General features: G+C 35.3%; 156 protein-coding genes, 16 tRNA genes, 3 rRNA genes, 5 pseudogenes and 1 riboswitch (2 of these 181 only partly in view). Of the genes and pseudogenes, 49 read left to right on the forward strand and 131 right to left on the reverse strand.

All coding sequences use genetic code 11. The features are described from left to right. Positions 1–696, reverse strand: a 16S ribosomal RNA gene (locus AB1280_RS14485); it reaches 855 nt to the left of the window's first position. A 403-nt stretch (positions 697–1099) separates the two neighbouring features. On the opposite strand from AB1280_RS14485, the gene AB1280_RS14490 reads away from it, so the two are divergent. After that, on the forward strand, positions 1100–4144 hold the full coding sequence (locus AB1280_RS14490) for an efflux RND transporter permease subunit (protein WP_272191623.1): 3045 nt from the start codon (positions 1100–1102) through the stop codon (positions 4142–4144). Positions 4145–4403: 259 nt separating this feature from the next. Here the strand turns inward: AB1280_RS14490 and pstA are convergent, their stop codons facing one another. From pstA to AB1280_RS14505, 3 genes are all read right to left on the reverse strand, one after another. Then, positions 4404–5321: a phosphate ABC transporter permease PstA gene (gene pstA, locus AB1280_RS14495; protein WP_272191621.1), complete on the reverse strand. Its 918-nt coding sequence runs from the start codon at positions 5319–5321 to the stop codon at positions 4404–4406. A 2-nt stretch (positions 5322–5323) separates the two neighbouring features. Further along, the gene (pstC, locus tag AB1280_RS14500) at positions 5324–6214 is read right to left on the reverse strand and encodes a phosphate ABC transporter permease subunit PstC (RefSeq protein ID WP_429756247.1); all 891 of its coding nucleotides are present in this window, start codon (positions 6212–6214) and stop codon (positions 5324–5326) included. Positions 6215–6436: 222 nt separating this feature from the next. Then, the gene (locus AB1280_RS14505; protein WP_272191618.1) at positions 6437–7330 is read right to left on the reverse strand and encodes a phosphate ABC transporter substrate-binding protein PstS family protein; all 894 of its coding nucleotides are present in this window, start codon (positions 7328–7330) and stop codon (positions 6437–6439) included. A 586-nt stretch (positions 7331–7916) separates the two neighbouring features. Between AB1280_RS14505 and AB1280_RS14510 the strand changes: the two genes are divergently transcribed. The 3 genes from AB1280_RS14510 to AB1280_RS14520 are packed head-to-tail and all read left to right on the forward strand — an operon-like array spanning position 7917 to position 10271. Continuing rightward, entirely contained in the window at positions 7917–8174 is a 258-nt protein-coding gene (locus AB1280_RS14510; protein ID WP_272191616.1) for a FeoA family protein, read from the forward strand. Continuing rightward, on the forward strand, positions 8171–8893 hold the full coding sequence (locus tag AB1280_RS14515; RefSeq protein ID WP_429756248.1) for a FeoB small GTPase domain-containing protein: 723 nt from the start codon (positions 8171–8173) through the stop codon (positions 8891–8893). Before AB1280_RS14510 ends, AB1280_RS14515 begins: the two co-directional genes overlap by 4 nt. After that, positions 8871–10271 (forward strand): nucleoside recognition domain-containing protein, encoded by a 1401-nt coding sequence (locus tag AB1280_RS14520; RefSeq protein WP_272191613.1) that lies wholly within the window; start codon positions 8871–8873, stop codon positions 10269–10271. Before AB1280_RS14515 ends, AB1280_RS14520 begins: the two co-directional genes overlap by 23 nt. 18 nt (positions 10272–10289) lie before the next feature. Here the strand turns inward: AB1280_RS14520 and AB1280_RS14525 are convergent, their stop codons facing one another. The 11 genes from AB1280_RS14525 to AB1280_RS14575 form a co-directional block, all read right to left on the reverse strand. Further along, on the reverse strand, positions 10290–10430 hold the full coding sequence (locus AB1280_RS14525; RefSeq protein WP_272191612.1) for a hypothetical protein: 141 nt from the start codon (positions 10428–10430) through the stop codon (positions 10290–10292). Positions 10431–10446: 16 nt separating this feature from the next. Continuing rightward, positions 10447–11637 (reverse strand): Ger(x)C family spore germination protein, encoded by a 1191-nt coding sequence (locus AB1280_RS14530; RefSeq protein WP_272191611.1) that lies wholly within the window; start codon positions 11635–11637, stop codon positions 10447–10449. Further along, positions 11621–12739 carry a GerAB/ArcD/ProY family transporter gene (locus AB1280_RS14535; protein WP_429756249.1) on the reverse strand — a complete coding sequence of 373 codons (1119 nt, stop codon included), beginning with the start codon at positions 12737–12739 and terminating at the stop codon, positions 11621–11623. Before AB1280_RS14535 ends, AB1280_RS14530 begins: the two co-directional genes overlap by 17 nt. Position 12740: 1 nt before the next feature. Further along, complete coding sequence (locus AB1280_RS14540) at positions 12741–14210, reverse strand: spore germination protein (protein WP_429756250.1); 1470 nt, start codon at positions 14208–14210, stop codon at positions 12741–12743. 115 nt (positions 14211–14325) lie between these two features. Next, positions 14326–15501 (reverse strand): M20 family metallopeptidase, encoded by a 1176-nt coding sequence (locus AB1280_RS14545; protein WP_429756251.1) that lies wholly within the window; start codon positions 15499–15501, stop codon positions 14326–14328. Positions 15502–15759: 258 nt separating this feature from the next. Beyond that, the gene (locus AB1280_RS14550) at positions 15760–15981 is read right to left on the reverse strand and encodes a DUF4022 family protein (protein ID WP_272191606.1); all 222 of its coding nucleotides are present in this window, start codon (positions 15979–15981) and stop codon (positions 15760–15762) included. Between the two features lie 120 nt (positions 15982–16101). After that, on the reverse strand, positions 16102–16401 hold the full coding sequence (qoxD, locus tag AB1280_RS14555) for a cytochrome aa3 quinol oxidase subunit IV (protein ID WP_090918941.1): 300 nt from the start codon (positions 16399–16401) through the stop codon (positions 16102–16104). Between the two features lie 2 nt (positions 16402–16403). Next, on the reverse strand, positions 16404–17006 hold the full coding sequence (qoxC, locus tag AB1280_RS14560; RefSeq protein WP_272191602.1) for a cytochrome aa3 quinol oxidase subunit III: 603 nt from the start codon (positions 17004–17006) through the stop codon (positions 16404–16406). 13 nt (positions 17007–17019) lie between these two features. After that, positions 17020–18954 carry a cytochrome aa3 quinol oxidase subunit I gene (gene qoxB / locus AB1280_RS14565; protein ID WP_272191599.1) on the reverse strand — a complete coding sequence of 645 codons (1935 nt, stop codon included), beginning with the start codon at positions 18952–18954 and terminating at the stop codon, positions 17020–17022. A gap of 33 nt (positions 18955–18987) precedes the next feature. Beyond that, complete coding sequence (qoxA, locus tag AB1280_RS14570) at positions 18988–19857, reverse strand: cytochrome aa3 quinol oxidase subunit II (protein ID WP_272191597.1); 870 nt, start codon at positions 19855–19857, stop codon at positions 18988–18990. A gap of 295 nt (positions 19858–20152) precedes the next feature. Further along, on the reverse strand, positions 20153–21559 hold the full coding sequence (locus AB1280_RS14575; RefSeq protein ID WP_429756252.1) for an amino acid permease: 1407 nt from the start codon (positions 21557–21559) through the stop codon (positions 20153–20155). Between the two features lie 404 nt (positions 21560–21963). On the opposite strand from AB1280_RS14575, the gene AB1280_RS14580 reads away from it, so the two are divergent. From AB1280_RS14580 to AB1280_RS14595, 4 genes are all read left to right on the forward strand, one after another. Continuing rightward, the gene (locus AB1280_RS14580; RefSeq protein ID WP_272191593.1) at positions 21964–22707 is read left to right on the forward strand and encodes a C39 family peptidase; all 744 of its coding nucleotides are present in this window, start codon (positions 21964–21966) and stop codon (positions 22705–22707) included. A gap of 333 nt (positions 22708–23040) precedes the next feature. After that, complete coding sequence (locus AB1280_RS14585; protein WP_429756253.1) at positions 23041–24438, forward strand: amino acid permease; 1398 nt, start codon at positions 23041–23043, stop codon at positions 24436–24438. Positions 24439–24665: 227 nt separating this feature from the next. Then, positions 24666–26249 carry a DNA-binding protein gene (locus AB1280_RS14590; RefSeq protein ID WP_429756254.1) on the forward strand — a complete coding sequence of 528 codons (1584 nt, stop codon included), beginning with the start codon at positions 24666–24668 and terminating at the stop codon, positions 26247–26249. A 175-nt stretch (positions 26250–26424) separates the two neighbouring features. Then, on the forward strand, positions 26425–27810 hold the full coding sequence (locus AB1280_RS14595) for a peptide MFS transporter (RefSeq protein ID WP_429756255.1): 1386 nt from the start codon (positions 26425–26427) through the stop codon (positions 27808–27810). A gap of 110 nt (positions 27811–27920) precedes the next feature. Here AB1280_RS14595 and AB1280_RS14600 read toward each other — a convergent pair whose 3' ends face one another. The 5 genes from AB1280_RS14600 to AB1280_RS14620 all read right to left on the reverse strand — a co-directional run bounded on the left by AB1280_RS14600 (position 27921) and on the right by AB1280_RS14620 (position 32212). Further along, positions 27921–28553 carry a class A sortase gene (locus tag AB1280_RS14600; protein WP_272190635.1) on the reverse strand — a complete coding sequence of 211 codons (633 nt, stop codon included), beginning with the start codon at positions 28551–28553 and terminating at the stop codon, positions 27921–27923. 124 nt (positions 28554–28677) lie between these two features. Further along, complete coding sequence (locus AB1280_RS14605; protein WP_429756256.1) at positions 28678–30114, reverse strand: YncE family protein; 1437 nt, start codon at positions 30112–30114, stop codon at positions 28678–28680. Positions 30115–30257: 143 nt separating this feature from the next. Continuing rightward, positions 30258–30731 (reverse strand): DUF2178 domain-containing protein, encoded by a 474-nt coding sequence (locus tag AB1280_RS14610; protein WP_429756257.1) that lies wholly within the window; start codon positions 30729–30731, stop codon positions 30258–30260. Next, on the reverse strand, positions 30724–30951 hold the full coding sequence (locus tag AB1280_RS14615) for a helix-turn-helix transcriptional regulator (protein WP_272190638.1): 228 nt from the start codon (positions 30949–30951) through the stop codon (positions 30724–30726). The genes AB1280_RS14610 and AB1280_RS14615 overlap by 8 nt, the downstream gene beginning before the upstream one ends. 100 nt (positions 30952–31051) lie before the next feature. Further along, positions 31052–32212, reverse strand: a complete 1161-nt coding sequence (locus AB1280_RS14620; protein WP_429756258.1) for a 3D domain-containing protein — start codon at positions 32210–32212, stop codon at positions 31052–31054. A gap of 805 nt (positions 32213–33017) precedes the next feature. Between AB1280_RS14620 and AB1280_RS14625 the strand changes: the two are divergent. Both AB1280_RS14625 and AB1280_RS14630 read left to right on the forward strand, forming a co-directional pair. Then, positions 33018–33548, forward strand: a pseudogene (locus tag AB1280_RS14625) (methyl-accepting chemotaxis protein); the annotation flags it as partial. 122 nt (positions 33549–33670) lie between these two features. Beyond that, positions 33671–33811: riboswitch (cyclic di-AMP (ydaO/yuaA leader) on the forward strand. Positions 33812–33881: 70 nt separating this feature from the next. Further along, positions 33882–34178: an antibiotic biosynthesis monooxygenase gene (locus AB1280_RS14630; RefSeq protein ID WP_429756259.1), complete on the forward strand. Its 297-nt coding sequence runs from the start codon at positions 33882–33884 to the stop codon at positions 34176–34178. 47 nt (positions 34179–34225) lie between these two features. On the opposite strand, the gene AB1280_RS14635 is transcribed toward AB1280_RS14630, so the two are convergent. From AB1280_RS14635 to AB1280_RS14650, 4 genes are all read right to left on the reverse strand, one after another. Next, positions 34226–34432 (reverse strand): hypothetical protein, encoded by a 207-nt coding sequence (locus AB1280_RS14635; protein WP_272190725.1) that lies wholly within the window; start codon positions 34430–34432, stop codon positions 34226–34228. A gap of 136 nt (positions 34433–34568) precedes the next feature. Beyond that, positions 34569–35885, reverse strand: a complete 1317-nt coding sequence (locus AB1280_RS14640; RefSeq protein WP_429756260.1) for a D-arabinono-1,4-lactone oxidase — start codon at positions 35883–35885, stop codon at positions 34569–34571. Then, positions 35873–37045, reverse strand: coding sequence for an amino acid deaminase/aldolase (locus tag AB1280_RS14645; protein WP_429756261.1), 1173 nt, complete (start codon positions 37043–37045; stop codon positions 35873–35875). Before AB1280_RS14645 ends, AB1280_RS14640 begins: the two co-directional genes overlap by 13 nt. Before the next feature lie 155 nt (positions 37046–37200). After that, entirely contained in the window at positions 37201–38049 is an 849-nt protein-coding gene (locus tag AB1280_RS14650; protein WP_429756262.1) for a phospholipase C, read from the reverse strand. Between the two features lie 259 nt (positions 38050–38308). Between AB1280_RS14650 and AB1280_RS14655 the strand changes: the two genes are divergently transcribed. The 3 genes and pseudogenes from AB1280_RS14655 to AB1280_RS14665 all read left to right on the forward strand — a co-directional run bounded on the left by AB1280_RS14655 (position 38309) and on the right by AB1280_RS14665 (position 42137). Continuing rightward, entirely contained in the window at positions 38309–38848 is a 540-nt protein-coding gene (locus tag AB1280_RS14655; RefSeq protein ID WP_272190646.1) for a DUF3967 domain-containing protein, read from the forward strand. Between the two features lie 1379 nt (positions 38849–40227). Further along, positions 40228–40605: pseudogene (locus AB1280_RS14660) on the forward strand (CAP domain-containing protein); the annotation flags it as partial. 377 nt (positions 40606–40982) lie between these two features. After that, entirely contained in the window at positions 40983–42137 is a 1155-nt protein-coding gene (locus tag AB1280_RS14665; protein WP_272190647.1) for an MFS transporter, read from the forward strand. 58 nt (positions 42138–42195) lie between these two features. On the opposite strand, the gene AB1280_RS14670 is transcribed toward AB1280_RS14665, so the two are convergent. From AB1280_RS14670 to treR, 16 genes are all read right to left on the reverse strand, one after another. Beyond that, positions 42196–42414 carry a helix-turn-helix domain-containing protein gene (locus AB1280_RS14670; protein ID WP_429756263.1) on the reverse strand — a complete coding sequence of 73 codons (219 nt, stop codon included), beginning with the start codon at positions 42412–42414 and terminating at the stop codon, positions 42196–42198. Positions 42415–43459: 1045 nt separating this feature from the next. Further along, positions 43460–44110: a fructose-6-phosphate aldolase gene (gene fsa / locus AB1280_RS14675; RefSeq protein WP_429756264.1), complete on the reverse strand. Its 651-nt coding sequence runs from the start codon at positions 44108–44110 to the stop codon at positions 43460–43462. A gap of 491 nt (positions 44111–44601) precedes the next feature. Then, on the reverse strand, positions 44602–45501 hold the full coding sequence (gene rbsK / locus AB1280_RS14680) for a ribokinase (protein ID WP_429756265.1): 900 nt from the start codon (positions 45499–45501) through the stop codon (positions 44602–44604). Positions 45502–46250: 749 nt separating this feature from the next. Beyond that, on the reverse strand, positions 46251–47882 hold the full coding sequence (locus AB1280_RS14685; protein ID WP_429756266.1) for an MDR family MFS transporter: 1632 nt from the start codon (positions 47880–47882) through the stop codon (positions 46251–46253). Between the two features lie 19 nt (positions 47883–47901). Beyond that, positions 47902–48360 (reverse strand): MarR family winged helix-turn-helix transcriptional regulator, encoded by a 459-nt coding sequence (locus AB1280_RS14690; protein ID WP_035433405.1) that lies wholly within the window; start codon positions 48358–48360, stop codon positions 47902–47904. 477 nt (positions 48361–48837) lie between these two features. Further along, positions 48838–49215 carry an OsmC family protein gene (locus tag AB1280_RS14695; protein ID WP_429756267.1) on the reverse strand — a complete coding sequence of 126 codons (378 nt, stop codon included), beginning with the start codon at positions 49213–49215 and terminating at the stop codon, positions 48838–48840. Then, positions 49193–50617, reverse strand: a complete 1425-nt coding sequence (locus AB1280_RS14700; protein WP_272190654.1) for an amino acid permease — start codon at positions 50615–50617, stop codon at positions 49193–49195. The genes AB1280_RS14695 and AB1280_RS14700 overlap by 23 nt, the downstream gene beginning before the upstream one ends. A 138-nt stretch (positions 50618–50755) precedes the next feature. Next, entirely contained in the window at positions 50756–51400 is a 645-nt protein-coding gene (locus AB1280_RS14705; RefSeq protein WP_429756268.1) for an amino acid ABC transporter permease, read from the reverse strand. Continuing rightward, positions 51401–52057, reverse strand: coding sequence for an amino acid ABC transporter permease (locus AB1280_RS14710; RefSeq protein WP_272190656.1), 657 nt, complete (start codon positions 52055–52057; stop codon positions 51401–51403). It abuts the gene before it with no gap. Between the two features lie 61 nt (positions 52058–52118). Beyond that, complete coding sequence (locus tag AB1280_RS14715; RefSeq protein WP_429756269.1) at positions 52119–52943, reverse strand: glutamate ABC transporter substrate-binding protein; 825 nt, start codon at positions 52941–52943, stop codon at positions 52119–52121. Between the two features lie 12 nt (positions 52944–52955). Next, a complete protein-coding gene (locus AB1280_RS14720; protein ID WP_272190658.1) occupies positions 52956–53684 on the reverse strand; it encodes an amino acid ABC transporter ATP-binding protein in 729 nt (242 codons plus the stop codon). Positions 53685–54184: 500 nt separating this feature from the next. Continuing rightward, on the reverse strand, positions 54185–55159 hold the full coding sequence (locus tag AB1280_RS14725) for a phosphotransferase enzyme family protein (protein ID WP_429756270.1): 975 nt from the start codon (positions 55157–55159) through the stop codon (positions 54185–54187). 269 nt (positions 55160–55428) lie between these two features. Continuing rightward, the gene (locus tag AB1280_RS14730) at positions 55429–55632 is read right to left on the reverse strand and encodes a hypothetical protein (protein ID WP_272190660.1); all 204 of its coding nucleotides are present in this window, start codon (positions 55630–55632) and stop codon (positions 55429–55431) included. 186 nt (positions 55633–55818) lie between these two features. Then, a complete protein-coding gene (gene treC / locus AB1280_RS14735; RefSeq protein ID WP_429756271.1) occupies positions 55819–57483 on the reverse strand; it encodes an alpha,alpha-phosphotrehalase in 1665 nt (554 codons plus the stop codon). 15 nt (positions 57484–57498) lie between these two features. Further along, entirely contained in the window at positions 57499–58926 is a 1428-nt protein-coding gene (gene treP, locus AB1280_RS14740; protein ID WP_429756272.1) for a PTS system trehalose-specific EIIBC component, read from the reverse strand. A 135-nt stretch (positions 58927–59061) separates the two neighbouring features. Beyond that, a complete protein-coding gene (treR, locus tag AB1280_RS14745; RefSeq protein ID WP_429756273.1) occupies positions 59062–59772 on the reverse strand; it encodes a trehalose operon repressor in 711 nt (236 codons plus the stop codon). A 454-nt stretch (positions 59773–60226) separates the two neighbouring features. Between treR and AB1280_RS14750 the strand changes: the two genes are divergently transcribed. Next, a complete protein-coding gene (locus tag AB1280_RS14750) occupies positions 60227–61651 on the forward strand; it encodes an amino acid permease (protein WP_429756274.1) in 1425 nt (474 codons plus the stop codon). A 70-nt stretch (positions 61652–61721) separates the two neighbouring features. On the opposite strand, the gene AB1280_RS14755 is transcribed toward AB1280_RS14750, so the two are convergent. From AB1280_RS14755 to AB1280_RS14775, 5 genes are read right to left on the reverse strand one after another with little or no spacing between them, the layout of a single operon-like run. Beyond that, positions 61722–62444 (reverse strand): Firmicu-CTERM sorting domain-containing protein, encoded by a 723-nt coding sequence (locus tag AB1280_RS14755; RefSeq protein ID WP_429756275.1) that lies wholly within the window; start codon positions 62442–62444, stop codon positions 61722–61724. 19 nt (positions 62445–62463) lie between these two features. Continuing rightward, positions 62464–63813, reverse strand: a complete 1350-nt coding sequence (locus AB1280_RS14760) for a TIGR03111 family XrtG-associated glycosyltransferase (protein ID WP_429757349.1) — start codon at positions 63811–63813, stop codon at positions 62464–62466. Between the two features lie 2 nt (positions 63814–63815). Beyond that, entirely contained in the window at positions 63816–64400 is a 585-nt protein-coding gene (gene xrtG / locus AB1280_RS14765; protein WP_429756276.1) for an exosortase family protein XrtG, read from the reverse strand. Continuing rightward, positions 64397–66808: a 6-pyruvoyl-tetrahydropterin synthase-related protein gene (locus tag AB1280_RS14770; RefSeq protein WP_429756277.1), complete on the reverse strand. Its 2412-nt coding sequence runs from the start codon at positions 66806–66808 to the stop codon at positions 64397–64399. The genes xrtG and AB1280_RS14770 overlap by 4 nt, the downstream gene beginning before the upstream one ends. Before the next feature lie 14 nt (positions 66809–66822). Continuing rightward, positions 66823–67203: a 6-carboxytetrahydropterin synthase gene (locus AB1280_RS14775; RefSeq protein ID WP_429756278.1), complete on the reverse strand. Its 381-nt coding sequence runs from the start codon at positions 67201–67203 to the stop codon at positions 66823–66825. A gap of 285 nt (positions 67204–67488) precedes the next feature. On the opposite strand from AB1280_RS14775, the gene AB1280_RS14780 reads away from it, so the two are divergent. The 4 genes from AB1280_RS14780 (at position 67489) to AB1280_RS14795 (ending at position 72318) form a co-directional block, all read left to right on the forward strand. Further along, a complete protein-coding gene (locus AB1280_RS14780; protein WP_429756279.1) occupies positions 67489–69015 on the forward strand; it encodes a cardiolipin synthase in 1527 nt (508 codons plus the stop codon). 135 nt (positions 69016–69150) lie between these two features. Continuing rightward, positions 69151–70044: an AAA family ATPase gene (locus AB1280_RS14785; protein WP_429756280.1), complete on the forward strand. Its 894-nt coding sequence runs from the start codon at positions 69151–69153 to the stop codon at positions 70042–70044. Positions 70045–70047: 3 nt separating this feature from the next. Then, complete coding sequence (locus AB1280_RS14790) at positions 70048–71931, forward strand: vWA domain-containing protein (RefSeq protein ID WP_272190672.1); 1884 nt, start codon at positions 70048–70050, stop codon at positions 71929–71931. A 189-nt stretch (positions 71932–72120) separates the two neighbouring features. Further along, positions 72121–72318: a hypothetical protein gene (locus AB1280_RS14795; protein ID WP_429756281.1), complete on the forward strand. Its 198-nt coding sequence runs from the start codon at positions 72121–72123 to the stop codon at positions 72316–72318. 286 nt (positions 72319–72604) lie between these two features. Here the strand turns inward: AB1280_RS14795 and AB1280_RS14800 are convergent, their stop codons facing one another. Next, positions 72605–73579, reverse strand: coding sequence for an L-threonine 3-dehydrogenase (locus tag AB1280_RS14800; protein WP_429756282.1), 975 nt, complete (start codon positions 73577–73579; stop codon positions 72605–72607). A 34-nt stretch (positions 73580–73613) separates the two neighbouring features. Further along, the gene (locus tag AB1280_RS14805) at positions 73614–74804 is read right to left on the reverse strand and encodes a glycine C-acetyltransferase (RefSeq protein WP_429756283.1); all 1191 of its coding nucleotides are present in this window, start codon (positions 74802–74804) and stop codon (positions 73614–73616) included. Between the two features lie 206 nt (positions 74805–75010). Between AB1280_RS14805 and AB1280_RS14810 the strand changes: the two genes are divergently transcribed. Further along, positions 75011–75742, forward strand: a complete 732-nt coding sequence (locus AB1280_RS14810) for a class I SAM-dependent DNA methyltransferase (RefSeq protein WP_272190678.1) — start codon at positions 75011–75013, stop codon at positions 75740–75742. Between the two features lie 38 nt (positions 75743–75780). Here AB1280_RS14810 and AB1280_RS14815 read toward each other — a convergent pair whose 3' ends face one another. The 3 genes from AB1280_RS14815 to AB1280_RS14825 form a co-directional block, all read right to left on the reverse strand. Further along, complete coding sequence (locus AB1280_RS14815) at positions 75781–76593, reverse strand: ABC transporter ATP-binding protein (protein WP_429756284.1); 813 nt, start codon at positions 76591–76593, stop codon at positions 75781–75783. A 64-nt stretch (positions 76594–76657) separates the two neighbouring features. Then, entirely contained in the window at positions 76658–77716 is a 1059-nt protein-coding gene (locus tag AB1280_RS14820) for a FecCD family ABC transporter permease (RefSeq protein ID WP_429756285.1), read from the reverse strand. Next, positions 77713–78717, reverse strand: a complete 1005-nt coding sequence (locus tag AB1280_RS14825; RefSeq protein WP_429756286.1) for a FecCD family ABC transporter permease — start codon at positions 78715–78717, stop codon at positions 77713–77715. Before AB1280_RS14825 ends, AB1280_RS14820 begins: the two co-directional genes overlap by 4 nt. Before the next feature lie 174 nt (positions 78718–78891). On the opposite strand from AB1280_RS14825, the gene AB1280_RS14830 reads away from it, so the two are divergent. Then, a complete protein-coding gene (locus AB1280_RS14830; RefSeq protein ID WP_272190684.1) occupies positions 78892–79857 on the forward strand; it encodes an ABC transporter substrate-binding protein in 966 nt (321 codons plus the stop codon). A gap of 446 nt (positions 79858–80303) precedes the next feature. Continuing rightward, positions 80304–81695, forward strand: coding sequence for a peptide MFS transporter (locus AB1280_RS14835; RefSeq protein ID WP_429756287.1), 1392 nt, complete (start codon positions 80304–80306; stop codon positions 81693–81695). A 30-nt stretch (positions 81696–81725) separates the two neighbouring features. On the opposite strand, the gene AB1280_RS14840 is transcribed toward AB1280_RS14835, so the two are convergent. Both AB1280_RS14840 and AB1280_RS14845 read right to left on the reverse strand, forming a co-directional pair. Continuing rightward, complete coding sequence (locus AB1280_RS14840; RefSeq protein WP_272190686.1) at positions 81726–81905, reverse strand: acid-soluble spore protein H; 180 nt, start codon at positions 81903–81905, stop codon at positions 81726–81728. Between the two features lie 131 nt (positions 81906–82036). Beyond that, entirely contained in the window at positions 82037–82324 is a 288-nt protein-coding gene (locus AB1280_RS14845) for an ArsR/SmtB family transcription factor (protein ID WP_272190689.1), read from the reverse strand. 560 nt (positions 82325–82884) lie between these two features. On the opposite strand from AB1280_RS14845, the gene AB1280_RS14850 reads away from it, so the two are divergent. Beyond that, entirely contained in the window at positions 82885–84507 is a 1623-nt protein-coding gene (locus AB1280_RS14850) for a lactate permease LctP family transporter (protein WP_429756288.1), read from the forward strand. 25 nt (positions 84508–84532) lie between these two features. Here AB1280_RS14850 and AB1280_RS14855 read toward each other — a convergent pair whose 3' ends face one another. Together AB1280_RS14855 and gloA2 are read right to left on the reverse strand one after the other, a co-directional pair. Then, positions 84533–85843, reverse strand: a complete 1311-nt coding sequence (locus tag AB1280_RS14855) for a hemolysin family protein (RefSeq protein WP_272190691.1) — start codon at positions 85841–85843, stop codon at positions 84533–84535. Between the two features lie 113 nt (positions 85844–85956). Next, positions 85957–86343, reverse strand: a complete 387-nt coding sequence (gene gloA2 / locus AB1280_RS14860) for an SMU1112c/YaeR family gloxylase I-like metalloprotein (RefSeq protein WP_429756289.1) — start codon at positions 86341–86343, stop codon at positions 85957–85959. Between the two features lie 248 nt (positions 86344–86591). Between gloA2 and AB1280_RS14865 the strand changes: the two genes are divergently transcribed. The 3 genes from AB1280_RS14865 (at position 86592) to AB1280_RS14875 (ending at position 90821) form a co-directional block, all read left to right on the forward strand. After that, positions 86592–87770 (forward strand): NupC/NupG family nucleoside CNT transporter, encoded by a 1179-nt coding sequence (locus tag AB1280_RS14865; protein ID WP_429756290.1) that lies wholly within the window; start codon positions 86592–86594, stop codon positions 87768–87770. Positions 87771–88175: 405 nt separating this feature from the next. Next, positions 88176–89189: an LCP family protein gene (locus tag AB1280_RS14870; protein WP_272190694.1), complete on the forward strand. Its 1014-nt coding sequence runs from the start codon at positions 88176–88178 to the stop codon at positions 89187–89189. 375 nt (positions 89190–89564) lie between these two features. Then, entirely contained in the window at positions 89565–90821 is a 1257-nt protein-coding gene (locus AB1280_RS14875) for a VanW family protein (RefSeq protein ID WP_429756291.1), read from the forward strand. A 1-nt stretch (position 90822) separates the two neighbouring features. On the opposite strand, the gene AB1280_RS14880 is transcribed toward AB1280_RS14875, so the two are convergent. Together AB1280_RS14880 and AB1280_RS14885 are read right to left on the reverse strand one after the other, a co-directional pair. Then, positions 90823–91095 carry a hypothetical protein gene (locus AB1280_RS14880; protein WP_429756292.1) on the reverse strand — a complete coding sequence of 91 codons (273 nt, stop codon included), beginning with the start codon at positions 91093–91095 and terminating at the stop codon, positions 90823–90825. 16 nt (positions 91096–91111) lie between these two features. Beyond that, complete coding sequence (locus AB1280_RS14885) at positions 91112–91618, reverse strand: RNase A-like domain-containing lipoprotein (protein ID WP_429756293.1); 507 nt, start codon at positions 91616–91618, stop codon at positions 91112–91114. Positions 91619–91816: 198 nt separating this feature from the next. On the opposite strand from AB1280_RS14885, the gene AB1280_RS14890 reads away from it, so the two are divergent. After that, on the forward strand, positions 91817–92365 hold the full coding sequence (locus AB1280_RS14890) for a TVP38/TMEM64 family protein (protein ID WP_429756294.1): 549 nt from the start codon (positions 91817–91819) through the stop codon (positions 92363–92365). 48 nt (positions 92366–92413) lie between these two features. Here the strand turns inward: AB1280_RS14890 and AB1280_RS14895 are convergent, their stop codons facing one another. The 3 genes from AB1280_RS14895 to AB1280_RS14905 form a co-directional block, all read right to left on the reverse strand. Continuing rightward, complete coding sequence (locus AB1280_RS14895; protein ID WP_429756295.1) at positions 92414–94075, reverse strand: M4 family metallopeptidase; 1662 nt, start codon at positions 94073–94075, stop codon at positions 92414–92416. A 362-nt stretch (positions 94076–94437) separates the two neighbouring features. Next, positions 94438–94557, reverse strand: coding sequence for an NprX family peptide pheromone (locus AB1280_RS14900; RefSeq protein ID WP_429756296.1), 120 nt, complete (start codon positions 94555–94557; stop codon positions 94438–94440). A gap of 11 nt (positions 94558–94568) precedes the next feature. Next, positions 94569–95840 (reverse strand): tetratricopeptide repeat protein, encoded by a 1272-nt coding sequence (locus AB1280_RS14905; RefSeq protein WP_429756297.1) that lies wholly within the window; start codon positions 95838–95840, stop codon positions 94569–94571. A 183-nt stretch (positions 95841–96023) separates the two neighbouring features. Here AB1280_RS14905 and AB1280_RS14910 point away from each other — a divergent pair, with 183 nt between their 5' ends. Further along, positions 96024–97487 (forward strand): nicotinate phosphoribosyltransferase, encoded by a 1464-nt coding sequence (locus AB1280_RS14910; protein ID WP_429756298.1) that lies wholly within the window; start codon positions 96024–96026, stop codon positions 97485–97487. A 27-nt stretch (positions 97488–97514) separates the two neighbouring features. Here AB1280_RS14910 and AB1280_RS14915 read toward each other — a convergent pair whose 3' ends face one another. Together AB1280_RS14915 and AB1280_RS14920 are read right to left on the reverse strand one after the other, a co-directional pair. Then, positions 97515–99878 carry a heavy metal translocating P-type ATPase gene (locus AB1280_RS14915; protein ID WP_429756299.1) on the reverse strand — a complete coding sequence of 788 codons (2364 nt, stop codon included), beginning with the start codon at positions 99876–99878 and terminating at the stop codon, positions 97515–97517. Positions 99879–99901: 23 nt separating this feature from the next. After that, a complete protein-coding gene (locus AB1280_RS14920; protein WP_035434518.1) occupies positions 99902–100279 on the reverse strand; it encodes an ArsR/SmtB family transcription factor in 378 nt (125 codons plus the stop codon). Positions 100280–100419: 140 nt separating this feature from the next. Here AB1280_RS14920 and AB1280_RS14925 point away from each other — a divergent pair, with 140 nt between their 5' ends. Continuing rightward, positions 100420–101040 (forward strand): class I SAM-dependent methyltransferase, encoded by a 621-nt coding sequence (locus AB1280_RS14925; RefSeq protein WP_429756300.1) that lies wholly within the window; start codon positions 100420–100422, stop codon positions 101038–101040. Positions 101041–101052: 12 nt separating this feature from the next. Here the strand turns inward: AB1280_RS14925 and AB1280_RS14930 are convergent, their stop codons facing one another. The 13 genes and pseudogenes from AB1280_RS14930 to AB1280_RS14990 all read right to left on the reverse strand — a co-directional run bounded on the left by AB1280_RS14930 (position 101053) and on the right by AB1280_RS14990 (position 114997). Further along, complete coding sequence (locus tag AB1280_RS14930; RefSeq protein ID WP_429756301.1) at positions 101053–101616, reverse strand: class I SAM-dependent methyltransferase; 564 nt, start codon at positions 101614–101616, stop codon at positions 101053–101055. Between the two features lie 115 nt (positions 101617–101731). After that, entirely contained in the window at positions 101732–103147 is a 1416-nt protein-coding gene (locus AB1280_RS14935) for an amino acid permease (RefSeq protein ID WP_429756302.1), read from the reverse strand. A 91-nt stretch (positions 103148–103238) separates the two neighbouring features. Beyond that, positions 103239–104372, reverse strand: a complete 1134-nt coding sequence (gene ald / locus AB1280_RS14940) for an alanine dehydrogenase (protein WP_272190707.1) — start codon at positions 104370–104372, stop codon at positions 103239–103241. Between the two features lie 753 nt (positions 104373–105125). Then, positions 105126–105758, reverse strand: a complete 633-nt coding sequence (locus tag AB1280_RS14945; protein ID WP_429756303.1) for a nucleotidyltransferase family protein — start codon at positions 105756–105758, stop codon at positions 105126–105128. A gap of 1 nt (position 105759) precedes the next feature. After that, positions 105760–106716, reverse strand: a complete 957-nt coding sequence (locus AB1280_RS14950) for an XdhC family protein (RefSeq protein ID WP_429756304.1) — start codon at positions 106714–106716, stop codon at positions 105760–105762. Further along, a complete protein-coding gene (locus AB1280_RS14955; protein ID WP_429756305.1) occupies positions 106713–107183 on the reverse strand; it encodes a (2Fe-2S)-binding protein in 471 nt (156 codons plus the stop codon). The genes AB1280_RS14950 and AB1280_RS14955 overlap by 4 nt, the downstream gene beginning before the upstream one ends. Beyond that, the gene (locus AB1280_RS14960) at positions 107180–108022 is read right to left on the reverse strand and encodes an FAD binding domain-containing protein (RefSeq protein WP_429756306.1); all 843 of its coding nucleotides are present in this window, start codon (positions 108020–108022) and stop codon (positions 107180–107182) included. Before AB1280_RS14960 ends, AB1280_RS14955 begins: the two co-directional genes overlap by 4 nt. After that, positions 108019–110358 carry a xanthine dehydrogenase family protein molybdopterin-binding subunit gene (locus tag AB1280_RS14965; RefSeq protein ID WP_429756307.1) on the reverse strand — a complete coding sequence of 780 codons (2340 nt, stop codon included), beginning with the start codon at positions 110356–110358 and terminating at the stop codon, positions 108019–108021. Before AB1280_RS14965 ends, AB1280_RS14960 begins: the two co-directional genes overlap by 4 nt. A gap of 114 nt (positions 110359–110472) precedes the next feature. Then, a pseudogene (locus AB1280_RS14970) lies at positions 110473–112332 on the reverse strand (glycerophosphoryl diester phosphodiesterase membrane domain-containing protein). 333 nt (positions 112333–112665) lie between these two features. Further along, positions 112666–112816 (reverse strand): annotated as a pseudogene (locus AB1280_RS14975) (DUF1641 domain-containing protein); the annotation flags it as partial. Further along, positions 112802–113070, reverse strand: a pseudogene (locus AB1280_RS14980) (molybdopterin dinucleotide binding domain-containing protein); the annotation flags it as partial. The pseudogenes AB1280_RS14975 and AB1280_RS14980, both read right to left, overlap by 15 nt. A 117-nt stretch (positions 113071–113187) precedes the next feature. After that, a complete protein-coding gene (locus AB1280_RS14985; protein ID WP_429756308.1) occupies positions 113188–113313 on the reverse strand; it encodes a hypothetical protein in 126 nt (41 codons plus the stop codon). Positions 113314–113698: 385 nt separating this feature from the next. Further along, positions 113699–114997: a helix-turn-helix domain-containing protein gene (locus tag AB1280_RS14990; RefSeq protein ID WP_429756309.1), complete on the reverse strand. Its 1299-nt coding sequence runs from the start codon at positions 114995–114997 to the stop codon at positions 113699–113701. Between the two features lie 373 nt (positions 114998–115370). On the opposite strand from AB1280_RS14990, the gene AB1280_RS14995 reads away from it, so the two are divergent. Continuing rightward, complete coding sequence (locus tag AB1280_RS14995; RefSeq protein WP_429756310.1) at positions 115371–115520, forward strand: hypothetical protein; 150 nt, start codon at positions 115371–115373, stop codon at positions 115518–115520. A gap of 774 nt (positions 115521–116294) precedes the next feature. Here AB1280_RS14995 and cysC read toward each other — a convergent pair. From cysC to AB1280_RS15085, 18 genes are all read right to left on the reverse strand, one after another. Next, positions 116295–116918, reverse strand: a complete 624-nt coding sequence (gene cysC / locus AB1280_RS15000; RefSeq protein WP_429756311.1) for an adenylyl-sulfate kinase — start codon at positions 116916–116918, stop codon at positions 116295–116297. A 21-nt stretch (positions 116919–116939) separates the two neighbouring features. After that, positions 116940–118079 (reverse strand): sulfate adenylyltransferase, encoded by a 1140-nt coding sequence (sat, locus tag AB1280_RS15005; protein ID WP_429756312.1) that lies wholly within the window; start codon positions 118077–118079, stop codon positions 116940–116942. 1 nt (position 118080) lies between these two features. Next, positions 118081–119139 (reverse strand): inorganic phosphate transporter, encoded by a 1059-nt coding sequence (locus AB1280_RS15010; RefSeq protein WP_429756313.1) that lies wholly within the window; start codon positions 119137–119139, stop codon positions 118081–118083. A gap of 398 nt (positions 119140–119537) precedes the next feature. Continuing rightward, a complete protein-coding gene (locus AB1280_RS15015; protein WP_429756314.1) occupies positions 119538–120737 on the reverse strand; it encodes an MFS transporter in 1200 nt (399 codons plus the stop codon). Between the two features lie 75 nt (positions 120738–120812). Continuing rightward, complete coding sequence (locus AB1280_RS15020; protein WP_429756315.1) at positions 120813–121184, reverse strand: VOC family protein; 372 nt, start codon at positions 121182–121184, stop codon at positions 120813–120815. 57 nt (positions 121185–121241) lie between these two features. After that, complete coding sequence (locus AB1280_RS15025; protein WP_429756316.1) at positions 121242–122039, reverse strand: sulfotransferase; 798 nt, start codon at positions 122037–122039, stop codon at positions 121242–121244. Further along, on the reverse strand, positions 122036–122887 hold the full coding sequence (locus AB1280_RS15030; protein ID WP_429756317.1) for a sugar phosphate isomerase/epimerase family protein: 852 nt from the start codon (positions 122885–122887) through the stop codon (positions 122036–122038). Before AB1280_RS15030 ends, AB1280_RS15025 begins: the two co-directional genes overlap by 4 nt. Positions 122888–122890: 3 nt before the next feature. Beyond that, on the reverse strand, positions 122891–123619 hold the full coding sequence (locus tag AB1280_RS15035; RefSeq protein WP_429756318.1) for a hypothetical protein: 729 nt from the start codon (positions 123617–123619) through the stop codon (positions 122891–122893). A gap of 5 nt (positions 123620–123624) precedes the next feature. Continuing rightward, on the reverse strand, positions 123625–124548 hold the full coding sequence (locus AB1280_RS15040) for a Gfo/Idh/MocA family protein (RefSeq protein ID WP_429756319.1): 924 nt from the start codon (positions 124546–124548) through the stop codon (positions 123625–123627). Positions 124549–124561: 13 nt separating this feature from the next. Then, entirely contained in the window at positions 124562–125362 is an 801-nt protein-coding gene (locus tag AB1280_RS15045; protein WP_429756320.1) for a glycosyltransferase family 2 protein, read from the reverse strand. Then, a complete protein-coding gene (locus AB1280_RS15050; RefSeq protein WP_429756321.1) occupies positions 125344–126072 on the reverse strand; it encodes a polysaccharide deacetylase family protein in 729 nt (242 codons plus the stop codon). The genes AB1280_RS15045 and AB1280_RS15050 overlap by 19 nt, the downstream gene beginning before the upstream one ends. Then, positions 126072–127613, reverse strand: a complete 1542-nt coding sequence (locus AB1280_RS15055) for an Ldh family oxidoreductase (RefSeq protein WP_429756322.1) — start codon at positions 127611–127613, stop codon at positions 126072–126074. Before AB1280_RS15055 ends, AB1280_RS15050 begins: the two co-directional genes overlap by 1 nt. A 12-nt stretch (positions 127614–127625) precedes the next feature. Further along, entirely contained in the window at positions 127626–128381 is a 756-nt protein-coding gene (locus AB1280_RS15060) for a thioesterase II family protein (protein WP_429757350.1), read from the reverse strand. Between the two features lie 29 nt (positions 128382–128410). Next, positions 128411–131908, reverse strand: a complete 3498-nt coding sequence (locus tag AB1280_RS15065) for an amino acid adenylation domain-containing protein (protein WP_429756323.1) — start codon at positions 131906–131908, stop codon at positions 128411–128413. Next, positions 131908–133494 (reverse strand): condensation domain-containing protein, encoded by a 1587-nt coding sequence (locus tag AB1280_RS15070; protein ID WP_429756324.1) that lies wholly within the window; start codon positions 133492–133494, stop codon positions 131908–131910. Before AB1280_RS15070 ends, AB1280_RS15065 begins: the two co-directional genes overlap by 1 nt. A gap of 321 nt (positions 133495–133815) precedes the next feature. Continuing rightward, a complete protein-coding gene (locus AB1280_RS15075; protein ID WP_429756325.1) occupies positions 133816–135165 on the reverse strand; it encodes a nucleotide sugar dehydrogenase in 1350 nt (449 codons plus the stop codon). Between the two features lie 714 nt (positions 135166–135879). After that, positions 135880–136545, reverse strand: coding sequence for a 4'-phosphopantetheinyl transferase family protein (locus AB1280_RS15080; RefSeq protein ID WP_429756326.1), 666 nt, complete (start codon positions 136543–136545; stop codon positions 135880–135882). 295 nt (positions 136546–136840) lie between these two features. Continuing rightward, positions 136841–137077 carry a hypothetical protein gene (locus AB1280_RS15085; RefSeq protein ID WP_429756327.1) on the reverse strand — a complete coding sequence of 79 codons (237 nt, stop codon included), beginning with the start codon at positions 137075–137077 and terminating at the stop codon, positions 136841–136843. Positions 137078–137898: 821 nt separating this feature from the next. On the opposite strand from AB1280_RS15085, the gene AB1280_RS15090 reads away from it, so the two are divergent. The 10 genes from AB1280_RS15090 to AB1280_RS15135 all read left to right on the forward strand — a co-directional run bounded on the left by AB1280_RS15090 (position 137899) and on the right by AB1280_RS15135 (position 149581). Then, positions 137899–139566: a B12-binding domain-containing radical SAM protein gene (locus AB1280_RS15090; RefSeq protein WP_429756328.1), complete on the forward strand. Its 1668-nt coding sequence runs from the start codon at positions 137899–137901 to the stop codon at positions 139564–139566. A 17-nt stretch (positions 139567–139583) separates the two neighbouring features. Further along, positions 139584–140855, forward strand: a complete 1272-nt coding sequence (gene yfmF / locus AB1280_RS15095; protein ID WP_429756329.1) for an EF-P 5-aminopentanol modification-associated protein YfmF — start codon at positions 139584–139586, stop codon at positions 140853–140855. Between the two features lie 4 nt (positions 140856–140859). Then, positions 140860–142089 carry a M16 family metallopeptidase gene (locus AB1280_RS15100; protein WP_429756330.1) on the forward strand — a complete coding sequence of 410 codons (1230 nt, stop codon included), beginning with the start codon at positions 140860–140862 and terminating at the stop codon, positions 142087–142089. A gap of 12 nt (positions 142090–142101) precedes the next feature. Further along, the gene (locus AB1280_RS15105; protein ID WP_429756331.1) at positions 142102–143322 is read left to right on the forward strand and encodes a hypothetical protein; all 1221 of its coding nucleotides are present in this window, start codon (positions 142102–142104) and stop codon (positions 143320–143322) included. 1 nt (position 143323) lies between these two features. Beyond that, positions 143324–144244: a phosphotransferase family protein gene (locus AB1280_RS15110; RefSeq protein ID WP_429756332.1), complete on the forward strand. Its 921-nt coding sequence runs from the start codon at positions 143324–143326 to the stop codon at positions 144242–144244. A 21-nt stretch (positions 144245–144265) separates the two neighbouring features. Further along, positions 144266–145375 carry a flavoprotein gene (locus tag AB1280_RS15115; RefSeq protein ID WP_429756333.1) on the forward strand — a complete coding sequence of 370 codons (1110 nt, stop codon included), beginning with the start codon at positions 144266–144268 and terminating at the stop codon, positions 145373–145375. Between the two features lie 16 nt (positions 145376–145391). Next, positions 145392–146534, forward strand: coding sequence for a competence/damage-inducible protein A (locus tag AB1280_RS15120; protein ID WP_429756334.1), 1143 nt, complete (start codon positions 145392–145394; stop codon positions 146532–146534). After that, positions 146515–147777 (forward strand): MFS transporter, encoded by a 1263-nt coding sequence (locus tag AB1280_RS15125; RefSeq protein WP_429756335.1) that lies wholly within the window; start codon positions 146515–146517, stop codon positions 147775–147777. The genes AB1280_RS15120 and AB1280_RS15125 overlap by 20 nt, the downstream gene beginning before the upstream one ends. A gap of 24 nt (positions 147778–147801) precedes the next feature. Next, a complete protein-coding gene (locus AB1280_RS15130; RefSeq protein ID WP_429756336.1) occupies positions 147802–148683 on the forward strand; it encodes a hypothetical protein in 882 nt (293 codons plus the stop codon). Between the two features lie 223 nt (positions 148684–148906). Beyond that, complete coding sequence (locus tag AB1280_RS15135) at positions 148907–149581, forward strand: HAD family hydrolase (protein WP_429756337.1); 675 nt, start codon at positions 148907–148909, stop codon at positions 149579–149581. A 668-nt stretch (positions 149582–150249) separates the two neighbouring features. On the opposite strand, the gene AB1280_RS15140 is transcribed toward AB1280_RS15135, so the two are convergent. Both AB1280_RS15140 and fdhF read right to left on the reverse strand, forming a co-directional pair. Continuing rightward, the gene (locus AB1280_RS15140; protein ID WP_429756338.1) at positions 150250–150732 is read right to left on the reverse strand and encodes a DUF1641 domain-containing protein; all 483 of its coding nucleotides are present in this window, start codon (positions 150730–150732) and stop codon (positions 150250–150252) included. Positions 150733–150743: 11 nt separating this feature from the next. Further along, positions 150744–153686, reverse strand: coding sequence for a formate dehydrogenase subunit alpha (gene fdhF / locus AB1280_RS15145; protein ID WP_429756339.1), 2943 nt, complete (start codon positions 153684–153686; stop codon positions 150744–150746). Positions 153687–154069: 383 nt separating this feature from the next. Here fdhF and fdhD point away from each other — a divergent pair, with 383 nt between their 5' ends. The 5 genes from fdhD (at position 154070) to AB1280_RS15170 (ending at position 159638) form a co-directional block, all read left to right on the forward strand. Next, entirely contained in the window at positions 154070–154867 is a 798-nt protein-coding gene (gene fdhD, locus AB1280_RS15150; protein WP_272190715.1) for a formate dehydrogenase accessory sulfurtransferase FdhD, read from the forward strand. 444 nt (positions 154868–155311) lie between these two features. Continuing rightward, positions 155312–155818 (forward strand): GNAT family N-acetyltransferase, encoded by a 507-nt coding sequence (locus AB1280_RS15155; RefSeq protein ID WP_272190717.1) that lies wholly within the window; start codon positions 155312–155314, stop codon positions 155816–155818. A gap of 640 nt (positions 155819–156458) precedes the next feature. Then, on the forward strand, positions 156459–157136 hold the full coding sequence (locus tag AB1280_RS15160) for a response regulator transcription factor (protein ID WP_429756340.1): 678 nt from the start codon (positions 156459–156461) through the stop codon (positions 157134–157136). A 173-nt stretch (positions 157137–157309) separates the two neighbouring features. Then, entirely contained in the window at positions 157310–158686 is a 1377-nt protein-coding gene (locus AB1280_RS15165; RefSeq protein WP_429756341.1) for an ATP-binding protein, read from the forward strand. A gap of 436 nt (positions 158687–159122) precedes the next feature. Further along, entirely contained in the window at positions 159123–159638 is a 516-nt protein-coding gene (locus AB1280_RS15170; RefSeq protein WP_272190721.1) for a GNAT family N-acetyltransferase, read from the forward strand. Between the two features lie 33 nt (positions 159639–159671). Here AB1280_RS15170 and AB1280_RS15175 read toward each other — a convergent pair whose 3' ends face one another. The 3 genes from AB1280_RS15175 to AB1280_RS15185 all read right to left on the reverse strand — a co-directional run bounded on the left by AB1280_RS15175 (position 159672) and on the right by AB1280_RS15185 (position 163683). Further along, on the reverse strand, positions 159672–160406 hold the full coding sequence (locus AB1280_RS15175; protein WP_272190722.1) for a hypothetical protein: 735 nt from the start codon (positions 160404–160406) through the stop codon (positions 159672–159674). A gap of 56 nt (positions 160407–160462) precedes the next feature. Then, complete coding sequence (locus AB1280_RS15180) at positions 160463–161911, reverse strand: FTR1 family iron permease (RefSeq protein ID WP_429756342.1); 1449 nt, start codon at positions 161909–161911, stop codon at positions 160463–160465. 374 nt (positions 161912–162285) lie between these two features. Next, positions 162286–163683: a PLP-dependent aminotransferase family protein gene (locus AB1280_RS15185; protein ID WP_429756343.1), complete on the reverse strand. Its 1398-nt coding sequence runs from the start codon at positions 163681–163683 to the stop codon at positions 162286–162288. Between the two features lie 119 nt (positions 163684–163802). Here AB1280_RS15185 and AB1280_RS15190 point away from each other — a divergent pair, with 119 nt between their 5' ends. Next, positions 163803–164729: a DMT family transporter gene (locus AB1280_RS15190; RefSeq protein ID WP_429756344.1), complete on the forward strand. Its 927-nt coding sequence runs from the start codon at positions 163803–163805 to the stop codon at positions 164727–164729. Positions 164730–164838: 109 nt separating this feature from the next. Here the strand turns inward: AB1280_RS15190 and AB1280_RS15195 are convergent, their stop codons facing one another. The 7 genes from AB1280_RS15195 to AB1280_RS15225 form a co-directional block, all read right to left on the reverse strand. Then, positions 164839–165543, reverse strand: coding sequence for a metallophosphoesterase family protein (locus AB1280_RS15195; RefSeq protein ID WP_429756345.1), 705 nt, complete (start codon positions 165541–165543; stop codon positions 164839–164841). A 296-nt stretch (positions 165544–165839) separates the two neighbouring features. Further along, positions 165840–166784, reverse strand: a complete 945-nt coding sequence (locus AB1280_RS15200; RefSeq protein WP_429756346.1) for an alpha/beta hydrolase family protein — start codon at positions 166782–166784, stop codon at positions 165840–165842. Positions 166785–166789: 5 nt separating this feature from the next. Then, positions 166790–167335: a helix-turn-helix domain-containing protein gene (locus tag AB1280_RS15205; protein WP_272191545.1), complete on the reverse strand. Its 546-nt coding sequence runs from the start codon at positions 167333–167335 to the stop codon at positions 166790–166792. Positions 167336–167642: 307 nt separating this feature from the next. Further along, a complete protein-coding gene (locus AB1280_RS15210; RefSeq protein ID WP_429756347.1) occupies positions 167643–169625 on the reverse strand; it encodes a methyl-accepting chemotaxis protein in 1983 nt (660 codons plus the stop codon). Between the two features lie 362 nt (positions 169626–169987). Next, positions 169988–170242 carry a hypothetical protein gene (locus AB1280_RS15215; protein WP_272191543.1) on the reverse strand — a complete coding sequence of 85 codons (255 nt, stop codon included), beginning with the start codon at positions 170240–170242 and terminating at the stop codon, positions 169988–169990. Positions 170243–170694: 452 nt separating this feature from the next. Further along, positions 170695–172230, reverse strand: coding sequence for a flotillin family protein (locus AB1280_RS15220; protein WP_272191542.1), 1536 nt, complete (start codon positions 172228–172230; stop codon positions 170695–170697). A gap of 15 nt (positions 172231–172245) precedes the next feature. Beyond that, on the reverse strand, positions 172246–172788 hold the full coding sequence (locus tag AB1280_RS15225) for a phosphate ABC transporter permease (RefSeq protein WP_429756348.1): 543 nt from the start codon (positions 172786–172788) through the stop codon (positions 172246–172248). A gap of 527 nt (positions 172789–173315) precedes the next feature. Between AB1280_RS15225 and AB1280_RS15230 the strand changes: the two genes are divergently transcribed. Next, positions 173316–174578, forward strand: coding sequence for an S-adenosylmethionine decarboxylase related protein (locus AB1280_RS15230; RefSeq protein WP_429756349.1), 1263 nt, complete (start codon positions 173316–173318; stop codon positions 174576–174578). 117 nt (positions 174579–174695) lie between these two features. On the opposite strand, the gene AB1280_RS15235 is transcribed toward AB1280_RS15230, so the two are convergent. The 4 genes from AB1280_RS15235 to AB1280_RS15250 all read right to left on the reverse strand — a co-directional run bounded on the left by AB1280_RS15235 (position 174696) and on the right by AB1280_RS15250 (position 181425). Beyond that, positions 174696–175157: a GNAT family N-acetyltransferase gene (locus AB1280_RS15235; RefSeq protein WP_429757351.1), complete on the reverse strand. Its 462-nt coding sequence runs from the start codon at positions 175155–175157 to the stop codon at positions 174696–174698. 243 nt (positions 175158–175400) lie between these two features. Then, the gene (yhbH, locus tag AB1280_RS15240; RefSeq protein ID WP_429756350.1) at positions 175401–176573 is read right to left on the reverse strand and encodes a sporulation protein YhbH; all 1173 of its coding nucleotides are present in this window, start codon (positions 176571–176573) and stop codon (positions 175401–175403) included. 440 nt (positions 176574–177013) lie between these two features. Beyond that, entirely contained in the window at positions 177014–178909 is a 1896-nt protein-coding gene (locus AB1280_RS15245) for a PrkA family serine protein kinase (protein WP_429756351.1), read from the reverse strand. A 431-nt stretch (positions 178910–179340) separates the two neighbouring features. Further along, the gene (locus tag AB1280_RS15250) at positions 179341–181425 is read right to left on the reverse strand and encodes an EAL domain-containing protein (protein WP_429756352.1); all 2085 of its coding nucleotides are present in this window, start codon (positions 181423–181425) and stop codon (positions 179341–179343) included. A 271-nt stretch (positions 181426–181696) separates the two neighbouring features. Here AB1280_RS15250 and AB1280_RS15255 point away from each other — a divergent pair, with 271 nt between their 5' ends. Further along, entirely contained in the window at positions 181697–182365 is a 669-nt protein-coding gene (locus AB1280_RS15255; protein WP_429756353.1) for a CPBP family intramembrane glutamic endopeptidase, read from the forward strand. Positions 182366–182410: 45 nt separating this feature from the next. On the opposite strand, the gene trmL is transcribed toward AB1280_RS15255, so the two are convergent. The 6 genes from trmL to AB1280_RS15285 all read right to left on the reverse strand — a co-directional run bounded on the left by trmL (position 182411) and on the right by AB1280_RS15285 (position 187011). Next, entirely contained in the window at positions 182411–182899 is a 489-nt protein-coding gene (trmL, locus tag AB1280_RS15260; RefSeq protein ID WP_272191535.1) for a tRNA (uridine(34)/cytosine(34)/5-carboxymethylaminomethyluridine(34)-2'-O)-methyltransferase TrmL, read from the reverse strand. A gap of 55 nt (positions 182900–182954) precedes the next feature. Next, positions 182955–183851, reverse strand: a complete 897-nt coding sequence (locus tag AB1280_RS15265) for an amidase domain-containing protein (protein ID WP_272191534.1) — start codon at positions 183849–183851, stop codon at positions 182955–182957. A 49-nt stretch (positions 183852–183900) separates the two neighbouring features. Next, complete coding sequence (gene queG / locus AB1280_RS15270) at positions 183901–185040, reverse strand: tRNA epoxyqueuosine(34) reductase QueG (RefSeq protein WP_272191532.1); 1140 nt, start codon at positions 185038–185040, stop codon at positions 183901–183903. Between the two features lie 147 nt (positions 185041–185187). Next, positions 185188–185261, reverse strand: a tRNA-Gly gene (locus AB1280_RS15275). Positions 185262–185374: 113 nt separating this feature from the next. Then, positions 185375–186025: a DsbA family protein gene (locus AB1280_RS15280; protein WP_272191531.1), complete on the reverse strand. Its 651-nt coding sequence runs from the start codon at positions 186023–186025 to the stop codon at positions 185375–185377. Between the two features lie 191 nt (positions 186026–186216). Further along, positions 186217–187011: a transglycosylase domain-containing protein gene (locus tag AB1280_RS15285; RefSeq protein WP_272191530.1), complete on the reverse strand. Its 795-nt coding sequence runs from the start codon at positions 187009–187011 to the stop codon at positions 186217–186219. 416 nt (positions 187012–187427) lie between these two features. Between AB1280_RS15285 and AB1280_RS15290 the strand changes: the two genes are divergently transcribed. Both AB1280_RS15290 and AB1280_RS15295 read left to right on the forward strand, forming a co-directional pair. After that, entirely contained in the window at positions 187428–188522 is a 1095-nt protein-coding gene (locus AB1280_RS15290; RefSeq protein ID WP_429756354.1) for a tetratricopeptide repeat protein, read from the forward strand. Continuing rightward, positions 188522–188728 (forward strand): Phr family secreted Rap phosphatase inhibitor, encoded by a 207-nt coding sequence (locus AB1280_RS15295; protein ID WP_429756355.1) that lies wholly within the window; start codon positions 188522–188524, stop codon positions 188726–188728. The genes AB1280_RS15290 and AB1280_RS15295 overlap by 1 nt, the downstream gene beginning before the upstream one ends. Before the next feature lie 424 nt (positions 188729–189152). Here the strand turns inward: AB1280_RS15295 and AB1280_RS15300 are convergent. The 17 genes from AB1280_RS15300 to AB1280_RS15380 form a co-directional block, all read right to left on the reverse strand. Then, positions 189153–189234 (reverse strand) — tRNA-Leu (locus AB1280_RS15300). 6 nt (positions 189235–189240) lie between these two features. Next, a tRNA-Cys gene (locus AB1280_RS15305) sits at positions 189241–189314 on the reverse strand. A gap of 10 nt (positions 189315–189324) precedes the next feature. Next, positions 189325–189399, reverse strand: a tRNA-Gly gene (locus AB1280_RS15310). Positions 189400–189404: 5 nt separating this feature from the next. Then, positions 189405–189479, reverse strand: a tRNA-Gln gene (locus AB1280_RS15315). Between the two features lie 114 nt (positions 189480–189593). Then, a tRNA-His gene (locus AB1280_RS15320) sits at positions 189594–189669 on the reverse strand. A gap of 10 nt (positions 189670–189679) precedes the next feature. Next, a tRNA-Trp gene (locus AB1280_RS15325) sits at positions 189680–189753 on the reverse strand. Positions 189754–189767: 14 nt separating this feature from the next. Beyond that, a tRNA-Tyr gene (locus tag AB1280_RS15330) sits at positions 189768–189851 on the reverse strand. 10 nt (positions 189852–189861) lie between these two features. Next, positions 189862–189937 (reverse strand) — tRNA-Thr (locus AB1280_RS15335). A 16-nt stretch (positions 189938–189953) separates the two neighbouring features. Further along, positions 189954–190029: transfer RNA gene (locus AB1280_RS15340), tRNA-Phe, on the reverse strand. Between the two features lie 10 nt (positions 190030–190039). After that, positions 190040–190115, reverse strand: a tRNA-Asp gene (locus AB1280_RS15345). Between the two features lie 2 nt (positions 190116–190117). Beyond that, positions 190118–190194, reverse strand: a tRNA-Met gene (locus AB1280_RS15350). Between the two features lie 23 nt (positions 190195–190217). Further along, positions 190218–190293, reverse strand: a tRNA-Val gene (locus AB1280_RS15355). A 4-nt stretch (positions 190294–190297) separates the two neighbouring features. Next, positions 190298–190372 (reverse strand) — tRNA-Glu (locus AB1280_RS15360). Positions 190373–190382: 10 nt separating this feature from the next. Continuing rightward, positions 190383–190474 (reverse strand) — tRNA-Ser (locus AB1280_RS15365). Positions 190475–190477: 3 nt separating this feature from the next. Then, positions 190478–190552: transfer RNA gene (locus AB1280_RS15370), tRNA-Asn, on the reverse strand. 9 nt (positions 190553–190561) lie between these two features. Then, positions 190562–190677: ribosomal RNA gene (gene rrf / locus AB1280_RS15375) — 5S ribosomal RNA — on the reverse strand. A 50-nt stretch (positions 190678–190727) separates the two neighbouring features. Further along, positions 190728–192500: ribosomal RNA gene (locus AB1280_RS15380) — 23S ribosomal RNA — on the reverse strand; it runs 1150 nt beyond the window's last position.

Below are 192500 nucleotides of genomic sequence, written 5' to 3' on the forward strand. Positions count from 1 at the left end.
TACACATGGAATTCCACTTTCCTCTTCTGCACTCAAGTCTCCCAGTTTCCAATGACCCTCCACGGTTGAGCCGTGGGCTTTCACATCAGACTTAAGAAACCACCTGCGCGCGCTTTACGCCCAATAATTCCGGATAACGCTTGCCACCTACGTATTACCGCGGCTGCTGGCACGTAGTTAGCCGTGGCTTTCTGGTTAGGTACCGTCAAGGTGCCAGCTTATTCAACTAGCACTTGTTCTTCCCTAACAACAGAACTTTACGACCCGAAAGCCTTCATCGTTCACGCGGCGTTGCTCCGTCAGACTTTCGTCCATTGCGGAAGATTCCCTACTGCTGCCTCCCGTAGGAGTCTGGGCCGTGTCTCAGTCCCAGTGTGGCCGATCACCCTCTCAGGTCGGCTACGCATCGTCGCCTTGGTGAGCCGTTACCTCACCAACTAGCTAATGCGCCGCAGGTCCATCTATAAGTGACAGCCGAAGCCGCCTTTCAATTTCGCACCATGCGGTGCAAAATGTTATCCGGTATTAGCCCCGGTTTCCCGGAGTTATCCCAGTCTTATAGGCAGGTTACCTACGTGTTACTCACCCGTCCGCCGCTAACTTCTTAAGAGCAAGCTCTTAATCGGTTCGCTCGACTTGCATGTATTAGGCACGCCGCCAGCGTTCATCCTGAGCCAGGATCAAACTCTCCAATAAAGTTTGTCTAGCATCATAAATAAAAATTGACGTTTCACGTTGTTTGTTTCGTTCAGTTTTCAAAGAACTTATCCGCCGCTCAATTGCGACTTCCTTATGTTAACATTACGGTTATTCGATGTCAACTAAGTTTTTTATTTCCTCGCTTTCTGCTTTAGTGCAGCAGCGACGTGTATTAATATATCATCTACATTTTATAAATACAAGCATTTTTTCAAAAAAATATAAAGTTTTTTTATGCTATCCATTCAATTCTTTTATAAACCTTTAATTAACCATATAAAGAATGCCCTACTTAAGATTTTTTTTAGGAAATTTTTACATGTTCTTAACTTTAATTCTCCGGCATTTGTTATATAGTAAAACAGTAAACCATCAAACCCTATCATGGAGGAATTCATTTATGGAAAGATTGACAAAGTTTTCATTAAAAAATAGGGCCGCTATTATCATCATGGTTTTTCTCATCTCTGTATTAGGTATTTATTCAGGCTCTAAATTACCGATGGAATTTTTACCAAGCATGGATCAACCCATTGTAACAATCACCACTTTATCTAATGGACTAGATGCCGAAACAATGACAAAAGAAGTAACAGAACCTCTTGAAAAGCAGTTTCGAAACCTTTCACATGTCGATACCATTACATCGTCAACAAGTGAAGGATTGTCAAAGATTGAAATTATGTATACCGCAAAGACAAATATGAAAGATGCGGCACGTGAAGTTGAAAAACTTACAAACGGCATAACACTTCCAAAAGACATCATGAAACCTGTGATCAGCCAACTAAACACTTCTATGATTCCACTCGCACAAATTACCGTTCAAAAGAAAAATGGCTTCACAAAAGCTGACGAGAAACAAATCGAAAAAGAAGTTATCCCACAACTTGAAAGTATCGATGGCGTTGCTAATGTTATGTTTTATGGGAAATCAACATCTGAATTATCTATTGTATTAGATCCCGTTAAAATGAAAGATAAAAACATCATAACATCACAAATCGTCACTGCCCTTCAAGGAAAAGAAGCTTCTATACCAGCTGGGCAAATATCTATAAATAATGAAAATCATCTCCTTCGTGTAATTGGAGAAATAAAAAGCGTTGATGATATACAAAATATTACGCTAACACCTGAGGTGAAGTTACGCGACATCGCCAAAGTTGAATTAAAACAACATCATGATGCTATTTCACACATTAATGGAGACGACGGTGCGGCACTCGTCATTACGAAAGAACCAAGCAAAAATGCTGTTACAATCGGAAAAGAAATCGAGAAAAAAGTTGATGATATAAATAAGCAATATAAAGATACTTTCACTATAAAAACACTTATGTCTACACACGAACAAGTCCAAAATGCTGTTACAAGCATGGGAAAAGAAGTTGTCCTTGGTGCGATTGCTGCTACATTTATCATTTTAATTTTCTTGCGTAACATTCGTACTACTTTAATTTCTATTGTCAGTATCCCATTATCGATATTCCTGACCCTCTTTTTACTTAATCAATCTAATATCACTTTAAATATTTTAACATTAGGTGGATTAGCAGTTGCTGTCGGACGTCTCGTCGATGATAGTATCGTTGTAATCGAAAACATTTTCCGTCGTTTACAAAAAGATTCTTTCTCAAAGGACGTCATTATTGACGCTACGAAAGAAGTTGCAATCGCAATTACATCTTCTACTTTAACAACTGTCGCTGTTTTTTTACCGATCGGTTTTGTAGCGGGTGGAATTGGTGAATTTATGTTACCTATGGTCTTGGCAGTTGTATATTCAATTCTCTCATCTTTATTAGTAGCCTTAACAGTTGTGCCACTCATGGCTTTTCTACTATTAAAGAACACAAGACATACGGAGCAAAAAGAAACGAAACGTTATACAGCCATTTTAAAATGGTCGTTATCACATAAATTTATCATTTTACTTACCGCTTTTTTATTATTTGTCGGTTCAATTGCAGCTTACATTCTACTCCCAAAAGCGAACATTAAATCTGATGATAACACCATGCTTTCTATCAACATGACATTCCCTGCTAATTACGATTTAGAGAAAGGAAAGCAGCAAGCTTTTGAATTTGAGAAAAAATTACTTGCAGATTCAAATGTAAAAGACGTTATATTACAAATGGGTTCCTCTTCAGAATCTGCCCAGTGGGGACAAACGACAAAAAACAATCTTGCAAATATATTTGTAGAGTTTAAAAAGGGAATTGATCTTGAAACGTACATTAATAAACTAAAAAAAGAACAGAATCAATTTCAACCAGCGACATTTGATTATATCAAAGTAAGCTTCTCAAACTTCGGCGGTGGAAATGCGTTACAATTTAACATCACCGCAAACAATAATAAAGATTTAAAACAAGCTTCCGATCTTGTTACTACAAAGTTAAAAAGCTTAAATAATCTTTCAAAAGTAAAAACGAATACAGAAGAAGAGAAAAAGGAATGGGTTATTAACGTCGATCAAACAAAAGCAGAAAAGGCAGGACTAAATTCTGAAGTCATCGGACAACAAGTTGCATTTTTAATGAAAAAATCACCAATTGGCCAAATCTCACTCGATAATGAAAAGACAACTGTTATGCTAGAACACAAAAAAGCAGAGAACCCTAATAAAGATGCGATTTTAAATGCAAATATTTTGTCACCAATCACAGGTTTAATAGCAGTAAAAGATGTGGCAACTATTTCTGAAAAACAAATACAAACCGAAATATTCCACAAGGACGGAAAAGAAACAATTCAAGTTACAGCAGAAGCGAAAGGTGAAGACTTAAGTAAAGTAGGCGCAGAAGTAAACGCAGCTATTGCAGATTTGAAATTACCTGATGGAGCGAAAGTTAACATTGCCGGGGCAACAGAATCGATGCAAGAAAATTTCACTGATTTATTTAAGATTATGGGAATCGCGATTGGGATTGTTTACTTAATTATGGTCATTACTTTTGGGCAAGCGCGCGCACCATTCGCCATTTTATTCTCTCTCCCATTAGCAGCTGTCGGTGGAATTTTAGGTTTAATTGTTTCGCAAACACCTGTCGATTTAAACTCTCTGATCGGTGCTTTAATGCTAATCGGGATTGTTGTAACGAATGCCATCGTCTTAATAGAACGCGTCCAACAAAATCGCGAAAAAGGAATGCCAACAAGAGAAGCACTATTAGAAGCTGGTTCCGTACGATTGCGCCCAATTATTATGACAGCAATTACAACTATCTTCGCAATGCTTCCTCTATTATTCGGTGACACACAAGCTGGTAGCATGGTATCCAAAAGCTTAGCTGTTGTCGTCATTGGCGGTTTATTAGTTTCTACATTACTAACACTAGTTGTCGTACCCGTTATGTACGAATTACTAGATAAAATCGGTAGTAGAAAGAACCGTAAAAACCAACATGAATCTTATACAAATGTTCCTAAATCTTAAAAAGAAAAAAGCCGTATTCAGACTTCTGAATACGGCTTTTCTTTTGACAAAACCAGAGTATTTCCTCAAACTTTCAGGACACTCTATTTATTTTATCCCGCTATTTGCGGGCAGTAATACTCCCACCTCAAACTAGCTTGCTTTCTCCCTTTGGTTTAAACCTTGCACATGGCAGAAAAAGAACCTGACCACTTCTACACATGGCCAGGTCCTCTCGTACACCTAAAAGAAAAGGATTTTTGAGGTCTGTATATAAGAGTTATGCTGCTTTTACTTTGCTACTTTTACGTGATTTTTTCGTACCAGTAAAACGCTTATGGAGTACAGATGCGGTAAAACGAGCAATAATATTGAATAGTAATACCATAATAATTAATACCGCTGCTGATTTTGTTGCAATTAGTTTCGCGTCAGGGATAATTCCCTCAGAATTTAACTTCCAAATATGGACTGCTAATGTTTCTGCTGGTCGAAATGGATTTAATGGATGTGAAGGGCTTGAAAAGTCTGCTGCCGAGTTTAAAATTGGTGACGTTAATCCAGCTGTGTAAATGAGTGCCGCCGCTTCACCAAAAATACGTCCAGCCGCTAAAATTACACCTGTAATAATTTGCGGCAATGCAGATGGAAGCATAATTCTTACAATTGTTTGCCACTTTGTTGCACCTAACCCGAGACTTGCTTCTTTCACATTCGGTGGAATTTCTGTCATTGCATTTTCACAAACGCGTGTTAAACCTGGTAAATTTAAAATCGTTAAGGCTAAAGCTCCGCCCATGACAGTATATCCCCAACCTGCCGTTGTAACGAACACAAGAAGTCCAAATAAACCAACTACAATAGAAGGTAAGGAAGCCATTGTTTCAATACATAAGCGAACAAAATTTAAAAAACGACCTTGTTTTGCATATTCCGCCAAGTAAATTCCTGCACCGAGGCCTAAAGGAATCGAAATAATCAATGTAATAACAAGCATATAAAAGGAGTTAAATAATTGAGGCCCAATCCCTCCTCCTGCTCTTGTATTACTCGGTTCTCCAAATAAAAAACTTGGATCCCAAAATCCCCAACCTTTTTGTAAAATTTCATATACAAGAAAAACAAGTAGAGTAACTATAAAGAAGGCAATTGCATACAAAATACCTGTCCATATATTATTAACTGTTCTAGCATTCATCGTTATCTTTCACCTCTTTGGCCAATCGCTCGAATTATTACAATAAACAAGAACGAAATTAAAAGTAGTATCATCGCTAACGTCCATAGCGCATTATTCCAAGCTGTTCCATTTAACGTATTTGTCATATCCATTGTCAAAATACCCGTTAAAGTTGAAGTTGGACTATATATTCCTTCTGGTAATTTTATTGTATTTCCTATTACCATCTGTACTGCTAATGCTTCCCCGAAAGCTCGAGCTACTCCAAGAACAACCCCTGTTAAAATACCTTTTTTGGCAGCCGGAACAATAATACGACTAATCGCTTGCCATTTCGTCGATCCTAAACCATAAGAGGCTTCTAAATACTCAAAAGGAACCGAACGAATTGCATCAGAAGCAATACTTGCAATCGTTGGCAAAATCATAATACTTAATACAATAATACCGGCAATTAAACTAAATCCTACACCACCAAATGAATCTCGTAAAATCGGAATTAAAATTGTGACACCTAGTAAACCATATACAACAGATGGAATCCCTACCAACAATTCTAAAACTGGTTTTAACACCTTATTTCCAAACTTTGGAGAAATTAAATTCATAAACACTGCAAGTGCAATTGCAATTGGTGCACTAATGATTACTGCCCCAAGAGACACTAGCGTAGACCCAACTATGAAAATAACAGCTCCAAAGCTTCCATTCCCTTCATTCGGAGCCCATTTTGTTGATGTAAACACTTCGGAAATCGAGATATTACTTTGTGTAAATGATTGAATTCCTTTTGCACAAATAAATGCGATAATAGCTAGTGTAATAGCAACAATTAATAAACCACAAAGCGTTACAAGTGTTCTTCCAATATATTCACTTTTTACATAGTTAATTTGTTTTTTCCCCTTCATCACAAGACCACAACCTCACTTCATATATTGAAATGAACAGGACTGGCTAAACAGCCAGCCCCGCTTTCTCTCTCTATTCACGAGCAGTAATACTCCCTGCCGCTTCCGCATTTCTTAAGAAGTTAGGCGGGAGATAAACTGCTGGCATGTGCCCGATTGATTCAACTAATAATCAGTGGGGGATAAAGAACCCCCCACTGATTAAAGTTTCACTTTATATTATTACTTTAATTTAGACATCGGGATGTAACCCATCTCTTCTACTTTCTTTTCAAAGTCTTTACCTTTTACATAATCAATATAGCCTTTTGTTGCATCTTTTGCTTCACCTTTTGTAATCATGTATTCATAAGACCAGAACGGATATTTACCAGCAGAAATATTTTCAGTTTTTGGTTCTACACCATCAATTTTTAATGTTTTTAACGAGCCTTTTTTGTCACCAGTCATGTAAGACATAGCTAAGTAGCTAACAGACCCTGGTGTAGAGTTAATTGCTTGTTCTACTGCACCATTTGAATCTTGTGTCGTACCTGTAGAATCGTTAATTTTCACGTCTTTCATAACTGTTTTTTCAAATGTAGCACGTGTACCAGAAGCTGCTGGACGGTTAACTATATTGATTTTTTCATCTTTTCCGCCAACCTCTTTCCAGTTTGTAACTTTACCAGAGAAAATATCTTGCACTTGTTTTAATGTTAAGTTATCAACATTTACATTTTTATTTACTACTAACGCAAATGCGATACCTGCAACTTTGTTATCTACTAATTCTTTCGCTTTATCTGCTTCTTTTATTTTATCCGCAGCAGGAACATCAGAATTACCAACTTGAACCGCACCGGAAGCTACTTGGTTAATTCCAGTTCCACTACCGCCACCTTGAACTGTAATTGATACTTTTGAATTTTTGTCCATAAATTCTTTAGCTGCCTCATCTGCAAGTGGTTGAAGTGCTGTAGATCCAGCCGCTGTAATTGTACCCGTTAATTCTTGCTTCGCTTCATTACCACCTTTAGCAGTTTCCTTTGTGCTTTCTGATTTTCCGCACCCTACTAAAGCACCAGCAACTACTAATGCCGCTAAAGAAAATTTCAAGCCTTTTTTCATAACCATGTCCTGTACCCCCATTTAATTATCACTTTTCATTTCCACGTTATTATGTGCAATAATCTGTAATACAAATTCATTGTAAGGCACTAATATTATGTCAGTGTTAAGCGTTCTTTAATTTTAAGTAAAGACAGTATATCCTTAGAAAAATCTATATATATTCATTGTTTTTCTACATAAAAAAGTAAAAAACCTTAAGAAACCGCACTCATTGTAAATTTAATTTTAATAATGTAAATTGAACGTAAATTTTAATTTATGCTTCTACAAACTTCTAAAAATTATTTTTACAAAAGTTCTACGTTTCTCTTGTTAAATCATCTAAAACTTCAGCACGCGATGGAATATCCACTTTAGAGTTTCCACATATCAATCGTTTTTTCAACTTGTATATATCACCCTCTTCCAATTCGAGATTTTACTGCCCACAAATAACAGGATACATTGGAACAATTAGAGAAATGATTGAATATTTTTAAAGTAACAATTGACAACAGCATTCACTATCATCTAGTATAATATTAATAAAAAGTTTCCTTAGGGAAACTTTTTGAACTAGCACTAAAAAAATAGAGGTGAGGGAACTCTTATGACATCGGTTAAAACTCAACCACTTTCTACTTTTAAAACAGGTCAGCTCGTACAAATTGAAAAAATTAAATTAGAAGGCACTATGAAACGTCGTTTACTAGATTTAGGGTTCATTCCAGGTGCAACAATTAAAGTGTTACAAAAGAGTCCGCTTGGCGATCCCATTGCATATCAAGTAAGCAATACAACAATCGCGCTTCGAAATGAAGAAAGTTCTCTCATACTAGGAAACTTAATTGGAGATGATGCACAATGAAGAAACATCGCATCGCATTAGCTGGGAATCCAAATACAGGGAAAAGTACATTATTTAATACGTTAACCGGATTAAAACAGCATACCGGAAACTGGACAGGAAAAACGGTATTAAAAGCTGAAGGCGAATATGAACATCATGGAAACCTCTATACTGTAATCGATTTGCCAGGAACATATTCCTTATACTCAAATTCTGCCGATGAAGAAGTAGCACGTGACTATATCATTTTCGAAAAGCCAGAGGTAACAGTTGTTGTTGTTGATGCCACCGCAATGGAGAGAAATTTGAACTTAGCCTTGCAAGTAATGGAAATGACAAAAGAAGTGATTATATGTGTGAATTTAATTGATGAAGCAGAAAAGAAAGGCATTATAATCGATGAGAAAAAGTTAGCAAAATCGCTTGGAGTTCCTGTTGTTAAAATTTCTGCACGTAATAAAGTCGGAATCGATCAAATGCTAAATACAATTGAAAAGGTAGTAAATCGAAAATTAATTCCTACTCCTTTTCAAGTTACTTATAACGCAAAAATAGAAAAGATGATTCAGGAACTTGAACCGCAAATATATAAAGTTTTTGGAGACGCTTATCCTACGCGTTGGATTGCACTTCGTATTTTAGATGAGGACATGAATTTCTTAGAATCTCTTCAAAAACATCATGAAGAACTGCTAGTAAGGGAGGTCTTAATTAATGAAATCTCATTCAACCAGTAAAGCTCTTCCATTAGACAATATCGTTCATCATGCTCGAACGCTTGTTAAAGAAGATATTCGTGATGATATTGTCGGTGATATTTACCGTGCGTCAGCTCATATTTGTAAAGATTCAATTCAATATACAGATAAAAATAAATTATATCGTTCAGAGAAGCTCGATAAAATCTTCACTTCTCCTATATTCGGCTTTCCTATTATGCTTGCTATTTTATCTGTCGTTTTTTATCTTACAATTGCAGGAGCTAACGTTCCTTCTGATATGATTGCTGAATTTTTCGGATGGGCAGAAGGTTATTTAACAACTTGGTTTCAAGCAATGAATGCCCCAAAATGGCTACATGGCGTTCTTATTCTCGGTTTATTCCGCGGAACAGGGGCTGTTATTAGTGTTATGTTACCACCAATGGCTATTTTTTTTCCAATGTTCGCTTTACTAGAAAACTACGGCTACTTACCGCGCGTTGCTTTTAACATGGACCGTCTCTTTAAACGCGCCGGCGCACATGGAAAACAATCATTAACGATGGCAATGGGTTTTGGATGTAATGCAGCTGCGATTATGTCAACGCGTATTATTGAATCACCACGTGAACGTATGCTCGCAATCTTAACAAATAACTTTGTTCCTTGTAATGGAAGGTGGCCAACACTTATTTTATTAGCATCTTTATTCATGGCCGCTGGATACACAGGGGGTACGCAAACACTTGTAACGTCCGGGGTTGTTGTCGGTATGGTTGTAATTGGTATTATCGTAACTTTAACTGTATCATGGGTACTCTCAAAAACAGCTTTAAAAGGTGTCCCAACCCACTACACACTAGAATTACCACCTTATAGAAAACCTAAAATTTTAGATACTATCGTACGTGCAACACTTGATAAATCCATATACGTTTTAAAACGTGCTGTTATCGTCGCAGCACCTGCAGCTATATTAACATGGATATTAGCAAATGTATTTATTGGAGACACCAGTCTTCTTATGTATATCGTGAACTTTTTAGATCCGTTTGCCAAATTACTCGGGCTTGACGGATATATTTTAGCAGCATTTATTCTCGGCTTACCAGCAAACGAAATTGTTGTTCCGATTTTATTAATGGCTTATTTATCAACAGGCTCATTAACAGAGTTAGAAGATTTAACACAAATTAAACAGTTGTTTCTCGATCATGGTTGGACGTGGCTAACTGCATTAAATATGATGCTGTTTTCTCTTCTTCATTTCCCGTGCGGAACAACGTTAGTGAATATATATAAAGAAACAAAAAGTGCAAAATGGACATTTCTTTCATTTGCAATTCCTACGGTAATCGCCATTGTCGTTACTTTCCTGTCAGCACAATTGGTAAACTGGTTCGGACTTTTGTAGAAAAAGAAACTCGACGTATCACTCGGGTTTCTTTTTCTGCTGTATTTGTTTTTGCCAAGGCTGCGCACCATATTCTTGCATTTTCTTATGAAGAAAATAAACTGTATAAGGAATTGTTGCCATTAAAACCGTACATATAACCCCTAGAGTTGTAAACATCACGCTACTCCTTACTTTACTCACTTCTGATTGGTAACACGGACCCCGAATGCTCAATACTTGGTTTTATACGAACAGTTATATTACTAGTGCTAAAGTAATTTTGACCTTGATCCCAATTTTTTTTCACTTTTATCCATTGTTTATAATTTTTACGCTTGTAATACTCCCCTACTCCTAATACATCCACTTTCAAATCCTTCTGAATAACTTTAACGGTTTTTTGTAGCTGTTTTTCCATTTCACTTGCAAGATATTTATTGATTTCTTCAGTACTCATTGCCTTACTCTCTTTCCCTAAATAAACTTCCGCTAATGTCCCGTTTAAATATACATCAATTATAAATTTAGGTTTTGTAGGATTCGTTAAGAATACGTGAATTTTCCGGCGCATCTCACGAATTTCAAATACAATAAGTTGATTTCCTCTTTGTATCTTATAAAATCCCCCTACTTTTTTCCCAATAATATAATTCAGACCTAATGTTTCCATTCCATTTAATCTACCTACAAGCTTTTTGTCTTTCCCTCGAAATACAGCTGCTCCCTCCATTTTAATCCCCTCATGCGTTAATGCTAAGACTGGAAGAACAAAACTTCTATTAGCAGACATTTTCTGTTGTAAATTACCAATTCGAATCGCCTCTAACATTTGGGCATTTTTCCAAGCATGATCTGATATCATACTTATATATTTAGCTGGTAAATTTTCTGGTTTTGCACTCTGTTTTAAAATTTCTTCTGCACTTCCTTTTGAAACAAAGATACGAATATTCCGTCGCATCTCATGATCACGAAAAAATACATCCAATACATCTTCTAAAACGAATGGTTTTTTTAATAACTCCTCCGAAAGAATAATGACTTCTATATGAGGAAAAAATAAAGAACGACTTATTTTTTTTGAGATAATACGAATTTGAGCAAATACACTATCAGCCGTCGCATTAATATTAATGTAATTCTTTCCACTTGTAGCTTTACTTCCTTGCTGTGTTAAAGAGCTTGGCAACACCATTTGATACGTCCCTTTTATAAGAGGTGAGCGGGTAGTAGTTGTCGTTTCACTTTTCTCCCCCTGATGAATCGCTTTATCCAGCGCTACTCCCACAACAAACCCTCTTTCTTCAATTTCTTGTCGTTCAGAACAACCACTTATAAATAAGATAAAAAACATGCATACCATTATGCTAAGAAGATGTTTCATTTTGATTGCCCCTTCCTTTTATCTTATAGACAACAAAAATAAGAAGTGGGACAAATACCATAATAGACATATCAGCCCAAGCTAAATATGTACCGTATTTACTAATTACCTCTAAATTTCCTGGAATTATATTTACAACATAAATAATAGGCACACTAATAAAAATAAATGTGTGTTTCTTTATTGCTGGAAACATCGCGCAAAATAATAAAATGGCCACATCATAATACAATGCTGTTGTATTAAATACAGTAATAATCCATGTTATAAAAAAGATTGCATCAAGTCTCTCTAAAAAACCTCCCCCTATTTCAATTTCTTTCCCTAATTCAATAGTTGGATACGTTAAAGTGCTAGTTGTTATATATGTGAAAACAGTTATACAAGTCATATAAATTAAAATATAAGAAAACACAGTAATCATAACACTCTTCGCTGCTACCATAGGGGCTTTTTTTGTTGATTTTAGTAAAACAGCATAAAAAAAAGCGACTTCAAATCCAATAAATGTAAATACAGATTCTTTAATTCCTTTCATATATTTACTAACATCAGTCTGAAAAAATGGTGATAAATTTGTAAATTCCATTAAATTAACGTTTAACAGTGATAACAAAATAATGGCAATAAAAACAATTGGTAGAAATAGAACATTCAACCTCAATAATCCTACTCTAGATCCACAAACACCATACACGATAACAAGCAGATAAAAGAAAGATAACAGCTGAATAGGTGTATCACTAAATAAATATGTTTGAGAAATAATCGAAATTGTCCGCGCTTCATAAGCTGTAATTCCAGTAAAAATTAGTATTAACATAAAACTAAAAATATAAGTAATGGGCTTGGTTAAATATAAGCTCGCATATTGAACAAAATTTTGTTTCGGAAATAAAATAGCGACTTTCATCATCAGCCATGCAAAGCATGCACATATCAATCCACCTACAAGTAAAATAACCCATCCATCTGCAAAAAGCGCATGAGTCGCCATAACACGCGGCATAGAAAGTGCACCCGTCCCAATAATAGTAGAAGATACAGCAAAACCAAGTTCACGAGTCCCAATTTCTTCATCTCCATACTCAAATGGCTTCACTTTATTCCCTCTCCTTCGAACGCAGCGTTTTATCTTTCGGTTGTAGGTACTCAGGTCTCTCTTTTAACATAGCTTTAGGCAAACGGACAATATCCTCTTTCCAATCTTTATAAAAAGCAGGCGAAATTGGTGTAGAATATGGTACTCCAACACTCGTTAAATTTACAATATGAATCGCTAATGCAATTAACCCTAAAATAATTCCATACAAACCAAAGGCTGTAGCTAATAAAATAAATGCAAACAGCAAAATACGAAAGGTAATAGTAATACTGTAGACCGGCAAAGAAAATGTAGCTACCGCTGTAACTGCAATAATTATTACAAGAAACGGGTTTACAATCCCAGCACTTACAGCAGCTTCTCCAATAACGAGACCTCCTACAATCCCAATCGTTTGCCCCATCGGCTTAGGGAGACGAATTCCCGCTTCACGAATCAGTTCCATTGTAAAGGCCATGATGAGCGTCTCGATATAAGCTGGAAATGGAACACCCTCTCTTGCTCCAGCAATTGAATATGCAAGATTAGAGGGAATAAGCCCTTGATGATAAGAGACAAGAGCTATATACATAGCTGGTAATAAAATCGCAATCATCCCTGCTAACATGCGAAGTCCTCTTAACAACGTTCCAATCATCCAACGTTCGTAGTAATCTTCTGGTGATTGAAAGATATCAACCATCACCATCGGAGCAATAAGTACAAATGGAGAACCGTCTACTAAAATAGCTGCTTTTCCTTTTGCAAGTGAAGCCACGACATTATCCGGTCTTTCTGTATTTAAAAATTGAGGGAACGGCGATAAATTATTATCTTGCACTAATTGTTCAATCGTTCCTGTCTCAAAAATAATATCGGTTTCAATAGATTGAAGTCTCTTGTGTAATTCCTCTACAATATAAGGATGAATAATATCTTCAATGTAAGCTAATGTTACTTCTTTCTGTGAACGCTTCCCCATAATATAGGAACGAAAACGTAGTTGCGGGTCACGTATATGACGCCGAATTAACATTTTGTTTATATTCACATCTTCATTAAAACCTAGATTAGGCCCTCGAATTATTGTCTCTGTAACCGGTGAATCGAGGCTCCTCCTCTCCCATTCGCGAAAATTTACAATTATTGCAGAAGGAATACCATCCAGTAGCACAATTGTATCGCCTGCTAAAAGTGCATTCATAACATCCGGAAATGTCCTAACGATACTCACTTCTCCAACTGACAAAAATTGATCCATTAATGTTTGAATAATTGAAGCTTGTTTAGGAATTTCTTCATACTGCAATGGTCGAATAACAAAACGGTAAATCATGTCTTTATTACTTAGTCCGCATAAAAATATAACTGCACATCGATCATTTGTCCCCGAAAGAGAAATTTCACGCACAGTTAAATCATTAGGTGAATCTAACTTATTTCGAATTTCATTCGTTATTTTCGATAAGTTAGCATCTAACTGAACCATATTTATCACCTAACTTTCTATTTCAAAATATTGTAGTTATATTTCTCCATTTCAAGCGAATATATACAAAAAGAGTTATCCCATAGTAACAGGATAACTCTAATAAAGCACTATCTTATGTTCTATTTTTCATGAAGTTCAAAACGGAAGAAACAAATATATCCACACCAATTGGCAAGGCCTCCTCATCAATTGTAAAACGCGGATGATGATGGGGATATATAATCCCTTTCTCTTCATTTCCAGCCCCTATAAAGAAAAATGTACCTGGGGCTTTTTGTAAAAATGCTGAAAAATCTTCCCCAGCCATTGTCGGCTGTAAACGAACAACACATTCTTTTCCTAAAAGTTGCAATGCCGTACTTTCTACATGCCTTGTTACAACTTCTTCATTTACAACCGGACGATATCCATATTCATATGTAAATGTATATGATGCACCGTATGCCTCTGTAATACTTTTTACGACTTTCTCGATGCGCTCTGCTGTTTGCTTTCGAAGCTCATTTCGTAAACTTCTCACTGTCCCGCCAATTGTCGCACTATCAGGAATGACATTATGAGTTGTTCCTGCATGAAACTGCGTTACCGATAACACCAATGAATCTAACGGATTCGTGAGTCTGGAGACAATTTGTTGTAATTGCGAAACAACTTGTGTACCAATCGCAATACTATCAATTGTTTCATGCGGAATACCGGCATGTCCACCTTTCCCAATAATCGTAATCGAAAATGCATCCGGAGCAGCCATCGCTGGACCATATATCACGCCAATTTTCCCAACTTCCAGCGGTGACCAAAGATGTGCACCAATAATGCAATCAACGCCTTCCATAACACCAGCGTCAACCATTTCCTGTGCACCGCCCGGAAAATTTTCCTCAGCATGTTGAAATAAAAAGCGAATTTCCCCTTCAATTTGATCATATTTTTTCGAAAGTGTATATGCCGTTCCCAGTAACATCGCCATATGTCCATCATGTCCGCACGCATGCATAACTCCTTTAGAACGGGAAACAAAATCAAACTGGTTTTCCTCTTCAATAGGTAGTGCATCCATATCAGCACGAAGCGCAATTGTTCGTCCAGGTCGCTTACCAACCAATCGTGCCATTACACTATAACGCGCCGGACGCGAAACTTCTAGATGAGGAAATGTTTGCAATATATCATAAACCAGTTGAGATGTTTTTTCTTCAGAATAAGAAAGCTCTGGATACATATGAAAATGTCTTCTCCACCAAATAAGCTGTTCTTTTGAAATAGATGCCTCTTCGATCAGGTCCATATACAATCATCCTTTCTTCGTGAAATTAACTGTTATTATAACTTGTATATGGATAAAAATAAAAACTATTCTGTTAATTAAGATTGTTATATATTCATTTTTCTAACTCTGCCATGCAGAGTACAACATGCCCGCTATTTGCTTTCTCCTTTTGTTTTAAACATTGCATGTGGCAGGAAAAAGTCCTGGCCGCTTCTATGCACGGCCAGACCCTCTGGTCTCCCCCCTAAAAAGAAAGTTTTTTAGCTTGTATTATACTCAAAGGTTCTTATCTATAAGTTGTAAAAAGAAATAAGCAGGTGCAACACAAAGTCCTAATACACTACACGTTCCCATAATAAGAGAAAATAAGAGACAAGAATATTTTACTGCCTTTGTTTTTTTCCACCCATAACTCCAAATTTCGATACTTAAACCAATTAGTATAATGGCAACAAATATTTCCCCAAGTAATAAAAGGGCTAAAGTCTCGATTGACATATATTCACACTTCCTTAGTTGCATAATAGTAATATTTTACCATACACAGAAGTGAACCTTAAGAAATAATTATAAAAAAAGCCTGCTGGGACAATGTCCCAACAGGCTTTTGAAAGTATATTACATAGAGAAGAAAATCCAAACTGTACCGACAACCGTTATTGCCGCAATGAAAAAGTGGAATACGATTGTGATTGTTTGTATTACTCCCTCTCCTTCTGTCATGTGCATAAACATAACTAATTGCAATGCTGCTTGTGCCACTGCCATTACAAGAATGCTTGTTAAGATTGTTGAAAGTGGCAAGCTTGTGTGTAACGCTACATATAAAGCTAGGAACGTTAATGCAAGCGATAAAATAAATCCGAAAACGTGTGACCACGGAAATCCGCTATGAGCATTTGTATTGTTTTGTCCCATTATTACGCCACCATCCCGTTCAAGTAAACTAGTGTGTAAATGAAGATCCAAACAACATCAAGGAAATGCCAGTATAAGCTGATAATAAACACTTTACGAGCTGTAACTGGTGTCAGTCCTCGTTTTAAAATTTGGATAATAACACAAGTTGCCCAAATGATACCACCTGTTACGTGGGCACCGTGCGTTCCAAGAAGAACGAAGAATCCAGATAAGAATCCACTTGTTTGTAGTGTAGCACCTTGGCCAACATACATGATAAACTCTTCAACCTCCATGTAAAGGAAGCCAGCACCTAATAATAACGTAATGATAAACCATAGGAGCATACCATTTTTGTTTTCTTTACGCATTTCATGAATTGCAATCCCGCATGTGAAACTACTTGTTAAAAGTAAAAGTGTTTCAATCATAACAGGCTTTACTTCGAAAATTTGTGCTGGTGTTGGCCCGTCTGCCGTACGACCAGCTAATACTAGGTAAGAGGCGAAAAGCGTTGCAAACAGCACGATTTCAGCCCCAAGGAAAACCCAAAACCCTAAAATATTCAATCTGCTTTGTTCAGATTGATATTCTAAAGGTAAGCTTTTATCTAAAGCCGCCATTTCGTTTCACCTCTCATGCAACATGTTCTGTCTTTTTAATTTCATCTACGCTAACGTAGTATCCGTCGTCGTAATCAAACGAACGCCAGATCATACAACCTAACATACCAATACCACCGACAATTGCTAAACCGAACCAGCTAAATACTAATGCAAAACCTGCAAGACCAATAAAACAAGACATAATAATTGGAACACCTGAATTGCTTGGCATATGAATTGGTTTTAGTTCTTCAGGTTTCGGTGTAATAGACTCACCGTTTTTCTTCATTTCCCAGAATACATCGCTATGCTTAATTTCTGGTAATTTTGCAAAGTTATAATGTTGTACAGGAGATTGTGTTGCCCATTCAAGTGTACGAGCATCCCAAGGGTCTCCAGTTAAATCGCGCTCACCATGACGAATGCTATAAATTACGTTGTAGCATAATAAGGCGAAGCCGACTGCCATCATTACTGCACCGACAGATGCGATTAAGTTTAATCCGCCCCATCCAAGGTTTGCAGAGTAAGTGTACATACGACGAGTCATACCATCTAAACCTAGGAAATACATTGGGAAGAAACAGATGTTAAATCCAATCATAAAGATCCAGAATGTCCATTTACCAAGACGTTCATTTAGCATATGACCAGTCATCTTTGGATACCAGAATGTAAATCCAGCAAGCATCGCAAATACTGTACCTGCGATTAATACGTAGTGGAAGTGAGCGATTAGGAAGTAGCTGTTATGGTATTGATAATCAGCTGCTGCCATCGCAAGCATAACCCCCGTAACCCCACCGATTACGAAGTTTGGAATAAACGCCAATGACCAAAGCATTGGAACTGTAAAGCGAATACGTCCTTTATAAAGCGTAAACAACCAGTTAAAGATCTTAACACCAGTTGGAATCGAAATCGCCATTGTCGAAATCGAGAAGAATGAGTTAACTGCTGGACCTGCACCCATTGTAAAGAAGTGATGCAGCCATACAAGACCACTTAAAGTTGCAATTGCAACCATTGAGTAAACCATTGCTGTATATCCGAATAATCGTTTACGTGAGAACGTACTTACGATTTCAGAGAAAATACCGAATGCCGGTAAAATAACGATATATACTTCAGGGTGACCCCATACCCAGAACAAGTTCGCCCAAAGCATCGGCATACCGCCACTCGCCATCGTAAAGAAGTGAGCATCGAATAAACGATCAAATGACATCAATGCAAGAGCAACTGTTAATACAGGGAATGCAAAGATGATGATGACACATGTAATTAAAATAGACCAAGTAAACATTGGCATTTGCATTAATTTCATGCCTGGTGCACGCATTTTTAAGATTGTTACAAGGAAGTTAATCCCTGTCATCAGCGTCCCGAGACCTGAAATCTGCAATGCAATTGCATAGTAGTTATTTCCTACACCAGGGCTAAATTCTGTACCAGCCATTGGGAAGTATGATGTCCACCCAGCGTCTGGAGAACCACCGATAACGAAGGCGATGTTAAATAACATAGCACCTACGAAGAATAACCAAAAACTTAATGCATTTAAGAAAGGATATGCAACGTCACGTGCTCCAATTTGCAGAGGAACAACAACGTTCATAAGTCCCATAACAAACGGCATTGCCATGAAGAGAATCATAACCGTACCGTGTGTTGTAAAGATACCATTATAGTGTTCAGCGTTTAAATATGTTGTGTCAGGAAACGTCAACTGGGCACGAATCATTAATCCGTCCATACCGCCACGGAACATCATTACAATTGCTGAAATGATATACATTAATCCAATTTTCTTATGGTCAACAGAAGTTAACCACTCATCCCAAAGCCATCTCCACTTTTTGTACTTTGTCAGCACAAAAATGATTCCTAACGTCACAAGAACAATAGATGCGTCCGCTCCGTAGATAATCGGATCGCCTGTGACAAAAAATTCATCGAGCTTCACTATATTCACTCCAATCTGTAGGAATAATCGTTATTACTTTTTGTTTTTGTAGTAGTTGTAATCACAATATTCAAGTGATTTTGGATCTACATATTTTAAATGTGTATTAGAGAATGTCATACGCCCTACTACACCTGGTTGAATAATTTCTTTATATTTCTTTTCTGATAACGAAGGGGCACCTTTTGCTTCTTTTACCCACTTGTTATATTCTTCTTTTGTTTTCGCTTCAAGCTCAAACTCCATATCAGTAAATCCTTCACCAGAGAAGTTTGCACTACGTCCAGTGTAAGAACCTGGTTTATCAGCTTGTAGGAATAAATCCATAATCATGCCATCCATTGTATACTTCATTCCACCAAGTTCTGGAACCCAGAAAGCATTCATCGGACCGACAGATGTTAATTTAAATTGAATTGGTACACCTGCTGGTACATTTAAATAGTTAACGGTTTCAATTCCTTCCTCAGGATAACTGAATAACCATTTCCAGTTAGCAGATGTAACGTAAATTTCAACAGGTTTTATATCTTTCGTTTGTTCTGGTGGCTTTTCCGTTGCATATGTTGCTTTTACTGTCGGGATTGACAATGCAATCACGATGATAACAGGGAAAATAGTCCAGATAATTTCTAGAAGAGTATTACCGTGTATATCAGGTGGCTCATAGTCCATATTTTCTGGTTTTTCACGGTAACGAATTAAAATAACTGTAAACAGGACGAATACGACTAGGATAATTACTGACATCAGTATGAGCGACCAAATAATTAGATCATACTGCGTTTTTGCAACAGGTCCTTGTGGATTTAATACAGCGATTTTGTCGCATCCACCGAGGAACAAGAGTAATGATAGTGGAAGAAGTGAAGCCAACTTCCAAAACTTTTTTTTCAGTTGCACGATTGAAAATCTCCTTTCTCCTTGGATTGAAACTATGCCAATAAAATAATATAAACCTATTAATTTATAGTTAGCAATAGTTTTTGAGATATTGTTAAAAAATAGACACAAATGCACAGTTTTTACGATGAAAATCATTTGTAACTTGCTTATATTGTAAACTATTTTTGTAACCAAACATTGATTTTTAAAATTTTAAGATAAATAAAGTTATACCAGAATATCCAGTAAATAGAAAAAAGTTATCTCGTAATAGAATGAGATAACAGAAGATTTTATATATTCAGTTTATCATTTATGAGACGTTTTTTTGCTGCTCAAATGTGACAATTTTTTTATATTTTACTTTATAAAAAATGTAACAAATAATCATGAACGGAATGCCGCAATATAAAGCAATACGTTGATCTGGAATAAACGCTAAGCTTATGAATGTAACAAAGTTTAAAGAAAACGCTGCAATAGGAACAAGTGGATAAAGCGGCGTACGGTATTTTAAGTCTCGTACATCTCCACCGTTCTTAATAAATTCTCTTCTAAAGAAAAATTGAGATGCAGCAATAGACATCCACACAACGACAGCTGCCATAGCCGCAATCGATGTTAACACTAAAAAGACGGTATCAGCGGCAAATACACTTGTTAAAAGAGAAAGGCCGGCAAAGATTAAGCTAAAAATTAAGGCATTGATCGGTACCCCTTTTTTCGTTAGCTTTGTGAAACGCGGACTTCCCATTCCTTGTTTTGCCATCGCCCAAAGCATGCGAGAATTTGCGTATAAACCAGAGTTTGCTACCGATAATACAGCTGTAATAATAACAAAGTTCATAATGTCTGCTGCATAAGGGATTCCAGCTGTGTCAAAAACGAGTACGAACGGGCTTTCTACGAGATTTGCTTCTTGCCATGGTAATAATCCTACAACTACAGAAATGGCAAGAACGAAAAAGAATAGTGTTCGCCAAATTGTATTTTTTATAGCACGTGGTATTGTGATTTCTGGCTGCTTACTTTCGCCTGAAGCAATACCAATTAATTCTGTTCCCTGAAACGCAAAGTTAACGGTAATCATTGTAAGAAGAACAGCTGGAAGTCCATTTGGAAATAGTCCGCCATTGTCTGTGAAGTTATGGAACATCGGTGCGGGCTTACCGTTAAAGTCTAATAAACCAAACATAACAGCACCGCCGACTAAAATAAAAACAATAATCGTCATTACTTTAACACTTGCAAACCAAAACTCAGCTTCAGCATAAGCACGTGCGGATGAAGCGTTTATAATAAAGAGTATGGCAGCAAATACAACACACCATATCCAAGATGCAACATCCGGAAACCAACGCTTCATTAAAATACTGACAGTCGTTAATTCAACCCCGACAGTCACAGCCCAGTTCAGCCAATACATCCACCCAACAACAAATCCAAAACCAGGTGAAATAAATTTGCTAGCATAACTTTGAAAAGAACCCGCTTCCGGCATGGCAACTGTTAGCTCCCCAAGACAAAGCATAGTTAAATACATAACAAACCCGCCGACTAAATAGGCAAGAATAGCTCCACCCGGTCCAGCATTGTGAACAATTTGTCCAGATCCCATAAATAATCCAGTTCCGATAACGCCTCCTAAAGCAATCATGAAGAGGTGTCTGCTTTGCATCGTACGTTTTAGTTCATTTGGCTGCTTCTCCTTTTGGATCATATGCCCCTCACCCCATACTTTCATCTTGTTTAGTGGAAATTAAATATTCTCTCAATCAAAGAAATTTAACTAAGTTAAACATATTTCATTTTAACAAAATATTCTAAACATGTATATTTATTTTTCTTTTTATTTTAAAAAATTAGAATTTTCACCGCGATATATTTTTAGTGTTTCGACATATAAATTGTTGATATGCAGAGTGCATCATAACCTTCACCTCTCTTTGTTTTAAACCGTCGCCATAAAAAAGAAAGGGAATTTATGTCGTTTTTTCGATTTATATAAATATCTAAATAATATTCCACATAAACATCCTAGTAAACTAGTGAAAACAAAGGTACAATGGAGAGTGTGTCACTTTTCAAAATGTAAGAAAATAATTATGTAATGGAGTTAGAGAAATGGCTAGGATCGTCAAATACGTATGTATTTTAAGTATTGGTGTTATTGTTGGTGTAGCATGTAATAAGCAAGTTATGGGCGTAATTGAAACTGGGAAAAATAAAATTTTTCAAAAAACCCAGGAACTTCGTGTTGATTTTTCATTTGAAATGAAAGACAAAGTGATGATTGAAAATGTTCCATTTATAAAACAGCTTCCTGAATTAGAACGTGGTTGCGAAGTGACGAGCTTAGCAATGTTACTTCAATATAAAGGAGTTAAAGTGGACAAAATGACACTTGCGAATGAAATTGCTCGTGTCCCATTTGAGACAAACGGTGTGCGTGGAAATCCACACGAAGGGTTTGTTGGAAATATTTACACAAAATCCGAACCGGGTTATGGAGTATACCATCAGCCGATTTTTCAATTAGCACAGAAATACATTCCAGAGAAAGCAGTTGATTTATCTGGAAGAGACGTGAAAGATTTATATAAAGTACTTAGTGCGGGTTCTCCAGTATGGATTATTGCAAATACAACCTTTGCACCACTAAATGAGGGAAACTTTGAAAAGTGGAATACAAATGCCGGGGAATTAATGGTTACATATTTTGAACATAGTGCCGTTATAGTCGGCTATGATCAAAACTCTGTATATGTAAATGACCCATTGGCTGATAACCCGCGTAAAAGTATTCCACGCGCTCAATTTGAAAAAGCGTGGGAACAAATGGGGAAACAAGCAATTACTATTTTGTAACGATGAAAAGCTATCAATTTTGATGGCTTTTTGTTGTTTATTAGACAATATATAAAGATCAAAAACAATAAAATGCCCTTTCTTTAGGGGTGAACAAGAGCCTCTGTCCATGTATAATAGCGGTCAGGCCCTTTTTCCGCCTCGTGCGGCGCTTCACACAAAAAGAGCAAACAAGTACAAATCATGATGTATTCTCATAGCAACGATTTATATAGTACAGAAAACATTGTCTTTTTTTGTAGCATAACAGTTGTAAATGTTTTATAATTTTAAATAGTTAAATAAATTTGTAAGCGGATACAATATTTTTCTTACTAGTTAAGGAGGTTTATTATGCAGCACACAAACAAAACAGAAAACTTAAACCGTGGATTAAAGCAACGACATATTACCCTTATGTCACTTGGGTCTGCTATTGGGGTTGGACTATTTTTAGGATCAGCTTCCGCTATTAAACTAGCAGGACCGTCCATTTTATTCGGTTATATTATTGCAGGCCTTGCGATTTTTTTCATTATGCGAGCGCTTGGAGAAATGGCAATTGAACAACCTGTTGCAGGTTCATTCAGTAAATATGCACATGACTATTTAGGTCCGCTAGCAGGTTATATAACGGGCTGGAACTATTGGTTCTTATGGGTTGTAACTTGTATGGCCGAAATTACAGCAGCAGGAATTTATATGGAATATTGGTTCCCAGGAACTCAGCGTTGGGTTTGGGCGTTAATTGCTCTTGTATTAATGACCGCATTAAACTTTTTATCTGTTAAAGTGTATGGAGAACTTGAGTTTTGGTTTGCTTTAATTAAAATTGTCACAATTATCTGTATGATTGTAATTGGCACCGGTATTATTTTATTCGGTTTTGGAAACGGCGGCGTAGCGACTGGAATTTCAAATCTTTGGTCACACGGCGGTTGGTTCCCAAATGGATTTTCTGGCCTTCTTTTATCATTACAGATGGTACTATTTGCTTACTTAGGAGTAGAGTTAATTGGTGTAACAGCTGGAGAAGCGGAAAACCCGAAAAAAACATTATCTAAAGCGATTGATAACGTTTTTTGGCGCATTTTAATCTTCTATGTAGGTGCTTTATTCGTTATGATGGCAATTTATCCATGGAATGAGATTGGTGAAAAAGGAAGCCCATTTGTACTAACGTTTGAACAAATCGGCATTGCGAAAGCAGCAGGAATTATTAACTTTGTTGTATTAACAGCTGCTCTTTCTTCTTGTAATGGTGGTCTCTTTAGTACAGGCCGTATGCTATTTACATTAGCACAGCAAAAACAGGCACCAGAAAAATTTGGTCAGTTAAATAAAAATGGAATTCCGAGCAAAGGGATTTTAGCAACAGCTTTCGTATTATTAATAGGCGTTGTATTAAACTACGTTGTTCCTGCAAAAGTATTTACGTGGCTAACGAGTATTTCTACGTTCGGCGCAATTTGGACTTGGGGTGTCATTATAGTTGCGCAGCTTCGTTTCCGTAAGGGACTATCACAGGAGGCGCAAGGCAAATTAACATACAAAATGCCATTGTATCCACTTAGCTCCTATGTTACGCTCGCTTTCCTTGTTTTAGTATTAGGAATTATGGCATACTCCGCTGATACGCGCATCGCATTAATAGTTGGACCAATTTGGCTCATGGCGTTAGTAGTTATTTATTATGCAAAGGGCTTTCATACAACAGATAAAACATCGAAATCGTCTTCGCAAATTGGGTAACGTTAATCCCTTCCTCATATGAGGAAGGGATTTTTTCTCCTCTATCGCAGCATAAAAAATATTTCTCAACAAAATTCACCTTAAATTTACAAAAATTTATAAAATCCCCCTTTTTTCTTCCGTTATATTCCGTTAAAGTAATACAGGGGCACTTTTATCCGTAGGGGCATTTGATAGTTAGTTGAACAAATCGCACTCTTACTTAACTTACTTTAGGGGGATTATTTATGAAGAAACAAAAATGGCTGAAACTCACACTCGCAACAGGAATGACTTTAAGTATGGCTACCATATTTAGTTCGACGACTTTTGCTGAAAGCGCTGTAGATCCAGCTCCGCAAATTACTGCAAAAATTGTGAACGAAAATGCTGGAAAAAAGGTATTATTTGATAATACACATGCCCAAACAGCAGGAACAGCTGATTGGGTTATTGACGGGGGATTTTCTGATTTTGGAAACGGCGTTGCAAACAAAGGCTACTTTGTAAAAGAACTACGCAAATCAACACCTATTACATATGATGATTTAAAAGATTACAATGCATTCATCGTTCCAGAAGCAAACATTCCTTATAAAAAATCCGAACAAGACGCGATGCTGCAATATGTAAAAAATGGCGGCAGTATCTTTTTTATAGCCGATCATTATAATGCTGACCGTAATAAAAATCGCTGGGATTCCTCAGAAGTTTTCAACGGGTATCGCCGCGGGGCGTGGGAAAATCCAGCAAAAGGAATGTCTTCTGAAGAGGCATCTTCACAAGCTATGCAAGGTGTAGAAAGTTCTGATTGGCTAGCAGACAATTTCGGCGTACGCTTTCGCTATAATGCAATTGGTGATGTTTCTACAAATAAAATTGTAGCGCCTGATCAATCATTTGGAATTACTACAGGTGTTTCATCTGTTGCCATGCATGCAGGATCCACAATTGCAATTGTAAATCCTAAGTTAGCAAAAGGGATTGTCTATTTACCAGAAAGTTTACCTAAGTGGAATAACGCTGTTGATAGTGGTGTATATAACGGCGGTGGCATCGCTGAAGGCCCTTACGTCGCAGTTGCAAAAGTTGGTTTAGGAAAAGCAGCCTTTATCGGTGACTCTTCGCCAGTTGAAGATGCAACGCCAAAATATGTTCGTGAAGATACGGGACAGCCTAAAAAAACATATGATGGATATAAAGAAGAAAGCGATGCTACTTTATTAACAAATATCGTAAAATGGCTCTCTACAAAAGAAACATATACGAGCTTAGACCAAGTAAACGGATTACAATTAGACAAACCAACACCATTAAAAACATTTGAACAACCAAGTGCATCAACTGAGCCGCAACCAGAACCATGGGGCGCTCCTAACCAAGGGTACCAATGGTTTAATTCAAGTACATTTAAACCTGGTTCTTACGGATATGGCTATAATAACAACAATAATAATGATGATGGAAACGTCTCAACGAATGATTATAACTTTATTCACCCTAGTATTCTTCCAAACAGCGGTGTATTTCAATTAAAAATACAAGCAAATCATTTATTACCAAACACGACTTACAATAATTACTCCCTAGGTATTTATACAAGTGGTGGTACACAAGTAGCAAAAGTTCAAAACGAAAATGGTACTTGGCCTTCTTCTTACGGTTATAGTAATTCATTTTCCTTTACGACAAATAGCCTAGGTGTCGCTGAAAAAGTCGTGAATGTACAAATTGCTCCTAATACAGTAGGACAAGCTACATTACGCCTTCGTCAAAATACGACTGTAAAAGAAAATAAAACAGTTGTAATCGGAACATCTGCTATTCGATAAAAGAAATCCCCTTTCAATAGAAAGGGGATTTCTTTTGTACATAACTATCCCTATCACTATATAAGAATAATTTTTTACAAAAAAGTGACCTTTGTTGACTCAGAAAATTTAATAAGATAAACTATTAAACATATAAAACTATTAACTTTGTTTTTTAAGTTAGGAGAAATCACATATGGATGCTGCACTACAGTTTGATGAGAAACAACAGCAAAGAAAGAAACATCCTCCAGGTTTGTATTTACTCTTTTTCACAGAAATGTGGGAACGATTTAGCTATTACGGATTACGAGGATTATTAACATTATATTTAACAACAGCTTTAATAAACGGTGGCCTTGGTTTTAGTAAGAGCTGGGCACTTACGATTTATGGCTTTTATACAGGCGCTTGTTATTTCACTCCATTAATTGGTGGACTTTTAACAGATCGTTATCTTGGTAGACGATTAGCGATTACACTTGGCGGTATAACAATTGCAATTGGTAACCTTACGTTATTTGCACTGCAAAGCCAATTAGGACTATACCTCGGATTAGCGCTCATTATTATCGGGAACGGTTTCTTCAAACCAAATATTTCTACTCTTGTCGGAGAATTATATAAAGAAAACGATCCACGCCGTGATGGTGCCTTTACAATTTTTTATATGGGGATTAACGTCGGTTCATTCCTTGCTCCACTCGTTTGCGGATATTTATCAGAAGATTTGTTTAAAACAACAGTAGATGGCGTTATGCATTACGGTTTCCGCTATGGATTTTTAGCTGCGTCTATCGGGATGATTGTCGGACAAATTTTATTTACAACATTATCCAATCGTTTTCTTGGTGATATTGGTAAAAAACCAACAGCGGCTTTACAAACAGGAACAGGCAATAAAACAGCTGGCAATACACCATTAACAAAAAAAGAAAAACAACATACAGCTGTTATTGTCATTTTAACGTGTTTTGTTGTTTTCTTCTGGGCTGGATTTGAACAAGCCGGTAGTTCTTTAACCTTATATACAAATAGCTTTGTAGACCGCTCTATATTTGGTTGGGAAATTCCAACATCTTGGTTTCAATCTGTAAACCCATTATTCATTATTTTATTAGCACCTGTTGTTTCTACACTTTGGACAAAGCTTGCTACTACAAAACGCGGTGATTTAAGAATCCCAACAAAAATGGGTCTCGGTATGATCTTACTTGGAATTGGTTATATGGTTCTTGTTGTTGCTACGTTAAAAACAGGAAGTAATGAACAACAAATTACTGAAAAAGCAAACCTACTCTTTATCGTCTTTACTTACCTGTTCCATACATTAGGGGAATTATTCTTATCTCCGGTCGGACTATCAATGGTAAGTGCACTTGCTCCTGTCAAACTTGCATCTTTATTAATGGGCGTTTGGTTAGCAAGTACAGGTGTTGCTAATATTTTAGGTGGACAGTTAGCAAACTTTACAACTTCATTAGGATATTCAGAAGTATTTGCTGTTATTGGAGCTGTCGCTATTTTCTTAGGCTGTATCTTACTATTAATTTCAAAAAAATTAGTAAAGTGGATGGACTAAAAAAGATGAGGGATAATCCCTCATCTTTTTTAAGCATTTTCTCCTTTTTCTATCGCTTGCTTATAGAAAAAAGAAATTCCCCCTCGACGAAGGTGGAATTTCTTTTTTTATTATTTAATTTTTTTCGTTTGCACCAAGTTCCCAGATACTACGTATCGTTTTGAATTATCAAGTACAGACGTACATGTAATCAGGGTTACTTCATTTTTCCCGTGATCTTCAACGACTTCCCATTTATCTGGCGTAACTTGTGTTACTTGCTCTACTGCATACTCATATTCATTTTCACTATCATATACATATACTTTATCATTCTTTTTTAATTTCGAAATGTCGCTAAATAACACACCTTTTTTCGACATGTTATGTCCTGCTAACGCATAATTTCCTTTTCCCATCTCTTGTTTCTCTTTTACTGTTGCTGCACCTGATAATAAATTTTTCTCAGTTGAACTATTTAAAATTGGAAGTTCTAATCCAATACTCGGAATCGACATACGCCCAATCACTTGTTTTTTATCTAATGAAGCATTTGCCACATCAGCTAAATCCGGTTGATTTATTTTAGAAGCATCAACAAATTTCGTTTCTTGTTTTTCATACTTTATTTTCTTAATAGCTTGTACGTTTTCGTCTTGCATCTTTCCCGCTTTGTAACCATCGTAAAATGGTTTTGCAATTAAAACGCCGCCTACAATAAATAATAGAAGTGCCAGTATACTATAAATCTTTTTCTTATTCATGCCCCAATTCCTTTCCTTTACAAAATTCCTCTTATATAAAATGATAAAGTAAGAATGCTAGATATACAAGTAACATGTACAAGACAAAAGAAATGGCACTCCTTATTAGGAAGTGCCATGATTATCATTTCTGCAAACAATAAAAGCTTAATGTTCCATCTGCTTCATCTGCACTTACAAATATATTACGGTTGCTAATCTTATGAATCCCTTCCGGTGCTTTGCCCCCTGAAGGAACAAGACCAATATAAACAGGGAACATCGGGATTGTTATATCAAAAAAGAGTATTGCATTTGCCCTTTCAGCAGCAACAGCCATAATTGGACTTTCTTGTATTATTCCTGTCGCAACATTTTCCACTTCACTACCTCGGCTATTACTACGACTATCTAAATATAAGCCTTTAGCTGCCAATTTTTCATCAGTAAGATTCATACTATCGTATACAAGCGAACCATTTTGACTCCATACAGATATATTGCGTCCACCTGATTTCACACCATCTTTAAATTCATTTTTCCCTAGGTCTCCTTCATTAGCAGTAATTACAAAACGCCCCGATGGATCCCACGTTATACCATCTGGTTCTGGTCTTGCAATCATTTCATCTTGAAAAGAAACAACACCATCATTTTGCAAATCTGCTTTATGCTTTGTTGTTCCAAGGCCAAATATCGTTTCAATGTTTTGTCCTTGCAAATTAACAATAGCAACTGCATTGTTTTCCTGTAATGTAACAGCTGCTTTTTCTCCATTTGGACTAATTGCAACATATTCTGGCTGAGGGTCATGCTTGTACACTGTTCCATTTCCAATCTGACTTATATCAATTGATAGCTCATGGTGAATTCCTTTCAATACATCTCCATTAGGGAACGTGATGATAGAAATTGTACCCGGTCGCTTTGTTTTTTTCATATTGACTTCATTTTCGTCATTTGGATCTCCTTCTTCATCCTCATTACAAACAACAAGGTTTGTCCCATCTTTTGATAAGGAAATAGAATCTGGTCCTACACCCACCTCGTATATTTTCACAATATTTTTGGATGCTAACTCTATAACTGCTATCTTTCCTCTATGCGCATTATACAAGTTATCCCCGGTACGAAAAGCAACGAGTGCATACTTACCATCTGGTGTAACTGTTGTACTCGTTACCTCTGCTTCGGAATGAAATCCTTTCAAACTCACTGTCCCTTTCAATTGAATGTCTTGTAAATTTTCAATTGAAAGAATGCTAATTTGTCCTAAGTCTGCTTCTGTTACAACTAACGTCTTACCATCTGGTGAAGATACCGCGATTTCTGCTTTTTTGCTTGGCATTGAAAAAATAGCCGTTCTTTCTATTTTTGTATTCTTATGCTTATTACTAATAAAATTATTTACCATTTCCTCTATTTTCCCACGAAATGTTGGATTGGAAATACTCCCTTTTTGTAAACTTTCTATTTTATTGGCAAATTGTTTCGTTTCTTGATTGATTTCTTCTGCGTTTACATGATTGCCTGTCCATAATACACTCGCTATAATTCCTCCACAGAGCAAAGCCTTTCTCATTCTCTAATCCCCCCAATTTCAATACTTCTTCTATTGTAAAAAGGATTTGTAAACTCTCCCTATAGCCTTGTATTAAAGTTTTGTAAAAACACAGAAAAATCCCCTATATTCCCCAAAAAAAGATGTGCTCTTTCGCACACCTTTTACACAACCTTGTTACGATATAAAGAAATATGAAATATTGTAGTTTGGATTAATAAAACAAGAAGTAATACATATAGCGGATATTCTGGGATGTTTCGATTAAATAGTGGATAAAAAACTAACGTAGCAGCTGCACAAGGGATAATAAAACATAATGAAAGAAATGTTGTGCGACACGCTTTCGCCGTCAATATTTCTTCTCTCTCATCTTCACTTGGAAATAATGACGGAAATATCCAAAATGATAATTTCTTATATTTCTTTTTTTGCACTTTGTAAGCAATGGGTGTCACTATTGCTACAATTAGCATTAATGCAATTGGCGTTATATTCATCGTCACATACCACGTCTGCTTTTCAGTAAGGATGATGTTTGCAAGTTCCGTCATGAGATGAAAACACTCAACAAACCCCCAACCTGCTATAACAAGTATACCTATATTTATTACATAAGAAAGACCAATTCTATTCATTTGCTATCTCCTCCTTTTGTAATACAAATACCTCTTCCATCTGCAAACAAAATACATCACAAATCATGAGCGCTAATAATAATGATGGTACATAATCCCCCTTTTCAATAGCAGCGATCGTTTGTCTCGTTACCCCCACCTTTTCAGCCAATACACTTTGCGAAAAATGAAAACGGGCTCGTAGTTCTTTTACTCGATTGTAAATGGTCAATTTTACCACCTCTTACCGTTATTGTATGCTAAACTCCACAAAATGTAAACTCAGCTTAACATTTAATCATAAAAAAATCTACTTTGCTTTTGCAAAGTAGATTTTTACTTTAGTCTAAAATGATAACTTTAACCCTTTTTCTACCCCATTTGCTAGAGGCTTCCTTATTTGGAACGAAAACATCAATTTTATATCCTTTAATAGCTCCACCAGTATCACCAGCAATAGCTTCTCCATATCCTTCAACCCATACATGTGAGCCCAATGGAATAACAGCTGGATCAACAGCAATTAATTTCATATTTGGATTTGAAGTTAAATCATGTCCTTGTTTAGAATATACATGCTCACCTGGTTGTTTCCCATTTTCAGCTGGGTCATTTGTATAAGCTGTAGCTTCTACAAAAATGTCACGGCTGCCTTTAGCAGGTTTCCCTGAATCATTGTCGCTTCCTTTTGGTTCTGGTTGTGCCTGTTGTTCTTGTTGTGCTTTTTGGCGATCTGCAGCTGCTTGTTGTTCACGAGCAATTGTATCTTGTACACCCTTCATATCTGCTTCAATCTTTGCTTTTTCTTGCGCAGCAAGTGTAAGCTGACTAGAAATTTGATTATATTTCGCTTGTACAGCTTGTAAATTATCTTGACGTTTCTTTAAGTTTTCTTGTAAATCAGCTTGTGCTTTTGCTAATTTTTGTTTATCGCCTTCTAAAGACTTTTCTTTTTCATCAATTACCTTCTTGTCAGCTTCAATTTGACGAAGATCTTGTTCTTGTAAACGAATAATCTCCTTATCTGCATCCATAATCGTAGAAACTGCAGTCATACGTTGCAGGAAATCTGCAATGTTTTTTGAATCTACAATTACTTCTACTACTAAACTTACATTTGAGCTGTCTTGAACAGAGACTATACGTTTTTTCATAATATCTTTACGCATAAGTACTTTTTCTTCTAAATTAATAATCTCTTGCTTTTTTTGCTCAATTTGTTTATGTGTTTCATCAATTTTACGCTGAATTGCATCTTGTTCTTCTTTATTTTTTGTAATTGTATTATTTAAGTCCGTTAATTCCTTTTGAATTCCTTCAATGTCTTTCATTACAGCTTGTTTTTCTTGTTCTTTTTGCTGCATGTCATTATTGTTATTTTGCAATTGCTGCTGCATGTTGTTTAATTTCTCGTCGTTTGACTCAGCTTTTACAGCAACTGTACTAGTGAAACAAATAAATCCAGCTAATACGAGACTACTGATGCGCTTAAAATAGTTCATAATCCGACTCCCTTCTCTTACATTTATACATGATTTGTTTTACAGTTTGTTTACAAACGCATTAAATACAGTTTATTTTTCATGACAAAATATAACGAATCATAGAAAAATTGTAATAAATTAATTTAATATTTTTTAATTTTTATATGGATATATTTAAAAATAATGCTACAATTTCAATATAAAGTGAAAAATTTCGAAGTGGAGAGTTTCCTTATTCTTTATTGAACAAATCGGGCTCTTATAACCAGTTTTCTACTTATCCTTTTTTATTTGTCTGAATTTTGGGATATTTTACCACGACCCGCAAGTAGCGAGATAAAATGAAATTTTAAAGATTTCACTCCCTATTATGAAAAGAAAATTATAGAAGCTTGGAGAGAAGACTATGTTTACAAAAAGCAAATCACTAGAAAAAGAAATTGCTCAATTACAAAATCAAGTACAGGAATTAGAACATCAATTACATGAGAAAGAACAAGAACACAAAAAGGTTATCACTTCGTTACATGGAAACGTATTAGCCATTGTCAGTGAACATGAAGAAGTCAATCGCCAGCATCATACGCTACAAGATCTAATTCAACAGTTAAGTGACTGTTTTAACAACGTAACGATAAGTACAAACCGTTCCAACGAGCTGAACAATGATATGCTTCAAAAAGAACAAGGACTTATTCAAGCCATTGGAGAAATTGTAACGTGCTCAAATGAAGGAAAAGATTCCGTTCACGGCTTGCTTACCGTTATTAACAAATTAGGTGAGCAATCACAACGTACGTCTAATAGTATGAATCATTTAAGTGAGCGTTCAAAAGAAATTGAACAAATTGTGGAAGTGATTCAAAATATCGCTGCTCAAACGAACTTACTTGCTTTAAATGCAAGTATTGAAGCTGCTCGTGCTGGTGAACATGGAAAAGGATTTGCAGTCGTTGCCAATGAAGTTCGAAAGCTTGCTGAAAGCACTGCTGAAAGTACAAAAAACATCGGAGATTTAACAAAGAAAATTCAAGAAGAAATTGAAAAAGCATATGAAAATACAAAAGATAATCTTCACCTTGTAGATGAAGGTGTCGAAGTAAGCGCAGATACAAATGCAAGAATTGAAAAAATCTTAACGATGGTACAAACATTACAAACAGGCGCTACAAATGTTATTGAATCAATCGAACAGCAAAAACATTGTAACGAAGGCGTATTACGTGAATTTACAAAAACACAACACATGTTCCAACAAGTAAATGATACGATGGTAAAACATATCAATGATGCGCAAAAAGTAGATACAAAATTATCTAGCAGTCTAGAAGCACTAACTGGAACAAAAAAATAATAAAAAGCCTGAATCGATAGGTTCAGGCTTTTATCATTCCATCTCTATATTTGTTTTTTGTAAAAAATTGTCGTCTTCCTTATGTTTACTCTGTTTTTTCTGAATAGTATTATATTTTATATAAATACTTTTTGCTGAATCCATATGGAACGGAGAAACCATTATTGTAAGCAACGACTTACTAGGGGCGAATCTTTAACAGTAGGATAACCTTCAAGGCACGAACTCGACAGCTAACTTCGTAAGCATAACCGGAGGGATTTCTTATGTTATGACTGAAGAAAAACGATACTTACCTTATTACTTTACTACTAAAAAAAAGAGGGATCCGTTATGTTCATTGTGACAAACATGCTTTATATAAAAAGAAATTGTGAAAAAGAAGTACTGACAGCATTACAACAATATTACCCATCTCCTAATACGCTAGGTTTTATTAATATAGAAGTTTCCTACTCAAAACATGGTAAAGATCATACCGAATTCTTCATTCGCACATTATGGAAAACGCAAGAGGATTATCGGGAATGGATCATCTATAAAAAGAAATCTACTGCAATTACGTGGCAGCAGCAAATTCAACCGTATATCATTTCTTCCAAGTCCAATGCAGCTCAACTACATCAGTAAACTAACAAAAAAGCATGGAAGCAATATAGCTTCCATGCTCTTCAACATCAATATACTTTCTTTTCTTGGCAGTATAAATGAATAACATGTTCGTTTTTTTGAAATACATCATGTGTTATATTCACAATGCTAAAATTACGTTTTTCTAAGTCTTTCTCATCTTTAAAAAAGATTTGTTCTCCTTCTTTAAATTGCCATGCACTAGTAAACGTTGTTACATACTCTCCATTTACTAAAAACATCTCATATTTCATCATTTGCGACCTCTCCCTTATCCCGAATCAATTCTTAAAATTACTCTAATGCCATATTTAAATTATAAGCTGTTTAAAATGGAATTCAATATTATTCTAAACATTAAATAAAGTAACTATAGTTCTTATGGAAGTATCATTTTATTCTTTCATTAAACAAAAACATTTCCGCCAAATATGAATTTAAAAACATTGCTGTTGGATCTATTGTTTGTCTCACCTCTAAAAAATGATGCAATTTTGGATATACTTGTTGCAACGTATCGTATGTCATTGTATGCATTTTTCCCCAATGCGGGCGTCCTTCATACTTTTGAAAAATCCGTTCTACTGCTTGAAAATAAGGAGTGTACTGCATCCCTTTGTACACATGAACCGCAATATAAGCAGAATCTCTTCCATATGACGGACTAAGCCAAATATCATCTCCTTTTGCATAGCGACATTCAATAGGAAAATGTACTTGAAATTTTTTTTTGTGAATGAGATTATAAATTTCCTCTACGGCTTCTTTCATAGATCCTGATGGAATACTATATTCCATCTCATAGAAACGGACATTACGAGCAGTTGCAAACACCTTATAACTTGGACCTATGATCTTGGTATTTGGTACTCCCTTTGCCGATAATTGGCTAACACTTTTACTTATGGAAGGAAAAAAGCGACAGCTCTCTGATAACAATGAAAAAGCCATATTTTCTATTAAAGCTGTTTTGAATTTATGCCACTTAAGTTCTCCTCCAACTTCTTCCGTTACGTTTGTAATTTTGACTTGAACATCTTCAGAATATGGAAAGATAAAAAACTCAAAATGACGATTCTTCTTATATTCTTCCAATTTACTCATAACAGTAGCAAATGATTCTTTTTTACTTTCATAAGCAAGAGAATATGCTGGAATGACTTTTAACTTAACTTTCACAATAATACCTAGCATACCAAGCGACAATTGAAATCCCTTCCAATATTGTGGATATTCTTTTTCGGAACACGTGATCACTTCTCCTGATGCAAGAACAGCTGTTACTTCCACAACTTGTGTTGCTAAATTCCCCAATGAAATCCCCGTTCCATGCGTTCCTGTACTAATTGCCCCAGCGATAGACTGCGCATCAATATCCCCTAAATTCTCTTGTGCATATCCATTCTCTTGTAATATTTTACCTAGCTGAGACAGCTTTGTACCTGCCCATACTTCTACGATTAATGTTTGTGAATCAATCTCGCTAATCCCTTGTAATTCATCTAAAGAAATTAAAATCTCTTCTGTTTGAACAAGTCGTGTAAACGAATGACCCGATCCAACCACACGAATACGCTTTCCAACTTCTTTTGCAAATTTTACAGCCTCAGCAACCTCTTCAATACTTTTCGGATACATCGTATACTGAGGCACTCCTTGTACATTCCCTGTCCAATTTCGCCACTGCCGGCCCCTTATAGAAAGCATTGCCCATCCCCCCGATATGTTCGATACTTCCCTACTACTTCATCACCAGAAATACGATATAAAGAAGAAAATCTTTCACATAACTCCCCTGCTTTACTATGCCGAAACACAATCCCCTCCCCAATTTTTAATTGTTCTGTTCCTTCATAGTAAACAGGTGTTTGCACTTCACCTGCTCCTTCTAATGAAAGTAATTTTGCATCGCTTGGCATATACGGCTGCGGTTGCTTATCCTTTCCGGTCATTCCCGATGCAATATATCCTCCACCTAAACAGGTATAAACATGAGGTTCCGGCTGACGGACAATTGGTAATACAAATCCAACTGCTGGCTCAAATGCAATGTCTTTGTAATAATCAAAAAGTAGCGGAGAATAAAAAGCTGAACCAACCGTAATTTCTGTAACAGATTCATCTTGAACAGTTGTCTTTATACTCCCTGTTCCTCCTCCATTTATAAAACGTAGTGAAATTCCTTTTTGCCCTAATGCTTGTACAATGGATCCTCGTCTGTTTGCAACTTCCCTTACTGACCGTCTTTTTAAATAAGAAAGCACTTTATTTTGGAAGTTTTGTTTTGGTACATTATCCCCTACACCTGCTATCTGTGCTTCATAACCCATAACACCATCTATTTTCAAACAAGCTGATTGTAAAACTCGATCAGCTACTTGTAATACTTGTTCTGCAGTACGTAAAGGAGACCGTTTTACTCCAAAATGAAAGCCAAAAAAACGACTGCTCATATCAATATCAAAACAAATACGAAACGTTCCTTCTACTTGTAATGCAATATGCTCCAAATACAGAATGTGCTCTTCGCAATCTACCATGCAAGTAATCTTGTGTCCTTGTTTTGTAAGTATACTTATTTTCTTCAAAGCCTCTTCATCCCAAACCGGATATCCAAGCAATAAATCATCAAATCCCTGTTCAATTAAAAACAGAACTTCCATTGGTGAGTAACACATAACTCCTTGAAAACAAGAATGTGATTGTAAAATTTTCTTCATCACTGAAACAGAGCGTAATGATTTGCTCGCAATCCGAACCCGTTTTCCTTTATGAAGCTGAATGATAGATTGAATATTTCTCTCTAATGCATCTTCATTAAGAAATGCACATGGCATTGAAAGTCCTTGAAACGTTCTACGATCCACATCTCGCCCTCCCCTTCTATATATTTCTTATATATATTTGGAAAGAAAGTTAAATTTTCCTCTTCAACAGAAAAAAAGTTCCTTCTTATCGAAGAAACTTTTTTCAAAGAGATTATGGCTTATACTGGATAATAATTTGCATACGTATAAGTTTATTAACGATTTACATATGTATCAAACCATAAATGAATATAACCAGCTGTAACGCGCTGTGCTTCCGTTAAGCGTTTCCCTGTCGCTGGCGTCACTTCTGCCCGCCATTTATTTGCATATTCTTGCGATGTAGCTGCTTTTACAAACCCACTTTTTGTTGAATCATTCACAATACCTGGATAATCTTGTTTAGCTGCTGCCGCCGCTCCGTGAATCCACTCTTCTGGGTTTGTTCCCTTCCAATTCCAATATCCGTTACCATCTGCAACTTTATAGTTATCTTTAATTGTATCAACAAAATTTTCATATTTGGAGTGGAAACCCATTGGATAAGAAAGATTCGTAAAGTTTGCTGCGTGCATTGGCTGATTTACATCTCCTAAATAATGAAGAGATAATCCTAAATAGAAGAATGCTTGTTTCATATCTTTGTTTTGGTACGCTTCACCAGCAAGTTTAAAATATTTCGATCCCGTTTCTTTTGCCTGTTTTGCAAGAGGGATGTATGTTTTCTGTGTATCTGGATCATAAAAATGAGAAGCAAATGTACTATTATCATAATAAGGATTCTCATAATCAGCAGAATAAATCCCGTTTTCTAATTCGTTACGCCACTCATTTAATAAAGCAGTTTCATTTGGTTTTACAATTGTATTATTACGAGACATGATATCGATCGCACGATTTACAATCCACAAATGAGAATTAACACCTTCTTTATGTCTATCCTCAGCAGACCATCTTAAAATTGGTGCCTCATTCCCACAATCATTTGTGTGTGCAAACGCTACACTTTGAACCGGTGCAGCCAAAGTAACCATAGCAGCTAATGCCAATACTTTCTTTTTCATAAAAAAATCCTCTCATTCTATATTTAGTCCTAACATAAAGTAAAATCTTCTAGTTATATTCGGTTAACCTATAATAAGGATATCTTATTTTCTAATCACTTTCTATCATCAAAACGAAATATGTAAATGTTCATATCCCATTTTTTAGATTTATAGAGGTCCTTGCAAAACCCTCATTAGTTTATTACTAACATTATAAATAAATGATATAATCTATTTTTATCTGAATGTAATAAATTAATTGAAAAGGTGAGAAAGCATGGAGAAATGGTTTACACTTCGAGAAATTGCTCGAGATACATCTATACCTATTCAAACGGCAAAGCGCTATGTAGAGGATTATCAGTCATATTTAAATATGCGTAACGAAGACGGAGTTTATATATTTCATGAAACATGTATTTCTACACTACAAGAGATTAGACAATGCTATAAAAAAGGAAAGAATAAAGAAGAAATTAAAGAGATTTTAAACAAATTTTGTAGCAACTCTACGGCAATGGTAGTCAAGGGCAGTGCATGTAATGAGGACTCTCTATTATTAGAACTACATAAACATTTTGAAAAAGAAAATAATGTTCATCAAAATCTTATAAAGGTGATTCAAGAGCAAAGTAAAGAAATAAGTCAGCTACACCAAAAATTAAATGAACATTTAAAACAAAAAGAGCATATCGCAATAGAAGAAAGAGATCGTACATTAACACAGTTACTTAGAGAGATGCAAAATGTAAAAAGAGAAATAGCAAAATCAAAGAAAAAACCTTGGTGGAAAGTTTTCTTTTTTGAAAAGAATTGAAATTACATTTATATACATATTTATTTCTTAATTCACAGGTAGCATGACCTCCACTGATTAAAGTTTCACTTTATTTTTCGTGGAATCCCGTAAGTTTTCCTTTCTTTTTGAAAATGCTAGACTTTTTTTGACGATTTTATTATGGTAAATATTGTGCACAAAAAGGAAAGCTCAAATTTGAGTGTTGGGAGTAGTTTATGACAGTAAATAAACAACAAAAACGCTTAATATTCTTGCTAACTTTTGTGTTGGTTGCAGTATTCCTATGCGTTAGTTGTCAAAACAAGAAAACAAGTTTGAAAAAGTCTCATGATGATGTAGCGGATGTACATGAGAATAAAGATTCTGAAAAATCAAGTAAGAGTGATTCTTCTAAAGTAGACGTTAAAAATAGTATTTCTAACCAATCACAAAATGAAAATCCTCCAAATTCAGAAAATGAAAGTAATATTCCGAAACAATCAATTGAGACAGATTACTCTAGTGATTCACCTCAAAATGAGGACGATAGCGATTCAGAAGAATTTTTTTCTACCGAAGTACAGAACGTTAAGCTAGAACAAACGGACAACAATCGCAATTTAAACAACATGAATAATTCAATACAACCAGCACAAGTTAGTGAGGCACAGGAAAAAGAAAAGCTAGACGAAGCTAATAAGCTGGAAACTGAAAAGCGAGAAGCCGAAAAGCGAGAAGCCGAAAAGCGGGAAGCTGAAAAGCGAGAAGCTGAAAAGCGGGAAGCTGAAAAGTTGAAAGCCAAAAAGCGGGAAGCTGAAAAGCGGGAAGCCGAAAAGCTGGAAGCTGAAAAGCGGGAAGCCGAAAAGTGGGCAGCCGAAAAGTTGAAAGCCGAAAAGCTGCAAGCCGAAAAGTTGAAAGCCGAAAAACTGCAAGCTGAAAAGCTGGAAGTCGAAAAGCTGGAAGCCAGAAAGTGGGAAGCCGAAAAGCTGGAAGCCAAAAAGCTGGAAGAAGCTAGAAAGCAGGAAGAAGCTAGAAAGCAGGAAGAAGCTGATAAGCAGAACGACGCCGATAAGCAGAACGACGCTGATAAGCAGAACGACGCTGATAAGCAGAACGACGCTGATAAGCAGAACAACGCTGATAAGCAGAACGACGCTAAACAGCAAGAAGAAGCTAGAAAGCAGGAAGAAGCTAGAAAGCAGGAAGAAGCTAGAAAGCAGGAAGAAGCTAGAAAGCAGGAAGAAGCTAGAAAGCAGGAAGAAGCTAGAAAGCAAGAAGAGGCTAGAAAGCAAGAAGAGGCTAGAAAGCAAGAAGAGGCTAGAAAGCAAGAAGAGGCTAGAAAGCAAGAAGAGGCTAGAAAGCAAGAAGAAGCTAGAAAGCAAGAAGAAGCTAAAAAACAAGAGAATAAAAGTCATGTACTAAATGCGTTTGAAAAACGTGTTGCTGAGCTAGTTAATGTAGAACGAGCGAAAGCGGGCTTACCTCCATTACAGATAGATACAGAGCTTAGTAAAGTAGCACGTATAAAATCAGAGGATATGTTGAAAAATAATTATTTTGATCATACTAGTCCAGTTTATAATTCGCCATTTGACATGATGACACGTTTTGGTATTTCTTATTCTGCAGCAGGTGAAAATATTGCTAAAGGGCAATCAACACCAGAAATAGTTATGGACGCTTGGATGCACAGTCCGGGACACCGTGCAAATATTTTAAATGGTAATTTTACTTATATAGGTGTTGGCTATGTGGAACAGGATAATATTTGGACGCAACAATTTATCAAAAAATAAATAAAAATTGTTGATAAACTCGAGTTTTTAGCAAGAAACTTTTTTGGATTTAAATTATGAAACGAATTCAACCGTTTGATGATGGTATTCCACAAAAAGTTTTAAACGACAGAAGTCATTTTTACGAATGGCTTCTGTTTTATTATTGTAAGCGGCAAATATTCTCCACCTACAATTTGTAATTAATCCCTAAGAAAATCATCTTACATATTATGTAAATTAAAATTAAAAAATCGACATGCAAAAATCTATTTTTTACTACCTTCTAATACCTTTTCCCTCCTATAATCCAATGCGTAAATTTCCAAACATACCAATCAATTTCATTGCGGAGAAAATTATCATTATGTCATAATAGCACAAGAGAGGTGAAAGGATTGAAATACTTTATTTATTTTATTGTTATTATCGCATTTTTCGATACATTTTCACAGTTACCAATTATGAGTACATACGCACAAAACCTTGGAGGAACTCCTCTTATTATTGGTCTTGTCGTTGGAATGTACTCGTTTGCTAATATGATTGGCAATATTATTGCAGGTGCATCTGTTGATAAATATGGGGCAAAAAAGGTTCTTTATATTAGCATGAGCATTACAAGTCTTATAGTTTTATTGTATATCTTTGTTCAAAGCGGAGAACAACTGATTGTCGTTCGTTTTCTGCACGGATTTAGTGATGGCTTCTTAATACCAGCTGCTTTCACTTTCTTATCCAAACAGACAAAATCTAAGAAACAGGGAAAAGCAATGGCTTTATCTGGTGCAGCTGTTGGAACAGCCGCTATCATTGGTCCTGCTTTCAGTGGGATTATGAAAGCGAAAGCTGGTATACACTGGGTCTTCATTACAATTTCCATCTTAATGATACTTGGTACAATGATTTCACTTTTCTTGCTGCCAAATCATATAACAAGAACAAAATCGTCACGAATACAAATGCTGAACAAAGAAGATCTGCTTGAATTATTAAAATTCGAACCATTATTACAAGCATATATCGGTGCCTTCACCTTAATGTTTTCACAAGGAATTGTCACATATATGTTGCCGGTAAAAATAGAAGCATTAGGACTAAAAACATCAACAACAGGAATGATGCTTAGTGTCTTTGGAATTACTGCCATCCTTTTCTTCTTACTACCAACAAATCGTATATACGATCTCTTCAATCGTCAAAAAATGATGGTTATCGGTATTGCAGTGATGGCATTTTCACTTTCATTACTTGGTATATTTACATCAAAGGGCATGCTTTTTATTGTCATGATGATTTACGGAATTGGATTTGCTGTTCTTTTTCCTTCTATTAATGCCTTACTTGTTGAAAATACAACAGAAGACAATCGCGGAAAAGCATTTGGATTATTTTATGCATTCTTCTCATTAGGAGTGGTTGCCGGTTCATTTACAATTGGAGCAATTGGCGCCTCGCCGAGCGTAAGCTTTGTAATTGGAACAGCTTTCTTGTTTACCTTTGCTTCAATAATTTATGTGCGAGGAAGATTAAAGAAGACGATGATGGGATAGCTCCTATCGCCACCAAGTTAATATTTTGGAGTATCCCCGAAACGAAAATTCGATCTCTTCATAGTTGACTATGAAGAGATCGAATTTTTTTGTTTTTTGGAGCAATGAATCCCTTAAATAATTTGCTTAAGGCCAATAAATTAGTTAAATCCGGAAGAGTTTTTCCTAGTTCACATTTAGATATAACTTGTCTTGAAAGAAATAATTGGTTGGCTACATCTTCTTGCGTCATTTTATTTATTAACCTTAAATGTTTTATCTTCTCTCCGATATTCATGTCTGTACCTCCTGTAATTAATTTAATGTATTCTAATATTAAATAGTAAGAAACAAATCGTAGCATCACAGTAAAAGGGTCTGCAACGATCTGTTGCAGACCTTTTTACTGTGATCTTCTATTTTTAATAATTAACAATTAGGAAGGTGAGTTATATGGATTATGAAAGAGGGTTTCATACAAGATTAGAGGATATGGCAAATCGATTATTGGAAGAAGAGGAATAATTGTTAAGAGTCAATGGTAAGAGGGCCAAAAACACAGACTTACAACGTTAATCTGTTTGTAGTATTAAAAACAAAGAATTTAACGGCGATAAGACTTTTGAGACAAGTCATATGATACACTAGTAGGCTTTATTTGATGTGAAATCGGTTAAGTCCAATTTTAAAACCTAGAATCTTAAAATCTATCAAAAACGTTTTTACATCAATATTTCCCCAAAAGTTGAAATGAACACCTTCTAACTTCTATTCTATATTTAACACCCCATATCTTTCTAGGTTTTGTTCCAAGTTTTTCATTTTAAAAAGCATATTGAGTTAATCACTTCGCTGACAGCAGTAACTGTTGTTGCTGTTCATAAACAGAATCTAAATAAAAAATAGAATAACTTTCGACAATTCCCCCGGAAATATTTTTTCTCTCTGCATAACTCGATAAAATATTTAGATATTTATACCAAACTATACATCCATTTTAATTTTTCGACATACATGTACAACTTAATAATGTCGTTACTGCAAATGCCGAAAAACTCGAAACGGTGTTTTCTTCCCTCCTTCATATCTTTTCTATTTTTCCTTGAATTCAAATATTTATTTTTACGGATATTTATCATATTCAAAGAATTACTAATGTATGAACCTCCTGCTTGTTTTTTCGTTAATTCCCAATAAAAAACTAGACCTTTATCAGCTTCCTCTAGTGTATCCTGAATGTTGAACATCATTGAAGTGTGGATATATTCTAAAAATTACTGATATATGAGTGGCACTTACAAAAAAAGTGGTTCAACGTATCCGTTGAACCACTTTTTCATATATTATTTTCCTTGTGTTTTTTCCCAGTCTGCTAAGAATTTTTCAATTCCTTGATCTGTTAATGGATGTTTCACTAATGAAGCGATAACATTTGCTGGGATTGTTGCGATATGTGCACCGTTTAACGCTGCGTCTGTTACGTGAACAGAGTGACGTACAGATGCTGCAATGATTTCTGTTGGAATACCATGAATCGCGAAGATATCAGCGATTTGACGAATTAAGTCCATACCGTTATGACCGATATCATCTAAGCGACCTAAAAATGGAGATACATACGTTGCACCAGCACGTGCTGCAAGTAATGCTTGTACTGCTGAGAATACTAATGTTACGTTTGTACGAATTCCTAAATCAGTGAACGCTTTTACTGCTTTTAAGCCTTCTGTCGTCATTGGCACTTTCACAACAACGTTTGGTGCAATCTTCGCTAATTCTTTTCCTTCTTCAATCATTTTATCTGCTTCTAGGCTAATAACCTCTGCACTTACAGGTCCTTCTACAACGCTACAAATTTCACGAATACGCTCATGAAAATCTACGCCTGCTTCTTTTGCAACAAGAGATGGATTTGTTGTCACACCTGCTAATACGCCAAGGTCGTTTGCCTCTTTAATTTCGTCAATGTTTGCTGTATCAATAAAAAATTTCATGTTTTTCTTCCTTTCTGAATGTAAGTATGTGTTTATCTTTTCTTAATACGGTCTAATTCAACCAAAATAATTTTTACTTTTTTCTTTGCCACACTTACTACCGATGTAACTGCATTGGGATCCGTTGTATTGCTTGTTAAACGAGATTTTGTTCATCCACTACTATTCATTTAACAAAAATATCAAAGCAATAACAAAAGATAAGTTGTCAGACGTCTGTCCATAAAAATGAGTGTAAAAACCCCTAAAACATCATTTTCGATAAAAGGTACTACTTTTCCTTCCTCAATGATGAGACCGTTTACAATTCCGATTATAAGGACAGCAAGTAATCCTACTCCCATTGCAAAGAATAAATCCATGCCAACAATAAGTGTACGTCATAATGCTAAAATAGAACCTACTGATAAGTCAATACCTCTAAGTTAAATTTACGCTAAAAGTCATAATTTTAACTGCATTTGACAATTCAATATACACTAATTAAAACTTCACCATCCTACAATCATCTGCACTTCTCGTAATTTATCTCTTGATGGCATACCACCTTGGGCTCCTAATTTTGTTACAGAAATCCCAGCTGCAATGTTTGCAAAACAAATCGCTTGTTGTAATTCTTCTCCTTCTGCAATCGCAACGGCTAATGCACCGTTAAATGTATCTCCAGCTCCTGTCGTATCGACCACTTCAACAGAAATGCTTGGTACATGAACAACTTCTTTTCCATTATGGAATCGAACACCGTTTCTACCTTCAGTCATCAACAGTTTATTAGGATATTTCTCAAGTAATAATTCTATTGGTGATGTAAAGTCATCTAGAACAATTCGACATTCATGCTCATTTGGTGTAATATACGTTGCTTTTTGTAACACTTCCTTAGGCAATTTTTGCGCTGGAGCTGGATTTAAAATAACTGGAATTTGATGTTCTTCACAAATATGTAGTACATACTTTACTGTTTTAAGTGGAATTTCTAGCTGCAAAACAACCATATCTGCTTTCGTAAGAAGATCTTTTGCACGATTTACAAGTTGTTCATTTACAGAACGATTTGCACCTTGTACAACAATGATACTATTATCTTCTTCAGCCAATACGATATGGGCAATTCCTGTTGTTTCATGCGTAACCGCTTCCACATATTCATTAAAAATATGTTCATTCTCTAAATTTTTTCGAACAAGTTTTCCGTAATTATCATTTCCAATTGCTCCAACCATCGCAACATTTGCACCTAAACGTACTGCAGCCACAGCTTGGTTTGCACCTTTTCCACCTGGAACAGTATGAAATGCTTCTCCAATTACTGTTTCACCAGCTTTCGGGCGTTTTTTTGAGATAGCAACTAAATCTACGGAAATACTGCCAACAACTACAATATTTGGCAATCTCTTCCCCTCCTTACTGTACCGAATGCAATCCGATCATTCTCTGCTACGATAGGATTAAATGCTATAACCGGCACTTTTTAATTCATCTAATTATGTTTGCGGACTTGATGCAGCAATAAAGTGAAACTTTAATCAGTTGTTTTTTCATCCCCCACTGATTATTAGCCCTCACCAATCGGGCCTCCCACCGAACATTCTAGCCACTGGAATTGGACAATGATTTTGCTGAATTTTGAGGCGGGAGTATTACTGCCCACGAATAGCGAGATAAAACCAGCAACATTATTTTGCATAAGCACATCACTGTACTTTTTCTTTTTCTAAATCCCTATCAGGATCACATAGCACAACTGTACATCCTTGTATGTGAGCTACACCTTCTACCGTCTGGGCTACCTCTGGAAAGAATGGACGAACGATTAACTCGATTAAACGATGACTCTTATTCTATAGAGAACGTGCCCTGTACTTGGCTCTGCAGCGTATCTTCATGCACATAGCCATAGATACACTTACTAGTTTAGCGAGGTCTTTTATCGTATACATTCTTTTCCCTTTCCATCATATGTAACCGTTTACGCAAATAATATAACGTATTCATGAAAATCCGTCAATTATTTGCAATTGACAAAATAACGCCCCACTCCTTTACTTTTCCAACATCCAAAATCGCTCTCCCACTAATAAAAAATGCGATTCCATATAAAAAGCATCGCCATTACCGGCGATGCTCTTCTTTATGATGATTAAGATACACTTGCATCTTTCTCTTCTATTTCACTATTTTGTTCTTCTGTTCTCTTTTGTTCTTCTGCTCCCTTTTTGCGATCAGAAAGCTTGATTTTCTTCAAGAATAATGTAAATACAGCACCAACTAGAATAAACACTAAACCAGTTATAAATACATGATGAAGAGAATCTAATAATGATGCCTTTAATACAGGCACAATGCTATTTGCAATTGGTTCTGGGATTTTCTTCAATGCTTCTGGACTAAATAACATTGAATATAGCCCTTGTGGATCTGTGTGAATCATATCTTTAAACTTCGTCACGATTTGCCCTGCTTGTGGTGGGAACGTATTCAGTACAGGCACTAACTTATCTGTTAATACTGTACCGGATGTGTTATTCATAATGGAACCTAAAATCGTAATCCCAAATGTACCACCAATTTGACGGAAGAATTGACTTGATGAAGTTACAACTCCAAGATCTTTTTTCGGGAAGCTTTCTTGTAATGCTAATGTTAAAGTTGGCATTACAAGACCCATTCCGAAGCCAATAATCATCATATACGACGTTGCAACAAGCTTACTTGTATGCATATCCATTGTCGTTAACATCCCAAATCCGCCAGCCATAATCAGCATTCCAGTAATAATTTGTGGTTTTACTCCAACTTTTAATACAAGCTGACCACCAATAATACTCGTGACAATCATCGTAATCATCATTGGTGTCATAATCGTTCCTGATTCAGCGGCACTTACACCGACAATACCTTGCATAAAGAATGGAACAAACATGATTGCTCCGAACATTCCAATACTCATAAAGAAACCAATTGCATTTAATAATGTAAATGTACGATTTTTAAAGAAATGGACAGGTAAAATCGGTTCTTTCGCTTTTTTCTCGACCATCACAAAGCTTATAAGACCAATCACCGCAAGCGCAAATAACCCAATGATTTGCCAAGAATCCCAAGCGTAGTCTTTTCCGCCAAATGTTAATGCTAATAATAAGCTCACCACGCCGACAATCATCGTGAAAATACCAGCGATGTCAATTTGGATTGGCCCTGTTTGTTTCTTCCCTTTTAAGCCCATTGCGATAAGGATTGTTGCTAAAATCCCAACTGGTAAGTTAATGTAGAATACCCATCTCCAGTTCATTGAATCAACAATCCAGCCACCAACTTGCGGACCAATAACAGAAGCAAGACCATAAAGTGCTCCAAAAACCCCTTGCCATTTCGCACGTTCTTTTCCTGTAAACATATCCCCAATGATAATCATAGCCATCGGCATCATAATACCGCCGCCAAGACCTTGAATACCACGGAAAATGATTAGTTCTGTCATACCATTTGCCATACCACAAAGTGCAGAACCAATCATGAAGACGATTAATCCTGTCATATATACAGTGCGGCGACCTAATAAATCGGCTAATTTACCGGCGATTGGTACAACTGTTGTTGATGATAACATATATGCTGTTGTTAACCATGTCATTAAACTTAATCCACCAAGTTCACCGACAATACGCGGCATTGCTGTACCAACGATTGTTCCGTCTAATGCAGCAAATAACATCGCGATAACTAAGCCAGTTAACAACAACGTTCTATTTTGATTTTCTTGTTGTTCCATGTAATCTCCTCAACTCTCTTTAGTTTGTCTCTTTCTTCTCTGATGATTGACAAATAATTGCTTCTAGTTTTTCAAATAATCGTAACAAGTCTTCTCTCTCTTGTACTTCTAATTCGGAAAAATACTTAGCAATATGTTGATTACGAGCAATCATTGCCTCTTCTAGAACAGCTTTCCCCTTTGACGTTAACTCAATTACAACAACGCGGCGATCATTTTCATCATGATAACGCGAAACCAGATCGTGATCGATTAAACGATCAATCATTACTGTAATTGCACTCGGTTTCACATACATTTTCTTCGCTAATGTTGTTGCTCTTGATGCACCATAACGATCTAAAATTTTTAAAATATAAAATTGTGGTGGTGTTAATCCAGATGACTGTAATTTCTCTAATAATTCCGTTTGTAATTTCTTTCCAATAGAAAATGCAAGAGCTTGAATTTTATCTATATGAGTCATATCATTTTGCATATTTTCCACCCCTTAGTTCAACCACTAAATATTTAACATTTTTAAATATTAAACTTTGTAATTAATAATGTCAATGATTTTATTTCTTACAAACTTTCGTAATTTTTCCAGTGAAAAATTACATAAAAACCCCTTTCTTTTTAGGGGAGCGAGATCGTATGGTCATGCATAGTAGCGGTCATGTTGTACTTTGCATAACAGCAACTTATAAAGAAAAGTGGAAGTGGCTCGTTCAGAATGGAAGAAGCGGAGCCGACTGTTTAGGTCCGTTGGCTAAGGTTCTTTCACACAGAAGGTGTTTTTTCCCTTCTCGTGTAGAAAGTTCTTAGACATGAGGACCTAGGAGGCAGAGCTAGACAAAGATGTTGAGAAATAAGAATGGACTTATATAGATGAAATGCTAGGCTGATTTTTTCCACAATAGAAAAACTACCATTACTATGTATACAAAACATAACAATGGTAGTTTTATCCTCTTTATGAAATCAATTCAATTGTCTCAATAATTTCGATGCTATCCTTCACAGATTGAACAATTGTACAATTTTTCATCGCAAGCTCTAATGCCTTTTCTAACTGTTCTTGCGTAATTCTTTCTGCCTTTATTTTATAGTGTAAATGGACTCTCTCCACTGGTTTTGATAATGTCTCACTTCTTCTTATTTCCGTTTCCATTGTAAATTCATGATACGTGATACGTTTTTTTTCTAAAATCGTTCGAAATACAATGGCACTACACCCTGCAATCGAAGCAATCAAAAGTTCTAATGGTGTATATCCATTCTCTTTTCCAATTTGCAATTTACCATATGGAAGATCCGTTATAATTTCATCACGCTTCACTATTAGTTGCATATGTATTCCCCATTTCCATTTGCACCTTTTGCTGTCTCTTTTTATTTATATAATAATATATGTAGCAAAAAATAATAAATGGAATGCCGCAATATAATGCCATGCGCTGTTCTGGGATGAAAGCTAGACTAACCACAACAATGCTGTTTAAAACAAGCGCTGCAATTGGAACAATTGGATATAATGGTGTCTTATATTTTAAATCTTCTAACTTGCCGCCGCTCTTTACATATTGTTGTCTAAATCGAATTTGTGAAAATGCGATAATAATCCAACTCGCCACCGCAGATAACCCTGCAATTGATAATAAATACATATACACAGTACTTTCCGCGAATACGCTTGTTAATAACGATAACGCTGCAATAATCATCGTCACAACTAATGCTGTAATCGGGACCCCTCTTTTATTTACCTTCTTAAAAGAAGTTGGTGCCATTGCCTCATTTGCTAGCGACCATAAAATACGTGTTGCTGCATATAATCCAGAGTTTGCTACAGATAATAGAGCAGTAATAATAACAAAGTTCATAATATCCGCTGCATATGGAATACCAATTTTATCAAAGACAACAACAAACGGACTTTCAATAACTCCTGCTTCTTTCCAAGAAATTAATCCTACTAAAATCGTTATTGTTAAAATAAAGAACAACATAATCCGCCATACCGTATTACGAATCGCACGCGGAATTGTTTTTTCCGGCTCCTTACTTTCCCCTGCCGCGATTCCGATTAACTCTGTTCCTTGAAAAGAGAAGTTTACCGTAATCATTGTTAGTAACACAGCTCCAATTCCATGTGGAAATAACCCACCATCATGTACGAAGTTAGAAAAAAGCGGTGCTGCTGCTTTTCCATCGTATGGTAAGAAGCCAAGCAATGCACTTCCACCAAGAAGAATAAATGCAATAATGGTAATTACTTTAATACTTGAAAACCAAAATTCTAATTCTGCATAACTTTTTGCTGATACTGCATTTGAAATGAATAAAAGACTTCCGAACACAAGGCACCATACCCAAACATTTACATCCGGAAACCATCTTTTCATCATTAAACCAATTGATGTTAACTCTAAACCAACCGTTACAGCCCAGCCTAGCCAATACAGCCAGCCAATCATAAATCCTGTTCCAGGTCCGATAAATTTCGTCGCATATTTTTGAAACGATCCCGAAACGGGCATGGCAACTGTTAGTTCACCAAGGCAAAGCATCGTTAAATACATAATAAAACCACCGACTAAATAAGAGAGAATCGCTCCTCCTGGTCCTGCTTGATTAATTGTATATCCTGATCCGAGAAAGAAACCTGTTCCGATTACTCCTCCAAGTGCAATCATAAATAAATGTCTACTTTTCATTGTACGATGTAATTGCTCATTCGCTGCCTGATTCATATTCTTCCTCCCCTTGCATACCCCTCTATATTTTAAAATTTCTGATAATACCAAATATACAATAAAGCGTTTACAATTTCTATATAAAATTAAAACTTTTCTAAAAAAATAACTCTTGCATAAAATAAAATGCAAGAGTCACCTGCTTTCTAATCGTCTTGAAAAAATCGACAAACTATAATTTACAATGAAATACATACATGCGACGAGAAGAAGTGTAGGAATCATATAGTTTACATTTTGCCCATTAATAATTTGAGCATTATGCATTAATTCTGGCAATGAAATAACGACTGCTAACGATGTATCTTTTAAAAGGGATATAAATTGACTGACAAGCGGCGGCACCATACGCCGCAGCGCTTGCGGTAAAATAATGTGCCGAAGCGTTTGTACATACGATAATCCAGACGCACGCGCTGCTTCAATTTGCCCTTTCTCAATTGAGAATAAACCGCTGCGAACAATTTCTGCTATCATCGCTGCTTCAAATATCGTCAACGCCACAATAGCCGCTGTTGTAATTTCTAATTTCAATCCAGCTTCTGGGAGCGCAAAATATGTAAAGAAAATAATTAATAGCAGCGGTAAATTACGAATGATTTCAACAATACAAGCAAGTATTGTTGATACAACCGGTATTTTCGCATATCTAAGCGTACCAATGACGCTACCAATGATAAAACTAAGAAAGATTGCGATAAGAGCGATTTCTAATGTAACAAGTAGTCCTTTTAATAAAAAAATAATATGATCTCCTGTATAAGCACCTCGAAAATCCATTTACACCGCTCCCTTCGCTAAGTGTTTCTCTAAAAAGCGAACACCCATGCTAAGCGGAACAGTTAAAAGTAAATAAAACATACCAACAAAGATATATACATCAAAGGTAACGAATGTTCTTGTAGAGATTAAATCACCTTGGTACATTAAATCCGCCCCAGCTATAATCCCTAATATAGAAGAGTTTTTCACTAAATTTAAAAATTGATTACCTAGCGGCGGAATTACAATTTTTATTGCTTGCGGCAAAATAATATAATACATCGCTTGTACATATGTTAAACCAGAAGAACGCGCTGCTTCCATCTGCCCTTTCGGAACTGATAAAATTCCTGCACGAATGGCCTCTGTAATAAAAGCCGCTGTATATATCGTAAGTGCAGTTGTTCCAGCAACAAAGCCGCTTAATGTAACGCCAATTACCGGAAAAGCAAAATAAAAAGCAAACGCAATGAGGACTAAAGGGATATTCCGAATAAACTCTACATATGTTGCCCCAATCCAATTTAGAAGCCGAATTGGCGCAATTCGCATCACTGCGATGATGATACCAAGAATAAAACTACCAATTAACGCAATCACACTAGACAGCAATGTATATTTGAATCCCTCTAAATACAAATCTAGATTATTTGAGAGAATTGAAAAATCGGGCACAGACACTCCCCCTCTTTCTTCATAAGAAGAGGATGAGAATTTCTCATCCTCTCCTATATTTTTACTCAGGCTTTTTCCCAATCCACTTTTCATATAATTTATTGTATTCCCCGTTTGCTTGCATCTCTTTTAATAACTCATTAATTACTTTTGTAAGCTCCGTTTCTCCCTTTCTCACCGCAATGCCATACGGTTCGTCAGTGAATTTCTTCCCAACTACTTCATAGTTTGCGTCTTGCTTTTCCATACCGTATAAAATAGCATTATCTGTTGTTAAAACATCGCCTTGTCCTGCCTTCAATGCTGTAAATGCTTCGCTATAATTTTCAAATTCAAGTACAGTCGCTTCCGGTGCTTTGGCACGAATATTGTTCGTAGAAGTAGAACCTTTTACAGCTAACACTTTTACTCCTTTTTTCACGTCAGCTATATCTTTAATGCCACTTCCTTTTTTCACAAGTAAAGATTGCCCAGCTTTAAAATACACATCTGAGAAATCAACTTCTTTTTTGCGTTCCTCAGTAATTGTCATTGTCGCAATAATTGCGTCAATATCACCGTTTTTCAGCATTGGGATGCGTGTTTTAGAAGTAACTTCTTTTAATTCTAATTTATTCTCATCGCCTAAAATTTTTTTCGCGAGTACTTTCGCAACATCAATGTCAAATCCTTCTACCTTTCCTGTTGCCGGATTCTTTAATCCAAATAGATTCGTATCATACTTCACACCGACAACTAATTTCCCGCGCTTCTTAATTTGATCAATAACAGTTTCTTTTTCATTTTTTACAGCTTCTTTTTCTTTCTTATTACCACAACCAGCTACAATCAGTACAAACAAACATGCAAAAACGATAAGTGTAAACCACTTTTTCATTTTAATCATCAAATTCCTCCTTTAACGATTCAGCACACGACTTAAAAATAATTGGGCTCGTTCTTGCTTTGGATTGACAAAGAAATCAGCAGGCGAAGCCTCTTCCACAATTTCACCCTTGTCCATAAATAAAATGCGATCCGCTACCTCGCGGGCAAATCCCATCTCATGTGTAACAACAACCATTGTCATGCCTTCTTTTGCTAAAGTTTTCATCACATCAAGTACTTCACCAATCATTTCAGGGTCAAGCGCTGAAGTTGGTTCATCAAACAGCATAATCTCCGGTTTCATCGCTAGTCCCCGTGCAATAGCAACGCGCTGTTGTTGTCCGCCTGATAGTTGGTGCGGATAAGCATTTGCTTTATCCGTAATCCCTACTTTTTCTAAATAAAACATCGCAGTTTTTTCTGCTTCTTCTTTTGGCTTTTTTAGTACTTTTATCGGGGCAAATGTAATATTTTGAAGCACTGTTTTATGAGGATATAAATAAAAATGTTGAAATACCATGCCGATGCTTCGTCTTAATTGATTTATATCTTTCTTTCCCTCATGTATGTTGACACCATTTACAACCAATTCACCATTCGTGATCGTCTCTAGTTGATTCATGCAGCGCAGCAACGTACTTTTTCCTGATCCCGATGGCCCAACGACCACGACAACTTCTCCTTTTTCAATTTGTAAATTAATATTTTTCAAAACTTGAAAGTCGCCGTAATACTTGTTAACATCGCGAAAAACAATCAATCTATTCCCCCTCCTTTACCTACCAAAAGGCTTGTATAGTTTTTTATATTCAAAAACGTCTAAAAAAATAACTAGTAATCTTTTAGGCACAAAAAAAGAAGCAAAGAAATCGCTTCCTTTGCTTCTTTCACTTCGTTTACGAAACCTCTTCTTGTTTATCTTTTTATATTCATGCTTCAAAGAATATAAACCTACTCCTAAATATACACCTTATGAAATACAATATTATTTTGAGAAAATAAGCATATTTTTGTATAAAAACACAAAAATATTTGAGTGAAAAAAGAGAACAATTAGCTAATACAGTCCTATGTCTTCAAATTCATTTTTATTTTTATTTTTCAACATAATAAGTCACGGCTTTGTAGAATAACGCATGACCGCTTCTATGCATGGTCAGATGCTCTCGTTCCTATCTAAAAAGAGGTTTTTATATTGTCATAAAAAGAAAGGCTGCCCTAAAACACTGTCATAGCGTTCTAAGGTAGCTCTCATTTTCCTTACCATTCCACAATTGCTTTTCTTGCAACTATTCTCTTATAAATTGCATTTACTAATGTTTGAAAATACTCCGGCATTTCTTTACCATTAAACTTTTTCATAATCGTTCCATATAAAGCAACATCTCGAAGGCGCATAAAAAGTGGTATCGTATCATATATGGAATCATCAAGAATATGTTCTGTCTCATATCCTTCCCTCAATACTTGCAAGTGGTGACGTACAACAATTGCCTTTTCTTCTTCTGAACACTCTTTTCGTAAGACAGAATAATATAAAACCATTGCAAGGTCATGTGCAAAATAATTGTACGTGGCATCATCAAAATCAAAAATGGTTAACTCCCCATTCTCATAGTGAAAATTCCCATGATGAATATCTCCGTGAATCAACCCAAATGTACGATTTGTCACAGGTAATTTTTTAATTTCTGCTACAACTTCATACGCAATTGCCTGTAGTTCCTTATCTTCCTGTAACATATCAATAACAGTAATTTCATCGTCCAGCCACGTAACGCGATTCTCCGTCTTTGGATAATCTATCGTAAGTCGATGTAACTGACCGATTGCTTTTCCCCATGCATAAAAAAGCGTATCATTCCAAACAGCAGAATCTTCTTCTTTCACTCTTTCTCCGTTTGCATAATCAAAAAGTGAAACGTAAAAAGATGTTCCATCAGTTGCTTGTAGACTTTCGACAAATAAAGCATTTTTTGATCGATGTGGCGCGGCTACCTTTGCACCATTTTTACCTAGGTATGCTAGAAAATCTAATTCGGCCTCAATTTGTTTATATGTACGATGAGATGAATGTGTCAAACGCAAAACATATGGTGTACAATCTTCTCCCTCGGCACGAAAAATATAATTTTCAAAGTCTCCTAATGGCTCTTCCATAACCGTTACACTGAAACGTTTTGCCGCTTCTTGTAACATTTCTTTTGTAAACACTTTTTCAACTGCTAATTCCATATGAACACCCCTCTCTTCTCTACATAATTCGCCATAAATCTTAAAATTACTGCTAAAAATTGAAAACAGGAGTAGAACACCCTACTCCTTTTCCATTCCAATAATAAGGAATTTATCCCGCTATTTGCGGGCAGTAATACTCCCACCTCAAAATTCGGCGAAAGCATTGTCCAGTTTCAGTGGCTAGAATGTTCGGTGGGAGATAAACTGCTGGCATGCGCCTGATTGGTGAGGGCTTATTAAAGTTTTACTTTATATCGATAACACCATTACCAATTCCCTTCCAATATAAGCGTATAAATCCCCATGCTCATAACAAACAGCGCAACCCCTAACGTAATAATCCATAACGGAATTTTCAGTTTTTTCACTTTAAAATAAGCTCCGTACCCTTTATATTTAACAGAGCGATATACACTAATTCCCCCTACGCAAATCATGAAAATACTTAAAATATGTACGACATACGGCAAGCTCCCACTCCTTTTAACAAACCATCACTCTAAGATTACCATATCTATCCTTTTTACCGCATCTTTTTTACAAAAATTCCAAAAATTATTTATCAAAAAATAATGCAACACTCCTATAAACGGAGAGCTTACTGTTCATCCATGCATAATAAAAGGTTGTACGCTCCGCATACAACCTTTTATTTATCATGCTTTTGTAAAATGATACACAACTGATTCATATGGACGCAACACTAATTGTCTTCCATCACTTCGAGAATCCTCATAATTTGATATCAATATTTCTTGTTTCATTCCATCCGTATTTATCTCTTCTGGTAAGATAAATGTTGTTGCCTCCCCATAAAAGTTATTTATAACGAGTAATATTTCATTATCTAATGTACGTGTATATGCCCATATGTTAGGATGTTTTTTCTCAACAATGTCATATCTCCCATTCGTAACGATATCGTATGTTTTTCTTAACTCAATGAGTTTTTTATAGTGATAGAATATAGAATGTTTATCTTTCAATGCTCGTTCTGCATTAATCGTCTTATAATTGTCTGCAACAGAAATCCAAGGAGTTGCTTTTGTAAAGCCTGCATTCTCTTCCTCATTCCACTGTATTGGAGTGCGAGAATTATCGCGTGATTTCTGTTTTAAAATATCTAGAATTTCTTGCTCAGACAGCCCTTCTCTTCTCTTTATTTCATACATGTTTAATGATTCAACATCACGATAATCAGTAATTGAAGTAAAGTTTGGATTTGTCATACCAAATTCTTCACCTTGATAAATATAAGGTGTTCCTTGTAGCATATGAAGTGCCGTTGCAAGCATTTTCGCAGACTCATTTCGATATTGTTTGTCATCTCCAAATCGCGAAACGATACGAGGTTGGTCATGGTTACACCAAAACAGTGCATTCCATCCACCGCCGCGTTGCATCTCTATTTGCCAATTTGACATAATATCCTTTAATTGCTGAAAATCAAATGCTGCTTTCGTCCATTTTTCTCCATTTGGATAATCCACTTTTAAGTGATGGAAACTAAATGTCATGCTCAGTTCGTTATGATTGGGATTGGAGTATTGAATGCAATTATCAATTGTTGTTGATGACATTTCTCCAACTGTAATTACATCTTTTCCAGCAAATACTTTTCGATTCATCTCTTGTAAATATTCATGAATACGCGGACCATCTGTATAATATTTACGGCCATCATTCATTACCGCTTCTCCATCATCATCTAAGAAATGTTGATCCTTTGAAATTAAATTAATAACATCTAGGCGAAAACCTGTCACGCCTTTATCTAACCAAAAACACATCATTTTATAAACTTCATCCCGAAGTACTTCATTTTCCCAGTTTAAATCCGCTTGCGTTTTATCAAATAAGTGCAAATAATATTGTCCAGTCTTCTCATCATATTCCCATGCAGATCCGCCAAATTTTGATTGCCAATTATTTTTCTCATTACGCCAAATGTAAAAATCACGATACGGACTATTTTTATCTTGTTTGGCTTGCTGAAACCATTCATGATCTGTTGAACTATGATTGACAACAATATCAAGCATAATGCCAATACCACGTTTTTTCGCTTCTACAAGAAGCTCATCAAACTCTTTCATTGTTCCATAAGAAGGATCAATACTATAATAATCGCTCACATCATAGCCATTATCATTTTGCGGGGAACGATAAATTGGTGTTAACCAAATATAGTCGACTCCAAGATTTTTCAAATAATCAAGCTTTTGTGTAACACCTTTTATATCCCCAGTTTCTGTATTGTAATAGCTATTAAAGCTTTTCGGATAAATTTGATAAACAACGCTTTTGCGCCAATCTTTCATACTGAGATGCCTCCTTTATTTCTTTTGCAATCGCTTCGCAAACAACAATGTTAAAATAACTGGAACAACAATTGCGATTACCATACCAACAACAAATACTGGAATCGATTTCGGAATTATTGAAATAAACGCTGGTAATCCTCCAATTCCGATTGCTGGCGCTAATACACCGTTTAGTGTAATGAAAATTGCAGCAAGTGCCGATCCAGTAATGGCTGCATAAAATGGAAACTTATGACGTAAGTTCACACCAAACATAGCCGGCTCTGTAATACCAAAATACGCTGAGATTGCTGATGTTGATGCCATGCTCTTATCATTTTGATTTTTTGCAACCCAACACATCGCAAGTGCTGCACTGCCTTGTGCAATATTAGAAAGTGCAATCATCGGCCAAATGAATGTACCGCCATTTTGTGAAATTAACTGTAAGTCGATTGCAATAAACATATGATGCATACCTGTGATAACTAACGGTGCATACAACGCTCCAAATAATGCTGCCCCAAGAACAGGTGCAGTCTCATAAATACCAACTAATCCACTTGTTAACAAATTACCGATATGTCTTGTAACAGGACCAATAATCCCTAAAGCTAATATCCCTGTGATAGAAATAGTCGTAATAGGAACAATTAATAACTGAATTGCATTTGGAACACGTTTTTTTAAGAAAATCTCAACTTTACTTAATACAAATGCCGCTGCTAGAATTGGCAAAATTTGTCCTTGATAACCAACTTTTTCAATTCGAAAGATTCCTAGAATATCAAAATACTTAATATTTTGTCCATCCAGACCTGCCGCTGCTTTTCCATAATTCCATGCATTTAATAAGTCAGGATGAACTAACATTAATCCCATAACAATTCCTAGCACCGGACTACCGCCAAAACGTTTTGTTGCTGACCATCCCACAAGTGCAGGTAAAAATACAAATGATGTATTCGCCATCATATTGATTAAATCCCATAAACCACCTAAATTAGGGTATACTTCTAATAAATTTTTACCTTCAAAAAATAAGTCCTTTGCCCCTAATAAATTATTAATCCCCATGAGTAAACCAGCTGTAATAATGGCTGGTAAAATTGGCATAAATACATCAGAAAACACTTTTACAAATTTTTGTAGTGGATTTAATTTGTTTGTACCGGAATCTTTTACATCCGCTACCGTTGCTTCTTGCATACCTGCAAGCGCTATCAATTCTGCATATACACGATCTACATCTCCTGGACCAATGACAATTTGAAATACCCCTGCGTTATGAAACGCTCCTTTCACTAAAGAAATTGCTTGCAAATTTTCGTTATCTATTTTCTTTTCATCTTTTAAAGAAATTCGAAGCCTCGTTACACAATGAGCTGCTTGCTGAATGTTTTCTTTACCACCAATGTATTGGAGCACTTCTTCTGCCGTTTTACGATAATCTTTTGCCATTTCTCTTCCCTCGTTTCTCTTTTGATAACGTTTACAGTTACATATTAACTCGTATATATAAGTTAGTCAACACTCGTATATACGAGTTTGAAATTTTTTATAAAAAAAGTATGAAACACGAATCGTTTCATACTTTTAATTTCTACGCGCCACATCAGAAAAATGAAAAATATCCAGACGATGACGTGACTCTGTATATTCAAATTGGGTACCATCATATAAGTGCGTAAAATTTTTCACAACGACAACATAATCTGTTCCATTTAAATCTAAATATTTGCGATCATCTTCCGTACAAGGTTGTACCTCTATAACACGCTGTGCGTAACTAATCTGTAAACACAATTCTTTTTCGATATAATAATAAATAGATTTCTCAGCAATCTCCTTTGTGAGTTCAGGAATCGTATCTGATATGAAATGGTTAATATCTAAAATTACATTTTCTCCATCTATATTACGTATCCGTTTAATGCGGTCTATCTTCGTTTTAGCCTTTGTATTCAAGAGTTTTGCCACTTCCTTTGATGCTTGCAACTGTTCCATTTCAACAACAGTTGTAATACAAAATCGTCCAAGTCGTTCATTCTCCTCTTGAAAGCTAATGATACCTCCGAAGCTAAATTCAATATTTTTTCGTTTTAGTACAAAAACACCTTTTCCATGTATTTTCTGGACATAACCTCGTTCTTGCAATAAATCAACTGCTTTTCTCACTGTTCCTCGGCTTGCCTCATACTCTTTCATTAATTCTGTCTCGGAAGGAATTTTATCCCCTTCTTTTAACTTACGATTATCAATTAATTTACTTATATCTGTATAGATTTGTTCATACTTGCTCATCATTTTAAATAGCCCCTTATCACCTTCATTTTCTCTTTGTATTATAGCACGCTAGAAATTAATTCCTAAAATCCGTTTATTTTCCGCTAAAAGGAAAATAAATATCAATATTTAATCACCAAAATGAATTTTTATAAAAAATATCTTTTTTCTCTTCCCTTTCTAAAAGACATATAGTATACTTACTTCAAAATCAGAGGAGAAAGGGAGCAAAGAACTATGCTTACAAATACAACTGTAGTTACATTTGCACAAAAACATCATCATCATACGTAAACCCTTGAAACCTAGCGGAAAAATTCACGCGTAGGTACAAGGGTTATTCCCGTTGTACCTACGTTAGGCAAAGAGCCATGTAGGTATTTTTTATCTACATGGCTCTTTTTTATTTCCAAAAAACACTAGGTACAATAAATCATAAAACAAAAAAACTATCATCAAAAGGAGTTAATCAATCATGGACACAAAAAAATGGGGTTTATGGATTTTAACAGCATTCGTTGTTGGAAATATGGTTGGTGGCGGCGTGTTTATGCTTCCAGCAAATTTAGCACAAGTATCAGGGCCAATGGGATCCACTCTTGCATGGACAATTACCGGACTTGGTGTATTTATGATTGCACTTGTGTTTGGAAACTTAGCAATGCGAAAACCAAATTTAAAAGCAGGTCCACAAAGCTATGCCGAGGCAATGTTCACTTCACCAAAAGCTGGTAAAGTTGCTGGTTATAGCATGGCGTGGGGATATTGGGCGGCAAACTGGGCGGCAACAGCTTCTGTTATTATTTCATTTGCAGGATATTTATCTACGTTTTTCCCAGTTATGCAAAGTAAACAAATTTTGTTCACGACAAATGGTTTCTCGTTAGAACTAGGAAAAGCCTTAACATTTGCTGTATGTAGTATTATGCTGTGGGGCATTCAATATATTCTTTCTCAAAATATTGATCGTGCTGGTAATATGAACTTACTTGCAACTGTTGCAAAAATTATTGGCTTTACGATGTTTATTATCATTACATTATTCATCTTTAATGCAGCGAATTTCGGCGATGGACAAACATTTATGAATGAGGCTGGAAAATCTATTCCATTAGGTGGGCAAATCAACGCTGCTGCTATCTCAACACTTTGGGCGTTCATTGGTATTGAATCAGCTGTTATGCTTTCAAACCGTGCAAAGTCACAGCGCGATGTAAAGAAAGCAACGATTTTCGGATTAGTCATTGCACTTCTTATTTATGTATCAATTACATTGTTAACGATGGGTGCTCTTCCGCAAGATGCGCTAAAAGGATCACAAAAACCATTGGTTGATGCATTAAGCATGGCGATCGGTAATAAAGGTGCATACATTATGGCATTTCTAGCACTTGTTTCTCTATTTGGTTCTACAGTAGGGTGGATTGTTGTAAGTGCAGAAGTTCCATATCAAGCAGCGAAAAGCGGACTATTCCCTGCTTTCTTTGGAAAAACAAATAAAAAAGGCAGTCCAACAAATTCATTGTTATTAACAAATATCATGACACAAATTTTCTTATTCTCTACTATTTCTGGTTCAGTATCAGAAGCATATAACTTTGCAATTGTTGTCGCTACACTTGCGTATTTAATTCCATATCTTGTTTCAACATTGTATCAATTAAAACTTATTATTACTGGTGAAACATATAATAACATGCAAGGCTCTCGCAAATTGGATGGAGTCGTCACAGTACTTGCTCTGATCTATTCCATTTGGGTTATCAAAACAGGAACTGCCGATATGAAAACTTTCTTCCTAGGAATCGGATTATTTGTATCTGGACTCATTCTTTATCCATTCATTATGAAAAATACGATTGAAAATAAACCAGATACACTTGATACAAAAGTCAGTTAAATTCAAAAACACTAGCTCGTTAATGAGCTAGTGTTTTTGATTAAAGTAATGTTACTTAGCCAACATACAACTAGTTTTTCCCTTTTAAAATACGATATGCTGCAAATCCAACGATTCCAAATCCAGCGATTGCAGAGAATTGCCATACTGTTGGTCCATTATCAATATAAATCCAGCCATCTCTGTCTGGAACCCAATCGATTGTATTTTTCGCTGGACAAACTTGTCCACTTACATTTGATTTTAATCCAAAACGAATTTCCCTTTGCTTATCTAATCCAAATTCTTTTAAGGGGACTCGGAATTCTACTTGCTTCTTGTTACTACTCACTGAAAAGGTTTGTTCTTGGTAGCTTCCTGCCGTCACTTTTACAGCATATTGATTTCCTTTCCCAACTTCTCCTACCCAGACAATTGGATAGCGATACTGCATCATTTGGCATTTCCCATCAATGTCTACATATTCCCACTTCTCTTGCCCACCTTGTTTCGCATATGGAAATACAACATGAAATGTCCAACTATTTTTATGATGTCCCGCTGATTGCCTCTCTACATATAAATATAAATATTCACCGTCTGAATAATACTTAACACCTGTAATATCTTCATGATTCATTCCACTTGGCGCATCACCTTTTGGGTCAGAAACATACGGCATATTGTTCCAATCAGAAAAATCTCCGTCAATTGTAATAGGCGGTTTCTTAGCGGCTGCGAATACTTGTAGTTGTGGGATAATTAATACACATGCACTTACTAAAAAGGCCACAAGTAGTTTTCCATCTCTCATAGTAGCTCTCCTCCATATATCATTTATTACCGCCGCCATTCATCCATTTTTTCAATTTAAAATAGAAGGAAAACTGTTTCTTTATTTTCTCACTAATTATCCGTATTTCTTCACTTAATGTGCGCGTATTCCAGTTTGCTCTCTCTTCCTTTGCGTTAATCGTTCCAGCAATACGGCAAAAGAAGACGAACATACGATAAAATGGAAGTAAAAATACCGTATATAGATGTTTACGCATATATTTCTTTATCTTTGGCTGTGATTTCAAATACAATTTTGAAACAACATAAAACAACAACGAATTTGCTACATAGGCAAAGTAAAGAATCATATTTGCTGTTACAATTAAATACAATGGATAATCCAAAAACATTAAATATACGAGCGCAAAAATCCAAATCATTCTTGAAAAAATTAATGTATGATCTTTAATCATTGTATAGCGAATGACATCTAAACTACCTCGCATTTTTTTCTTTAAAAATTTATTAAATAAAGCGGTAACTTCTATTCCCCCGCGTTGCCAGCGTTGCCTTTGCATGTATAAACGGTCTACTGATTCAATTGGATCTACATAGAAAAAAGCGTCCTCGCATAATGCTACTTTTCCATTGTACATAAGACGAATTTGTGTTGTCATATGCGTGTCTTCTCCAAGTGTTTCAATATTATACATTTGTGTTTTTGTTAATACCTCTTTTCGGAATGCTGAAAACGCTCCTGCTAATGTGAAAATAGAATTGCGATTTGATTGGTAACCTCTACCTACTAAAAATGCTTCTACATACTCAAACAACTCACAGCGCTGTAATAATTGTAATAATGGTTTACTATTTTCTTGAATCAATTTTGGATTGATCATGACAACGCCAGTCATGGCCGCAATCTCTATATCTTGCTCAAATTTTCTTACTGTATGATAAACAGCTCTTGCATCAAGCATACCGTCTGAATCAATATTTAAAATGTACCTTCCACGTGAAAGGTATATTCCTTGATTCAAAGCTTGTGCTTTTCCCTGCGTTGATTTTATATATCTAATATTTAAAAACGGCTGCTCCATTTGAAATTGCTGAAACACTTCAAAAGATTCATCTTCTGATCCATTATCAATCAAAATAACCTGTATATTTTGCAATGGATATTGTTGATCTGCAATTGACTGCAAACAATCCCTCAATGTTTTCTTAGAGTTATAAACAGGAATCAGAATCGTTACATATGGGAAAAAAGTCAATTCTGTCTCTTTCTTTCTGAAATAAGCACGCCAAACAACAATAGCACTTCCAAAGCCAGTGAATAAATCAACAAGTAACGGAATAATGAGCCATACGGTCCAAAAAAAGAATTCACGCAATAAAACATCCATCGTCACTTTAATTCACCTACTTTCTGATAGCGAATTTGAACAAGTGTAAATAATATATAATAAAGATATACCGTTAAACCGAAGAAAAGAATGCGAGCAAATACCATATGAATAAGCTTGTAGGCGTCTGCTCCAAATATCTTTGTGGCAACAATAATGAATAATAGCCGCAAAATATTTGCGACAATTAAAAAGAATATACCAAAAATCGTTGAGAATACCTTTGTTTTTCGATTTCCAAACGGGAAGAACAGTACGAGAGATAGAAACACGAGTAACTCAATGCCGCCAGAGCATTCATAATTTAATACCATCGTTACAATCCCTTTTCCCGTTTCAATTGTTACGAATACCAGTTCACGATGCACATCAAATACCGGAAATACGGCCGAAATCCACTCTAACACATAGGAATTCACAATGTTTGCGTATTTCTCAACGTAAGGCAGAAAGTATAGCATACAAACTGTAAAAAAACCTACGCTTCCTACTATAAAAGCAAAGAATCGTAATCCAATCCGTTGCATCATCCTATAACCGAAAATGCAAAGTACAATCAGTAGTATCCCAATAATTATAAAGCTCATGCTTCCCCCGCCCTTCTTCTATACATTGCATAGGATAAACTACAAATGATACAGAAAGCACTCACAGATAAAACAGCACCTTGCATCACATACGGGTACCCGACATGTACTTTCACATGTTTCGTCTTTATGTTCATAAATTGATTCATTTTTTCATATGTACCTTCTACTGTTTGGAAAGCATCAATTGCTGCAACAGGTACAAGTATATTTACTTGTTCACTATCAACAATGACTTCATTATGATTTCGTTTTAAACGTACCGATACAACCTCTCTCTTTGGTAATGTGTAAGCTTTTAATTGCAACATATCCTCAAGAACTTGTAGTGTATCCCCATTTCTCGTTAAAAACGTATAATAAGGAATATTTAATGCCATAAACATTACGTTTTCATTTTTTCTTTTAGCTAGGTAATTGAAAATCTGTTTATTCACATATAACTGTGATTCAGAATTAGTTATGTCACTAATAACATTTGTTCTCCAATCACTTGATTTTTTAGGAAATGGTTTTGTTTCTATTTTTTTACCTTTATAAAATAATTCCCCATACTGACCTTGCAACGCAATGGATTGAACATTTACATTCAGAAATGATTCTGTCATTCCAGCTGTGTCAATTACCACTCTAACGTGATGATTAGCTAATTTTCCCACTAACTGTTCTGCTGCTTTTTTGTCTTTGTAATCTACGCCTGAAATGTAAACAACTTTATAATTTTTCAACTCGCTAAACGTGTAGTCATCAATTTTCATTCTGTCCCCTATTAATAATTGCGGGAACATATAAGTGATATTGGGCGCATATTTTCCAATTGCGATCCCCTCATATTGCACTTTTGTTCCAAAATTCCCTTCAATAGGATATTTATAAATATAATTACTTGGTGTCTCCTTTAGTAACTCATATCCTACTCGCTTAGCCGATTCCTTCATTTCCTTAGGGTGTTTCACAAAGTTCTTCTTTAATACGAATGTATCCGCTCCTGTTTCTAGCGTACGATCAAATAGAATATCATAATATTCATGTTCTAATGCTGTATTAATTTGGACTAAATTTTGTGCCGTCGTTGCTCCTTGCCACGCCCAGCCATACACCTGGTCTTTTACCTTATTCTGTTTTCCATGATACGATAAATAATAACTTGGAAAAGAACCATACTCAGAGTTATCTAACATCGCGATACGCTGTGATGCTGTAGAAATGGCCACATCTAAATCTTCAGCTTGTCCTTTTGGGAATTCTTGATTAAATCCAACTGTATAAAAAGAAACTCCTGAATCAACAGCTAATAACAAAATAAACAACCACATGAAAGACTTCCGAAGATTTTTCCATAATAAAAAAGAGAACAAAATCATCACCATCGCCATAGCAGTAAAGCGGCGCATCCATAGCACTTGAACAAAAGGCATATTTTGCAGCAATGGTAACGCTAGTTTTGTTGTACCTATCATAATGAATAAGGCAACAGAAAATCCTGTTATCTGTTTTTTGGAACTAAAAAGTAAGCCAAATAAGGCGAGAACAGCAAATGAACAGCCAAAATAATAGATTTCGATATCATGAAAACGTAAAAATGGATGTAGCGATACACTTAATGGATATGAGTGTAGTGCCATTACTTCTAAATTAGCCTCTCGGTCCATTCCAATAATGCCGCCATTTAATGCTGGAAATAGCCAAAATCCAGATAAACCAATCCCTAATGCCGCATACATGAGTACAATAAATTTATGAATCATCTCTTTATTTATAATTGAGTCGATAAGGCAAAATAAGAAGAAAGAAAGGCCGACCATCGCTGTTAACATCGGATGAATCAGCGTTATGATTGCCATTAAAATAGAAAGAATGAGGTACAATTGAAGTCTTTTCTCACGTACTGCACGGTAAAATAGTAAAAATAGAAATGGTAATATTGATGTTATTGTGCAAAATGGAACATTTCCTTCTGCACATAAAATGCGAAGATTTTCTGGAACGAAGAACCATAGTATCCCAATAAAAAATGCTAGCCATTGTCGTTTTGTATACACTCCCCACAATAACCAGCCAAGTCCACCTATTATAAAAAGAAAAATATAAAATAATTGATACGCCGAAACCATATCCGTTGTGAACATTCGTAATACAGCTAAAATATAATAAGATAAAGGTGCCCAAAATCGAAATGGTTGAAATCCGTTATACCACTGTGCACTATAATTCACATACCAATGTCCTTTTTGAAATTCATCATATAGTAAATTTGCTTTATAAAAATGCCCATAAGTGTCCGACCCCCACGGATAACGCGCGAAGCGATTCATATACCATGACATAAGTAAAGCACCTACTACTAATAAAGAAAGTTGAAAAAGAAAAAGAAACAGCCCAACTCGTTTTCGTTGTTCAAACTTCATACTACTTTTCCTCACTATCCTCTCTGAATCACATATTGCCGCATTGGATTCTCATTAATTGTTAATTCCTCAAGCGGAACATCATGCTTCTGTAAACGCCCTGTCAAATCTTCAAAAAAAATTCGTCCAATTTGTTCCATCGTACAGTTTCTTCCTGCAAACCTTGGAGAATCATTTAAGCACGTTCCTTGGTATTCATTTAAGTATTCTCCAATGACGTTTTCAATATGAGTAAAATGTAACTCTTCTTCTTTTTTATGTAAAATAAGTAATGTAATTTCCCATGTATGCGGATGTACATCTGATCTATTCCCATTAATAGACACATAATGCCTTGCGTTCAAATAAAAATGTAGACGATATTTTGTAATCATCATAATTTCTCCTTCAACCATTTTGTAGCGTCCCTTCATACAGAACGAGTACATAGTATATAATGAAACACAAAGTAGCAAAAACTAAATATCAAACTTCCATTGTTTACATATCCATTACATCAGAGCAGTTACAACAATAGTATTTCCCTTTCGACCTATGTAAAATTATCTCTTTTCTAAAACAGTAAAAAAGTCTGCTCCTATGCAGAACAAACCAAAACTTCCTATTTGTTTAATGTAAATAGAACATTTTATAATAAAGCTATAGCTATAACTAATCAGAAAAAGGTGACATTCCTACCAATGAAAAATCGTGTTCTGCAATTACTATTTGTTATTTCAATTTCAACTATTTTACTCATGCTATTAAACAGATCATCTATATCGTTATATACTTTCGCTGGAGTCGTATTCTTTATTACAGCTGTCGGTATTGCTTTCGTCATCTTTATTGAAAATCGATCTCCGCAAAGTACCTTAGCTTGGTTTTTAGTATTAGCAATTCTCCCGATTTTTGGCGTATTTTTGTATTTATTATTTGGCCGAAGTAAATGGCGCCGAATAAAACATTTACATCGTTCCGAAGAACAAAGAAAGTTGTTCCGTGAAATTTTAGAAGGAAAACGATTGAAACAAGAAATACCATCATCTCTAAATGAACACTCTGCCCATTTAACTACAATCATTCAAAAATTTGGCGGGGGCCCTATTGCTGATGAAACGACGACGAAATTATTAACAAATGGAGAAGAAACATTTACAGAAATTTTGTCTTCCATTCACGAAGCAAAGCACCATATTCATATTCAATATTACATTTATCGAGCTGATGAAATTGGAACAAAGATTCGAGATGCTTTAATCGAAAAAGCAAAAGAGGGTGTAATTGTCCGCTTTTTATTTGATGACCTCGGAAGCTATCCATTACGAAGCACCTTTTTGCAACCGATGAAGGATGCAGGAATCGAGGTAGTAGAATTCGATCCTGTCCTTTCTCCGTGGTTAATCGAAACTGTCAATTACCGGAATCACAGGAAAAGCATTATTATTGATGGTAAAATTGGTTTTACAGGTGGATTGAATGTTGGGGATGAATATCTTGGGCGCTCTAAGAAATTTCCAATTTGGCGAGATAGTCATTTAAAACTTGAGGGGAAAGCATTATACAAACTACAAGCGCTCTTTTTAGAAGATTGGTTATACGCACTTAGTGGATTAAACAACTATTCTTGGGAACCGTTTATGAAGAAGGAGTATTTCCCAGGTTCGACAGCTCAGGCAGAAGGTGCTGTCCAAATTGTCGCAAGTGGCCCAAGTGCAAATGACAAGACGATTCGAAATGCCCTGTTAGCAGCAATGACATCAGCGAAACGTTCTATTTGGATCGCAACGCCATACTTTATTCCTGATCAAGAAACATTAACATTACTACGTTTAAGTGCAATCGCTGGAATCGATGTCCGTATCCTGTATCCTGGCATAAGCGATAGCGTAATAAGCGACCAAGCTTCTCAATCTTATTTTGCTCCGTTATTAGAAGCAGGTGTTTCTATTTATCGTTATAAAGATGGCTTTATGCATGCTAAAATTGTCTTAATTGATGATGAAGTTGCAACAATTGGTACAGCAAATATGGACATTCGTAGTTTTGAACTGAATTATGAATTAATCGCTATGTTGTATAATTCACAGACTGTCCTTGATATTAAACGTGATTTTGAACAAGACTTTAAGGATTCTACAGAAATTCGTTGGGAAGTATTTCAAAGAAGAAGCCTTCGAAAAAGAATGCTTGAATCATTAATGCGACTTATTTCACCGCTTTTATAAAGTGAAACTCCCATCGGCGTTGATAAGGTAACATCTTCCAAATTGGAAGATGTTTTTTCTTTGCTTCACTTATGAAAACACGTTATCATAAGAAGGATTGTTTACTTTATGAAAATAATGTTAGGTGGGAAATACATGTTAGAACAATTTCATATACATGAGGGATTAAAAGAGCAACTTGTAAATATTCATGAAACAAATAAACAGGCAGCAGGAAATGCTGCTACTTTAATTGGAACAAAAATGTACAAAGCAGCAGATAGCAGCATTATTGAAGATGCAATTACTGCCTTACTTCTTGGCAAAAACGTTCTATTAAAAGGCCCTACGGGAAGCGGTAAAACCGTTCTTGCTGAAACGCTATCATATCTATTCCAAAAGCCCATGCATAGCATCAACTGCTCTGTTGATTTAGATGTAGAAGGTATTTTAGGATACAACACATTAACAACAAAGGACGGTGCCTCTGAAGTTACTTTCGTGAATGGTCCATTGATGAAAGCGATGAAAAATGGTCACTTCCTTTATATCGATGAAATTAACATGGCCAAGCCAGAAACGCTTCCACTTCTTCACGGTGCACTCGACTACCGAAAAATGATTACAAACCCATTCACACAAGAAGTTGTGTATGGCAGTGATGAATATCGTGTAATTGCTGCCATTAACGAAGGGTATGTTGGAACGAGTGAACTAAATGAGGCATTAAAAAACCGTTTCGTTATTATTGAAGTTCCTTATATTCAAGGTGAAACATTAAAAGAATTGTTATTAGCTGAATCAAAATTAAAGAATGCAGCAACAATCGAAAAGTTTGTAGCATTCGCTAGTGACTTGATGCCCCTTGCTCGCGATGGTCGTGTGAGTGAAGAAGCGGCAAGTATTCGCGGTATTATCGATGCATGTGATTTAAGTGTATATATTCCATTGATGCGTGCAATTGAACGCAGTATTATTGCAAAATTAAGTGATGAGACGGAACAAATGACGGTACGTGAATTAGCAGAAAGCTATTTCTTTGAGGGATAATTCATGAGACAAATTTTTAGCGATAAAAAAATCGATGCGTCTCTGTTTCTACAAATGGAAAACTTAATGTACGCTCTTCTAAAAGAGGAAAATGCGTATTTAGAATATGGATATAAAGCATATTATGACGAAATCGAAAATAAAATTGTCATCAGTCATTTTTGGGATGATCGAAGCGAAACGGATAAAATAATTGGCTTAAAAAGTGAAGTATATTTAAAAGCGCTTGGCTACAAACATCATTCCGATATGCAACTAATTCGTAATTATGCAAAAGAACTACAGCAATCACCGCTTAAAAATTTTTTAACACAGCTATTCGTTCTATTAGAAGATTTACGAGTTGAAGAAATTGTGAAGCGAGAGCGTCCTGGTACAAAACCAATTTTTGCACGCCGAAAAGAAATGTATCGAAATTATTTCAGCTCACAATATGAAATTAACCGGATCCGGAATTATCATGCTGATATGCTTATTTGTTTATGTTACTTAACAGTAACGAGCGAAAAATACGAAATGTTTAACAACGACTACTTTGAACAGATTGAAGCAATCTTACATGAAACATTTCAAACGCGTACAACAGAAGATACGATGTATGTTGTCGAAAAAATTCGCTATCGTTTAGAAGAACTTTTAGAACATGATATGATTAATAACTACTTTGGTCTTGCGCCGCTCAATACTTCTGTCATTTTTGACAAAATTGAAGAACGCGTAGATGAATTAGCAAACGATGATGTTCAAATTGTTGATGATGACGATAATAAGAGTAAAATAAATGAAAGTTTTTCAACTTGGCATCGTGAAAATAAAAACAATGAAAACGAAAACTTCTTACGCTTTGAATTAGAAAGCGGTACAAAAACAAATATGATGGGTGATACTGCCCGTGAATCTGAGGATAGTGATCAAGCACTTGCTTCTGTGCAAGGTACTTCCCAAAAAAGTACGCAGTCGAACTTCGACGGTGCAGACGCTGAAGATACGAGAGCATCTCATGCTTCTAGCCAAGGGGAAGGTGCATACGGAAAATATAACGCCGGCGCATCGCACACTTTTAAAGAAGCTCGTAAACCAAACCATGATGAAAAGAAAGACTATCAAGCTATAAAATCTGTCGTAAATAAAGATGTGAAAGAACTAAAGAAAATCATCGAAAAAACAATTGAAAATAAAACAAACGCAAATGCTGATAAATACTACGGAAGACTCCGTAAAAAGTTCCTACGTATTTATACAGAAAAACAACCGCGTATGTTTTATAAAAAAGGACAAGAATCCCAAGAGCTTGACGTGGTCTTTCACCTGCTAGTTGACTGCTCTGGTTCGATGTATAACAAAATGGAAGAAACGAAAAAAAGCGTTGTTCTGTTCCATGAAGCTTTAAAATCGTTAAAAATTCCACACGCCATTAGCGGATTTTGGGAAGATGCTTCTAGCGCCACGCCAGAAAATAAGCCAAACGTCATTCATGAAGTCGTAACCTATCAAAATTCAACGCTTCCAAGCATTGGTCCAGAAGTCATGCAACTTCGTGAAGAAGAAGATAACCGTGATGGATACATTATTCGTATCGTGTCAGAAAAACTTGCAAAGCGTTCGGAAAAGCATAAATTCCTACTCGTCTTTACAGATGGCGAACCGTCTGCATTAGACTATCAACAAGACGGTATTTTAGATACACACGAAGCTGTAAAACTTGCTCGCAAAAGCGGCATAGAAGTCATCGGAATCTTTATCGAAGAAGGCGAAGCAAAAGAAGCAACCTATCAGCTCATGAAAAATATATACAACCACCACTTCTTAGTGGCGAATCATGCGGAAGATTTACGATTAAAGATTAAACCGCTATTGAAGAAGTTACTACTGAAAACGATTGAATAAAAACCGGAGCTGGGTGCAGCTCCGGTTTTTTTGTCTTTTATTGCCGAGCAGTCTTTAAATTGTGTCGAATCGCCGATATATAGTAAAAAACGGTCGATATATTTGAAAAATCGCCGATAAAAAATGAAAATTTTTGGGGCATATTAAGAATCAAATACATGTGAAAGGATGATTCATTTGTGCCCCAAAATGGATGAACAATATACGGATGTTACAACTGCTGAAGCTAGGCATCAATATGTCATTCCTGAGGAGTTTCCTGAAGGGCCTTACGGTTCTTCCTTTAACAAAAAGTTAGGAAAATCGAATCCTTGGGATAAAGATCAAAAAACACATAAAGCATTTAGCAACGAATATGAAAAACAGTTTGAAGAAACTGAACAATAATATCGGAAAACTAATGTAAATATGCATGAAGTGAAATCTATATAAATCAAAATTAAAAGAACCATTCTTTTTAGGTGGGCGAGAACATCTGGCCGTGCATAGAAGCGGTCATGGCCTTTTTCTGCCACATGCGCAGTGAAAACCAAAGATAGCAAGCGAGTGCAGCTTCCTTTTTTCTGCATAGCCGCAATCTTTATGTCGAAAAATTAAAATGGATTTATTTATGCTAAGTTTAAACATGTCGACAAAAAAGAACCGATTCAACACATTGAATCGGTTCTTCTCATTAGCTAATTACTAGCTCAGTTTCTAATTTTTTTTTTAATTTCTCAAGCATATCAGCTGTCATTTTGTCTAAATCATAGTCTGCTTTGAAGCCCCACTCTTCTTTTGCTGCTGTTGCATCAATTGAGTTTGGCCAGCTATCTGCAATTTTTTGACGAGCTGGATCAACAGCATAATCCATCGTGAATGTTGGAATGTATTTACGAATAGATGCCGCAATTTGTTCTGGCTCGAAGCTCATTGCTGTAATGTTAAATGCATTGCGATGTTTTAACTTACTTGGATCTGCTTCCATTAACGAAATGATCGCTTGCAATGCATCTGGCATGTACATCATATCCATGTATGTTCCTTCTGCAATGTAAGAAGTGTACGCACCCTTTTTAATTGCTTCGTAGTAAATTTCAACTGCATAGTCAGTTGTTCCCCCACCAGGAGGCGCAACGTATGAAATTAAACCTGGGAAGCGCACACCGCGCGTATCTACACCAAACTTTTGATAGTAATAATCACATAAAAGTTCTCCAGCTACTTTGTTTACCCCGTACATCGTAGTTGGACGCTGAATGGTGTCTTGCGGCGTATTATCTTTTGGCGTTGTCGGACCGAATGCACCAATTGAGCTTGGCGTGAAAAACTTACAATTTAACTCACGTGCCGCTTCTAACGCATTTACAAGACCGCCCATATTTAAGTTCCAAGCAAATAGCGGATTTTTTTCTGCCGTTGCAGAAAGTAATGCTGCTAAATGAATGATTGTATCCACTTCATTACGCTTTGCAATATCATGTAATTTTTGACCATCAGTTACATCTAAAATTTCAAATGGGCCAGACTTTACAACTTCGCTATCTGTTTCACGAATATCTGTTGCAACAACATTTGATGCACCGTATACATCACGAAGTTTCGTTACAAGTTCAGAACCAATTTGACCTAAAGAACCGGTTACTAGAATTTTTTTCATTTTCCCCACTCCTCATTAGTAAGCTTTCCTAGATGTAAATGTGTTAAATAATACCCATTTCTTTTCCAACTTTTTCGTATGTGCGAATTGCTTCATCAAGCATTTCTTTTGTATGTGCTGCTGTTGGCATATTACGAACACGTCCTGTTCCTTTTGCTACAGTTGGGAACACAATTGATTTTGCGTACACGCCCTCTTCGTTTAGACGTTTACTAAATTGTTGTGTTAATACTTCATCACCAATAATACAAGGTGTAATTGGTGTTTCACTTTCTCCAATGTTAAAACCAAGCTCTTTTAAGCCTTGTTTCAAATAGCGACCATTTTCCCATAAACGGTCATGCAGCTCAGTGCTTTCCATTAAAATTTCAATTGATCTCATACAAGCAGCTGCATCAGCTGGCGTTAATGCTGTTGAGAATAAGAATGGACGTGAGCGCACTTTTAACCAATCGATTAAGTTTTTCTTACCAGCAACATATCCACCGATTACCCCAATCGCTTTCGATAATGTACCGATTTGGAAATCTACTTTGTCAGATAGTCCAAAATGTTTCACTGTACCAGCACCTTTTCCAAGTACACCAGAACCGTGTGCATCATCAACATACGTCATTAAATCTAGCTCTTCTGCAATTTCAACGATTTCTGGTAGTTTTGCTATGTCGCCATCCATTGAGAATACGCCATCTGTAATAACCATTAATTTATTGTAAAGACCTGATTCTTTCGCTTCGATTGCTTTTTTACGCAAGTCTTCCATATCAGAATGTTTATAAACGATAATTTTTGCTCTTGATAAACGGCTACCATCAATAATAGATGCATGGTTTAATTCATCTGAAAGAATTGCATCATTTTTATCCATAACAGCTGAAATCGCTGCCATATTACAATTAAATCCAGATTGATATGCAATTGCTGCTTCAGTATGTTTAAACTTTGCAATTGTTTCTTCTAATTTAATATGCAAATCAAGTGTACCGTTAATTGTACGAACAGCTCCTGCACCAACACCATATTTATGAATCGCGCTGATTGCTGCTTCTTTTAAGCGCTCGTCTGTTGCTAATCCAAGATAATTGTTTGAAGATAAATTAATATATTCTTTTCCGCCAATTGTGATGATTGGTCCATTCGAACTTTCAAGCGGATCAATAACGTTATAAAGCCCCTTTGATTTTAAATCCTCTAGGTTTTCTACTAAAAAATTGTCAAGTGTTTTGCTAGACATCGTGAAACCTCCCTATCGTTCATATAAAGAAAGTATTACCATAATACTTCCTTTACCAGCTTAACACGTTTTTTAAAATTGTTATAGGAAAATAGTTTAAAGTAAACGCTTACATCTACTGATTATATCTTATCTAATGACGGAAATCTATTATTATTATTTAGATTTTGGTAGAATTAAAAAAACGCTTTCAAGGAGAGGATACAATGTCTTATACAGAATCTGACGTTTACAATGAAGACTTATTTTTTGAACAATATATGAAACGCAGGCATCGAATTGATAACCCAAACGATACGATTGAAAAGCCTGCTCTCTTACAGTTACTCGGCCATATAAAAGGTAAAAGCATTCTTGACCTTGGCTGCGGTGATGCACAATTTGGAGTAGAGCTACTACAGAAAGGTTGTCACTCTTATACTGGCATTGAAGGCTCTCATCGTATGCATGAAGAAGCTCAGAAACAATTACAACATACAAATGGAATTGTTCACCTTTTAAACCTCAAAGACTATACATACCCATCTTCTACTTTTGATACCGTTACATCTAGACTTGTCCTTCATTATATTGAACATATTGATGATTGCTTCAAACAAATTTTTCAAACGCTAAAACCTGGCGGGACTTTTGCCTTTAGTGTTCAACATCCAGTTATTACCTCTGCATTTGAAAGCTTACAGGCCACTGGAAAACGAACAAGCTGGCTGGTTGATGATTATTTTAAAACTGGTAAACGCGTCGAGCCATGGATTCATGAACAAGTTGTTAAATACCACCGAACAATTGAACAATACTTCCTATCTTTACAAAAAGCTGGTTTTACGATTACTAGTTTACGCGAAGCAACACCAGAGTTGCAGCATTTTCAAAATGAAGAAGAATATAACCGTAGACTGCGCATTCCTTTGTTTCTATTATTTTCATGTACAAAGTAAAAAGGCGATGAATCACTATCGCCTTTTTACTTTGCCTTTTAATTAATCGCTTGCGGAAGTATACGTCTTCCCTTTCCTTGCGGGATACAAAGCGGTGTACCGAATAACGGATCTGTAATAATTTCACACTTCATACGAAAAACATCACGTACAAGCTTATCATTAATAATATCTTCTGGTTTTCCTTGTGCATAAATTTGTTTATCACGAATTGCTACAATATGATGTGCATAACGACAAGCTAAATTTAAATCATGCAGCACCATTACAATTGTCCGTTGCTCATTCTCATTTAACTCAAATAATAAATCCAGTACCTCAATTTGATGTGTCATATCTAAATATGTTGTTGGCTCGTCTAATAAAATGATATCTGTATCCTGTGCAAGTGTCATTGCAATCCATGCACGCTGACGTTGTCCACCAGACAATGCATGAACATCTCGTTCTGCAAATTCGGTCATTCCCGTTGCAGCTAATGCTTTCCATACCATTTCTTCATCTTGCTTTGACCATTGTTTTAACCATGTTTGATATGGATAACGTCCTTGTTTAACAAGTTGAAGAACAGTTACTCCTTCTGGCGCTTGTGGACCTTGTGGTAAAATTGCAAGCTGACGAGCAATTTGCTTCGTTTGCATATTTTGGATAATTTGATCTCCTAATAAAATATCCCCAGATGCAGGTTTTAATAACCGGGCAAGCGAACGTAATAAAGTAGATTTTCCACAGCCATTTGAACCTATAAAAATTGAAATTTTCCCTTTTGGAATTTCTAAATCTAATTCATCAATAATAATTGTTTCACCATAAGACAACGTTAATGATTTTGTTTCTAATGCTTTTTGCATGTTTATCTTCCTTTACTCCGTTTTTTATAGATAGTAAATCATCTATGTATATTTTTCTTTACCTTTATGAATTTCGAGTTTTATAAAGTAAATAAATAAAATATGGAGCACCGATTGCTGATGTAAATACACCTGCTGGCACTTCAAGCGGAGCAAAGACTGTGCGCCCAATTAAATCTGCAGCAAGTACTAAAATCGCACCTACAACAGCTGCTACTGGAATTAACGCACCATATAAAGAACCTACTAACCTTCTTGAAATATGTGGTGCCATTAAACCAACAAATCCGATTCCACCTGCAAAGGCAACCGCTCCTCCAATTAACGCTGTACTAAGGAGCAAGAGGAAAAGACGTGATTTCGTTAAACGAATACCAAGTCCGACAGCAATATCATCACCAAGTTCTTGTGCGTTTAAATGTCTCGCAGCTATAAATGCAACCACTGTTAAAATAAGAACCCAAGGTGCTAACACCCCTACGTTTTGCCAGGAAGCTCCGTAAACAGTACCGGTAATCCACACATTGGCTTGGCTCGCTTGGTAGATTGGTGCTAGCAACATGAATAATGTTGTCGCTGCCTTCGTTAGTGCCCAAAATCCAACACCAATTAAAACAAGACTAATCGGCGATAATCCATCATTTCTCCACGCAAATAAATATACAAAAACTGCAACGATAGTTGCCCCAATAAAGGCCGCCAATGGCATATAGTGGATACTTACTGTTAATGCATTGTTTTTATCACTAAATATAGCTAGGAATAATACAACCGCTACACTTGCCCCACCTGTAATACCAATAATATCAGGAGATGCAAGCGGATTTCGAACGAGCCCTTGTAAAATACATCCGGCTACAGCAAGAGCTATTCCTACAAGAATTGCAATGAGAATACGTGGCATACGAAACTTATTTACAACCATACTAGACATTGCATCACCGTTTCCGATAATTGCTTGCCATACATCATATGGAGCTACTTTCATCTCTCCCATACCCGCACTTGCAAAAAATAATCCGATTAAAACAACTAATAAACCTAACAAGACGAGACAAGCTCGTTTATACATTAAAAACGAGAGTCCATCTTTTCCTATACGAAACGGAATGTACTTCTTCATTTGCTAAGTCCTCTCTTACGTGCGATATAAATAAAGAATGGTGCACCAATAAATGCTGTCATAACCCCTACTGGTACTTCTTGTGGCATAATCACATATCTCGCAGCAATATCTGCAAATAATAACAAAATGGCACCTAACAATCCACTATACGGAACTCTCCAACGATGATCTACACCGACAAGAGCTTTTGCGAAATGAGGGGTAATAATTCCAACAAATCCAATTGGTCCTGCAACAGCAACAGATCCACCTGACAATAAAACAACAATAAGCAGTACCAATGCCTTCATCATCACTGTTCGTTGTCCTAGCCCTTTTGCTACATCTTCTCCCATCATTAGCGTGTTCACTTTCCCTGCTATCAAGAGAGAGGCAATCCAACCAACTAATAAATATGGAAATACGGATTGTAATACTTCTAACTTTCTCCCTTGTACAGAACCAGCAAGCCAGAACAACACTTCTTCTAACGCTTTTTCATTTAATACAAGCAGTCCCTGTGTTAAAGAAGAAAATAAGGCACTTATCGCTACCCCTGCCAATGTTAACTTAAGAGGAGTTGTCCCTTCTTTTCCTAAAGAACTAGAAGCAAATACAAGCGCAGCAGCAACTGCTGCACCTAAAAAGGCAATCCACGTAAACGCTGACAAAGATGAAATCGAAAAAACAACAATCGCTACAACTATGAAAAAGGCAGCACCTGAGTTTAATCCGATAAAATCCGGAGCAGCGAGTGGATTTTTTGTTAAAGTTTGCATAAGGCAACCAGCGATGGATAAACTAGCACCGACACTAGCGGCAATAAGCGCACGAGGTAAACGTACATTTTGAATAATAATATGTTCATTCGAACCATTGAAATGGAAAAAAGCATCCAATGCTAACTTCCCACTTGTATTTGTATATCCAAAAATAATACTCCCCCAAATACAAGTAATAACTGCAATGATTCCAACAAATAATCCAACCCATTTTGCCTGATTTGTTTTTAATAACATGTAACGTTTCTCCTTTAATACATAATGATACGTTGTTAGTGTATTGTAACTTAATTCGCAGCATCAATGATAGTAATAATTATTTTCAATTGGAACTATTGACAATCTATTTATAACCCCTTAATATCAATTTTGTTAATTGAAAAAGATTCTCAATATCTAGGAGGATACATAATGAATTTCATCAAACAAAAATCATTTGCATTATTTGTATTCGTGTTATCATTTACCCTTCTTTTAGGGGCATGTGGGAAATCAGATAACAAAGCTGAGCCTAAAAAAGAAGAAAAGAAAGAAATGATTACTGTGGAACACGCAATGGGTAAAACAGAAGTTCCTGCTAATCCAAAGCGTGTCGTTGTTTTAACAAATGAAGGAACAGAAGCTTTACTTGCCCTTGGGGTAACACCAGTCGGTGCCGCTGAAGCACCTACCGGTAACCCATGGTATCCACATACAAAGGATAAACTAAAAAATGTAAAAACTGTCGGCACTGAGCTTCAACCCAATGTAGAAGCAATTGCTGCTTTAAAACCCGACTTAATCATTGGTAATAAACTGCGTCACGAAAAAATATACGAGCAATTAAAAGGCATTGCTCCTACTGTTTTCTCAGAAACACTACGCGGTGAATGGAAAGATAATTTTAAACTTTATGCAAAAGCAGTGAATAAAGAAAAAGAAGGTCAACAGGTACTAGCTGATTACGACAAACGTATAAAAGACTTAAAAGGTAAACTTGGAGATAAAGTAAATCAAGAAATTTCTATGGTGCGCTTTATGCCTGGTGATGTTCGTATTTATCACGGAGATACATTCTCTGGTGTTATTTTAAAAGAACTTGGTTTCAAACGTCCTGGTGATCAAAACAAAGATGACTTTGCGGAACGTAATGTATCTAAAGAGCGCATTTCTGCAATGGATGGCGATATTATCTTCTACTTCACATATGATAAAGGGAATGAAAAGAAAGGTTCTGAATTAGAAAAAGAATATATCAACGATCCTTTATTCAAAAACTTAAATGCTTCCAAAAACGGTAAAGTATATAAAGTGGACGATGTCATTTGGAATACAGCTGGCGGTGTAATGGCTGCGAACTTGATGTTAGATGACATTGAAAAACGATTTGTAAAATAAAGTGAAACTTCCATCAGTAGAATTTCTTCATTCCCTACCGATGGAAAGCCTGCTCAATCAAGCTCTTACTGTTCAAAAGTGGCGGGATAAAATATCTCAATAAAAAACAACCTCTCTTTATAGAAGTTGTTTTTTATTTTGTATTCTTATTCAAAATATGTTATATTCAAAAAGTATCCCTGATAATAATTTGGTATATCAGAAAAGTTTACCTAGTTAAAATTTTCTGATTATTAATTATTTTATATGCTATTTAAACGGAAAATATCAGGTTTGAAAACGCTTATTTTGAGTTTTTCAGGGGAAAAATACGATGACGGAAGATGTTTTTATAGAATTTACAAAATTTTTTATTCTATTTCCATATAATACTATTGACTTCTAAATATTTTGTAAATTAAAATGATTACATAAATATCCGTTGAACAAGATTAGGAGGAATGAAAATGGATGCAGCTGTAAAGTTAAACAAAGCTGAAGAACAACAACAAAAAAAGAAACATCCTCCGGGATTATATTTGTTGTTCTTTACAGAAATGTGGGAAAGATTTAGCTACTACGGAATGCGTAGTCTTTTAGTTCTTTATTTAACGACTGCAGTTGTTAGCGGAGGATTAGGGCTTGACAAAGCTGCCGCTGTACAACTTTATGGTACATTTACAATGCTCGTATATTTCACGCCAATTATTGGTGGTTGGTTAACTGACCACTTTATTACAAAACGCCATGCGATTACTATTGGTGGTATCATCATGGCAATTGGTAATTTTGTTCTTTTCTCAATGAATACAACAACTGGCCTTTATTTAGGATTAGGATTATTAATTATCGGTAATGGATTTTTCAAACCAAACATTTCAACTCTTGTAGGTTCACTTTACGGTGAAAATGATAAACGTCGTGACTCTGCTTTCACAATTTTCTACATGGGTATTAACTTAGGCGCTTTAATCGCACCGTTACTTTGTGGTTTCTTAGCAGAAGATTTCTTTACATCAACTGTTAACGGCGTTATGGTAAAAGGATACAAATACGGCTTCTTAGTTGCTTGTATCGGTATGATTATTGGTCAAGTTCTCTTTAACTTACTAGCTAAACGTTATCTTGGTGATATCGGAACAACAATTGTTGGTAAAAAATCAAAAGATAGCACTGCAAAAGTGATCGAGAAAAAACCTTTAACAAAACAAGAGAAAAACCGCACTTGGGCAATTATTATTTTAACTTGCTTCGTTGTCTTCTTCTGGGCAGGGTTCGAACAAGCTGGTAGTTCTTTAACGCTTTATACAGATAAATTCGTTGATCGTACTATTTTCGGATGGGAAATGCCAACTTCTTGGTTCCAATCTGTTAACCCATTGTTTATCGTTTTATTAGCACCAGTTGTTTCAGCGTTATGGGTAAAACTTTCTAAATCAAAAAATGGTGATTTAAAAATCCCAACAAAAATGGCACTTGGTATGATCCTATTAGGAATTGGTTACCTTGTATTAACATTAGCAGTTCTAAAAACAGGTAGTGATGAAGCTCATATTGCTGTAAAAGCAAACTTACTGTTCATCGTTATCACGTATGTATTCCATACAATTGGTGAGCTATTCTTATCACCAATCGGTTTATCTATGGTAAGTGCAATCGCACCTGTAAAATTAGCTTCTTTACTAATGGGTGTATGGATGGCTGGTACTGGATGTGCAAACAAACTAGCTGGTATCTTAGCAGCTTACACACAATCTTTAGGTTATTTAGAAGTATTCTCAAGCATCGGTATTATCGTTATTATATTAGGCTTAGTACTTCTTATGTTCTCTAAGAAAATTGCACATATGATGGAATAAAGAAAAAGCGGAGAAATTTCTCCGCTTTTTTTAATGCTCTTCTAATGCAGTGATGTCTACTTGTACTGTTTCTTGTGGTGTTTTTATATCGTGTACATTCGCAAGCCCACTTGTCTCATCACAGCTTTCAATCCAAACAGGCACCCCTTGATATGTAACGTCAATTCTACTTGATGATGATAAAATTTGTTTTACTCGATTTATATCCATCATTGTTCCCTCCTATTCTTTTTTATAGTGCCGTGTCTAGATGAATTTTATCCCACCTCTCTTTTTATTTCTCTATAATTTGGTAAAAAAAAGGCATGTACATGCACATGCCTTTTAAATATTTTTCAATTTTAAGAAAATAATGTCTTTAAGATTTTATTTACTTTCTCATTGTGCACTTCATAATATACTTCTAAACCACGTCTTTCAAAACGGACGACTTTATTTTGCTTTAATTTTGTTAAGTGCTGTGATACCGTAGATTGTGGAATTTCTAATACTTCCTGTAATTGTGTTACATTACAAACGCCGCGCTGCATTAGTTCCATGACAAGACGAAGACGAAGCGGATGAGCTAATGCACGTAACATTTGTACATCTTCTTCTGAAATACGACATTCAAATTGATCTTGATACATATTTTCCCCTCATTTTTTCTATTTATTTTATATTTATACATGTGTTATTTTTATATTTCTTATTCACTATTCCATTCTATATTCAATAACTTCCTATTAATAGAAACCACATTCCTCCTTTATATAGAGAGAAAACTCTCTTTTGATGTCTGAATATTATACTATACGGCTTAAAGAAAAAGCAAAGTATCTATAAGGCAGTTCCTTGCTTTCGAAAATAATTTTCTCAACCTTTTTGTTATATTTTTTGTATATCACTTTTACTATTTTATATCTCCTAATGATTCTCCTGCCTCATTCAACAATCTTTAAAGAATATATAAAAACATATAGCATATCCTACCCGTATACACTTTTTACTGCGCAGTACTTAGTTATTCCAAATTCTTCATATAAATGTAGCAGAATTATTACAGTTAACAATCCCATGGAATAATAGAGCTTTTACACGTTGACAATAGTTATTAAGGGGACTATACTAAAAATGCAAGTTAATTGTGAATGATTTCACAAATGAATGTGAAAAAAATCACAAATTATATATAGGAGATGTCATCATTATGAGTACTTGGACACAAATTTATGACCCATTACACAACATTTGGCTATCAGCACTTGTAGCCGCAATACCAATTTTATTTTTCGTATTATGCTTAACAGTCTTTAAAATGAAAGGATACATATCTGGATTTTATAGTGTTATTTTAGCTATCATTCTTTCCATTTTCGTCTATAAAATGCCAGCAACTATGGCTGTATCCTCCGCTGCATTTGGTGTAGCAGCTGGATTTTATCCAATTTGTACAATTGTTATCGCAGCAATTTTCCTTTACAAACTAACTGTAAAAACTGAACAATTTAACGTGATTCGCGATAGTATTTCTAGCATTACAAGCGATCCCCGTCTTCAAGTATTATTAATTGCTTATTCTTTCGGTGCTTTCTTAGAAGGTGCAGCAGGTTTTGGTGTACCAGTTGCTATTACAGCAGCATTACTTGTAGGTATGGGATTTGATCCATTAAAAGCAGCAGGTATCTGTTTAGTTGCTAACATTGCTGGCGGTGCGATGGGTGCAATGGGTATTCCAGTTACAGTACCCGCTCAATTAACACAACTTGACGCATTAACTGTTGGGCGTCATGCAGTTGGAATTTTACCATTTATTAGTTTCGTGTTACCATTCTTACTTGTTGCAATCGTTGATGGTTTCAAAGGAATTAAAGAAACTTGGCAAGGTATTGTTGTAAGCGGCGGTTCTTTCGCTATTACTCAATTCGTTGTAACATATTTCCTTGGTGCAGAACTTACTGATATTTTCGCAGCTGTAGTCAGCATGATCTCATTAGCATTATTCTTACGTGTATGGCAGCCAAAATCTTCAACAAAAGCAAAAGTAAATAAACAAGAAAAACATAGTTATACAATGAAGCAAATTTTATACGCTTGGTCACCATTCGTATTCTTAACTGCATTTGTAACAATTTTCAACTTAAAAGCAGTAAAAGCCTTATTCATTCCAAATGGTGCATTAAGTAACTTAGTATGGAATCTTCAAGTACCTGGCCTGCACAATCACGTGATTAAAACAGCGCCAATCGTTAAAGCAAATACACCATTTCCAGCAATCTTTAAGTTAGATGTATTCTCATCAACAACTACTGCAATTGTACTTGCAATTATCGTATCATTACTTGTATTCCGTGTTAGCGGTAAGTTAGTAAAAGAATTAACCATTGAAACATTAAAAGAGTTAAAAACACCAATTTATACAATCTGTAGTGTAATTGCATTAGCATATGTAACAAACTATTCTGGTATGTCTTCAACTCTTGGATTAGCTTTATCATCTACTGGAGATGTATTCCCTATCCTTTCGCCAATCTTAGGTTGGATCGGCGTATTCTTAACTGGTTCTGTAGTATCAAGCGGCTCTCTATTTGCGCCTCTTCAAGCAGTTACGGCTGCTCAATTAGATATCGTTCCTTCTACTCTCGTTGCTTTAAACGTAGTAGGCGGTACAATCGCAAAAATGGTATCACCACAATCAATTGCGGTTGCTTGCGCAGCAGTTGGAATCGTTGGTAAAGAATCAGAGCTATTTAAAATGACAATGAAATATAGCTTAATCTTCTTATTAATTATTAGCTTACTTCAACTTAACGCAGTGTTTAATATTTTCTAAATATAAAAGGCTGATGACTCGTTCATCAGCCTTTTTCTTCCGTTTCCATTTTTTTAATCTCTACTCGCTTAATTTGATGCATATCTTTTTCAAGAATTGTAAATGTCCATTCTCCAACAACAGTCATATCCCCCTCTGCCATTGGTTGTCCTTGCATCATTAACCATCCCCCAATTGTGTCTACATCTTGTTCATTCAAATGTAAACCGAACAAATCATTAATTTCACTGACTAACACTTTTCCGTCAACGATTTTGCAATCGTCACTAATATGTTGAATCGGTGGGTGTTCATCCTCATCATATTCATCGCGAATTTCTCCCACAATCTCTTCTAAAATATCTTCAAGCGTAACGAGTCCTGCTGTTCCACCGTATTCATCATATAAAATGGCTAGTGGAATTCGTTTTTTTTGCATACTTAACAGCAAATCATGTATAAAAATGTTTTCCATCACTTCAATAACGGGCCTTGTATATGCCATAATTGATTTTGCTTCTTGTTTTTCTCCATCCATATAGCGGATAAAGAAATCTTTCACATTCACCATTCCAAGTACTTCATCTTTATCTTCTCCGAACACTGGATATCTTGTATATTTTTCTTGGCGAATTATTTCAATATGTGTTTCAAATAAATCTTCCGTATATAATCCAACAATTTCTGTCCGCGGCACCATAATCTCTTTCGCAAGACGATTGTCAAATTCAAAAATGTTATTTACATATTTAAACTCTGCTTGATTAATTTCTCCGCTTTCATAACTCTCTGACAAAATGAGGCGGAGCTCTTCCTCTGAATGCGCTACTTCATGTTCAGAAGCAGGTTTTAGCCCAAATAAACTTGCCACAAAACGAGCTGCATGATTTAATGCCCAAATAAATGGATACATAATGCGATAAAAATAAATCAGTGGCTTTGAAAACATTAGACTGACTTGCTCTGCTTTTTGGATTGCAAATGTTTTTGGTGCTAATTCTCCAACTACAACATGTAAAAACGTAATAACTGCAAATGCAATAATAAAAGATACGGTGTTTGCAATTGGAGGAGAGAGATGAAGTGTAATCAATACAGGCTCTAATACATGCTTTACAGTTGGTTCACCTAACCACCCCAGTCCTAGTGCTGTAATGGTGATCCCGAACTGGCATGCTGACAAATACTCATCTAAATTAGAAGTTACTTTTTTTGCCGCTACTGCTCCTCGTTTTTTTTCTCCTACAAGTTGATCAATGCGGCTACTGCGTACTTTCACAATCGCAAATTCAATCGCAACAAAAAAACCTGTTAATGCAATTAAAGCTGCCACTAGTATTAAATTCCCTATTTCCAAGTATCTCCCTTAGCTGCAGGCAGCTAAAGTTACACCTCCCGCAAAGATAAGTTTAACTCTTTTTAATTTCCCTCATTTCCTCACAAGAAAACCTGTATAAATTTCACAAATTTTTATCTCTCATATAATTCAAGGGGCAAACCATCTGGATCTTGAAAAAATACAAAACGTTTTCCAGTTATCTCATCAATTCGAACGCTTTCAGTTTTTATACCATACTGTTGTAGATGAGATACAGCTTCTTCTATAGATAAAACTGAAAATGCTAAATGCCTCAAGCCAGCTGCTTCAGGAAAGTTTGTACGCTTCGGAGGGTTCGGGAATGAAAATAATTCAATTTGATATGTATTCCCAACACACAAATCCAGCTTATATGACTCCCTTTCTTCTCGATATACCTCACGTAAAATTTGAAACCCAAGTACTTCTGTATAGAATTTTTTTGATACTTCATAATTTGAACAAATAATTGCAACGTGGTGAACATGAGTAATATTCATCTTATCTTTTCCTTTCTTGTATATTCTCCTTTGAAATGAAAAACTTATATATATCCACTTTAATCTTTTAACATCTAAGTTACTGTTATGTAAAACAAAAAGTGATATGCTACCCATTGTCTGTGGTAGAAAAAGGCCCTGACCGCTTCGAGCATGGCCAGACGCTCTCGCCTACCTGAAAAAGGTGGTTTTTATGTTAATTTTTCAAGTTGTATTTATATATAAAACTGCAGATAAGGAGCATCATTATGAAATTTTTCACATTTGGTCTCGGACTCATTGTTATATTTTTTCTTGCTTTTATAGCAAGTAATAATCGAAAGCATATTAAGTTCAAACCAATCATTCTTATGCTTATAATACAATTAATTTTAACGTTCCTACTATTAAATACACAGGTTGGTCTGATTCTCATTACAGCAATTTCAAATATATTTAATGAGCTATTAAAGTATGCCGCGGCAGGTGTAAACTTTGTATTCGGTGGCTTATTAAACAAAGGCGAAATGTCCTTCTTTTTAAGTGTTTTACTGCCAATTGTATTTATCTCTGTCTTAATTGGTATTTTACAGCACTTAAAAATTTTACCATTTATTATTCGCTGGATTGGTTTTTTCCTTAGTAAAATAAATGGCCTTGGTAAATTAGAATCTTATAATGCCGTTGCCTCTGCTATTGTCGGTCAATCCGAAGTTTTTATTACTGTGAAAAAACAACTCGGCCAAATTCCAAAGCATCGTCTATACACACTATGCGCTTCAGCAATGTCTACGGTATCTATGTCCATCGTTGGCGCTTATATGACAATGATGGAGCCAAAGTATGTTGTTACTGCTCTCGTCTTAAATTTATTTAGTGGGTTTATTATTGTATTAATTATTAATCCATACGACGTAAAAGATGAAGAAGATATTTTAGATATTAAAGAAGAAAAGCAAACCTTCTTTGAAATGCTAGGAGAATACATTTTAGATGGGTTTCGCGTCGCACTCGTCGTTGGTGCAATGTTAATTGGTTTCGTTGCCCTTATAAGTGCCATTAATGGCTTATTTGCGATTGTTTTTGGTATTACATTTCAACAGTTGCTCGGATATGTCTTTTCTCCAATCGCTTTTATTATTGGTGTACCTGCTCCGGAAATTATCCAAGCCGGTAGCATTATGGCAACAAAACTGATTACAAATGAATTTGTAGCTATGATGGATTTAAGTAAACTTGCAAATACACTCTCTCCTCGCACTGTCGGGATTATTTCCATCTTCCTAGTGTCTTTTGCAAATTTCTCTTCTATTGGAATTATTTCAGGCGCAGTAAAAGGTTTACATGAAGAACAAGGAAATGTCGTTGCCAGATTCGGTTTAAAACTCCTATACGGAGCAACATTAGTCAGCATTCTATCTGCGACTATTGTTAGTGTTATGATATAAAATGAAACTTCCATCAGTGGAGAGGGTTTTCATCTCCCACTGATGGGAAAGCCCTCACCTATCTTCTTTAGAAAATCGGAAGCAACTCGTCCAATCCTGAGGTGGGAACTTACTACCCACGAATAGCGAGATAAACTTGGAAAAATTTCAATCTTTTTTTTTGTTTATTTTTTATATACAATTATTCTTAAACAGATTCCTTATTATCATAAAGGCATCTGTTTTTTGTACAAATAACAAAAATTTCAAAACATCTTTATAATACGATATGTTTCATATATTTCATTTTTATGTCAATTAAAATTTTATAGTGAAAACTCATTATATTTATGTAAAATAGAAAGTGTGCGTTTTTTTAAATTGTAAGAAAATATTTGAATTGATTGTTTAAAGGAGAAAAAATTAATGAAACCTGATTTCGGAACGATAAATAGAGCATCACAAAAACGCTCTAAGAAAAAGCGTGTATTATGGTTTGTTCTCATTCCTTTATTCCTTTTGATTATTGGAGGAGGCAGCTATTGCTTCCATATATATAATAAAGCACAGGCGGTTGCTAATGGTGCTTACTCAGAATTAGGACGCGGCGATAAATCGGACAAACGTGAAAAAGCAGTAAAACCAATGACTGATAATATTTCGGTCTTAATCATGGGTGTCGATGAAAGTGATACACGAGCAAAAGAATATGGAACTGCAACTCGTACAGATGCATTGTTACTTGCAACGATTAATAAAAACGATAAATCTGTGAAACTATTAAGCATTCCTCGTGATTCTCGTGTATATATTCCATCAGAGAAAAAAGAAGACAAAATTACACACGCACACGTATTTGGTGGCGTGGATAGCACAATTAATACAGTAGAACGCTTTTTAAATGTTCCTGTTGATTATTACGTAAAATTTAATTTTAAATCATTTATAAAAATTGTTGATTCTCTTGGCGGTATTGATGTAGACGTACCAGTTGCATTTACTGAACAAGACAGTAAAGACCAACCAGGTGCGATTCACCTTGAAAAAGGTCGTCAACACTTGAATGGTGAACAAGCACTTGCATTAGCAAGAACGCGTCATATTGATAGCGACTATATGCGCGGTCAACGTCAACAACTTGTTTTAGAAGCAGTTGCTAAAAAAGCATTATCTGTAAATTCAATCAGCAAACTTGGCGAATTACTTGATTCAGTCGATCATGATTTAAAAACAAACTTAACTTTCGACGATATGATGGCAATTACGAAAAACTCAATGGATTCCAGCTTAAAGATTGATAAATTACAAGTAAAAGGCGACGACAAATATATCGATGGTGTATACTATTACGTCCCTAACGAAAAGAATGTTCAAGATGTTTCTAAGGAACTACAAAACCATCTTGGTGTTACAGGTAAATTAGATCATAAGAAACTATAAGAAAAACAGCTGTTGTAATAATACAACAGCTGTTTTTCTTTTTTCTTTCAATAATAAAGTGAAACTTCCGTCAGTGGAGAGTTTTTTCATCTTTCATTTATGGAAAGCCCTCACCTATCTTCTTTAGAAAAGCGGAAGCAACTCGTCCAATCCTGAGGTGGTGGACTTACCGCCCACGAATAGCGGGACAAAGTGAAACTTCTGCACAAACATTCTAATTAAAGGAAATTATATTACAAAAGTGTAACGTTTTTTATCAAAATATTACACACGTAATAAAATTAATAGTATACTAATGTATAAGATTTACTGTTTTATCATTTATACGTTCGAAATCATAATTATACTTAAAATTTTCTTTTCGGAGGGAAATGAATGAAATTACGCAATTTAATTATTGGCTCTGCAATTGCTGGTGGAATCATTCTTTGTGCTGGTGGTGTTAGCGCTTATCAATATGTGTCCAAATTAAATCATCAGTTAGATACATACGTTTTACCTCACACAACATTTGAAGGAGTTTCCATAGACGGAAAAACGAAAGCGGATGTTCAAAAAATCATTCAACAAAAAGTTGATGAGTTAAATAAAAGATCTATAAACTATACCTTCCAGGATGACAAACAGACATATACTTGGCAGGAGTTAGGTATTGAATATAACGGTGCGAATGTTACAGATAAAATTTTCAAAGAACAAAAGGGCAATATTTCTAATCGTTATAACATGCGAAAACAAGCTGAAACGGGTGAAATAAAGCGTGACTATAAGTTAGAACCTTCTATAAACACAGCAAAATATGATGCGTTTATTAAGGAAAAATATAACGATTCCTTAGTAGAGCCTGTTAATGCCGACTTATCTATCTCTGGAACAACCATTAATATTAGCGAAAGTAAAGATGGTGAAAAAGTTGATAAAGAGAAATTAAAGACCCTCACAACAGAAGCCATCACGACAAATAAACAAGATATTCAAGTTCCCATTACAGCTGTGAAACCAGAACGCTCAACAGAAGATATAAAAAACATGGGGATTCAAGAAGTAATCGCTGAATACTCTACTCCTCTAGCTGGACGAAACTCAAGTCAAACATTTAATGTGCAACGCGCTGTTAATACATTAACAGGAGTATTTGTTGCACCCGATGAGACATTTAGTTTTAACGGTCGCGTTGGTATAACAGATGCTGCACATGGTTATAAGTCGGCAGCGGTTTATATAAACGGAAAAGTAGAACAAAGTGCTGGTGGCGGTGTTTGCCAAGTAAGCAGCACATTATATGGTGCCGTATTACGAGCTGATTTAGGAGTTGTAGCGCGAAGTAATCATTCCTTACCGGTCCATTACTTACCTCTTGGTCAAGATGCAGCAGTTGCTGATTACGGCCCTGATTTGCAATTTAAAAATAATACAGGGAAATATATTTATATTCAAGCACTCACGAGCGGCAGTAGTGTAACTACCCGTATTTTCGGTACAAATACAGGGAAAGATGTAGAGGTTTCTTCAAAAGTAATCAGTGAAACGGATAAAAGCATTGTGGCTGTAACATATAAAAAAGTAACCCAAAATGGGCAAGTGCTCTCGAACGGTCAAATTTCAAAAAGCACATACAAAAAGGCGTCCTGATTCACGCCTTTTTGTTTTGTAATATAGAAACAAAATTACCGATATGTGCTTTTGCTTCTTCTATTGTCCATATACGATTTCCATATTGTTCAACTTCTTGCTGTACTTTCTCCCAATCTTCTCTTTGCTCTATTTGAGCAAATTCTTGTAATAATTCCCCCTGCGTTTCTTGTTCTTCCTGTTCTTTAAATTGTTGCATAAGATGAGCTATTTCTTCTTCATATATACCTAATGTACAATACGCTCTAAGAAAATATTGAAATGTTGAATACATAAATTCCCCGCCTTTCTTATTTCTCAGAAGGATAAGAAGTAACAATCTTAAAACCGAGTTGACTCCCTTTATCTCTTTGCAACACAGTCACTGTATTACGAAGGCCATCCTTTATACGCATATCCTTTTTTAATGCTGTTTTTCCAACTGCAAAATCATGCTTCGTATTCAATACCAGACGGTTTTCCTTCGATTCTTTCAGCCATTTATTAATTTCTTTTTCATGCTGCTTTAACGTATCTTTTACCGCCTTTGTTGCTGTTTCTTTATCATAATATGTACTTGCAGCAGATACATTATCTGTACGTAATCGTTCTTTCAACTGCTCATCGGTTTTCCCAACGTGACGTTCTAGCGTATGACCATTTTTCGGTGGTCCTTCCATTTCATCTAAAATTTTGTCACTAACATTTATAGCTGATGAAACCTGATTATCTTTCGGTTTTGTTTGATTTGAACATCCACTTACTACAAGTATCATCATAAGCATGATGCTTATCATAACATTCCATAACTTTTTCATCGTATCACCTCTTTCATGATTATTGTATTATCTTTAGAAAAAGTCAATTCTATCGTATATATTCTGTTATCCCCTAGCCATTCTTTCTATAAAAATGTTACTTTTTCTTCAAATAAATCTATAATCTTACAAAAATTTATTGTCTTCATATGAAAAGTGTGATGTAATGCTAAAAAAAGCAAAGGAAAACTAATTGATATGGCAGAAACAATTCATTCTTTTCTTATAGATCATCAGACGATGGCAATTCCACTTAGCATCTTATTCAATATTCTTATTAGCCTAGCAGCTTTTATTCCTAGTGTGTTTTTGACGGCGATTAACATTTCATTATTTGGGATAACAACAGGAACACTCATCTCCATTGCTGGGGAAGCATTAGGAGCGATTATCTCCTTTTATTTATATCGGCTTGGTTTTCAAAAAGCTGCTCAAAAAAATATAGATAATCACCCAAAAGTACAGCAACTTCTTTATGTACAAGGAAAAGAGGCATTCTTTCTCGTTTTATCGTTTCGCCTCATTCCCTTTATTCCATCTGGCATCGTAACACTATTTGCAGCCCTTGGAACGATGTCCATTTTAACTTTTAGCATCGCTAGTACTCTTGGAAAAATACCAGCGTTACTTATTGAAGTATATTCTACTTATCAAGTAATGAACGGAACAAATGAAGCAAAGTGGATTATTACAATTGCCGGCTCTGCTGGTTTGTTTTATTTGTGGAAAACATGGAAGAAAAAATGAAAAAAGGAGCATCATGCTCCTTTTTCATTATATAAAGGGGAGTGTAACCTATTTCACACCAACTGCATCATATGACTGCTTCACAGCTGCCACTTCTGCTGAATTTGCACCGTATAAATCTGCAGCTGCTTGTACTAAACCAGCACGCGCTTGACTAAATGTTGTAGATTGAGTGAAATATTGTGTATTTGCACGATAGTAGATTGCACCTACTTTATCTTTGCCAATACCATTTACCGTTACACCATAATGTGTACCACCATTTGCCAATAAGTAAGCAGCTTTATTAATAATACTACTGTTTGTATGAACGCCGCCGTTATCGTCCGTTCCTGTATAACGTTTAGAATAATGATCTGGGTCACCATATTTTGTTGGATCACTCATAGAGCGAAGCGCATCCCCAGCTGTACCAGGTGTATAAATATCTTCACCAATTTCCCAATCTGGGTTACGGTTATCAGCGTATTCTATTAATGTTCCAAAAATATCAGAGATTGCTTCATTTAATGCACCAGACTCATCTTGATAAACAAGATTTGAACTATATTCTGTAACGGCATGTGTTAATTCATGCCCAACAACATCTAACCCACCAGATAATGGAACAAATGTATATCCATCTCCATCACCATACACCATTTGTGAACCATTCCAGAAAGCATTATTATAACCGCTCTTATAATGAACTGTTGATTTTAACTGCGCACCAGCATCGTTATAAGAGTTGCGATTAAACGTGTTTTTGTAATAGTCATATGTTACACCTGCATAATAATGTGCATCCACTGCCGCTGCATCACGGCTAGCATTAAAGATATTATCCACATCTGCCCATAATGTTCCTGGAAGGGTAGTGCGATTTTTCCCATCATAAGTGTAAATTGCCGCACCGCGTGTATTATCTTGTAAATAATAGCTAGATCCAGATAATGTTGTATTAATAGATTTTGTATCTCCTAATACTCCTTTACCTGTTCCCACTTTATTTGTTCCTGTTACAAGTTTAATCGGTGTCTTATTCGTAGCATTAGCACTATGAATTGTATTGTATTTATTCAGTACTTTACCACTATCAGCTTCAACGAAATAATAATAGTTTCCTGGCTCTGGATCTAAGAAATTTAGTTTCACAACATATGCATATGTTGTTTCCTCGCCATTTTGATATACAAATAAGTCCGCTGACGGCTCTGCTTCATATTTTGGATTCAGCCCCAAATCTTTTTGTGCAGCTGCAATTGCTTGTTTTCCATCAATTTTATTTTTATTTTTTAGCTTCTCTTTTTTATCTAAATCAGGTGCAACAGTTCCTGATACAACTTTTAATACACCATCTTTCCCAATATGAGCTACTTGAGTAGAACCCCACACTGGTACACCATCATAGATTTGCTGTAAGCGTAAAACTGTTGCTTCTCCTACAGGATCTTTTACCACTTGTTGCACTTTAAAAGACTCTTCTGCACTTTTTTCGCCTAGTTTATAATCTTTTTTCGCAGCGTTTAAATAATCAAATACAACAGATTCTGCTTTCTTCCCAGACGCACCTGTTAAATCACCTGATACAAACTCTGGAGACTGTACAGCCTCATTGTATTTCTTTGTAGAAAGTACGTTCTTTGAATCTGCAAAGGCAGAGCTTGTCCCCCCGAACGTTGTCACTGCCATTCCCGCTGCTAACACAAACGCTAAACTCTTTTTTTTCATAATCTCTTCCCCCTAACATTTTTTTAAAGAAAGTAGATTTATAGTAGCATTAAGTTTTCACTATTAAAATACTGAAAATTAAAATAATTTATTTCTCAAGATTTTATGAACTTTGGATAACAATTATTTTGAACCCCCTTTTTCAGCAGTACAGAGGACTTATCTATCATTCCATACTATTTAAATACTCACATTTACTTAATTCTAATATGATAAAAGAGCGGTAATCTTAATATTTAAATGTTTTATTTCTCAAGTTTTGTAGAATTTTGACGAACAATTTAATAACAAGCATAAAAAAACTGACTCAAAAAGCCGTTTTGTCACGGCATTTTGAGTCAGCCTCATTTCCAATATTTACCTTATACATTTACTGTTTCAACTGTGTTAGTGCCTTGTCCAAAAACATCTGGTACATGACCATATTGTGGACTAGCTATAACAACTAATGCCACCGCTGTTAAAATTATACCCATTACCATTTTTTTCATCCTTATCCCTCCAGTATCGTTTCGAGAACCTCAATTGCTAACTTATAATAATGATTGCTTTCTTTAAATTGCGAAAAATTCTCGAAATATTCAGCTAGCTCTATATATACTTTCTTCAATTCTTTTTTACTTCCTGCATTTTTAAAAAAAGGTACTGCTTCTGTTTCTAAGAATACCTTATATACACTTGGTTCTGTAAAATACTTATAACGAAGCATAAGGAGTAAGTACAACTTCGTATTACACCTTTCGTCTTTCTTAGCAGAAATGATTCCCTTCTCAATCCACTCTTTTGCTTCTTCTAATTGTTCAAGATGAATACATTGAAGGGACATCTCATACAACGTATCGACATAGTTCACATCTTCTTGCATTTGATATTGTAAACTTTTTGTATAGTATTTTTTGGCTTCTTCATACTTTTTCTGTTTATAATGTATAGTGCCAATATTACTTAATACCATTGCCATTAATACATCTTTTTCAGAAAAAGCTTCTACTTCACGTAGTATACTCTCATAAATTTTTAACGCTTCATCATACTGTCCTTTTTCAATATAGCTCAATCCAACGATAATTTGACAATTAATCACATTTCGAAATTTATATTCATTTCGAAATCCTTCCATGGCAATATTAGCAAAATGAAGTGCCATATGTGGAATTTCCAAATGAGTATATGCAACCGCTAAATTATAATAAATTCCCGTTTCATAATAATCTTGTTCTTTTGCCATTAACTCTGTCTGAACTAAAAACTGTAGCCCCTCTTGCCATTTATGCTGAAGGCAATAGCATAAAGCCTGGCTATACTTATATAACAATTGCTGGAATGGAGATAACTTTTTATAAACTTTTTTTAGTTTTTCCAACTCCTCTTTCAGGGCTGGTACATTTCTCTTCATAATTAAATATCGTGCATATAATAATTTATAATAATTCACAATTTCAAAATCTACAATTTGTTGCATTTCTGCTTCTAGTTCTGTATATAACTCTTCAACTTTATATTTATCTAAGTGAACTAGTGCCTGTAACCACTCCTCTAACTTTTCTTTCACCTCAGCTTCAATGTCTCTTAAATCCGAAACTGCAATTTCTAATCTCGTACATAATAACTGCAATATTTCTTCTGATGCTTCAATTTTTCCATTTTCAATTTTACTTAAATATGAGACGGAACAAATGCCTTGACAGAGTTCTTCTTGTGTCATTTTTTGTTGGAGTCGTTTGTAAAAAATTTGCTTACCCATTTTTTCCAGATTGTGTTGCATAGTCCCCTCCTCCATTCTAACTTATACCCTAGTACTTTAATAATACATAAAATTCACAAAAATATAAATTGATAAATAAAAGATTTGGAAGGATTTTTCATAACATTTATGATATGGGTAATTTTTAGCAATAAACTTCAAAAAAGAGGTATACTATAAGCAAAATATGGAGGTGTTCACGTTATGGTACATTATAAAGACGATAGCTACGCCTTACACACAGACTTATATCAAATTAATATGGCTTATACATATTGGAAAGATAATATTCATAACCGCCGCGCAGTATTCGATTTATACTTTCGCAAGCTGCCTTTTGAAAATGGTTATGCGATTTTCGCAGGACTAGAGAAGATTATAGAGTATGTAGAGAACTTTCAGTTTACAGGAAGTGATCTTGCTTACCTAAAAGAACTTCAATTTGAAGAAGATTTTTTACACTACTTACAAAATATGAAGTTTACTGGTTCTATTCGCAGTATGCAGGAAGGTGAAGTTGTCTTTCATAACGAACCCCTTTTGCGTATAGAAGCACCACTTGGAGAAGCGCAAATTATTGAAACCGCACTTTTAAATATTGTGAACTACCAAACGTTAATTGCCACAAAAGCTGCCCGGATGAAGCATGCAGCTGGTGATGATGAACTTCTTGAGTTTGGAACACGCCGTGCTCATGAGTTTGATGCAGCGCTTTGGGGAACACGAGCAGCATTCATCGGCGGCTTTTCTTCAACGAGTAATGTTCGAGCAGGAAAACGCTTTGGTATTCCTGTTGCTGGTACGCACGCTCATTCATTTGTCCAAGCGTATCGCGATGAATATGTAGCATTCAAAAAATATGCAGAAACACATGAAAAATGCGTTTTTCTCGTTGATACTTATGACACATTAAAATCTGGTGTACCAAATGCGATTCGCGTCGCAAAAGAATTTGGTGACCGTATTAACTTTTATGGTATTCGCCTTGATAGCGGAGATATGGCGTACTTATCGAAGGAAGCGCGTAAAATGTTAGATGCCGCCGGATTTACCAGTACAAAAATTATTGCTTCAAGCGACTTAGATGAATACACGATTTTACATTTAAAATCGCAAGGAGCAAAAATTGATGTATGGGGTGTTGGAACAAAGCTGATCACGTCGTTTGAACAACCAGCATTAGGAGCTGTTTATAAATTAGTTTGTATCGAAGATGAAAATGGTGTATTAAGCGACACCATTAAAATTTCGTCCAATCCTGAAAAAATTACAACACCAGGATTAAAGCGTATCTATCGTATTATCAATCGTATCAATCAACATGCAGAAGGCGATTATATTGCGCTAGAAACAGAAGAACCGCAGCAAGAAGAACGTTTAAAAATGTTCCACCCTGTTCATACGTATATTAGTAAATTTGTCACGAACTTTGAAGCAAAAGAGCTGCATCATGATATATTTGTGAACGGGCAGCTCACATACGAATTACCAGACATCCTTCATATTCAGCGCCACACGCAGAACAGCTTATCATTCTTATGGGAAGAGTATAAACGAACACTGAACCCAGAAGAATATCCAGTCGATTTAAGCCAAACGTGCTGGGATCATAAAATGAATTATATTCAAACAGTGCGAGAACAAATTGCAAATTCAATCAAAAAATAAGGAGAGAAGCTTCTCGCTTCTCTCCTTTTACAAATCTTTTACTCGCAATACACGCATCGCATTTAACACAGCTAGTAAAGTTACCCCAACATCTGAGAAGACTGCTTCCCACATTGTCGCAATGCCGAATGCCCCAAATAAAAGAACAACTCCTTTTATCCCTAAGGCGAAAATGATGTTTTGCCATACGATACTACGCGTACGTTTTGCAATTTGAATAGCCGCTGCTATTTTCGAAGGTTCATCTGTCATAATGACAATGTCAGCTGCTTCAATTGCTGCATCTGATCCTAAACCACCCATTGCAATCCCAACATCTGCTCTTGCTAATACAGGTGTATCGTTAATACCGTCTCCAACGAACGCAATTTTTTCTTTCGGATGTTTTGTCGCATCAATTTTTTCAATCTCTTCTACTTTTTGCTGCGGCAATAATTCTGCATGGACTTCATCAATACCAAGTTGTTTCCCAACTGCTTCTCCGACTGATTTTGCATCACCAGTTAACATGACGGTTCTTTTTACACCAAGTTGTTTTAATAATTGAATTGCTTGCTGAGCATCTTCTTTAATTTCATCAGAAATGACAATATATCCAGCATACATACCATCTATAGCTACGTGCACAAGTGTTCCCACAGTTTTCGGTTGCTGGAATGGAATATTTTCTTTTCTCATTAACTTTGCGTTTCCTGCAAAAATTTCTTTTCCGTTTACTTTCACAACTGTACCATGACCAGAGATTTCATTATACTCTTCAATCATCTGTTCATTGACTACTTTTCCATATGCAGCTCGAATGGACTGTGCGATCGGATGATTCGAATATACTTCTGCAAATGCTGCATACTGTAACAATTCTTCTTTCGTCACAAATTCGCTTGGCTGCATATCTGTTACTTTAAAGACACCTTTTGTTAACGTACCTGTTTTATCAAATACGATATGTTTTACATCATTTAATGCTTCTAAATAGTTACTGCCCTTTATTAAAATTCCGTTCTTAGATGCTGCGCCAATACCGCCGAAGAACCCCAGTGGAATCGAAACAACCAATGCACAAGGACAAGAAATAACAAGAAAGACGAGCGCTCTATAAATCCAATCCGAGAACGTTGCTCCCTCTATAATAAGCGGTGGAACAAAAGCTAGTACTGCAGCTGTAACGACGACAGCTGGTGTATAATAACGAGCAAATTTCGTAATAAAGTTTTCTGTCGGTGCTTTACGACTACTTGCGTTTTGCACTAAATCTAAAATTTTCGAAACAGTAGATTCACCGTACTCTTTCGTCACCTCAATTGTTAATACACCATTTTGATTCACAAAACCACTTAATACATCACTGCCGACCTCTACTTCACGAGGTACAGATTCTCCTGTTAATGCCGATGTATCTACCATTGATGTTCCTTCGATTACTTTACCGTCTAATGGTACTTTTTCACCTGGTTTGACGATAATGAAATCACCAATGTGCACATCTTCCGGCGATACTTGTTTCGTTTCATTTCCTAGCTTTAAGTTTGCATAATCAGGTCGAATATCCATTAACGAACTAATCGACTTACGCGAACGATTCACCGCAATACTTTGGAACAGTTCACCTACTTGGTAAAAGAGCATAACCGCGACAGCTTCTGAATAGTTTTGAGTCCCGAAAGCACCAAGTGTTGCAATTGCCATTAAAAAGTTTTCGTCAAACACTTGCCCGCGTACAATATTCTTTGCAGCACGTAAAACTATATCGCCGCCTATAATCATATAAGCAATCACGAAAAGTGGAATTGTGATGATTTGCGGTAATGAAGCTAGTGCAGCAATAGCAGTTAAAATTGCTCCGATCGATAACCGCCAAATCATTTTTTTCGTATTCGCTTCTCCGTGATCATGACTATGATCATGTTCTGTATTCTCTTTTTCACGCACTACGTTTACTTCTGGTTCTAATTTCTGTATGACTTCTTTTATGTTCGCAACAGTTGTCTCTAATTCTTGTTTATTTGCTACTTCTATTTTTAATTTTTTAGAAACAAAATCAACAGATGCGGATGTAATTGCAGGCATTTCGTTTATTTTTGTTTCAATTTTCATCGCGCAGTTTGCACAATCCAAGCCTTCTAATATAAACGTTTCTTTTATTGCTTTTGTTTTTTGTTCTTCTCTCACATGAACATGTGGTTCTAATTTATTTACAAGTTGCGTTGCTTCTTTGACAACATGTTCTTCGTTTTGTTTCGATGTTTCTACTGTCATCGTTTTCGTTACGAAGTTCACAGAACAAGATGATACATCCTCTAATTCCCCTACACCTTTTTCGATTTTCATCGCACAGTTTGCGCAATCTAATCCATCTAACACAAGTTTCCGTTTTACCAATGCGTCCCCCATGTTTCTCCCTCCTTGTGTTTTATCTATTTTTCTTCATTTACGTGCTCAAATGCTTGCTCAAAAATATGAATAACATGATGGTCTGCAAGTGAATAATACACTACTTTTCCCTCTTTACGATTTTTAACAAGCTTCGCTTGCTTTAATACGCGTAATTGATGGGAAATAGACGACTGTGTCATTCCGAGTAAATATGCTAAATCACATACGCACATTTCTGCTTCAAATAAAGCGTGTAAAATACGTGTGCGCGTACGGTCTCCTAATACTTTAAATAATTCTGCTACTTGACTTAAGCTATCATCCTGTGGAATCGTTTGTTGTACTTTTTCAATAACTTCTTGATGAATGACATTTTGTAAACACGTTTCTTCATTTGTTTCTACTTTTTGTTCCGTCACAATAGCTCACCTCTTCACTTGAACATATGAATAATTGTTCATATGTGTTATATTTTTATTATATGAGTGATTGTTCATATGTGTCAATAATTTCCGCGCTTTATTTTTTAACATTGTATATAGAAATGGGGGAAAACGTTATGAAAAATAAACAAAACAAAAAAATTTATAAAGTTTGGTCTACATTTTATGATTTATTCATGCAAAATCGTTTCTTTATTAAGGCAAGAAAACGAGCCTTTTCTCTTGTACCTTTTACAAAAAATCAACAAGTATTATTAGTTGGCGTCGGTACAGGGCAAGATATCCCTCTTCTTCCGAACAATACCCTCATCACTGGAATCGACCTCTCAGATCATATGTTAGCGCAAGCGAAACGGAAATATCCTTATCCTCATGTTGTATATCAACAAATGAATGCTGAAGAGCTTACATTTCCAGACAATTCATTTGACCTCGTTATTTTAAATCTCATTTTAAGTGTTGTTGAACATCCTCATATTGCACTTTCAGAAGCATTACGCGTTATAAAAGACGGAGGAAACATCATTATCTTAGATAAGTTTCTTTTTGAAAAAAAACAACTATCTCCATTTAGAAAATTAATGAACCTATTTACTGAGAGACTTGGAACGAATATTAATCGTAAGTTGAGTGATATTATAGGAACATTACCGCTTACCATTCAATATGAAGAACCAGCTATTTTTCACGGTAATTATCGCATTGTGCTTTTAAAAAATGAAAAAAAGAACCGCTGAACGGTTCTTTCTTCATTTTTTAGACTTAACTGCATCGACAATTAATGAAACAAAGCCAAGCTGTCCATCTTGATTGCGATGATCAAAACGTTTAGAGCGGTAAATAAAGCCGTCTTTCTCATTCCAGTCATTATAATGAAATTCTCCGTTTTCATCACAGTACTCCAGTAACTTCACTTCAAAGCCAGCTTCTTCAAACATTGAAGTCATCGTTTTATAGTTATGGACAATTTTGTGGCTCGCTGCTGGATGATCTAATGGGCCTGGTCCACCGACTTGTACGCCTGCTTGATAATCTTTATCTGGGAAAAATGCATCTGGTACCCCGCAGCGAAGATAACCACCCGGCTGTAAAAATTCATAACAAATTTTTGCAGCTTCTCTTCCTTCTTCATATGTTAAATGCTCCCACACATGCTCTGCTAAGATTGCTTCTATAGAGTTTGGAGCAAATTGTTTCGTCCAATCTTCCCTTTTTAATAAATTTAAATCACTTTCTTGTGTATGTAACCACCCTGGATTATTGTTATATCCTTCCGCACCAACTACAACTTTTACTCCTTCTTTTGCAACCATTATTATCCTCCCTTTTCCATTTTTCGACATAAATACTTCTATGAGGTTTCCTAAAACTCCTTCAAAAACATAAAAAAGCCTTATGCGCTCCCCAACGCATAAGGCTTTCTTCCCTTTAATTTGCTTGTTTTAAATGATCTTGCGAACTTTTATCTTGTTGCAGGTGGCTATGTTTCTTAGAGTATACAAAGTATACGATAACTCCTAGTACAAGCCAAGCACCGAAGTATAACCATGTTGTAAGCGGTAGGTTAACCATTAAGAACAGACAACATGCGATTGAAATAATTGGCAATACAGGCACAAGCGGTACCATAAAGCCACGTTGTAATTTCGGATGTGTTTTACGAAGGATCAGTACAGAAACACCTACCATCGCAAATGTTAATAACGCTCCAATATTCGCTAAATTTGACAATTCTTTTAAATCGACAAATCCGGCAATTAAAGCACTTCCGATACCTGTTAACCATGTTGAAAATACCGGAGCTTCTGTTTTTTTGTTAATTTTCGCAAATGACTTTGGAAGTAAACCATCACGGCTCATCGCAAAGAATACACGTGTTGTCGCGTAAATATAAGCGAAAATTACGGCCATAATACCAATTACTGCACCAATTGCAATCACACCTGCTACTTTATCTTGTCCAACAACTTCTAATACGTAAGACATCGCTTCTGGTACATTTAATTCTTTGTATGACACCATTCCTGTCATAACAAGACAAACTGCAATATAAATAACTGTACAAACTGCAAGTGATGCAATAATACCAATCGGTAAATCACGCTGTGGATTTTTTACTTCTTCAGCTGAAGTTGCTAATGCATCAAATCCTAAGAAAGCAAAGAATACTGCAGCTCCCCCAGCAAAAATTCCACTTAAACCATACGGTGCAAATGGTGTCCAGTTTACTGGTTTTACATAGAACACACCAACTGCAATAAACAATACAACAATACTAATTTTAATTAATACCATTGCATTATTTACACGTTTACTTTCTTTCGTACCGCGAGATAGTAACCATGTTAACACTAGCGTAATGCCTACTGCTGGAAGGTTCACAATTCCGCCTTGAGATGGAATCGTTAACAATTGTTTCGGAATTTCTATTCCTAATCCACTTACTAAGTTATTAAAGTAACCCGTCCAACCGCCGGCTACCGCTGCCGTTGTTAAAACGTAAACTGACAATAATGTCCATCCCATTAAATGCGCAACAAATTCTCCAATCGTTGCATATGCATACGTGTATACACTTCCTGATACAGGAAGTGCTGTTGCAACTTCTGCATAACATAATGCTGCAAAGCCACAAACAATCGCAGCAATCATAAACGAGAAAATAACAGCTGGACCAGCATCTCTTGCTGCTACTAATCCAGTTAATACAAGTACTCCTGTACCGATAATCGCTCCAATTCCTAGCATCGTTAAGTCAAATGCCCCTAATGTTTTTGTCAAAGTTTTACTTTGACTTTGGCTTAACAATTGTGTCACGGATTTCTTTTTAAATAAGTTGGCCACGACTCTTGCCCCCTTTTCTAGTTAAAAAGAGCTAAGAGGCACTTCTCTTAGCTCTCATCTTGTTGTATGAAAATATTGTTCGATATTTAGATTAGCAAGATACTGCTTCTGCTTCTAATAATTCTTTTGCTGCTTTATATTCTACACCGTGTGCTTCTGCAACTGCTTCGAATGTTACATAGCCTTCTAATGCGTTAATACCTTTTAATAATGCAGAGTTTTCTAAGCAAGCTTTTTTGTAGCCTTTGTTTGCGATTTGTACTGCATATGGTACTGTAACATTTGTTAATGCAAGTGTAGATGTACGTGGAACCGCACCAGGCATGTTTGCAACTGCATAGTGAACTACGCCGTGTTTTTCATAAGTTGGGTTGTCATGTGTTGTAATACGGTCAGTTGTTTCGAAAATACCACCTTGGTCGATCGCGATATCAACTACAACAGAACCTGGCTCCATAGACTTGATCATTTCTTCTGTTACAAGTTTCGGTGCTTTTGCTCCTGGAATTAATACTGCACCGATTACAAGATCAGACTCTTTTACAGCTTGTGCAATATTGTAAGGATTAGACATTAAAGTTGTCACTTGGTTACCGAAAATATCATCTAATTGACGAAGACGATCTGCACTTAAGTCGATAACCGTTACGTCAGCACCTAAACCAACTGCAATTTTAGCAGCATTTGTACCAGCTTGTCCACCACCGATAATTGTTACTTTACCGCGTTTTACGCCTGGAACACCTGCTAATAAAATACCTTTTCCACCTTTATTTTTCTCAAGGAATTGTGCACCAAGTTGTGCTGCCATACGACCAGCAACTTCACTCATAGGTGCTAACAATGGTAAAGAACGATTTTCTAATTGAACTGTTTCGTAAGCGATTGCTGCTACTTTATTTTCAATTAATGCTTTTGTTAATTCTGGTTCTGGAGCTAAGTGTAAGTAAGTAAATAGAACTAAACCTTCACGGAAATATTTATATTCGCTTGCAATTGGCTCTTTAACTTTCATTACCATTTCCATAGCCCAAGCTTCTTCAGCTGTTTCTACGATTTTTGCTCCTGCTTCTACATATTGCTCATCAGGAAAACCTGATCCTAATCCTGCACCCTTTTGAATGAATACTTCGTGATTGTTACGAATTAAATGTACAACACCAGCCGGTGTCATAGCTACACGGTTTTCGTTGTTTTTAATTTCTGCTGGTACCCCAATACGCATAATGAAATGCCCCCTTATAATTAACAGAAAAAAGTAATTCTTTTTTCTTTTTGTAATAGTGAATAACTTATGAACTTATTCTAGCATAACTTCCTATTCATGAAAACGCTATCATATAAAAAAATAAAAGTTTTTATATTTAAAATAGTGTAAATAATAAAAACTATTTTTATTCTGATATATGTATTCTTATTCTATTTTTTCATGCTACATTTATTATTTTTAGAAATTTTTTTAGTGAATAAATATTATACAAAATGCCACCCATACTCTTTATAAACTATCAATTAATAACTTATAAAACATTAACAACTTGTTGTATATGTATTTCTCAATATAACTTATGCGGTTCCCATTTCATTTTTCGACATATTAATCCTCCAATCGTTTTTTCACCTATACGTATGAAATAACAAAGGCCTATCCCCGTTTGGAATAAGCCTGATAAAATTGCGTAATATATATCTACTTGGATTTTTTAACATCTAAGTTGCTGTTATGTAAAGCAAAAGTGATATGCTACTTGTTTGTTCACTTTGTTTTCACATTGCCTGTGGCAGGAAAGGGCCCTAACCGTTTCTATACATGGCCAGATGCTCTCGCTTACCTGAAAAAAAAGAGGGTTTTTATGTTGATTTTTTATTTGTACTTATATGTTATCCACCGCAGTTGTATTAAAGAATTGTAGCAATATCCTTCATACTGTCTAAAATATAATCCGCTTCCTCTAAACCTTCATGTCATATTTTCTTCTTACTTGTAACGTTGTGATGAATTTGATTCATAAACCATCAAATATTGCAATAGTTCCTTATAATCACTCCAGCTATTCACATCATAAAAAAGGGCCGGTTCTTCATACGATATCGTTATCCCCTTTATAAATGACTTTTGAAAAATAGCGCGTGCTCCTTGATCGCCTTCTAATGTTTGCAAGAATGGGAATGTTTTCTTCGCAAACAAAACAGGCGGTCTGACAATGCCGCGATGTTTTGCGGCTACATAATAGACCGTTTTATGTCGTTTGTAACAATCTATTAATTCATTAATTACCTCTGTTTTAATAAAGGGTTGATCAGCAAGTAAAACAACAATCCCATCCGCTTTCATATGCATTGCTTTCTGAACACCGCAGCGCAGTGAATGCGATTGTCCTTGAATAGAATCAACACAAGGAAGAATATGTACATTCTTTTGTCGTAATGATTGCAGGGCCCAGCTCGCATCATTTGTGACAATAATCATACCTGCGAGGTTGGAAGACAGGGCTGCTTTGAGGGCTGCATTACCAAGTGGTTCATTATGGAAAGGAAGAGAAAGTTTATGGATTCCCGGTCCCATTCGTCTACTATTTCCAGCCGCCAAGTATACACCAATAATTTTCATCTCACTTCCCCCGTAATTGCCCGATGATTTCAGCCATGATACTAATAGAAATTTCACCCGGACCTTGTGCACCAATTGAAATTCCAACAGGAAAATGGAGATGATGAGGGATTACTCTCCCTTCTAATAAGTGCTCTGTACGATGACGCGGTCCTAAAACACCGATATAACGAACATTTTTTTCTAATAAGAGAGAGAGTAATTGCTGATCTTTTTCAAAGTGATGCGTCATAATGACAAGAAAATCACTTGGATGTAAGGAAAGGTTTTTAATCATTTCTACTGGAAACCCAACTACACATTCATCAGCATTTGGAAATTGATCAGTATTACATAGGCCTTCCCGCCAGTCGCAAACTGTTACAAAGAAGCTCGTTTCCTTCGCAAAACGAACGAGTGGCTTGGCATCTTCTCCTGCTCCAAAAATAAACAGGCGAGGCTTCGGTATAAAGTGTTGGTTATAATATGCATCTTGTAATCCATTTTTCAAATCAGTTACCTTCGGAATGGCCCCTTCCCAATCTCCAAGCGTATTTCCGTTATTATACAGAAGTGCAGTTTGCTCTAACGAAAGGTTTTTCACCATCCAAGCAGAGGAACCATTAGTAAGGTGAATATATAAGTCTTGTAAAATTGCTTTATAGGTATCATCTATATGTTCCACTAATACATGAATAACACCATTACATCCTACTCCCCAAGACAAATCATCTTCTGCTTTCGTGTTAAATGTATGAACCGCCCACGTTTTATGCTCCATAACATCTGCAGCATAATAGAAAAGTTCTTCTTCAATGCACCCTGCACTTAACATTCCCACTTTTGTACCGTCTTCTTGAAACAGCATCATCGTTCCTTCTTTTCGATATGCTGATCCTTCAACATGAATAATTGTAGCTAACGCACAGCGTGTCTCACAACATAACAACGCTTCTAATACATCATATACGGAAGTCATTTTGAACCCCCTCGCTGCTTTTGTAATACAGACTTTACAGCTTCTTCAATCTCTTGATAACTCGTGCAACGGCAAATGTTAGAACTTAACCATTCTTCAATTGTTCGATCATCTGCATCAGGCCTCCCTGTAACAAGCCCGTGGCAATTCATAATAAATCCCGGTGTACAGTATCCGCATTGGAAAGCCCATTTCTCTTCAAAAGCTTGTTGAATAGGGGCTGATTGTAATCCCTCAATTGTGGTAACTTGCTTTCCAATTGCTTCAACAGCCAACATAATGCAAGACTTGATTGGTATCCCGTCAACGAGAACTGTGCAAGCACCGCAATCACCATTTTCACAGCCTGGCTTTGCTCCTGTTAAATCCAGTTCGTGACGTAATATATGTAACAGCGTATCAGCCATTCTTGAGGCGACCTCTCGCGTTTCCCCATTTACATGTAGAATAAGCTGTACGTTCCTCATTCTTCTTCCCCCTCTGCAAAATTTCGCAATAGATCTTGCAGTACAGATTGAAATACAAATGTCCGATAAGCACGCGAGCCTCTTATATCATCTAATACAGGAGCAGGAATATGGGTTAAAGCGCGTTGAACTCTTTCCTCAAATGGAATACGCTTATTATTTAAATCTACTTCCATCCGAAATGAACGAAATGGAAAAGCACATAAACCGCTGCACGCCATTCGAATTTCGTCATCATATTTAATCGCCGCAACTGTTACGAGAGGATAATCAATTTTTTCTAGTTGGCGTTTCTTCACACTATAATATGGCGCAGTCACATATCGCCGCTCTGTAATCATTTGTACAAGAAACTCACCCTTTTGTAATTGTAGTGTTTTTATAAAAGATTGATGAGCAGGTACATATTTCATACCCTCTGTTCCTGCAATAACAAATGTACTATCAGCTAATAAAAACGGCAGTACAGCTTCCTTATAGCGAATCCTTCCCGCAACATTTCCGCCAATTGTAATTTTATTTCTTGCGGTGCGATCTGCGGCCCGGCCAGCAGTTTCCCCAAGAAGCGGAAAGACTTCCGCCTCTTGAACACTCGTTATCGTTAATGTTGCACCAAGTAAAAGTTTGTCACCCTGCCATTCACAAACATTACATTCCGAAATATCCTTTATATCAATAACAGCCTTCGTTCGAATTCGCTGCGAACGCCCCATCGTAATAATCTCTGTCCCGCCTCCATAGTAAAGCGGCTTCTTCCCCTCTTGATCTAGCTGGTGAAATAACCGAATAGCTTCTTGAATAGAATCTGGACGATAATACTCAAAATCAAATGGTATCATTCCATCCCTTCTCCTTTTTGCATCTCTTTCCAAATTAATTCTGGCGTAAGCGGTAAGTTTCGCAATGAAAGATCCGCTGCAATGGATAAACTGTTTCCTAAAGCTGCTGGCATACCAATAATTCCATGTTCCCCAAGTCCTCTAGAACCAAATGCAGCCTCTTCATGCGGTACTTCTACAAAATCGACAATATATTTTGGCTGTTGCCCGTAATGGATGACTTTATAAGAGCGAAACTGATGATTCAAATTTCGTTCTTTCGTATCATAATGAAATGTTTCTCGCGTTGCAAAACTGAGCCCCATACTCATGGCCCCCATAATTTGCGTCTCTGCTCCCTTTCTATTTAAAACGATTCCCGCATCTGCAACGGTTACAGCATTCAACAATCGGTATGTAAAGTCTTTGGGGTTATATTCCACTTCTACTGCTTGCGCTCCTACTCCCCATTCCGGTCCTTGTTTCCCTTTCCCTGTCTCATAATCAATGTCTGTAATTCCCTCAAGTACGTAACTCCCTTTTCCTATCACTTCTGTTCCTTTTACACTTCCATTTGAATCTACATACCCAAACACAATTTTCGAAAAAGGTACGTGTAGATTCGGGTTCGTTTTGACATATACTTCTTTTCCTGCAATCGCTAATTTTTCCGTGGGGTACCCGAGTATATTTGAAGCCGTTTGGCAGAGCTGCCTCATTGCGTCTTCTGCAGCCATTACAACCGCATTCCCAACAAGAAGTGTCGTTCGACTCGCTGCGGTTTTCCAATGCTTTGGAGCAACTTGTGTATTCACTTCCATCATGACATGCACATCATCAACATCCATGTTCATTTTCTCGGCAACCATTTGTGTGAGTACCGTTTTTGTTTCTTGCCCAATTTCAACAGCACCGCAATTAATATTGACACTACCATCACCGTTAAAGGTTAATACAGCACCCGCTCCGGCATTTTTGGGTGTAGTCGAATTTTTCCAGAAACAGCTAACCCCTTTTGCACGTACCATACCATTAGATAGAATCACTTTCTTTCCCTCTTCCCAATTAATAAGCGATTGTAACTTCTGTAAGCACGCCGCTACATCTCCCGTATTACTTGACGTGACAAGCACTTGTGTCGGCGTTGTATCCCCTGGTCTAATGGCATTTTTCAGACGAAACATAAGCGGACACATCCCTAACTTTTCAGCAAGTATATCGATTGTTCGTTCCATGACAAACGTATACTCCGAATGTCCAAAACCTCTAAACGACGTTGCATAAGTATGGTTTGTATACATACCGTACGAATCACACCATACGTTTTCAATCGCATATGGGCCCGTGCAGTCCAGCCCAGCTGCCTTACTCATCGTTACCGCTCGATCAGCATAAGCACCGCCGTCAAATAAATACAAAATTTCTGCTGCTTGCAGCTTTCCATCTTTCGTGCATCCAAGCTTTACTTTTGCTTGTAAGCCGATATGGACAGGAGATGTTATAAAATCTTCCTCTCTACTATTTCGAAGAGTAACCCGTCTCCCCCCGACTGCTTTCGAAGCAATATATGCTAAAAATTCAAGCTGCACCGCTGTTTTCCCACCATATGCGCCCCCAACTAACGGCACGTGTACAATAACTTTCCCTTCATCAATTTGAAACGCTTCACTTAACTGCCTCTTTATTTCAAAAGGAGCCTGTGAGGTAGAATGAACAATCACATCTCCGTTCGGCTTCATTTCTACCCTAGCACATCGCGTTTCCATTGCTGCATGATCAGATTGCCGAAAAGAAAATGTTTCACAGGCAATCACGTCACTGTTCGTAAATCCTTTTTGAACATCCCCTTTACGAATTTTCGTCCGATTTGCGATATTTGTATGCGGCTTTGGGTATACTTTTTCTTCTAATTTATATTGTTCCACATGCTCATGGACTAATATGTTCGTTTCATTATAGGCTTGTAAAGGCGAACGAATAATCGGGAGCTCGTCATATATAACACGGATCCGTGTTGCTGCTTCTCTTGCAATTGCTTCAGTATCCGCCACAACAAGTGCAACAGGTTCACCAAAGTATCGTACTTTCTCAAAGGCTAACAAAGGACGATCAACGATACTAGAACCGACGAGAATGGGATAATCCGCTCCCGTTATCACAGCGTGTACGCCTTGTACTTTTTGCGCTTCACGAATATCTATATTCTTAATATAAGCATGGGCATATGGACTCGTAAGCAGTTTCACATATAGCGTACCAACCTCTATTTCATCATTGATATACTTCGCTCTTCCCGTTACTTTATCAGCACCTTCTTTTCGCTTCACACTTTTTCCTATAACACGATACCGTTCCATTCCCGACCTCCTTCGCTCTGCTCTTCTACCATCCTATTTATACTGCCAACAATTTAGTACAGATCTCTCCATACAAAAAAAATAGGCTACTAGCATTTAGCTAGCAGCCTACTTTTACGGAAATAACTTTGCAAATAAGTCTTCGGTTGTTTCCGTAATTTTCTCAAACATATCCGTTTCATTTTCCTCTTGCTCTTTGATCATTTTAATCGTGGCTCTCGCATCTTCTGGATAGTCTGTAATAATTCCATCCACATTCAATTTATAATATTTCCTTAAGCTTTCCATATCATTTACAGTCCAGACGTAAATCGGTCTACTTAATTTGCGAGCCGATTGGACTAAGCGCTTATTTAACATATATTCTTCCGCTACATAAAAGTCTGCCGGAACATTTTTTAAATTTGCTGCATTTGCATATAGGACATATCCTACTTTTATATCTGGATTTGCACGTTTAAATTCTTTAATAAGCGGGTAATGTAATGTTTGTATCACACATTGCTTTTCAAAATCATTTTTTTCAATCGTTTTTAAAACTTTCTTTACAAAATCCTTTTCATTTTCATTTCCATGAAGCTTCACTTCTATATTCAGCTTAATCTTCCCTTTTGCAAGTTTAATAATCTCATCAAGCATACTAATTTTCCCTGAGAATCCATCTTGGCTGAGAATAAGCTTTCGAAGTTCATCCATCGTTAATTCTGACACTTGTATATTTTCATTCGCAAGACGCTTTAATTTCAAATCGTGTATAACGGCCAATTCGCCATCTTTCGTTTGCAATACATCAATCTCGGCATAATCAGCTTTCGCATCAATAGCTCCTTGGACTGACTCTTTTGTGTTCTCTACCCCTTTAGATACGTAACCACGGTGTGCCATAATAATCGGCTCTTTATAAGAATTCGTAATAAACGTTACGATAAAAGCCAAAACCATGCCAACTACAACAACCCCGCCAATATATACACCAATAAATTTCAATCGATGCTTTTTAAAGAAGCATTTCTCCGCTTTTGTTTTCGAATAGTCAAGACCCTCTTCTACTAAAACAGCTTCAACAGGAACCTTCTGTAAATATAACTTTATCAGCGCCATAATATAAAACGGCGTAACAATAAAGCCAAATATATACAATGTACTCGTTACAAAGACAGATATAGTCGATTCTGCTAATAGGGCAAATGTTCCTTCTGGGTTTGTAAATTCATAGACCGCAAGCAGTAACAAGAAATAAACACCTGTAAAAAGTAAAAAGACAACGCCTATAGAGATAAAAAATCCCACTAAAAAGAACAGGACTTTCAAAAAGTTTTCTTTTACTAACTTCGCACTTTGACGAGCAGCTACGCGAAAAGGCTTTTCTTCTAAAACAATGATCGGTAAAACAAAAATTCAACGAAGATTGAAATAGGCAACTACCCCGAAAAAGGTATAGTATCCAACTTGTCCCATTGTTGTTTTCAATAATTCGCCTGAAATAAAATTAGGAATCTGAATTTCAGGAAGAAGTGCAGATTGATAACCGATGCTTAAAAGAGGGAGTAAAACGACAACATACAAAATAAATCCTGGTAAGCAATATGTGAAAAAAGAAGGTAAATACGTTACCGTTTTATATAAAATTGGACGCAGTCTCACCTTTTGTCGTTTATGTGCAAAATACGAAATAATAATAAGTACTGCAAATTCAATAAAAATGAGAAAAAGTGCTAGCACAGATAAAATGACAATGGCCGCAATTCCATACGGTGTTTTAAAAAACGCAAACAATTCATTATTTGTCGCATTTGCATATCCACCCCAGTACAATAACTTATTAAAAATCATACCGAGTAGTGGGACAAAGACAATTGCGGCGAGGAGTTTATACATGAGTTGAAACGATAATACATTTCCAAAGGCAAATCTTACTGTTTGAAAGGATTGTTTCATTACCCCTGGTATTGATAGTTTTTTACGGTGTAGCATAAATTCCTCCCTATTCTAAAACTCTATTTAAAGTTAAAAAACGACATAAAACCCCCTGTTTTTGAGGGGGCAAGTCCTTTTCCTACCACATGCAAGGTTAAATGAAAACCATGTTGTATTCCGCTGCTGGAAAATGAAAATGGCAATATATTTTATCCCGCATTAATGGGCAGTAAAAGCCCGATTGGTTCAACTAATAATCAGTGGGGGGATGAAGCCCCCCACTGATTATTAGTTTTACTTTATTTCATCATAATATATTCTACTAAACATGAACACTCATATAAACATATAAAAGAGCGATGAATTCTAAATCCACCGCTCTTTGTCTTATTAGTGCTTCTTTTCTAGCTCTTGACCAAATGCCTTCAAAAAATTAAACCCAAATGTAATTGCTCGGTTTATGTCTGGATCTCGTAATACTTTAAAGAAATCCATCACACTTGTTTTCTGACCTTTTTAATTCCTCTGTTGCATGCATCAGTAAATATAATTCGTTTCCAGTTACACGATCTGTAATAAGCGCCGGAACTTTAATTTTTCCAAACGGTGATGCAAGTTCGACAAGGCCTCCATCCTTCACATTTCGCTCCATCGCTAGCTCAGGGGAAATCTCAACAAATATCTCTGACATTTTTGATAAAATACCTGCCGATTTCTTTGTCATATTTCCCCATGGAAATGTTCGAGCATGCGGCCATTGTTTAATAATAGATCATACTCTTCCGGTGCTTCGACTGAGATGCAAGTAGCTGTAGCCTCGTTCAGTTTTGTACAGAGACTGGCTAAGGACTCAGAGCTGTTTGTCTGACCCAGATATACACAGAGCGCTACAAGGTCCTATATCCGAAATTTTCATTTTCGTTGAATCATACCCGTTTGATACGCAAGTTCCTGTAGATGATAAACAAAGAATTTATTTCGAAATTCTTCACCAAGTATGCATAACTCTTCAACTAACATACAATTGTTTGTAGACACAAATTAGGACACCCTTTCATGCAGTACTGCATGAAAAGGTGTCCTAATTTTGTTATTCTATGCATCTCTTTAAGTTGATGGCAATGACGTCCTGTACAGTTAAAAAATTATTATTAAGAATAAAATATTTATTTTTGTATTATGTAAAAACCCTAAAAATAAACATTTACCATTCGTCCAATTAAATAAGAGTAAGAAATAAATTTACTACTGCATTATATTTAATTTCAAAATACTTGATAATGAACCAACCAATAAATTTCCAAGATGATTCTCATGATATATAATGTTCATCTGTAATTTTAATATACTGGTTCGTTATTATTATATCTATCATTTAACATTTGTTTTTTTCCTCAGAAATTAATATCAGATCAACTTCAAATTAAATAAAGTTAGGACCATCATGCGATTCGTTTTTATAAATCTGTACCGCCTGATTAAGTAATTCATATGCCTCATTTATGAATCCCTGAGCAGATAGAATTTTGGATTTCAATGTATAAGTCTTAGCCAACAATAAATTGTCATTAATCCCCAAAATTTGAACTTCAGCATCATTGGCGTAATTTAATGATTCTTCATAAAGTTTCAACCTGAATTTAATGTATGCTAATAAAAGAAGCATCTTAATTTTTAAAGGATCAAGTATGTTCGAATTTCCAATTTGTTTCTTACAAATTTCCTCAGCAATTTCAAGATTATTATTTAACACATAAGAAGTTGCTAATTCATAATAGCTATTTAGTTCATGCCATTCTAAATTATTTTCTTTAGATAAATTAAGACTCTTTTTGATATTTTCAATTGATAATTGATAATTTTGTAGTTCTCTATAAATTATTCCTAAGTTGGTTAATGAACCTATCAAATATTGTTTATCATTTTCTTGATCGAGAATTGATATTGCTTTATTATTTGCCTTAATTCCTTCATCATATTCTTTTAAATATAAATGAGAAAGTCCTTTTAGCATATAAAACAAACCTTCATTGTAAGAAAATTTAGATTTATTAATCAAATCTAAAGCCTCATTTAAAACCTCTAATCCTTTGCTAAACTCACTAATCCTACAATAAGAAAATGAAAGATTGAAAAATAAAGTTAGCTTTAATAATGGGTAATTATCACTGTAATTAGATTTTAATAAAATAAGTCCATATAAAGCATTCTCAATACTAAATTGATATTTATCTAAGAGTTTATAACAAGTAGAAATTTTACAATATACACCTACATACTCTTCTATATCATATGGTGTAAAATAAATAAGTGCCATTTTGAATTCATCAATTGCCTGTTGATACATTTTTTTTTCTAAAAATAATTCACCTTTTAACTTTAACAGAGTCCCTTTATAAGTATACTCAATTTTATTTTCGTCTATATTACTAAAAACCTTTTCCGCTTCTTCGAATTTTTCTGAATTTAACAACCCCTTTAACAAACTTATAGTGTTTTGTGCGTATTCAGAGTACGTCATTTCATTTTTGTCTTCATCAAGAAGATAATTTACACTTATATTTAGTTTTTTAGCTATATATTCTAACGACTTTAATGAAGGGTTCGTCATATCTCTTTCTATTAGACTAATCATTGCAGTACTTAAATTAGGGCCTGCTAAATCTTCTTGGGTAAGCCCAATACTTTTTCTATGTTGTTTTATACGTTTTCCTATACTCATAAAAGCCCTCCTATCAATTAAATAACACGTTTACTTTTTATTATTAAACAGAAAAAAGATAAACATTTTTATTCTCTTCTTTTTACCTATTACATAATTAATATAATTATCCACTTAAATAAACTCACTACTTATATTACATAAAAACATTAAATCTTTCTATAAACTTTGCCCACTAGTAAAGTGTCAAATTAAACAATTTTTCAATAAAATATAATTATGAATTTTTAAATATAAATTTATACTATATTACAAATTTATTATTTTTTTAAATATATTTAAAAAAATAATAAAGAATTTATTGAAAATTCATAATATATTATATAAAATAGTTACAAAGGGCTAGAAATTTTACATATTATGGAGGATTCATATGAAAAAACTATTATTTTCTTTATCACTAACTTTATTAATTTTCACATCTTTTTCAACATCCAGTTCTTATGCCGCTTCAAATGACACAAAAAATACTACGTCTAATACAGCTTCTGAAACATCAACTTCGGATCCAGTTTGGCCTTAATTAAATACATAATGAACAGTGCCTTTTAAATATTGTTTATTCTAATGTTGTCTTGGATGAAAACATTAGAATAAACAAAATAAGTTAAAAGGAATGTTTCTATTCATTTTTTACTTACATATCTAAATGTTCTTAAATCTATTAAGATTCCTTAGATCATTCATCTTCAAAATTTATCCAATATGTTAAGAGAGGATGTCTAGCCCCCAACCTCTCAAACCAATAAAGTAGCGTTCAAAATGCATAGTTATAATCAGCAGGATAGCTAAATTTGTGTGTTACTATCTATTATTTTCCCGCTCTTAGTATTTCTAATTTTCTAAAAACTACCAAGATACCCCGTGCATTATAACATTTCTTCTAAGAAAACCTATTTTTAAGCGTATAGTCCAACAAAATATTTGAAAATTGAGTTAATTTCTATCCTCTTCCATCTTTCAATCCTTTTTTTATAACTGTTTTAACTGTTATTTAATATGCAATTTCTATTGAAAAAAATAAAAACATTTTTGTCAAATAGAATATTATTAAGCACCAAATTCTAATAGTAAAGCGAATGTTTTTCCCATCAAATTTCAAGACACACTATCCATATTTACAGAATGCATTCTTATTTTTTTATAAAGCTAGCAGCATTGAGAAGGTATCTATTCGTTTTAATACTGATTATTTACCATTAAAACGAATAGAATAATATACATTTCTTCTCTCATCTATTTAATTTTTCATTATCCTTAAGACAAATATTTTGATATAAAACTATTTAATTACAAATTATTTGTTTATAGCTATGTATTTATCTGCAAGTAAGTATTTATTTTCGATTAAAAAATGGAAAATTTTATCAACTGATTCTTCTAGTGTTTCCTTATCGGTTTCAATGATTATATCTGGTGAAACAGGTTCTTCATAAGGAGCTGAAACCCCTGTAAATTCTTTAATTTCTCCGTCTCTAGCTTTTTTATATAACTTTTTTGGATCACGACGTTCACATTCCTCTAATGAACATTTTACAAATACCTCGATAAAATCCTCTTTATCTAACATTAATCGAACTGCTTCTCGATCTTCGCGATATGGAGAAATAAAAGCAGCCAGTATTATGGTACCAGCATCAACAAACAACTTTGCAACTTCTCCAGTACGTCGTATATTTTCTTTTCGATCTCTCTCAGAAAACATTAAATCTTTATTTAAACCGTGTCGGAGGTTATCTCCATCCAACACATAACTGGTAATACCCTGCTCAAACATTTTTTTTTCAATTGTATTAGCCAATGTAGATTTCCCAGAAGCAGATAACCCTGTAAACCATAGTACAAAACTTCGATGACCATTTTTCTTACGACGTTGTTCTTTAGTAATAGATGAGTGATGCCATGTAACATTGACTTCCATAATATATCCTCCTTAACAAATTTAGGCTTTTTGTTTGATTCCACTAATCAATACTTCAACTACTTCTTTTCTACTGAATGTACTTGGTGGTAATTCTCTGTTTAGCAACATTTTTCTCACTTTCGTTCCTGATAAAATAACATGATGCTCAGAACTATGTGGACACGTTTTAGAAGATGCCATCCCTTCACATTTTTCACAGTAGAAACTATGTTCAAAAAACATAGGTATAATTCCAAGTTCATCGGAAGTGAAGTTGGAGAAAATTTTTTGAGCATCATATGTTCCATAATAGTTTCCTACTCCTGCATGATCGCGTCCTACAATAAAGTGTGTACATCCGAAATTCTTCCTAACAATTGCATGAAAAATAGCTTCACGAGGACCAGCATAGCGCATAGCAGCTGGAAAAACCGCTAAAAAAACATGTGATTTCGGATAGTATTCCTTCAGTAGTATCTCGTAGCTTTCCATTCGTACATCTGCAGGAATATCATCTGCTTTTGTTTCTCCTACCAAAGGATTTAAAAAAAGTCCGTCTACTGTTTCTAATGCTGCCTTTTGAATATATTCATGGGCACGATGTACTGGGTTACGTGTTTGGAATCCAACTACAGTTTTCCAACCAAACTCTTGAAAGATTTTTCTTGTTTCTTTGGGATCTAAATAATATGATGAAAAATTTGTTTTAGGTATCCTTTTTACAAGAGTAATCGGTCCTCCCAGGTAAACTGAGGGCCGTTCATATAATTTTTTTACACCAGGATGGTTAGTATCTGTTGTTCCATATACATACTGTGCTTCTTTTTCTTTATCCGAAATATATATATCTTCCACTCTTAGTACTCCATATGTTACTCCTTCATTTATTAGACGAACTTCTTCACCTAGTGAAAGTCCACTAGCTATTTCATTTGTAACCGCTAGAGTAATGGGTATACTCCAAACAGTACCATCAGATAGACGCATCATTTCTATAACGGACTCGTAATCTATTTTGGTTAGAAATCCTGTTAGTGGACTATATGCTCCATTAGCAATTAGTTCTAAATCACTAAGTGCAGTTCTATCCAACTCAATCTCTTTTTCCAAGTGCGCTAGATTATATTTATCATTAATTTTATTAATTAGAAAGCCGCCATGGGCAGTAATTGTACTCATCTTAATAAACCTCCCGATTCTTTACTATATTTAATTTCATTAACAGAACTAGAATTCCGATTATTGCGATAATTATAGCGATAACAATAAATACAGTATACAAATTACTCTTCATGAGAATCTTTATAAAAGTATAGGAAAGTAGAAATGAAATGAATGGAGCAACAGCCCAAACTTTTAACATTTGGATAACTACTTTTTTTTGAAATACTTTCACACCTTCTTGGACAGCACCGATGCCAATAATAGAAGATGATGTTATTTGAGTAATTGGTAAAGGAATCCCATAAGTAGCAGCAGTAATCACTAGTAAGGAAGTTGTTGAAGAAGTTACGATCCCTTCAAGAATTGAAATAGAAGTAATTTTTTTTCCGTTAGTTTCAATTACTCTACGCCCTAAAAAAAGTGCTCCTAAAGCAACAAATATTCCTCCAATTAAAGATCCTTTTTCTAATGAAATTAAATGAGCTCCTACTAAGGGGCCTATTGCATTTGCTACATTTTTCATACCCGCTGAATACGCTTCAAATAATCCCGCAAAAATTATAAGAATTGTAAATACAGGTTGCAATTTTCCATTCTCCATATTTGGATATTTAGACCGAAGATAGTAAATAAATTTCCCAGTGAAGAAAGTAATGCTAAATGCTAGAATCGGTGTAAGAATCCAAAAGGATACAATAAATAACAGTTTTTTTACAAATAAAACATGATAAGCAATACCCACTCCGGCGACTGCACCAATAGTAATTTCACTTGTAGAAAGTGGAATCCCAAACAAATTTGCTAAGAACAGCGATAATGAAGCAGCTATTAAAATTAGAATCACCACTTTAACTGTGAAAAGATTCTCAGGAATAATACCTGAACTTATTGTTTTGACTATTTCTTGTCCCTGAATCACCGAACCGAGTATTATTGCGATCCCACAGAGAAGAAGTGTAATAAATTTGCTTCTTATAGCTCCGGAAGCATATGTAACCCCCATCGCTGCTGCACCACCACTTGCTCCAATATTCATTGCGAAGAATAAAGCTATACTAAACGCAACAATAACCATTATACAAATCTCCTTTATCATCTATCAGTTGCAATAAGAATATTGATGGTAGAAATTAAAATCCTTGAAAAGTATTATACTTTTTTTAAAAAAACCTACTAATATCAAAATCATTATTCAGTTGAAATAATCGATAAAATACAATTTTTTCAACAACTGTTAAATTACTTGAAATATCACAGGAAGTACATTCATTGTTTTACTAACGAAAACCCTCTCGACGACTTGTTAATTTCTAATGGAAAAGTTTCAGGAGCACATATTATCCTTTTCTAATATCTTAAAAAAGATTCCATATAATATCTAAATCATAAATAGGAAGATATTTTTATTACTATCAAAATTTTTCAAAAAAAAATAAAAATATCTTCTTCAAAACAATTAAATAGGTCTAAAAACTATATAGAACTTGTTACTTGTATGAAACGTTTTTGCTTAGCTTGTAAAATTGAAAAAATAAAGCATAACCCCACAGGTAACAACAAGGCTAAATAAGCACTATTCACTCCATAATCAGATGCTATCCATCCCAAAATTGGTCCACTAACTACAACAGAACCCTGATTACATAGCATCCGATAGCTTGCCATCCTTCCGTGAAAAGCGGAATCTGTAGCCATTAACTGGATAGATTGTAATAGTACACGAATCCAAGTTGTAGATAATCCTACTAAAAAGACTCCAATAAATGCTACTGGCAACAAATGAGAAAACCCTATGCATAATAATCCTATAAATACTAATATTAAAGAACGACTGGCAACAGTATTACTGTTCCTTTTTAGCCACCATGTCCCTAAGATTCCTGCAACTATCCCTCCAATCGAGATCGTAGCGTCAAGCAAACCATAAATTGTAACGGATTTATCTAAAAATTCTTTGGTATATACAGATAGAAAAACTACACTATTATGAAAAACAAGCTGGCCAACAAACATCATACCAAACAATCCAAATAGGAATTTATTATTTTTTAAATACGAAAATCCATCTACAAAATCTGAAATAACAGAAACTTTTTTATTGCCACTTTGATACGTTTTTTCTTTGTTTATAAAAAGTAATGCAATTGTGGCAAATATAAAACAAATGACAACAATACTCATTGACGTTGTTTTAGATAAATAAGCGGTTATGAGTCCTCCTGATGAGGAACCAAGTAACGCCCCAACTTCAGATGCTGCTCCTGATTGGGAAAATACTTTTGGTAGTTCCTTTGCTTCAAAAGCTTCAGCAGCAAAAGCTTGCATAGAAGGGCGATATAAGGAACCAGTAACCTGTAATAACATGTGAACACCAATTATTATCCATGGTTTAACTACATCAGTAGCGATTGTCATCAAAACAATAAACATTGCTACAGTTGAGATCATATTTGCACTCATTGCTAACCTTTTACGATCAAATCGATCAACAATTACTCCCATTACTAGATTCAGTACGAGCCCTGGTAAAAAACCCATGCTAACTAGAAGACCTGTATAAAGTGGATTTTTGGTCATACTATATAATAACCACGTTATTAATACAAAATATGCAGCTCGTCCAAATTCTGCAAGAAAACATGCGCTTAACATGAATCGGAATTTCCTTTGCATTTTTTACCTCCATATATAAAATATTTTTTTTATAATAAATAACATAATTTTGAATAACTTATCTTAAAAAATATTTTATTTTAGCCATTCTATGAATTCTATTCGATTTCCAAATGGATCATCTACAAAAAATCGAATTGCCCCTTCCAGAGGTTCCTCTTTCTTTACAACAATTCCATTTTTAATTAAATGATCGTGTAACGCTGCCAAATTATTAATATGAAAGGCTGGATGTGCTTTTAAGGCTGGTGAAAAGTCTTTTTGAATACCTATATGTAACTGATGCTTTCCACAAGTAAACCAAACTCCGCCACGTTTCGCTAAGTTTAAAGGCTTTGTAATTTCTTGCATCCCTAGAATTTTACCAAAAAAGGTTCTCGCTTCCATTTCGCTCCCAGCTGGTGCAGCTAATTGTACATGATCAATTCCAATATATGAATATTCCATATTAAACACCTTCTCTAAATTTTATATTTGTATAAATCTTACTCATTACCGACACCTTTAGTTCATATTTTGAAACCGTAATTTATTTAATTGTGACCAAACATCTTCTATTTTCGATGGGAAGTTGTGGTTATTTTCTGATAATCGTCGCGATTTAATATTTATTAAAAAAGGCTGTAAATCAAGTTCTAAAAATTCCGATAAACGCTCAGTCTCTTCGCTTAAACACAAATGATTATAATTTATAACAATGTATCGATTTGAAGATATTCCATTAAAAAATTCTAAAACATTAGTATGCCAGTTAGCCCACTTCTCTAAATTGGCCATTTCCGTTGTCGGACGCCACGGACGATCGCCATCCCATTCTAAAACAGAATTTACTATTTCAAAAGGATTACGATATAAAAGGATATAACGTGCATTAGGGACAAATTTGTCGATTTGAGGTATATGATGTAAATATTCGTTATATTTATCTCCCCAACGAGTAAAACCACTGTAACTATTTTCCACCAACGAACGCCCTAAAATAGTTGTATCATTATGTTTTCCATCACCAACTGCCAATGCGGCTTTACGTAATTCATTCTCGACTTGATTCAGCCAAATTTCTACGCCTTTTCCACCAGGTAATTTTCTTTTTAAAGAGTATAAAATTTCATCTATTCTAAAATGACGATAATATAAATCTTCTTGAGTTAACCAACGATTTAAGTAATACAGCAATTTCCCATTAACTGTAAAAATACCCCCGATATTTGCAAAAGCTTCATTTAATGCATAAGCAAGTGCAGTAGTACCAGAACGTTGAAATCCGAGTAATATTACGGGTGACTGATCATCTAATTTCATTGATCTAATCCTTTCATATATCTTTTAAGTTTCTTCATACATTCTATACTCGCTTCGTATCCACCTAATGAAAACCTATCGAACCATGGATTATCGCGTTCATCTTGAGATAGAACCCTACCAATACGCCAGTGAGTTTCTAAGGAAAGCCATCCTTGATAATTATCTTCTTTTAATTGCTGGATTATATTGAACCAAGGTACATCACCATCTCCAAGACGAACATATTCTTTCTGACCAATTGGGTCTTTAATGTGAATATGCTTAATTAGTTCACGTCCAGCAAAATAATCATTTGGAAAAGGAGAAATGGACGCTCCAGCAAAAATTGAATTTCCTGGATCCCATACAATTCCTAATCGATTATCCCCAATAATATCAAAACATTTTAGCATATGTTGAATAGTTGGTGTATTTGTACGCATACCTGTTTCAATATAAATTCCTATATCGTCTGGAACTATATCTTTAATAATCTCTTTTATAATTTTTCCAGCTGCTAAAGGATCCGGATATCCCTCTTTGTAAAATGTGAAAATTCGTACAAAACCTGCATTAAGTATTCTAGCTTGTTCAATGGCTTGTTGAAAAGATTTTCGAGCTTCTTCTAATTCTTTTTGGGTGCGAGGCAATAATGTCTTAAAACAAGCAGAATCAAATCCAGATACCGTTAAATTTGTATCTTTAATTACCCTATGAATTTTTTTTAATTGTTCATTTGATAATTTATCCGGCTGAGTATTCCATACAGACCTAACCTCTATACCTTCGAATTCATTTTCTAATACTGCATCTACTACTCTATTTAAATCTTGATCTAATTCATCACCTATAATTGCTAATTTCATAAATTATTCCTCCCTAGTTGAATGAGACAACATTGATTTTAATGTTGAGATGTCTTCTAATGGTACACCTGCTCTTGACTCAATTGTGATGATTGAAGAATGTTTGGTAATACAATTCAATATTTTCAAATTTCTTTCCATGTCAGTTTGTGCCAGTGGTAAGTGAAGCGATTTTTCGGGGTCACTCCAATTAAATCCTTTTACTTGCATTGCACTAGAAATTAGCGCTAGTCTCCCTGCATCATATTCTGGATCATCTGTGATTCTAGCTAAACCCATTGTATCTAATAGCACATGGGTTCCAGTTATTTCATGTATTCTTAATATCTCATCCACATTACTGTAACCATGATGCGTTTCAATTAATATTTTATCCGCACTACCCAATATCTTAACTAATGTTTGAATTTGGTTGATTAGAAGATTTTTCCTCCATCCTTCGGTACAACCGCATTTTGCAAATACTCTTATTGAATAATCTTGATACGGTCTAGTCCAAATTTCCAAATGCTCTTCATTCCAATATTCATCTCCTAGTACAACACTAGTTCCAATAAAGGCAATCTGAATATTATTTGCCAAAAATGGAGCAATCCCATCTTCTTCCCATCGTTGTCTTTTTCCAACCCGAAGATCAATTGTTTTACTTCCTGTATTATGCAAAATACTTATAATCTCATTGGCAGTTAAGTCCGGGAAGGTTCCAGAAGAAAACCCGATTCGATAGTCCATATATATCACATCTCTTTTTTTGATAATTGTTCAAGTATCTTAGTAACACCTCTAACACTTTGAAGATTACAGAGTTGAGGCTGAGCTTTATTTATAACTGCATTAGCAAAATCTTCATAACATCTCTTTCTCATTTCTAATGTTGTTCCATCCGGATAATATTTTTGAATTTCCCCATTTTTTTCAAGAGTAATGTGACCATTTTCAATAATTAAATGATTGTCATCTCCAAATATAGCTAAACGTTCATTACGTTTGCTGGCTTCTCCTGTAACAATAAAGGCCATTGCTGAACCATTTGAAAATTTTAAAGACCCTGTTGTACGCAAATCTACTCCGGGTACAATATTTCTTTTTCCGCTTTGCTCTAGAGAAATCGGCTCTCCAAGCATTAAACATGCTAAATCTAAATAATGAACACCTAGATGTGCTGTTATTCCACCTAAAGATTTCAAAGGATCCTGACGCCAATTTGTAAAATATCTACTTGATTCACGTGGACGAGAAACCTCTAGTATTGCAGTAGTTTTTTCATTCCAATTTATTTCAAGAATCTCTTTTGGTAGTCGATAACGATGTTGCAACATTACACCCAATGTTGTCTTAGTTTTTATAGCAGTTTCCAATAGCAACTCTAATTCCGATTCGCTTAGACAAGGTGGCTTTTCTAGTAGTACAGATTTTCCAGCTAACATAGCTTGAGAAGCTAATTCAGCACGTCCTCCTGGTGGTACACATAATGCAACCGCGTCTACTCTTTCATCATGTAATACATCCTGCCATGTACTTTTCCTAGAAATTCCCCCTGTATCTACATTTTCATTACTTTCAAATACACAATATAATTCTGCTTTCTCTAACCCCAATAATGCATCTACATGTTGTTTTCCTGCCGCTCCATATCCAACAACCGCCATTTTAATACTCACTTACTTAACCTCCTTAATTTACTTTGTTATTTTGGGTTCGGCCAAAAAGATGTACTAAATTTAAGAAAAAATTAATACTTGATACTCTTTTGGATTCTCCAACAGCACCATCCCTATTTTTAATCCTATATATTAACTCAGAGTATTTTATTTTTTTTGAAGATTGAATACCAGAGTAATAGGCCTCTTTAATAGCCGTTTTCATCCCTTTACTATTACGGTGTAAAATTAGTAATTCGGGTATAAAATGAATTTTAAAACCTAGACGTGCTAGATCTAACACTAGCCCATTATCCCCCCCGCTTCCTTTTTGAGTAAATCCTCCAACTTGCAAAAAACTGTTTGTCCAAACTGCAGAGTTACCCCCTGAAAAGAAATTAACTGACTCACTGTGTTTTAAGCTTGTGTATCTTTTGTTGTATCTAGCTTGTCTTGCTTTAGAAACTAAGTCAGTATCGAAACCTAAAACTCTACCAGTAATTCCACCTCTATTTACTAACATTTCTTTAGAGATAATATCTAACCAGTCTGGCGAAGGTATTGCATCATCATCTAGAAAGGCAATAATTTCTGACTTTACAAATTTACTTCCAAGATTTCTACTAGCTGCAGCGCCTAATGGTGTATCATTGCGAATTAATGTAAGATTAAAATTAAATTGTTCTTTTAAAGAAGTAATTGGAATTTTAGACCCATCATCAATAACAATAACCTCTTCTAGTAATTGTAAATTATTATCCGATAATCCCTTAAGGCATCGATAAAGGTCTTTTAATCGATCCCTAGTTGGTATAATCACTGTAATTTGTGCCATTGTAGTCTCCATCCTTTAGCAAGATTTTCCCAACTATCATTGAAGCCCGTAGGGAAGTATGTACGTCTAATATTTGAAGGATTTTCATTCCAAGGGCAAGCCAGTGCCTTTACTGTACCAAAAGCAAGTGTACTATCAGGAAAAAGTATTGTTTCTGTTGGCTGAAACCCATACGGGTATGCAAAATGAACTAAATTAAGATTTAACCGATTCGAAATTTCTTGAATTGATGTTTTAATTTCATAGTTTGCATCTTTTAAAGATAAAGTATTTAACATTGGATGTGTCATTGTATGTGCTCCAATGCCATGACCGGCCCTTAATAAATCACTTATTTCTGCCCATGTCATAAAATTCTCTTCTAGATTATGAGAACTACTCTGAAGTTCTGTAATTTTATTGACTATAGGAAAGAACATAGCTTTTACCCCAAAACTATCCAATATAGGTAAAGCGAAATCAAGATTGTCCCTATATCCGTCGTCGAAAGTAAATAAGACAGTTGGTTCTTTTGATGTTATTTCAGTTGAAAGAGATTGCGGATTTAGTGCAGGTCCAATAAAATTTAACGCAATATCAACTGCACGTTTAAAATCATCTGGTGTTAAAGATGTATAGTGCTTTATCGATGGATGCACATGATGAAAATATAATACAATTGGCCATCCAGGTGCAGACCCTATTATTGCATTTTGTAACGGATCATTCATTATAGCCACCCCAAATCTTCTACAATTTGTAATGGGACGCTTATACCTTTTTGATGAGCTCGTTCCGTACAATCCATTTCCATTTGATTAGGAAAATAAGGTTGTTGAGGAGGAACTTGATACCCATCTAAAATAGCATTCTCTAATTCTTTAATTAAAGAATCTATATTATTTGTGTCAAACGCATCTATTGATAATCCAATGAATAACTGTGAACAGTTCATTGGTAAATCTAAATTTTTCCTCTGCTTGTTAACTCGAGGACTAATAGTTCCACCACCTAGCATTCCAGCAAGTACTTCGGCAATTATGGTTATACCTAATCCTTTATACCCTCCAAATACTGGGATTGAACCCCCGTTGTCTAGATCTAAAGGATTAGAACTTGGTTTTCCGTATTTATCTCTTACCCACTCTTCTGGAACTTCCTTTCCACTAGCCAAGGCATTTCTTATTTTTCCTGCTGCGACAATTCCAGTCCCTAAGTCAACTACAAAAGGTTCCTGTTTTGTTGTTTCTGGAGTTATTAAACAAAATGTGTTACTGCCTAAAGTAGCCTTAACTGTTCCAGGTGCTGAAACAGATGGACCAGAAATGTTTAAAAGTAATCCAACAACATTATGGTCTTGAAATGGTCTTCTATAAGCAGCAAGCATACCAATATGATTATTATTACGAATTCCTACTGCGGAAATTCCACATTCTTTTGCTTTTACTGCACACCATTTGGCAGCTTCAATTGCTGCTAATTGACCAAATCCACCTTGAGAATTAATAACCCCGACTGAACCAAATACTTTTTCCAAGACAGGTTTTACATTTGGGTTAATTCCACCTTTTGCAACACGCTGAAGATATACCGGAAGTAAACCAACGCCATGTGAAGAATGACCTCGAATTTCTGCATCGATTAAAACATTACTAATAGATTCTGCATCTGATTCAGATACGCCGGCGCTATTAAGTGACTTCACCACTTTTTTATATAATTCATCAATTTTAAAGACAATAAATTCTGACTTTTTCTTTTTCACTGAGCTTTTAATAAGTCTTCCGTGTTCAAGAATATAAGTATCCTGTGCAAACTTTCTAATTAACCCCTCCGTACTTGATAATAATATCGTTGTAACACCTTTTTCCTTACGAATTTTCAATAACAATTCCAAATCATTTTCCGGATATATTTCCGCATCATCAATAATTAATATATCCGGATTATTCTTAATAGCTTTAGATAGATCCTTATACAAATCTATCTCATCATTTACCAACTTATTAAAAAATGTCTTTCTGATTCTTGTATTCTTATTACTTAAAAGTCCCCGTTTAATAACTTTTTCAGAACTTAATAACACCTTTCCAATTTCCGGAACACAATGACCTGATAAAACTGCTGCCAATGTCGATTTTCCTGTTTTTGATTTCCCTATTATTCCAATAATCTTCCCTGCTTCAACATCTAGATTGAGTGCACGCAAAATAATATCCTCTGATCCACGCGTACCATTAGAAACAACAATATCTAGAGCTTTTAATTGCATAATATCCCCCCTTTAAGCCTTTACGCTATTAACAAAATTATTAAACCAGATTATTTTTTCAATAAGCTCTTCTGATTCTTCACTTATTAAGAAATGCCCACCTACAATTTCTTCAACTACAATAGCCCCAGCAGTATATTTTCCCCATCCTTTTAAATCATCTTTTGTAATTTCCTTGTCTTGTGTTCCTCTGATTGTTAAGATAGGACTCTTAAGTTTTTTATCCGTTGAAATTGAATAGTTCTTTACCATTTGAAAATCACTTCTTAAAATTGGTAACATTATCTCCAATAACATTTGTTCTTTAAGAATCTCCGGATTAATTCCCCCTATCTTAATCACTTCGTCCATAAATATTTGATCAGGTACATTTAAATTTATTTCTTCGAGCTCAATATCTGGTGAAGGACGAGAGCAAAGCACAACACCTTGAAGTTGTATATCTGTATCAAGATTTATAGCTGTTTCAAATGCAAGTAATGCCCCAGAGCATTGTCCCATAAGTAAAATGGGGATATTATGACTCTTGCATTCTTTTTTAATCTCAATGGCTATTTCTTTCACAACTTCTTCTATACTTTCTGGTAAATTTTCTAGAAAGCGACTTTCACGTCCTGGAAGTCGTACTGCTACAACGTCAATCCAATTAGGGGATGCCATTGCAAAATCTTTTAATGCTGTTGTACCAGCACCAGCATGTAAAAAACAATATATACGCAGCTTTGAATTTTTAGCATCCTTCCAACGATTAAACCATTTTGATTGCATCAATTAAATCACTTCCTTTTTTTCTTATCTTATTTTTCTATCGAATCCTTAATTGATTTCTCTGCTAAATATGTCAAATAATTTAAAGTTGGATTAGCATAAAACTCTTTTAATGGTAAGGATATTCCCAATTTTTCACGTGACATTGCCATTAATCGAGCCATTCTTATTGAATCGCCTCCTAAATCAAAAAAATTATCGTCCTTATTTATATCCTGTATTTCTAATATCTCTTCTATTAATATCTTTAATTTATCAAAGAGATTGCTATTTTTATTTATTTCTGTTTTTTGCTTAGAAATTTGAAAAATATTATTAGAATATTTTTCAAGCTCTTTTCTATCTACTTTACCGTTAGCATTAATAGGAATTTGATTAAGTACCGCCCACCGATTTGGAATCATATATTCTGGTAAATTATTCTTTAAATACTCACGTAATGCGTTAAGAAAGTTTTCATCTTCATTCTTAGGAACTACAGCAGCTAATAACTGTCTATCAGAACTAGATTTACCAGTTGTTATAACTACTGCATCTACACTATTACTATACGATTTTATAACCTTTGAGATTTCTTCAAGTTCAATTCTATGTCCCCTAATTTTCACTTGGTGATCTCTTCGACCAAGATATTGGATACGATTATTTGAATCTATCCTTACAATATCTCCAGTTTTATAAAGTAGTTCATTAATATCGGGAGAAAAATAATTAAAACTTTTATTTGTTTCAGTTATATTCCCAACATAGCCAGATGCAAGACCATCTCCAGCGACAAATAATTCTCCAATTGCACCTGGAGGAAGTAGACGATAACAATCATCCAGAATATAGATTCGAGTATTTGGGATAGGATAACCAATCGGAAGTGGATCTTCTACGTTTTCAGGACAATCAATTGTATAAGTAGTAGTAAACGTAGTATTCTCAGTTGGACCATATCCGTTTGTAATAATTAGGTTTGGATTGATGGACAGTATTTTACGTACATATTCCGAAGGTACTATATCTCCTCCAGTTAAGAGTTGATGCACTCCTGAGAAACTCTCTGGAGTAAATTCGGCCATTAGACGGAATAGTCCTGATGTTAACCACATACGTGTTATTTCTTGATTCTGTATAAAATCTCCTAATTCACCTGGTGAAGGTATCCCTGGGGGATAAATAATACTTGTTCCTCCATTTAATAATGGACCCCATATCTCTAATGTAGATGCATCAAACGCTAGGGGTGCAAATCTTAAAAATCGCTCTCCTTGACCGAGTTTTACATAATCAACCCCATCCACTAATCTGATAACACCACAATGACGAACTGCAACACCTTTAGGAATCCCGGTTGAACCTGAGGTAAATCCAACATATGCTAAACGGTCTACATCAAAACTTAATTTATCGACAGGTACAGTTTTCTCATATTCCCATCTTTTTTCCCAAGTTTTTATCAATCGTATATCCTTGCCGTCTATAAGAGTTTGAAAACGATTTTTATTATCCTCAGAAACAATAATGGCACTAGGTTTACAAACATTTATTATTTGTGCAATTCGAGAGTTTGGCCATTGTGGATCTACAGCAACATATACTGCGCCAGCACGAAGAATTCCAAGTAAAGCAACTATTTCCTCAATTGAACGATCCAATGCTACAATTACGAAATCACCTTGTTTAACTCCCGATTCTACTAATTTATTAGCTTGAACTGTACTTACATGTTCAAGTTCTGAATATGTTAAAAAGGTCTCATTAGAAGGATCTATAACTGCTTTAGAATCTGGTGTTAAATCTACTTGTCTAAGAAATAACTGTTCAATGCTCTCCTGATGATATAATTGCTTTGTATCATTTAAAATTTCCAACCTTTCTAATTGGTCTAAAGAAATCCCACGAATATTTCCAACCCTTTTCTCAACATCTCCCGTTATTTCTCTAACAATAGTATTGAAGTTGTTAATAAATGCTTTAACTTCTGATTCATTAAATACGTCAGAAGAATATTCTAATTCGCCTCCAAAAAAAGGACTTGAATATTGTATAAAAAATGTCATATCGAAAGGAGAAGCCCCTCCATGACCATCTTCAATTTTAATTTGTAAATCTTCTATTTCTAACTCTCTTTTTATTAATTGATCATGCATAGCAAAAACAAATTGAATTAGTGGATTACGCCTAGAATCTCCTCCAATACCCATTTCACGTATTAGTTCATCAAATGGAACATTAGAATTATTTAGCGTATTCACTAAAGAGGATTGTATGTCTTTAATAAAATTCCCAACAGAAATCTCTTCATTAATATCAATTTGGACAGGGACTAAATTAGTACATAGACCAACTAGATCTCTTAACTCAAGTGTTGGGCGACCTGCAGATGGAACTCCTAAAATAAACTTCCGGTTACCTGTATAACGTGATATTAAAAGACTATAGGCAGAAAGAAATACAGCAAAAGGTGTAACGCCTAATTTCTTGGCAAATTCAACTATATTTCCAGAATCTTCAGTCGAAAAATGATATGGATGACGAACTCCATTCACACTTTGTTGTTTAGGTCTCTCCTTATCTGTTTTAAATTCTAAAGTTGTCGGAAACCCTTTCAAAGTATTTTGCCAATAATCTATTTGTTTTTTGAAAACGCCCTTATCACGTAATTCTTCTTGATAATTAATAAATAGGCTTGGACTTGGTGCTGGAGGGAGCGTTAGTTTATCATTTAATATAAATGCATGATATCTCTTGAAAATTTCATTAAGAACAATACCAATAGACCACCCATCTACGAGCATATGATGAGTAAAAAAGAAAAGCGAATGTTGCTTATCCCCATCAGTGATTAAAATAAACTTTACTGGTGGTTCCTCTTCAAGTTGAAAATTATAATTTTTTATATCTGCATGTGTCTGTTGTAATAAGCTATTAAAACCTTCTTTATCAGTCTTAATAATTTCAAAAGGAGGAACAAAATCATTTTGAATTATAGGTCTTAATCCAATTTCGCTCGAACAAAAATAAGTACATAAACCCTCATGCCTAGCTACGGTATCAAATATAGATTTACGTAGAAAAGATATATTTATTGTCCCTTCGCATTGTGCGTTAAAAACTAAATTATAAGCTGAATGTCCTAAAAGCTCTTGCATAATCCACATACCTTGTTGCCCATGTGTTGCTAAACTTTCCATCTCTAAACTATGTTTAGTACTATTAACAATACTTTCATTCTCATTTGAAATAGGATCATCAAAATAATCTTTATAGCTTTCTATACTACTAGTGATAACAGTAGATAGAAACTCTTTACTTAATAAAGATCCTATAGGCATATTAATTTGAGTTTCTCGTTCAACCCGGGATACCATATACATAGCTTTAATCGAATCCCCACCTAGCTGAATAAATGACAATTTATTGAAATCTTTTATATGTTGTTTATCCAAAGATAATATTTCTAGAGCAATTGTTTCGATTTTTCTATAATATGCGCTATTTTCAGGAGTTACTAAATTAATCTCATTAATTTTATTCATCATACTAACTCCTTTTCACGTGCTTTTTTGATAAGCATACTAATAGTTTTATCTATAAGGATTTGAATAGTTTCAAGTTTATAATGATCTTCACTAAATTTAATACCAAATACTAAACAGTCTTCAACTACATCACCTTCAAGCATTAGAAGATAACGTTCGCTTTGCTCTTGTGAACGATTCGGACCGTATAATTCATTATTTGGTGCTAATTCTAATAAAGAATCATGGCGTTGCATCAATCTATTCATTTGCCCTCGAAAATTATATCTAATATTTAACTTTGGTAACTTTTGCAGCTCCTTGTGAGCTGGATTAGAAAAATAACATAAGGCATCAAAACCAAAACGTCTTTTCGGCAAATAATTAAATTGCTCTGCCATTTGTTCAATCCAATTTGAATTTTCATTAATATGAGTACAATTTAAAATTACAGGATATGTATTAAGCACATAACCTACCGTTTCAGAAATATCCAAATCAAATGGTGTTATATCACGTCCGTGATGATATATATCAATTCCATGAATTTTTTGCTCATTCCATTGAGATATTACATAAACGGCAGCTGCTAACAATACTTCACTAAGACCAATATTATATCGCCGAGCAATATCCTTTAAATATTGTGTTTCCTTTAATGGAACAACACCTCTTAATGTATGAATAGTAGTAAGAAGCCCTTCTCCATTTCCATCTTTTTCTTTAGGAAATTTCATAATAGAATCCCAAGGTTGAGCTAGCCACTTTTTAGCATCTTCATTCGCTTCCTGACTAACAACCCATTTTTCAATTTCTTCAATGTATCTAAAAGGTTGTATTGAAACATTTTTATTCGCTTCTGAAATTCCCATTACACTTTGCAGAGCTTGTTCAATTTCATCAACTAATAAGTTTATCGAAAAGCCATCGATAGTTAAATGGTGAGCTAATATTAATAACCGCCCACGTTCTCCGTTAAATGGAAAATACAAAATTCGAAACACTACACCTTCCTCAATATCCATAGTTTTTTGTGCTAAATGACATTCCTCGCTCATCTCATTTAGTAGATTATTATAATCTTCATAATTTGATTTAATTAATACTTTATCTATGTCAGGGGGCATCACTTGGGCAATCCAACCCGTACTTACCTTTTTATAGGCTGTTCGTAATGCTTCATTTCTATCAATTACTATCTTTATTGCATCCCTAAGTTTTTCTACAGTTAATTCAATTGGAGTATAATAAAGGGCCCCTAAATTAAAATAATTAATATCACGTACAGGTTCATTTACCCAGCGATATTGAGTCGGCAATAACTTATGGTCCTTTTCTTTAATATTTAATACCGTAGATATTAGATTTTCATCATTGACTTGCTTTTGAATTAAATGCTCCTTAAGTTCACCTAAGCTTTGTAACATATATAAATCTTTTATAGAAATAGGAATTCTATTATCTTTGCACTTTGTTAAAAATCTAACTGCTAATAAAGAATCTCCCCCAGATAAAAAGAAATTTTGACTGTCATTAATTTCTTTGGTATTAAGTACTTCTTGCCATATCTGATTTAATAATTCCGCAGTGTCTATATTTTTCATAGGTATACTCCTCTTATAATAGATTTACTTAGACTTTTATTTTTATTGACATTATTGTATATAGGGCATCTTGAAGAATTCAATTCATGCAAAGTGTCAATCCATTCAAGTCCTATAAACTCACCACAACTTATATTAAATAGATAACCAATTACCGTTAATTACTTATTACACATAAAATATAACTAATAAATATAGTAGTTATTAGAATAACCTAGTGGGAGTAGGAACATCCTTGAAACTCTTTTTATAGATTTAAAGTTATTTGGATATTTACATTTCAATAGTCTAATTAATAAGAGAACAAACGACAAATTGTAATTATAATAAAATAATTTTTTCTCGTGAAGTTTGCACAAATTTTGTTGCATTTTTTGTATCTACGACTAAAGAGCAATTCGCTACAATATCCTGATAATTAAACACACTATGATCAGTTGCAATTATTACAACGTCCATATCACATAGATTATTGTTAGAAAGCTCTACTGAATACATAACTTCTGAATTAATATTGTTGACTTGAATTATCGGTACAAATGGGTCATGGTATACTACATGTGCTTTAGAACTTTTTAGTATTTCAATAATATTAAGAGCCGGAGATTCTCTATAATCTGAAATATCCTTTTTAAAGGATACCCCTAGAATTAAAATATTGGCATTTTCTACTTTTTTCCCTACTGAATTTAAGGCTTTTGATACTTTTTCTACTACAAAAGTGGGCATTGATGTATTTATCTCACCTGCTACTTCAATGGTTTTCAGCATAAAATTATGTTCTTGTGCTTTCCAAGATAAATAGAATGGATCAACAGGTACACAGTGTCCACCCACACCTGGTCCCGGGTAGAATGGATGAATTCCAAAAGGTTTAGTAAATGCCGCATCCAACATTTCCCATACGTTAATACCCATACGGTCACATAGCATAGCCATTTCGTTAACTAATGCTATATTTACACAACGATAAGTATTTTCAAAAACTTTAGCCATTTCTGCAATTTTTGCTGATGAAACTGGTACAACCGTCACAATTTGTTCGTAAAAAAGTACTGATAATTCATTACAACTAGGTGTAATCCCTCCTACAATCTTCGGAACGTTCAAACGTGTATGCTCTTTATTTCCAAAGTCAACGCGTTCAGGTGAATGCGCAAGAAAGTAATCCACACCTACTATTAGTCCTGTTGATTCTAAACTTTTTAAAATAATTTCTTCTGTAGTACCAGGATAGGTAGTACTTTCCAATATTATCATTTGTTCAGGATGAATAAATTTCGCAATCTTATTAACTGCATCTACTATATATGAAGTATCAGGCTCTTGATTAATTGTTAAAGGTGTTGGTACACAGATAATAATAATATCTGATATAGCAAGCATGTCGTAATTTTCAACACCAATAATTCTCCCTTGTAAAACCAATTCATTTAATTCTTCTGAGGATACATCCTCAATATAACTATTTCCAGTGTTAATTTGCTTAACCTTTGTTTGATCCTCATCAATTGCTAGTACTTTATAGTCGGCCTTGGCTAATTGTGTTGCTAAGCTAAGACCAACATATCCTGCACCAATTACCGCTACAATGGCGTCACGATTTAGAATTTTCTCTTTTAAATTTTTTTTAGAAACATGTTCCTTTTGAAGTAGAAGATGTTGACTCATGTTTTCTCCTTTCTGCAAATAAGATTTTTATTATGTCTTAAATGTATTTTTACAAAAATTCATAAATCCTTATAAAATAATTTGTTTTTTTTTCTTAATTGCTATTCCTAAAAATTGAATTTGTACAATAGTCAAAATTTCAACATGTATTTTGACCAACTAAACACTATCAATAAAAAAACTAATTAACCTATTAGTTTTTTTATTTAAATTAATACCTTCTAGTTCCACTGAAGTTTTTTAGAATATTTAGAATAAAATTACTACTATCAAATTATCATTTTTTACCATGCAAGTAAACTACTTTTTTAAATATATTTATTTTTTCTTAAATATATTTAAAAAGTAGTCTAATACATTCTTTTTTCACAATATAAATTAATTTTTTGTAACTACTCAGCCTATAGTTAAAAACACAAGACAAATAGAGGTAATCGCTACGAAGCGCTACCTCTAAGGTTTAGTTGAAGAGAGATCTAGTTCTCCTATTTTTATCTATTTTTTGGTACGGTGAAAGGTTGATTTCCCTTGTTTTTTGAGATTACATATAACTTCCGATTCGTAAAAAATTGCGAGCGCCGTATTCACTTCGGAAAGCACCACTTATTTTTCACCGTAACTTAACAGGGCGTATATCTTATTTCGCTTGATCGTATAGTTATTCTTGACCTAGAATACCACACTACATACAGAGATATTTTAGTTAAATCTTCATTAGCTAATACAATTTTGAAGGAAGTCATGGATTGTATGGATTCTGATTTTCTGAGGGAAATCAGAATGTGAAACACATACAGATAACTTGTATTCCTCATGAATCGAGTACTGCTTAAAGTGCCAAGCTTGTATTACTCCCTTTTCATGTACAGTAATCGATGTCGGTGTCATATTAATAGAGAAAGAATCCAATGGGATACTCAACCCTTTGCCTAGTGCTTTAATATAACTTTCTTTTAGCGTCCACAAGTCATAAAACCGCTCTAATTTTTCATTACCTTGTAACATCGATAATAGTTGTCGTTCAGGTAATGCGAAAAAACGACATACATGTTCAATGTCTATAGGTTGAATTTGCTCAACATCGATTCCAACCTTCTCCGTGTCGAACACACAAACGACAAATTTTCCCGCATGAGATATATTGAAATAAAAGCCCTTGGGCACAAGAAAATAAGGCTTTCCTAAAGAAGTCTCCGCAATATCAATCTCATGAAAAGAAACATTGCATTCATCTCTGGCGATAGTCCTAACTAATAAAGCTCCGATTAATGCACGATCACGATCTTCTTTACTTACATATCGCGCAATTTTACTTTGTTGATATTTTGGAAACAGTTGAAGATAATGGTAAAAGGCTTCTTCCTCTATTGGTTCAGCCATGTGAACAACTTCCAAGCGCATATGTTTTCGCATAAGTTTTTTATAGCAGCTTTCTTAACAAAATTTCTATCTTGTATTATCGAAATACGTCACCCTTTTTTTAGCGAGTAAATAAGAAATAAACGATAGAATTCTTGTCCGCTAAAGATCTATCCTTAGCTAAAAGCTTTCGTCTCCTACAATTAATAAATTATAATTTGAACGTGTAATCTATAAAATTAACAATTAAATATTATCTGATTTTGTTGAAACTTTATCCTTTGGTACAACTTGACAAACACTTATTCTATTTTCATCAATAAAATCTCTTACTATAAATATCTTTAAGTATAATCTCCTCCAAAACAGGTACTACATCAAATAAATTCATTTCATCAACTTTTTCTACAATTCCATTTTCTTCGAGTGCATAAGCTTCTTGCTCACACATAACTTCAACTAATTTTGATGCTGCGTATTTCAGTTTATCATCGTAAATCGAAAGAATTCTTTGAGTTAACGCACGTTTCTCTTGGTAAATTGTTTTTTTCATTGGAATTCCAATTATTGCACCTAATGCTTGAGCACTGCCAGTCTCTTTTACAACTCACCACTTTATCTGTGACCCTAGCATAGTAGCAGAGTAAGCTAAAATAAAGTTTCTTCTATATTAGTGTTCATTTTACACCTACCTCTATATCATATATTTGTGTTATTTATTTATGGAATTTTACCATTACCTTACAAATAAATCCACTTATTTTAAAATATTTAAAAAAAATTTAAAATATTTAAAAATAGGATTGAAATTTCGAATTTTTAGAATTATAATACATTTATAGTTAACTATATAAAATAATAAAGGAGGTGAATAAAATGAAAAAAGCAACAGTAAAAGAATTACTAAAAAACTACAAGATTGCTACAGTAGTATGTCAAAAGTAAGTAATCTGAAGGGATGTATATAAACGACCTTCATCAAAATGAAATTAAGGTATTTAAAATGTGGACTCTAATAAATTTAAGCCTTTTGAAGACTTTCAAAGGGAGGTGAGTAAATTGAAAAAAGCAACAGTAAAAGAGTTACTAAAAAACTACAAGATTGCTACAGTAGTATGTCAAAAGTAAATAATTTGAATTGATACATATAAATGGCCTTTATCAAAATGAAATTAAGGTATTTAAATGTGGATTCTAATAAATTCAAGCCTTTTGAAAGTTTTTAAATGGAGGTGAGAAAAATGAAGAAAAACACAGTAAAAGAGTTATTAAAAAACTATAAGATTGCTACAGTAGTATGTCAAAAGTAAAAAAAGTGAGAGGGTAAGTTTTTCTTTCCCTCTCTATTATTCTATTTATAGAGGAGGGCACAATATGCCGGATGTATTAATATCTAGAATATCTTATCGTTCACGTTCTGGAAACGTGAACGAAATGGAGGAATCTGGTATTTGTCATGCGTATGGCGCTTTATACCATGCTGGAATAAATACGGAAGTTCAAGATTTCTATTTAAACCATAATTTAACTATTGATGATGTTTTAAGAAGTGACGCAAAGATACTTCTATTTTATGTTAGATGGCCAGGGGAGTTTTGGGCAGAAAATCAGAAATTCATTAAGGAAATTCGTGAAAAGGATAAGTATAAAGATCGGGTGATTGCTGTATTTGGGGAAACAGCAGTTGGCCAAGAAAAAGCATTAAAGGAAACTCCAATTAATGTAGTAATTACGGGTGAAGAATTAGAAATAGTAGATTATTGCAAAGCGATTTTAAACAATGATAATTGGAAAGAGTGTAGTGGAATAGCATATCTAAATGAAGAACAGTTACCCATTTTTAATCGAGGGCGAGAGTTAGTACATAATTTAGATGAGCTTCCAAAAGCAAAACATTACTGGCTAGAGTACTGTAAAGAACAGGGGATTTCATTGGACTTTACAAAAGCGGCTATTCGTACTTCACGTGGTTGTTACGCACGATGTAAGTTTTGCTACATAACTGGATACGATAATTTATATGAAAATTATACGTGGCGTTCTCGCTCGACGGAAAATATATTTAATGAAATTAAAGAGATAGTAAAAGAGTTTGGTATAACTGAATTTATTTTTTCAGACGCTACATTTTTTAATCGAAGTAAGCAAAGTAAAGATCGGGCAATTGAACTTTCAAAGTTAATAAAACAATCTGGCTTAGACATTTCATTTCTTATCTATACAAGAGCAAACGACGTAGATAAAGAGACTTTTAAAATAATGAAAGAAGCAGGGCTTTACGCTGTTTTAATGGGACTTGAAAGCTTTGTACCTGCAAAAATGAGGAGATATTCTAAAGGGAACACAGTTGAACAAAATTATAATGCTTTAAAAGTATTTAAAGAGCTCGATTTATATATGAATTTAGGGTTTATTTTATTCGATAAAGATACAACATTATCGGAATTAAGAGAAGACCTAAAAGGATTAAAGTGGCTTGTGAATGATAAATCAGAGCTAATTACTGATCCAACAACTTTAGTTGGTAGTGTGTTTATTCCATATGAGGGAAGTAGAGTAGAAGCAGAGTATTTCAATTACAAAGAGGAACAATTCTTATTTAGTGCAATAAATGATAGATTAGGGCAGTTAGATTCTATGAAAAAATATGGATTTAAGGATGCTTATGTTGCAGCATTGGCTGATGCTGGATGGCTTTTTGGAAGAGAAGTAGGAAGTCAACAATATCATAAACGAAAACTTCAAGGTGAAATGATTTCTAGATTATTAGAAGATGAAAATGATGATGAAGCTATGAATGCTGTAGAAAAACTATTAGCTTGGAGAAATAAATTAGCTAAATTTGCAGTGTATACCTTTGCTGACATTGTAGAGGAAGTGGCAAAATCAGAAGATCCCGTTAACGAGAGATTTCATGCACTTGACCGCGCTTTTGAAAAGTTCAAAAACTACAACAGGAAATACTTAGGAGACCACAATACAGAAATGCGATGGATAGATGAATATCAGAAATTAAGGGAAAAGGAACTAGCATTATTATAATAAGGAGAGTTTATTAAATGGTGAAAGATTTTACGCAATTTCGAATAGAACCAGGATTTGACACTTATATTAGTCAGCCGATTTTATCAAAAACAATATCTGTTTACTTATTCAATATTAGTAAATTAAATAAAAATCATACATCGATTTATTCCTTAATTCCCAATATTCTTTCCCGTGGTACAAGTATGTATCAAACAAGCTATGAACTGAATCAAAAATTCGCAGAGTTATATGGATTACGTTTCGATTCAACTGCAATGAAACGTGGTGACTTTTTAGTTAACAGATTTAGAATGGTCTTTCCGGATCAGAAATACATCCAAAGTAATCCTAATCTTTTAGAAGAAACTTTAAAATTGATGTATGAAATTATAAATAGACCATTTTTAGAAGATGGAGAGTTTCTAGAAGAATATATTGAACAAGCTAAGAATAATCAGTTGATTCTTTTGAAAAATTTAAAAGACAATAGATTTCCTTATGCACTATCTAAGTTTGATGCACATTTATGCGCCAATGAGCCATTCGCAATAAATGCATTGGGTTCAGAAGAAGAAATCAAGAGTATTAATAAAGAGTCAATTTTTCATTATTACAATCAAATGTTAACAAACAATACTTTATTGTTTGTTAGGGGAAACGTTGAACATGATCAAGTCTTGAAGGATGTAGAAAATAATTTTTTATTAAATCGAAATGAAAACGTGGATGCGCTCCCTGTTACTCATTTATTTCCACATTCTCAATCTTTAAAAGAAGTAGTGGAAATAAGCGGCTCTGGACAGAGTATTTTAATAATCGGAGGAAGACTGGGGATTAATCGAAAGCACAAGGAATGGATTGCATTAGAAACAGCATTATTTATTCTAGGTGGATATCCACAATCTACTTTATTTAAAAAAGTTAGGGATGAACAGGGATTAGCTTATACGGTTTTATGCTATCCCAATAGTATTAAAGGTATATTTAATATAATTGTAGGAATAGATGAGAAAAATCTGCAACAAACCAAGCAAGTAATTTTAGAAGAGTTATATAAAATCCGGGATGGACAAATTAGTGAAAAAGAGTTCCAAAATGCGAAACAAATGTTGCTTCAACAATATATTACCGTGTTAGAAAACGCAACTGAGCACATTGAGACATATTTAAATGGCATTCTTGCTGGAGGTATCCTTTCCGTTCAAGAACGTATTCATATTTTACAGAATGTATCTATTCATGATGTAAAAAGAGCTGCACAAAGAATTCAACCAGAACTTATCTATTTTCTTAAGGGAGAATAAAAGTATGGAACAACAATTAAACCTATTTAGTAATAATATGTTTCATTATCAATTAGATAATGGTATCAATGTGTCATTTATTAAAGTTCCTGAGCAAAAACAAAATTTAGCGATGTTAACTGTATCTTGTGGTTCTTATTATAATCAGTATTTAGATAGCAATGATAAAATTGTGGTATCCCCTTCAGGGATGGCGCACTTTTTAGAACATATTTTATTTGATAATGAAGAGAAAAAAATTCATGAACAGTTTGCAGAAAATGGTGCAATGGCAAATGCATTTACAAGCTATGATAAAACATCATTTTTTGTGTCAACAATTGGAGATTTAAAAAACACTATTAATATTTTATTAAAAACAGTGTATAATCCGCTTTTCAACAAAAGTATGGTAGATAGAGAGAAGGAAGTAATTAAACAAGAAATTTCTATGTATCAAACAAATCATGATTATCAATCTGATATCAAACTAATGTCAATATTTAAAAGCGATAGTCAGTTTAATATATTGGGTTCTATAGAAGATGTGGAAAAAATAACAACTGAACAACTTTATAACTACCACAAAACATACTATCAACCGGATAATATGTACCTTACAGTAATGGGAGATTTTGAAATTGAACAGCTTTTTAAGGAAATCCAGCAGTTAGTAAAAACTTTACCGCATTATAAAATAAAAAAATTTCCAATGGAAAAATTAAATAATGTAAGTATAAATCTTGCTTATCATGAGGAGACAATTCGATTAGGATGGGTTATTCCTTTATCTACTTCCGGGTTAGGAATTGAGTCATATTTTATTTATAAAATTGGATTTGAAGCATTATTCGGAGAGAGATCACAGTTTAGCTATGAATTACAGAAAAATGGAGACATAGTTAAACCTGTTCAATTTAAATTAGAATATATAAATGATGAATTTTATCTCGTTTTGGAAATGCAAGGTAAGTATAGTGACAATATAAAGGATAAAATAATTGAATATTTCAATAAAATAAAATCCGGTGAGATTGATAGTAATATATTTGCTGTCACAAAAAAACAAATATATGGGGATTGGATACATAGTTTTGATGAGCCCTTTGAATTTATATATGATCTTACAGAAGTTTTCAATTTGAAATTAACAATGGACACTTACTTAAATAATTTAATGAATATTAAGGAGGAGAAGATATTAAAATATCTTCAAAAAATAATAGATGAAGAATTGCTTAGAACAATTAGTTAGGAGCGAAGATAAATGAATATTTTAACACCTAATCTACAAAAGGTATTACCAGAATACATTGGGAAAGCTATACATGAATCTCCATGGGAGCTACCGACCAATCATATTTTAATTGGTATTGAAGGTGCTGTAGAAGCTAGTGAGACGTTTTTTCAAAATGAAGATAACATTTTAATGGAATTTATACAGTTTTTAATAGATGACTCTTATAAACGAAATACGTACTATCCGATTGATATTAGTGTAAATTTTAAGGAGAAAAAGATTGAATTACCAGATAATGAAGATGAGATAGTAGATTTTTTTATTGATTTAGCCTGGAAATGCAACTTATTTGAAGGTGCTGCAATAATTAATTCTTTGAGAAACGATTCACGATTAGAATCAATATTGTTTCGGTTAGCAGCACGAACTGACATTATGACAGATGGCCATGGAAAAGAACTTGTTTATTCCTATTATAAGTTTAAGGATTTTCTATCCGAAGATGAACGTTGGCGTTTTTTAACTCATACATTCCAAGCGATTTTCAAAGCTATATTTGCAGAAATGACGGTATCTAAAGCAACTTGGGGGAGAACCCGTTTCTTAGGAAAACAGTTAAAGCCATTCGATATGTGTGTTATTCCTCGTGAAGAAATGGAGGAAAGTGACAAAAGGAATTTGTATGAACTTGTCAAAGACGACGAGGGAAAAAAAGCAATGTGGTATATCGATGAGGTATTAGACCCTGAAGATAATGAGTTACAAAAAGTTTGTATGATACGTGCAATTGAATCCGTAGGCTCCAGAAGACATTCTATTTCAAGTTGCAGAGCAGCATGTAAATTAGAAGAGAAACTACCTTTTATCGATCAGTTATTTATGTGGAGAGGCATTTTAGAATTTTTCCTGACGGATCCCACACCTAACCTAAGTAAGGAACAATTCGAAAAAATGATAGAGTCTGGAAAAAAAGAGATCTCTACAGAGAAAGTTTCTTTAAACGATATAAGAAGCGCTAAACAAAGTGCTAAACATTTAATGGGGATATGTCAATTATTACTTGAGCAAGGAACGCCTATAGAAAGTATATATAAAGAACTTTTAAAGAAAGCTTTAGAAAAAGAAAAAAGTGTACATTTAACCAACATATTTAACGCAATGTATCTTTTTGGAGAAAAGTTAGGCAAAGAGTATAAGCATATCGCACTAGCAAGGTGTGCATGGGAAACGGCAAGGGTAGCGAGATGATATGCCAGAACAATTAAAAACAAAGATTATAAATCAATTAAGAGAACTACATAGTGATTTGCCTATATGTAATATCGTTTCATTGAAAGGAGGTTATTTAAATCACGTATTTCAAATGAATAACAATTCTGATTCAGTGATTGTGTGGTTTAGCGAGGATCGGACTTCACCTAAGCTTTCTCGTCAATTACTAGCAATAAAAATGTTAAAAAATTATTTTGGTTCTTTAATTCCCGATGTTTATGCAAGTAACCAAACTTCGATTGGTTGTTATTATATGATGAATAAGCTAAAAGGCAATAATCTTGAGCAATCTTTACCATACTTAACCACAAACGAACAAATTAATTTTTTTGAATTAATGGGAAATTTGTTAGGAAATATCCATTCTATAAGAAGTGAGAATCAAGTTGGTTATTTAGAAAATATGCAAAACATAACGTGGAAAGACTGGTTAAACTCGTATATTACTTCTTTAATTCAAGAGTTGCTATCTATAGAAACAAAATGTCGTAATCAAGATTGGCTAATGGTTCAGAAATCATTAATTGCACATTTAAATTATATTGATGAGCCCATTAATTATTCATTTCTGCATGGGGATTATTATCCTGGTAATATTTTACACGATAATGGTTTTATATCAGGATTATTAGATTTTGAATGGAGCCTTTTTGGTGATCCACTTTATGACTTTCGAGTAATGGAAGTATTTATTTTTGGAGACTTTCCATATCGCGAAGTGTTTTATAATTCTTATAGAAAAACCCGAAAATTACCTAATGATTTTTATAAAACAATAGCTTTTTATACTAAAGTCTATCAACTGGAATTAATATTAGTGGCATATCGCTTCTTTGAAAAAAATCATTACTTTATTGAAACAATGGAACCAGAGTTAATAAATTGGGCTAGTAAATAATAACGAGGAGGATCCATAAATATGTCTCTTTATGGAAAAGTAATATATTATATTCTTACTGGAGCAAGGAAAAGCAGCTTGGCATATGAAAATATTGAAAGATTAACAGAATTAGGAGCAGAAGTATACGTAATAATAACAGAAGATGCAAAACAATTTGTTTCAATTTCTAGGTTAGAAGAAATATCTAATCATACAGTTAGAGATAGTTTTAAAAAGGGGCCAAAAGAAACATCGTTACCTCTTGAAGACTTAATTATTGTTGCACCAGCCACATATAATACAGTAAATAAAATTGCTCATGGGATTGCGGATAATCTAGCGACATCACTTGTGGCAACCGCTATAGGTAGAGGAACTCCTATCTATATAGCACCTAATATGAATATTAATTTGTGGTCCAGTCCAATTACACAAAATAGTGTGAAAAAATTAACAAATATAGGCGTGAATATAGTATATCCACAAATTGAAAATGATTATTGTACAATGGCTGAACCCTTGAAAGTTTTTGATTCTGTTGTACATGACCACATTAGAATTAGGTTTAAGCATCGTCAGCTTCAAAATGTAATAGACGGTGAAGAAATTATAAAAAAATGGTACCCTGAATTTAGAAAAATAGGAAAGAAATTAACAAATGATACTACTTCTAGTGCCGGATGTATTTCTGTTCGTTTAGAGGAAGGCTTTCTTATTACAGCTTCAGGAGCACATCTTGCTGATTTAAAAATTACTGATTTAACAATTGTTACAAATTGTTGTGCTAAAAGTAATTATATTGAGTGGTATGGTTCAAGCCCCCCTTCATCCGAGTCCCCCTTACATCATGAGGCTTATCAATTTTCAAATGAAATCGGTTCAGTGATTCATGTTCATTACCCTCATGTTACGTATTCGGCGTTATTCAAGGAATTGCGTTCTAAAGAGTATTATTCGTACGGGACTTTTGAGTTTGGTAAAAAACTTATTACAGAAATGCATTATCGTAACTTGAATAATTTCATTATTGCAAAAGATCACGGACAAATTGTAACTGGTATTTCACTAGAACACGCTTATAAAGAATTGCAAGATAAAATTGATATTTATGAAATAAATAATCTTAAAGAAAAAGCTGTTGTGTCATAAAAGAGGGAGAGGGAAAATGGAAACAGTATCAATTATTACAGTAGGTTCAGAAGTAACTAATGGTAATATTCTAAACACAAATGGACAATGGCTTTCTAAACAGTTAACTGATTTAGGCTTCAAAGTCCAATCCATTACTAGTGTTCTCGATAACCCACCTCAAATAACTGAAGTTATAAAATATTTCTCTAATTATAGTAAGTATATAATTATAACAGGTGGATTGGGCGCTACACATGATGATACAACAAGAACAGCTTTCGATACTCTATTTGATCTGAGTTGGTGTTGCGATAGAAAAAGTTGGGAAAAAGTAAATCAATTTATGAATGGTTGGGGGATAGCGAGCTTTCCTTATGAAGCATATAAACAAACAATGATTCCATCTGAATCATTAGTATTACCCAATGAAAAAGGAACAGCTCCAGGATTTTATATGCAAAAAGACGATATTCATTATATTTGTTTACCAGGTGTTCCAAACGAAATGGAAGAAATATTTTCCAAATATGTACAACCTATAGTTAATTCAAAGTCATATAAAAATAATAAGTTGACTGATATTATGTTATATGGAGTAACAGAGGAGGAAGTTTCGAGAATAATTGATCCGATTTTAAGTGAGAGCAAAATAGAATATGCTATCTTGGTTAATGAGGGCATGATTCAAATAGAGATATTTTTAAAGCAGGGATATGTAGATACTGAGGTAAATAAATTATTATATGAAATAAAGTCAGTATTATCTCCTTGGTGTTACAGCTATCACAATATATCAGTGGAAGAAGCAGTTAGTAAAAAGCTTGCTAAGAAGAAGATATATATCTACGACAATGCACTTGGGGGAATTTGTTCATATTTATTGTACAAAAAAGACAGAAGATTAAATTTATTTTCAGAGGTTTTTATAGGTCGGAACGAAGGACATCTATACGATCACGAAGATGTGAATATTGATATCAAAAATATATCATCACAAGAAAATACAATAGAAATATTAGTAACTATCCAAGTGAATGGAAATGTACGTGAATTCCGACATTCTGTTTCATCATTTATATCCGTACCTTTAAAGCGTTTGGGAAGACAAGTTTTAGTTGATTTACAAAACGTGTTAAAAGAAGAGGAGATTAAAAGCAATGAATATGACATTTACTAAATTAGGGGTATTTAACAATAAATGGTTTACCATATATTTTTTAGGAGCTACTTTTTCAAAAATAGGAAGTCAAATTTATCGATTAGCCATTCCTTGGTTTGTGTTTGAGAAAACAAATTCAATTGGTATGATGAGTTTAATGTGGATTGTTGAAGTTGCACCTTTTGTAATTCTTGGTCCTTTTCTAGGAGCAATGATAGATAAATGGAACAGAAAAAAGGTTATGATATGGTCCGATTTTGGTCGTTTTTTATTAGTTGCTATGTTGCCAGTATTTTCATTGCTTGGTACAGTTCATATTTGGACAATATTTGTTATTGGATTTTTATTGTCAATTCTTTCGTTATGTTTTGACCTAGTTGCGGATTTTGACATGTTACCAAGATTAGTAAAAGAGGACCAATTAACTTCTGCGAATTCTATTTATATGGGTATGGATAATTTAGCAAATTTATTTGGGCCAGCCATAGCAGGTGTTACAATTGCTTTAGTAGGAACGATTAATGCAGTTTTATTAGATGCGCTTTCTTATCTGTTCACGTTAATTGTAGTTATCATTTTACCAATAAAGTTTGGTGAAGTAGAAAAAAGTGATGAAAAAATGACACCAAAGAAAGTGCTTAAAGATGTAAAAGAAGGAATGTTATTTTTATTTAATAATAAAATTTTGTGGGTATTAGCAGTTATAGGTTGTCTATATAATTTGGCAGTAGGAGCATTATACACCGTAATGACATACCATTTAGCAAATGATTTTAATCTTAGTGCTGCGATTGTCGGAAATGTATATTCAATAATGGGGGCTATGGCATTATTAGGGTCCTTTATGGCCCCTTTTGTAATAAAATATATGAGAATGGGATATGCAATTACACTTGTAGGATTGACTTCTTTGGTAGGAACAATTTTACTTGCTGTATTTAATGATTGGCGCCTTGCCATGATTGGATATGCAATATTGAACATCGGTGGAGTGATGTTAAATATTTATACATTTACTGTTAGACAAAAAGAAATTCCTAATCAATTTATGGGAAGAATCAATGCTGCATATCGTATGGTATTAACAGTGTCTTTCCCATTATCTGGAGTTGTGTTAGGTGGATTAGCCACAGCTTTCGGAGCAAAAATAGCTTTTATGGCCACAGCATCGCTTATGTTTGTTGTTATGTTATTTATTCTTTTATCAAAATTACCACTTTATCAGGAAGGTACAGAAGAAAAATCTAAAACTGCAATTTAGAAAATATTATAAAAAGAGAGGAGGATGAAATTGTACAAATTATACAGTAGTTTTAAAAAAAGTATCCAAGACGATTTAATTTTTGTTGGACTAGTACCAGAGTTGAAATTAGCTCGTTCTGATTGGAATATTTTTGAAATATCAGTTCGTGAGGAAGGTAAAAAATGGAACACATTTTGGTATAGGGTTGCTACACCGAATGCTAAATTTCGTGTAAAACAATTTTTTTTAGATATTATGGAACCATCTTTTCCTGATACATGTATTTATAATGCAAATGGATATTGTTATACAAATGAAAAAATTACTTATTGGAAGGGAATTAACTATAAAGGTAAAGAATCATACGTACTATCCTTATGGAAAACTCAAATTGAAATTTCAATAGACGACGGAAATGTAGAACAAGATGAAATGGAAAAATTTTTACTTTCTCTCATTCCTATTGATAAGACAAAAGCTGAGACTATTATTCGTAAACCTTTCCATCAGTTAAGTTTTCATGCAAGAACTGGAAAAGGCGGATCAGAAATTGGCAGAAGTAACCACTGGACATCACCATCAATTAAGGATTATAGCGCATTACCTCTGAATTTACCCAAAACATGGGAACTTGAATCTGTGGGGTACACTAATCAAGAAACACAATACATCTATTGGGATTCTGTTCAAAAAGTTTATAGTCTTTGGGCGCTTAAACAAAAAGAGAAAAATTACTATTCGAAACATTCTTGGATAAGGAATTATAGTACACCAATAAGTATAGGAAAGTATGAACTATATTTTCATCCCACTCGTGGTACGGTTGTCTTTGAAAGTTTAGAAAAAGAATGCATTGTTTATGTTTTTAGAGGGACTCCATCTACTACCCAAAGTATGGTTAAGGAATTTTTGGGAATAAATTAAAGTTGCTAAAAGTCTTTTGTGTACCAACTTTATTGTAACTAATAATATATATTCGTACTTGCTTTTGTAATACTAAAAGTGTTGTACAAGTTGATTGAAAATCGTAGTTGTTAAGTGCCCATTATGAAAACTACCCTTCTCTAAATAGGTTGTGATAATAAAGCTATACTTTTTATAACACAATTAGGTATTTTTTTATATTTTTAACTTGTAGGTGATTAAAGTGTTAGAAGCAATTATATTTGATTTTGATGGATTAATAGTGGATACAGAAATGCCTGAATTCGCTGCTATTAGTGCTATTTATAAAGAGTATGACATGGAATTACCGATAGAACTATTTCAAAAGTACATTGGAAGAGAATATGAATCATTTGATTGGTGGTCATTTCTTGAGAGAAAGCTTAGTTATACAATTGATAAAGAATATCTAAACCAGAAAAAGAATGTACATGTTGAGAGGCTTATACAAAAAGAGGGAATAAGACCTGGTATTAAACACATAATTAAGCAAGCTAGAAATATGAATATTCGATTAGCCATAGCATCTAGCTCTGATAAAGGTTGGGTGATTGAGAATTTAAAACGAATTAATTTACTTGATCAATTTGAATTAATAATAACAGGTGATGACGTTGTACATAAAAAACCATCTCCAGAAATTTACAAATTAGTAATGAGTAGTTTGAATATACAATCTAATAAAATAATGGCATTTGAAGATTCTCCTAATGGGGCAATCGCTGCGTTACGAGCAGGTATTCCGTGTGTTGTATTTCCAAATCAGTTAACCTTTAATTGTACATTTCCAGAAGGAGTTACAATTTATAAATCCCTAAGTAATGTTTCTTTAGAGGCGTTATTTGAAACTGCTCTCTCAGTTTCAACAGCACCTTAATTCTTAGAAGAAGGTACTAATATGTCTTTAGATAATCTTATTAAAGATTTAAATTCAACTACTGATGATTTATTAAAAAGTAGGGGCGCATTCTGTTCGAATTAATAGTAAGTAGTAAAAATATTTAATTTAGTAGAACCGATTCAAAAATCTAAAATGGGTATTTATTCATTTCATGATTTTTAGAGTCAGCTTCTTATTAGTTATGGGAGTTTATACAAAAATATTTATCAGTATGGATTCAGCTATTTTTTCCACACCTGAAGATACAAATAATCCCATAGGTACTGTATATGTTTGCGAAATAGAAACTGCTGAAGAATCTGTATCACCGTTGGTACAAAATAAAATTAACTAATTAGCAAACTAATTAAAGATGACGATTTATTAAACTCATAACGGCCATACAAAATATTCACCACTTGATATTCTTGGCATCACTCAAGAATATCAAAATTCACTTCAACACACATCCCCAAAAATTTCATATGTTGAAGTCTTATTTAACAAATACGGAAACTTGTATTCTCTATCTAACAAAAATAATCCAGATATTAAAAGCATCTGGATTATTTTTATTAACTTGATGACTATGACTTAGTAAAGCTCTTTTTTTCTTTATCAGCTTTTTATTTAACGAGCGAATACCGAAAAGCAACTTCATGTCTTTATTTTTGTTCCAATTCTTTCCCAAATGCCTTCAAAAAATTAAACCCAAATGTAATTGCTCGGTTTATGTCTGGATCTCGTAATACTTTAAAGAAATCCATTACACCTGTTTTCCTGCCTTTTTCCAGTTCATCTGTTGCATATTGTAAACCTGTAACTAAACTAGATGTGACTTGCTTTGTCACTTCTGGGTCTACTGAAGATAGTGCTTCTCCTGCACCCATCATATTATTTAATACATTTTTTACTGGTTCACGGTTTAGTTGTTCAATCGCAATTTTTGAAACATCTTCTTTCGCTGCCAGCAAGCTTACAGCGGCATCTAGTAAGCCAGCTTTTTGAAGCTGTGCTAACAAATGAATCGTTTCCTCAATTGCTTGTTGATTCTCTCCTAATTGTTGTAATAATCCCTCTGAAACTTGTTGTTTCTTTTGTTCCTCTGTTACAACCGTTTTTTGAATCATCGTAATTTCTTTTGCCACAATGCTCCCCCCTAGTTTTCATCCACAAGTGATACATATTGTTTTCGTTGCCATTTCTGCTGCACTTCAACACCATTTTGCGGATGACGCTTTTTATTTCGCGGATTAGAAGCAGGAAGTGGACGATTTCCTTTTTCACACAGCACACGCATTTTGACGCGCGTTTGTTTATATGCTGGTGTGCATGTATAAAGGTCGGTTGCCGTTCCTGTTAAGATATTAATTGCTTCTTCATTTACTGTTGCATGCATCGGTAAATATAGTTCGTTTCCAGTTACACGATCTGTAATAAGCGCTGGAACTTTGATTTTTCCAAACGGTGATGCAAGTTCAACAAGACTTCCATCCTTCACATTTCGCTCCATCGCTAACTCCGGAGAAATCTCAACAAATACCTCTGACATTTTCGATAAAATACCTGCCGATTTCTTTGTCATATTCCCCTCATGGAAATGTTCAAGCATGCGGCCATTATTTAATAATAAATCATATTCTTCCGGCGCCTCGACTGGCGGTACCCATTCATCAAGTGATAAGCGTGCCTTTTTATCTGGAAAATTAAATCCATCCAAATATAATAATGGTGTATCACTGCCATCATGACTACCCCAGCACAAGCTATTCCACCCTTCTAAACGATCATATGTTGCCTGAGAATATAAAGGAGCAAGCGATGCGATTTCATCCATAATTTCACTTGGATGCTCATAGTTCCAATTTGCACCTAATGCACGAGCTACCTTTTGCAGAATCCACCAGTCTGGTTTTGAATCACCAAGCGGCGGTATAACCTCGTATAAACGCTGAATACGACGTTCTGTATTCGTAAATGTTCCTTCTTTTTCTAAACTTGGCGCTGCTGGTAAAATGACATCTGCAAAACGAGCTGTTTTTGTTAAAAACATATCTTGTACAACAAGGAAGTCAAGATTTTCTAAAATGTGCTGCACATGATTCGCGTTAGAATCGACTAATGCCATTTCTTCTCCCATCACATACATACCACGTAATTTCCCTGCTTCTGCAGCAATCAGCATCGCAATGTTATTTAATCCTGGTTCTTTCGGAATCGAAACACCGTATGCTCTTTCAAATTTCGCGCGCAGTGCATCATCGGATATTGCTTGGTAACCAGGCAGCCAGTTTGGTAATGTTGCCATATCACAAGCACCTTGTACGTTATTATGTCCACGCAGCGGGTATGCTCCTGCACCAGGACGACGATAGTTACCTGTTACAAGAAGTAAATTAGAGATTGCAGCTGATGTCGTACTTCCACCTGTATTTTGCGTCACTCCCATACCCCAAAGTACACATGTACCATCCGCATCACGAATCATTTTTGCCATTTCTATTAATATATCTTTCGAAATGCCTGTTACACTTTCTGTATAATCAAGCGTATACTTCTCTAACATTGTTTTATATTCATCAAAATTCTTTACGTTTTCAGCTAGAAATACTTTATCATGCCAATCTTGATCAATAATATATTTGGTTACACCTGCTAGCCAAACGTAATCTGTACCTTGACTTGGGTGAACAAATAGATCTGCACGCTCTGCCATTTCATGCTTACGCAGATCAGCTACAATCAATTTTTGCTCATGCAGTTTATGGGCGCGTTTCACACGTGTTGCAAGAACTGGATGACCTTCTGTCGGATTTGCTCCAACAATAATGATAAGTCCTGCCTCTGCAATATCTTTAATTGTTCCTGCATCACCGCCCATGCCTACTGTTTTAAATAAACCATCTGTTGCTGGTGATTGACAGTAACGAGAACAGTTGTCCACATTATTTGTCCCATATACTTGTCTTGCTAACTTTTGCATTAAATAATTTTCTTCATTCGTCACTTTAGAAGAAGAAATAAACCCAAAAGCATCACTGCCATATTGCTCTTTAATATGATTCATATTTGCTGCAACAACTTCTAGCGCCTCTTCCCAAGTTGCTTCAACAAACATGTCTCCTTTACGGATAAGCGGCTTTGTAATCCGTTCTTCACTATTTACAAAATCCCATCCAAACTTCCCTTTTACACACGTTGAAATCCCGTTTACTGGTGCATCCGATGACGGTTGTACTTTTAAAATATGACGATCTTTCGTCCATACTTCAAATGAACACCCGACGCCACAAAACGTACAAACGGTTTTCGTTTTATTGATTTTCGTTTTACGCATCGCTGCCTCTACTTCCGAAACAGCTAAAATACTGCTATAACCCGGTTCTACATCTTTTACAAAATCAATCATTGGATGTAATACATCTTGTTTTAGCCCCGTCATAAAGCCAGCTTCTCCAAGCATCGATTTTTCCATTAGGGCATTGCATGGGCAAACCGTTACACATTGCCCACAACTTACACAAGAGGAATCATTAATTGCTACGCCATCATCCCAAATGACACGCGGACGATCTAAATTCCAATCAATAGATAATGTTTCATTTACTTGTAAGTTTTGACACACTTCTACACATTGACCACATGCAATACACTGATTTGGATCGTAACGATAAAACGGATGGGACATATCCACCTCCGAAACACTCACTTTCGGTTCGTACGGATATTTCTGTTCTTCAATTCCCATCATATGCACTGTATTATGAACTTTACAATTTCCGTTATTATTATCGCAAACAGTACAATATAGTAAATGATTCTCAAGTAATCGATCCATCGCTTCTGTTTGGGCTTCAACCGCTCGCTTTGACTTTCTTTCAATATGCATACCTTCTTCAAGGTTTGTTGAGCAAGCGCGCATCAGCTTTCCATTCACTTCAACAATACATGTATCACACGTCTGAATTGGATCTACTTCTGGTACGTGACAAATTTGCGGGTGTTCAAGCTCTCTTTCGTTTAATAACTGCAATATCGTTTTCTCACTAGATGAAATATACTCTGTACCATCGACAGTTACACGAATTTTGTGTTCTGACATCTTTACCCTCTCCTTACAACCAACCGTACAACATATTTTGAATGCGTTTTCAAAACGATGTTGCTATACGCTCTTTTTCAAAACAGAAAAAATAGTTCTTCGAGGTAGATTCTTGATGTATAAATAAGCTTACAATTGATGTATATGACTACGATTCTATTATATCGTAGAACACAAATAATAACCAAGGAATGTATGTGAATACATATTGAAAATCGGCATTAAAATCCCGTTCTTCCTTGGCGGGGACGAGAGAAACTGGACATGCATAGCAGCGACTTCTACGCTGAAAAATTAAAATAGATTTATATAAAACGAATGCTTTTCTTTTTTTCTTGTCTTATGATAAACATGGGAGAATAATTGATAAAGGGGAAAATCGTATGGAGTCTGTTCAAAGCACATATACAATGGTTCGTTACCAAGGTGGAACATTTCATCAAAAAGATGATGAGGTTGTAACAGAATATCCACTTACAATTAAACTAAACGGTGAAGAATATGTAACAATTGTTTGTACACCTGATCATATTGAAGATATGGTCGTTGGCTTTTTAGTATCAGAAGGTATTATTCCTTCCTATAAACACATTGAACAATTATGGATCCAAAAAGAAAAAGGGTTTGCGCATGTCACAACTACGCAAACAAATCCACTCTATCAAACTTGCTATAACAAACGATATGTGACATCGTGCTGCGGGAAAAGCAGACAAGGCTTTGTCTTTGTAAATGATGCAGCCAAAGCAAAAACGATGAACGATATTCATATTACCTTGGGACCTAAAGATTGCTTTCGTCTCATGAAGGCACTGCAGCAATCCTCTACTACTTTCCAAGAAACAGGTGGTGTGCATAACACCGCATTATGTGATGAAAATCAAATTCTCGTTTCACGAATGGATATTGGTCGTCACAATGCTTTAGACAAAATTTACGGGTATTGCTTGCGAAACAATATTTCGATAACAGGAAAAGTAATTGCCTTTAGCGGCCGCATTTCATCTGAAATCTTACTTAAAGTTGCAAAAATCGGCTGTGAAATTGTCCTATCCAAATCCGCTCCGACAAAATTAGCGCTAGAACTTGCTCATGATTTAGGAATTACTGTCGTTGGCTTTATTCGCGGTGATTCTTGTAATATTTACACACACCCAGAGCGAATTGAAGGGTATAAATAAACAAAACAATGAGGTTATCCCAAAAGTTTCACTTTTCGGTATGATTCAGCTCAGCGAATTGACTACTTGTATGTCGAATCTCCGATATATTGCAAAGAACGATCGATAACGAAAAAAAGGACTGACTTCAAAAGGTACTTATGTGCCCTTTGTGTCAGCTTCTATATAAATTCATTTTTATTTTTCGGCATATAAGTCGCTGCTATACAGAATACAATATGACCGCTACTTGCTTTCTCCCTTTGTTTAACGCATGTGGCAGGGAAAGGATCTGACCGTTTCTATGCACGGCCAGATGCTCTTGTCTTCCCTAAAAAAGGGTTTTTATATCGTTATTATAACCTGTATACATATAGTTATAAAAATACAACATATAATTCTATTGAATAGTTAATGAAGTTAATATATAATTTTATTACATAAAACCACTAGGAGGTTACTTGTATGAATATTCGTGTATTAACAAAAGAAGATGCAAGTATATATTTACAACTTTGCATAGAAGGATTAACTCAAAATCCAGAAGCATTTGGTTCCTCTTATGAAGATATTATGAAACAAAAAAATCCCGTTGCTGCCATTGCAAAACGGTTAGATAATCCTGAAAAATTTACGATAGGTGCTTTTCAAGAAGACGAATTAATCGGCATTGCCACTCTTGAAATAAAACCACTTGTCAAACAAGAGCATAAGGCGAAAATCGGCTCTGTATATGTTTCTCCAAAAGCACGTGGTCTTGGTGCTGGAAGAGCACTAATTGAAACGATCATTGAAAATGCCCCAAGATTAGATATAGAACAAATTATGCTTAATGTGGTTGCCGGAAATAAACCGGCAAAGAAACTATATGAATCACTGGGGTTCCAAACATTTGGTATAGAAGAACGCGCTTTAAAATATAACGGACAATATTGGGATGAAGAACATATGATGTTATTTCTCAATGTTTAAAACTTCTTTTAACATAAAAACACCCACTCTCCTGCAAATCTTGAAGTGGGTGTTTCTCATGGATCATTATTTTCACATTACAAAAGCCTCGCACAATAGGTGCGAGGCTTTTTATCTATAACAAATCAATTTATTTTATAACAACCAAAAAAACTTTCTAACACAAACAACGATAATCATCATTGACACCACAATGCAGATTATAGCTACATTTCGTTCGTGTTTCTGCTTTTCAAGGTCTTTTTTGTTCACTATCTAAATCCCCTTTTATCTACATTCAAAAAAAGTTGTGAGATAGAAATTTTTCTTATCCGATGCGAGGTGAATACGAAAAACGTTCTCTATCTCACGTACACAATAGAATGGAATTTGTCATTTTGAAATCAAAATGACATGACGTTATGTCGCAACATAGGGTATTTTTGTGCTGCTACATTGCTTATTATAAAAGAAAAATGTGCAAAAGTAGTGCATTTTTTATGGCAATTGTCCTTTTCTTTTCCATATGAACAGTGTTTTTTGTAAAGTTCATGTAGAATAATATAAAGGAAACCTCTATTCGTGAGAGTTTCACTCTCCTATCTTTTCCTTTTAATTCTTAATGCAGGATAAATAATGAAAACTTGAGGTGTACATCGTTATGGCCAAACTATTATTAGTAGATGACGAAGAACGCATGCTTCGCTTATTAGATTTATTCTTAAGTCCACTTGGACATTTTTGTATGAAAGCAACATCAGGCCAAGAGGCACTTGATCTTGTTCAACAAAAAGAATTTGATCTTATCTTGTTAGACGTGATGATGCCAAATATGGACGGCTGGGAGGCTTGCTTTCAAATTCGACAAATCAGTAACGTCCCCATTATTATGCTAACAGCACGGAATCAAAATTATGATATGGTAAAAGGACTCACATTAGGTGCTGATGACTATATTACTAAACCATTTGATGAGCAAGTATTAATTGCTCGTATCGAAGCTGTACTCCGCCGTACGAAGAAAGAGGGATTTGTAAACTTTAACGGCATCGAATGGGATAAAACGAGACATACCGTAACTGTATATGATGAAAAACTCTCTCTCACGCCAATTGAATTTTCCTTACTCGGACTCTTTTTACAAAATATAAACCGTGCTTATAGCCGCGATGAGCTTATCGAAATTATTTGGGGATTTCAAACAGATATTGAATATCGTACCGTTGATTCTCACATTCGTAATATACGCGAAAAACTTCGAAAAGCAGGATTTCCTATTGAAGAACACCTAGAAACTGTTTATAAAATAGGTTACAAATGGAAAAGTGGCTCCTCATAAATTAGAAAGGAAAACTTTCATTAATGGGGATTCTTCTTTCCCCATTAATGATTGGTTGAACTACTCAGGCATATACTAGCAGTTTTTCTTCTATCTAAATTCGTTGTTTCGTCATAACTTTGCGATAGAGGTCTTACTGCCTGTTAGTACAGAAAAAAGGTTGTGAATCATTAATGAATAAACTTTCTATAAAGCTTGGGACGTACTTTTTATTATTAGCTCTTTGCATTGAATCTGTACTATTTGTATCTTTTCATACAACACTGGCACAAATGCGTGTAGACGAAGAAACTACGGCCTTATTAGAAAAAGGAACTTGGTATCGTAATATTATTGAAAAACGCTATAGGGAAAGAATCTTTGAACGTGTAGTAGCGATGGAATCTAATTCGCCTTCTCATACAAAACTTGTCATAACAGATGCAACAGGTCATATTATCGACTCTTCTGACCCTGTTACAGAAGATATGCGCAAACAACTTGAGAAAAAGATTACATACATTCCTAGAGATGGAATGATCACAGAAGATCGTTGGAAAGAATCAAAATATATTTCAACAGCCAGCCCCATTGTAAAACATGGAGTCGTAATTGGCTATGTCCATATGTTTTTAGAAACCGCATCTATAAAAATGATGATCTTTCGATTAACACAACAATTCGTTACCGTCGGTGCATTGACAGTAGCTCTTACAACAATTTTAGTATTTTTATTTTCAAGGGTTATTACAAATCCACTTATAAAAATGAAGCAGGCAACTGAAAAAATGATGAAACAAAATGAGCCCATTACATTAGGGATTAAAAGTAATGATGAATTAGGAAGCTTAGCAAAAACAATCGAACAGCTTTCTAGTGAGTTAACATATATGAAAAAAGAACGAAACGAGTTTCTCGCCAGCGTCGCACATGAATTACTCACTCCGCTCACATATGTAAAAGGATACACAAAAGTTGCAAAAAGAGGGTCTTTATCTAAAGAGGAACGGGAAGAATATTTACAAATCATTGAAGAAGAAACAGAAAATATTACTGAACTCGTACAAGACTTATTTGAGCTTGCGCAGCTTGAACAACACCAATTTACGATAAAGAAACAATCAACCTTGCTGTTACCATTTGCCGAGCGTATGGTTGAAAAAATAAAGCCATCTCTTAACAAGAAAGAAATGGATATCTCTTTATATTGCCAAGAAGATTTATACGCCTGCATCGATGACCGCCGTATGGAGCAAGTCATGCTAAATTTATTACATAATGCACATCAGCATTCTCATGAAAATTCTCATATTACAGTACTAGTATTAAAAAAAGAGCATACTTTTCTTATACAAGTGCAAGATGAAGGGGAAGGAATTCCAAGTGAAGACATACCACATATTTTTGACCGCTTCTATCGAGTTGATAAATCCAGAACACGAGCAACTGGCGGAAAAGGTATTGGTTTAGCTGTTGCAAAAGAAATTATAGAATTGCATGGTGGTTCCATACAAGTAACAAGCGAGGTCGGAGTTGGAACTACATTTACTATAGAATTACCTTTTAAATAGCTATTTATATATAAATACAAATTGAAAAAACGACATATAAACCCTTTTCTTTTTAGATGAGCAAGAGCATCTGGCCGTGCCATAGTAGCGGTCAGTTCCTTTTTCTGCCACAGGCCATGTTGTAAGCAAAAGGAGCAAGCAAGTACTGGATACTTGTTTCTCCATAAGTGCAGTTTTATGTAGAAATATTAAAACAGTTTATCCCGCATTAACGGGCAGTAATACTCCCACCTCAAAATTCGGCGAAAGCAAAGAAGTTAGGCGGGAGATAAACTGCCCGTAAAAGCCCGATTGGTGAGGGCTAATAATCAGTGGTGGATGAAGAAAACCCCCACTGATTAAAGTTTCACTTTATATATCGAGCCTATTTTTTGAAAGTATTAGGATTTTAATATAAAATGTAACATTACCACCAAAGAATTGGAGGATGACACAGTTGGAAATTCGTGTATTAACAAAAAAAGATGCAGAAATTTACTTAGCACTTCGCGTCGAGGGATTAAAACAAAATCCAGAAGCGTTCAGCTCTTCTTATGAAGATCTTATTAATAAGGAAGATCCCGTTGAATATAAAGCGCAAATATTAGACCAAAACGAAAATTACACGCTTGGTGCTTTTAAAGACAACGATTTAGTTGGCGTTGCAACTTTAGAAACAAAATCATTTTTAAAACAAGAACATAAAGCAAAAATTGGTTCTGTTTACGTCTCTCCAAAGGCGCGCGGAATGGGTGCTGGGAAGGCGCTTATGCAAGCAGCAATTGAAAAAGCAAAAGAGTTAGAAGTAGAACAACTTATGCTTGATGTTGTCGTTGGCAATGAAGGTGCAAAAAAGCTCTACGAATCGTTAGGCTTTAAAACTTTTGGCGTACAAGAGCGTTCGTTAAAATATAATGACCAATATTGGGACGAAGAGCATATGGTTTTATTTTTACATGGAGAAAACAAATAGAGAAAAGGGATCTCCCTTTTCTCTATTTTCATTTTAATTTGTCTTTTGTTCTAAATCATGTAATGTTTGCATTAACTGATCATTTAAATTCCCAAGCGTTTGTTTATCAAGAGGACTTACTTGAGATCCTGCCACTTCTGGATTCAAAGACTTTTCAATCTGCTCATAGAGCTCTGGGTATCGTGGTTTTACTCCATCCTCAAATGTTTTCCAAATCTCTTCTAATTTCGGACCAATCTCTTTTACTTTCTTTTCATCCCCTGCATTGATTGCTTGTTTTAATTCATCCGTTTTTGTAAGTAGCTTTGAAACCCCAGCTTTAACTTGGTCGACAGGAATGAGTTTCTCTGAAATCTGATATAAAACATCAATCAACTGGTTATCTAATTTTAAAAGTGTATCTTTATCAATCGTACTTGCCTTCGATCCTGCTACGATTGGATCAAGGTATTTTTCTACTTGTGCATATTGATCAGGGTATTGTGATTTCACACCATCTTCAAATTTCCCCCAACTCTCTTCAAGTTTTGGACCAAACTCTTTAATTTTTGCTTCATCATTCGCATTAATGCCTTTCTTTAGCTGTTTAGCATCATGCAGTAAATTTGCAGTCCCATCTTTCACATTCGTTGCAGTAGTTTGCTCTTTACCTTTTGATTGCTCTGTAGCCTTAGATGCACTAGATGCAGAATGATTATCTGAACTACAACCAGCTAGAGCTAATGTGCCCGTCATGGCTACTGCCGCAATGATTTTCATAGTTTTCATAAAATGTATTCCTCCTGATATTTGAAATATGTTATTTTAATTGGACATTGTTTTCTTTATGATTTGATTCGTTTCCACATGAAAGCCCCAACAGCTAATAAGAGTAAACAGATTTGCGGCACCGCACTTTGCCAAGATGGATAAAATCCTAAGAAATCAATACTCGGCAAGTTAGGAGCTGTTGTAGACGGTAAAGAACCTGCAAGCTGAAGGCTATGAATACCGAGTCCTGTAAATTTGAAGCATAAATAGAAAACAATTAAACTTGATACTAAGAAAAACGGCCTCATCGGTAACTTAACACCGATAACAAGCATGAAATAAGCAATAATAGCCAAGATACCGAGACCAATCAAAATACCAATTAGTAACTGTTGAAAACTAATCTGATTCACCATACCAATAACAAAAAGTACAGTCTCTGTTCCCTCACGAAAAACGGCTAGGAATGATAACACACCGAGAGAAATCATACGTCCCGTATCTAACGCCGACTGACTTTTGTTATGAATATACTGATTCCACTCTGCAATATTTGATTTACTATGCAACCAGTAACTCATGTAAAGAAGCATGATAGCTGCCACAATCGCAGTCCATCCTGAGATTAGGAAATTATTCTGACCGAAAGCACCCGATGTAAAAACAAATTTAACAATGACTGCTAACACAGCGCTCAAAACGAAACCGACTGAAACACCGCTCCAAATCCAACCTTCCCCCTGTCCGCCATTAGATTTTTTCACAAAGGTTAAGAGCGCACCTACAACGAGTAATGCTTCTAGCCCCTCACGAATCGGTATCATTGCAGCATCCCAAATTGTATAGCTAGTTTTAGTCGCAAGTGGCGCCAAATATGCAATCATCTTATCGAGTAACTGAGCAGCACCCTTATAATTACCTTCAGAAATCATTGCATTCACTGTAACCATATCTCGTTCCGTATCGTTATATACTGTAGCCGATTGTGCCACAACAGTTCCTTCGATGCTGAGCCATGATTCTCGAACTTTTGTAATATGGGCTAGAGACGACTGTTGATTGCTATTTTGCACTTTTTCTTTTGTCTCTTGCAACATCACAATAAAATCAGAAAGGGTAATGTTTTGTTTATGAAATCCATTGCCTTTCGTGTATTGATCATGAATGAATTTTTCGTTGACACTTTGAAGACCTTGCAGTGCCTTCACAACATCTTGTTGTTTGTTCTGTATAAAAGCATATTGTACTTGACCCATATTTGACTCAATATCGCTATATGCCTGAGCTGAATCCGCCTTCACAGAACTCTCAATTTCAAGCCAAGTATCATTAAATTTCTGATAGACTGTCTGTGCTTCTACTAGATTACCTTGCTGTGCAATTGTTACTGCTTGATTAACGTATTGCTCTGCCTTACTCATGTTCTCTGTTCCCTGACTTGCAGCCAAACTAGTAAGCGGTTTCGTCAAAGTTAGTAATAAAAGAAAAATGAAGAAAGTAGAATAGCTAATTCGCCTAAACATATCATCAACTCCATAATCATTTCCATTAATTAACTGATAATAATTATCATTATTATCACAACTGATTGTTATTATCAGTTACAACTGCTATTCTGTCAATGGTATAATATTACTGTTTGTTCTAAAGATATAGATGATTCGATTTAATGGCATTTCACGTAAAATAAACCTTTAAAATAAGATTATGAATTCATATAAATTTATGAACTGAATGATTACAGTCATCCAGAAAATCAAATATTATAATCTTCATCCAAATGAAAATAAAGACAACCTAGAACTCAGGAAATAAAGTTTTAGATTGTCTTTTATCTATTTATGGATATATGAATCAGTTACTATTCAAATCAAGTCCCATTTAACTCATTCCTTCTTTAATCAAACCATGCCTTTGCCAACAGTTGAACTGCTTCCTCAATTTCTTCCTCAGATAAAATCGCAAAGCCAAGCAAGATTGTTTTATTATCAGCTTTCATCTCATCATAGTACATAGAAACTGGATATACTTTTATACTATATGCTGCCGCTTTCTCAATAAGCTCTTGCTCTGTCATAGCATTATTTACTCGTAATAATATATGCAGCCCCGAATCTTGGCCAATTATTTCTACGCATTTCGGGAAATATGTTGAAATTGCAGAAACCAATGTATCCCTCTTCTTCCGATACACAACCCTCATTTTATGAATATGCTTTTCCCAATGTCCGCCTTCGAGAAATCGTTCCACAATCTCTTGATCAATGCGCGATACAGTCTGCGTATAAAATAAATATTCTTTTCGATATACTTCAATAAGTGTTTTTGGAAGCACCATATAACTCATACGTAACGATGGAAGTAATGCTTTTGAAAAAGTACTCATATAAATAACCTTTCCATTTGTATCTAACCCTTGGAGAGCTGGAATTGGTTTCCCTGAATATCGAAATTCACTATCATAATCATCTTCTACAATATAACGCCCTTCTTTTTTCTCTGCCCAATGCAAGAGCTGCATTCTTCTCGAAACCGGCATAATCATTCCGCATGGAAATTGATGAGATGGTGTCACAAATACCACATTTGCATCACTTTCTTCTAAACTCGAAATCATAATCCCATTTTCATCAAGCGGCAGCATTTTCACATGTTCTATCCCTTTTTCACACGTAACCATTTTCCAGTGGTATCCTGGATTCTCTACTGCAAATGTACTCTCTTTTAACAATTGAAATAGCATTCTTATTAAATATTGCGTTCCTGCCCCAATGATGATTTGACTTGGTGAACATTGTACACCGCGTGATTCATACATGTATTGCGCAATTTCTTTTCTTAATCCAAATTCACCTTGTGGATGTCCAAGCAGTAATACTTTCTCATTCTCAACTTGCAATACTTCATTTGCCAATTTGCGATATAAGGCAAATGGAAATGATCGAGCATCAACACCTGTATGTGTAAAATCAAATGCATAGTCACGATCATGACAAAATATTTCTTCGACATGGTGCATCTTTTCTTTCACATGTAATACACTTTGTTCCACTTCACACACAAAATACCCTTTACGTGGGACAGCCTCTATATACCCTTCCGCAATAAGCTGACTGTAAGCAGCTTCAATTGTATTTTTACTAATTTGTAAATATTGAGCTAATTTGCGTTTAGATGGTAATTTCGTATGAGGCGCTACATTTCCAGATTTCATTTCCTCTTTCATGTAGTTATATAGTTGTACATATAGTGGTTCTTTGCTATGAACATCAAGTTTTGGCGTTAATTCTAACATACAAACTGACCCCTTTACTTTATAGGAAACTGACACTTTTGATAGTATCAGAAGTTATGTATAATACTTTCATGCTTATTTTAAAAAATCAAGAACTTTCATACAAAGGAGGATGCACCATGAAATCATCACGGCACCTTGGCTTAATGATGATTATTAGCGGAGCAACATTATGGGGGCTATCTGGCCCTATGATTCAATGGCTATTTCATCATACTGAACTATCATCTAGTGACTTCCTAGTCATTCGCCTCCTATTAGCAGGCGTATTTATTTTATGTTCCTTACTATTTACAAAACAAAATATCTTTGGAATTTGGAGGTATCCACGTCATTGGATTCAACTGCTAATTTTTTCAGTTGCTGGCATGCTTGGTGCTCAGTATGCATTCATTGAAACCGTTCATATAAGTAATGCTGTAACCGCGACATTATTTCAATTTCTCGGCCCAGTTCTTATTACTATTTACGTTGCACTTCAGCACAAAAGACTTCCTTCCACTATGCATTTCATGGCAATCATAGCTGCATTATCGGGAACTTATTTCCTGATTACCAACGGATCAATTGAAAATATTATTCTTTCTAAACAAGCAATATTATTTGGTATTTTAACAGCAATTGGCTTTGCTTTTTACACGCTCCATCCTGCTTCTCTTATTAAACAGTGGGGGACATCCGTAATTGTTGGTTGGGGGATGTTACTCGGAGGAATTTCATTGTTTCTATATAATCAAGAATTTCATTTTCAACATATAGCAAATACATTAACGATGAGTACATTTTCCATGCTTATTCTCATCATTATAAGTGGTACACTTTCTTTCCTTCTTTATATTGGTAGTCTAAAATATTTATCTGCAACAGAAACGAGCATTTTATCAAGTATTGAACCACTCGTAGCAGCTATTGTTTCGATTATCTGGTTAAATGAGTCGTTTGGATCATATCAACTATTAGGCGGTGCTTTCATTATTGTTGCAGTCATTTTTTTGACCATGCCAGAAAAAGAAGTAATACCAAAATTAGCAACGAAACACATGTAAAAGAAGGTAACAAACCATAGCAAAAAAAAGAGATAAGGTTTCATCATCGTTTTGATCCCTTATCTCTTCTTTTCCTCTACATCAGCTCGTCTGTATAGAGGAATTTTTCTTATTTCACTGAATATACTTTTTGACTTGGTAATTCTAAACAGTTCAGTTGACCGCCGTATACAGCGCCTCCATCAATGCCAATGATACGATTTTCGCCAAAATACACGCCGAAATTCTCGTTATCTTCGTGAAGAATTTTCGTTTCTGTATGCCCAAATACAACCATTTTCTCACCGTTGTATCCATTATGAAACTCATTTCTAATCCACATCAATGTATGCGCATCTGTTTCAGAAACAGGTGTCATCGGTTGTACACCCCCATGAACAAAGATATACTCATCTGTTTCAATATAATGATCTAGTTCTTTTATGAATTTGATATGTTGTTCTAACACTTCAGAATGTAACTGTGGTTTTATAAATTCCTCTTCACTTACAGCAATCTCACTTTCTGAAAAGCCGTAGCTATGTAACGTTTGATTGCCTCCATTTCTCTTTACCCAATGATTCCAAAACTTTTCTTCCTCTGTCGTTAAAGCTTTTAACATCATATCCTCATGATTCCCTTTTAAAACTAACGCTCCAGCTTCTTTTAATTGCTTCACTTTTTCAATTACTTCTTTCGCATTCAGACCACGATCTACATAATCTCCTAGCAAAATGAGTTGATCCTCTTTTGGATTGTACTCTACTTTTTTCAATAATTTTTCGAACCTCTCTAGTTCACCATGAATATCACTGATTACAAGTGTCCTTCTCATATCTATTTCCTTCTTTCTAATTATGAAAGTTCATTTATAATTATAGAAAGACTTCATTAATATCGCAATTTTCTAACTAGAAAGACATTATTTTTAAAAGTTTTCTCCTTTTGTTCTAAACCTTGCATGTGGTAGGAACAGGGGCTGACCGTTTCTATGGGTGGTCAGATACTCTCGTCCACCTAAAAAAAGAAGTTTTTTAAACTTGTATTTATATACTTAAAGTAAAACCTCACACATTCTATTGTGTGAGGTTTTACTTTAATAAGCATCTGCTTTTTATTCATTCTTTTTCCTTATGGAAGGTTATACTTTGCCAACCATTCCTTCATAACATTCAATAATTCCTCTTGAATCCCTTTATTTACAAGTCCTTTATATTCTTTCATTAGCCCTAGCATTGTATGGTTTTTATCAACTTCCCGTAAAATATGGTTCATATTAGGAATGATATGCCACTCCGCTTCGCCTGCTACATATCCCGCAATATCCCTTGCCTGCTCTGGGGGCACTTGTATATCCTTATCTCCAGTAATCGCTAAAACAGGACATTCTACTCTCTCTAAATACTCTACGACATTGTATTGAAATTGTTCACGTATCCACTTTGCATTTACCTTTACCCCTTTGATTCGCACAACAGGCTTTGATGATTGCTGTATTTTTTCCATCTGTGCTTCATTTTGTTTCTGAATACGCTTTGGAAGTTTTAAAAAGCGATATAGCCATCCTCGAAATCCAGATGCTGCTTCTAATTCTTTTACTACCATTTTCATTTGTTTTGGCAGTAATGTTTTTGAAGGTTCACCCGCGCCGCTAAGTAAAATTAAGTTAGCCACTGATTCTCTTACATAAATAGCTGGCGCAAGTAAAGCTCCTTCACTATGACCTACAATGACGATTCGCTTCGGATCAATTTGCGGATGCTCCTTTAAAAAACGTACACAAGCAACGCCATCATCAATTAAATCTGTCACACCTGTTTCATAATAGTCGCCTTCACTTTTATGCACACCACGCTTATCATAACGCAAAGTCGCAAATCCTAATGAAGTAAAATAATCCGCTAAATCTTTATACATATTTAATTTTAAACCGCGAACATTTCCATCCCGGTCTCCCTTTCCCGTTCCACCAATGAGTAAAATAGCTGGATATGTTGCTGCATCATGTACTGGAATTGTTAGCGTTCCTTGAAGTGAAACTGTACTTTCAACTGTAACGAACAATTCTTTCCCCATATTGTTTATTCTCCCTTCTTATTTCTTTCAGGAATAATAATTGTTGAAATCGTTCTTCGCTTTCGCCCTGGAGATGGTTTACGCTCCATTGCTTTTAAAAATACTCCACTCATTTCCTGTGCAAACTCTTTAAACTCCTCATCACTCATATAAAAACTTGCCTGCCGATACCCGACTCCATCTTTTTCAAAATCAACATGATCTTGCTGCAAGTAATCTTTAAAACTTGCCATAATTTGGGTAGTAAACATCATAAAATACTGCATATGCTCTTCTTTCGTTACGTCTTGCAAATCCTTTTGTGAAACACTAGCCATACTGTGATTCAAGGCATATAACTTTTCAACCGTTCCTCGTATTTGCGTTTCCTGAGCAACTTGTAATATATGTGCTGTCGTTAGTTTTTCTAAATGGCGATATAACGTCGCTTGTGGAATATGCGGTAACTTTTTCGCAAGCTGCTTGGCTGTTAATTTCTCTCCCCCGATAAACTCTTGAATCAGTTGAAAACGAATCGGATGAAACAGGATATCAAGCTTTTTTTCTTTCATATATTAAGACCTACTCCCTTTTATTGTACCTTATGATTATATTATCAAAAATGATAACAAAAATACATAAAAAATCTATATATCCATTTTAATCTTGCGACATATAAGTCGCTGCTATGCAAAATAGATCATGCCCCTCCGATTTTTAAAACCTCGCACATGGCAGAAAAAGACCCTGATCGCTTCCATGCATGGCCGGCTGCTCCCGTTCCCCTAAAAAGAAAGAGGTTTTAATGCCGTTTTTTCAATTTAAATATAAACAAAAAAATAAGTAAGGCAATAAAATGCCTTACTTATTTCTCACGTATTACACTTTAAATTTTTCAATCATAAGTTGCAATTCTTCTGCCATTTTCGCTAAATTGTGAGCAGAAGAACTGATTTCTTCCATAGAATTCACTTGTTCTTCTGAAGAAGCAGCGACGTTTTGCATACTTGCTGTATTTGTTTCTGCTGTTGCTGCAATCTCATCAATTGCATTCGTAACTTCCTTTGCATCTTTCGACATATGTTTTGCCGTTTTTGCCATATTATTAATTTGAGATACGATATCATTTGTAACTTTTAATATTTCTGCAAAATTTGTTTTCGTTTCATCAACAGCTTCAAGACCAGATTGTACTTCTACTTTTACTTCATCCATAGATTGTACGGTACACTCTATGTCATCTTTAATCTCTGTAATCAATTTTGCAATTTCTCCTGATGACTCTCCTGATTGCTCTGCTAACTTTCTAACTTCTTCTGCTACAATTGCAAATCCACGACCTTGTTCCCCAGCTCTCGCTGCTTCAATTGCTGCATTTAAAGCTAATAAGTTTGTTTGCTGTGCAATATTTTGAATCACTTCTAAAATGGCACCAATTTGTTTTGACTTTTCATCCAATAGTTTAATAATCGTATCCGATTGCGAAACAGACTGGTGAATAGATTGCATTTGCGTCGCTGTTTGCTGTACTAATTTCCCGCCCTCTTCTGCCTTCTGTCTTGCATACGCTGAAGAATCTGAAATAGCTTGTGAACTATCTGTTACATTGTGAATAGCCGTATTCACTTGTTGTAATAGTATTGCTCCTTCTTCAACACCTTGACTTTGTGACTGAGCACCAATAGATACTTGTTCCATCGCAATTGTAATTTGATCTGTCGCCTCATTTGCTTGTCGTACACTTGAAGTTAACTCTTCCGCCGAAGCAGCAACATGCTCTGCTGAGTTACTCATTTTAGAAATCACATCTCGTAAAGAAGCTGACATCTCATTAAAGGAAGCTCCTAATCTTCCAATCTCATCATTAGAATGGATTACAATTTCTTCTGTTAAATCGCCTTGGCTAATTTTTTGCGCAGACGTAACAATCCTTCTTAATGGATTTGTTATTGATTTAATGATGAAATAAACAAGAATAGCACCTAACAACATAGAGATTACAACTACGATGACCGTTTTAAAGAATACTGGTTCAGCAGCCTTAATAATTTCATCTTCATACACAACACCAATGACTTTCCAGCCTGTTTTACTATTTGTATTGAAGGTAAGTATCTTATTGTCTCCTTTATCACTGTATGAAAAATACCCTTTATCTTTCTCATAAACCGGGTTAATGAAAGCTTCTGTAACTTTAGAACCACCTTTTCGAGTTGGGTGACTGACAACTTGTCTGTTTTGATCTAAAATTACTGCATAGCCTTTTTCTCCAAGTTTAAACATTTTTGTCGTTTTTAATATGTTCTCAAGATTTAAGTTAACGCCAACAACACCTTTTCCATCTTTCGTCTTTTTCGCAACTGTTACTACCATATTTTTTGTAGAAGACGACTCATATGGTGCTGTAACAATTACTTTATCACCATCTTTCATAGCGTCTTTATACCATGGTCGATCTGTTGCTTTATACCCTTCAGGCATTTGTACAAATGGTTCTCTTAGAAACATCCCGTCTTGTGTGCCAATATAAAGCCCTTCTACTTCCGGGTGGATTTTTATATATTGTGCGAATTTTACTTTTACGTTTTCTATATTTCCATCTTTATACGCATCCTCTGTTAGGATATCTGCAAAGTAAGCGACATCCACAGATTTTGCTTCTAAATTTTGTGTAATAACGTTATCTAAAACATCAATATTTTCATTTGCTTTTGCAATGATTTGATGTTCAAAATTTGTTTTTGCTGTTTGATATGACACACCGCCAATAATAACTCCAGGAACGATTAAAATAAGAAGGAAAGATATAAACAATTTCCTTGTTAGACTAATGCTGCCTATTCGTTTCAATAAACTTCTCATACATAACAACTCCTTATCTTTTATTTTTTCAAAAACAAATTCGCATCTCTTATTCTGTTTATCAATATATATAAAACCCTTTTTAAATTCTATACATTATATCATTATAAAACAATATACAAATGTTTTTTATTAATATTTTGATAATTTTCGTTTGTAAAATAAGAACATATGAGGGAATTAATATTGCAGGCATCTTAGTAAGACAGAATAAAACGTAGCTGAAAAAGGGTCCTGACCGCTTCTACGCTTGGTCAGTTGCTCTCGTCCTCCTCTAACAGAAAGGGGTTTTTATGTTTTTTAGCTTGCATAAAAAAAACGACATCCCTATATATGATGTCGTTTTTCATAATCTACTTATATTATTCACAGCCAGTAATCAACCAATCATCTTCTAATTTACACAACAATGTTTGCTCATTTACTTCTTGGCCTAATGTTACTTCGACAGCTAATATATTACCGCTAACGCCAACTGTGGCTTCTTCTAATGTTCCATCGCTTTTTTTAATAACAAATAACTTTTCCCACTCATATACGTAAGATGATTGTTGAACAAGTATTTCTTCAATCACTCCATGACATGGGCTGTAAACATTTTCAATTACATCTTTCATCTAAACTTTTCTCCTCATTACATTTCAATGTTATATTTCTCACCTATTCTAACATTGTTATGAAAATCAACTCGTATTTTAAAAATTCTTTTATTTATACAAATTGATTTTAATTTTTCAATATATAAATTACTGCTATGCCTGTAATTTTGAAGATAAGTTTCTTGCTCATTTTCCAATAAAGTGAAACTTTAATCAGCCCTCACCAATCGGCCGTATGCCAGCAGTTTATCTCCCACCGAACATTCTAGCCACTGGAGCTGGATAATGCTTTTGCTGAACTTTGAGGGGGGAGTATTACTGCCCACGAATAGCGGGATAAACAGCTTACATAATAAAGGAGAACGTATAATATTATATATGAATAATATGTGTTCTCCTTTATTTGATATGAAACAAAAGCAATTCCCAGGAATTCCTGCTAAATAGTTACAAAAAACCTCTAGAAATTTCTAGAGGTTTTCATGATTTTCCGACGTTTTCTCTTCTGGACTCGGAATAGCAGCCTTTATCTCTCCGCTTTGCTGCATTGCGCCTTTCCCAGCAAAACTTTCTAACAACTCTTTTAAATCAATTCCTGAAGAAGCCTTCAAAGTTTCTTGCATCGTTGCCATTAAATCTGTCGCATAACCTGCAACTTTACCAGCACCGCTATTTTTCCCACCACCGCCGGTATCGACAACAGTAATTTTGTCGATATTACTAAGTGGACTTGCAATCTCTTTTGCATAGCTTGGTAACATTTTCAATACCATATCCATAATTGCTGCTTGACCGTATAATTCAAATGCCTCAGCAATTTTTTGTTTTGCTTCCGCTTCCGCAAGACCTTTTAGTTTAATAACATCCGCTTCTGCTGTACCTTGTGCTTTTTGTACTTCTGCTTTTGCTAAACCTTCAACGCGTACTTCTTCTGCACGCGCTTTTGCTTCTGCTTCAATTTTATACTGATCAGCATCTGCTTTCTTTATTTGTTTCACTTTTTCTGCTTCGGCTGCTTGTTCAACTGCATAACGATCAGCGTCCGCTTTTTTCTTTACTTCTGCATCGTATTGCTTTTCACGACGAGCAATTTCTTTTTCTTCTAATTCAATTTGTTTTTCACGCTCAATAATTTTCACTCGCATTTGCTCTTCTGTTACACCTTGCTGAGCCTTCGCTTGCTGTAATTCATAGGAAAGGTCCGCATCAGCACGTGCTTGTTCTTGTTCCCTTTTGTATGATTGCACCTTTAATTCTTTATGTTTCTCAGCTTCAGCAATTTGCGCATCACGCTGATACTCTGCTTCTTTTGCTTCTTTTTCAGCACGAGCTTTTTCAATCCGTGCTTCTTTTTCTCGTTCTGCGTTTGCAATTTGCGCATCACGTTTCACAGTTGCAATTTGCGGCTGGCCAAGTGCATCTAAATATCCGTTTTTATCACTAATTTCTTTAATCGTAAATGATACGATACGCAGCCCCATTTTCTTCAAATCAGTGGAAGCAACTTCATGTACTTTCTGGGCAAACTGTTCCCTGTTACTATACGCATCTTCTACTGTCATAGAAGAAAGAATCGCCCGTAAATGTCCTTCTAATACTTCCTTTGCTTCTACTTTCAGTTCTTCTGTTTCTTTTCCTAAATATTGCTCTGCTGCCGTTGATACTTCCTCAATTGTAGAACCTACCTTAATAATAGAAACACCATTTACTGTTACCGGAACACCTTGCTTCGTATATGTATCACGTGTTCCTACTTCTAACTTATAGTTTAATAGGCTAAGAGGTTCTGCCTGTTGCATAATTGGCACAACAAACGTACCGCCGCCGCGAATAATTTTAATCTTCTTTCCATCATCTGTTGTCACAACATTTTTCCCGCTTCCTAAACCACTTCCTGTTACAATTAACGCTTCATCGGGCCCAACAGTACGATATTTTGTAATAAAGACTAAAATCAAAATCGCCAATATCGCTAACAAAACACCGCCAATAATTAATGGAACCATAGTAACTCCTCCTCATTATTTTGGTTTCTTTAAAGAAATCGCTAAATTTTGGACAAGTAAAACACCATCTTGCACGCCTTCAACAATGACATAAGATCCTTGTAAAATATCTTTTTTCCCTATCGTTTTAGCTGGCATCGCATTGCTACCAAATTGCGAAGCTAGCAACACCTCACCGAATCCTTCTTTCGGAATCGTGATAATCACTTCTCCTTTGCAGCCAATAAATTCTTCCATACGGTGCATTGTATTTTGCTCCGCTTTAGAAATTGGTGCTAAAACAAGCATTTTCATTGTAATCACACCAACAAGTGCGAGGAAAAATGAAATAACAAAAATAGCAATACTACTCCAAGGAAATATATATTCTAATATGTAACCAAACCCACATAGCATCGCAAGAAAGCTAAATAACAGTGTAAAAGGCGAAGTAGCTCCGCTTGATATGCTAAAAAGAGATTCTAAAATATCACCGAAAAGCAAATACAGAATGGCAATAGCTGCAGTTATAATAAGCCCATATAAATAAATGGTTTCAATTGGAACGTTAAACAACATACGCTTCACTCCTTTCGACATAAGTGAAACTTTCATTAGTGGTAGTTTTCTTTATTTCCCATTCAACTCCTTTCCTTAATTAATAGGGTAACAGCTCTTTTCCTAATATATATGCCCCCTCCCTTTCCATTATCTTAATTTTCAAATATCTTACCTTTTAAAAAAGGGGCTTTTACTACAGCCCCCAAAAAAAACAGGAGAAAGCTATAGTGACAGCCTCCCCCTGAAAGTAAACTTATATATGGTATATTTATATAATACAAGATTTTACACAAAAAGTAAAGTTATATATATATTGGAAGTTTTTCACGCTCCACCTATAGAAATCCATGTTAATTTTTCAGCATATAAATCGTTGCTATGCATGATTAGATGCTCTCGCCCTCTAAAAAGAAAGGGGGCTTTTATATCTATTTTTTTATCGCCACTGATGAAGAAAATAGACAGTGGATTTTTATGCATTTATGGACAAACAAATAATCCTTTCTCATGTGAATCGAATATCTTAATCACATAGGAGGGAAAGCATGAAAGAAGAACAATTTATTCTTACTATACTTGGAAGCAGCGGCGGTGCTGCTCGTGCATTTTTATCTCTATTAAATCATGCCGTGAAAGATACCAATAATCCTTTATATTCTCAATTGCAAAACTGTTCCATTCATTTAATTGATATGAAGCAAAAACCAAGTTCTTATTTTAAAAATATGTATCCTGCATTATACGAAAGCTTTACATTCCATGTGTTTGATCTAAGCGATAACACATTATTTCGAAATCATCTACAAAAAACGGGGACAAGTCTAGTCATTGATGCTTCCTTAGCAGATGCAGTAGAAATGCTAACATGCTGCAACGAAGCTAATGTACATTATATTAATACAGCATTGCAATCACCCGCAATCGATGCAAACGAGCATATCAAACGGTTCAGTTTATTAGAAAGACAAAATTTCTTTGAAAAGCATAAACCTGCCTTCACACAAATGACAGGCATTATTTGTTCCGGTATGAACCCTGGCGTCGTCCAATGGATGGCAGTTAAGTTGATGAAGCAAAACCCTACGGAAATCCCCCTCGCTTGTTTCATCGTCGAACACGATACAACGTTCTATCATGATCCAACTCTTATAAAAGAAAAAACCGTATACTCGACATGGTCGCCTGCTGGATTTTTAGAAGAAGCGATTTTAAACTATCCTCTTTTTATGAAACATCAAACTCCGATTCTCTTATGTAACACCGCTTACGAACAAGAATTTAAAGTAACGTTAGGAGATAAACAGTTTTTCGGTTGTTTAATGGGGCATGAAGAAGTAATCAATCTCGGAAAATTGTACGATATGGAGGTCGGCTTTTTATATCGTATTAATGATTATATGACACAAATAATTCATGACAATCAACAAAATATTGATGAACTATGGAACTGGAGTCATCACGTATTAAATCCAGAAACTGGACAACTCCTCGGTGAAGATTTAATCGGTGTATTACTTGTTTATAGAGACAAAGAAGTCTATATGTACAATACAACAGCCACCCAACATGTATACACACAATATGGAACAAACGCAACCTATTTCCAAGTAGCATGCGGCGTTTACGGTGCACTTGCTAGCCTCTTACTCGACAATTTACCACTTGGCTGTTACTTTGTAGACGAACTTCTTTTAAATACAGATTCAAAATATGGTGAATATCTTTCTTATTATATGAAAGATTTTGTAATAGGAGAAAATCATACAACAGATGGTTTATTATTTGATCGTATAAAAAAGATTGAGTAGGTTTTTCTACTCAGTCTTTTTTAATTCTTCTTAAAAATTAAAAAAGACTGAGTGGGCGATTCTTCATGGAAAAGCTCTTCGTCACATGAAACTTTCAATTCATGTTTCACATAGAAATTAACTATTTGATAAAAGAAAAAACTCCTTTTCAAAACCTGTATTCTCCCAAAAATCTAAAGCTAATTTATTATCTACATCCACATTCACGTGAACGAAAGAAATACCTTTTTGATTCAACCATCTCATTAAATGTTCTACTACATTTTTAGCGATTTGCTTTCTTCGATATTCTTCTCTTATATAAACCTCATCAATTTGACCATATAACATATCGGTAACTAGATCTTGTTTAATAGAAGCTACTCCATAACCAATCATATTTGAGCCTTCATCACTTACTACAAAAACAGCGCCATATTTTGATTGAACAAATTGTTCTAATTGCTCTCGAATACCGATTCTATCGCTTTCGTCTAATTCACATTGTGCTGTTTCTATAGCATTCATATTCCATAATTCTATAATCTTTTTTATATGCTCTTGATAATCTAATTCCTTATTAAGTTGTTCGATACACATGTTCACTTTAATTCCTCCTTTATAAACCGTTTTAAATATATTTTAATACATTCTGTGTTGTAGTAAGAAGAAGGAATTAATTGAAAAAATATATATGAGCTTCCAATGTAAAAAAATTTAATTTTATTGAAATGCAATTAACCGGATTTCAATTGTTAATTAATAATCAGTGAATCAAACATGCTACAAAAATTTATTAAAAAATTAAGTAATTACAAACAAAAACCCCCTACACTTAGGGGGTCAAGCCATCTTTTCATTCGATTCTTCACGGAAAAAGCTCTTCATCGCATGAAAAACATCAGCTTTTTGTTTTAAAATATAATAGCGAAACTTCTCATCTTTTACGTTTTTATATGCTGACATGAGTGTACTGTGGCGATTGTATTGATTCACCTCTCCATACCCAAACATGTTAGATACTTTCATCAACTCCTGCACCAGTTTGACGCAGCGTGCATTATCAGAGGTTAAATTATCTCCATCTGAGAAATGAAATGGATATATGTTATAGCGTTCTGGAGAATATTTTGTTTCGATCAATTCTAATGCTTTTCTGTATGCTGATGAACAAATGGTTCCGCCGCTTTCGCCTTTTGAGAAAAATTCTTCTTCCGTAACAACTTTTGCTTCTGTATGGTGTGCGATAAATTCAATATCAACTGTTTCATATTTTGTACGTAAAAAACGAGACATCCAGAAGAAGAAGCTGCGAGCCATATATTTTTCCCAAATCCCCATCGAACCGCTCGTATCCATCATTGCTAACACAACAGCTTTTGATTCTGGTTTCAAGACTTCGTTCCACGTACGGAATTTTAAATCTTCTCGTTTAATTGGATGAAAGGCTGGATTCCCATTCATTGCATTCCGTTTATAAGCAGAGATCATCGTCCGTTTTTTATCAATGTTTCCCCAAAGGCCCATTTTGCGAATGTCGTTAAATTCAATATGTTCAATGCGATTTTCATCTATTTCTTTTCGCTGTAAATTAGGAAGCTCTAATTCTTTAAAAAATGCTTGCTCCAGCTCTAAAATCGATACTTCTGCCTCGTAGTAGTCTTCTCCTGCAGAGTCCCCGGCGCCTTTCCCTTTTCCTGGTCCTTTTTGTTTTTGACCAGAGCCATCTCTCGCTACAACATCACCGACTTTACTATCACCTGTCCCTTGACCAACATGCTTATTTTTATCATAGTTATAACGAATTTTATATTCATCTAGTGAACGAATTGGTATTTTTACAACATCCCTGCCATTGGACATGATAATACTTTCTTCTGTAACAAGGTCTGGTAAGTTATTTTTTATTGCCTCTTGTACTTTTTCTTGATGACGTTGCTGATCATCGTGTCCTTTACGATGGAGGGACCAATTTTCCTGTGAGATTGTATAATTGTATTGATTTTCTTCTGTCATTCCTTTCCCTCCTTACATCATTTTTTTATGCTTTCATGAAAACACATCCTAAAACATGAGCTTCTTAGTTAAAAAGTAAACAATGAAGAAATACACTTCATAATTAAGAAAGAAACACAATGCATTGTTGCACACTTTACGGCTCTGCAACATATTGTATTGTGTTGACTTTTTTCTGTATGAATGGTTGGTTACTCTATCATATGCCGATTGTGAAAATAATTGACAAATAAATTCATAAGATTGCATTTTAATTTATTCATAGTGGACAAGCTCTGCCTATATATAAAACCCAGTTAAAAACGTTATAAAAACCTCTTTCTTTTTAAGGAGGGCGAGTGCGTATGGACGTGCATAGAAGTGGTTGCCACATGCCAGGTTTAACATAAACTATACAAAAAAACTGCCTCAAGTAAGAGACAGCTTTTCTGCTATGATGATTATCGATTTAATAAACTTCCTACATAACGAAGTAATTCGTTTGCAGATGTTGAGTTGTAGCCATGTTCATCAATTAACCTTGCTACAACGTCATTAATTTTCTTCAATTGATTCTCATCCGGTGTTTTCGTTGACGTTGTAATTTTGACAACGTCTTTCAAATCAGCGAATAGTTTCTTCTGGATGGCCTCGCGAAGACGTTCGTGCGAATTATAATCAAATCGTTTCCCTTTGCGAGCATATGCAGAGATACGAATTAAAATTTCTTCACGGAACGCTTTCTTTGCGTTTTCAGAAATACCAATTTGTTCTTCAATCGAACGCATCAGTTTTTCATCCGGGCTCATCTCTTCTCCCGTTAATGGGTCACGCAGTTTCGACTTATTGCAATATGCTTCTACGTTATCTAAATAATTATCCATAAGTGTCTTCGCTGATTCTTCATATGAATATACAAACGCTTTTTGTACTTCTTTCTTCGCAATTTCATCGTACTCTTTACGCGCTAATGAAATGAAATTCATGTAGCGTTCACGATCTTCGTTACTAATAGATGGATGTTGGTCTAATCCATCCTTTAAAGAACGTAGTACATCTAAGGCATTAATCGATGCTACTTCTTTACGAATAATCGTCGAAGAAATACGGTTAATCACATAACGCGGATCAATTCCACTCATACCTTCATCTTGGTATTCCCGCTGCAATTCTTCTACATCAATAGAATTGTATCCTTCTACCATTTCACCATCATATAAACGCATTTTCTTAATTAAATCGATGTCTGGTCGCTTCGGATCTTTTAAGCGTGTTAAAATGGTAAACATCGCTGCGACGCGAAGTGTATGCGGTGCAATATGCACATCAGAAACATCACTTTCATGAATCATTTTCTCATAAATATGCTCTTCCTCACTAACGCGTAAGTTATATGGAATTGGCATTACAATAATCCGTGAATGAAGTGCTTCATTTTTCTTATTAGAAATAAAGGAGCGATATTCTGTTTCATTCGTATGAGCAACAATTAGCTCATCTGCAGAGATTAATGCAAATCGACCTGCTTTAAAATTTCCTTCTTGCGTTAGTGATAATAAATGCCATAAAAATTTTTCATCACATTTTAACATTTCTTGAAATTCCATCATTCCGCGGTTCGCTTTATTTAACTCCCCGTCAAAGCGGTAAGCGCGCGGGTCAGATTCTGAACCAAATTCAGCAATAGTAGAAAAATCAATACTACCTGTTAAATCTGCAATATCTTGTGATTTCGGATCAGATGGACTAAATGTTCCAATCCCTGTTCTGCGATCTTCCGAGAAGAAAATACGCTCGACAATTACATCTTCAATTCTACCGCCGTACTCTTGTTCTAGACGCATTAGGTTTAATGGTGATAAATTCCCTTCAATCCGCACTCCATACTCTGCATAAAAGTCATCACGTAAATGATGCGGAATCAGATGTAGCGGATCCTCATGCATCGGGCAACCTTTTATGGCAAAGACAGACCCGCGATCAGTATGTGAATATGCTTCTAATCCACGCTTTAACATCGTAACTAATGTAGATTTCCCGCCACTAACTGGTCCCATCAATAATAGAATGCGTTTTCTTACATCTAATCGTTTTGCAGATGGATGAAAATACTCTTCTACAAGACGCTCTAATGCTTCTTCTAATCCAAATAATTGATTACTAAAAAAATTATATTTTCTTCTGCCGTCTACTTCCTCAATTCCAGCATCCTTTATCATATTATAAATACGAGAATGCGCTGTTTGTGCCACCCATGGTCTTTCTTTCAGAAGTTCTAAATAGTCAGAAAATGTCCCTTCCCACTTTAAACGCTCTTCTGCTTCCCGATGCTGTTCGATTTTCTTTAAAATATCCATTATAGCTCCTCCCCCATCTCCTTGTTCAAGCGGATTATTATAAAAGTATGCGAGGATGTCCTTAAACATTCATACGAATCAAAATGAAATCGTGCACAAACTTTATAAAGTTTATTACCATAATTGAAAGAAAATTCGGTATAATATAAAATGATAGAGATAAATATGAATGGGGGCTATGCTCATGAAGCTTTTATTAATTTTAGGTGTTATGCTCACATTTCTTACTGCTATTTTTACATCAGGATACAATGATAAACCAAGAGCAAAATAAAGTGAAACTTCCATTCGGAGATGCTTTTCCTCCGAATGGTTAGTTGAACCAATCGGGCTTTTACGGGCCAATTATCCACCTATCTTCTTCGCTTCTCTCTCAGGGCTTACTGCCCACGAATAGCGAGAGAAAAAGTGATGAGCATGCTCATCACTTTTTACCTGTCATAATATAATCTCTCCAAATCACTTACAGATAGAGGTTTATTAAAATAATAGCCTTGGGCTACTAGCGCATTTTTTTCTTTCAAAAATTGAACCTGTTCTGCATATTCTACTCCTTCAGCAATGACATTCAAGCCTAACGTATGAGCAAGATGAATAATAGCTGTCGTAATATTTGCGCCTTTTTCATCAGCACCTACTTCTTGCATAAAAGAACGATCAATTTTTAAGGTATCAATTGGATATCGTTTTAAGTAGCTGAGCGACGAATATCCCGTTCCAAAGTCATCTAGATGAATGTTCAAATTCTTTTCCTTCAAACGAAGAAGCACTTGCTCTGTTAATTCTTTATGCATTAATGCTCCTTCTGTAATTTCAAGTGTTAATAACTGCGGTGGAATATCGTATGTTATTAAAGCATCCGTAATAACCTCTATTAATTTCAAAGAGCAAAAATGCTTTGCTGAAATATTTACTGCAATTGGTACAGGAGTAACTCCCTTATCCAGCCATTCACGTATTTGTCTACATACTTCATATAATACCCATTCGTCAATTTTTAGAATAAATCCCGTTTTTTCGGCAATTGGAATAAACTCTCCTGGTGAAACATTTCCAAGTTCTTTATTACTCCAGCGAAGTAAAGCTTCCATCCCGACCATTTTTTCTGTCACAATGTTAACTTGCGGCTGATAATATAATATAAATTCATTTCGTTCTATCGCTTGATATAATCGATTTTCAATAATGAGTTGTTTCTCACGCTGCGCACTAAGATTACAAGAATAAAAACTATAATTCCCTTTTCCTTGCTCTTTCGCACATTCTAGTGCTACATCAACACGTTTAAATAATGTTTGTTCATCTTCTCCATCTATAGGAGACATGACAACCCCAATAGAAGCACTTAAATATACTTCTCCTTCCTTCAGCACAAAACGCTTCTCCATTTCTTTTAACAACAGTTGAACAAATTCTTCTGCATATTCTCTATCTGTATTTTCTATTACAATTACAAACTGATCACCATGTGCCCTGAAGAGATATGCCCCATTTGGAATAAGAGATTCTAATCGTCTTGCTACATTGTTTAATACTTTATCTCCAGTTTCATGACCAAATGTGTCATTAATGAAATGAAAGTGGTCTAAATCTACAAACATAAGTGTAAATTTCTTTTTCTCCTTAAACAAACGAGCTAACATTTCTGTGCATCCAATACGATTCAATAGGCCTGTTAATTGATCATAATAAGCTAAATACTCTGTTTTTTGTTCATTTAATATTTGCTTCGTAACATCTCGCGCTATGACGTATACACCAATTATATCGCCATTAATAATGATGGGGACCGTGCGAAATGATACATACAATTCATAGCCATTTTTATGATCATATTTGTGTCCAAAAACATGCGTAGAATGGCCCTGCACTGTTTCTTTGAACATGCTTTGAAACTCATTTATATATTCTCCTTCAATATATTGAAAGATAGATTGATTTTTTAACGCTGCAGATTCGTGACCAAAAACCTTATATGTTGCAGGGTTTGCATACATTATTCTTCCTGTTAAATCAAGCGACATAATTGCGTCATCATTATACTCTAATAACGATTTGAATAACATTTGCTTTTCCTGCATCTCTGTCTTTTCCTGCATTTGCGCTGTAATGTTGCGTGTAATGCAAATTATATATTTGCATATACCGTTAATTGAACATATCGGGTTTAATAATGATTCATAATGCAAAATTTCTCCTGTATCTAAAGTCATATAATCACGAAAAGTACTTGCCTTTTTATTTTTTAAAACCTCTTCATATTGTATTTGCAATAGATAAGCAACATCTAGAGGCAATAATTCTTGAATTGTCCTTCCATGATAACTTGTATCTAAATTCAAATGTTGTAGCCCTTTTTCATTTACATATATATATTGAAACCATCTATTATCTACAACTTTTACAATAAACACGAAATCTTGAATGGCATGAAGCAATCCTTGTTGAATTAAACTCATATCTATTCCCTGTAAAGGGGTAACTACATTTTTCTTATTTGTAAATAATTCCGTCATCAGCATCGCAACCTGTCTTATGTTATATTTATATATACTATTTTAATGGAATTTATCATTTTTTGAAACAGGTACAAGCATTTATAAAAAAATATTAATTTTCTTATCAAAAAAGTGTCGGTTTAGAATAAAGGTTAATATTAAAACCTACATATTAAGAATTTCATATCTAACTAAAGAAGTAGGTTCGCTTCATATTATTATAATAGGTAAATTGTGGTATAATTTTCGCGATTGCAATATTAGTTTTCTACATTTCGGGAGGGTAATAATGGAAATAAAATTACAACCAGAAAGTAAACCGATAGTAAATGATGTGAAAATATTATTAATATATCTATTTATATTCAACTTTGTTTGGATTTTTAAAGAATTATGGTTAGTACAGTATATTGAGCCATTAAGTGAAGTTACATCCACATTTTTAAATGCATCCATTAAGATTCTCATGTGGATATTCCCTGTCTGCTTATACATAAAGTATTACTTACACACCAATCCAATTAAGTATTTAAAAATGGAAGATGTAAATAAAGGTATGTTTTGGGGAACATTTCTTTTGCTACTTCTAGGTCTTTATTTTATTTTTGAAGCATCCATTTTAAATGATCAACCTTTTAAATTTAAATTATCTTTAAATAACTATCTGAATGGAATTCTGTTGGTTGGAATTACTGAAGAAATTGTATTCCGAGGTTTCATTTTACAAGAACTTAACAAAAGATTATCTTTTTGGAAGGCTAACATAATCACTTCATTTTTATTTCTAATCATACACTACGCTATTTGGATCTATGACGGCGTATTCTTTGACCTTTGGAGTCATATCTATGTTTTTCTCATCGGCATATTCTTTGGACTAGTATTTAAAAAGACAGGATCGCTTTGGTCAGTTGTTATATTGCATTCCTTTCACAATTTGTTTGTTAGTATTATGTAATCAAACTGTATTTTAAAACTACAAAAAGCCGTCATAAGACGGCTTTTAATAAACAATTTCTACATCTAATCCTGGATAATTTTGTTGACGTAATGCTTCATAAATTAAAATTGCTGCAGTATTAGATAAGTTTAAAGAACGAACTTTATCAGTCATTGGAATGCGTAAGCAATGATCAAAATTATGTTCAATCACATTTGCTGGAAGACCATTTGTTTCTCTTCCAAATACGAAATAATAATCTTTTTCTACGTTGCTGTAATCAAATGTTGTGTGTGCTTTCTCTCCATACTTTGTTAAGTAGAAAAACTCACCATTTGCATTTTTCTCATAAAATTCCTCAATAGAGTCATAATACGTAATTTTTACGTGCTCCCAATAATCTAATCCAGCACGCTTTAACGCTTTATCGTCAGTAGAAAACCCAAGCGGTCTAATTAAGTGTAATTCTGCACCTGTTGCTGCACAACTACGCGCAATATTACCTGTATTCGCTGGAATTTCTGGTTGATATAAAACAACATGTATTCCCACAATGTTCACCTCAATCTTTTTCTACTACGTATTATACCACTTGGATAAAAAATCTCTAGTCATTATCAAGAATATGAAAAAACTTATATTTCATTTGCGGTGTATACTTACTTGAATCTTCATAATCCCAATAACGTCTGCGACTATTGGCAGAATGTGCATTTACAAGAGGCATACCACTTGCATCTTTTGCCACGACAATTGTCGTATGATTCCATCTTCCATCATTTTCAAAATCATATACAATGATATCTCCAAGCATTAAATCCTGTGGCTTCTCAACTTGCTTTGCTCGAAGCCCTAGAGAATCACTTGATAAGTACCAATGAAAAGAATGAGCTACCGCCCAGCTCCAGCTCCATTGGCGATTTTGCTGCCACCATCCACTGCGAATATTCGGATATCCACTCATTGGTGTTTCACCAGCATGCAGACATTGAGAAATAAAATTTGTGCAATTATCTTGGAAGTTTTGATAAGCTGGATTCCGATCATCCCACCACCGCTCTGCATATTTCACTGCCTCTAAGCGATTATAACTGTATGGAATATATTGTCCTTTTCCCTTTGTTACTTCACGTTCTAACGTTCCAACTTTCTGTTCATCTATCGGCGTTCCAATTGCGATATCTTGCTTGATACATCCATCTTCTAATCGTAAACGCCTCTCCATTTGTTCTTCCTCTACATAAAATAAATGATGATGACGAATAAAATACTGAAAATGAATTTGATAATCTACTTCATCGTAGTTTACACCTTTTAACTGTCTAAGAAAAGATACGTTAGCATTGCTTTTTATAATCTCCGCATTACGCCTTGTAAAGAGATTCTTTTTACGGTGTAACATGTCAACAATATCATCTGGAATTTCAGCTTCATTCATACGTTTATTTGTTATATAATCCAATTGCCCTTGTAGACACTGTTGAAGATGCTGTTTTATAGACATAGAGTCTCCCCTCCCCTTATTACAATATGAGGGACCGAGGGATAATCTGCTATTTTTTCTCAGCTAACAGTTCAAGACCACGATTCATCTCATGAAGTACTTCTTCATCCTTTTCCCGTACTTTCGCTTTTTCAATAGCCTCTTGTACACCTTCTCCGCCAATTTTACCTAGTGCCCATGCTGCTGTTCCGCGAATCACAGGACGAGGATCTTCTTTCATTACAGCAATTAAATCTGGAATGGCCGTTTCATCTTTAAAATGAGCCAGTGCCAAGATTGCATTTCGCTGTAACGGTTTTTTCCCGCGCCACGACCCAGACATAATCCCATATTTTTCTTTAAATTCACGATTGCTAATAGTCAGAAGAGGTTTTAATAGCGGTTTTACAAGTTCAGGATCCGGTTCCATTTCTGGATGATTATGAAAATCTACCCCTTTATTTTTTGGACAAACAGTTTGACACGTGTCACATCCGTAAATGCGATTTCCAATCTTATCTCGATATTCTTCCGGAAGAAATCCTTTCGTTTGCGTTAAGAACGCAATACATTTTTGAGAATTTAATTGTCCTCCTTGGACAAGCGCTCCTGTCGGACAAACATCAATACACTTCGTACAGCTCCCGCATTGATCTTCAATTGGAGTATCTGGTGGAAAAGGAATATTTGTAATCATCTCGCCCAAATAAACGTACGAACCAAATTCCGGTGTAATAATAGAACAGTTCTTTCCGCCCCAACCAATGCCTGCTCGCTCTGAAACAGCACGGTCGCTTAATTCTCCCGTATCTACCATCGATTTAACTTCTATATTTGGTAAGCGTTCGATTAAATATGCCTCCAGCTTCTCTAAACGATCACGCAAAACAAGATGATAATCTTGTCCCCAAGAAGCACGGCAAAAAATGCCTCGTCTCTCTCCTCGTTTGCTTTGCGGTGCATTTTTTAACTTCGAAGGATACGCCAATGCAATGGCAATAATTGATTTTGCACCTGGTAATAATAACTCCGGGTTCGTCCTCTTTTCTATATCTGGCTCTTCAAAACCTGATAGGTATCCTAATTGTTGATGCTGAATAAGGCGTTGCTTTAATTCCTCAAATGGTGTGGCACTCGCAAAGCCTATTTTATCAATACCAATTGTTTTACTATACGCAATAACATCTTGTTTTAATTGTTCAAAATCCACATTTACTCTCCTTATAAGATGCATTTCATTTTACACATTATTATTCTTACATATATTCATGCACTCAAAACATAAAAAAACGCAATGCCTCGTTTATCTGAGAAACGAAACACTGCGTTGATCACAATAATAATTCGAAATAATTTCTGGAGCGGGTGAAGAGAATCGAACTCTCGACCAGAGCTTGGAAGGCTCTTGTTTTACCACTAAACTACACCCGCAAATATAAAGAAAATGTTAATTATTTGTTAACTTATGTTGAAAATTATAGCATGTAATATAAGGAGGCGCAATAATTTTATCGAAAAAAGTCGAAAAAGTGATGAATATCTCATCACTTTTTCTTAACTTTATCAATTGCCGCTTTAACACTATCATAATCTGGATTAACAAGATTACCGTTTACATATATAGATGGTGCACCTTGTACTTTTAACTTTTTCGCAAGGTCAAAGTCTTTCTGTACTTTATCTTTTATTTCCTTACTCTTTAAATCCTTTTTAAACTTCTCTATATCAATCGTAGGTAGCTTTTGTTTTACTATATCTACTACTAAATCCTCTGTAATCCACTCTTCTTTTTCACTCTTTTGATTTTGATATATTTCATCATAAAATGTCCAAAAAGCTTTTGGATCTTGCTTAAAAACTGCTTCCCCAGCTGCTGCGCCTAGTTCAGAGTCTTTCCCGATAAAAGGAAAATTAATAAAATGCAGCTGAACTTTTCCTTTATTAATATACTCTTCCTTTAAGCGTGGCAATACAGTTACATCCCATGTACGACAAGCTGGACATTTAAAATCTCCAAATTCCACAATATGAATCGGAGCATCTTCCTCTCCTAAAGATTGCTGCGAGCCATATAAAAACGTATCTTTTCCTTTTTCCTTCTTATCGTTCACAAGGCTATATACGATCGTCCCAATTACAATAAGTACCGCAACAGAAAAAATAACACCGAGAATCATAATATTTTTTGATTTCATATACATTCCTCTTTAATGTTTATTCTTTGTATGTACTATACATACAATATTTATGATATCAATTCTCATATAAACAGTCCATTGAAGTTGCTCGTAAAATAGACAAAATCAAACAAATGTGACAATATTGTGTCTCACTTTTCTTTCCTTCATTCACGCAAAAAAAGAGTAAGTTCTTTTCGAACTCACTCTTAACTCACAGCTTTCTCACGCTCTACTGGTTGATTATTAGGAATGTCATGACGAATAACAAGCTTTTCACTTCTAGCTTGTACATATTCGGCATGAGTAATATATCCTTCTCGCTCCATGAGCTTTAAAACAATATTACGTCTTTCTACAGCCTTATCATAATTTTGTATAGGAGAATAATAAGCTGGTGCTTTCACAACGGCCGCTAGCATAGCACTTTCACTTAATGTTAATTGATTAACCTGCTTATCAAAATAAAGTTTCGCAGCTTTCTCAATTCCCCATGCACCCTCTCCATAATAAATATTGCTTAAGTAAAGTTTTAAAATCTCATTTTTCGTAAATGTTCGTTCGATTTTTTTAGCATAGAAAACTTCATTCCATTTACGGGAAAACGTTCGTTCACTTGTTAAAAAAACATTTTTTGCAAGCTGCTGAGTAATTGTACTGCCACCTTGTACAACACCACCAGCCTTTACATTTTCTACTGTAGCTCTAACAATTGCAATATAATCTAATCCATTATGATGATAGAACCTCTTATCTTCAGTTGCGATAAATGCATTCCCTAGTTGTTCTGGTAACTCCAAATAAGCAGGTACTGTCAACTTACTAATATCCTTGCTTTCAATCATTTTATTTCCAACAAACAAAAGTATACCACTTAGCAATAATAATAATATAAGGGCTTTATAAATAAACTTTGCTATCGGAGTTAAAGAAATATTATGATGCAAAGTGCGATATGCTGTTCGTTCCTTCACAACAGACACCCCATTTCTTTCAGCATTCATTGCTCTTAATTCAAGAATACCTGTATTTTAAAAAATATCCAATTCATTTCTCTTACAACTACCTTACAAATTTGTAATTTAAAGACCCGAAAAGAAAAAAGCATCTTCTACTACAGTAGAAAACACTTGATAGGTTATTTATGATCATTTTTTACATTCATATTAGGTAAGTTATCGTTATCGTTTTCGCTGCCTATTCTAGCCTTTCAGATATTACATGAATTGTTGGTGTTATGCAAGCCTTTCAACCTACTAGATACAAAAAATAAATTCTTCTTATAATACAATTGTCGTTTGCTATTGCATTGAAGGTTTAAATTGTCAGATATTTTTTGAGAAATATGCAAAACTTATTTCTATTAAATTCTATTATTGTTATTATTATTTGTAAGAATATTCTAAAAGAGGGGGATTTCATGAACGTTCAAACTAAGGGGAATGAACTAATTACAAAATTACTTAATGACTGGTATCAAGCTATGTTGCAACAACAAGTTTTAAAAGCAACTAACCTGAAACAAGAAATTGACGAGAAGATTGCTAATATAACAGAGGATGAAAATCTATTATTTTATCATTCATTACTTGATTTTAGATATAAACTTTTGACCGATAGATTGAGCATCACAAAAGATAGCTTTAATAAAATTGAGTCTTTGAGCAAGCCAACAAATGAGATTACATCTTACTATTACCATTTTTTCAAAGCTGAGCATGCCCTTATATTTGGGAATAATAATGAAGCAAGGGACCATTATGAAAAAGCTGAAACATTGTTACAACATATCACTGATGAATTAGAAAAAGCTGAATTTAATCAAAAGTTCGCTGTATTTAATCATCATACTTCTAAGATGTTAGCGTCCATTCAATATACAAACAAAGCTAAAGAGGCATTTTCGAAACATGCTGGATATGAAATTAAAATCGCCTCATGCGAAAATACTTTAGGAACTGCATGTATATTTTTAAAACAGTTTGAGCAAGCTGAAGAACATTTAAATCGTGCAATCGATATTTTACAGAAACATAATGAAGAAAAATTAATTTTAGTAGTTAGGCATAATTTAGGTTTATTATATGCTACTCAAAATTTATCTACTTTAGCTATTCGTCATTTATCTGAAGTAACAGGGAAAATTCCTAATCATTTCAAAGCCAATTTTCTACAAGCTAGGGAACATTATAAACTAGGTGAAACAAATATTGCACAAGAATTAATTGAAAGAGGTTTAAAAATCTGTTCTGAAACAGGAAACGAAGAATATATCTATCATTTCAACATTTTGAAAGCATTAAATGAGGGACTTTCAATTAATTTAGTAGAGGAAGCGGTAAAAAAAGGTATTTGTTATTTTGAGAAACAAGGATTATGGGACTATGTTGAGGAATATGGGGAGTTGTTAGCTGTTGAGTTTCGTAAGTTGAATAATCATGAAAAAGTTAGCGATTATTTTAATACATGTTACGAAGCTAAGCACAAACTATTAAGTAAAGGAGCGTTAAAATAATGAAAAAATTAGGTGCTATTACTGTTGGTTTATCTGTTGTTGGAGTTCTTTCTTTTGGTTTAAATAATTCTTTTGAAACACAGCAAGCTACCCACGCAGACCATTTCATATCAAAACCTGATAATGGTTACGTTCAATATGCTAATAAAGGCGACACACCTGCTCCTGTTTACGACCACGGCCGACCACCACTTCAACAAGCATAACAATTTAATAATTAGAAAGAAAGCCATACTAGCCGGTATGGCTTTTTTGTTTACACTAATTGTGAGTTCTTTACAATAGTATCGCATTGTGTAGGATCCAGATTACGTCTATCACATCTTTAAGAAAAAGGTTCACTGCGTCATTAAACATTTCTAAATGTTTCAGTTTCCCGACGCACGATAGCTAATTCTCCGTCGTCTAAAACATCGCTACGTCTTTCCCCTTTCAACGAATAAGACTTAGTTCATACGATTAGGTAGAATCACATGAACGCGTAATATGTAACATATTAGATGATAATTTCCAAAGAAGAATACATAAAAAAGCGTCCCCACAAAGTAGGAACGCTTGATATTACTGTATATTAACGTTTAATTGATAATAAAAAGACAAATAAAAAAGACGATTCACTCGTCTAAACAGTACCGATGGTCGGGGTCGAACCGACACTCCAGAAGGAACACGATTTTGAGTCGTGCGCGTCTGCCAATTCCGCCACATCGGCATAATATGGAGGCGGCAACCGGATTTGAACCGGTGGTAAAGGTTTTGCAGACCTCTGCCTTACCACTTGGCTATGCCGCCATATTAAATTTGGAGCGGAAGACGGGATTCGAACCCGCGACCCCAACCTTGGCAAGGTTGTATTCTACCACTGAACTACTTCCGCAAAAATGGCTGGGCTAGCTGGATTCGAACCAGCGCATGACGGAGTCAAAGTCCGTTGCCTTACCGCTTGGCTATAGCCCACCGAATAATTAATACATTATATGATGTATTTGTTATTTTATTACTTAAAATATCCAATCAGGACATTTAATATATTATCATAATCCACTTATTTTGTAAAGTGATATTTAAAAATGGGGCGACTGATGGGAATCGAACCCACGAGTGTCGGAGCCACAATCCGATGCGTTAACCACTTCGCCACAGCCGCCATGCTGTTTTGGCAGGGGCAGTAGGAATCGAACCCACGCCGGAGGTTTTGGAGACCTCTGTTCTACCGTTAAACTATGCCCCTATATAAAATGTAAATGGTGGAGGGGGGCAGATTCGAACTGCCGAACCCGAAGGAGCGGATTTACAGTCCGCCGCGTTTAGCCACTTCGCTACCCCTCCGAAACTTACATGGTGCCGGCTAGAGGACTTGAACCCCCAACCTACTGATTACAAGTCAGTTGCTCTACCAATTGAGCTAAGCCGGCGTATTTATTTGAAAAATGGTGGCTCGGGACGGAATCGAACCGCCGACACGAGGATTTTCAGTCCTCTGCTCTACCGACTGAGCTACCGAGCCTTAATATAAATGGCGGTCCCGACCGGGGTCGAACCGGCGATCTCCTGCGTGACAGGCAGGCATGTTAACCACTACACCACGGGACCATTGGTTGCGGGGACAGGATTTGAACCTGCGACCTTCGGGTTATGAGCCCGACGAGCTACCAGACTGCTCCACCCCGCGATGATACTATTCATTGTTTTAAATGGTGGAGGATGACGGGATCGAACCGCCGACCCCCTGCTTGTAAGGCAGGTGCTCTCCCAGCTGAGCTAATCCTCCAAAGTGGTGACCCGTACGGGATTCGAACCCGTGTTACCGCCGTGAAAGGGCGGTGTCTTAACCACTTGACCAACGGGCCAAAGTTTTTATGGCGGAGAGCAAGGGATTCGAACCCTTGATACGCTTGTGACGTATACACGATTTCCAATCGTGCTCCTTCGGCCATCTCGGACAGCTCTCCAATTGGCTCCGCAGGTAGGACTCGAACCTACGACCGATCGGTTAACAGCCGATAGCTCTACCACTGAGCTACTGCGGAATAATACAAGCCTGGCAACGTCCTACTCTCACAGGGACAAAGTCCCAACTACCATCGGCGCTAGAGAGCTTAACTTCCGTGTTCGGTATGGGAACGGGTGTGACCTCTCTGCCATCATTACCAGACTTATGAAGGTATATTCCTTCAAAACTAGATAACATTTGCTTCATATTATATGGTTAAGCCCTCGATCTATTAGTATTCGTCAGCTCCACGTGTCACCACGCTTCCACCTCGAACCTATCAACCTGATCATCTTTCAGGGATCTTACTAGCTTAACGCTATGGGAAATCTCATCTTGAGGGGGGCTTCATGCTTAGATGCTTTCAGCACTTATCCCTTCCGCACATAGCTACCCAGCTATGCCCTTGGCAGAACAACTGGTACACCAGCGGTGCGTCCATCCCGGTCCTCTCGTACTAAGGACAGCTCCTCTCAAATTTCCTACGCCCACGACGGATAGGGACCGAACTGTCTCACGACGTTCTGAACCCAGCTCGCGTACCGCTTTAATGGGCGAACAGCCCAACCCTTGGGACCGACTACAGCCCCAGGATGCGATGAGCCGACATCGAGGTGCCAAACCTCCCCGTCGATGTGGACTCTTGGGGGAGATAAGCCTGTTATCCCCGGGGTAGCTTTTATCCGTTGAGCGATGGCCCTTCCATGCGGAACCACCGGATCACTAAGCCCGACTTTCGTCCCTGCTCGACTTGTAGGTCTCGCAGTCAAGCTCCCTTATGCCTTTGCACTCTACGAATGATTTCCAACCATTCTGAGGGAACCTTTGGGCGCCTCCGTTACTTTTTAGGAGGCGACCGCCCCAGTCAAACTGCCCACCTGACACTGTCTCCCGGGTCGATAAGACCCGTAGGTTAGAATTTCAATACAGCCAGGGCGGTATCCCACCAGCGCCTCCACCGAAGCTAGCGCTCCGGCTTCAAAGGCTCCCGCCTATCCTGTACAAGCTGTACCAAAATTCAATATCAGGCTACAGTAAAGCTCCACGGGGTCTTTCCGTCCTGTCGCGGGTAACCTGCATCTTCACAGGTACTATAATTTCACCGAGTCTCTGGTTGAGACAGTGCCCAAATCGTTACACCTTTCGTGCGGGTCGGAACTTACCCGACAAGGAATTTCGCTACCTTAGGACCGTTATAGTTACGGCCGCCGTTTACTGGGGCTTCAGTTCAGAGCTTCGCTTGCGCTAACCCCTCTCCTTAACCTTCCAGCACCGGGCAGGTGTCAGCCCCTATACTTCGCCTTACGGCTTCGCAGAGACCTGTGTTTTTGCTAAACAGTCGCTTGGGCCTATTCACTGCGGCTTTCCGTTAAGAAAGCACCCCTTCTCCCGAAGTTACGGGGTCATTTTGCCGAGTTCCTTAACCAGAGTTCTCTCGCACACCTTAGGATTCTCTCCTCGCCTACCTGTGTCGGTTTGCGGTACAGGCACCTTTTATCTCGCTAGAAGCTTTTCTTGGCAGCGGGGAATCAAAGACTTCGCTCCATAAGGAGCTTCCCCATCACAGCTCAGCCTTCACGGTAAGCGGATTTGCCTACTTACCAGCCTAACTGCTTGGACGTGCACAACCAATCGCACGCTTCTTCTATCCTTCTGCGTCCCTCCATTGCTCAAACGATAAAGAGGTGGTACAGGAATATCAACCTGTTGTCCATCGCCTACGCCTGTCGGCCTCGGCTTAGGTCCTGACTAACCCTGAGCGGACGAGCCTTCCTCAGGAAACCTTAGGCATTCGGTGGACGGGATTCTCACCCGTCTTTCGCTACTCATACCGGCATTCTCACTTCTAAGCGCTCCACCAGTCCTTACGATCTGACTTCACAGCACTTAGAACGCTCCCCTACCACTGATACCATAGGTATCAATCCGCAGCTTCGGTGGTGTATTTAGCCCCGGTACATTTTCGGCGCAGAGTCACTCGACTA

Source organism: Bacillus sp. S10(2024) (assembly GCF_050473865.1).
Taxonomy (GTDB): Bacteria; Bacillota; Bacilli; order Bacillales; family Bacillaceae_G; genus Bacillus_A.

What these genes read in the sequence shown, in the direction of transcription:
- AB1280_RS14490 (WP_272191623.1), top strand. Translation starts at nt 1,100, where the DNA reads ATGGAAAGATTGACAAAGTTTTCATTAAAAAATAGGGCCGCTATTATC.
- pstA (WP_272191621.1), bottom strand. Translation starts at nt 5,321, where the DNA reads ATGAATGCTAGAACAGTTAATAATATATGGACAGGTATTTTGTATGCA.
- pstC (WP_429756247.1), bottom strand. Translation starts at nt 6,214, where the DNA reads ATGAAGGGGAAAAAACAAATTAACTATGTAAAAAGTGAATATATTGGA.
- AB1280_RS14505 (WP_272191618.1), bottom strand. Translation starts at nt 7,330, where the DNA reads ATGGTTATGAAAAAAGGCTTGAAATTTTCTTTAGCGGCATTAGTAGTT.
- AB1280_RS14510 (WP_272191616.1), top strand. Translation starts at nt 7,917, where the DNA reads ATGACATCGGTTAAAACTCAACCACTTTCTACTTTTAAAACAGGTCAG.
- AB1280_RS14515 (WP_429756248.1), top strand. Translation starts at nt 8,171, where the DNA reads ATGAAGAAACATCGCATCGCATTAGCTGGGAATCCAAATACAGGGAAA.
- AB1280_RS14520 (WP_272191613.1), top strand. Translation starts at nt 8,871, where the DNA reads ATGAAATCTCATTCAACCAGTAAAGCTCTTCCATTAGACAATATCGTT.
- AB1280_RS14525 (WP_272191612.1), bottom strand. Translation starts at nt 10,430, where the DNA reads ATGTTTACAACTCTAGGGGTTATATGTACGGTTTTAATGGCAACAATT.
- AB1280_RS14530 (WP_272191611.1), bottom strand. Translation starts at nt 11,637, where the DNA reads ATGAAACATCTTCTTAGCATAATGGTATGCATGTTTTTTATCTTATTT.
- AB1280_RS14540 (WP_429756250.1), bottom strand. Translation starts at nt 14,210, where the DNA reads ATGGTTCAGTTAGATGCTAACTTATCGAAAATAACGAATGAAATTCGA.
- AB1280_RS14545 (WP_429756251.1), bottom strand. Translation starts at nt 15,501, where the DNA reads ATGGACCTGATCGAAGAGGCATCTATTTCAAAAGAACAGCTTATTTGG.
- AB1280_RS14550 (WP_272191606.1), bottom strand. Translation starts at nt 15,981, where the DNA reads ATGTCAATCGAGACTTTAGCCCTTTTATTACTTGGGGAAATATTTGTT.
- qoxD (WP_090918941.1), bottom strand. Translation starts at nt 16,401, where the DNA reads ATGGGACAAAACAATACAAATGCTCATAGCGGATTTCCGTGGTCACAC.
- qoxC (WP_272191602.1), bottom strand. Translation starts at nt 17,006, where the DNA reads ATGGCGGCTTTAGATAAAAGCTTACCTTTAGAATATCAATCTGAACAA.
- AB1280_RS14575 (WP_429756252.1), bottom strand. Translation starts at nt 21,559, where the DNA reads ATGATCCAAAAGGAGAAGCAGCCAAATGAACTAAAACGTACGATGCAA.
- AB1280_RS14580 (WP_272191593.1), top strand. Translation starts at nt 21,964, where the DNA reads ATGGCTAGGATCGTCAAATACGTATGTATTTTAAGTATTGGTGTTATT.
- AB1280_RS14585 (WP_429756253.1), top strand. Translation starts at nt 23,041, where the DNA reads ATGCAGCACACAAACAAAACAGAAAACTTAAACCGTGGATTAAAGCAA.
- AB1280_RS14590 (WP_429756254.1), top strand. Translation starts at nt 24,666, where the DNA reads ATGAAGAAACAAAAATGGCTGAAACTCACACTCGCAACAGGAATGACT.
- AB1280_RS14595 (WP_429756255.1), top strand. Translation starts at nt 26,425, where the DNA reads ATGGATGCTGCACTACAGTTTGATGAGAAACAACAGCAAAGAAAGAAA.
- AB1280_RS14600 (WP_272190635.1), bottom strand. Translation starts at nt 28,553, where the DNA reads ATGAATAAGAAAAAGATTTATAGTATACTGGCACTTCTATTATTTATT.
- AB1280_RS14605 (WP_429756256.1), bottom strand. Translation starts at nt 30,114, where the DNA reads ATGAGAAAGGCTTTGCTCTGTGGAGGAATTATAGCGAGTGTATTATGG.
- AB1280_RS14610 (WP_429756257.1), bottom strand. Translation starts at nt 30,731, where the DNA reads ATGAATAGAATTGGTCTTTCTTATGTAATAAATATAGGTATACTTGTT.
- AB1280_RS14620 (WP_429756258.1), bottom strand. Translation starts at nt 32,212, where the DNA reads ATGAACTATTTTAAGCGCATCAGTAGTCTCGTATTAGCTGGATTTATT.
- AB1280_RS14630 (WP_429756259.1), top strand. Translation starts at nt 33,882, where the DNA reads ATGTTCATTGTGACAAACATGCTTTATATAAAAAGAAATTGTGAAAAA.
- AB1280_RS14635 (WP_272190725.1), bottom strand. Translation starts at nt 34,432, where the DNA reads ATGAAATATGAGATGTTTTTAGTAAATGGAGAGTATGTAACAACGTTT.
- AB1280_RS14640 (WP_429756260.1), bottom strand. Translation starts at nt 35,885, where the DNA reads ATGCTTTCTATAAGGGGCCGGCAGTGGCGAAATTGGACAGGGAATGTA.
- AB1280_RS14650 (WP_429756262.1), bottom strand. Translation starts at nt 38,049, where the DNA reads ATGAAAAAGAAAGTATTGGCATTAGCTGCTATGGTTACTTTGGCTGCA.
- AB1280_RS14655 (WP_272190646.1), top strand. Translation starts at nt 38,309, where the DNA reads ATGGAGAAATGGTTTACACTTCGAGAAATTGCTCGAGATACATCTATA.
- AB1280_RS14670 (WP_429756263.1), bottom strand. Translation starts at nt 42,414, where the DNA reads ATGAATATCGGAGAGAAGATAAAACATTTAAGGTTAATAAATAAAATG.
- fsa (WP_429756264.1), bottom strand. Translation starts at nt 44,110, where the DNA reads ATGAAATTTTTTATTGATACAGCAAACATTGACGAAATTAAAGAGGCA.
- AB1280_RS14685 (WP_429756266.1), bottom strand. Translation starts at nt 47,882, where the DNA reads ATGGAACAACAAGAAAATCAAAATAGAACGTTGTTGTTAACTGGCTTA.
- AB1280_RS14690 (WP_035433405.1), bottom strand. Translation starts at nt 48,360, where the DNA reads ATGCAAAATGATATGACTCATATAGATAAAATTCAAGCTCTTGCATTT.
- AB1280_RS14695 (WP_429756267.1), bottom strand. Translation starts at nt 49,215, where the DNA reads ATGCAACTAATAGTGAAGCGTGATGAAATTATAACGGATCTTCCATAT.
- AB1280_RS14700 (WP_272190654.1), bottom strand. Translation starts at nt 50,617, where the DNA reads ATGAATCAGGCAGCGAATGAGCAATTACATCGTACAATGAAAAGTAGA.
- AB1280_RS14705 (WP_429756268.1), bottom strand. Translation starts at nt 51,400, where the DNA reads ATGGATTTTCGAGGTGCTTATACAGGAGATCATATTATTTTTTTATTA.
- AB1280_RS14715 (WP_429756269.1), bottom strand. Translation starts at nt 52,943, where the DNA reads ATGATTAAAATGAAAAAGTGGTTTACACTTATCGTTTTTGCATGTTTG.
- AB1280_RS14725 (WP_429756270.1), bottom strand. Translation starts at nt 55,159, where the DNA reads ATGGAATTAGCAGTTGAAAAAGTGTTTACAAAAGAAATGTTACAAGAA.
- treC (WP_429756271.1), bottom strand. Translation starts at nt 57,483, where the DNA reads ATGAAAGATTGGCGCAAAAGCGTTGTTTATCAAATTTATCCGAAAAGC.
- treP (WP_429756272.1), bottom strand. Translation starts at nt 58,926, where the DNA reads ATGGCAAAAGATTATCGTAAAACGGCAGAAGAAGTGCTCCAATACATT.
- treR (WP_429756273.1), bottom strand. Translation starts at nt 59,772, where the DNA reads ATGATGAGCAAGTATGAACAAATCTATACAGATATAAGTAAATTAATT.
- AB1280_RS14750 (WP_429756274.1), top strand. Translation starts at nt 60,227, where the DNA reads ATGGACACAAAAAAATGGGGTTTATGGATTTTAACAGCATTCGTTGTT.
- AB1280_RS14755 (WP_429756275.1), bottom strand. Translation starts at nt 62,444, where the DNA reads ATGAGAGATGGAAAACTACTTGTGGCCTTTTTAGTAAGTGCATGTGTA.
- AB1280_RS14760 (WP_429757349.1), bottom strand. Translation starts at nt 63,813, where the DNA reads ATGGATGTTTTATTGCGTGAATTCTTTTTTTGGACCGTATGGCTCATT.
- xrtG (WP_429756276.1), bottom strand. Translation starts at nt 64,400, where the DNA reads ATGAGCTTTATAATTATTGGGATACTACTGATTGTACTTTGCATTTTC.
- AB1280_RS14770 (WP_429756277.1), bottom strand. Translation starts at nt 66,808, where the DNA reads ATGAAGTTTGAACAACGAAAACGAGTTGGGCTGTTTCTTTTTCTTTTT.
- AB1280_RS14775 (WP_429756278.1), bottom strand. Translation starts at nt 67,203, where the DNA reads ATGGTTGAAGGAGAAATTATGATGATTACAAAATATCGTCTACATTTT.
- AB1280_RS14780 (WP_429756279.1), top strand. Translation starts at nt 67,489, where the DNA reads ATGAAAAATCGTGTTCTGCAATTACTATTTGTTATTTCAATTTCAACT.
- AB1280_RS14785 (WP_429756280.1), top strand. Translation starts at nt 69,151, where the DNA reads ATGTTAGAACAATTTCATATACATGAGGGATTAAAAGAGCAACTTGTA.
- AB1280_RS14790 (WP_272190672.1), top strand. Translation starts at nt 70,048, where the DNA reads ATGAGACAAATTTTTAGCGATAAAAAAATCGATGCGTCTCTGTTTCTA.
- AB1280_RS14795 (WP_429756281.1), top strand. Translation starts at nt 72,121, where the DNA reads ATGGATGAACAATATACGGATGTTACAACTGCTGAAGCTAGGCATCAA.
- AB1280_RS14805 (WP_429756283.1), bottom strand. Translation starts at nt 74,804, where the DNA reads ATGTCTAGCAAAACACTTGACAATTTTTTAGTAGAAAACCTAGAGGAT.
- AB1280_RS14810 (WP_272190678.1), top strand. Translation starts at nt 75,011, where the DNA reads ATGTCTTATACAGAATCTGACGTTTACAATGAAGACTTATTTTTTGAA.
- AB1280_RS14815 (WP_429756284.1), bottom strand. Translation starts at nt 76,593, where the DNA reads ATGCAAAAAGCATTAGAAACAAAATCATTAACGTTGTCTTATGGTGAA.
- AB1280_RS14820 (WP_429756285.1), bottom strand. Translation starts at nt 77,716, where the DNA reads ATGAAGAAGTACATTCCGTTTCGTATAGGAAAAGATGGACTCTCGTTT.
- AB1280_RS14825 (WP_429756286.1), bottom strand. Translation starts at nt 78,717, where the DNA reads ATGTTATTAAAAACAAATCAGGCAAAATGGGTTGGATTATTTGTTGGA.
- AB1280_RS14830 (WP_272190684.1), top strand. Translation starts at nt 78,892, where the DNA reads ATGAATTTCATCAAACAAAAATCATTTGCATTATTTGTATTCGTGTTA.
- AB1280_RS14835 (WP_429756287.1), top strand. Translation starts at nt 80,304, where the DNA reads ATGGATGCAGCTGTAAAGTTAAACAAAGCTGAAGAACAACAACAAAAA.
- AB1280_RS14840 (WP_272190686.1), bottom strand. Translation starts at nt 81,905, where the DNA reads ATGGATATAAATCGAGTAAAACAAATTTTATCATCATCAAGTAGAATT.
- AB1280_RS14845 (WP_272190689.1), bottom strand. Translation starts at nt 82,324, where the DNA reads ATGTATCAAGATCAATTTGAATGTCGTATTTCAGAAGAAGATGTACAA.
- AB1280_RS14850 (WP_429756288.1), top strand. Translation starts at nt 82,885, where the DNA reads ATGAGTACTTGGACACAAATTTATGACCCATTACACAACATTTGGCTA.
- gloA2 (WP_429756289.1), bottom strand. Translation starts at nt 86,343, where the DNA reads ATGAATATTACTCATGTTCACCACGTTGCAATTATTTGTTCAAATTAT.
- AB1280_RS14865 (WP_429756290.1), top strand. Translation starts at nt 86,592, where the DNA reads ATGAAATTTTTCACATTTGGTCTCGGACTCATTGTTATATTTTTTCTT.
- AB1280_RS14870 (WP_272190694.1), top strand. Translation starts at nt 88,176, where the DNA reads ATGAAACCTGATTTCGGAACGATAAATAGAGCATCACAAAAACGCTCT.
- AB1280_RS14875 (WP_429756291.1), top strand. Translation starts at nt 89,565, where the DNA reads ATGAAATTACGCAATTTAATTATTGGCTCTGCAATTGCTGGTGGAATC.
- AB1280_RS14880 (WP_429756292.1), bottom strand. Translation starts at nt 91,095, where the DNA reads ATGTATTCAACATTTCAATATTTTCTTAGAGCGTATTGTACATTAGGT.
- AB1280_RS14885 (WP_429756293.1), bottom strand. Translation starts at nt 91,618, where the DNA reads ATGAAAAAGTTATGGAATGTTATGATAAGCATCATGCTTATGATGATA.
- AB1280_RS14890 (WP_429756294.1), top strand. Translation starts at nt 91,817, where the DNA reads ATGGCAGAAACAATTCATTCTTTTCTTATAGATCATCAGACGATGGCA.
- AB1280_RS14895 (WP_429756295.1), bottom strand. Translation starts at nt 94,075, where the DNA reads ATGAAAAAAAAGAGTTTAGCGTTTGTGTTAGCAGCGGGAATGGCAGTG.
- AB1280_RS14900 (WP_429756296.1), bottom strand. Translation starts at nt 94,557, where the DNA reads ATGGTAATGGGTATAATTTTAACAGCGGTGGCATTAGTTGTTATAGCT.
- AB1280_RS14905 (WP_429756297.1), bottom strand. Translation starts at nt 95,840, where the DNA reads ATGCAACACAATCTGGAAAAAATGGGTAAGCAAATTTTTTACAAACGA.
- AB1280_RS14910 (WP_429756298.1), top strand. Translation starts at nt 96,024, where the DNA reads ATGGTACATTATAAAGACGATAGCTACGCCTTACACACAGACTTATAT.
- AB1280_RS14915 (WP_429756299.1), bottom strand. Translation starts at nt 99,878, where the DNA reads ATGGGGGACGCATTGGTAAAACGGAAACTTGTGTTAGATGGATTAGAT.
- AB1280_RS14925 (WP_429756300.1), top strand. Translation starts at nt 100,420, where the DNA reads ATGAAAAATAAACAAAACAAAAAAATTTATAAAGTTTGGTCTACATTT.
- AB1280_RS14930 (WP_429756301.1), bottom strand. Translation starts at nt 101,616, where the DNA reads ATGGTTGCAAAAGAAGGAGTAAAAGTTGTAGTTGGTGCGGAAGGATAT.
- ald (WP_272190707.1), bottom strand. Translation starts at nt 104,372, where the DNA reads ATGCGTATTGGGGTACCAGCAGAAATTAAAAACAACGAAAACCGTGTA.
- AB1280_RS14945 (WP_429756303.1), bottom strand. Translation starts at nt 105,758, where the DNA reads ATGAAAATTATTGGTGTATACTTGGCGGCTGGAAATAGTAGACGAATG.
- AB1280_RS14950 (WP_429756304.1), bottom strand. Translation starts at nt 106,716, where the DNA reads ATGACTTCCGTATATGATGTATTAGAAGCGTTGTTATGTTGTGAGACA.
- AB1280_RS14955 (WP_429756305.1), bottom strand. Translation starts at nt 107,183, where the DNA reads ATGAGGAACGTACAGCTTATTCTACATGTAAATGGGGAAACGCGAGAG.
- AB1280_RS14960 (WP_429756306.1), bottom strand. Translation starts at nt 108,022, where the DNA reads ATGATACCATTTGATTTTGAGTATTATCGTCCAGATTCTATTCAAGAA.
- AB1280_RS14965 (WP_429756307.1), bottom strand. Translation starts at nt 110,358, where the DNA reads ATGGAACGGTATCGTGTTATAGGAAAAAGTGTGAAGCGAAAAGAAGGT.
- AB1280_RS14990 (WP_429756309.1), bottom strand. Translation starts at nt 114,997, where the DNA reads ATGAGTATAGGAAAACGTATAAAACAACATAGAAAAAGTATTGGGCTT.
- AB1280_RS14995 (WP_429756310.1), top strand. Translation starts at nt 115,371, where the DNA reads ATGAAAAAACTATTATTTTCTTTATCACTAACTTTATTAATTTTCACA.
- cysC (WP_429756311.1), bottom strand. Translation starts at nt 116,918, where the DNA reads ATGGAAGTCAATGTTACATGGCATCACTCATCTATTACTAAAGAACAA.
- sat (WP_429756312.1), bottom strand. Translation starts at nt 118,079, where the DNA reads ATGAGTACAATTACTGCCCATGGCGGCTTTCTAATTAATAAAATTAAT.
- AB1280_RS15010 (WP_429756313.1), bottom strand. Translation starts at nt 119,139, where the DNA reads ATGGTTATTGTTGCGTTTAGTATAGCTTTATTCTTCGCAATGAATATT.
- AB1280_RS15015 (WP_429756314.1), bottom strand. Translation starts at nt 120,737, where the DNA reads ATGCAAAGGAAATTCCGATTCATGTTAAGCGCATGTTTTCTTGCAGAA.
- AB1280_RS15020 (WP_429756315.1), bottom strand. Translation starts at nt 121,184, where the DNA reads ATGGAATATTCATATATTGGAATTGATCATGTACAATTAGCTGCACCA.
- AB1280_RS15025 (WP_429756316.1), bottom strand. Translation starts at nt 122,039, where the DNA reads ATGAAATTAGATGATCAGTCACCCGTAATATTACTCGGATTTCAACGT.
- AB1280_RS15030 (WP_429756317.1), bottom strand. Translation starts at nt 122,887, where the DNA reads ATGAAATTAGCAATTATAGGTGATGAATTAGATCAAGATTTAAATAGA.
- AB1280_RS15035 (WP_429756318.1), bottom strand. Translation starts at nt 123,619, where the DNA reads ATGGACTATCGAATCGGGTTTTCTTCTGGAACCTTCCCGGACTTAACT.
- AB1280_RS15045 (WP_429756320.1), bottom strand. Translation starts at nt 125,362, where the DNA reads ATGGCACAAATTACAGTGATTATACCAACTAGGGATCGATTAAAAGAC.
- AB1280_RS15050 (WP_429756321.1), bottom strand. Translation starts at nt 126,072, where the DNA reads ATGAATGATCCGTTACAAAATGCAATAATAGGGTCTGCACCTGGATGG.
- AB1280_RS15055 (WP_429756322.1), bottom strand. Translation starts at nt 127,613, where the DNA reads ATGCAATTAAAAGCTCTAGATATTGTTGTTTCTAATGGTACGCGTGGA.
- AB1280_RS15060 (WP_429757350.1), bottom strand. Translation starts at nt 128,381, where the DNA reads ATGCAATCAAAATGGTTTAATCGTTGGAAGGATGCTAAAAATTCAAAG.
- AB1280_RS15065 (WP_429756323.1), bottom strand. Translation starts at nt 131,908, where the DNA reads ATGAATAAAATTAATGAGATTAATTTAGTAACTCCTGAAAATAGCGCA.
- AB1280_RS15070 (WP_429756324.1), bottom strand. Translation starts at nt 133,494, where the DNA reads ATGAAAAATATAGACACTGCGGAATTATTAAATCAGATATGGCAAGAA.
- AB1280_RS15075 (WP_429756325.1), bottom strand. Translation starts at nt 135,165, where the DNA reads ATGAGTCAACATCTTCTACTTCAAAAGGAACATGTTTCTAAAAAAAAT.
- AB1280_RS15080 (WP_429756326.1), bottom strand. Translation starts at nt 136,545, where the DNA reads ATGGCTGAACCAATAGAGGAAGAAGCCTTTTACCATTATCTTCAACTG.
- AB1280_RS15085 (WP_429756327.1), bottom strand. Translation starts at nt 137,077, where the DNA reads ATGAAAAAAACAATTTACCAAGAGAAACGTGCGTTAACTCAAAGAATT.
- AB1280_RS15090 (WP_429756328.1), top strand. Translation starts at nt 137,899, where the DNA reads ATGCCGGATGTATTAATATCTAGAATATCTTATCGTTCACGTTCTGGA.
- yfmF (WP_429756329.1), top strand. Translation starts at nt 139,584, where the DNA reads ATGGTGAAAGATTTTACGCAATTTCGAATAGAACCAGGATTTGACACT.
- AB1280_RS15100 (WP_429756330.1), top strand. Translation starts at nt 140,860, where the DNA reads ATGGAACAACAATTAAACCTATTTAGTAATAATATGTTTCATTATCAA.
- AB1280_RS15105 (WP_429756331.1), top strand. Translation starts at nt 142,102, where the DNA reads ATGAATATTTTAACACCTAATCTACAAAAGGTATTACCAGAATACATT.
- AB1280_RS15110 (WP_429756332.1), top strand. Translation starts at nt 143,324, where the DNA reads ATGCCAGAACAATTAAAAACAAAGATTATAAATCAATTAAGAGAACTA.
- AB1280_RS15115 (WP_429756333.1), top strand. Translation starts at nt 144,266, where the DNA reads ATGTCTCTTTATGGAAAAGTAATATATTATATTCTTACTGGAGCAAGG.
- AB1280_RS15120 (WP_429756334.1), top strand. Translation starts at nt 145,392, where the DNA reads ATGGAAACAGTATCAATTATTACAGTAGGTTCAGAAGTAACTAATGGT.
- AB1280_RS15125 (WP_429756335.1), top strand. Translation starts at nt 146,515, where the DNA reads ATGAATATGACATTTACTAAATTAGGGGTATTTAACAATAAATGGTTT.
- AB1280_RS15130 (WP_429756336.1), top strand. Translation starts at nt 147,802, where the DNA reads ATGAAATTGTACAAATTATACAGTAGTTTTAAAAAAAGTATCCAAGAC.
- fdhF (WP_429756339.1), bottom strand. Translation starts at nt 153,686, where the DNA reads ATGTCAGAACACAAAATTCGTGTAACTGTCGATGGTACAGAGTATATT.
- fdhD (WP_272190715.1), top strand. Translation starts at nt 154,070, where the DNA reads ATGGAGTCTGTTCAAAGCACATATACAATGGTTCGTTACCAAGGTGGA.
- AB1280_RS15155 (WP_272190717.1), top strand. Translation starts at nt 155,312, where the DNA reads ATGAATATTCGTGTATTAACAAAAGAAGATGCAAGTATATATTTACAA.
- AB1280_RS15160 (WP_429756340.1), top strand. Translation starts at nt 156,459, where the DNA reads ATGGCCAAACTATTATTAGTAGATGACGAAGAACGCATGCTTCGCTTA.
- AB1280_RS15165 (WP_429756341.1), top strand. Translation starts at nt 157,310, where the DNA reads ATGAATAAACTTTCTATAAAGCTTGGGACGTACTTTTTATTATTAGCT.
- AB1280_RS15175 (WP_272190722.1), bottom strand. Translation starts at nt 160,406, where the DNA reads ATGAAAACTATGAAAATCATTGCGGCAGTAGCCATGACGGGCACATTA.
- AB1280_RS15180 (WP_429756342.1), bottom strand. Translation starts at nt 161,911, where the DNA reads ATGTTTAGGCGAATTAGCTATTCTACTTTCTTCATTTTTCTTTTATTA.
- AB1280_RS15185 (WP_429756343.1), bottom strand. Translation starts at nt 163,683, where the DNA reads ATGTTAGAATTAACGCCAAAACTTGATGTTCATAGCAAAGAACCACTA.
- AB1280_RS15190 (WP_429756344.1), top strand. Translation starts at nt 163,803, where the DNA reads ATGAAATCATCACGGCACCTTGGCTTAATGATGATTATTAGCGGAGCA.
- AB1280_RS15195 (WP_429756345.1), bottom strand. Translation starts at nt 165,543, where the DNA reads ATGAGAAGGACACTTGTAATCAGTGATATTCATGGTGAACTAGAGAGG.
- AB1280_RS15200 (WP_429756346.1), bottom strand. Translation starts at nt 166,784, where the DNA reads ATGGGGAAAGAATTGTTCGTTACAGTTGAAAGTACAGTTTCACTTCAA.
- AB1280_RS15205 (WP_272191545.1), bottom strand. Translation starts at nt 167,335, where the DNA reads ATGAAAGAAAAAAAGCTTGATATCCTGTTTCATCCGATTCGTTTTCAA.
- AB1280_RS15210 (WP_429756347.1), bottom strand. Translation starts at nt 169,625, where the DNA reads ATGAGAAGTTTATTGAAACGAATAGGCAGCATTAGTCTAACAAGGAAA.
- AB1280_RS15215 (WP_272191543.1), bottom strand. Translation starts at nt 170,242, where the DNA reads ATGAAAGATGTAATTGAAAATGTTTACAGCCCATGTCATGGAGTGATT.
- AB1280_RS15220 (WP_272191542.1), bottom strand. Translation starts at nt 172,230, where the DNA reads ATGGTTCCATTAATTATTGGCGGTGTTTTGTTAGCGATATTGGCGATT.
- AB1280_RS15225 (WP_429756348.1), bottom strand. Translation starts at nt 172,788, where the DNA reads ATGTTGTTTAACGTTCCAATTGAAACCATTTATTTATATGGGCTTATT.
- AB1280_RS15230 (WP_429756349.1), top strand. Translation starts at nt 173,316, where the DNA reads ATGAAAGAAGAACAATTTATTCTTACTATACTTGGAAGCAGCGGCGGT.
- AB1280_RS15235 (WP_429757351.1), bottom strand. Translation starts at nt 175,157, where the DNA reads ATGTGTATCGAACAACTTAATAAGGAATTAGATTATCAAGAGCATATA.
- yhbH (WP_429756350.1), bottom strand. Translation starts at nt 176,573, where the DNA reads ATGACAGAAGAAAATCAATACAATTATACAATCTCACAGGAAAATTGG.
- AB1280_RS15245 (WP_429756351.1), bottom strand. Translation starts at nt 178,909, where the DNA reads ATGGATATTTTAAAGAAAATCGAACAGCATCGGGAAGCAGAAGAGCGT.
- AB1280_RS15250 (WP_429756352.1), bottom strand. Translation starts at nt 181,425, where the DNA reads ATGACGGAATTATTTACAAATAAGAAAAATGTAGTTACCCCTTTACAG.
- AB1280_RS15255 (WP_429756353.1), top strand. Translation starts at nt 181,697, where the DNA reads ATGGAAATAAAATTACAACCAGAAAGTAAACCGATAGTAAATGATGTG.
- AB1280_RS15265 (WP_272191534.1), bottom strand. Translation starts at nt 183,851, where the DNA reads ATGTCTATAAAACAGCATCTTCAACAGTGTCTACAAGGGCAATTGGAT.
- AB1280_RS15280 (WP_272191531.1), bottom strand. Translation starts at nt 186,025, where the DNA reads ATGAAATCAAAAAATATTATGATTCTCGGTGTTATTTTTTCTGTTGCG.
- AB1280_RS15285 (WP_272191530.1), bottom strand. Translation starts at nt 187,011, where the DNA reads ATGAATGCTGAAAGAAATGGGGTGTCTGTTGTGAAGGAACGAACAGCA.
- AB1280_RS15290 (WP_429756354.1), top strand. Translation starts at nt 187,428, where the DNA reads ATGAACGTTCAAACTAAGGGGAATGAACTAATTACAAAATTACTTAAT.
- AB1280_RS15295 (WP_429756355.1), top strand. Translation starts at nt 188,522, where the DNA reads ATGAAAAAATTAGGTGCTATTACTGTTGGTTTATCTGTTGTTGGAGTT.